A 230,686-nucleotide genomic window follows, 5' to 3' on the forward strand; every position below is an offset into this window, starting at 1 on the left:
TGCTGAGCGCGCTGGTCTTCGAGGGACTGTGCCTCGCCATCGCCGGGCGACCGGTGCCGCGGTTCCTGTTCGACGGCTCGGCGGCGCTAACTGGCTGGCTGTTGGCGATGACACTGCCGCCCTGGGCGCCGTGGTGGGTGGGCACGGTCGGCGCCTTCATCGCCATCGTCATCGGCAAGCACGTTTACGGCGGCCTTGGGCAGAACCTGTTCAATCCGGCGATGGTAGCGCGTGCCATGCTCCTGATCGCCTTGCCGGTGCCCATGACCATCTGGGTCCTGCCGGACCCGATGGGCGCGCCCGGTGCGCCGGGTCTGGCCGAGGCGATGGTGATCACCTTTGGCGGCGGCGGCAATATCGATGCGGTCAGCGGCGCAACCACCCTCGGCTTCGTGTCCGCCGGTTTGGACGGCGGGCGCACCCTGACGGACATCATGCCAGAGACCGCCGCGCTCAAAAGCCTGTTCTTCGGACACGTTGCCGGCAGCCTGGGAGAGACCAGCGCGTTGCTTCTGCTCGGGGGTGGCCTGCTGCTCATCGCGATGCGGGTCATCCGCTGGCAGACCCCCGTCGCCGTGCTCGGCTCGGTCGCCGCCCTGTCCGGCGGTCTGCACCTGATCGATCCGGCAACCTTCGCCTCGCCGCTCTGGCATCTGACGTCCGGCGGTCTGATGCTCTGCGCCTTCTTCATCGCAACCGACTACGTCACATCGCCGATTTCTGGGCTTGGCCAACTCGTCTATGGCGCGGGAACGGGGCTGCTGATCGTGCTCATCCGCACGTGGGGCGCTTTTCCCGAAGGGGCTGCATTCGCCGTGCTGCTGATGAACGCCTGCACCCCGCTGATCGACACCTGGACCCGGCCGCGCATCTTCGGGCGCGACCGCAAGGGCCGCCCCTTGGAGATCCCGCAGGGAGGGCGCCCATGAGCGACGAAACGATGACGGCGCCCGCCAGTGACGCGTGCCATTCCGCCCCGTCTGCACCGCGTGCCGCACGAAACAGGGTCTCCGAAACGCTTCGGGAATGGCCGGTGTCCCATGGACTTCTTCTCGGCGCATTCTCGCTCTGCACCGCGCTCGCTCTGTCTGTCGTCGACGACGTGACGCGCGGCTCGATCGCTCAGCGGTCGGCGGAGGACCTGCGGGCATCCCTGGCGCAGGTGGTGCCGGAGGAAATCCATAACGAAGCGCTGACGGCACATTTGCTGGACTTGCACGATCCGGAAGCTGGGCCGGTGACAGTCTACCGGGCGGTGAAGGACGGCGCCGTGACAGGCGTGGCCTATGAAATGACGGGCTACGGCTATGGCGGCCGCATCCAAGTGCTGATGGGGATCGATACCGAGGGCGAATTGCTCGGCGTCCGCGTGCTGTCCCATTCCGAGACGCCTGGGCTGGGCGACAAGATCGAGGTGGCGAAGTCCGACTGGATTTTGGGCTTCACCGGACTGTCCCTTACCGATCCGGCCCCAGCTGACTGGAACGTCCAGCGGGACGGCGGCGTCTTCGACCAGTTCTCCGGCGCCACCATCACACCCCGTGGCGTGGTGGGTGCCATTCGCGAGGGATTGGAGTTGTTCGAACGCAACCGCGCCGAGATGCTCGCACCACTGGACGACCCTTCGAGCGAGGAGACGGGCTGATGGCCTCCGACTACGCAAAGATCGCCCGAAACGGGCTGTGGGACAATAACATCGTCTTCGGACAGCTCTTGGCGCTTTGTCCGCTGCTTGCGGTCACCGGTACGGCGACCAACGGGTTGGGCATGGGGCTTGCAACTCTGGCAGTCATGGTGATTTCGGGGATCGCCGTATCGCTGTTGCGCAACCTCATCACGCCGGAAATCCGAATTCCGGCTTTCGTGCTTGTCATCGCCTGCATCGTGACGGTGGTGGATATGGCGCTCAACGCTTGGCTGCACGATCTGCACAAGGTCCTGGGCCTCTTCATCCCCCTGATCGTGACCAACTGTGCCATTCTGGGCCGGGCCGAATCCTTTGCCTGCCGCAACACGGCGCCGGCAGCGGCCTTCGACGGCCTGATGATGGGCCTTGGCTTCACCGCGGCGCTGGTGGTTCTGGGGGCGGCGCGGGAAATCCTCGGGTCCGGTACGCTCTTCGCCAATGCGTCCGTCCTGTTGGGCAAGCGGTTCGGCTTTCTCGAAATGACCGTGATTCCGAACTACGACGGCTTCCTGATGCTGATCCTGCCGCCGGGGGGGTTCGTCATGCTGGGAATGCTCCTCGCGCTGAAATCGCTTGTCGATTCTCGCAATCGATCACGTGATGAGCCTGCGCCATCCGGCGGTGGAGAGCGAATTTTCACGGCGGCGGGCGTGCTGCAGCCGGACGCAGGAGAAGGGACGGCAGGATGAATGTCGGTATCGCATTTGCCAAGCAATCGGCGCAGGTCTGGATCAAGATGGAGGTCCCGGATGGGGCCACAGTGCAGGAGGTGATCGAGCTCTCGGGGCTTTTGAAGCAATTTCCGGAGATCGACCTGGAGACCAACAAGGTCGGGATTTTCGGCACGGTCTCCAAGCTGTCGGCTACGGTCAACGACGGCGACAGGGTAGAGATCTATCGTCCGATCCACCCGGAGGCCGAGTTGCTGGACCGCAAGGACACGCGTGGCTGACACGCTGGGCGACCCCGCCTGCGGTCTGCATCGTCATTTCGAGCGGGCGTCCGGTTACGGCCGGCGCGGACTTGCCTGATGGGCAGGCGTCGCTAGCTTAGGGCGTGTGCACCAGAAATAACCTCACGAAAGGAATTCACGATGGCCCGCACCGCATCCGCCGAATGGTATGGCGACCTTAAGTCGGGGAAAGGGTCGATGAGTTCGACCTCCGGCGCGTTCACTGATCTGGCTTTCTCGTTCAAGACCCGGTTCGAGGACGAGCCCGGCACGAACCCCGAAGAACTCGTTGCAGCCGCCCACGCAGGGTGTTTCTCGATGGCGCTGTCGAACGAACTGGCGTCAGCTGGTTTGAATCCGGAATCGGTGAAGACCTCCGCAGCCGCATCGCTTGGCGAGAAGGGCGACGGGTTTGCAATTACCGCCATCAAGCTCACCACGGTGGCGAAGGTACCGGGCGCTGACGAGGCGAAGGTTCGTGAAATCGCCGCCAAGGCGAAAGAGGGCTGCCCCATCTCGCAATCCTTGACCGCCGATATCAGCCTGGACCTGACTGTCGAGACGTGATCGGAATTTTTCGGTTCGACATTCCTAAGCTGCAATAACCACGCTGGGACGGACCGAAATAGCCATGACCTGACGAATGGCGCGGGCACTTGATGGCCGCGCCATTTATTTTTGCAATTCACTTAAAAGATTACCGAAACAATAGAGCAAAACTCCACATCAAGGTTAAAAATAGACAACCGGGAAGCGCGAAAGCCGCAATTCGTTAATATTTCGTGTCGAACAGGTTTGGCGTGAAGGCAACTATTTAAGCCATTTTTCAGCAATGTCTCCGCGGTGAAAGACAGGAGGCATCGTATGACCGTGGAAGTTTGGGGAACGTCGCCCGCGCTGCCGGCAACAGGGGGCGGAAGCTGGACGGCGGTGGAACGCGGGCCGATCGCATGGGGGTTCGGACCACCCCAACCAGATGGAAATTATAAAATTATTTCTGATTCTTGCGTCGCATCCGCCACCAATCCCGCGGTGAGGCCGGTTCAATGACGTATTCACGAAGCGTCGTACACTGTTTCATGAGCTTCCCGCTCCGCGAACCGGACCGTTCGAAACTTTCTGCAATTCCGTTTCATCCTGCGACCCTATTCGCCAACGGTGAAGATGGGGCATTCTTCGATGCCGTTGTCGCGTCTTCAATCTACCCGGATGAATGCTTCAATTTTCCTTCCCAATACGGCGACACCGTTGGCGGGTTGATCGACCAGAGCCAATCGATGAAGCTTGGACCGGATGAGTTTCACGGGTTCGACGTGTTCGATACCGGCGCCTGGACGGACAACGGCGACGGCTCTTACACCAGCATCGCCAACAGCTACCAGAACCTGAAGATTTACGGCCAGAATTTTGCCGACAACCAACGTATTGGCGATCTCTTTCAGTGCCAGGTCAACGTGGATGAGTATGTTTCGGGAGCTGGGTATGAGTGGGTAGACTGCTTCTACACGATTTCGGACAATTTCGTCTCGGAGCTGGGGCTCAACACCAGACTCCGAATGATAAAGGATGCCGGTGGGTATCTTTGGTTCCGAGAGCGTATCACCGCAGGTACTGTCTCCGGATTCTCGCTCAAGAAGGTGTTGGGCAACCATAGCCATCAGACCGATGCAGCGTTGCGACCGACCTATCAGACGATGCTCGGCGACATCGACGCAGGCCCGCATGTCCAATTCGACGGGGTCGATGATGTGCTGCCGGTGACCCTGCGCGGGACATCCAGCGATGGCACGGCTTACACCACGGAGACGGCCTATACCGTCGCGCTACACCACCCCCTTGATGGATGGAGCTTCACTGAAGGGCTGACCTTGGCTCAGGCTCAGGTGATTTCGTCCGATTTCTCGCAAGCTCTCATCATCAACCGGCCGCTGACGGACGGTGAAAAGACCGCGCTGGAGGTGCGGTATCCTACCCCTTTTTCCTAAGCAGAGGCCGTTGGGATGACAACGGTTTCTGGTTCGATGAACAGAACTGGATCGAATGATGCAAACGATCGCCGCGATTGATGTACTTGGCGACGTTCGGAAGATCCTGAACGCCACCGGGCTTCACAAGACATATGGCAGTGTGGCCGAGATGCTCGCCTCTTCGGACACGGTTCGGGAGGGGGAGATTGTCGGTGTGCCCGCGCTTGGGCATTGGTATGTCGGCGCCAAACCGGGGGCCGGGAACCCGCACCTGACCATGGCCTCCGGCTCTGGCCTTCATGTCATGCCGCGCAGCAAAGGGGTTTGGCATGCAGGCGCCTGGGGGCTGGATCCCACGGGCCAAGTTCCCTGTCATTCGGAAGTCGATGCAGCGATACAGGTGGCTCTCCAAAGCAGTGACACTCCGGTCGTCCTGATGCCCAGCGGGACGTTCCTGTTCCGGAACAAGGCCGGCGCCGCTCTGACACGCGATCAGCGGTTCACGTTGAAAGGCACAGGGGCCACGACGATCTACATGGCGGCCGGCGGGTTCTCGATCCAAGGCGAGGAGTTCCTGACAACGACCCTTGCAGAGGCTGTAGGCGAGGAGGATCGATACGCGCTCCTTACGGATGTGACCGGGATCGAGGTCGGCGATACGTTTGTCGTTGCGGCGGATGTTTCGCTGGAAACCGGCTGGAACTACGACAAACTCGACATTCGGCGTGTCATCAAGATCGAGGGCAACAAGCTCTGGGTCCATAAGCCGTTCCGCTGGCCGCACGATCCGGCGGAGACTGGCCACCGTGTCAACGTGTTCTCCCCGGCGGAGGGCAACATCAGCGGGATCCATTTCCTTTCCGATGGCAATAGTTATGGCGCGCCTAAGGTCGTCCTCAGCCGCCTCACCGGGGGCACGCTCTCCGACGGGTCCTACACGGGCAAGACCGTCGGATGGACCGGCGGCATCTTCATGGACGGGCCGCATCTGGTGAATTGCGTCGGGGTCCATCTGTCCTGGGACATCACCAACGGGCGGTACTGCCCGCATGTGTCCGCTTCATACGGGTGCCGCTATCACGACGCGACCGTGAAGGGCATCCGGCACTTCGACACGAACTCATGGTCGGAAGACAACGTTTTCGAGAACATCATCGGTTTGCAGACACAGGGCGTGGTGCAGTCGCATCCGAACACCGGCAACATCTTTCGCAACATCACCGACAGCCTGATGGATGACATACTTGCGGGTTATGACCTCCGCGGGCTGGGAGAGACCATCGAGCACTGCCGCTCCGTAAGCGTTGCGCGGCAGGGAAAGTCCAACACATGTGCCCCGCTCATCAAGTCGGAATGGCTGCCCCAATGCACGAAATACATTCGTCGCGTCTCCGACTACTACGCGCCACGCCTGACGATGAGACATGGCAAGGACGGCTGGAACATCTATGAGAACGTCCGGTCGCATGACATCAAGGGCCAGTGGAACGAGGCGGCGCACACCCGGATCTTCATCGACCCGAGCTGCGTATCCCGCACGACGGATGCGGCTGCGGCTCCGGACAAGGACGCCAACGAGCAGCGTGGTCCAGTGATCGTTCCGTTCGTGAAGCATTATCGCTCCAACGCGGACCCAGTCGCGATCGACGCCATCTCGGAAGCATCGCCAGCCGTCGTAACGGCGGCCGGACATGGTCTGACTGACGGCGATGTGGTCTGGATCTATGACGGCAGCGGCGAACATTACCAGATGCAGACGCATGCACGGGTCGCCAACGCGAGCGCCGACACATTCGAGGTTATGTCGCTCGACGGCACGCCGTTTGATTATACCGCGCCCGTCGCGCCTTACAGCTCCGGCGGCAAGGTCACGCGGCAGGAAGAGGTCGATTGTATCAACGCCGGCGCACACCCGGCGACGGGCCATCTCGGCAAGATGCACTTCCTGACCAAACTGGCGGAGGGTCTTACGGGGAGTTCGTCCTACACCAGGGAATTCACCTACCGCGCCTACCATCAGGACAACATCGATCAACAGGGACGCAATGCGATCTTCACCTTCCGGGCCGGATCGGGCGCCAACCTGTCAGAGCGCCGATTTCATGTCGGCTACGACCAGGTGAACCCCTCGAGCGCGATACTCACGGAGATCGGCGACTTCGACAGCGACAATGGCGCGCTCGACATCACGGACGTGTCCGCCACCCGCCACCTCCAAAGCGAGGTGACCGCGGAGGGCACCTCCTTCTGGCCGGGAGACTTTGGCGCCCGCTACTTCATCGCGTTTTCCGTCACGGTGACTGCGGCCGAAGCCGTCGACTGGCTCGAGGTTGAGGTCGAGGACTGGAGGAATTCTCCCCTGCGCGATGACGTGATTGCTTTCCGATAGGACCAATACGATGCCCAAGATCATCAACCATGAACCCGCAAATTCCGTTCGCGCAAAACTCAACGCGACGGGACTGCGCAAGACCTATTCTTCCGTCGCGGAGCTCCTGAACGCCACCGACGCGATCGCCGAGGGCGAGCTCGTCGCCGTTCCCATGTCCGGACATTGGTACATCGGCGCGGCATCCGCCGCCTCGGATCCTCACCTGACCACCGCCGGCGGAGCGAAGCTTTACGTCTTGCCGGAGAATGACGCCTGCTTCAGTTTCGGCGCCTGGGGTCCGGACGACACGGGCGCGGACGATGTGACGGATCTTCTGAATGCGGCCCTCGATGTGGTCCTGCGGAGTGGCGTCGGAACCTTGCTAATCCCGGGCGGCGTGTACCGGCTGGAGGGCGAGGTCCAGCGGGACCTGACGCGGGGGCAAAAGCTCACGCTCCGGGGCACCGGGGCAACCAAGCTGCACCAGACCAACGGCGCATTCTCGATCCGCACGGCCTCCTTCCTGACGACATCTCTGGCAGAGCGCGTTGAGGCCGAGGAGGTCGAATGCGTTCTCAAGGATGTCACCGGGCTCGAAGTTGGAGATCTGCTCCTTTTCCGGTGCGACGAGAACCTTGAGACGGAATGGAACGACGACAAGATCGACCTACGACGGATCACCCGGATCGATGGGGCGACCGTATGGGTGAACAAGCCTTTCCGCTGGCCACATGACCCTACCGACACCAATCACCAGGTGCTGGCCCATTGGCCGGCCGAGTGCCACATGGATGGGATCGACGTCATCGGCGCAGCCGACGAGACCGGCGGAACGGCGTTCGGCTATTTCGCCCTGACGGATGGCAGCATGAGGAACGGCTCCTTTTCGGGCGGTGCCGTGGCGGGCACGGACAGCGCCTTCACTGAGGGTCCGACCGTGAGCCGCTGCTACGGGGTCGAGATCTCGCTCAATATCTCGAACGCCCGTTATGCACCGAGCTTGTCTTCGAGTTTCGGGTGCCGCTTCAGCGACGCCGCGGTCAAGGGCGTTGGGCATTGCGACATGAGTGCCTGGTCCGAAGATTGCGTCGTGGAAAACGTGATCGGGATCCAGACGCAGGGGCTTGTCCAATCTCGGTCCAACACGGGCGGAATCTTTCGGAATATTACCGATGGCGTTTCCGACGATGCGCTCTCCGGGTTCGACCTGAGGGGTCTGGGAGAGACCGTCGAGCACTGCCGTACAACGAGCGTCGCGCCGGCGGGCACGGTCAATACCTGTGCGCCGCTGCTTAAGGACCAATGGCTGCCCTATGCGCGAAAGTACACCCGCCGCGTGTCGGATTTCTATGCTCCACATGCGACGATCGCCTTCGGCAAGGACGGCCGGAACACCTTTGAGCGCATCCGGGTCTGGGAGACGCGGGGAAACCGGTTCGAGGCGGATCAAACGCGGGTCACTTTCGATCCGGCCTGCGTTTTTCTCAACCGGACGGTCGGCCGTAAGAACGACAAGTTGAAGGTCGAGCAGCGGCTTCCGGAGACAGTCCCGATGGTGTCTCATTACCGCTCCGACGCGCCCACACTCGACATCACCTCCATCACCCAGACGACCCCTGCGGTCATCACGGCTGGCGCGCATGGGTTGACGGATGGCGACGTGGTCTGGGTCTGGGGTGGCGACATGCCCGGGATCGGGGGCTATTTCACGGTGGCGAATGCCGCCGCGGACACCTTCGAGCTTGCCGTCGATGCGACCGGATTTCCGGCCTATACCTCGGGCGGCAAGGTGACGCGTCAAGCCGCAACGGAGTGCATCGAGCTCAACTTCTATCCTGCCGTCGGGCAGCTCACGAAGTCCCATGTCATCGCCAAGCTGGCCGAAGATCTCACCGACGCCTCGCCGTATACGCTGACCTTCCTCTACCGGCCCTTCACTCAAGACACGGTGGACGAGGGTGGAGCGAACATCCGCCTGACGATTCGCGCCGGGACGAACGTCGATTACTCGGAGGCGGTGTTCCACGTCTCGATGCACACGACGAACAACACCGCGGAGATCACCCCAATCAGCGATTTCGATAGCAAGGTCGCGGATCTCGACATCTCCGACGTGACGGTCACACCGCACTTCAAGACCAATGTCGAAGCCGAGGGCTGTAACAATTGGGCCGAAGATGCTGGCGGACGGAATTACCTCCAGATCGCCGTAACTCTGGCCTCCCCGGAGAGGATCAACTGGGTAACGGCAGACATCGAGGGATGGCGCGGCGCGATCATGCCAAATTCCTCGGCCGCATGAAGTTACGCAAACCGGGGGTTCCGGCCTGCTGTGCCCGTGCCAACCGGTTCCATTCGACGGCTCCTGCTCTTGGCGGGGGCCGTGTCTCGTATTTCCAGCCACGGTTCTTGAGAGCAGAGTCGGCTTGGTCTAGATGTCCCCTCGAACAGATAGCTGCCGGGCTATGGCCGGTCGCTGAATGGGCGGAAGATTGACGGCGCACTTTCGAGAGGTCGCTTTCCGGCAGTCTGATGGGGGCAAGGTGACCAGGTCCAAATCTCCAACACACACCCTTCCATCGGTGGACCCGGTGGCGGTCGCGAAGCGGGTTCTCGACACTGAAAGCAACGCCTTGCGGCGGTTGCAGAGCGAGCTCCCGGAGGACTTTGCGTCCGTTGTCGAGGTGATCCTGGGCAACAGCGGCCGCGTGATCGTTTCGGGGATGGGCAAATCGGGTCACGTCGCGCAGAAGATCGCCGCCACCCTCTCCTCAACCGGGACGCCCTCCCATTTCGTTCATCCGGCGGAGGCCAGCCACGGCGACCTCGGGATGATCACGGCGAAGGATATCTGTATACTGATCTCCAACTCTGGCGAGACCGCGGAACTGGGGGATCTGATCGCTCACGCGCGGCGGTTCTCCGTTCCCATTGTGGGGATCTCCCGTGCCCCCGACAGCACCCTGATGCGCGCGGCGGATTTTCGGCTGCTGTTGCCGGACGCGCCGGAAGCTTGCCTCATCGGCCTCGCGCCCACGACCTCCACAACGATGTCCCTCGCCCTCGGCGACGCGTTGGCGATGGCGTTGATGGAGTCGCGCGGATTCGCACCGGAAGACTTCGGGCGACTGCATCCCGGCGGTAAACTCGGGGCGCAACTCGCGCGTATCGGCACGTTGATGCACGGGCCGGAGGCCCTGCCCCTGGTGCCGGAAGACATGCCGATGCAGGAGGTGCTGATCGTCATGAGTTCCAAGGGGTTCGGCATCGCGGCCCTGGTGGGCGCGGACGGCCGGCTCGCCGGCGTGATTTCCGACGGCGACCTTCGGCGCAACATGGATGGCCTCCTGACCCGCACCTCGGGAGAAATCGCCACCCGCAGCCCGGTGACGGTCGGGGAGGAGATGCTGGCCGCAGAGGCCATGGCGCTGCTGAACGAGCGCAAGGTGACTGCATTGCTCGTCATTGACGGTCAGCGGCGGCCCATCGGGGTGGTTGGCATTCACGATCTGCTGCGGGCGGGCGTCGCGTAACGTCGGGCGAGATTGACCGACAGCCTCAGGCGGGGGACAACGGACACATGCGAGAAGAGCCATGAATACCAGAACAGTCACCGTTGGAGACATCGCCGTCGGCGGTCGGGAACCCTTCGCCCTGATCGCGGGGCCTTGCCAACTGGAAAGCCTGCCGCATGCGCGCATGTTGGCCGAGCGCCTTTTGGAGGCCTGTGCCCCGACCGGCACGAAACTGATTTTCAAGGCCAGCTACGACAAGGCCAACCGGACCTCGCTCTCCGGCAAGCGCGGCCTCGGGATGGAGACGGGACTGGAAATTCTCGGTCGCATTCGCGAGGAATTTGGCTGCCCGGTCCTGACAGACGTGCACGACGAAGGCCAATGCGCGCCGGCGGCCGAAGTGTGCGACGTGCTCCAGATCCCTGCGTTCCTGTGCCGGCAGACGGATCTATTGCTGGCGGCGGGGGAAACGGGACGGGCGATCAACATCAAGAAGGGGCAGTTCCTCGCGCCCTGGGACATGGCCAACGTGGCCGCAAAAGTGGCGTCGACTGGCAACGAGAGCATCCTGCTGTGTGAGCGCGGAACGTCCTTCGGCTACAACACGCTGGTCAGCGATTTTCGCGCGTTGCCGATCATGGCCGAGACAGGCTGGCCGGTCGTCTTCGATGCCACCCACTCGGTGCAGCAGCCGGGTGGTCAGGGGGGCGCCTCGGGCGGGCAGCGGGAGTTCGTGGCGCCGCTGGCGCGCGCGGCGTGTGCCGTCGGCGTGTCGGCCCTGTTCATCGAGACGCACGAAGACCCAGACAACGCGCCGAGCGACGGTCCGAACATGGTGCCGATCGACCGGATGTCCACGCTGATTGGCGAACTGCGGGCCTTGGACGACCTGACGAAGGCCTCCGCCGACAACCGGGGGTAGCGGCGGTTAGTGGCGGGGAACACCCGCTGGCCGCGACAGCCGCTTGAGCGCGGCGGTCCGGTAGGCCGCATTCGGCGCGCCATAGTCATTGTAGCCGCCCCGGCGCTCAACGATCTCGAAGAAGAAGCCGTCGCCATAGGGGCGCGAGTAGAGCTGGAAGTAGGCCCCTCCCGCTCCGTCCTCGTCGTAGAGAATGTTGGCAGCCTTCAGATCGGCAACGGTCTCGTCGTCAAGGCTGAACCGGGATTCCAGATCGGCATAGTAGTTCTTCGGGATCGGCAGGCTCTCGAAGCCGTTGTCGGCCAGCTGCCGGGCGGTCGCGAAAATATCGTCGGTCGCGAAGGCGATGTGCTGGACCGAGGAGCCGAAGCTGTCGGACACGAAACGACCGGCGAAGGTGCGATGTGTGTCCACTCCGTTCAGCGTCAGCCGGATCGCCCCGTCGGTGCTCTGCAGTGCCCGCGAATGCACGATGCCGTTCGGGTCCGGCACATCCACTGCCGGCGCCTTCTCGATTTCGAAGATCGAGGTGTAGAACAGCGCCCAGGTCAGCATCTCCTCGTGCTTCATCACCTGTGCGAGGTGGTCGATCCGGTTGAGGCCCGCCGGCGTCGCCGCGGCGTCGGGTTCGAGGGAGCGAAATTCCTTCTCCCAGACCTTTCCGAGCTCCGACTCCTGGTCAAGGAAATGCAGCACGGACCCGCCCACGCCCCGCACGGCGGGAATGTCCAGCTCGCCCGCGCCGAGGGGCTGGGAGAACAGGTTGGCGCCGAGCACGCGGGCGCGTTCCACCGTGGCGCCGGCGTCCTCCACCATCAGCCCCACGTCGCAGACGCTGGTGCCGTGCATGACGTAGGAGGAATGCGCGAAACCTTCCTGCTCGGTATTGATTACGATGTTGATGTCGCCCTGCCGCCAAAGGGTCACCGACTTCGCGATATGCTGCGCGACCGGCGAGAAGCCAAGCGTGTGGAGCATCCCGCCGAGCGTCTCTGCCTCGGCGTCGGAGGCCGAGAACTCCACGAACTCCACGCCATGAACACGACCCTTGGCCGGCATCTCCGGCACGTCGATCTTCGAGGCTGGCTCCGACCGATTGAGTTCATCGGCGAGGTAGAGCAGAGAGCGATAGCCATCCAACGCGGCGATCCGAGCACTGCTGCCGCGCACCTGATCGTTCAGAATCTCCAGGCTGAACACCCCGTCATAGCCCGTGCCCGCGACGGCGCGCAGGAAGTCCAGAACAGGCAGGTCCCCCTCCCCCGGCATGACGCGGAAATGGCGGGACATGTACTCCAGATCCATCGCGATCATCGGCGCGTCGGACAATTGCACGTGGAAGATCTTGTCGGCGGGGATCGACCGGATGCCTTCCGGGTCGACCTTCTTGGCAAGCGTGTGGAAGCTGTCGAGGATGAGCCCCACGGCCGGGTGGTTTGCGCGCCGCACCACCTCCCACGCGTCGCGATAGTCCGACACGAACCGCCCCCAGGACCGCGCCTCATAGCCGATGCGCATTCCCCGCGCGGCGGCCCTTTCGCCAAGCTCGGAAAAGTCGGCGGCGATACGGTCGACGCCGCCGAGGCTCTGGGCGTGGGTGCTGGAGCTGACGAGCAGCAAGTCGGTGCCAAGCTCCTCCATCAGGTCGAAGCGCCGCTCGATCCGGTCGAAGGCCTTCGCGCGCAGCGGCTCCGGCAGGCCCTCGACGTCCCGCACCGGCTGGAACAGGTCGATCCGAAGACCGTGATCGCGGACCATCTCGCCGATTTCTCCCGGCGACCCGCTGTAGGCGATGAAATCCTGTTCGAAAATCTCGATCCCGTCGAACCCCGCCTGGGAGATGGCTGCGAGCTTGTCGCGGAGATCGCCGGCGATCGAAACGGTGGCTATGGAGGTCTTCATCGCGTGGTCCCTTCTTCGGCGATGCGGCGGCGCGCCCAGGGCCGCGCCGCTGCGTGGCCGGTCAATCCGTCGATACGTGGCCCACGTTACCGTCGGGCGAGTAGATGTCGAGGATGTTCCAGTGTCCCGAGGTGGGAGTTGGGTTATTGACCATCGCCACGTCGATGACGGTAGGTTTGCCGCTGGCGATGGCCGCTTCCAGAGCCGGCTTGAAGCCGTCCGCGGACGTCACCCGCACCCCCTCGCAACCGTAGGCACGCGCGATTGCCGCATAGTCCGGCGTCTGCTCCGCCGGGCTCGCCGCTTTGGGGAACGTCGTCCCGTGGGTCAGGCCATAGTTCGCCTTTTGCAAACCGGCGATGGTGCCATAAGCATTGTTATTCATGATGATCCAGATCACCGGCGTGTTCTCCGCCACCGCCGTCGCCAGCATGGCCGGGTTCTGACCGAAGCCGCCGTCCCCAACAAGCGAGATCACAACCCGCCTGGGCGCCGCAATCTTGGCCCCGATGGCCGCCGGGGGACCGAAGCCCATGGTGGCGAAGCCGCCGGGGATCAGGATCGAGCCGGGTTCGTAGATGTCGAACTGCTGCGCCACGCCATTCTTGTTCCAGCCGACGTCGGAGGTGAGGATCGCATCGCGCGGCATTGCGGCGCGCAGGTCGGCCAGAATGCGTTCCGGCATCATCGGATAGGCGTCCGAGGTCTGCATCTCCGTGTTCTTCTCGGCAAAGGCCGTCCGCTCGGCGGCGATCTTCTCGTCCAACCCCGGCGCCTTGCGCCCCTCCGGCAGCATTTCGCGGGCCACCTTGTTCAGCACCTTCAGCGCCGCCTTCAGGTCCGCCACCACGCCGATCTCCGTCGGGTAGTTGCGCCCGATCTCCTGCGGCTCGATGTCGATGTGGATGAGCCTGGTGGCTCCCTCGCCGATGTTGAACGTGTACTCCGGATACCATGAGGAGCTGTCGGCTTCCTTGAACCGGGTGCCGAGGGCCAGGATCCAGTCCGCCTTCAGCGTCTGCTCGTTGGTGAATTTCATTCCCCAGAAGCCGGTCATGCCGAGCACCAGCGGGTGATCGTCGGGCAGAACGCCCTTGCCCATCAGCGAATGGCTGACGGGGATCTGCATGTGATCAACGAAGTCCCGCAGCTCGTCATAAGCGCGCGAGAGCGCCACCCCGCCACCGACGTAAAGCACGGGCGACACCGCATCGGCCAGATTGGCGATGATCTGCCGCGCCGTCTCCTCGTCAATCGCCGGTTTGACGAGTGCACGCGTGCTACCACGCAGCCGATCCCAGCACGCCACGTCCACCTCGGCAGAGAACAAGTCCATCGGCACATTCACCAGCACCGGGCCGGGCTGGCCGCTCTCAGCCAGCAGGAACGCCTTTTCCATGATCTCCGGCAGCAGCTCCGGCGTGTCGACCCGCCAAGCGCGCTTCACGAAGGGACGGTAGATCTCGTATTGGGCGGCGTCGCTGTGCAGGTTCACCTCCTGGTGGGGGTGCTTGCCGTAGTAGTAGGACGGCACGTCGCCCGCGATCACCACCATCGGGATGCAGTCGAGCGCGGCATTGGCCACGCCCGTCGCCGCATTGGTCAGTCCCGGCGAGAGGTGCGAGAGCAGGACCGAGGCCTTGCCCGTCACCCGGGCGTAACCGTCGGCGGCATGGGCTGCGATCTGTTCATGGCGCACGTTGATGAACCGCAGCTTGCTGTTGGCCATCGCGGAAAGCACCGCGATGTTGGTGTGCCCGCACAGGCCGAAGATGTGCTCCACCCCGCGCCGCTCCAGGTAGCGCACAAGCTGGTTGGCGTTCAGGTCCTTGCCGGGGGCGATGTTGTCCTTGGCCATCACATGACCTCCGTGTTGTAGAACTCGCCGAAAAGCTCCTCGTCGGACGGCCGGTCCATCGGGATCGGCCGCGCCACCCAGGTGATGTTCATGTAGTGCTTGAGCGAGACGTTCTCGTTGGTGATGTTGCCGCCCCAGATCCCGCAGCCGAGCGAGGACGTCATCGGCATGCCGTTCTCGAAGCTGCCGGCGTTGGCCTTGGATTGCGGCTGGCGCACCATGATGCGGGAAACCGGCGCGTTCTGGGCGTGACGGAGGATGCGCTCCTCGTCGAAGGAATAGATGCCGCAGGAGTGGCCCTTGCCGCCGACGTCGAATATTTCGCGAACCATGCGCAACGCGTCGTCAAAATCCTTCGCACGGTAGAGCGCCATGACCACGGACAGTTTCTCGGAGGAAAACTTGTGCTCCTTCCCGATGCCGTCCTGTTCGACCATAATGAACTTCCGGTCCTCCGGCAGATCGAACCCGGCGATCCCCGCGATCGTCTGCGCAGAGACGGCCACGGTGTTGATCGTCCGGCGCCCCTCGTCGTCCCACAGCGCCTTCTCCAACAGCGCCTTTTCCTCGGCGTTGCAAAGATAGCCACCCTCGGCGATCAGGGCGTCCTTCATCTGGTTGTAGACCTGATCGACGATGATGAGGTTGCCGTCGGCGGAGCAGCCGGAGCCGAAGTCCGACATCTTGGAGATGCGGGAGTTCATCGCCGCTTCGGCAATGTCGGCGGTCTCGTCGATCACCATGGTGGAGTTGCCCGCGCCCACGCCGTAGGCCGGTTTGCCCGACGAATAGGCCGCCTGCACCATCGGCTTGCCACCGGTGGCGAGCGTCAGGTCGCACTGGCTCATCAGGTAGTTCGTCATCGGAATCGAGGGCTTCTCGACGCACTGAAAGATATCCTCCGGCGCCCCAAGCTTCTTCAGCGTCTCGCGCATGACGCGAACCATCTCGAACGTCGTGGCCTTCGCCCGCGGGTGGGGCGAGAAGATGACCGCGTCCTTGCACTTGATGGCATAGATGCCGGTGACCGGGGGGGTCAGTTCCGGGTTCGTCGTGGGGATGAGGGAGGCAATCACGCCGGCGGGCTTGGCGATCTTGGTCAGGCCCTTCTCCGGGTCCTCCTCGATCACGCCAACGGATTTCTGGCGCAGGGCGTCGCGTAGGACACCGAGGATCTTGAACCGTTTGCCGGCCCGCCCCGCCCGGTCGCCAATGCCGCTCTCGTCCACACCCATCTGGGCGATGCGGACGAACGTCGTCTCGTTGCCGCAGTTCCAGCCGAGCGCCTGGGCCAGCCGGTCCACCTGCGCCTGGTCGTAGTCCTTGATCTGCTCCATCGCCTGCCGGGCGCGGGCAAGCATTGCGTCGACGGTGTCGATCTCTTCCTGTGTAATATCACGGGCCATGTGGTTTCCTCCTGATTCTATGAGCCCGGCATCAAGCCGGGTGCACCTTGCGCCGCTGGCCACCGTCAAAGACGGCGCGGGCTGCTTCGATGCAGTTTCGAGCGTGTTGTTCGGGGCCGAACTCCGCCATCCGGGCGGCGTGCGGCAGTTCGATGGAGAGCGGCAGGTTCGGGAACATGTAGTTGACCGACGAGAAATCGATCGCCCCCTCACCGGGATAAAGCCGGGCATCGCGTGCGATACGGATCATCTCGTCCTTAGTGAAGGCGAGGTCCTCCGCGTCGCAGATGTGCAGGAAGTTGATCCACTCCGCAGGCACCCGCTCCAGCGCCATTAGCGGAGCCTTGTTGAAGTGCATGTAAAGCGTGTCCACCAGCACGCCCTGGTTGCGCCGCCCGGTGCGTTCGAGGATGTCCAGCACTTCCTCCAACGTCGTAAGGCGCGAGAAGGCGGGGAATTCGAGGTTCACCGTCAGGCCGAATGGCTCCGCCAGATCACAGATCTCGGCGAATGTCTCGACGATGTAGTTGCGGTCATTCCGCACGTCCGTCCAGGCCGAGGAAATCACGTGCCGCGCGCCAAGTTCTGCTCCGGCCTCGAAAGCGGGCAGGAAATCGCGCGGCTGGATGCTCCGCAGGATGCGCATCAGTTCGATGTCGAAACACTTCACGCCAGTGTCGGCCAGCGCCTGCTTCGACTCGCGGATCACCTGCGGCGAGGTCGGATCGATGTCAGGCTCTCCGGCGACACCGAGATGGAACAGCCGGTAACTGACGTACTCGTAGCCGGCGCGGGCCGCGATGTAGGTCTGCTCCGGGGGCGTGACGCCCGGCACGGTCAGGTAGGCGAGGGAATATTTGTGACTCATACGGTTTCCTCCGTCTCGCGGCGGTCGTGCTCCCACGGCGGCGGTGGCACGTGGCTGATGCGCGCGGGAAGGGTCCGCCCGAGGAGACGTTCGGCCTCCGCAACGGGGGCGGTGAGCGCCTGCCAGTCGATTCCGGTCTCCAGCCCCATCTGCGCGCAGGCGAAGGCAGCGTCCTCGGTTGCGATATTGCCGGTTGCCTTCGGCACGAAGGGACAGCCGCCCAGCCCACCGAGCGCGGCGTCGAAAATGCGGACCCCGGCCTGCAACCCCGCGACCATGTTGGCGAGCCCCAGCCCGCGCGTGTCGTGCAGGTGCAGGGACAAGCGTACCCCCTCCCCGACCTCGGCCCTCAGCCGCGAGCAGAGGGCGTAGACCTGCCGCGGATTGGCGAGGCCAGCGGTGTCGGCGATGTTGATCTCGCCCACTCCAAGTTGAGCGAATTCGCGAGCAATTTCCGCCACGCGATCCGGGTCGATCCTGCCCTCAAAGCCGCAGCCAAGCGCGGACTGGATGCCGGCGCGCACGGCGATCCCTTCCCCGAGAGCCTTCTCAATCGCCGGAACGATGGCCGCGCGGGCCTCGTCAACACTGCGATTGGTGTTCTTGCGGGAATGCGTCTCCGACGCGGAGACGGAAATGGACAGGTGCCTCACCCCCACCGCCAAGGCCCGCTCCAGGCCAGCCTTGTTGAGCACGAGCGCCGAATAGACCACGCCCGCCTTGGGATCGATGCGGGAGAAAAGCTCGTCGGTGTCGGCCATCTGCGGCACCCACTTTGGATGCACGAAGGACCCCAACTGTATGCGACGCACGCCGGCCGATTCAAGGGCGGCCACGAACCCGAGCTTTTCGTCCAGGGAAAACAGGCGTTTCTCGTTCTGAAGTCCGTCCCGCAGGAACTCGTCCTCGATCAGTACGTCCCCTTCGAAGTCGTACATCGCCCTCCCCTTCTCGTGCTCCGGCCCAAATGGTCCGGTCCGAACAGTATACGCATTGAGAAGAATATCACGAATACCGGCTTTTGCAGTTCGGCAAACATGATGTTAACTTCCGTCAAGGAAAACCCCATGCTGACACTGAGACAAATCGAAGTGATCCGCGCGATCACGATGGCCGGAACGGTGAAGGGGGCCGCCGAGCTTCTCGGCGTCTCGGCGCCCGGAATCAGCCGGCTTATGAAACACACCGAAGCCCAGCTTGGCATTCGCCTGTTTTCGCGGACCCACGGCCGCTATGCCCCGACCGACGAGGCGCGGGACATCTTCGCGCAGGTCTCGGCGGTGTTTCAGTCGGTAGAAAACTTGCAGACGTCCATCGAGGCCCTGAAATCCGGCGGCGGGCGGGTGGCCGCCTTCGCAGCCGTTCCCTCCATCGCGCACCACGTCTTCCCGGCGGCCGTGACCCGCCTGCGGCGCCGCTTCCCCGATCTGCGGCTGAGCCTGAATACGATCAAGATCGAGGAGGCGATTGACTACCTTTTGCTGCGCAGGGGGGAAGTGGCTGCGCTCAGCTACAAGCTCGATCACCCGGGCCTGCTCATGCAACCGCTCTACAGCGGACGCCTGATGGCCATCTTTCCCGCAGGCCATCGGTTCGCGGAGAAGGAGATGGTGTCCCTGCAATCCCTTGTCTCGGAACGGCTCATCGGTGTCGGGCGCGACGACCCTTACGGGCGCATACTCCACGAGCCGTTCCGGCAGAATGGCCTCGACGTGGATTATGCGATCATGGCCCGCACCGGCGAGATGATCTCCGCACTCGTCGGGCAGGGAATGGGCGTGGCGGTCATGGACGAGCTGTCGCTTGCCGGTCCGGCCCGTCAGCCGGGGATAGAGGTGCGGCCGATTGCCGAGCCGACGGTCTTCCGCACCTATGCCGCGCTAAAGGCGGACGAGCCGCGCTCGATCTTCGCTGAAGCCATGATCGAAATGCTCCGGGCCGAGATGAACCTGGTCGCGGCGACGCGAAGCAGCGGATGACGTCTGGCGCGGCTCAAGGGGCGGAACCCGTCCCGATCAGACACCGTCCCTGGACACGTCGTCTAAATCAACGCTGCTACCCGTCGCGGCGGATAGCTTGACCGCCTCGATCACCTTCAACGCCGATAGTCCGTCCGCACCGCTGACGATGGGAGCCTCCTCCCCGCGGATCACCGCCCCGAAATGCGCGGCCTGAAGGACCAGCGGGTCCTCGAAGCTGAAGATCGGCTTGGTGAATCCTATGGGTCCCCACCACCCCCGGTCGTCCGTGTGGTGCCAGACGGCCAGGTTGGGCAAAGCCAGCGAGCCGCGCGTGCCGCCGATCCAGTAGCAGTTCTCGGCCGTGGCCGGATAATGGGCGTTCTCCCGTGCGGTCAACTCCCAACTCCAAGGGGCGGCGGCCGCATCCGAAACGTTGACCGTTCCCAACAGCCCGCTTGCGAAACGGAGCAGAACCACCGCCGTCTCTTCCACCTCGTTGCCGCGAACGGCGTTCGACTCCATTGCGTGAACGCGCGCAACGGGGCCGCAAAGCGCCTGCAAGAGGTCGATGTCGTGGATCAGATTGAGATAGACCGGCCCTGCCCCCTTCTTCCGCCGCCACTCGGCGTCGAAGTAGTCGTCGGGCTTCAGGAACCACGTCTGCGCCTGCACCGTGGAAAGCGCGCCCAGTTCGCCGCTCCTGACAATTTCCAGAGCTTTCCGGATGAGGGGATTGTGCCGCCGGTGGTGCCCGGTCAGCACCGCAACGCCTGCCTCGCCCGCTCTGGCGAGAAGACGCTCGCCCGCGGCCACGTCGTCCGTCAGTGGTTTTTCCACCAGCACGGGCAGGCCCGCGTCGATGCAGGTGCCGGCAACCTGTTCGTGGAGCTGGTTGGGAACGGCAACGATGACACCGTCCGCCCCTCCCTCCGAAAGCAGCTCGTCGAGCGAGGCATACCCTTTGGCCCCCAGAGCCTCCGCATGCGCCCGGACCTCTGGGTTGGGTTCCATGACTCCGGCCAACTCGACACCGTCGGCCTTTAGGATCGCCTCCACGTGGCGCAGCCCGATCAGACCGGTGCCTGCCACCGCCAAACGTGTGGGATGTGCCATGATCAGCCTCCCGCCGGCAAAAGCACGATTACCTCGATGCACACAAAACCCATGGTCTTCTCCCTCGTCTTTCGCAGTCACCAGTGACGCCCGTCACGTCGCCATCTGGCGACTCAAGCGGGCTCCGATCCTCTCGATGTGCCGCCGCAGGAGCGCCGGCGCCAGTTCCGCATCGCGCGCCACCGCCGCATTGGCGACGTCGGCAAGTTCCTCGTTTTCGGCAGGCGGCGGATGATCGTCCAGTATTCGGGCATAGCGCCGATGCAGGTCGCCAAGACGGGCGCAGGTTTCCTGCAGCATTGCCATCCCGCAACCGTCCACAAGTGCGGCTTGGAGCCGGTTGCGGGCCGTGGATGCGTCCGCAGGCTCAGCGCGCGTCAAACGGTGCAAGTCCGCCATCACGTTGCTTTCCCAGTTCAGATCCGCCCCGGCAATGGCATGGCTGAGGGCGAGTGCTGAAAGGTCCGCCCTGAGCCGCGTGACCTCCGCGAGATTCTCCTGCGAGATCGGCGCGATCCGGTAGCCGCGCTGATCCTCGAATACCACCAGCCAATCCGCCACCAGCCGCGAAATCGCCTCCCGCATGGGCGATAGCGAGACGCCGTACTCTTTACGCAGCGCGTCGAGATTGACCCGCGCACCCGGCTCGAGCGCCCCGTCGAGAATGGACTGCTTGAGCGCGAGGGAGACGTTGCTGGCGCGGGTCAGCTTGGGCCGCGATGGGGAAGGGTCTGCCGTCATGCGGAGCTTTCAGACATGGTCGATCGCAGGAAAGCTGGCATAGTAATCGATTTTCCTCAAGCGATCTGTCGCATTCCCTTGTGATACACGTTGCCTTGGGCCAACCTGCACCCGCAACTCAGTTTTGAAGCCCATGGAAGAAAAACGAATAAGGCGGCAGTCCCTCTACGATGTGATCCGAAGCGATATCGTCTTCGGCCGACTGAAGCCGGGAGAGAAACTTAAGGCCACGGACCTTCGTGCCCGGTACGACGCCTCCGTCTCCACGGTGCGGGAGGTGCTCAACCGATTGGCGTCCGAAGGTTTTGTTTTCGCGCGCGAGCAGTACGGATTTTCCGTCGCGCCAATGTCCGAAAGCGGCTTGCGGGAGTTGGCCGATCTGCGAATCCTGTTGGAAAATCATGCTCTCGAGCAGTCCATAATCACCGGCGGGACCGAATGGGAGGCCGGTGTCATCGCCGCTCATCATCGGTTGCAACGCATGGAACAACGCCGCGCCTCCGGCGACCAGAGCGTGGTGGAAATCTGGAAACGCTACGACTGGGAATTTCACCAGTCCCTCATCAGCGCCTGCGGCTCGGAAGAACTGATGGCCCTGCATGGCACCGTGTTCGACAAATACCTGCGGTACCAGATGCTCTATCTCAGCTACCGCGGGGAGGTGGCTGAGCGCGAGCACCGCGAACTATTGGAGGCCGCGTTGGTGAAAGATACGCAGAAGGCTCGGCAAATTCTAACACGTCATATCACCAGTGGCGTCGAGCACGCATTGTCGGCCATTCGCAAGTAAGACGTGCGGAGAACGACATCAAACCGATGATATGAAAAATAATCGATTAAAATTCGCCTAGTCGGCCATTGTAAAAAAGTGCACGCTCGGCGCAGTAATCTGTTGATATTTGGCGTCGCAATGGGAAGGATGTGTAACCACGTCCCCGAACGAGGGGGCGAAGCGTACAGGGAGGAGAGTCCATGACATTCAAATTTGCCCGCCGAGGATTCCTGGCAACCGTCGCGGCCGTCGCGGTCGTGGCCTCGACCGGAACCGGCGCTTTCGCCCAGGACAAGGTCAAGCTGCGCCTGTCGGCCGTTCAGTCGGAAAGCGACCAGAGATCCATTGCGATGCTGGAGAAGTTCGGCCCGATGGTGTCCGAATTCGCTGATTTCGAACCGCACTGGAACGGCACACTCTTTGGCCAGGGTGCCGAATTGGAAGCGATCGCATCGGGCGATCTGGAAATGTCCATCACTTCCGCTCAGGAGCTTGCGACGTTCTTCCCCGAGTTCTCGATCTTCACCGCAGGCTACGTCCACCAAGACGCCGCCCATCAGGTCGCGGTCTTCCATGATCCGTTGATGGATCCGTTCAAGAAGAAGGTCGAAGACGAACTTGGCGTGAAGCTGCTCTCGGTCATGTATCTGGGTCGCCGCCAGGTCAACCTGCGCCAGCCGAAGGCCGAGTTGACCGTCATGACCCCCGATGATCTGGCCGGCGTGAACCTGCGCATGCCCGGCACGGACGCGTGGCAGTTCCTCGGCAAGGCGCTTGGCGCCAACCCGACACCGATGGCCTTCACCGAGGTCTACACTGCGCTGTCCACCGGCTCCGTAGACGGACAGGACAACCCGTTGCCGACCGTGGTCGATGCGAAATTCTACGAAGTGACGAACCAAATCGTGCTGACGTCGCACCTCGTGGACCTGAACTACATCGCGCTTTCCTTGGAAGCCTGGAACAGCCTGACGCCGGAGCAACAGCAAACGGTCCAGGAAGCGGCCGATGCCGCAGCCGAGATGGCCCGCCAGAACCAGCTTCAGAAAGAAGAGGAACTCGTGAGCTTCCTCGAAGAGCAAGGTCTGGAGGTCTACGAACCCGACGTGGCCGCGTTCCGGGAACATGTGCAGAAAATGTACCTTGAGAGCGAATACGCCGAGACCTGGCCGGAAGGTGTTCTCGAGAAAATCAACGCGCTCGGCAACTGACGCCACGCGCCGCGGCACGGGAGGGACGGGTCATGGACTCCATCACCAAGTGGTTCTCCCGTGCGACCGAATTCGTGGCGGCCATGTTCATGGCCGCCATGTTCGCGACCTTCATCATTCAAATCGCCATCCGCTACACCGCCCGTCTGGACTGGGTGGCAGATGCAGTGCCCCTGCTCGATCCGAACCGCTACGGCTGGACGCTGGAGTTTTGCCTACTCATGTGGGTCTGGATCGTCTTCTGGGGCAATTCCTTCATCGTCCGGCAGCATGACCACGTGGTGTTCGACATCGTCTACACCGGCGTCTCGCCAAAGGTGCGGAAGTGGTTCGTCATCATTTCCGGCATCGCCGTCTGCGTGGGCCTCCTGGCGTCCGTCGAACCGACGTGGGGGAAATTCGCGATCCTCCGCCTGAAACGGACCGCGACGCTCGATCAGATCTTCGGCCCGGATCTCAGGATGCGGGGCGTCTATTCCATCTACATTGCCTTTCTTGTGATCGTAGCCGTCCGGTACGGCTGGCGTGCCTTCTGGGCATTCCGGCACGGCGGCGACCCGGAGAAGCACCTTCTTGAACAGGTGGCCGATGACGCCACCCACACCCAGGAGCCCGGCGCGCCGAAATGACGCTCGAATTCGCCTCCTGCCTGCTCACCCTGTTCTTCCTCGCCGGGATCGGGACGCCGGTCGCCTATTCCATTCTGCTGGCGTCCATCGTCTACCTCGCCGTGGCCGGTCAAAGCATCGGGGTCGCCGGCAAGATCCTGATGGACGGGCTGTACCAAAGCTTCATCCTGCTGGCGGTGCCGCTCTTCATCGTCGCGGCCAACATCATGAACGCCGGCACCATCAGCGACCGGCTCCTAAGGTTCTGCATAGGGCTGGTTGGCCGCTTCCGTGGCGGGATGGGACATGTCAATGTCGTGGCCTCACTGATCTTTTCCGGCATGTCCGGGTCTGCCGTCGCTGACGCGGCCGGCATCGGCAAGATCGTCATCGACATGATGGTCAAGTCCGGCCACTACACCCGGGGATACGCGGCGGCGATCACCGCGGCCTCGGCCACGATCGGCCCGATCATTCCGCCCTCGATCCCGATGGTGCTTTATGCACTGGTGTCAAACACTTCCATCGGCTTCCTGTTCCTCGGCGGCATCATCCCGGGGCTGTTCATGGGAGCTGTCCTGATGGCGATGAACTACTTCATCGCGACGCGGCGGAACTTCGGGATTGAAGACGCCGTTCCGCTGTCGGAACTGCCCCGGTTGACGTTCAACGCCTTCCCGGCGCTGTTGATGCCCGCCATCCTGCTTTACGGCATCTATGGCGGCGTCACCACGCCCACGGAAGCAGCGGCGGTGGCGGCGTTCTATGCCCTTCTCTTGGCCGCGCTCTTCTACCGCGCGCTGTCGCTGCGTGCTTTCTACCGCATACTGGTCGAAAGCGCCCGGTCTTCGGCGGCGGTCGGCCTCGTGATCGGCGGCGCGCTGATCCTGAATTACATCGTCGCCTCCGAGAACATTCCGAACATGATGGCGAATGCCCTGGTCGGGCTGGACGTCTCCCCCCTCGTCTTCCTCATCGGGGTCAACATCCTGATCCTGCTGCTGGGCTGCCTGCTAGACGCGACGACGATCATTCTTGTCATCATCCCGCTCTTTTTGCCGAGCTGTCAGACGCTCGGCATCGACCTCGTTCATTTCGGGGTCGTCGCCGTCGTCAATTGCATGATCGGGCTGATCACGCCCCCTTACGGCATCCTCCTGTTCGTCATCAACGCGGTCACACGCATTCCGTTGGGCGAAATCATCCGGGAGGTTCTGCCTTTCCTATTCGTTCTGATCCTCGCGCTGCTGGTGCTGATCCTTTTTCCGGACCTGGTGCTCTTTCTTCCGCGGCAGCTTGGCTATCAGGGCTGACCTACCGCGCAAGGAGCGACCATGACGAAGATCCGGCTGGGATTGATTGGGGACAACATCAAGGCCTCGCGGGCGCCGGCGCTGCACCGCTACTGCGGGGAGATGACCGGTCTCGACGTGAGCTACGACCTTTTTATCCCCAAAGACATGGGGCTCACCTTCAACGAGGTGTTCGAGCATGTTCGCGACGCCGGTCTGACCGGGGTGAACGTCACCCTGCCCTATAAGGAACGGGTCGTCGCTAAGGTCACGGTCGACGACCGGGACATCGCTCGCATTGGGTCTGTCAATACAGTCAAATTTCCCGCCGAGGGGCCGAAGGGCAACAACACCGATTTCACCGGGTTCATGAGCGCCTGGCGTCACACCTTCGGCACGGCGGAGCCCGGCTCGGTGGTGATGTTCGGCGCTGGCGGGGTCGGCAAAGCAATCGCATTCGCCCTGAAACGGCTCGGCGCGCGGGAGATCGTTTTCATTGAACCGGACACGACGAAGGCGCGGGCGTTGATCGACAATCTGAACACAGGCGCCGGCGAGAGCGTGGCGCGAGCCGGCACGCTTGCGGACCTTTCCGCCGCTGACGGGGTCGTCAATGCCACCCCCCTCGGCATGGTCGGCTACGGCGGAACACCGGTTCCAGAAGGGACCTTTCCGACGGCCCGCTGGGCATTCGACGCCGTCTACACGCCCGTCGACACCCCCTTCAAGGCGCAGGCTGAGGCCGCTGGGGCGGCGTTCCTCTCGGGGTACGAGCTCTATTATTTCCAGGGCGTGGATGCCTTCGAGATATTCACCGGCGTCCCCGTATCCGATCACGACGCCCTTCGACGCCGTCTTGCGGCCGATACCGCGCCCGCGTGATCCTGCAGGTGTAGTGTGCCCCCCACCGAATGCACGGCGAGAAAACGCTGAATAAAACAGGAAGCCTACGTGGCCCAGTTCAAGCTGTGGACGAAGGGGTGCACACCGACGCCCCTCCGGCCCCTTCGCAACGGATACGACGATCTCCTCGTCGTCAGGCGACGCTCACCGCCCTGGCAATGTAGTCCATACTCTCCTTCAGAGCAGCCTGCGGGTTCGGGAGTTCCTGCACCTCCCTGGCGAAGGGCTCGAAGGAGAAGGGTCCGGTGTATCCGCGATCAAGCAGCATCTTGATCTGCGGCACGTTTGCCAAGCGGTCCTGCACGTCCACGAGGACGCGGTGATCGTCCAGCATTTGGTCGACTGCGACATCAGGATCAGCGACGCCGGAGATGTGCACCAGTCCGGTCCAGTCCGGAAAGAGCTCCGTTTCGCCCGCAAGATGGTGGTGGAAGGTGTCATGCACCAGCTTGTAGACACCCTCACCGCCGGCGGCCTCGATCGCTTTTACCGCCTCCGCCTTTCTGCGCAGCGACGAGACAGGGAAGCCCAGCGGCTCCACAAGTCCGGTCAGTCCGCGCTCCTCCAAGATCGGCGCCATTTCCTTCAACGCCGTCACAAGGCTGTCCGTGCCAACCGGCGTGCCGTCGTTCAGCGGACACATGACCAACGCCTTCGCCCCGCAGGCCTTGGCATAGTCGGCCATCCCGACCGCCCGCTCCGGCAGATCGCCGGACCAGACGTTGAATGGATAGAGCGCGTTTATCGACAGGATCTCAACGCCGGCCACATCGGCGGCGGCCCTCAGGTCGTCCGGGGTGGCGGTGCTGATGACGTCGGGCATGTCGTTGCGGACCTCCACCTTATCGCAGCACAGCCGGCGAGCCAGCGCGAAGAAATCGTCGACGGAGAGTTCCGGCACCGCGATGTGGTTGATGGCGAATTTCATTGGGCCTCTCAAATATCGAGGGTCGGCCGGAGCCGCGGGGAACGATGGGGTCAGTCCCGCCCGCCATCCCGCTCCTCGCCTCCGGTCGGATCGAACGTGACGAACAGGCGGTAGGCGGCGTAGATCCCGGCGGACAGGAAGATAATCGCAAACCCAACGGAGCCGGAGGCGAGTTCGAACAGCCCCCAACCGATTGCGATGGCCGTCACGGCCAGGCGCACCCAAAGCGGGCGGAAGAAGGGGATATCGAAGTCGAACATCGCTTGGGATCCGATTTGTCGGCGTGGAATGCTCACGGTCGTCCGAATGCCGTGCGGAAGAACGCACCCACGAACAAGCGCATTCGGGAGGGGGCCGGCCAGGGTCGTTCTGGCCGCGCCCCGCAATCGTTTACTTATACTGGTCCATGTTCTCGGTCGTGACCGGCTCGAAAGGGATCCAGATGTTCGTCGGGACCTCTTCACCGTTCACCATGGAGAGCGCAGCCTTCATGGCTTCCCCACCCTGACCGGTGCCGTTCTGGAAGACGGTCACATCCAGATCGCCGGCTTCCATCGCGGCCAGCCCGTCCGGGGTGGCGTCAATGCCGGCAACCACCACGTCCTCCTTCGCGACGCCGGCAGAGTTCATGGCCTGGATCGCACCGATTGCCATCTCGTCGTTGTTCGAGATCACGGCGTCGAAGTCGAAGCCCATGGTCAGCCAGTTCGTCATGATATCCCGGCCCATTGTCCGCTCCCAACGGCCAGACTGCTTCTCGATGATCTCCATCCCCGTACAGGGCTCCTGAGAAATCACCTCTTCGACGGCTTCCGTGCGGAGGATCGTCGCCTCGTTTTCAAGCGGGCCCATGAGCAGGAGAACCTTGCCCTCGCCCCCGAGCGCTTCACAGACCGCCTCGGTCTCCAGCCGCGCGCCGTCTTTCTCGTCGGAGCCGACGAAGGTGGTACCGTCCGGAAGGTTCTCGTAGTCCAGCGGCGGATGGTTGACGTAGACGAGGGGAATCCCCGCCTCGACCGCAGCCTTCGTCATGGGAGGCGTCGCTGCGGCATCGACCGGGTTGACGATGATCGCATCGACACCGTTCGCGATGAAGTTCTCGACCTGGTTGAGCTGCCGCGAAACTTCGAGCTGGGCATCTTCGACGGCGAGGGTCACGTCAGGATGCGTGTCGGCCTCCTTGCGAATGCCGTTGAGCACGATGGTGAGCCACGGGTTGTCGAAGCTGGTCATCGTGACGCCAACCTTCACTTCGGCCGCGGCCATCCCTGCCGACAGGGCAAGTCCTCCGGCGAGGGATAGGGTAAGAATAGATTTTTTCACTTTTTCCTCCAATAGTTTAGTGGCGGGGCAACGTGCCCCGCCCTTCACGACATTCAGTTTTTCGGGGTGCGCCGTTTCTGGCGATACGTGTCGGCGACAACGGCGGCGACGATGATCGCGCCCTTCATCATCTCCTGGTAGTACGCGTCCAGCCGGAGGAACGTGAAACCGGAGATGATCACGCCGAAGATGACCATGCCGATGGCCGTCCCGAGGATTGAACCACGCCCACCCTGCAGCGACGTGCCGCCGATGACGGTCATCGCGATGGCGTCGAGTTCGTACATCAGCCCCATGCCAGCCTGGGCCGTCTGGCCACGGGCAGCGACGACGATGGCGGCCAGGGCCGAAAGCGTCCCGGCCACGACGTAGATCCGCACCAGTTGCTTCTCCACGTTAATGCCGGATACGCGGGCGGCCTGTTGGTTCGCACCGATCGCGTAGGTGAATTTGCCGTACCGGGTATATTTCATCGCCACGTAAAAGATCGCCGCGACGATGAGGAAAATGATGACCGGCATCATGCCCGAGCCGAAGAAGGCGAAGCTCTTCGTCGGGAAGGAGATCGGCTGCCCCTTCGTGTACCATTTGGCAAAGCCGCGGGCCGCCACCATCATGCCGAGCGTGGCGATGAATGGCGGGATCTTGGTGTAGGCGATCAGCCAGCCGTTGATGAAGCCAGCGATGGCCCCGACGACGAGGCCGATTGCAACCGGCACGATCACCGGCATGTCTGTCAGGGCCGGATAGACGGCGCGGGCGTAGTCGCTCGACTGCGCAAAACTCATCGACACCATGGCCACGGCGCCGACGATGGAGCCGGAACTCAGGTCGATGCCGCCAGAGATGATGACCTGCGTCACCCCCACAGCGATGATCCCGATCACCGACACCTGCAGGATCATGATCTTGAGCCGGGCCACGTTTCCGAGGAATGACTGCCCCTGGAAGATCCAGCCCAGTATTTCAAAAACCAGCGCAATGCCGAACAGCACCAGCAAGATGTTGACTTCCGTCGGCAACCGCAGGGAGCTTCCCCTCCTCGCTGGTGCGACGTTTACGTCCTTCGTTGCCATGACGGCGTTCCTCCCGTTCTATTTTGCGGCCAGCTTCATGACGCTCACCTGGTCGGCCTCGGACCGATCCAGGAAGCCGCTGACATTTCCCTCGTGCATCACCATGATCCGGTCGGACATGCCGAGGACTTCGGGCAGTTCCGAGCTGATCATGAGAATGGCAACGCCCTGGCCGGCGAGTTGCGTGATGAGTCTGTGAATTTCCGATTTGGCCCCCACGTCGATGCCGCGGGTGGGCTCGTCCAGGATCAAGATCTTTGGGTTTGTCAGCAGCCAGCGCGCAATCAGAAGTTTCTGCTGATTACCGCCTGACAGGTTCTCCACGATCTCGCCGAGGCTCGGTGTCTTGATCCGCAGTTTTTCGACGTAGTCGTTGACCAACTCCGTGATTTTGGCCTGCTGAACGAAACCCGTCTTGGTCACCATATCCCGGGTGACGAGCGCCATCTGGATGTTTTCGAGGCAGTCGAGGATCAGGAAGCAGCCGGATTCCTTGCGGTCTTCGGTCAGGAAAGCCATGCCATGTTCCATGGCGTCCGTCGGCGAACCGATGGTGACCGGCTTGCCATCGATCACGATATTGCCCGTGGTGGCCGGCTTAACCCCGAACAGCGCTTCCGCGACTTCGGACCGCCCGGCGCCGACAAGACCGGCAAGGCCCAGGATCTCGCCGGCGCGAAGTTCGAAGGTGACATTGCGAAATTCGTTGCCACGGCCGAGGTTCCGAACCTCGAGGACCGGCTCCCCGATCTCGCAGGCGATCTTCGGAAACATGTCGGTGATCTCGCGGCCGACCATCATCCGTATCACGTCGTCGCGCGTGACGTTGGACGCCGGTTCCGTGCCCACGTACTGCCCGTCACGGAATACCGTGAGTTCGTCCGCGATCTCAAAGAGTTCGTCCATCTTGTGGGTGATGTAGACGATGCCCACGCCCTTGGATTTCAGGTCTCGGATGATGGTGAACAGATGGTCCACCTCGCTTTCCGTGAGGGCGCTGGTGGGCTCGTCCATGATCAGGACGTCGGAGCTGTAGGAGACCGCCTTGGCGATCTCGATCATCTGTTTCTGCGCGACGGTCAGGTCCCCCACCGTCGCTCTGGGATCGAGCGGAATGTTGAGGTCGTCGAACAGGGTCTGGGTCATCCGCCGCATGGTGGCGTGGTCGATCAGACCTCCCCGGCCCTTCGGTTCGCGCCGGATCCAGACGTTCTCGGCAACCGTCATCGTGTTCATCAGGTTAAGCTCCTGATGGATCATGGCGATGCCGGAATTCAACGCATCGATCGGCGTCTTGATGTCGATCGGTTCACCGGCAAAACGCACTTCGCCGCGATCCGGCTTGTAAATGCCGGCGATGATCTTCATCAGCGTCGACTTTCCGGCGCCGTTCTCGCCCATTAGCGCGTGAACTGTTCCCGGCCGGATTCTCAGCTGGACATTGTCCAGCGCGACCACACCCGGAAACTCCTTGCGGACGTCATCGACCTCCAGGATGTACTCGCCGGTGTATGTCTTTCGAGCGGTACCTCCGCCTCCATCAAGCATCGTTCCTCTCCCTAGCCTGTCCCTGTAAGCCGACGATCTTATTCGAGAGGCGGGCCTCGCTTGCCGAGTGACCTCTCTTGGCACCTGTTTACGATTGCGAAACGGATCCCCGTTCGGGTCGCCGGACTGTTGAGCGTCGCCGGCACGCGCGCCCCGACCGGAATCGGGCGAGACACTGCGCCGGACGGGTCCGCATTCGATTTTCCGTGCACATCGTCTGATTCTCCCCCCCCCGCGCCGAAGCTTGTTTGAAATAAACATTCCATGCAATCATTCTGCAATACAAAATTCCCACTATCCGGGTATTCTGTTGGAGTCAGTGTGCGTTCCTCGCCCCACCGGAGGCGTTTGCGTGCATGAACAGGCCAAACTGGACGCGACGGGGACGTGTCACGACCGAACGCCGACAGGTCCGGGGGCCTCAGCCGAGCATCGGACGACGGATCGCAGACACCGAGGTGGGGCGATGTCCGTTCCGTGCCCAGGGGGCGGCGCAACCTGGGTTCGGGCTCGCCATTGCGACGGGCTTGGGCGCAGACGAAGATTTAAAGACGTTGTGAGCGGCTAGATGGAAAGCGCCCTCGCAGAGTGGTGAAGGTTGTTTTCTACCGCGGCGAAGGCGGCCGTATGGATGGACGCTATTCCGCATAGTTGGGCGCGAAGGACCACAGCGTTCCTGAACAGACCGGTCGGGAAGTACAATTTCCGCTCCGGCGCACGTTCCGCCGCGCTTCCCCCAAAATTCACGGCCAGATGACGGTCAACTTACTTCCAGCCGCCGTGTGGCTGCGTGTGGGTTTCCATAGTGCGTTGCACTCCGGACCTTTCCAATCCGCCGAAGGTAGCCGTTCCCTTGGGCTCGTCACTGGCGGCGACCAGTGTCCCGCTCACTGATATTCCAGGCATCTGGGCGGGTAGGTCAATTTAGAGATGCGTTCGAGGGCGTCGCGATCGATCACGTCATTTCCGAGTGGTCCGGAGTCCGTCGGGTCAAGAAAACATGGCCGCAGACATGGTATCGCTAGCAGCATCGAGTCCCTCTTGCAAATTGGAATGAATTTGCCATACTCCCCAAAAACGTACCAAAACGTTCGAAATGATACCCCCGCCTTTCCGGTCGGGGAACGCTGAAAGGCTCTGGGCTCGGGGCCTCCGGAAATGACTTGCGGTGTGCCGGACACCAACCTTTGGGAGGAACCAAGACGATGAAGAAGACCCTTATTGCCGCCACGGCAATGGCGACCTTGATGACATCCGCGGCTTCGGCAGAGACCATCGGAGTCACCATGGCACTGTTCGATGACAACTTCCTGACGGTTCTGCGCAACGGCATGATCGATATGGCCGACAATATGGAAGGCGTCGAACTGCAGGTCGAGGACGCCCAGAACGACGTCGCCAAACAGCTCAATCAGATCAACAACTTCATCGCGAGCGGCGTTGACGCCGTCATCGTGAACCCGGTGGACACCTCGGCCACTCAGGCGATGACCAGCGCCGCCGAAGCCGCTGGCATTCCTCTCGTCTACGTCAACCGCGAACCCATCAACGTGGACACCCTGCCCGACAACCAGGCATTCGTCGCCTCCGACGAGCGTGAATCCGGCACTCTCGAGACGTTAGAGGTCTGCAAAATCCTCGCCGAGAAAGGCAAGGACCCGGCCAACGTCTATGTCATGATGGGCGAACTGTCGAACCAGGCCGCCATGCAGCGCACCGCGGACATTCACGACGTCATCGAAGCGGGGGACTGCGCCGTCGAACTGAACATCCTGGACGAGCAGACAGCGCTCTGGATGCGGGACAGGGCTCAGGACCTGATGACGAACTGGCTGACGACGGGCGAGCCGTTCGACGCGGTCATCTCCAACAACGACGAAATGGCCATTGGCGCGATCCTGTCGATGAAGGCCAACGGAATTGACATGGACGACGTGGTGGTCGGCGGGATCGACGCGACCGTTGACGGCCTGGCGGCCATGGCCGCCGGCGACCTCGACGTGACGGTGTTCCAGGACGCCGCAGGACAAGGTGCAGGGGCGCTCAATGCAGCTCTGTCTCTGTCCCGTGGCGAGGACGTCGAGCAGAAGGTGTACGTTCCCTTCCAGCTGGTCACCCCGGAGAACATGGCCGAGTTCACGACGAAGAACTGAAGCCCTACCGTCCAAAATTTCGGAGAAGCGGCGCCTTTCACGTCGCTTCTTCCTTTTTGCGGTCCGCGGATCATACCCGCCGGGATCAGACCGCCCTCACCGCCTCCGCCACAGCGCGCAACGGGTGGCGAACGACGGGAAGAAACGCACGAACCTCTCCGCCGGGTCCGTAGCCCCACACCTCCGCCGCCTCCGCTTGTGACGACGTCATGACCGGATGATCGCGATACTCCCGGTTCCCATCCCGCAGGTCTTCGCCCGGCGGTGCCGCTGGCCGGTCGATGAAGGCCGCGATGCGCGAAAGCGTGCGGGCGGGGTCCGCCACGACATCTTCGTAGCGCACGACGAGAACCGAATGGAGGTAGGCGATGTCATGCGCCACGATCTGGTGGGCCTCAAGCCAATGGTCGATCAACGCGCCTGATGGCGTGTCGACCCATTTCGAAACGGCGGCTGCGACAAGCTCGGGGTGCCGCATGACCACGATGAACTGGGAGAGCGGAAACAGCTGCTGGTAGAGGCGCATGCGCGTCAGGTTGACCGGGGATTTCTCCACCCGCCACGGGGCCGGCGGAAACCAGGGCGCCCAATCGGCCTCCATCCGCTCGCGCGTCTCCAGACGGTCCAACCGGCAGCCCTCAATCAGGTGCTGAGCGGGATCGGTGGCGAAATGCATCGGGCGGCCGTCTTGCGCTGTGTGGGGTATGCCGCCTTGTAGGTAGACGCCCTCGTTTTCCGGAACCGGTGCGCCTTCAATTGAGGCCACGCCAGAAATCCGCCCACACAGGCGCGCCACCAGCGACGTGCCGGATCGGTGCAATCCTCCAATGAAAAGATAACGATGGTCGATCATTCGCGCCCCTTGCGCTCTCCCACGGCTCTCCAGCACCCAGCCCAGCGGGTGACCTAACGAGACTTTCTTCGGAACCTGAGGGCGGAGGGGGACGTTATCAACCAGATTTAGAGACATTGTCTCCATTCACATGACGAAAGGTGGGGTTGCATGCACGTCGTGCACATTGCTCTCGGCGGCTGTCTCCGGTCGCCGCCGGTCAACTATGGCCTGACAGAAGATACCGGCGGCCACATCGCCTACGTGCTCGGCGCGGCTATGGCGCAAGCGCGGCGCCCGGACATCCGGCACGTGGACATCGTGACCCGGGCTTTCGACGCACAGCATCTCGGCGCTTGCCACGCTTTGGTCGAAGAGCGCGTTGGCTCGAACTGCACGATCCGCCGGCTTCGAAGCGGGCGGTCGGAGTACCTTTGCAAAGACGCGTTGGAGGCCGAAATCCCTGCGCTGACCGAAGCGTTTCTAAGAATGATTGGCTCGATGCCCCGGCGACCGGACATCCTGCATGCCCATTTCGCCGATGCGGCGGTTCTGGCGGAGGCCGCATCGCGCGCTTTCGGAATACCGTGGGTCTATTCGAGTCATTCTCTGGCCCTCGACAAGGGCGGTCCTCGCGCCTTCGACGAGACACTTTCGCCGCGCATCGCGCGCGAATACCGAGCCGTCCGAGCCGCGGGAGCGATCATAGCATCATCGCGCGACGAAGCTGAGCGCCAAATCACGGCCTACGACGCTGACGCCGAGGGGCGGACGCACCGGATCAGCCCGGGTGTGTCGATCTACCCCCATGCCGACGAGTCAGCGGGGCGCGTTCTGCTTGCGCCCTACCTGCGGGATCCGTCCAAACCCATCATTCTGGCCATCGCGCGACCCATCGCGAAAAAGAACCTCGCCGCCCTGGTGAAGGCATTTGCCGACGCGCCTGACCTGCGGCAGCGCACCAATCTGGTGATCGTCGCGGGTCTGCGCGATGGGCTGCGGGGGGGAGACGCGGAGCGGGATAGTATCATAGCGGACCTGTTCGACGCGATCGACCGCAACGACCTGTGGGGATCTGTCGCCTTGCCCCGCCAACATGGGCCGGAGCATATCTCGTCGCTCTATGCCATCGCCGCACGGGACGGTGTCTTCGTGAATGCGGCGCACCACGAACCCTTCGGCCTGACCCTGATCGAAGCCGCCCAGGCCGGTGTGCCCGTGGTCGCGACGCGCAACGGAGGGCCGGTCGATATCGTCCGCAGCCTGGGGTACGGCGAACTCGTCGACCCGGCGGCCCCCGAGGACATCGCCCGCGGCATCCGCAGCGTGCTCAACGACTCCCTGCGCGATGCCCGGACTGCCACCGCGCGACGCCGGGCATGCGAGATATATGACTGGGATAACTGGGCCGATCGGGTTCAGAACGTGTATTCCGGGCTCAACGCACCATCGACATCTCGGCCTCCCGTGTTGGCGCGTGCACTTCTGGCCAGCGATATCGACGGCACTCTGACCGGCGACGAAGGCTCTGCCCGCCGGTTCACAGCCTGGCACCGCGGCCGTTCACCCGGCCAAGTGTTCGCTGTTGCGACGGGGCGGTCCATTGTCGAAGCGCAGCGCGTTCTGGAAAACTGGTCTCTGCCCCAGCCGGACGTCTTCATCACGTCCGTCGGCACTGAGATCTGGCGTCGCACACAGGGCGGATCACTGCAGCTGTGCAAGGACTACGCCCGACGGATTGGCGCGGACTGGAACCCGCATGAGCTGCGCAAGATCCTTGCCACGCTCCAGCTCGATCCCCAGCCCCGCTACGATCAGCGCCGGTGGAAGCTCAGCTTTTTCGGCTCCTCATCGGATGCGGAGCGGATCGAAGCGGCGCTCGCCGCATCGGCAGCTCCGGCAAAAGTGGTCTTTTCCCATGGCCGGTTGATCGACGTGCTTCCGTCGCGGTCAGGAAAGGCTGCCGCGATCCGCTTCGAGGCGCGGCGTCTGCGGTTGACCGACACCGACTGTGTTGTCGCTGGCGACAGCGGAAACGACTTGGACATGCTGCAGGCCTTCGCCTGCGCCATCATTCCGGCAAATGCTAGTGAGGAGGTCGCTTCCGCCACACGCGCCTATCGCAGTCCCTTGCCCTATGCCGACGGAGTGCTCGATGGACTGGTGCATTTCGGGCTGCGGTCCTCGCTTACCGTAGCCGCGGAGTAGCCGAATGAAGGACCTCCTCTTCCTGCCGGCCCCCCGCCCATTCGGCTACTTCGTGCACCATCAGGGCCGGGGCCATGCGGAGCGATGCGCGGCGATCGTCAATGCTTTGCCGGGGCATCGGCCCGTTCGCATCTTTTGCGCCCGCGACGACATTTTCCCGCGCCTCCGACCGGACGTGGAAATCTGCAAGATCCCGTCGCTCTTCGAGCCTCCGGAACCTGCCCCCGCCAAAATGGACTGGGTCCCCACACCACAGACCATGCATTGCGCACCGTTGGGCTGGTCCACCATCCGCGAGGCGATGGCGTGCATGGCGCAATGGTTCGCCGAAGCCGATCCCGCCCTCCTTATCAGCGACGTCAGCGCCGAGGTGGCCCAGCTTGCCCGCCTTTGTTCGGTTCCGCATGTGAAAGTCATCCAGCACGGCGACCGCAGCGACCCCGGGCACCGGGCCGCCTACGACGGAGCAGCGGGACTGCTTGCACCATTCCACGCCGATCTCGCCCAGCCCGGTTGGGACCAGACGCTAACGGAACGGATGTTCTTCGCACCCGGTCTGGGCATCGACACAACCATGCCGGACCGGGCGACGGCACGGCGGCGCCTCGGCATCGCCGACGGTACCAAGGTTGCGCTCGTCATCTCCGGCGCAGGCGGCAACGGCGTGTCCGAAGCCCCGCTCGGCGTCGCAGCGCGAACCTTCCCGGACACCCAATGGATCGGCATCGGTGCGGTTCAGCGCGACTGGCACGCCACGATGCCCGCGAACCTGCACTTGCGGGGATGGGTCGATACGGCGGCCGAACACATCGCCGCGGCGGACTTGGTGATCGCCTCGACCGGGAACACGACTTGCCACCAGATCCTCGCCGCAGGCCGCCCCTGGATCGCTGTGCCCGAGTGGCGCTACTTCGACGAACAAGTCGAAAAAGCCCGCGCGCTGGATCGTGCGGGGGCGGCGTTTCACCTGCCGGCGCTCCCTGCTTCGGCGCACCGCTGGCGGGAGGCTGTCGAACAGGCGCATGCGCGCCACGACCCGGCGCGCCAGCGCGCCCTCGTCGCCCCGCGGGCAGCGGAAGACACTGCGGCCTGGTTGGAAGGCCTGTCCGGCCGCCTGTGGGGCGAGTCCCCCACCCATTCCTCTCCCGAATTAGCAACGCTTTCTTAAGAGGTGACTGCCATGCAATCCGTTTCCGCACTGACAATTGCCGCTGGCCGCGCAGAGCATCTGCGCAACGTGATCCGCGGTTTCCGCACCCAGACACAAGCGCCCGTGGAACTCATCGTCGCCGTTATGCAGGGTGCGCCTTACGACGACCTACCGGAGACCGATTTTCCAGTCCGCCAGATCCTCGTGCCCCCTGTGGAGGGAGAATTACCGCTGTCAGCCGCCCGTAATCGGGCGGCGGAGGCCGCCATGGGTGACGTTCTCGCCTTCGTCGACGTGGACTGCATCCCAAATCCGTCGCTGATCGCGGACTACGCGACCGCCGCCGAACCCGGTCGCGGTCTCATCATGGGCGAAGTGCTTTACCTACGGGAGGGCGCGACCTCTGGCGGGCTGGACTTCGACCTGTTCGACAAGATCGGCGTGCGCCATTCCGACCGGGCCGGCCCGCCGCAGGAAGGGCTCAGGCGCTGCGAAGACTACCGCTGTTTCTGGTCGCTGAATTTTGCCATGAATCGGGCGGATTGGGACCGCTCAGGCGGCTTCGACGAGGGGTACGTCGGCTATGGTGGAGAGGACACCGATTTTGGCCGCGTCCTCGACGACAGAAACATTCCGATCTGGTGGATGAAAGGTGCGCGGGTCTACCACCAATACCACGCGCACTGCATGCCGCCGATCCACCAAGTCGCATCGGTCATCCGCAACGCGGAGTACTTCGCGAGCCGCTGGGGGCATCGCACGATGGAGCACTGGCTGCACGGTTTCCGCATGCTGGGCCTGATCGAGAACACCCGCACCGGCCTTCGGATCCTGCGCGAGCCAACGGAGGCCGACTTCGCCCTGTGCCGGCAGGAGCCCGATATGCCCTATGCCAACACCCGCCGGGTGCTGGACAAGCTGGAAGAAATCGACGCAGCCAGCCGCTCTGGCCGGGACCGCGAAGCGCAAGTCGCACTCGCCCAAGCCGATCTGATCGGGATCGCGGCGCAGTGAGCATGGCGCCCCGGCTGCGTATCGCGGTCGTCTCCCATGTCCGCCACCCCATCGCGCCGCCGTTCATGGGCGGTATGGAGGCGCATTCCTGGCATCTGGCCAAGGCGCTGAAGGCACGCGGCCACGACGTGGCCCTGTTCGCCTCGGGCGACAGCGATGCGGGCGTCCGGGTTCATCCATTGATGGAAGAACACTACGACCGCGCCTTCCCCTGGCACGATTATCACGGGACGGACACGTTGAACCGGGTCCTCGACGACGCCTTCGCCAGGGCGCTGGACGCACTTGCCGAGGGCGGGTTCGACATTGTGCACAACAACTCTCTCCATCGTTACCCGCCACGGCTCGCGCGACGCGACCGGGTGCCGATGGTTACGTCGCTGCATGTACCGCCGTTCGATGCCTTGCGGCGGGCGGTGCACGCCTCCGCCGCGCCCTGGTGCCGGTTCACCGTGTGCTCCGACCGGCAGCGTCAGGTCTGGTGGCCCGATGGGGCTCCGGACGAGGCGCATGTAGTACCCAATGGTATCGACCTGGCGGACTGGCCGTTCTCTCCCACGGGCGACGGCAGCGCTGTCTGGGCGGGGCGGATCACGCCGACCAAGGGCGCACATGTGGCGGTCAAAGCAGCGCGCATCGCGGGCGTTCCACTGACGCTGTTCGGAACCATCGAACACCGCGACTATTTCGAGGATGAGGTACGGCCGCATCTTGGCGCAGACGTCCGCTATGGCGGGCATCTGTCCAGCCGGGACCTCGCTGCGGAGTTCGGACGCGCCTCCGCCCTGCTTTTCACGCCGCACTGGGATGAACCCTTCGGCCTGTCCGCAATCGAGGGGATGGCCTGCGGATTGCCTGTGGCGGCGACGGACATGGGGGCGGTGCGCGAGGTGATCGGCGACTGCGGGCGGTACGCGCCACCAGACGACCCGAACCGCCTGGCGGATGCGCTGTTGGAGGCTCTCTCAATCCCACGCACGCAGCCGCGCCGCCGCGTGGAAAAGCAGTTCACCATCGACCGGATGGTCGGCGCCTACGAAGATTTATACGGTACCGCGATGGGCCTGCAGGCGGCCCCGGCCCTGCCGGTGGATTTTCCTGCAATCGAGTTGCCGCCAACACCGGAGCAGTCCATCGGAAATGGCGCTATCGGGCAAGAGCCGGAGATTCCGCCCTTGGATCCGCCGGTTGCCCGGCGCGTCACCCGGGTCCGTCCTATTGCCAACGTGTCTCAGGAGATCGGCCGTAGGGACGCCGTGGCCGACCTCCCGAAGGAAAGCGCCTGACAGTTCTGCCGTCTCAACGCTCGGTTAATTCGAAGACCAGATGCGGCTCCAGTCCTCCGCCATGTCGACGATCAGCCAGCCCCGGTCCGGCCCTTCGTCGAGCCCCCGGTTGAGAACGCCGATGTGCCCCTCGCGGTCATAGGCGAATTCGCGCTCCGCGTCGGTGTGATGCAAGAGCAGCCCGAATCTCGCGCCCTCGCCTGCTGTCGTCCATTCCAGCATCGCGAAGTCACCATCCGAGTTGCCGGCGGCGAAGATAGGCCGTTTGCCAATGTGGCGCATGATGCCGACCGGTTTGCCCTCCTTGTCGTCGATGAAGGTGATACCGCCCTCCTTGGTCAGCGCCGGCACGCCGTCCGTCACCGCGTAGGTGGTCGTGCCCTCACTGCCGACCACCTGCTGGGAGGGGATATTGTAAGCGTCGCCCGCGATCGCGCGGATAAAGTCCACGCCACCGCCCGAGACGATGTAGGTGGCGAACCCCTCGTCCCGAAGGTAGCTCAGCAGTTCCAGCATCGGCTGGTAGGTCATCCCGGCGTAGGTCAGGCCAGTCGTCGGATGGTCCTCGGTCGTCAACCATTCGTGGGCGCTGCTCTTGAACGCTTCAGGGGTAATATTGGCGTGGGAGACATTGATGACCTCCAGCAGCCCCTCATGGCCGCCGGCCATCACACCTTCAAGGTTGTTCTCGGCGGCGGCCTTGAGGACGTCGGACGTCAGGATGGACGGATCTTCCTCAGCCTTCTGCTGAAGGATATCAAGGGCATAGAGCATCTGGAAATAGATGGGTTGCTCGGCCCAGAGGGTGCCGTCGTTGTCGAAAACCGCGATCCGTTCCGCAACCGGCACGAAGACTTCGGAGGTCGGGTCCGTCACTGAGTCCACGAACTCGGTGATCCGCGCCTTGGCACCCGTATCGTTCCAGGATGGAAGCGGATCGGCGATGGCCGGAACAGCGGCACTCGCGGCGGCGAGAATAACGGCAAAAATCGGTTTCATGTAATCTGCTCCGTGAAATGCGCGTCCCGCCCATGTGGGGCGGGTGAAGGGTTGCCGCCCCGGCGCGATGGCGGGGGCGGCAAACGTCGCAAGGGTCCGGCGCGTCTTCGTCGCGCCTTACTGGGTGCCTGCGGGTGCGCTCAGCTTCTCCATGACCTTGTCCAGGCTGAAGGAAGCCGCTTCCTGGCGCGGCGGGTATTCCTGGAAGGTCTCCAGGAACTGCGCCACGTAGGCCTGCGCTGGCACCAACATATACGCGTGGTCGAGCAGCCAATCGTAGTAGGTGTTCGACGTGCGGTAGGCCCGCTCGTAGGGATCACGACGAAGGTTGGTCATGATCGGCACGCGCAGTGGCGTCAGCGGCTCCATCCAGGCGCGGAAGGTGGCCCAGGCTTTCTGCTCCAGGAAGGTGATCTTCCAGTTCCCGAACCGGAGCGCGGCAAGGTCGCCGTCATCGGTGAAGTAGAAGATCTCCTGTCGCGGGCTCTCCTCAGACTCTCCGGTGAGGTACGGCAGGATGTTGTAGCCGTCGAGGTGAACCCGGTACTCCCGGCCCGCCATTTCGTCAACGGTGACGCCTTCCAGCAGGTCCTCCTTGATCGTCTCGTTCCCCGCCGCGGCAAGGAACGTCGGCAACCAGTCCATATGGTGGACGATTTCGTTGGAGATCTCGCCCTCGGAAATGTGGCCGGGCCAGCGGACCATGGCCGGCACGCGCCAGCCGCCTTCCCACTGGGTGTTCTTCTCGCCCCAGAACGGCGTCATCGCGGCATCCGGCCACGTATTCATGTGCGGGCCGTTGTCCGTGGAGTAGAAGACGATGGTATTATCGGCGATGCCAAGCTCATCGAGTTTATCGAGGAAATCTCCGATGTGCATGTCGTGCTCGATCATGCCGGCGGTGTATTCATCCGCGCGTTCGCCGTTGTAGTTCTCGTCGGCGATCTCCCGCATCTCGTCTTTCACATGGGTGCGGAAGTGCATTCGCGTGCCGGACCACCAGACGAACCACGGCGTGCCGGCTTCGGTCTGCTCCTCGATGAAGGCGAGGGCCGCCTGCGATGTCTCGTCATCGACGACCTTCTGACGCTCGATATTGAGCGGGCCGGTGTCCTCGATGTCTTGCGTGATCTCGCCCTCGCCGTAGGTGGCGGTGGAGCGCAGCACGCCGCGCGGGCCGAACCGCTCGAGGAACGTCTCACCCGAGGGCAGCACCGCATCGCGCGGGTAGTCCTCGTTCTCCGGCTCCTCTTCGGCGTTCAGGTGATAGAGGTTTCCGAAAAAGACGTCGAAGCCGTGGTTTGTCGGCAGATGCTCATCCCGGTCGCCAAGGTGGTTCTTGCCGAACTGGCCGGTGGCGTACCCTTCGGCCTTCAGCAGCCCGGCGATGGTCGGATCCTCCACCTGCATGCCTTCCTCCGCGCCCGGAAGGCCGACCTTGGATAGACCAGTCCGGAAGACCGATTGTCCCATGATGAAGGACGACCGGCCGGCGGTGCAGGATTGCTCACCATAATAATCGGTGAAGATCATGCCTTCGTCGGCGATCCGGTCGATGTTCGGCGTCTGATATCCCATCAGACCCATCGTGTAGGCCGAGATGTTGGACTGGCCGATATCGTCGCCCCAGATTACCAGGATGTTCGGCTTGTCAGCATCCGCGCTTTCCGTCGCCTCCGGCGCGCCGGTGGCCTCGGTCGCCTCCGGCGCGTCCTGCGCAACGGCGATTCCCGTCACGCAACCAAGCGCGAGTGCGCTCAGCCCGAAGCGGGCAAAGTCCCAGTTATTCATCATATTAGACGCCTCCCCTCTCCCGGATCTGCGTCCGGGAGGATGTTTTAAGTATTTCGTCCTGCCGGACGAGCATCGCCGGAGCGACGCCCTGAAAAATATTCAGGCAGGCCAGCTATTCATCGGGTCTCGAAGCGCCAAACACGCGCTCACGACGGATGCTATCACCAGCGGACCGCCAGACGAAGTTTTTTTGCGGAATATGCCCCGGACCGGCAAACATACCTACACTCCGGTCCGCGACACGGGAGATTTACCGTCGCGGCCTTCGGTAATCAGCCTTTTAAAAACGAAGCGACGGCCAGTAAGGGCAACCCTGCTTAGCCGTCCAGATAGGGCGCCAGAAGAGCGAGATCCGCGGGCGAGAGCCGGTCGGGAACGGTGTTCCGCTGGTGCCAGTAGGGATAGGCCAGCGAGGGTCGGCTGACTTGCTCCAGCTTTGCCTCCGCTTCGGGCGCCAGCGTAATTTCGGCCGCCTTGAGGTTGGCCTCCAGTTGCGCCTCCGTCCGCGCCCCCACGATAAGGCTCGACACGCCCGGCCGACCCAGCAGCCAGGCCAGGGCAACCTGTGCTGGGGTCGCGTCCCCATGCTCCTCGGACACCTCGATCAGCGCCTCGATGATATCGTAAAGGGCATCCACGTCGTAGATCGGCGGCTCGTCCCACTCCTCCGCCCGGCGGGTGCCTTCCGGCTCGGGCTGATTGCGCCGGTACTTTCCGGTGAGCAGCCCGCCGGCAAGGGGCGACCAGATCACCGCGTCGACCTGCTGGTCCACGCCGATCGGAAGAAGTTCCCGCTCCGCATCGCGGGCTTGCAGGGTGTAGTGGATCTGTTGCGCGATGGGGCGAACCACGTTGTCCCGCTCCGCCGCCGCGAGGTACTTCATCAGGTGCCAGCCGGAGAAGTTCGAGACGCCGAAGTACCGGATCTTGCCGGCCCGCGTCAGATCGTCCAGCGCGCAGAGCGTTTCCTCGACCGGCGTCTGGCCGTCCCATTCGTGACACCAGTAGAGGTCTATGTGGTCAGTTTTGAGCCGCCGCAGGCTGTCCTCGCACGCGGCAATAAGGTGGTGGCGGGAGAGGCCCCTGTCGTTGGGGCCGGGCCCCGTGGGGAACCGTGCCTTGGTGGCGAGGAGCACGTCGTTCCGCCGGCCCATCAGCACCTCGCCAATGATCTCCTCTGAGGCACCGCCGGAATAGGCATTCGCGGTGTCCAGCATGTTGACCCCGGCGTCGACCGCCATGTCGATCATCCGCCGCGCGCCGGCAACGTCGGTGTTGCCGGTCCTCGCGAAGACCCCCTTGCCGCCGAACGTCATCGTGCCGAGTTGCAGCGCCGAGACCTTCAGGCCGGACGCTCCGAGACGATTGTACCTCATCCGTGTTCTCCTCTCTTGCAGTCAGTCACCGGATCGCAGCACTGACGCGCCGTCCTCCCCGAACCGGGCCGACGGGAGGACCATAGAACCAGCGCAGTGCAGGAGGGAAGAGGAAGACCGCACTGGCGCATAGGGTGCTTCGGGGCGGAGATGGGCCGCTATGGGGGGGTGACCTCGCCCGGATGGAAGATGCGGCCGATGGCATTGAGCAGGATCTGAGCCGCGAGGATCGAGGTCACGCCCGACGGGTCGTAATCCGGGGCAACCTCTACCAGGTCGATCCCGACGATCCGGCCCCGCGCCGCGAGGCCCGCGATCAGTTCCAGCACCTCGTAGTAGAGGAACCCGCCGTGGCTCGGCGTGCCGGTCCCGGGGGCGATGGAAGGGTCGAAGCCGTCGATGTCGATGGACAGGTAGTAGCGCTCACCCGCAGGTACCCGCTCCAGCACCGCCGCGACCCCGAGAGCCCGGATCTGGCGCACCGACAGAATGTCCGACCCCATGGCACGCGCGGCGTCGTAGCCTTCCTTGGCGGTGGAGGAGACATTGCGGATGCCGAACTGGCTCAGGCCGGTCACCCAAGGCTTCTCCGCCGCCCGCCGCATCGGGTTGCCGTGCCCGAAGCGGACGCCGTGGCGTTCGTCCACGAAGTCGAGATGCGCATCGAATTGGACCAGATGCACCGGCTCCTGCTCGGAAAAGGCATTTATGCAAGGGATATTGATCGAGTGATCGCCCCCGAGCACCACGGGTAGCGCGCCCGCCGCCAGGATCGCCCGCACCCCGGCCTCGATATTGGCGTGACTGCCGACGGTGTCGGTATGGATGATGTCGGCATCGCCGATGTCAACGATCCGCACGCCGTCCAGATAGGTCACGTCATCCTCGTGGTCGTAGGCCCCGTTATGGCCGAAGGAGAACAACGTGCTCGCCTCCCGAATGCCCCGTGGCCCGAACCGCGCCCCCGCCCGCCACTGCGTGCCCGCATCGAAGGGCGCGCCGAGGATCGCCACGTCTGCGTCGATCGCCGACCAGTCCGGCTGGTACGGGGATTTGGCGAAGGTAGAAATCCCGACAAACGGCAGGTTCAATCGGCCTGTTTCGTACCCGTGGGACATGGGGACTCCTTGCTGGTTGGGAGTGGGGCCTTTCGGCGGTGGGGTGGCCTGTCAGCCTGGGATACGATCCACTCGCAGGTCGACCGGCGACTGCAACGCATGCTCGGCGATCTCTTCCAGCGGTGCGAACCAGACGTCGCCCTGAGCGACATACTTCTCCAAATAGGCCGACATTTCCCGCCACCGCGCCAGCCGGCCGGTCAGGAAGGGGTGCAGCACCGGCATCCAGAACCCGCCCGCCTCGTGGGCCGCCTCGAACTCCTCCGCGAAGGCCCGCACCCCGTCACTCGGTGCGCGAACCGGCATGAGGTAGTCGATCTCGGCGAAATGCGCGAAGGGCGGCCAGTCGTCCGTGCCCCAGTGCGGCGGCATCTCGACGACGCGGCCAGCGGCGGTTTCAACCAGGTAGGGAATCTCGTCGGCCATGAGAGAACTGTCATAGAGAAAGTCGTGGGCGATCAGCCGGTCCATCATCTTCGGCGTCATGCTGTAGACCGGCGCGCGGTAGCCTCGGGGCTTGCGGCCGGTCATGGCGACATGCACCTCCAGCGCACGCTCGAACAGTTCCGCCTCCTTCTCGTCCGAATGGTGCATCGGGTCTTCGTGACACCAGGAATGGTGGCCGATCTCGTGCCCGTCCTTCAGGATCGCCTCGACGGCCGCCGGGTAGGTCTGCATCACCCAAGCGGGCATGAAAAAGGTCTGCGTGAGGCCGAGGCGCCGATAAGTGTCCAGTATCCGAGGCACGGCCACGGTGGGGCCGTAGCGCCCCATCGAGATCGGCTGGAGCCGCAGCTCTGCATCCTCCGGGCGCGCGCTGCGGATCAAGGAATCCGCGTCGATATCGAAGGTCACGCAGGCCGCGGATCGCTTTCCGTCCGGCCACGGGATCGGGGTCTGTATCATCTCGGCTCCTCGCGTCATGTCCGCCTGCCGCCGGCCGACAGCAGCGCCGTCAGGTCGTTGCGCAGGCGCGTTTCGATCTCGTCCTCCGTCCGGTCGTCGGACGAAATGAACTGGATGAACCGCGCGTTCTGAAGGTGAAACAATGCCTTGCCAAGGTGCTCCACATCCACGTCCACCGGCAGCCTGCCCGCCTTCTGCATCCCTTCGAGGCGCTGCACCAGCACGTAGGCAAGCTGGTGGTCCAACTGGAAGTAGGCCTTGCTCAGGCGACTGTTGGCCTCCACCGTCACCGCCGCAATCACCTGCCGCCAGATCTGCTTGTCCAGATGGGCGATGGCGTGATCCATGACCCCGCGCGCGAAGTGCAGCGTTAGCTCGACGATATCGTTTGCATCCCGGGGTAACGATTTTTCGAGTTTGTCGATCAGCAGGGCATCGTTCTCGATCACCAGCGCCAGCAGTACACCGGCCTTGGTGCCGTAGTAGTTGTGCACCGTGACACCGGACACCCCAGCCGCCTCCGCGATATTCTCGATCGTCGTCTTGTCGTAGCCGTCCCGTCTGAAAAGGGTCTTGGCCTCCGCCACGATCCGCTTGCGCCGATCGTTCTTCTGGCGTGCGCGCAATGTGGTCAAAGGCATCTCCTCAATCAGGCGGACCGGCCGATGGCTGTCCAAAAGAACTTTAGCGCAGCAAAATTTTTTATTGAATAAAATTTTTCGCTCTATACAGTTTTTAGGGTGAACAGCGCCAGAAAGCGAGGGAAGATCATGCGACATATCCTGAATGCCGCCGCCGTGGCGGCCATCGCGGGCGCCGCCGGAACTGGCGCGGCGTCGGCCGACACCGTCAATGTCGGCATCTGCGTCTCCTGGCCCGGCTATGCCATGCTGGAAGTGGCTCGCCAGAAGGAATTGATCGACCACGACCTGAACATCACCATCTTCGAGGACCCGCTGGGCGGCCATGCTGCCCTCGCCGCCGGTCAGCTCGACGTCTACGGCTGCACGGCGGACTACACCCCCCTCGTCGTGGATCGCGGCACCGACGTGGTGAACGTCGCCTTCCTCAACCCCTCCTACGGCGTGGACCATGTGATCCTCGCGCCCGACGTCGAGATTGCCGACCTGCCGGGCAAGAAGGTCTCCGCGCCCCAGGCCTATATCGGCCACCTGCTGATGGGGATCTGGCTGGATTCCGTCGGCATCGCACCGGATCAGGTGGAGTGGGTGAATCTCAACGCCGACGAGGCGGTGGGGCCGATGATGTCCGGCGACCTGTCGGCCGCGTACATGTACGAGCCCTGGATCTCCAAGGTGCTGGAGGCGAAGCCTGGCGCGAAAAGCATCGTCAATACCGGCGACCCGGAGGTGCTGAAGACCGGCATCTTCATGGACTCGCTCTACATGAACAAGAACTTCATCGAGGAGAAACGGGACGTTGCGCTCGACGTGCTGAAGGCGCGTTGGGATGGCCTGGGCTACTGGAACGAAAATACCGAGGAGACCAACCAGCTTCTCGCTGACTACCTCCAGTGGCCGGTGGAGGACATCGGTTATGTCATCGGCACCGACGGCAAAAGCTTCGAGGGCGGAATCTACATGTTCGACTTCGACGAATCCGCCCGCGTCTGCGGTGTACTTGATGGCGATGGACCATTCGGCATGGCCCACGGCTCCATGGTGGACTCCATCGCCTTGACCAATGAGTGGTGGGTGAAACTTGGCCTCATGGACAAGACGGTCGATGCCGCCGCCGGCATCGATTGCAGCCTGATGGCCGACCTCGTGGCCGACGGTTACAGCCAGTCCCTGAGCGCCCATTGACCGAGGTACAGGAGCGCTCCGGCGCTCCCCACACCCTCCCCGATCACGACAGGTCCGCAGTGACACCAACAATGCCCCGAAAACCGATCTTCGGCCTGCGCACCCCTGTGGGCCGGCCCCAGCGCGTGACTTCGGCCGTGGCCGTCTGGGCGTTGTTCTTCGGCGTGTGGATGCTTGCCTCGGCGTCCGGTCTGGTGAACGAGTTGCTCGTCCCCGCGCCGCAGCAGGTGTTCGCCACCACGTGGGACCTCTTCGCCCATCGCGGTTTCGGCAGCGACGTGCTGATCTCCATCGGCCGCGTCGTCGTTGCCTTCGCCATGGCCTGCGCGGTCGCGATCCCGCTCGGGGTGATGATGGGCTCCTTCCCGGCGGTGGAAGCATTCTTCAACCCGTTCGTCTCCGCCTGGCGCTACCTGCCGGCGCCATCCTTCATCCCGATCCTGCTGATGTGGTTCGGCACCGGCGAGGCGCCGAAGCTGGCACTCCTGTTCATCGGCGTCATCTTCTTTCTCATCACGCTCATCATGGATCACACAAAGAACGTCCGGGAGGAGCTGGTTGAAACTGCCCTTACGCTCGGCGCCAAACGCGCCACGGTCGTTCGCAAGGTCATCTTCCCGGCCGTCCTGCCGGACGTCGTCGTGGCGATGCGGCAGATGCTGGCAATGGCCTGGACCTATCTGGTCATCGCGGAGATCGTTGCCTCCACCACCGGCATCGGCGCGATGATGATGCGGGCCCGACGATTTCTGAAGACCGACGAGATCCTTGCCGGCATCATCGTCATCGGCGCCCTCGGCCTGCTGTTCGACTTGCTCTTCGCGCTGATCTACCGTTGGGCCTTCCCCTACCTGAGGACACAACGATGAGCGGCGGTCAGAGCGCACTCGGCGTCCGCCATGTCTCGAAGTCCTTCGACCTGGGCAAGGGGCGGACCGTCGAGGCCGTGCGCGACGTCACCTTCGACGTCGAGGGCAATTCCATCTGCGTCCTGCTCGGGCCGTCCGGTTGCGGCAAGTCCACCGTGCTGCGGATGATGGCCGGACTGGAAACCCCGACCTCAGGCGAGATTGCCATCGGCGGGCGGCACGTCGACGGGCCGGGGCGCGACCGCGGCATGGTCTTTCAGGCTTATACATCGTTCGACTGGCTCTCGGTACGCAGCAACGTCGAGTTCGGGATGAAGATCAACGGCGTGCCTGCGGCTGAGCGGCGGGAACGGGCCGAGCGGTTCATCCAGCTCGTCGGCCTCGGCAAGTTCGCGGATGCCTACCCCTCCCAGCTGTCCGGCGGGATGCGCCAGCGGGTTGCCATCGCGCGAACGCTCGCGAACGGGCCGGAAGTGCTGCTGATGGACGAGCCATTCGGTGCGCTCGACGCAGAGACGCGCTGGCTGATGCAGGAGCTCATGATTGACGTGGCGGAGAAGACCGACACGACGATGGTCATCGTCACCCATGATCTGGAGGAAGCGATCTTCCTGGCGGACAAGATCGTATTCCTGTCCAGCCACCCCGGGCGGGTCAAGAAGGAGATCGTGCCCACGTTCAAGTCCGGACGGGTCGCGGACAAGGAACAACTGGTGCGCCTGTCCGGGTACTCAGACCTCGAAGGGGAACTGATGCACATGATGCGCGAAGAGGGGCGCGGGCACGAATGAGCGGGCGGGCGACGTTCGACTTCTCCGGTGTTTCCGTCCTGATCACCGGCGCCAGCAGCGGTATCGGCTTCGGCGTGGCGGAAGGTTTCGCGCGAGCTGGCGCCAACCTGACGATTTTGGCGGAGACCGACGCGATTTTCGAGGCGGCCGAAAGCCTGCCCGGCGCAGTCCGTGCGCTGCACTGCGATATCACCGACGCGGCCGCCGTCACCCGGTCTCTCGGCGATATCGAGCGTGTGGATGTGCTCATCAACAATGCCGGGCTGGAGCGGCCGACCCCCCTGACCGGAACACACCCCGAGGGGAACGCCACCTTCGAGCGGATCGTGGCCACCAACGTCATCGGTACCCAGAACGTGACGGACACCCTCGCCGCTCGCATTCCCGACGGTGGGCGCATCATCCTGACGGCCTCCATCTGGTCCTACACCGCCGTCCCCGGTTTCTCGGCCTACGTGGCGAGCAAGCACGCGCTCCTGGGCCTGATGCGCACCTGGGCCCGCGAACTGGGGCCGAGGCGGATCTGCGTCAACGCCATCTGCCCCGGCTGGGTTCGAACCGGGCCGGCGAAGAATTCGCTGCGGGAACTGGCGGAGTCGAGTGGCCGGAGCGAGGCTGAGGTCGAGGCCGAGGTGATGGCGGCGCAGGCGATAGACGGGCTGCTGGAGCCTACGGACATGGCCCCGCCCTACATGTTTCTGGCCAGCGACGCGGCGGCGGACATCACCGGGCAGGCGCTCAACGTGGACCGCGGCGAGGTGATGGCATGAAGCTCGCAGGCAAGGTCGCCCTGGTCACGGGGGGCTCGCGCGGCATCGGTCGTGCCATCGCGTTGGCCTTCGCGGCTCAGGGCGCACGGGTGGTCATCTGCCATCCCGGCGACCCGGAGGCAGAAGCGACCCAAGCCGCCATCGGGCACTGGTCCGACGGTCTTGCCATTCAGGCAGACGTCTCGAATGAAGACGCCGTGGAGCGCACGTTCGAGATGGTGGAGCGCCACTTCGGCACGCCGGAGATCCTTGTAAATAACGCGGGCATCCTGCGGCAGGTCCCGCTCATTGAGACGGACGCAGAAGATTTCGACCGCGTGATCGCAGTGAATCTGCGGGGTCCGTTCCTGACCTGCCGGGCCTTCGCCCGGCGCGCGCAGGCGGGCCGCATCATCAACATCGCAAGCGATCTGGGCTTTCTGGGCCGGGAGCAGATGGCTGCCTACACCGCCTCCAAGGGCGGTGTGATCGCCATGACGCGCACGCTTGCGCGGGAACTGGCGCCGGGTATCCTTGTGAACGCCATCGCGCCCGGCTCGGTCGAGACCGACATGACCAGCCCCGCAAGCATGACGCCCGATCAGATCGCCCGCGACCTCGACACTCCGCTTGCCCGCTTCGGCCAGCCGGAGGAAATCGCGTCGATGGCGCTCTACCTCGCAAGCGACGACAGCAGTTTTGTCACCGGTCAATGCTTCGGCGTGAACGGCGGCAGTGCAATGTACTGAGAGAAGACCTAAACGATGAGTTCCCCCTCCTTCCGCCCGCCCTCCGGCTTCGACCTTCCGCGATACGCCGGCGTGCCGACCTTCATGCGTCTGCCCTACGTCCCGCTGGACGATCCGAGGCTGGCGGAGGTTCAGGTCGGCCTGATCGGCGTGCCATGGGACAGCGGCACCACGAACCGCCCCGGCCCGCGCCACGGGCCGCGCCAGTTGCGCGACATGTCCACCATGATCCGTGCCCAGAACGGCGCCACCGGCGTCCGCCCCTTCGAGCGCATCAACTGCGCGGACCTGGGCGACGTCAGCCCGAACCCGGCGGACATCCAGGACAGCATGGCCCGCATCACCACGTTCTATGATGCTGTTCGGGAAGCGGGCGTATTGCCCCTGACCGCAGGCGGGGACCACTTGACCTCCCTTCCCGTCCTGCGGGCGCTGTCCAAACCCGCGCCGCTCGGGATGATCCATTTCGACAGCCACACGGACCTGTTCAAGGACTACTTTGGCGGCACGCAATACACCCACGGCACGCCCTTTCGCCGCGCCGTCGAGGAGGGCTTGCTGGAGCCGAAACGCGTGGTCCAGATCGGCATTCGCGGGTCGACCTACGACGACGAGGACCGGGACTTCGCCGATGCCGTCGGCATCCGCGTGATTCCGATCGAGGAGTTCCACGCCCGCGGCCCCGAAGACGTGATGACCGAAGCGAAGGAGATCGTGGGGACCTCCCCCACGTACATCTCCTACGACATCGATTTCGTGGACCCCGCCTTCGCGCCCGGTACCGGAACGCCGGAGGTGGGTGGCCCCAACTCCCACCAGGCGCTGCTGGTGGCGCGCCTGCTGGAGGGCGTCAACATCGCCGGGGCCGATCTTGTCGAAGTCTCTCCGCCGTTCGATCCGTCCGGCGGCACCGCGTTTCTGGCGGTGTCAATCATGTTCGAGATCCTGTGCAACATGGCGCTCGGCTTCTCGCCTACATCGGACTAACCGACGACGTTGAACGCCGGCCCGTAGGGATACCTGGTGATGTTCTGGTTTCCTGTTTCTGTGAGGATCAGGATGTCGTGCTCCCGGTATCCCCCTGCCCCGGGCTGCCCCTGCGGGATCGTCAGCATCGGCTCCATCGAAATCACCATCCCCGGCTCCAGAACCGTGTCGACGTCCTCGCGCAGCTCCAGTCCGGCCTCCCGGCCATAGTAGTGGGAGAGTACGCCAAACGAATGGCCGTAGCCGAAGGTCCGGTATTGCAGCAGGTCCCGTTCGGCGAAGAAAGCGTTGAGATGCTCGGTCACCTCCGAGCAGCGCGCTCCCGGCTTGAGCAGCGACATGCCGTATTCGTGCGCAGCGACGTTGGCCTGCCAGATCTCCAGCGACGCCGCGTCGACATGCTCGACGAACATCGTCCGTTCCAGCGCGGTGTAGTAGCCTGAGATCATCGGGAAGGTGTTGAGGCTCAGGATATCCCCGCGCTGCAGAACGCGCCCCGTCACCGGGTTGTGCGCCCCGTCGGTGTTGATACCGGACTGGAACCAGACCCAAGTGTCGCGGTATTCCGCGCCCGGAAAGCGCTTTGCGATCTCAAGCTCCATCGCATCTCGTCCGGCCATTGCCACTTCGATCTCGCGCACCCCGGCTTTCACGGCGTCCCGCACCGCGTATCCGCCGACGTCGGCCACCGCGGCACCCTGCCGGATCAAAGCGATCTCTGCCGCGGACTTGGTCATGCGTTGCCGCATCGTCGCCGGCGCGACGTCCCGCGCCGCGGCGGGCTCAAAAAATGCGTCGAACTGCGCCTTGCGGTCCAGCGTCAGGTGATCGCCCTCATAGCCCACCACCTTGCCCGCCCCCGTCACCGACAGAACGGCGCGCCAGAAATTGTCCCGTTTCCAATCCGTATAGGTGATGTTGTCGCCATGGCAGCGCCGCCAAGGCTGGCCCGCGTCGATGCCCGCGCTGATGGTCACGCTGTCGGTGGCAGTTACCACCAGCCCGTAAGGCCGCCCGAAGGCGCAGTAGAGAAAGCCGGAGTAGTAGGCGATATTGTGCATCGACGTGAAAACGCAGGCATCGAGACCGTCGTCGGCCATAATGCGCCTGAGCCCCGCCAGCCGCGCGTCGTATTCCGCGCCGGTAAACGGCAGGACGCGGTCGCCCTGGTGGAAGCGATAGTATTCGGGGCGGTCCATGCGCAGTCTCCTTTACTTGGCGCAGACAGTCAGATGGCGGGCGTGCGCCCCGCGCTCGGGAACGTCCGCTCTGCAGCGTACGTGGCAAAGCTGGACAGACGTTGCGCGTTGCACTCCGCCTGCCAATACGACGTCGGTAGAACGGCGGTGACCACCTTGTACCGCTCGCGATAGCCCTCCGTCCGCTCGTTCTGTTCCATGGCGATGGTCGCGATCCCGGCGACGGTTCCGCCCTGACGCTCCACAAGCCGGATCGCCCCGTCCATCGTGCCGCCGGTTTCCACCCACTGGTCCACGAGCAGTACCCGCGTTCCTATCGCGAAAGCCGGCTGGCGCATCTCCATCTGCTGCGTCCGCCCGGAATAGTTGGAGAAGCTCACCGCATCGGTGTCCACGCACAGCTTGCCCGCCTTCCGGATCGGCAGGAAGCCCCGCTCCAGCCGCGCCGCCAGCGCGGCTCCCAGAACAAAGCCCATTGCATCGAGGCCTGCGACCACGTCGATGTCACCCGCCTCAAGTTCCGCGCAAAGGTCGTCCAACAAGTCTTTGAAGGCGATGGCGTTTATGTAGATCGACGTTGGATCGAGCCAGGCGAATTTCGGCCCTTTCGTGTTGGGTGACATCAGCGACAGATACCAACGGTCGTCCCTGGGGCCTTTCAAATCGGTCATGCACGTCCTCCATGGGTTCGGATCGCCACGAGCAGCGCGTCGAGGCGGGCGGGGTCGATGGTGTAGAAATCGCCGTCGCGGTTGATCCCGGTCGCCACAAGGAAACAGTCGACCAGTCCGCAATAGCGGTGAACGTTTTCCGGCGTAATGCCGGAAGCGAGTGCCAGAGGGGCCGACCCGAGCGCATCGCGGAAGGTCCGGACCTTTCCCACGTCCGCCTCATGTCCGGTCGCGATGCCCGAGGTCGTCACCACATCAATAAAGGGCGCCGCCTTCCGCGCGGATTCTGCGTAGCGTTCCGCCACCACCGGGCGCTGTTTCTTGAACGCGACCCCGCCGAAATAGAGCCCGGGCCAACCGCTCTCGGCCCGAATGCGCGCAATCTCTTCGGCTTCGTGCTGGACTGTCTCTCGCTCGTCGATCCGGGCATCGTCCGCCCAGTAGGCCTGGAATTCGCACCCCGCCTGCGCCAGCGCGCCGAGCACCGGGAAGGCGACGCTTCCGGGTTGGGCGAGGAAGTTGACTCCGAGCCAAAGGCTGGGCCTTGCCGCGCGAACTTCCTTCAGGATCGGAAGAAACGCCTCCATCGGGAAGTCGTGGTTGATCAGGAACGCGCCAGGACAGCCCGCTGCCGTCACGAGATCGAGGTTCGCCAGGGCCTGCGCCACGTTCAGCACGTGGATCACTGGCGTCACGATGGGCTCGGGCGATTTGAGCAACTGTTCAAAACTTGAGCAGGACACGCGTATTCTCCCGAAATTTGGTCGAAGGGTACAAATACCACTCACATTTCAGAAATTGATTGTTGGTATGGGATCATAACAATGGCTTATGAAGCGATGGCCAAGAACATACCCACCGACCTGCTGCGCAGCTTTGTAACCGTTGTCGACCTCGGCAACTTTACCCGCGCCGCGGAAGCTCTCGGGCGGACCCAACCGGCGATCAGTTTGCAGATCCGGCGCCTGGAAGAGTTGTTGCAGACCAAATTGATCCTGACGGCGGGGCGGCAGTTCGCACTGACCGATGCCGGCGTGGCGCTTGGTCCATATGCGCGGCAACTGCTGCGGCTGAATGACGACATCGTGGCCCATTTCGCCGATGCGTCGCTGTCGGGCTGGATCCGCGTGGGCGTTCCCACGGACTTTTCGCATAGCTTCCTGCTGGAGGCGATCGCCGGGTTCGCCGCGCAACATCCTGACGTGAAAATCGAAATCGAGAGTCTTCTCTCCCGGGACCTCCGAGGTGCCTTGGCGAACGACTTGCTCGATATGGCGGTCGCCATCGTTCCCGAGGGCGACGTGCCCTACCTCGTAGAGACGACCCTCGTGGAGCCGTTTTGGGCCATCAAGGAAACGTTCCACCTGCCGCCCAAAAAGCCTTTGCCGATCTTGCGTCACCCCGATCCTTGCGAATACGCGACCCGGATGCGCGCTGCCTTGCGGCTCGCCGGACGGAGTTGGCGAACCGTTCTGGTCTCTCGGGATATTGCGGGGTTGCAAACCGCCGTGCGGGCGGGACTCGGGGCGACGGCGCTGACACCGGCCACCCTGTTACCAGGAATGCGGATCGGTCGCGCGGACGAGGGTTTCCCGCCCCTGGCACCGCTGCGCATCGGTCTCTTTTACAAGCATGCAGTCCTCAGCGACGCGGGCCACGGCCTTGCGCAGCATGTTTTGGAGCATATTCAGCAGGGAGAACGGAAGATGTAGCCATAAGTTTTCATTATGGCATCATTCCAACAGGATATTTCTCAGCCCCACGCTTCTGCTTCTAATCTGTGCGTAATGACACGACGGGAGCGCTACCACGAAACGCGTATCGCCCTGCAGACACCGCCAACCGACATGGAGGTCCAATGTCCAATTCCTCGTTTACGCTCACGCGGCGGCGCCTGCTGGCCGGCGCGGCCGGAGCCGCCCTGACTGCACCGATGATCAACCGCGCCTGGGCGGCCGACCCGGTGACCATCAATATGCTCGCCTGGTACGGCCACGCGGAGCCAGACATGGTTTCGGAGTTCGAAGCCGAGAACAACGTCAAGTTTGTCCCCAAATACTACGCCGGCGGCGACAACATGCTGGCGCTGATCGCCCAGTCGCCCCCGGGCACCTACGATATCATCCTGTCCGACGCGGAGTTCGTGCAGCAACTCAACGCGGCGGGCTACATCGAACAAATGGACCCGTCGCTTTTCCCGTTCGACGACTTCTGGCCGGAGTACCAGAAGTTCCCCGGTCACTGGGCCGACGATGAGCTGTGGTCGGTGATGGTGCGTTTCGGGCTGCTCGGCGTCTCCTACAACACCGACACGCTGACCCGCGAAGAAGCGATGAGCTACAACGCCTTCTGGAACGACAAGGTGACCGGCAAGCTCGGCCATTTCGACTGGCACCTGCCGAACCTCGGCCAGATTTCCCTCCTGATGGGCAACAACGACCCGTCGCCCTTCGATATCGACGACGCGGCTTGGGACGCGGTGCAAGAAAAGACGCTGAGCCTGAAGCCGCAGGTCGGCGGCTATTTCGACTATGGCGGCACGTTCGCCTCGCTGAAGAATGGCGAGATGCTGGCCATGGCGGGGATCGGCGACTGGATCACCGGCGTTCTGCAAAAGGACGGCGCGCCGGTCGCGAGCGTCATCCCCGAGGAAGGCGGAATCCAGTGGACGGAGAGCTATTCCATAGGCAAGGGCACCGACAAGCAGGAGATCGTCAACAAGTTCATCCAGTACATGCTGAGCCCGCGTGGGCAGGTGCGTTCTATCCAGATGGCCGCCTACCCCGGCCTGTCGCCTACCAAGTCGGGCTGGAAAGCGATCCAGGAGGCCAACCCGGCAGAAGCGGAGCGCTCCGGCCTGATCGAGGGGCATGATCAAAGCCCGATCAAGCTGCTGAACGAAAAGCGGATCTTCTTCCGTGACATCCCGCAGCAGCAATCTCTGGAGGACTGGAACGACTTCTGGTCGGAATACAAGACCGCCTGAACCTGCCCGGCCGAAAGACCGGCGGGTACGTGCGCTTTCGCGTTCCCGCCACAACCGGAATCCTCCCCATGCCAAAACGCCTCCCGGTTTATCCCTACGTCTGGCGGCTCCCCCTGCTGATTTGGCAGGGGCTGTTTTTCGTGGGCCCGCTGATTCTGATGGTCGCCATGTCGTTCTGGCTGGTGCGCAATTACCGGATGGAACCCGCGTTCGTATTCGACAACTGGGAACGGATGCTGGGGCGGGACTACTTCTGGAACGCCTATTTCATCACCGTCTGGCGGGCGAGCGTGGCGGCGGTTCTGGCAAGCCTCATCGCCTTCCCCGCGTCTTTCACCCTCGCCTTTCGCGTCTCCGAATCCGCACGGCGGTGGGCGATCTTCTTCCTGATCGTGCCGTTCTTCACCTCCTACCTCGTCCGGATCTATGCCTGGCAGGTGCTGCTGGCGGAGAGCGGGCCGATCAACGCCGTCCTCGGCATGGTCGGGCTTGGCCCCTTCACGATGCTGAACTCCGGCTTCGGCGCCACGGTCGGCTACCTGACGCTTGTGCTGCCGCTGGTGGTGATCCTGCAGACCTTCAGCCTCGCCTCGGTGGACCGCAACCTGATCGAGGCCGCGTGGAACCTTGGCGCGAACCGGCGCGCAACGCTGTTTCGCGTCATCATTCCCGCGGCGAAGGTTGGTTTGATCCTCGGGCTGGTCTTCGCCTTCATCCTGTCTTTCGGCGACTTCGTGAGCCCGTTCTACCTCGGCGGGTCCAAACCGCCCACGCTGTCGATCCTGATCATCGACACCACGAAATCCGGCCAGCAGTGGCCCCGCGCGGCCGTCGTTGCGGTGATGATGATCGTCACGCTCTTTGTCGTGGCCTTCGCGGCCGTCGGCGCGGCCTACGGGCGGAGGAAATAGGATATGCGCCTGGGCGACTTCCTCTCGCGGCTCTATCTCGTCGCGCTCTTCGCCTTCGTCTTCGCGCCGATCGTCACCAGCATGGTGTTCTCGTTCAACTCGGACCGGTTCCCCACGGTGCCCTTGGGTCACTTCACGCTCAACTGGTACGAGACCGCCTTTGCGCGGCCGGAGGTCTGGACGGCCTTTGGCAATTCGGTGCTCGTTGCGCTCTGTGCCGCCGCACTCTCCACGGCGCTCGGCTTCGCCACCGCCTACACCGACTTTCGCTATGGCTTCCGCTTCAAGAATGCCTATCTCGCGCTGGCGCTGCTGCCGCCCACGATCCCTCTGGTAATCATGGGGCTCGCCATGCTGGCCTGGCTCGGGCGGATCGGCCTGTCGGGAACGCTGCCGGGGATCGTGATCGCTCACACAGTGATGGGCGCGCCCTTCGCCATGGCAATCTGCCGGCTGCGGCTGCAACAGATGGACGCCTCGCTGGAAGCCGCGGCGTGGAACCTCGGCGCCTCCCCGTGGCGGGCGATGCGCAGCGTCGTCCTGCCCTTCTGCCTGCCCGCGCTGATCTCGGCCTATTGCCTGACCGCCGCCGTCAGCTTCGACGAATTCATCGTCGCCTGGTTCGTCTCCGGCCTGAACAAGACGGTTCCGGTAATGATCCTCGAAATCCTGCAGGGCAACGTCGATCCTCAGATCAATGCCATCGGCACGGTGGTGTTTCTCACCTCGATGACACTCGTGATCGTGGCCCAGCTCCTCATCCTCCGAAAGACCGCCCGATGACCGATCCTTCCCCCCTCGTCCGGTTTTCCGGCGTCCGCAAAAGCTACGGCACGTTTGAAGCGGTAAAGGGCATCGACCTCGAAATCGGCCGCGGCGAGTTCGTGGCTATCATGGGTCCGTCCGGATGCGGCAAGACGACGACACTTCGGATGCTCGCTGGGCTGGAAGCGCCCACCGACGGCGTCATCACCATCGACGGCAAAGTCATGAACGATGTGCCGGCGCACGAGCGGGATACGCCGATGGTCTGGCAATCGTTGGCGCTTTTCCCGTTTCTCAACGTCGCCGAGAACGTCGAATTCGGCCTTAAGATGCGCGGAGTGGCCGGGGACGAGCGAAACACGCGCGTCTCGCTCTGGCTGGACCGACTGGGCCTGCGCGGGTTCGAGACGCGCCCCGTCGATCAACTCTCCGGCGGGCAGCGGCAGCGGGTGGCGCTCGCCCGGTCGCTTGTCACCGAGCCGCAGATGCTGCTGCTGGACGAACCGCTGTCTGCGCTCGACGCGCACCTGGTGATCCGGATGCAGGGTGTCCTGTCCCGGCTGCAAAAGGAACTGGGGATCACATTCGTCTACGTCACCCACTCGCAGTCCGAAGCCTTCGCGATGGCCGACCGGGTGGTAATCATGGGCCACGGCGAGATCGCTCAGATCGGCCGCCCGCAGGAGATCTTCCGGAACCCGAAGACCCGTTTCGTCGCCGAGTTCGTCGGGCGGAACAACATTCTGTCCGGCACCGTTTCAGGCGGTGAGATCGACATCGACGGGATGCGGTTCCCTATGCCGGACACGCCCGATGGCCCCGCCGAGATCGTGGTTGCGGCCGACCGGATGCAGGTGAGCGGAACGCCCCCCGAGGCGCCCGCCGTTCCCGCGGAGTTCGTATCGGAGGAATTCGCAGGCACCGGCATCATTTGCTATTTCGAGGGGCCGGCGGGCGAAGAACTGAAGGCGCAGGTTACCGAGGACGCCTTGGCGGCACTGGAGCCGGAACCGGGCCGCCGCTTCTGGTTGAACTGGGCGCCCGATGCGGCGCATGTGATGACGCAATGAGGGAGTGCGGGTGGTGAGCATCGATATCCTGATCAAGGGCGGCACCCTGCCGGACGGCACGCGGGCGGATGTCGCGATCTCAGGCGGCAGCATCACCGCCGTAGAGCCGGACATTTCGGCGGAGGCGGGAGAGGTTGTCGATGCGACGGGCAAGCTTGTCTCCCCCCCGTTCATCGATGCGCACTTCCACATGGATTCAACCCTCAGCTATGGCCGCCCGCGCGTGAATGGCTCCGGCACGCTGCTGGAGGGGATCGCGCTCTGGGGCGAGCTGAAGCAGATTCAGACCCGGGAGGACATCGTGGCCCGCGCGCTGGACTACTGCCGGCAGGCCGTGGCCAAGGGCGTTCTGGCGATCCGCAGCCATGTGGACGTGACGGACGCGAGCTTCGCCACGGTCGAGGCTCTGCTGGAAGTGCGCGACATCGTGCGGGACGTGCTGGACCTGCAACTCGTCGCCTTCCCGCAAGACGGCTGGTATCGCACGCCGGGGGCGGAGGCGCAGGTGATCCGGGCGCTGGACGCGGGTGTCGATGTGGTGGGCGGCATCCCGCATTTCGAGCGTACCATGGCCGATGGCGCCGCAGCCGTCCGCGCTGCCTGCGAACTGGCCGCCGAACGGGGCCTGCGCGTCGACCTGCACTGCGACGAGAGCGACGACCCCCTGAGTCGCCACATCGAGACGCTGGCCGCCGAGACGATCCGTTGCGGCTTGCAGGGGCGCGTCGCGGGGTCTCACCTGACGTCGATGCATTCGATGGACAACTACTACGTCGCCAAGTTGCTGCCGATGATTGCCGAGGCCGAGGTGGCCGCCATCCCCAATCCGCTCATCAACATCACCTTGCAGGGGCGGATGGATACCTACCCGAAACGACGCGGCCTGACACGGGTACCGGAGTTGCGCGCCGCCGGCGTGACGGTCGCCTTCGGGCAGGATTGCGTCCGCGACCCGTGGTATCCGCTGGGCTCCGGCGACATGCTGGATGTCGCGCACATGGGCCTGCATGTGGCGCTGATGACCGACCCGGACGGCATGTGCGCCGCTTTCGACATGGTCACGCAGACCCCGGCGGAGATCATGGGGCTGGACTTCGGGATCGCGCCCGGCAAGCGGGGCAGTCTGGTCGTTCTCGACGCGTCGGACAGGATCGAAGCGCTGCGACTCCGCCCCGCCCGTCTGTGCGTGATCTCCGATGGGCGGATCGTGTCACGAACGCAGCCCGCGCAATCCGCCCTGTCGCTGGGGTTCTGATCTGCCCGCCGGCCTCAAGCCGGCGCGAAATTCAGGATCAGATCCGCCTCCTCGAAACCGAGCGCCCGGATGTTCCGGTAGGAAATCTGCGCTTCGCCCTCCACCGCCTCGCCGGTGCAGGTCAGAATCGTGTGGCACCCCTTCGATTGCGCGACCTTGATCCGGTGCGCGAGCAGTGCCTTCTGAATCCCCCGGCCCCGGCTTTCCGGCCGAGTCGCCCCGAAGTCCGTCCACGCATAGCCGTCGCGGATATAGAGCGCTCCAGTCCCGGCAACATTGCCCCCCTCGACGGCCTGAAAGACGTGCCATCCCGGCGCCGACGGGATCGACTCCAGCCAGGGGCGCGCGCGATCCCCAAGGTCGAAGGCATCGGAGACAATTCGCGCGAATCCCTGGGCCGACCGCGGCTCCACAGGTCGGATATCCGCCTGCTTGGCGAGGTTTGGCAGTGGGAGGGTGGTGGAGCGGCGGAACATCCGCCACCCCCGCGCCGGCTTCAGGCCGGCTTTCTCCAGAACGGACGCTTCCGGCGCCTGGTCCGTGCTCAGGAAGAACCGCCGCACACCCGCCGCCCGATATATGTCCGCCGCCTTGGAAATCTTGGCCCCTGCCTGGTGTTCTACGTGATTGTCGTCATCGGATGGATGATTGAAGGCGTCCTGGCCGGCGTCTGGACGCGGCTCTGGCTCGTCATCTGGACGCTGCCAATTCCCCTGCTCTACCTACGGCGGGTTCTGCGGAGAGCGGCGTGAGACCCGACTTCGATACCCTCTTGGTGACCGGCATCGGCCTCAGCATGCTGGTTCTGTCCTATTGGCTGTGGCGCTTTGGCCCCCTGCGAACTGCCGTGTTCGTCGTGCTAGCCGGGGTGTTTCCCGCGAGCATGGACTTCTTCTCATCGTTTGCCGTCAGCAACTACGTCTACCCCGGGCAGAGCCGCCCCTGGGTTTTCGCGTACATCTTCTTCGGCTGGATGGCCGTTTGCGGGACGTGCCTGCTGATCGCCGAAGGCGTCCTTGCCGAACCGGGCGACGACGTGCTGTCGCTGCCGAGTCTGCGGTGGCGGGCGCCGCTCCTTGCCGCCGTGGTGGCGGTTCTATTGGACCTTTTCATCGACCCCATTGCGGTGGCCGCAGGCTACTGGGTGTGGACCAAGCCGGCCAACGTGTACTACGAAATCCCGCTACTTAACTTTGTGGGCTGGTTCGTTCTGATGTTCCTGGCACCCCTCGCCTGGATCGAAATCTCCCGGCGTCCGGCCTGGGGCGGACCCAGGATGCTCCTTGCCAGCCTCGTCGCGCTCCCGGTGCTCTTCCTGGCCAGCATTGCGATGTCGCTGGCACTGAACGGGGCGATTTACCTGGCCGGGCTCCAATGACACAGCCGCGGTTTCTGTCCGGCCCCGCGCGGGCCAGACAGAGGAACAATTATCAAGCGGTGCAATCAGCCCCGAAGCGTCATCCCACCGGCAGGCGCTGGCGCACGAGCGTTGTCCAATAGGAGCAGCCCCAGCCGATGACCTCGTCGTCGAAGTCGTAGGCCGGATGATGCAGGTCCGCCGATGGCCCGTTGCCGACGTTGATCATCGCTCCGGGTACCTCATTCAACATGAAGGAGAAATCCTCCCCGCCCAACGTTGGCGGCATGTCCGTGGTCACGTTGTCCGCTCCGGCGACGGCACGGGCGGCGTCGGCAGCCAGCTCCGTGTGCTCCGCATGGTTCACGGTCACCGGGTAGTGGCGAATGTACTCCGCAACCCCGGTGCAACCGAACCCCGCCGCGACCTGCTCCACCAGCCCGGCAAGGCGCTGTTCCAGATGGTCCCGGACGTCCTCGCGAAGGGTGCGCACGGTACCGGTGATCTGGATCTCCTGCGGAATGACGTTGAAGGCATTCCCGCCGGCGATGGTGCACAGGGAGACGACAGCGGCATCGAAGGGGTCGATTGTCCGTGCCGAGAGCGTCTGGACCGCCTGTATCACGGCGGCGGCGGCGGGCATCGGATCGTGCGTCTTGTGCGGCGTGGCCGCATGCCCGCCCTTGCCCGAAACCGTGATGCGGATCTCATCAACCGATCCCATGATAGGCCCCGGCGCGATGGTGAAACGGCCGACCTCCAGCCCGGGCCGGTTGTGCATTCCATAAACCTCATCACAGGGCCAACGGTCGAAGAGGCCGTCCTGGATCATCGCCCGCGCCCCGGCACCGCCCTCTTCGGCGGGCTGGAAAATCACGATCACGGTGCCGTCGAACGCCCGGGACCTGGCAAGCTGTCCCGCCGCGCCGAGCAGCATGGTCGTGTGCCCGTCATGCCCGCAGGCGTGCATCACGCCGGGTGTGGTCGAGGCCCAGTCGGCGCCGGTGTCCTCCAGAATCGGCAGGGCATCCATATCCGCCCGAAGGCCGATGGTCCGCCCGGAGGCGTTGGACTGCCCGTGGATCACCCCTACCACCCCCGTCTGGCCGATCCCTTCGTGCACCTCGTCAACGCCGGCCGCGCGCAGGGCCTCAGCCACACGGGCCGCTGTGCGCCGGGTCTCATAGAGCAGTTCCGGATGCGCGTGCAGATCCCGGCGGAAGGCCACGAGCCGCTCGAAATCGCTGGCCAGCCAGTTCTCGATCGCCATGCGTCAGTCCTTCTTCATCCGGTAACGAAAATCGCAGTGGCTTGCGCCCTTCATGATGGTCTGGGTGCGGGTCAGTTCGATCTCCGGGTTGTAGCCGATGCAGAAATCGCCGTCCCGGTTGCAGGACAGCAGATGTCCGATATCGCCCAGCCCCATCTCCCGGTACATCTCCGCGTACCGGCAGCGGGTGACATTGAAATCCATCTTTTCGGCGGAGGCCTGCAGCGGCTCGATCTCCAGCGCGTCCTCCTTCGTCCAATTGGGAAGGATCGCGGCGAAATCCTCCAGCGTCGGCGGATGGTCGAGGTGCTCCGCCATGGCCTGGCCTTGCTCGATGGCCGACCGGGAGCAGGTTTCACCGATCACGGCTTCGGCCTCTTCCCGGCCAGAGCGTTCGACGATCACGTCGAAGACATGCTTGAGGATCATCGCCTCGATGCGGCGGCGTTCCAGAATGGGAAGGTCCTTCATGGCTCTCCTGTTCGATCAGTTGGGACGACGGCGCGGAACGATCCCGCTGGTTGCGTCGCGCGCGTCAATACTTTGGTTCCGTACGATCCTTGCGTTGCAGCAGGAACAGATAGGCCGGCGCCACCTGCCGCAAAACGGCTTGCGCGGGGAAGGGATGCGGCTTCGTCACCGGCAGGGCAAGACCGCGCGGGTCCTCTCCTGCCACCGCCCGCGCCATCTCGCGCCCGAGCGCGGTGCCGAGCGCGAGGCCACGCCCGTTGCAGCCGATCCAGGTCCAGCCGTCCGGACCGAGCGAATGGACGCGGGGGAATCTGTCCCAATTCATGCTGAGGTACCCGGACCAGACGTGGGTCATTGTGGGCACCCCCAACTCCGGGAAGGCCTCCGCAAGGTTCCGCGCCGCCTTCTCCCGCACCCTGTCCTTCGCATTCCATGGGCCAAGCACCGCGCCGCCGGTAATGAGCCGATTCCGCGCGTCATAGCGGAAGAAGCGCAGGTCGCCGCGCGTGTCGGAGACCGCTTGCCGGCCGGGGAGGATCTTCGTCCGCAAGTTTTCGGGCACCGGCTCGGTGGACATCTGCCACGAGTGCACCGGGATGATCGAGCGCGCGATGCGGCTGGCAAGGCCCGGCACCTGCTCGCCGGTGTAGGCGTTCGTCGCGAGGATCAGCGCGCGCGCCGTAACCTTGCCGGTGGGCGTCGTGACGACCCAGGTGGCGCCGACCCGTTCGAAGTTTTCGGCAGGGGTCTGTTCGTGGATAACCGCGCTATGGTGTTCTGCCGCGGCCGCGAGCCCGCGGGTCAAAGCCAACGGATTGACGTGCCCCCCCGAGGGGGCCAGCATCCCACCGTGCCAGAAATCGGTTCCGAGCATCGCCGTCGTCTCGGCGCGGTCCTTCAGCTCGGTCTCCAGTCCGAACCGGCGCCACGCCTCCACCCGCTTCCGGCTCAGGGCGACGCGCCCCGGCGAGTGTGCGGGCTGGAACCAGCCGGTCTGCTCCGCTTCCGCCTCTATGCCCTCGCGGCGGATGATGTCGAACAGCAGGCCCGCGCTCTGGCCCACCATCTCAGCGAACCGCCGACCCGTGTCGCCGAAGCGCTCCACCCAGGCATCGGGTTCCGCCGCCGTGAGCGTGGGGATGACCTGTCCGTTATTGCGGCCCGAGGCCCCCCAGCCGACGGCCTTGCCTTCCAGAACGATCACATCCTTACCCTCGCGCGCCAGGTGCAGCGCGGCGGAAAGGCCGGTGATTCCGCCCCCGATGATGACCGTGTCCGTCTCCACGTCGCCCCGAAGCGGCGGCGCGGGCGGGCGGCCGGGGGGCGTTGCCGCCCAAAGGGAATCTGGATGAGTTACGCTATCTGCCATTGTTGCACCTATCGCCCCGCGAGAACGGGTTTCTCAGTACTTGCCACTGCGCAATACACCATGCTCATACTTGGCCAAAATCTGCGCAAAAAATTTCACCGGAGCCGTCCTCATGTCTCGCCACACCCCGTCCGCCGAACCCGCCGTGACCTTTGACGAGACGGACCGCAAGATCCTCGACGTCCTGCAGCGCGACAGCGATCTGCCGATCTCGGTCATCGCGGAGCAAGTTGGCCTGTCCACGACGCCCATCTGGCGGCGGATCAAGCGGATGGAGGCCGCTGGCCTGATCCGCGCCCGCGTCGTGGTCGTGGACCAGAAGCTGGCCAACGTGCCGATGACGGTCTTCATCGGGATCACGGCGCCGCGCCACGAAATGGAATGGCTGGAACGGTTCCGCGCCCTCATCGACGAAATCCCCGAGGTGGTCGAAGCCTACCGCCTCACCGGTTCCACCGACTACATCATGAAGGTCGTCGTGCCCGATATCGCGACGTACGACACCGTCTATCAACGGATGATCGCCTCGCTGGACTTCTCCCAGATCAACTCCTCGATCTCGATGGAGGAGTTGAAATTCACCACCGCCGTGCCGACCAAGTACCTCTGAGCCGGCGCGGCGGTTTGCTGCGGGATCAGTGCACATGGCCGCCCAGGTAGGCGTCGGTCACGCGCGGGTCCCGGGCCAGGTCGTCGGCCTCGCCCTCGATGACGATCCGACCACCTTCGATGACGGAGGCCCGGCCCGCAATGCGCAAGGCGGCCTTCACGTTCTGCTCCACGAGCAGGACGGAATACCCTTCGGACCGGATTCTTTCCACAAGATCGCAGATGAACCGAACCAGCTTCGGCGCCAGCCCGAGCGACGGTTCGTCCAGCAGCAGGACCTTGGGTTTGCGCATCAGCGCACGGCCGATGCACAGCATCTGCTGCTCGCCGCCGGACATTGAACCCGCCTGTTGCTTGAGCCGCTCTTCCAGCCGGGGGAACAGGCTCAACACGTGGTCCAGCTCCTGCTTGCCCAGCGGCCCGCCCCCGATGACGAGGTTTTCCAGCACCGTCATGTTGGAAAAGATCTGCCGACCCTCCGGCGCCTGCAGAACACCGCGCTCCGCGATCTCGTGGCTTTTGAGCTTCGTGATGTCCTCCCCGTCGACGAGGATGCTGCCGCCGGTCGCGTGATAAATGCCGGAGATGCAGCGCATCAGGCTCGTCTTGCCTACACCGTTCGCACCAAGCACCGCCACGATCCCGCCGCGCGGCACACTGACGGACACATCGTGCAGGATCTCCTGCACCCCAATCTTGAGCGACAGGTTGCGCACTTCGAGAAGATTGCTCATTCGTCATCGCCCCCCAGGTAGGCATCGAGGACCGCCTGGTTCTGGCGCACCTCGACCGGCGTGTCGTCGGCGATCTTGCGGCCGGAGGCAAGCACCACGACCCGCTCGCAAATCCCCATGACAAGCGACATGTCGTGCTCGACGAGCATGATGGTCAGCCCCTCGGAATTGAGTTCAGTGATGAATTGCGACAGCTCCGCCGTTTCGGAATGGTTCATGCCCGCGGCCGGTTCGTCCAGAATCAGGAGATCCGGCTCCATCGCCAGCGCCCGGGCAATTTCCAGATACTTGCGCTTGCCGTAGGACAGGTTCGCCGCAAGGTCGTTGGCCTGTTCGTTGAGCCCGACGCGCTCCAGCATCTCCCAGCTGCGTTCCGAGATCTCGTGCGACCGTTTCCGCCCGCCGATGACCGATTGGAACGCCCCCACCCCGAGGGCACCGAGGGCGCCGACGGAGATATTGTCGAAAACGGTCATGTTGGGGAAGACACGCAGGTTCTGGAACGTGCGGGACATGCCCCGATGCGCAACCTGATGCGGCGGCAGGCCGGTGATCTCCTCGCCCTTGAACCGCACCGCGCCCGAACTGGGCCGGGTGAAGCCCGAGATCAGGTTGAAGAGCGTCGTCTTGCCTGCGCCGTTCGGGCCAATCAGCCCGACAAGCTCCCCCTGCCCCACGTGGGTGGTGACTTCGTCCACCGCTGTCAGGCCGCCGAAATGGCGCGTCAGGCCGTCGAGTTCGAGAAGTGCCGTCATTCCCAGCCGACCTCCCTGTTGTCCGCACTGCCGCTCCATCCGGAGCCGAGGATACGGCGGGCGAACCGGAGTGCCGAAACTTCCCCAAACAGGCCCTTTGGAAGGAACAGGATCGCCCCGAACATGACCAGACCCACGAAAATGTTGCGGGTATCGCCCACGTCCCGCAGCACCTCCGGCAGCAGGATCAGGAGCAGTGCCCCGATGACCGCCCCCGGCAGGCTGCCGAGGCCCCCGACGACCACCATGGCCAGCACCAGGATGGACTGACTGAAGTTGAAATCGTTGGGAGAGATGTAGCCCGTCGTATAGGCCCACAGCGCGCCCGCAAGCCCGGCGAAGAAGGCGGAGATGACGAAGGCCTGCATCTTCAGCACGGTCACGTTGATGCCCATGGCGGCCGCGCATTGGTCGTCCTCGCGCAGGCTGCGCAGGGCATTGCCGTAGTAGGAATTGGTCAGCCTGTAGAGAACGACGACCGACAGCGCCATGATTGCGGTGACCACGTAGTAGATGCCGATCTCGCTCTCGATGTCGAACCCGAAGAAATCGATGCCCGAGAAGAGCAGCACCCCGTTCGGCCCCTTGGTCACACTCACCCAGTTCAGGAAGATCAGGTACAGCATTTGCCCGATGGCCAGCGTCGCAACGGCGAAATAGATCGAGATCAGGCGCATCGTCGGCAGGGCCACGAGAAATGCCACGAACGCCGCCGCCAGACCCGCCGCCGGCAGGCCGAGGGTGAAACCGATTTCCAACTCGGAGCCCAGGAGCGCCGCAACGTACGCGCCGATACCGTAGAACGCCGCGTGGCCCAGGTGCAGCAGCCCGGCGACGCCCGTGACGAGGTGGAGTGAGGCCGCCAGCAGTACGAAGACGGCTGCGATGGTTGCGATCTGGTAGAAATAGCCCCGGTCGAACGCCATTAGCACGGCCGGCACGACCACGAAGAGCAGGACGACCATACCGACCTTTGTCAGGAGTTGCTTAGACACGTTCCCTCCGTGCTCCGAAGAGTCCCTGCGGGAAGAAGACGAGGGTGATCAGAAGGAAGGCATAGGCCACCATGTCCGCCCAAACCGAGGAAACGACGCTGGTCGCCATGCTCTCGGTGATGCCGAGGATCATCGCGCTGATGACCGCGCCAGGGATCGACGACAAGCCGCCCATGACCATGGCAACGAAGGCCTTGATGCCGGGCGTGAAGCCCATGGAGGGATAGATCGCGCCGTAATAGAGCCCGACGAGAATGCCCGCCAGCGCCCCCATCACGGAGCCGATCACGAAGGTGAGGATGATGGTGCGGTCGGTGTTGATACCGCAGTACCGTGCGCCCAGAGGATTGTTCGAGACAGCCCGGATCGACAGGCCGATGGTGCTGTATTTCAGCAGCCATTGCAGGCCCAGGAACATCACCAGCGCGACCGCGAAGATGATCAGGTCGCCGTTGACGATCGTCACCGGCCCCAACTGGATCTGCTTGTTGATCAGGTAGCTCAGATCGACCGACTGAAACTGGGAGCCGAAGATCAGCTCCAGCGACTCCCGCGCGACGATGGACATCGCCAGCGACGACATCAGCGTCGCCTCGCGCATCGCGCGCGATTTCATGGAGGCCTCGTCCGAGAACCGGCGGAAGGGTTTGAAGGCCAACCGCTCCAGGCCGAAACCAGCGAGTGCGCCCACCGCCATTACCACCAGCAGGACGGCCAACAGCGGCGGCCCGAAAGTCGCGATCATCAGAAGGCCGGCAAAAGCGCCGATGGTGTAGATTTCGCCGTGGGCGAAGTTGACCACGTTGAGGACCCCGAAGATCAGCGTGAAGCCGATCGCCATAAGGGCGTAGATCATGCCCAGAGACAGGCCGATCGTCAGTTGCTGCAAGTAATACGGATCGAGCACCGTAATCCCCTCTGTTCGGACGGGCCCGCGCCCGTTCGGCATCGCTTCACGAAGCGTTGCGGACGGCAGCCCGGAGGCCGCCGCCCGGCGACAGCGCGATTTACTTCACTTCGACGAATTCGCCGTTCTCGACCGTGGCCTTGGTGAGTTCCTTGAGCGGCTCGCCGTTTTCGTCGAACGACGTATTGCCGGTGACGCCCGGGAAATCCGTCGTCGCGGCCACGGCTTCGCGCATCGACTCCCGGGTCACGTCGGGATAGGCGCGCACGACGGCTTCGAGCATGATGTTGACGGCGTCGTAAGCTTGGGCCGGGAACTGGCCGGGAGCCGCGCCGTCATGGAGCGACTTCCACTCCTCGACGAACTCCTGCACGCCGGCATCCTCGCGCGTCGGCAGGAACGTGGCGGTGAGGAACAAACCGTCGGCCGCCTCGCCCGACAGTTCGATCAGCTTGTCGTTGTAGGCCGCCGACGTCGAATAGACCGGGATGTCAACGCCGAGCTGTTCCATCTGCTTCAGGAACTGCGCACCGTCCTCGTAGAAGAAGCCGGTGTAGACGGCATCGGGATTGGTCTCGTCGATCTTGGTGATGATCGAGCGGAAGTCGGCGAGGCCCCGGTTGAAGAACTCCTCGAAGACGACTTCGCCGCCCATGTCCTTGAACGGGGTCGTGAAGCCCTTCACCACAGACTGTCCCCAGTCGGTCTGCTCCGCGATCACGGCGACCTTCTCGATGCCCTTCTCGTGCATCCATTCGGCGTTTACGGCGCCTTCCTGGTCCTGGGTGGTGATATTGCGGAACTGCCATTCGGAAATCTTGGCGAAGTCCGGGTGAGAGGCGGTCTGTGAAAGCTGCACCACGCCAGCCTTCTTGTAGACCTGCGCGGCGGCCATCGACACCGTCGAAGTGAAGTCGCCCAGAACCGCAACGATGTCGTCGTTGTCGACGAACTTCCGCGCGATGGTCACGCCTTCCTTGGCGTCGGAGCGAGAGTCTTCATAGATGATCTCCACAGGCACCGGGAGGGCGCCGGAGGCGTTGAACTTCTCAAGCGCGATCTCGGCGGCCGACTTGAAGTCCTGGCCGTATTGCGCCGTGTTCCCCGTGAGCGGCAACTGGTATCCGATAACAATAGGGGCATCCTGGGCCCATCCGGCCAACGGGGCGACCGTCGCAGCCAGGGCGAGGGAGACGGTTAGTCTGCGGCTCAGTATCATCTGCGTTTTCCTTTGATCGTCAGTGAGTTGGGGAGTTCGTCCGGTTGCGTTCCGGATCTCGCTGGTAAAGTTTTGAAATCAAGCGTCCTCGGCCGGGCCGGGTTCCACGACGAGCCGGCAGCACCCGGTCTTGCCCGGTGTCCAGGTCTCGCCCTTGAAGGTGAAGCCCGCGGCACCGAACATGCCGGCGTCGATGACGCCCGCGGCCCGGCAAAGCAGTTCGAGGTCCTCGTCGCTCCGGCCGTCGGCAACCCAGTTGTCCTTCAGCGGGCAGCGGTGGAACTGGATCTCCATGCCCTCGTCGTCGCACTTGCGAAGCTCGGGCGCAAAAAGCTGGTCGCGGCAGGGAATGCCGGACAGGAAGTGATCGGTCAGGCCCTTGATGTCATCCGGGCCGTGCGGCTTGAGCTTCTGGCCCATGTCGGCGCCGAGGCGGCGCGCGGCCTCCCCGATCAGTTCCACGGCGCGGTCGGCGTCGTAGGCCTCGCGCAGCACGTCGAACATGTACATATAGAATTTCGCCCGCATGGCGTAGGAACCGGCCAGCATCTCGTAGGTGATTTCGGGATCTTTCGTTTCGGACATCGTATTCTTTCCAAGATATTTCCGGCGGCGTGTGTCGCTCGGGTCGGGGCGGCCGTTTCCGGCTGGAGATAGCAGGTTTCGCCGGGGGTTACGACCGGTTTCCCGGACTGGGTGCGGCATCCTCCGGCATCCAGAACCAGCGCAAACTTTCGACATCCGCGGCGAATACTGGACGCTTTTTCAGCGAGGGCAAGGCGCGCGCCTCCGCCATCATTGCCGCCTCCTGCATGAACGTCGAAATGTCAGCCATTCTTCGCGAAGGCGTCTGCGATTTGTGCAACCGAAGGTTGAATTCCCGCGGGGACACCGGCTCGCTCCAGTCCTTGTGCCGCCAGACACCGGACGCCGGATCGGCCCGGTATTCGGTCAGGAACCGGGTGCCATGCTTCGCCACGAACAGAATGGCGTCCGTGATGTAATCGACCGTCTCCTGGTCGAAAAAGTAGTTGAAGCCCAAACGGACCCAGCCCGGCCGCATCAGGCTTGTGCCCTGATCGACCGAGGCTTCGAAGGCGGCGGCGTCCTCCGCCGAAATCTTCAGGAGCTGGTGCCCATAGGGACCGGCGCAGGAACACCCGCCGCGCGCCTGAATGCCGAAGAGGTCATTCAGCAGCGCCACGACGAAACCATAGTGCAGCGCCTGCTCGCCGGCCTGGATATTGAACGCCAGGATGCCGAGCCGCGGCACGTCTTTCGGGCCGAGCATGTCGATCGCCGGCTCCGTCCGGAGCCGGGTCAACGACCGGTCTAGGATCTCTGCGTCGCGCCGTTCGATCTCCCCCAAGCCCACGGACTGTTTCAGCGCAACTACCGCCCCGGCGCGAATGTCGCCCAGGATGTTCGGCGTGCCCCCTTCCTCGCGCCGCTCGATATCGCGGACGTAGCTGTGGCCCGATTCGGTGACGTAGCTGACTGTGCCGCCGCCGATCACGCCCGGCTTCGGGTTCTTGAACAACCGGCGCTCGGCCACGAGGACACCGGACGCACCGGGCCCGCCAATGAACTTGTGGGGAGAGAACACGGCGGCATCGATCCGCGCCTCGGGATCGTCGTCAGCCAGCGAAAGACTGATGTCGATGTAGGGCGCGGCCGCCGCGAAATCGCAGGCGAAGTCGGCGCCGTGACGGTGCAGAATACGCGCAAGGGCCGGCAGGTCGCTCAGAACGCCTGTGACGTTGGACGCGGCCGAAAAGGCACCAATCTTTCGGCAGTCTTCCGGGTGCGCGGCGAGCCGCTCCTCCAGGTGTGACAGGGAAATCCTGCCGTCGGCATCAAGGCAGATCCGTTCGATCTGAGCGCCACACTCCCGCCACGGCAGGTCATTGGAGTGATGCTCGTACGGCCCGACGAAGACGACCGGGGGCCGGCCTTCGGCAATATCCGCAGCGAAATCCATTCCGCGGAGAAGCTTGTCGACCGCCGCCGTCGCCCCGGCCCCCGCGAACACGACCGCATGGGCCTCCGTGGCGCCGACCGCTTTAGCAATCGCCCTGCGCGCGGCCTCCCTAAGGGCCGTGGTTTCCCGCCCGGAGAAGGACGTCTCCGTATGCGTGTTGCCATAGGCCGCGAGTACCTGATCCCGAATATAGGACTCGATCGACTCCAGACCGCGCCCGGACGCGACGTAGTCGGCGTATATCATTGGACGCAAGCCGAACGGCCCGGGGATCGCATTGCGTTCGCCGATCACGCCGTCGCGGATCATGTGCACGAGTTCTTCCGGCGACGACTCCCGTGCCTCAGACGGTTCCACCCGGACATTTACGCTTTTCATTTCCCTGACCCCGACAACGAGACGCCGCCGGGACTGACCCTGGCGCGCCGATTAACTTGGAATAGGAATATCAAGGAGAGATCTATATTTACAACTTCGACCTACGTCTGGATCAAAGTTAGCAAAATTTTTCTACCAAATGCCCGTATGGCGAGATGCATGGCATTCTCTACCCCAGATTGTTCGCGGATGGAGAAATGAGGTTTCCTGGGGAAAGCGTTGGCAAATGCCACCGACGGCGGAACAGCAGGTGCCCCATCGCGTCTCGCTCGCCTCTGACCCGGCGTCCGTCCCGGGGAGGTGCCGGGCGCGCGCCTTCGGTTCACCTACCGCCGGCACTCGATCAGCACCTCCGGCCCGCGCCGTTTCAGGTCTTCGATCGATGTCACCCCCATCAACTGAAGCGTGAGCGTCATTTCGGTGCGTAAGATGTCGAAGAGGCGCGCAACGCCCGCCTCTCCCCCCGCCGCAACCGCCCAGGCGAAGGGGCGACCAAGGAGGACGAAATCGGCCCCCAGGGCAAGCGCCTTCAGAATATCGCTCCCCGTGCGGAAGCCGCTGTCGACATAGAGCAACTTCTCGGCGCCCAGAGCCTCTCGGACGAGCGACACCTGCGAGATGGTGGACGTGCCGTGATCGAGCTGCCGCCCGCCGTGGTTCGACAGCACGATCCCGTCGGCGCCGGACTCGCGCGCCATGGCAGCGTCCTCGGGGTCCGAAATGCCTTTCACGATTAACTGACCGCTCCAGTCCTCGCGCAGCCGCTGCACCAAATCCCACGTGAGGGCCTTCTCCAGCCGGGCGGACAGGTGGCTCGCCTGCGCCAGGGCGCCCTTGCCGAACTCCGGCCGGTCCCTGACAAGTTCCACCTCCGGAAAACCACGGCGAAGAAGGTCGAGCGACCATGCCGGCCGCCGGGCAAACTGCCAGACGAGGCCCGGCGTCAGACGTTCGGTCGAACGGAACCCGTTACGCACATCCCGCTCCCGAACAGAGGTCACCGCCGTATCGACCGTCAGGAAGATGCGTTTCACCCCTGCGCGGCGCGCCTGATCAAGGTAGCCGGCGGTGACCTCCGGGTCCTTGTCGATATATAGCTGGAAGTCCGGCGCGGCGCCCGCTTCGCGCGTCACGGTTTCGAGCCCATCGATCGAAAAGGTGGAGAGCACCGAGGGAACGCCGGCCGCCTCCGACGCGCGGGCCACGTGCACCTCCCCACTCCGGCGATACAGCCCCATGAAGCCCACTGGCCCGGCGCCGAAGGGTAAGGCGACGCTCTGATTGCCCAAGCGTGTCGTCAGGTCGGGGTCTGCCAGCGGTGTCAAAACTCGTTGGCGCAGCGCGTACAGGTCGAAGTCGGCGCGGTTGCGGCGCAGCGTCGTTTCCGAGAACGCGCCGCCGTCGACGTAGTCCGAAAAGATCTTCGGCAACCTGCGGTGGGCCGCCTTTTGGAAATCATGAACGTTCACGAAACGCTGCTCGAAGCCCATTGCGCGTATCTCCTATCGGGGCGCGATCCCGGCAAAGAAGTCGGTAAAGACGTCATCGCCGGAAACGGGCCGTGACCCGGCGGCAAGTGCCACGGACAGACCAATCGCCGACGAGACGGGGTTGTGAAGCTCCGCCCCCTCCCCCGCGTTCAGGTTCATCACGAGGGTCGGGCACAGGAACAGACCGAGGCGGACGACGTCCTCCCAGTCCTCTGGCAGCAGGTCAACGTCTTTCAGCGTGGCAAGCCACGGAGCCCAGAAGTGCCGCCCCTTCGCCTGCAGAAGCTGCAACCGCAGGGCGTTCGGGCGCCAGTCCGTTTCGATCAGCAGCCTGCCGCCGTCCAGGCGCACGCTGGCCGCGTGTCGTTCGGCGGCGAGTTCCGGCGTATAGAGCCAGAACGGATGGGCGAAGACGTTGTGGAAGGTCGATTTCACTTCGGCCAGGAGCGACGGCACCGTGTCCCCGGCGAAAGCAGGGTCGAAGAACGCGAGATGGTCGCGCGCTTCCCCGCGTTCGTACCAGACATTCGCGTTATGAGCGTCGCCATGGGCGACGATACCGCCCGCGTCGGCCAGCCTTTCGGGGGCGTACCGCGTGTGCGCCAGATCGAACAGCTCATCGAGCGAGCGAGTGTATTCGATGCCGTTGATCACTGGGCGCGCAGGAGCAAGGTCGTCCCAGTGAATCGCGACGCCACCGGGGAAGTCGAACCGCTTGCCGACATAGAACCGTGCCAGCCGTCCGCCGGGGTAGACTTTGGTGCTCTGGTCGATCAGGCGTTCGTGGAACAGCCGGTGGATCGGCTCCGCCCGGGAGTGCTCGGGCGTGATCGGCCTGAGCGTGGCCTGCGCGCAGGCCAGAAGGCGGTCGTTCAGTTCCGCCTCGGCGGCCACGGCGCGGGCGGCGGCCTCCGGGTCGGGCGTGAGGTCGAGATCCAACAGAACGTCCGAGAAGCGCGGATCGGCGCGGCGGGCGTAGACCAGCAGTTGCTCGCCCGGCAGCGTGGACATGTGTACCGGCTGATCCACCGGCAGCCCGGCCCTGGCTAGAATGTCGGCGCGGTAGTATTCCCCGCGCATCTGCTCCTCGCCTTCCTCCTGGTGAAACTTGAAGAAGTAGTCCCGCCCCGCGGACGCAAAGAATCCGTTGAGCGAGTTCAAAGAATACCGGTCGACGTTGATCTTGAGACCCTCCACCGGAATCGAGAACAGCTCACCGATCAATTGCTGGAGCATCGCCTCGGCGCGGGTCAGATCGGTCCGGGCGACGGCGCGAATTTCGGCCGTTCGGGAACGCGGTGCAGTGCTCACCTCAGGCGCCTCCGCAACGGATGATGGTCTTCAGCCCGTCGACCTTTCCCGCAAGATGCCGTGCGTAAGCCTCCGGGACATCGGCAAGAGGGATCTGCTCGGCGATGAAGGGATCGAGCGCTCCGGTCAGGTCCGGCAGCATGACCGCGATGTCCCTCAGGTCGGAGTCTGTGAAGGCATGACAGCCGAAAAGGGTCGTTTCCCGTTCCACGAGCGACAGTGGGTCGATCACCTTTGCCGACCGTCCGATGCCCACGAGCGCAATGGCTCCGCAGCCGGCAATGTTCTGCACGAGCGAGCCGATGACGGCCTCGTGGCCTGTCGTCTCCACTGCGAAGCGCACCCGCCGACCGCCGAGGCTTTCCAACCCGACAACTTCCGCCCCGGTCGCCGTCGTGACCATTTCGGCGCGGGCGGCGTTTCGTTCCACAATGCTGACCGGGTTGCCCTGCCGACGTGCCAACAAAGCCACGAGCCCGCCGATGGGGCCACAGCCAGTGACGAGGATCTCAGCTCCGTCCGGGGCCGACAGTCTGCGCAGCGCGTGCAGCGCCACCGCCAAAGGCTCCGCCATGGCGAGATGCCGGTCGGGCACGAAGTCCGGGGCCGCGATCACGTTGCGCGCGGGCAGCGTGACGGCCTCGGCGAAGCCGCCGTCGATCGCCTCGCCGAGAAAACCGAGGTTGTCGCAAACCTGCCCCAGCCCGTGCCGGCAGGCGGGGCACGTGCCGCAGGTATATCTGCTGTCGACGATCACGCGCTGACCGGGGGCGACATGGGTCACCCCGTCCCCAGTGGCGGTGACGACGCCGGAAAACTCGTGCCCGGCCACGGACGGCGCCCGGGTGATCCAGGCGCCGGTCCTGAAATTGTGCAGGTCGGAGCCGCAGATCCCGGCGGCGGTGACGGCCAGCGTCACCTCCCCCGCCCGTGGCGGCTGCGGCGGGTCTATCGTCTCGACCCGCAGATCCTGTGTGGCGTGGAGCCTGACTGCCTGCATCGTTCAGCCCTTGAGGTAAGTCCGGCGCAGGTCGCTCACCGCGATCGCGTGGGAGGAGAAGCCTTCGTAATCCGCCAGCGTCTTTGCCGCCTTGGCCATTTCCGGATACCCCTTGGCAGTGACGTAGCCGATGGAGCTCCGGCGCAAGAAGTCGGTCACGGAGAGAGGTCCGTAAGTGGCGGCCCCCATGGACGTCGGCAGCACGGCATTGGGACCAAGAGCGAAGTTCGCGACCGAAACCGGGGTGTGGGTGCCGAGCAGGATCTCCGCCGCGTTTGTGATCTCGCCCAGGTATTCGAACGCCTTCTCCGACAGGATTTCGAGGTGCTCCGGCGCGTATTCGTTCACGAAAGCACAGGCGTCATCCATGGACTCCGCCAGCACGATGCCGCCGGATTGACCCGTCAGGACCGTGCGGGAGAAGCCCACCCTTTGTTCGGTCATCTCGCCCCAAAGCGTCGGCAGCGCCTCCAGCGCCTGCTCCACGACCCGCTCGCTGTCCGTCACCAGCCAGGCGGAACTGTCTGGGCCGTGCTCGGCCTCGATCAGAAGGTCCATCGCGGCCAGCCCGCCATGCACGGTATCGTCGGCAAGGATGATGCTTTCGGAGGGGCCGGCGGGCAGGCCCGGGTCGATCACCCCCGCCAACAACCGTTTCGCCGCCACCACCCAGGGACTGCCGGGCCCCACGATCTTCTGAGCCTTCTTCACCGTCTCGGTGCCGAGCGCGACGGCAGCCACGGCCTGAGCCCCGCCGACCTTGTAGACGGTCTCGACCCCGGCAATCCGGGCAGCGACGAGGGTCGCGGCGTCCACCTTCCCGTCCGGACCTGGGGGCGTCACGATGGCAAGGTGGGGAACGCCGGCCACGACGCCCGGCACGGAGGTCATCATGGTCACCGAGGGAAAGGAACCCTTGCCGCGCGGCACATAGAGCGCCACGGACTCGATGGGCGTGAAGCGGTCACCGGCGAAGGCCCCGGGGCGGATCTCCTTGAGCCACATGGGCTCCGGCGCCTGCTCCTCGTGGAAGGTGCGGATATTGCCGATACCGAAGCGGATCGCTTCGATCACCTCGTCGTCAACGCGGGAGAACGCTTCCTCGAAGTCTTCCTCCGTGACCTGCAGCGTCTCCTTCGTCAGCGGTTCGGCATTGTCGAGTTCGCGGCCAAACCGGACGAGCGCCGCATCGCCTTCTTCGCGAACGGCGTCGATGATCGGCTGCGCCTTTTCGAGGAAGAACGACAGGTCGGCTTCCGAGCGCTTCACCAGGGCGGCGCGTTCCTCGGGCGACAACTCCTTCAGGCGCTGAACGTTCACATCGGACATTTCGGTTCCTTTCTACTCGGCACCGCGCCCATCAGGGCTGCGGGCAAAGGGATCACTTCGACTTGAGGAAAATTTCCAGCCCCACCAGCCGGTCGAGAAGCCAGACCGCAAGAAGCGCGATCACGACGAAGACTGACGAGACGGCGGCCAGGTCCGGCGTGATGATGGAGCGGATGTTGTTGTAAATCTGAACGGGGAGCGTGACGGTGCGCGCGTCTGTCAGGAGCAGGCTCACCAGAAACTCCGTCATCGCCAGCACGAACATCAGCAGCCCGCCGGTGATGACACCGGGCATTACACCCGGCAGGGTCACGTGGAAAAAGGTCTCCACCCGGCCCGCGCCGCAGTTGGCGGCCGCAAGTTCAAGGTCGCCGTCGAGGGAGGCTGCCGAGGACGAGACCGACCAGATGATGAAGGGGATGTTGATGACCGCCAGAGCCACGCCCACGGGCCAGACGCTGCCGAGGATGCGCCAGCTTCCGAAGACGAGCATCATGCCGATGCCCGACCCGATGAGGGGGATCGTGAATGGCAGCAGGAGGTAGACCTGCAAGGCATTGGCGAAGCGCAGGCGATACCGCGTGAGCGCGAGGCCGGCCAGCGTGCCGACGGGCACGGACACCGCTAGGCATATCAGCGACACGATGATCGACCGCCCGAAGGCTTGGCGAAGGTCCCGCGCCAGGGCGATCTCGCCGTACCATTTGAGCGAGAACCCATCGGGAGGAAAAGAAATAATGTTGCCCGCGGTCACCGAGGCTCCGACCACGATCAGCGTGGGCACCGAGAGGATCACGATGCAGAACCAGACGATGCTCCAGAACAGGATGCGTTGCGTCGGGCTGATCATTTCTTGCCTCCCATGCCGAGTGTGCCGGCCCCGAAGACCGCGATGACAATACCGACGAGGATCGAGCCGAGCGCGACCAGCAGCAGCGCCAGTGCTGCGCCCAGCCCCTGGTCCGCCGTGCGGAAGAACTGGTCGTAGATCGCGTTCGCGATGAAATCCTGCGATCCGCCACCGAGCATGGCCGGCATCGCGAAATCCGTTAGCGAGAGCGTGCCGACGACCAGCCCCGCCCCCACCAGCCCCGGCTTCGCCATGGGGATGACCACGTGCCAGAAGGTCCTGACCCAGTTCGCGCCGAGCGAGCTTGCGGCCGTCTCCGTTTCCCGCGGGATGGCGGTGAGCGCGGGCGCCAGCATCAGAACTGCGAAGGGTAGCATGTACTGCACCAGTCCGAACACGACCGCCGGGAAGTTGAACAGCAGCCGCACCGGTTCAACACCGAACAGCCCCAGCACGTCGTTGACCGCCCCGGAGGTGCCCAGCACGATGAGGATGCCATAGGCGCGAACAACCTGCCCGATGAAGAACGGCAGGAAGAGCGCGACGAGCAGCGCCTTTCGAACCGCCGCGCTCGGCGTACGGACCATGATGTAGGAATACGGCAGCGCAAGCAGCAGCGTGAAGAAAACTGTCAGGCCCGCGCCGAGGAGCGACCGCCACAGCACGCGCCAGTAGGTCGCGCTGTCCGCGACCATCTCGTAATTGGCGAGGGTGTATTCTTCCGCCGGCATGAAGGTGGATCGGTCGAGCACATGCAGCGAGCTTTCGGCGATCTGGAACAGCCCGAGGACGAGGATACCGACCAAAAGCAGCGCCGGCATGATCAGCGCCCAGCCTGAATACGGGCTGAGACGCCGGGGCCAGAGCACATCCAGCGCGGCCTCCAAGGCATCCATGATCCGCCACCGCAGCGGGTAGCGGAACGTCTTCGTATCGTTTTCCTGAGACATCGCGCAGGCTTTCCCGTGACGAAGAACAGCGTCGCCCCTGAACCCGTCTCCACGTGTCCAGGCGTGCTCAATGACGCTGTCTTGAAAGATGTTGGGCGCGCCACCTTTAGGCGGCGCGCCGAGGGGCGGCAATTACCCCTGCATGATTTCCTTGAACTTTGCGAACCAGTCGCTCTCGTTCTGGACCTGAACAGCCGAGGAGATCCGGATCAGCCGCTCGAAATCCTCGGGCTCGGTCGGGTACGACGGATCGCCCGCGAGCCCTTCCGGCGGCGTCAGGCCGGGCACGACACCCGGCAGGCCGAGGCCGTCCAGCCAGACCTGCTGGCCTTCCTGCGTGAGCGCCAGGTTGATGTACTGCTTGGCCCAGTACAGCTCGTTTTCCGGCAGGTTCTTCGGAATCCACAGGCAGTCCGTGTCGAACTTGCAGCCCTCCTCCGGCACTGTCCAGGCAAGGTCCACACCGTTGCGCTTCGCCCCGAGGGCGTTGGTCGAGATGGTGCAGGCCGCGTCGATCTCGCCATTCTGGAACCAGGTGGTGAAGTCCGGGTCCTCGCCGAGGAGCGGGTTTTGCTCCTTGATCTGGCGCACGAAGTCCCAGCAGGCGTCCATGTTTTCCGGGATGTCGTCCAGCGATCCCCCGCCGGCGACCTGCGCCGGGAAGTGGAAGCCGATGCCGTCGTTATAGAGCGCGATGCGGCCCTTGAACTTCGGATCGAGCAGGTCTTTCCAGGAGTTCGGCGGGCCGTCCGGGAAGGCGTCCGGGCGATAGGCCAGCACGTAAACGTAGCCGTAGGTGTTGACGAGCGGGTAGCCGTCAAGCCCGACCGGCTTGGCAAGCTCGGTGGTATTGGCAAGGTTGGACAGGTCCGAGAGGTCTTCGGTCACCCCGCGCAGCGCCGATTTCGTGGCGTTTGTGGTTGTGTCCCAGTTGATGTGGATCGGCGGCACACGGCCCTGCGCAACGGCGGCCCAGACCTTCGGCTGGATCTCGTTGTCTTCCGTCAGGTCGTGGCGGACGGCAATCCCCGTCATTTCCGTGAAGGGATCGGACACGCCCTTCTTCAGCGCTTCGACCCATTCGCCACCCCAGGCGCGGACGATGATCTCGGTGGGTTTTTCAGGCTCCTGCGCGAGGAGGCGTGTTGCTGGCAGGCCGGAAAGCAGGGCGGCCCCGCTTGTTGCCATGCCAGCGCGGAGTACGCCGCGGCGGGTAAGCTTGCTCGTCATCGGTAGTCTCTCCTCTGCTGGTGTATCCGCCTGTTCTCAAGCGACGGATTTGAAAATCTTCATGTCGCGCGCGTTCCAACCGATCATGACCGGAGCACCGATGTCGTAGAGGTCGAACGCGTCCGGATCGTGATGGTAGATGCGGAATTCCACCCCCGGAAGCCCGTCCAGCGCCGCGACGTAGAGCAGCCGTTCGCCTTCGAAGATCACATCGTGTATCTTTCCCGGCACGGCCGTATCGCAGCCAGCGAGCGCCTGCGGGTCGGCATCGATGCGGATCTGTTCGGCCCGGATCGCACCGCGCGCGGGCGCGCCCTCGGAAATGTCCGTTGCATGGGTGCCGCGCAGAGTCAGCCCACCGGCACGCAGCCCATCCGAGGTTGCCTCGCCATCGACGAATGTCGATACCCCGAGGAAGCCAGCCACAAAGGGGTTGTCCGGCCGGCGGTAGAGGTCCACCGGCTGGGCATGTTGCTGGATCTTGCCGCCGTCCATCACGATGATGTCGTCGGAAACCACCAGCGCTTCCCGCTGGTCGTGGGTCACGTTGATCGTGGTCACGCCGAGCTCGTGCTGGATACGCCGGAATTCCAACTGCATCTCTTCGCGCAACTTCCGGTCGAGTGCGGCGAGCGGCTCGTCCAGCAGCAAAAGCTCCGGTTCGAACACCAGGGCGCGGGCAATTGCCACGCGCTGCTGCTGGCCGCCGGACAGTTCGTTAATGCGGCGATCTCCGTAGTCCCCAAGCTTCACCAGGTCGAGGAACTCCCGCACCCGGCCGGGGATCGTCTTCGGATTGAAGCGCCGCATCTTCAGCGGGAAGGCCACGTTCTCGGCCGCGGTCATGTGGGGAAACAGCGCGAGCCGCTGGAACACCATACCCACGGAGCGCCGGTGCGGCGGCGTGGCATCGACCGCGCGGCCGTTGATGGTGATCGCTCCCGAGGTCGGTTTCTGGAACCCTGCGATCATCCGCAGCAGCGTCGTCTTGCCGGAGCCGGACGGACCAAGGATCGTCAAAAACCGCCCCGTCTCCAGATCGAAACTCGCGCGGTCCACAGCCAGCGCGCCGCCTCCGAAATCCATCGTCACGTCGCGGACACGCACGGCAACCTTCGGTGGCTCTCCGCGCATCGCCTGCATGGTGCCGGCTGACGGACTTTGGTTCATGGCTTCGTCTTCCTCCGACGTCGGTCTGGCGGGCCCATGCCTAGGAGTCACCCCGCTTTTTGTATATACTTATTCCAGACGAAGCCCCGCATCGGCCCCCGCGCTCGCAGTATGCCTAGATTTGCGCCAAAAATCCGCCATCAATGACTATGCATTGGCCAGTTACATAGTCCGCGGCCGAGGATGCAAGGAACATCGCTGCTCCCTCGAGGTCATCGAGTCGACCCAATCGGCCCAGCGGAACCTTCGCCGTCATCGCTTCTACCCATGCGGGGTCCTCATAGAAGACGCCGGTCAAATCCGTCTTGAAATAGCCCGGCGCAATCGCGTTCACCCGGATTCCCTTGGGCGCCCATTCCGCCGCCAGCGCCCGGGTAATCCCGAGAATCCCGGTCTTGGATGCGCCGTAGGGAACGGCAGTGGGAACGCCAACGTAGGATGTCAGCGACGCCAGGTTCACTATCGCCCCGCCACCGTTTTCCACCATTTTCGCGGCGACAGCCTGCGCGACGAAGAAAGCGCCCTTGAGGTTGGTTCCGACAATCTTGTCCCAAAGCGGCTCGTCGACGTCGAGTGACGCCCGGACTTCCTCCACGCCGGCGTTGTTGATGAGCACGTCCACGCGCGGCAGCCCGGCCAGACGTTCCTGGATCTGGCCGACGTCTCGCTGATCGACGGACAAGCAGTCCACGTCGCACCCCAGCTTCGCGAGTTGGGTGGCAGTATCGTCCAGCGACTCCGCGTTTCGAGCGGTCAGGACCAGATCGGCACCGCTCCGCCCGAATGCCATCGCAAGCGCACGGCCAATGCCGCGACTGGCGCCCGTCACCAACACCCGTCTCCCGGTAAAGTTGTATGTGACGTCCGAGCGACCTTCGGTCTGTTCCATCATGTGCGTCTTCCGATCATTGACCTTGACATGTATAGACATAACCGTGCCTTCTCGCCCCGCATGCGTCAACGGAGATCGACATGGCCTCACCCGAGTTTGCCCTGCGGCCGGAACTGGCAGCACTTCTGCCCTACAATTCCGGGCTTACACTCGCGGACGTTGCCAGTCGATGCGGTGGAAAGACAATCGCCAAGCTCGCGTCCAACGAGAACCCCTACCCGCTCCCGGAAGAAGCGTTGCGCGCGATGCAGGCGGCCATCCGGTCCACGCAGGTCTACCCGGACCCGAGCGCCCGCGACCTTGCCGTGGCGCTCTCCCGACTGACGGGCGTCCCCGCGGCGCGCGTCATCTTCGGGGACGGCTCCGAGGATCTGCTCAACGTGCTGGCCCGCGCCGTGCTGCGACCGGGGGACGAGATTGTCACCCTCTACCCCTCCTTCCCGCTACACGAGGACTATGCGCGGATGATGGGCGCACGGGTTGTTACGATCGACCTGACGGCGGATCGGCGCATCGATATCGACGCCCTGCTGGCTGCCGTGGCCCGTCCCGTCCGGCTGACGATCCTGGCCAACCCGATGAGCCCCGCGGGCCTCTGGCTGACGCCGCAAGAGCTTGACCGGGTGCTTGACGCTCAGCATCCCGAAAGCGTGCTGTGCCTTGACGAGGCCTACGTGGAATATGCGCTTGGGGAAGACTACCTCGCGGGCACTGAGCGACTTGCCGGGCACGACAAACCGCTTCTCGTCCTGCGCACGTTTTCCAAAGCCTACGGACTTGCCGGCTTGCGGATCGGCTATGGTCTGTCGAATTGCGACGACCTGATCCGGGGCATGAACCTCGTCCGCACACCGTTCAACGTCAACGCTGTCGCCCAGGCGGCAGCGCTGGCGGTGCTACGGCATCCGGAGGCGATGCGGGACGCGGTCGCGCGGACACTTGCGGAACGCAGCCGCGTATCCGACGCCCTCCGCGCCCAAGGCCTGGAAGTGCTACCCTCCAAGGGCAATTTCCTGTTCGTGAATGTCGGGGCGCCGGCCGTCGAGATCGCTGATCGCCTGATTGACCACGGGGTGATCGTCAAGCCGTGGAAACAGCCGGGGTATGAGAGCTTCATCCGGGTCTCCATCGGTCTGCCCGCGGAGAACGATCAGTTCCTGAGCGCGCTCGAAACTGTTCTCGGAGACTGACCCCGGAGGCACCGGGCTCGGCGCTCGCCCGGTTGCCCGCTCGCGATCATAAAGTCCGGACCAAGAGGCTCAGCCGCGCCCCTGCCCCGGTGGTGCGTGCGGCGCGAGTTCCGCCACAAGCTGATGCGACTCCCCTGGATAGAGGAGCCGGGCCAATGTCACCCACCCCGCCTCGACCTGCGTCTTGCGCAGGATCTCGAGGCAGGCCGCACCGTCCGGCACCCTGAGAAGCCGCGCGTCCGACCCCTCGGCATTCACCGCGCGCACCTGATGACGCGCCGTCGTCCAGGGCATCGAGGCAAGCAGCCAGTTTCCCGGTACCTCTCGACTGAAGTCCATCCCCGTCGCCTGCGGGACGACCACGGGGTTGATGGCACGCGTTTCCAGGCAAAAAGGTTCGTCGCCAGCATAATGAATGCCCTGCAGGCACAGCGCGTCCGCTTCCTCAGTCGTCGTCCTGGCTCCGAAAAGCCGCAGGTCACTCAACGTCAGGCGACGCAGTTCGTTGCTCAGCAGTTTCCACGAATAAGGGCGCCCAAGGGCGGCGACCTCCTCGGCGATATTGTTGACCTCCAGCACCGCCGACTGCACCCGCGCCTTGGCGACGAACGTCCCGCTGCGTTTGCGGCGGACCAGATACCCCTCCTGCGCAAGCTGCGTCAGGACCTTGTTCATGGTCATCCGGGCGACGCCATAGTCGGCCGCGAGTTCGGTCTCCTTGGCGAGTTGCCGCCCCGGTTCCCATTCCCCGTCGACAATCTTCGTCCGGAAATCGTCGAGGATCCTTCTGTGGAGCGTTTCCGTCGATCCCGAGGGCGGCATGATGGTGGGGCACTCCACTGGCAAGGTACGGCGGCGGTCTCGAGGTCAGCTTTCCATGCTGACCGAGACAAGTACATACATATTTATCCCGCCGCGATCTGACCCAGCCCAAGTCACTCACGCGGCCGAGGCCGGCGGCGCGAACGCCTCCGCCATCCAGGTTTGCTCGCATTTCATCGTTTCGTTCAGGTCCCGATGAAGCTCTTGTAACTCGCGAAGCGTCCAGTCGAACGAAGCGATACGGTCGGTGATCCGGAAGAGGCCGCGCGACAGCGCATCGCGTCGCGCTTGATAGCCCGCAAGCGCGGCATCCGTGCCAGCGATCACGGCGTTCGCGAGGATCTCGGCGTCCCGGAGGGCATCGGTGATCCCATGCGCGGTGTTAGGATCCTTGAAGTACGCGGCATCGCCAACGAGCGCCCAGCCCAGGCCGAAGCTCTCCCGAATATGCCCGTTCGCCCCGCCGAATATGACCGGAGGTTCCATTTGTGTCACGTCCGCCAGACTTTGCCCGAACGCCGCATTCGCCCGGCCGGCGAGGGTCGTCAAAAGCCCCTCCCGGTCGTGTCCACGACGGAGGTGGACGAATTCGTCGCCCCTGACCGAAGCGAAAACGCAGTGGGCAGCCTGATTGGTCGGGATCGCCCCGGCCGTCGTACCGGGGCCGTAATACCAGTGGTAGCCATCCTCCGGCAGGCCGGTGACATAGGCGTAGATGCAGCCGGACCGATGAACGGTCTGTTCCCGGGTCCCTGCCCCGGCCATCCGCGCCACGGAGGACCGGCGGCCGTCGGCGCCGATGACGATCCCACAGGAGACATTGTAGGTTTGCCCGTTGGGGCCGGACAGGACCGCGCCCGTCACCCGTCCTGTCTGCGGGTCACGCAACAACTCGCGCAGCGCCGTGCGATGGCGGACCTCGGCCCCTGCCACGCGGGCGGCATCCACGAGGTGCGCATCCAGAAGGGTCCGTCGCGGAGCGATCAGGAAATCGACGCCAAAGGACGGTCCGATCTCCAAGGGATACGCGGAGGAACCATAGTGAAAGGTGGTCTTGCGCACCCGAGGCGTGCCAGCCGCAACCAGACCGTTTCAAACGCCCCAGCGATCCAGTTGCATGACCGCGCCCCGCATCAGCGCATGGGTCGACTTGGTATCGGTGCCGGCTGCGTCCCGGTCGATAGCCAGAACCTTGAGCCCGGCGCGAGAGAGGAGCATGGCCGTCGCGGCGCCAGCCCACCGGGCGCCGACGACCAATGCATCGAATTGGCCGGGGTCTGGTAGAATGGTCATGGGGTCTCTCCTGTGTCAGGCGGCGTCGCGATGCGAGCGTTCCAGGTGGTGTGCGATGTCCGCGCTTATCTCGCGCGCGTCCTGACCGACGCCGTCGATGAAGGTCGAGTTGCGCCGGCGCATGAAGGGCAAGCCGAGGGTGTAGAGCCCGGGACACGCGGTCAGCCCCCCGGACTGGGCGATCTCGCCGGACCGGTCCAACACCGGAACCTCAAGCCATGGGTAGGTGCGGCGAAAGCCTGTCGCCCAGACGATGGTGCGTATGCCGGCAGTGCGGAGGTCGAGCGCCCGCGTGGCTGCGCCGTCGGGAACAGACAAAGTCGGAGAAGGCGCGGCTGCGGGCGCATCAGCCCCTGTGCGCAGAATGAAATCGTCAATGCGTGCGAGCGTACGCTCCCTGCGCCCCTCCGCCGCCGCCATGTCGGTGGCCAGTGTGTCCGCGATCCGTACGGCGGTACCTTCTACCCCGGTCACGCGCCCTGTGATGGTCGCGCCGAGCCTAGCGAGGGTCATCAAGTCGATGTCCCGTGGCGGCACGGAACCGACCAGTTGCAACGACGGCTGGACCAAAGCCCGGTGCGGGGGCACGGACGGTCGCGCGCCTCCGCCAGAACGCCGCAGCGGTCCAGCCATTCGAGAATATCGCGGCCGCGATACTGCCGCGGAAGGCGCACATGCGCCCCTGCTGCCAACGTGACCGGGCGGCCGGACCGGTGGATCTCTTCAGCCAGTTGCACGCCTGTCGCCGATGCGCCGACCACGAGCACACCGCCCGGTGCCAACTGGTCCGCATGGACGTAATCCGCGGTGGTCACTTGGGAGATCCCGGGCGCGACGGTTTGGGAGAAATGCGGAACGGCGGGGCGGTCGCACGCGCCGGTCGCGATCACGACTGCGCGCGCCGCCCAGCATCCCGTCTGCGTCTCGACGAGGAATCCGCGACCGGATCGACGCACGCTTTCGACGGCGGCAAATTCCTCGACCGGGGCGGCGAAGGACCGCGCATACCGGTTCAGCATACCGACGACATGGTCCTTGTGCATGAAGCCCTCGGGGTCCGCGCCCTCGTAGTGCCAGCCGGGAAGCCGGGTCATCCAGTTGGGCGTGAGCAGGTGCAGCGAGGCCCAGCGTTCGGCCCGCCAGCGCTGCCCCACCGCGCCCCGCTCCAGCAAGACGTGGTCGATTCCGCGATCGGCGAGGCAGCGGCTCATCGCCAGACCGGCCTGGCCGGCGCCGATGATCAGAACATCTGTCTTGCGGATCATGGGGAGGCTCCATGAAGGGCTGGCTGGGCGGTGTTGCGGGCGTTGCGACGGCTTTATCCGTCGGCTCGGGCGATCCAGCCGTCGCGGCGGTCGGGCAGGATCGTGGGAAAGCGGAAGACGCGGCAGACGGCGCGAGTCAAAAGGCTGCCGACGGGCCGCATGGGACCGGTTGAATGGGTCATCGCTGTATCCTCGGGGCGTGGGGATCGTCGACACCGTGTCAGGCACCGCCCCGATTGAACGAGCGACGGGCCGAAGCCCGCCGCGAAACCGGGTCAGGTGGCGACGGCCACGTCGACCTTCGTGCCGTTGGTCAGCATGTCGAAGAAGGCAGACCGCGCAACCGATTGGCGAACGACCTTCTCGAGATCTTCGGCGGCGGCATCGCCCTTGATCCTCACAGTGGCGCGAATGCCCTCGTAGCCGTTGCGCACCTCTTCGTTGAGGCCAAGGATGCCCTGAAGGTCGATGTCGCCCTCGACTGTGGTCTCCACCGATTCCAGATCGATCTGCCGAACGGAGGCGATATTGCCGATGCCGGCGGTGATGCAGGCTGCGAGGGCCGACAGAAGGTACTCGACCGGCGTCGGAGCCTTGTCGGCGCCGCAGAGAACGGCAGGGTGATCGCCTTCCACGACGAAGTCGGCCTCGCGGCCATGCTCCTCGCCCGCCCCAAAATAGCCGTTGATCGCGGCACGGCTATGCGTCCCGCTCACCCACTGGCCCTTGGCGCGAAACTGGAACTTTGCGGCGGCCGGCATTTCTTTGACCACACCGAGGGTGGCCAGAAGGGTGGGAACGTCGACGCCGTTCTTGGCGACCTTGGCGGGCTTTTCCATGACTGTAGCGTTCATCTGTAGGGTGTCCTGTCTGTTGAAATGTTCGTTCGAAGGGGCCGTTTGCTTTCGGCCATGACAGGAGGTGTACGGACCCGGCGTTTCAGAATGCGGTCAGGAACACGGGCATCGTGTATCATGTGTTTCTTTCCCACGGGCTGTGTAACTGGCTGCCAAGGGATTGCCGGAACAGCCTGTGCATTCACATCGCCCCTTCGAGCGCTTTGCACAGGTCGAATTTCCTCCGGCTGGCGTCGAACGTCACACCGGTGCCCGGCTCCCGCGGGCGACCTCTCGCGCCCATGGCCGAAAAAACTGAACCAGTTTGTTCAAGATCAAATCAATAAATTTGAATGTATGCTTATAAGGCCGCAGACGCAGGACTCACCTCCCCTCCGCGACAGAATGGGCACGCGTCCCCGATCGCCGACCGGAGGAAAATCGTGAGGTCTGTCTCAACGACTCCGCGGAGGACTCCATGAGCGACACGTTCGCACCCGCAAAACTCTTCGCCACGATGTTCGTTTTCTGGCTGCTGCTGAACGGCGCGCTGCAGCTGGACGTGATCGTTGTGGGTCTGCTCGTGGCCGGCGGGATCACATACTTTTTCGCAGGAAGCCTGTCCTTCCTGTCCGGCTATCGCGTCTCGGTCGCCTCGGCGAAAGCGACGGCCGGCTATCTGGCCTTCTTCTTCACCGAGCTGGTCCGCGCGAACCTCGCCATGGCCTGGTTGGTGTTGGACCCCGCTCTGCCGATGACGCCCGCCATTGTGAAAGTGCGAACCCGGTTACAGCACCCGGTCGCCCGCCTGCTACTCGCGAACTCGATCACCCTGACCCCCGGCACGCTCTCGGTCGAGCTACGGGGCGAGTGGATCTACGTGCACTGGGTCGTGGCGCAAACGACCGACCCGGAAGCCGCGACGGAGGCCATCGTGGCCGGCTTCGAGAAATACCTGGAGGTGATGTATGACTGACACGCTTCTGCTCCCCGGCGTCATAACGGCGCTCGCGTTCGCCATGGCATTCTGGCGTTTCACCGCCGGTCCGTCCGCAGTGGACCGGGTGGTCGCGTTCGACACGCTCACCGTCATCGCCGTCACGGGTCTGGTCATCACTGCACTCGTCTCCGGCCGCGGCATCTACCTGGACGTGGCGCTGGTCTATGCGCTGCTGTCCTTCCTCGGGGTGATCGTGGCATCCCGCTACCTGGAAGGAGGCGACCGATGATCGCCCTCACCTGGCTCGGCGTCGCGGTGATGACCGCGGGCGTCGTGTTCCTTGCGCTTGGCGGGCTGGGCCTCGTCCGGATGCCAGACACCTACACCCGCATTCAGGCCGGAACCAAGGCTACGACGCTCGGCACCATCCTGTCGCTCTTCGGTGCGGCGCTGATCATGCCTGGCTGGTCCATCAAGCTGCTGCTGATCGCGCTGTTCCTGATGTTCACGAACCCGCTGTCGTCGCAGGTCCTGGCGCGGGCGGCGCACCGGGCCGGTGTGCCCGCGACGGACAAGACAAAGGCCGACGCTTTGGCCGACGATCAGGAGGGTCTCGCATGAGTACGGTGTTGCTGGGTCTGGGACTGGTCGTCGGGCTGGCAATGGTCGGCGCGGCGGCGTTGGCGCTCGTCACCCGCTCGACGGTCACGGCCGTTCTGGCGGCGGGGCTTGTCAGCCTGCTGGCATCCGTCCTCTTCGTGGTGCTGGCCGCGCCCGACGTTGCGATGACAGAGGCGGCCATCGGCTCCGGCCTCACGACCTTCCTTTTCTTCTTCGTCATGGGCCGCATTCGACGGGAGGGCGCGAAATGATCCGCAATGTCCTGATCGCCGGGTTAGTCGCCCTGCTGGGGGTCGCGTTCTGGACGCTGGCCGCCGGCTATGTACCCGATGCAGAGCTGAACCGGACCGCCGCGTACTATGCCGCCAATGCGCAGACCGATGTCGGCGCCCCCAACATCGTCACCGGCATCATCGTCACCTGGCGCGGCCTGGACACGCTGGGCGAGGTGACGGTCCTGTTCCTGACCTCCGCCATCATCGCGCTGGTGCTGGCACAGTCCAAGACACCTCCCGGTGCGTCCGGGGCCGGTTTCCTTCCCTCGGGCGAATTGCTGACGACCGGCTCCCGGATGCTGTTGCCGCTCATCACTCTGCTTGGCGCGTACGTCATCATGAACGGGCACCTGACGCCGGGCGGCGGGTTCCAGGGGGGCGCCATACTAGCCTCCGGTGTGCTTCTGATGCTGCTCGCAGACCCGTCACACCGCTTCGCCCATTCGGTGATCGCCCGCGTGGAAAGCATATCGGGGCTGGCCTACGTGCTCGTCGGCCTCGCCGGCATGGCCCTCGCCGGGGGCTTCCTCGACAACGGCATCCTTCCGCTGGGGCGGTTCGGCGCCATGCTCTCGGCCGGCGCGATCCCCCTTATTTCGGTCCTGATCGGGCTCAAGGTCGGAGCGGAGTTCTCTTCGATCCTGGAAAGCCTCGAAGAAACGGAGGATGCGTGATGGCCCAGATCGCCCTCGCAACCGGCTTCGTGCTGATCCTCGCAGGAATATACGGCGCCCTGACCAACCGTGACATCCTGCGGATGATCGTGGCCTTCACCATTGCCGATACCGGCGTGAACGTCGTGCTCGTCGCGGTGGGGTTCCTGCCCGGCCGCACGGCACCGATCCTCGATGCCGCCGTGCCCGTCGCGCAAGCGGCCGAGCGGATCATCGACCCCGTGCCACAGGCGTTGGTGCTCACCGCCATCGTGATCGGCCTGGGCATCACCGCGCTCATGCTCGCCTACGCCTACCGGCTGTTCCGGCTGCGCGGCAGCCTCGACATCTCGAACTTCACGGAGCTGAAATGGTAAGCCCGGTCCTCATCCTCGCCATCGGCCTCGGCACCGCGTTTTCCCTCGGGCTGATGAAACCGGCCCGCACGAGGGTCCTCTTTGGTATCACGCTGACGGCACTCGGCGTCATGTCGGCAATCGCCCTCGGCTGGACGCTGGCGCTCGCAACCGGCGCGGCACAGACGGCCGAGATCCACACCGCCGGCGTCGCCCCGCCGTTTGCGATCAATTTGCGCGTTGGCCTTCCGGAGGCGGCGCTCTTATCCCTCATCACCCTCACCGGCCTCCTCGCCGCGCTCTCCATGCGCGCGGCGCTGCTGAGGCTCGGACGGGGCAGCCAGGCAGTTCTTCTGGTGCTCGTCATGGCCGTCTCGGGTCTGGTGATGACGCGGGACCTTTTCAACCTGTTTGTCTTCATCGAACTGATTGCCATTGCCACCGCTGGCCTCGTGCTGCTGTCGCAGGATGAGCGCGCCATCGGGGCGGGGTTCAAGTACCTCGTGGTCAGCCAGATCATCTCGATTCTGCTGCTGGTCGGTATTATCTTCACCTACCACGCGACAGGCTCGCTCAATATTGACGACATCACAGTCGCCCCCGTCGCCTTCCGGGGCGCATCGCTGGCGATGTTCCTGCTGCTGATCGCGCTGATCGTGGAATTGAAGCCGTTCCCCGCCAACGGTTGGGCGCTCGACATCTACACCTCCGCCCATCCCGGTTTCTCCGCCCTTTTCTCGGCTGCGACCGGCAGCGCGGCGCTCTTTGTCGTCGACAAGGTCGTGGCCCCGGCCGGAACCGAATGGCTGCCGCTGTTGACCGGCATCGGCCTTTTGAGCTTCGTCGCCTCCAACATCGTCGCGCTCCGGCAGGAGAACGACCGGCGGCTGCTGGGTTACTCCTCGGTCGGGCAACTGGGGCTCATCCTCGCCGTGATCGGCCAGCGGGACGTGCTGGGCGATGCCTACCTCTATGTCGCGGGCGGCCTGATCCTGTCGCACGCGGTTGCCAAGGCCGGGCTGTTCTGGATGTCCTCCATGGTGCGTGGCCGCAAGCTGGAGGACTGGGCCGCGCTGCGGACACGGGCGCCGATGGTGCTGGCCTTTGCGACCTTCGTCGCGATGCTGGTGGGCTTGCCGCCCTTCCCCGGCTTCTATGCCAAATGGGACCTCGCCCAGGCCCTCGTCGCCGCCGGCCGCCTGCCGGTGCTGACGCTGATCCTACTCGGGGTGCTGATCGAATCCGCCTACCTCTTCCGCTGGTTCGGTTACGCCATCAAGCGTGAGGCGGCCGAGAACGGCCTTGCGTCCAATCCAGTCGATTGCGGCATCACCTTCGCCACGGTCGCGGGCGGCTGGGCACTCGGGTACCTTTGGGGCAACGGCCCGGAACAATTCAACCTTCTGGCAACGCTTCCAGCGATTACCGCCGTTGTCTTCATCCTACTGGAACCGCTCGACGCGCGGATCAAGAACGGCCTCGCCATCGCGGCCCTGTTGGGTTGGTTCGCGATGGTGGCCGGCGACTACGACCCCATGCGACTGATCTTCGCCGCCGTGATGATCCCGGGCGGAGCCGTGATCCTCCTCGCCTCTTTCACCGAAAAGGGTCGCAGGCTCGGCTTCTATCCCTCCGCCATGGCCATGTACGCAGGCCTCGCCCTGCTGCTCGAAGCGACGACCTTCTTCGAGTTCTTCGCGGCGTGGGAGGTCATGACGCTCGGCTCCTACTTCCTGATCCTGCGGGGCCGGATGTCCGAACCGCACGCGCTGAGCTACATACTCTTCTCGCTCGGAGGCGCCTTCGCGATCCTGACGGGCTTCGCGCTCGCCTCCGGCGGCGTGCAGCCCCACCCCATCGACGGTCTGCAGGACGTGGCGGCGGCAGACCTGGCGCCGTGGGTGTTCGTCCTGCTCGCCGCGGGGTTCCTGACCAAGACCGCCGCCATGGGCCTGCACATCTGGCTGCCCGGCGCCCATGCCGAGGCGGAGACGGATGTCTCGCCCATGGTCTCGGGCATCCTGCTCAAGGCGGGGCTCTTCGGGCTCTTCCTGATGCTGATGCAGCTCGGACGGCAGAGCCTCTACGGCGTCGATCTGACAGTCGTGCTCGCCTACATCGGCGCGATCTCGGCCTTCCTCGGCGCGGTGCTGGCCGTCTTCCAGGAGGACGCCAAGCGTCTGCTCGCCTACAGCTCGATCAGCCAGATGGGCTATGCGCTCTTCGGAGTCGCGCTGATGAACCACCTAGGCTGGCTGCTGGCCATGATGTTCGTCATCAACCACTACGTCTACAAGTCGATGCTCTTCCTCGCCGTGGGGGGCGTCTACAAGCGCACCCACACCAAACTGATGTACCAGATGGGCGGGTTGATCACCCTGATGCCGTTCAGCTTCGTTTCGGTACTGGTGGGGATCATCGCAATGTCGGGCGTGCCGCCGCTGTCGGGCTTTGGCGGTCGGTGGATCTTCTACAACGCGATCATGGATGCCGACCTGCGCCTGCCGCTGATCCTGATCTTCATGGCCGGGCCGGTGGGCTTCCTTTACCTCTTCCGGCTGATCCACACGATCTTCCTCGGCCAACTCAAGGACCCGCACCGAAAGCTGAAGGAAGCTCCGGTCTGGATCCTGGTCCCGCAAATGATCTTCGTGGCCTTCCTGATCGCCTTTGCCGTTCTGCCCGGGATGGCATTGCAAAAGGTCGACGGATACATCGGCTCGATCTTCGGGGACCAACCGCTGGTCTGGCACGGCCGCGCCATCACGTCGGAGTTCGGGTACTGGAACCCAGTCGCGATCATGGCGGTGATCGTGATGGTCTTCGTGGCGGTCTTCGCAATCCTGATCGCCAAGAACCACGACGCCCAGATGGTGAAGCAGTTCAACATCGTCTTCTCGGCCGAACGTCCCTATCGCCCGGAGACGACGCACTTCGCGTGGAACTTCTTCGCCCCCTATCGCAAGGCGATGGGGTTCCTTGAAACGCCAGTGGTCACGTCCTTCTGGGGCGGTGTGACGGGTGGCATCAACGGCGCGGGCGAATTCACCCGGCGCTTCTACAGCGGAAACGGCCAGACCTACGCGGCGCATGTGCTGCTGTTCGTGGTCGCCGTCTACCTGATCGCGATGGGAGGCATCGCATGACCTTCGAGTGGATACAGATCCCCTACGCGCTGCTGACGCTTTTCATCATCCTGAACTACGGGCTGCTGATGACGGCGGTGGTGCGCAAGCTTGCAGCACGGGTCGGCGGGCGGCCGGGCATACCGGTCTACCAGAACTACATCGACCTGGTGAAGAACTTTGCGCTCCGCTCGAAAATCTCGCACGGGGTCATGTACTACCTTGGGCCTGTCTTCCGGCTGACTGGCGGCATCGGTCTCATCCTTTTCGTGCCGACGATCTATGGATCGAGTTGGGCGCAGAACTTCGCCTTCGCGGGTGACCTGGTGCTGGCGCTCTACTTCGTCTTCTTCGGCACGCTTGGCATGGCGCTCGGTGCGGGTGAAAGTGGGCATCCGCATTCCGCTATCGGTGTCTCACGCGGCCTCAGCCAGGTGACGATGGCCGAGCTTCCGCTGGCGCTCGCGGTCTATGCCATCGCGGTGCAGTACCAGACGCTCTCGATCACCGAGATCGTCGCAGCCCAGCAAGGCGGCCTCTTCAACTGGACGCTGTTCACCAACCCGCTTGCCGTCGTCGCAGCAATGTTCGCCTTCGTCGGCACGATGATGCGCTCGCCCTTCGACGTGGTGCTGGCACCACAAGAGATCCCGATCGGCCCGCCGACGGAATACCATTCGGCCTACCTCGCGCTGATGCAGACCAACCGCGCGATCTTCCCTATCGCGAAGACGATCATCTACATGAACCTCTTCTTCGGCGGGGCGACCAGCTGGGCGGAATTCGCGATCAAGGCGTTCCTGCTGTACATGATCCCGGCCGTGATCGGCGTGGTGCACCCGCGCTTCCGGGTCGAGCAATCTATCCGCTTCTTCCTCAAATGGGGCCTGCCCGTGGGCGTGCTGGCCATCCTGACGGTGTGAGACCATGAAAGACGTTGACGACAAGTTCCTGAAGAACATCGAAACCGAGTTCCCCCTTCGCGAAGAGCTTCGCCCCCGCAGGGTGACCACGCCGGACGGCCAGGAGATCGAGATCGAGCCGTTGAAGGACTACTTCTGCGAAGCGGCGCCGAAGGTTCACCCCAAGGCCTACATCCCGATCGTCGAGGATTTCTACAACTGGGCCCGGGCCAACTCGCTCTGGATCCTCGGCTTCGGCACCGGCTGCGGCGCGATCGAGATGCGGCCACTGATGACGCCGCGCTTCGACGCCTATCGCTACGGCATCCAATGGCGCCCGACGCCCCGGCAGGCGAACCTGCTGATGATCTCCGGCTACCTCTCGGTCAAGACGCTCAAGCGCGCCATCCGCGCCTACGAGCAGATGCAGGGGCCGAAATACGTGGTGGGCCTCGGCTCCTGCACGATCAACGGCGGGATGTACTGGGACAGCTACAACACCATCAAGCGGCTCGATCAGTACCTGCCCGTCGACCTCTACATCGCCGGCTGCATGCCACGCCCGGAAGCGCTGCTCGCAGGTTTCATGGAACTGAAGAAGCTGATCAAGGCAGGCAAAGGCGAAGGGGCGAACAAGTACGCCGAGAACTTCGCGACCTACAAGGCGAACCAGAAGTCCGTGATCAAGGACTGGGACATGCCGGATTACAACTGGTGATGGAAATGAGACACCTTCACGCCCTTCTGAAGCAACGTCACAGCCTGGGCCAACTGGAGCCAAAGGGAGGCAAGCTCGCCTTCGTCACCGTCCCGCGAGAGAACCTGCGCGGGCTCCTGACCGAGCTGCGGGACGTCCATGGCTTCACCCATCTGGTCCTGCTGACGGCGGTGGACTGGATGGAGGACGGCCTTTTCCAGCTCACCTACATGCTCAACAACCGCGGCCGAGACATGACGCTGGGCATTCGCGTCATGCTCGACCGGCAGGAGGCGCAGGGCGACAGCATCCACGACCTCTGGCCCACGGCGGCCACTTACCAGCGCGAACTCAAGGAGATGTTCGGCATCGACTTCCCGGGCTCGCCGCGGATCGACGAGGAATTCATCCTCGAAGGCTGGACCGACCTTCCGCCCTACCGGCGCGACTTCGACAGTCTCGCCTATTCGCAGCAGACCTACGCCGAGCGCCCGGGCCGCGTGACCCACGACCCGCGCGAATACATGAAATCGAAGCTCTATCCGGACGGGGTGTGAGATGTTCAACTTCAAACCGGACCGCACCCAGTATCCCGCGGCGGACGCGGACGGGAAACTGGAGATCGACCTGGAGACGGGCAAGTACCTGAAGCTGTGGCAAGGCCCGAACCACCCCGGCATCACCGGCAACATGTCGGTCGAACTGACCGTCTGTGGCGACGAGGTGGTCGAGGGCAAGACCCACGTGGGATACCTTCACCGCGGCTTCGAGAAGCTGATGGAGCGCCGGACCTTCATCCAGGTGTTTCCCATCGTCTGCCGAGTCTGCGTTCCGGAGCCTGACTTCAACGAGTACTGCTATGCCGCTGCCGTGGAGGACCTCGCCGGCATCGAGGTGCCGGAATACGCCACCTGGATGCGCACACTGATCCTCGAAATGGGCCGTTTCAACAGCTACATGATGTTTCTGGGCGGGATCGGCGGCGCGCTTGGCCTCGGGATCACCGGCCAATGGATGACCTACGTCCGCGACCTGATGCTCGACCGCTTCGAGGAGCTCACGGGCGCCCGGATCTACCACATGTTCATCCTGCCAGGCGGCGTGCGCGGGCACCTGCCCGAGGGGTTCGAGGCGCGGATGGAGGAGGTGTTGAGCACCGCCGAGCGCTACCTCGACGATATCGACAAGGTCATGTTCTCCAACTCGGTCTTCAAGACCCGCACCAAGGGCGTGGGCGTGATCGATCCGAAGCTCTTCGAGCCCTACGGCGTAACCGGCCCGAACGCCCGCGCCGGCGGCGTAGCAAAGGATCTGCGGAAGGACAGCCCCTACCTCGTCTACGACCAACTCGACTTCGAGGTGGCGACCGCGACGGACAGCGACATCTTCGCCCGCGCCACGGTGCGCCGGGGAGACGTGCAGACCTCCATCGACCTGATCCGCCAGATCCTGCGCAAGATGCCCAAGGACGGCCCGGCGATGGCGAGAATCCCCAACGTCCTGCACTGGAAGATCCCGCGCGGCGAGACCTACATCAAGGGCGAATGCTCGCGGGGCGAATACGGCTATTACCTCGTCACCGATGGCACCGGCTATCCCCGCCGGATCAACGTGCGGGGGCCGAGTTATACCCACGCAATGGCGCTGCTGGAACACCTGATCCCGGGAACGAACATCTCGGACGTGGCCGCGCTTATGGTGTCCCTGCACACCTATCCCCCCGAGATCGAGAGGTAAGCCATGGGCCTGCGCGAAGTCCTCACCCCGTTCACCGTCTGGAAGCACGTCTTCGACGAGCCGGTGACCATCAAGAACCCAATCGGCCGGCCGGCCGCCGACCGCTACCGCGGATTCCACCAGAACGACATGGCGAGCTGCATCGGTTGCGGCACCTGTGAGGCGATCTGTCAGAACGCGGCCATCGACATGGTCCCGGTCGACGGTATCGAAACCCGAACGGGCGACTCCGGCCTGCGCCCGCAGATCGACTACGGCCGATGCTGCTGGTGCGCGCTCTGCGTCGACGTCTGCATGACCGGCTCGCTCACCATGTCGAACGAATACACCTGGGTCGACACCGACCCGGACGCCTTCCGCTTCGTGCCCGGTCTCGAAGAGCCGTGGAAGGACGATGAGGAAGGCTATGAGCGCGAGGGCAAGCGGGTGCTCTCCGGCATCGAGCGCATCCATATGGAGGAGATGCCGCCGGAGACACGAATCTCGAATTTCGAGGAGATCGTGGACGGCTACAGCCGCGCCGAGGCAATTCTGGAGGCGGATCGTTGCGTGGAATGCGGCCTCTGTGTCGCCACCTGCCCCGCGCACATGTCGATCCCCGACTACATCGCCGCCGTGCGCGATCAGGACTACGATCGGGGGCTGGAGATCCTCTACGAGACGAACCCGTTCTCGGAGGTCTGCGGTCGCGTCTGCACCCACAAGTGCGAAACATCCTGCGCCGCGCTGCACGAAGGCGACCCGATCGCCATCCGCTGGCTCAAGCGGCACATCGTGGACGAGGTGCCCTTCGACCGCAGGCTGGAGCTGATCGGCAAGCCGGCGGCGCCCACGGGCCGAAAGGTGGCGATCATTGGTGCCGGCCCCGCCGGCCTGACTGCAGCCTTCGACCTCGCCCGCGCCGGTCATGGCGTGGTGGTGTTCGAGGCGCTGTCCCACGCGGGCGGCATGATGCGCTACGGCATCCCCGAATACCGCCTGCCCTATGAGGCGCTCGACCGCGACATCGGCGTCATCGAAGCGATGGGCGTGGAGATACGCACCAACTGCCGTGTCGGCCGCGACGTCACGATGGACGCGCTGCGCCGCGACTACGACTCGGTGATCCTCGCCATCGGTCTCAACATGGGCCGCTCGACCCGCGTGCCGGGAACCGAGGGTCCGGGCGTGGAGAAGGCAGTGGACCTACTGCGCCGGATCACCGACGGCGAGGAGGTGCCGGTGCCCGAACGCCTCGTGGTGATCGGCGGCGGTAACGTGGCGATGGACATCGCCCGCTCGATGGCGCGTCTTCAGATGCAGAAATACGGGCGTGTCGGCGTCACCCTGACCGCGTTGGAGGACATCGACCATTTCCTGGCGGACCGCGAGGAGATCGTCGAAAGCCGCGAGGAAGGCGTGCAGATTTTCGACGCCCGCGGCCCGCAGGAGGTGGTCCGCGACGAGAGCGGGGCTGTCACCGGTCTACGGACGTGGCGGGTGAAGTCCATCTTCGACGCCGACGGGCGGTTCGCCCCCGCTTATGACGAGGGCGACGAACAGATTCACGAAGGTACGATGGTGATCGAAGCCATCGGCCAGATGGCCGACACGTCGCTCCTGGAGGAAGCGCTGACCGAAGCGCTGGAATGGAACCGGGGACGCATCCGCATTGATGGCGCCTTCCGAACGTCCGAACCTTGGCTGTTTGCCGCGGGCGACGCCGTGAAAGGACCCGACGTGATCAACGCCGTTGCGGACGGACACCGGGTTGCGCGGACGGTCATGGATGAACTCGCAGCACGGGAGGTGATGCAATGAGCGAGATGAACAAGGCGAAACTGTCGGGAAAGACGACGATCCGGGAGATCTTCGAGACCGCGACCGAATTCGAGAAAGTTGCCCACCGGTTCTACACCGCCCTCATTCCCAACGTTTCCAAGGACATCCGCTGGCTCGTTGAGGAACTGGCCGAAGAAGAGCTTGAGCACGTGGACCTGTTCACCAAACTTGCCAAGGACCCGGCCGTCGAGGCCGTCATGGTAGCGGAAATCGCCCGCCCCGTGGCCGATGGCAAGTTCTCGGACTGCGTTCAAACGCCGGATCTTGGTCCGAACCCCGACGACCAGGCGGTTCTGCAGTATGCTCTGATGCGGGAGAGCGCGGCGATGGACCAGTATACCGAACTGGCCGAGAGCACGCCGGTCGGCCCGCTGAAGGATGCGTTCGTCTTCCTCGCGAACGAAGAAACCAAGCACAAGGCGGAGCTCGAAAAAATCTACTACGAGGTCGTTCACTCTGGCGGCGTCTGACGCCGGCCCGAAGCAACCTGAGCTTTCCAAAATAAGCAACTGAAGGGTCGACAGATCCGCCGGGCGATACGCAAGTCGTGGACTGCGCGGCGGGGGTCCCGGCCGGGGATGAGACCTTTGCCCTACCCGTTGGCAGAAGCTGGCAAGGCCCCCGGCCGGAACCGCACCCGTTTGGCAGCCATCGCCTCGCGGATGCCGGCAAATCCAATGCAACTTTTAAAAAAATTCGTGCGCTGGTTGATCCATCTCATGTCGTGGCCGCCGCAAAGGTGGGACACACAGCTTCGTGAATGCACTAAATCGAATGTTTGAAGGAGTGAGGGAACTGCACATCGGCCAATCCTGAAGACAACACACGAAATCGCATCGGGGTCCTCCAACCTCATGTCTTGTTGGTCCTGGTGCACCAGAGGTGACAGACCATGTACAAGAGACCACGCCACGGCAATGCCGCCCGAACCACTGCGGTACTCTGCCTGGCCGGCCTGGGCGCAACGCCGGCCCTGGCGACGAACGGGTACTTCGCGAACGGATTCGACACGATATCCAAGGGGATGGCCGGAGCCGGCGTCGCGATGGATGGCGGCGTGATGGGCATTGCGACCAACCCCGCGCTCGGCACCCAGGTCGGGAACGAAGCCGCATTCTGCCTGACCTACTTCAGTCCCGACCGCAGTTTCGACATCGGAGAGGACCCCACAGGGTTTCTTGTGCCGGGCAAGGAGACCAGCAGCAACAAAAGCTTCGTGATCCCCTGCGGCGGCGCGAACTTCATGCTGAACGATCGGAGTTCGCTCGGCTTCGTGGTCGTCGGCAACGGCGGCATGAACACCGAATACGACGGCAATCCCTTTGCCGGCATTGGCCAATTCTACGGGACCGGTGCCAAGACGCCCTATGGCGTGAACCTCGAGCAACTGTTCATCGGGCTGAACTACGCCTACGAGGTGAACCCGCAGCTTTCGGTCGGTATCGCGCCGATCTATGCCGTGCAGCGGTTCAGCGCCACGGGGCTCCAGCCCTTCACGCTGTTCTCGACCGATCCCGGCAACGTGACCGACAACGATGACTCCTGGTCACGCGGCTGGGGCTACAACCTCGGCGTGCACATCACGCCGAATGCACAATGGTCCATCGGCGCGGCCTATCGGTCCCGAATCTATATGAGCGAGTTCGACCGCTACTCCGGGCTGTTCGCCGAACAGGGTGATTTCGACATACCCGCCACCGCGGTCATCGGTGCAGCGTTCACGCCTGCCAGCGCCCCCCGTTGGACGATCACGGGCGAATACCAACGGATCTTTTATGGCGACATCAACGCTATCGCCAACAGCGGGTCCGAGATCACACCCACCCTCGGGGACGATGACGGACCGGGATTCGGCTGGAAGGACATGGATATCGTCCGCCTCGCGGCCAATTACGAGGCGACGGATCAGTGGACGATCCGAGGCGGCGTGAGTCATGCCACCGAATTCATCGACGATGACCAGGTGCTGTTCAACACTCTCGCCCCGGCGACCCCGCAATGGCATGCGTCGATCGGGGCGACCTACGATATCAACAGCAACTGGTCGGTCAGCGGCTCCTACACCCACGCGTTCGATAATGACGTGTCGGGCAGGAACAAGACGCCGTCGCTGACCAACCCGGTCACGCTCGATATGTACCAGAACGAGCTGTCGCTCGCGATGAGCTACAAGTGGTGAACCGGCTCCGGTATCGTCGGCGCGTATAGGCAGATGACCCGGGCGGCCAGGCCGTCCGGGTTTTCCGTCGTTTCGGTCAGAACCCGCCCACGCAATGGCTCGGCATCTTGTCGCCCCAATCCCGCCAAGTTGCCGACGCGGTTCTGAAGAAGAGGTTACCCCGGGGGCACGACAACATTCCTGGACGAGAGCATGTCGGACCCACTTGCGAGCCTCCTACGCGGGATCATCCTCGATCCTGGCCTTCAGAAAAGCATTTCAGACGCCAAAATCGCCAAGGGCGTGCGCGCCGCCGAGACCCTGAACGCCGTCCTGCTGGATGCGATCGAGGAATCCGGAGTCAACAAGGACGGTCTGCTGACCGCCCGCGATATGGCCACGATCTCCACGACGGTCTACGGCGACCCCGCCCAGTACGTGAAATTCCTCGAAGCGCACGGCAACGACAACGGCGACGTGGTGTCCGGCTTTCACCACGTTCAGGGCGACGGCGGCACGCTTGTTTTCAAGGGTCGCAACTTCATCGATACCGTGGCCGACGCGATCTACCACTACGGCTTCAAGGTCAAGGACGGGCGCTACGTGAACGAAGACGGCGCAGCCAACGAAACGACCAAGGATGTCGCAGGCTGGCTGAACTATTTTCTGAACGGCGAGAACGTCGTCTTCGGCGGCGGCCGTGCCGACCAACTCGGGACGGGCGAGTACTCCAAGCCGTTCCGCGACGCCAATAACGAGACCTACTATGCCGGCGGCGGCGACGACAAGATTTGGGCCGGCCAGGGCCGGGACAAGATCTATGGCCAGGCGGGCGACGACACATCTGGCGGAGGTGACGGCAACGACCGGATGTGGGGCGGCGCAGGCGCCGACCACTTCGGTGGAGATGCCGGAAGGGACCGGATCTGGGGCGGGGAAGGCAAGGACACTCTCTCCGGCGGGGACGGCGCGGACATGTTGGACGGTGGCGAGGGTGCCGACTATCTGAACGGCGGGGCCGGCGATGACACGTTGTACGGAGGCGCCAACGCGGACGCCATGTACGGCAGCGACGGGGCCGACCGGATGGACGGTGGAGCTGGCGCCGATCGGATGGACGGCGGAGCCGGCGGCGATCGCATCTCAGGCGGCAAGGGAGATGACGAACTGAGCGGCAGCGATGGCTTCGACCGCCTTTTCGGCAACGCCGGGGACGATACGCTCACCGCAGGTGCCGGAAGGGACCGGCTGATCGGCGGCACCGGCAGGGACGTTTTCAAGCTTTGGGAAAGCAAACAGGCGACCGATACTCTCGTGTTCAACCCGGGCGACTCCACGCATCGCAGTGATGGCATCGATCTTGTCGAAGGCTTTAATGTCGACAACGACAAGATCGACCTGAGCGGCTTCGGCGACATTGTATTCAAGAAGATCGATTTTGCCGGTCATGGCCAAGCATCGGCCTATTACGATGGCACCTATCTTCGGATCGACGAAAACGGCGACCGGGCGGTCGACATGATGATCGAGTTCACCAACGTCAACGACTTGAGCGGGGACAACTTCATTCTGTGACGGGAGGCCGAAACGGCCCCCTGCCCGCGCATCGCGCCTTCGCTTGGCGTGGGGCCGTTCAACCGCCCCGCTCGACGCCGTAGAATTTCAGGAACATCGCCACCGCCGAGCTGACAACCGGCGCGATCTCCGCGTCACTGGGTTCTTCCGGCATGTCGTCCAAAAGCCGCCGGCGGAAAAGGTTGGCAAGGCAGAGTTCGCTGAACTGGGAGGCCGCGAGGTCGATATCCTCGATCTCCATCGTTCCCCTCGCGACCTGGTCCTTCAGAAACGCGCCCAGGACGCGAAGCGCCTGCTGCCGGCCCCCTTGAAAGAACCGGCGGCCAAGCTGCGGTTTGCGCTCTGTCACCCCGATGACGATCCGGTGCGCGCGGATCACGCGTTCGGAACACAGTAGCTTCGCAACGAACATGCCGTAGCGGGTCAGGATCTCTCTGGGGGAGCCGGGCAGTTCGAGCAGTTGTGTCGCCTTGCCGAAGATGCGATCGCGTTGCAGCGATACCAACGCCTCGAACAACTCCTCCTTGTTCGCGAAATAGACGTAGATCGTGCTCTTCGACACGCCGGCCTCGCGCGTGATGTCGTTCATCGACGCCGCATCGAAGCCCAGCCTCGAGAACACAACCTCGGCCCCCGCGAGAATCTGCTCGCGCTTTGCCGGGTCCTCCCCCGCCGCACGGCGCGGCTTGCTGTCCGCAGGCTGAGTCGCAGACATGGATTCAATCCTCCATTTAAATCGAACCGGACGGTTCGATTGCCTATTGAAATGCCCTCCCATCCGCCGTAAGTCAACATCGAACCGATCGGTTCGATCAAAGCGGGAACGACACCGATGGCATTCGACGCATCGCAAGACGAGACTCAGAGTTCAAAAACCGAAGCGCCCGCGAAGGGCGCACGCCGCCCCTGGAAGAAGTACTTCATCATTCTGGTGCTTCTCGGCGCGGGACTTTTCTACGGCGGCCAGCGGCTGCACGGCTACTGGACGACCGGCCGCTTCATGGTGACCACCGACGATGCCTATCTGACGGCAGACATCACCAAGATCTCGCCCGAAGTCACCGGGCACGTCGTGGCGGTGGCCTTTCGAGAGAACCAAGCGGTCGCGTCGGGCGATATCCTGTTCAGGATAGACGACGGCGACTACAAGAACGCGCTGGAACGGGCCCAAAACCAGATTGCGGCGCACGACGAGACGCTCAAGCGTATCTCGGCACAGATCGAGGCCGCCCGTACCGCCGTGACGCAGGCCGAAGCGAACCGTCAGGCGGCCGAGGCCACGCTGAAGAACGCCCGGTCGACGGCCGAACGGATCCGAAGCCTCAACTCGTCCAGCTTCGCCAGCACAGCGCAGTTGGACGATGCGGAGGCCGCTCTGGACGAGGCCGAGGCCCAACTTGCAAGCGCTCGCGCCACTGTGGCCGCGGCCAACGCCAATGTCGCTGTCCTTAAGGCTCAATATGCCGAAGCGGAGGCCGCGAACCGGGGGCTGGAACTGGCCGTCGAGCAGGCGGAGCGCGATCTGGACCGGACCATCCTTCGCGCCCCCTACGACGGCGTTGTCACCAACCTCGCTGTGGAACAGGGCGATCTCGTCAGCCCCGGAAAAATCCTTGCCGCAGTCGTTCCGACCGACACGCTCTACGTTGAGGCGAACTTCAAGGAGACGCAACTTGCCGAAGTCACGCCGGGTGCAATAGCGCACCTGACGTTCGACGTTCTCCCCGACCTAGAGGTCGAGGGGCGCGTCGAATCTCTGGCGCCGGCCACGGGCGCGGTGTTCTCCCTGCTGCCACCCGAGAATGCCACCGGTAACTTCACCAAGGTGGTGCAGCGCGTGCCCGTCCGCATCGAACTCCCCGCGGCAGCACTGGCAGACGGCCGGCTCCGCGCCGGGTTGAGCACCACGGTTTCGGTCGATACCCGCACGGCGGATAGCCCGCGTGCCGTGGCCGGTTCGAGCGCACCCGGCAGCGCCACCGGCTCCTGAAAGCGACGGCGATGACAACCGAACCTACCGAAGACGCGATTCCGCTGCGCCGCATCCTCGCCTTCATGGCGATGGTGTTCGGTATGTTCATGGCGATCCTTGATATCCAGATCGTCGCCGCATCGCTCTCCGAGATCCAGGCAGGCCTTAATGCCAGCGCCGACGAGATTTCCTGGGTGCAGACGTCGTATCTGATCGCCGAGGTCATCATGATCCCGCTGTCGGGGTTCCTCGGCCGGGTGCTTTCCACGCGCATCCTCTTTTCCCTCTCGGCCGTCGGCTTCGCTGCCACCAGTTTCCTCTGCGCCACGGCGACGAACATCGACCAGATGATCGTCTATCGGGCGGCCCAGGGCTTCATCGGCGGTGGCATGATCCCGGCGGTATTTGCCGCGGCCTACACCGTGTTTCCGCCGTCCAAGCGGGCGATCACGTCGCCCCTGATCGGCCTCGTCGCGACCCTCGCCCCGACCATCGGCCCGACAGTCGGCGGCTATCTCTCCAACACCTTTTCCTGGCACTGGCTGTTCCTGGTCAACGTGATCCCGGGCTTCCTCGTTGGGGGCGCGGTCTTCGCGCTGGTCGACTTCGACAAGCCGGACCTCGCCCTGTTCCGCCGTTTCGACTGGACCGGACTGCTTGCGATGGCCGCTTTCCTCGGGGCGATGCAGTTCACGCTGGAGGAAGGCCCCGGTCACGACTGGCTTGCCGACGAGGCCGTGCTGGGCGCGACGATCCTTATGGGCCTGGCCGGCGTTGTCTTCTTTTTCCGAGCCCTGACACGTCAGGACGCGGTGGTCGACCTCGGTGCCTTCCGCAACCGGAACTTCGCCATGGGCTCCCTGTTCTCGTTCCTCATGGGAACCGGTCTCTACGGGATGACCTACCTCTACCCGCTCTACCTTGCGCAGATCCGTGGCTACGACAGCCTGATGATCGGCCAGGCCGTGTTTGTCTCCGGCCTTGCAATGTTCCTGATGGCCCCGGTGGCCGGGGTCCTGTCCACCAAAATGGACCCGAGGGTCCTGATGCTACTGGGCTTCGGCGGGTTTGCGGCGAGTTCGTGGATGCTGACAGGTCTGACGGCAGTGTGGGACTTCGACGAACTGTTCCTGCCCCAGATCCTGCGTGGCGTGTCGCTCATGCTGTGCATGGTTCCGATCAGCAACCTGGCGCTCGGAACGCTGCCGCCGGCCGAGATGAAGAACGCGTCTGGCCTGTTCAACCTCACACGAAACCTTGGCGGCGCGGTTGGGCTCGCGGTCATCAATACCCTGCTGACCCATCGCGGAGACTTCCACTATGCCCGGATCGCGGAAAGCGTGACCTGGTCGAATCCCGCGGCGCAGGCGCAGCTCGACGCAATGGCGGCCAATGCGACCGCCCACGGGCTGGACGGACCCACCGCAGCCCTGTCTCAAATGGTGGGTCGCGTTCTGCAACAGGCGACGGTCATGTCATTCATCGACGTTTTCCACCTGTTCTTCCTGTTGTTCCTCGCCTTGGCAGCACTGACGATGACAATGCAGAAACCTGCGGCTTCGGCTGGCGCCTGACAGGCCCGCGCCGGCTCCATCGACAGGATGAAGGCGCCCGGCCAAGGGCCGCGCACCTTCTCGATGTCTCCGCCGTCTCAGAACGAGAAGTCGTCGGCGTCCAGTTGCCCCGGCAGGACGTTCTTCACCAGAATATCGACGTTGGCGAATTCGACCAAGGTATCGCCGCCGACCCGGGTCAACGTCACCTGGCTGAAGTTGCTGGCGCCCGCGCCGATCACGATATCATCCAGATTCACCTGGAAGTCCGTGATCTTGTCCACGCCGTCGCCCTTGCGGAACTTGAAATCGTCCGCGCCGCCGCCACCGGTCAAAACGTCGTTGCCCTTCTGACCGTTGAGGAAGTCGCTTCCTCCATTGCCACGCAGCTTGTCGTTGCCGCCGCCGCCCAGAAGCTTGTCGGCACCGACCTGACCAATCAGCAGGTCTTCTCCGCCATTCCCCTTCAGGACGTCGCTACCGCCACCCCCGCGCAACGTGTCGTCGTCCGCGCCGCCGACGAGGACGTCTTCGCCACCTCGGCCGTTGATGACGTCGTTTCCGCCACTGCCCTTGATACGGTTGGCACCGCTCGTACCCGTAAGCGTGTCATTGCCGTTGCCGGTCACGAGATTCTCGAAACCCTGGAACGTCTCGAAGCTGGCGCTCGTGGCACCGGTATCGAGGTTGACGACGTAGTTGCCGTTGTAGGTCTTGGTGTTGAGCCAGTCTGTACCGGTCCCGCCGTAGAGTTGCTCCGTGCTTCCGGACGGCAGACCCAGGTTACCGGCATAGACATAATCGTCGCCCGCGTCGCCGTAGTAGCGGCCCTCGCCGTTCGAGTAGAGGTAGTCGGTGTCGTTCCCGCCGTAGGCGGTGTCATTGCCGCCCCCACCGTAGATGCGATCCTCGCCGTCGCTTCCAGACAAATAGTCGTTACCGAAACCGCCTTCCAATCGGTCGTTACCGGCGCTGCCGTAGAGGTTGTCGTTGTCGTTGCCACCGTAAAGGCGGTCGTCATCGACACCGCCATAAAGGATGTCGTTTCCGTTCCCGCCGTAGACCGTGTCGTTTCCCGCGTTCCCCCAGATCCTGTTTGCGTCGGTCGTGCCCGTCAGCGTGTCGTTGCCGGAGCCTGTATAGAGCTCCTCGAACCCCAGGAACGTTTCGTAGCTGTAGTTGGTCGCACCGGTGGTCAGGTTGATGGTGTAGTTGCCGTTGAAGGCGGTCGTGTAGAGCCGGTCTGTGCCCGCCCCGCCGTAGAGTTCTTCGGTGCGGCCGGTCCCCAAACCGGAATTCCCGGCATAGAGATAGTCGTTGCCCGCATCGCCGTAGTACCTGCCTTCGCCGCCGGAGTAGATGTAGTCGGTGTCATTTCCGCCATAGGCAATGTTCTTTCCGCCCTCGCCATAGATGCGGTCCACCCCGTCGGAACCGGAGATGTAGTCGTCACCCGCATTCCCATAGAGGTAATCGCTGCCGGAACCTCCGTAGATGTTGTCGTTTCCCACCCCGCCGTAGAGGCTGTCATTGCCTGCGCCTCCATAGAGGCGGTCGTTACCGTCACCGCCATAGACCTTGTCATTGCCGATACCCGAGCTGATCGAGTTGTCGGCGGTGGTTCCTGTCAGCGTGTCGTTTCCGTCGCCGGTGGTCAGGTTCTCGAAATAGAGAAAGGTCTCGTAGCTGTAATTCGTCTTTCCGGTCGCCAGGTTAATCGTGTAGGCGCCGTCGAAGCTGGTGGTGTCGAGCCGGTCGATTCCGGAACCGCCGTAGAGCTGCTCGGTCCGCCCCGAGCTTAGACCGAGGCTGCCCGCGTAGACATAGTCGTTGCCCGAGCCCCCATAGTACCGACCTTCTCCGTTGGAATAGAGGAAGTCGCTACCATCGCCGCCATAGACAGTATCACTGCCGCCGCCGCCATAAAGCCGGTCCGAGCCGCCACTGCCGGACAGATAGTCGTTGCCGGTCCCGCCGTAGATGTAGTCGCTGTCGTTGCCGCCATAGAGGCCGTCGTTTCCGGCCCCGCCATACATCCTGTTGTTGCCGGAACCGCCATAGATGCGATCGTTATCGTCGCCGCCGTACAGGTAGTCCGTTCCGGACCCACCATAGATCGTATCTCTGCCGTTATTGCCGCGCAGCGTGTCGTTACCACCATACCCATACATCGTGTCGTGGTGTGAGAAAGGAAAAACATTTAGGTTCGACATAGACTTGGAGTCGTTGCCGGATGTACCGGTGTAAGTACCCATGGGAAATTTCCTTGTTTTGAGAAATGGCGTTCGCGCACCATAAGGACTAAAAAATAGCACATTTTGAACGAAAATTAAATCTTGCGGCGGATGTGATCACACTTCGCACGGAGGGCGGATAATGCCGCGCCCCTGCCAAAAAAGTGTCCCGAACCGCAACAGTGGGAATAGCCGCGACGGTGCCGCCGTCAGCTCTGCCTAGGCTTCAGAAGAACCTTCGGACGCGCGGCTTCCGCCGCCTTGAACAGGCTGAACGTCTGGTTGACGTAGCTCACCGCGCCCGAGATGTGGTTCATGTAGGAGTCGAGCTCCGGCGTCTTCTCGGCCTCGACAAGTTGGATTGGCCTATCCGGCCCCTCGCCCTCGAACTGGCAATAGAACAGCGGCTCTCCACGGCGCAGGACGATGTCCTTTTCGGGTTCATGCCACTCGAAAGCCCACATCAACGGTCGCGGCCAGACGTCGATTGGAAACCGGCCGCCGAAAATGGTGCCGGGAAGCTGGTCCTTGCGGTAATGCGCAAACGGCGACAGCTGCGTGATGTAGACCGGCTCGTCCGCGATGAAGACGTAGGGCAGATGCATCTGGATCGTCGGACGGTCCGGGTAACGCCACTCGTCTTCGGCAACCAGCGTCAACACCTGGCTCAACTTCCCGCCACGTACCGCACCAGACTTTCCGGCCCTGTTCTTGATGTGGGGGCCCTTGTCGTCCCGCCCGAAGCCGATGTGCAGGTCGAACGGGCACCGGATCAGGAAATAGCGGCTCTCGAGTTGGATTACCGCGGGGCAGCGGGACGCCGATTTGGCGTGGCCCTTGTTCGTCTGCCGAAAACTCACCCGTTCCGGAGGGCCATAGAGGACGCCCCCCTTCTCCTCGATCCTCAGCCATCCGACCCTGATGGGCCCGGATCCCGGCTCGCCGGGCGGTCGCTCGTAATTGATCGACAGATACATGGCCTACCCTCCCGGCTACTGTCATAGAGTTTCGGGAGTAATCGGCGGTCCTGTCAACGAAATGCGGGCGGGATCGGGCCAGGTTCCCGTCTGACCCGCGCGGTCGGCGGCCGCGATGGCGAGGCCGGATCGCGCTCAGCCCAGACGTTCGAGTTCCCGGCCGTCGATGACGATCGCAAGATCCCAGAACTTTCGCAACTCCGCTTCCGCCGCCGCAGCGTCGTCTTCGTCCGCCGGGAGGCGTTCCACCCGGAAGCCGAAGCGCTCGAAGCCGCTGGCGTCAACGCGGCTTAGGATGACCGGCTCGACGGATCTCTCGATCGCCATCGCGGCCAGGCGGACGGCGGCCTTGTAGGGCGCCGCCAGGGGCTCCGTAATCCGTATTCCGACATAAGACGGGCCATCGAGCGGCCGCTGCCAGAGGTCCGCCGACGGCGGGGCGCCGGTCGTCGGAGCCAGTACCGTCCCTCGCGGGCCTATCGCCCCCGCCCCCGGGATCAGGTCATCGAGGTTTGCAAGACCATGGGGGACGACCCGGCCCAGCATATTATTCCAGTCTGCGGACATCAGGCGTCCCTCCAGTCTTCGGCGATCAGCCGTGCCGCGGCCTCGATCCCGGGTTCCGGCAACTCGAACTCCGACAATGCACCACGAAACCTCTCCACCGTCGTACCGTCGAGGCAATCCCGCATCGCCCGTTCCAGCAGAAGGAACTCCGTCTCCTCGATGGTGACGCACAGGCCACGTTCCTCCACGGCCCGCGCACGGCGGGTCTGATCGTCGAGGTAGGGCGCCGACTGTGGAATGAGGATCGCCGGAATCCGGTGATAGAGGATCTCGTTTACGGAATTGTAACCCGCCGCCGACACCACCAGGTCCGCAGCGAGACACAGGGCCGTGGCCTCCAGCGTCTGAACGACATGGGTATTGGGCCAGCCGTGAAGGGCGGGCGCCACGATGCTGTTCGGCCAGACGACGACGAGATGAAGGCAATTCGGCCGCTCCGCCAGAAGCGCCGAGATCATCTGCAACTGCGCCGCCCGATCCGATGCCACGCCGCCGCCGAGCATACTCACCACCAACGTCTCGAAGCGGTGCCCGAACCTGTCGCGGAGCGCGTCGCGCAGGGCGGACCGTTCCTCCGGCGACTGTTCCGTCCGTCTCACGATGGGACCGACCATGTGAACGCGCGGGCCGAAGCTGTAGTGGTCGTTGAGTTCCGCGAACGGCTCCGACGGAACGACGATCCGGTCGAACACATGCTCCCGGTCGAGCGCGATCCGCGCAGATGGACCGCTTGGCCAGAGGCCGCGCCTGATCCAGACAGAGGACAAGCCTTTTTCGAGGATAGTGCGGAAGATGGAGTCGAAGACATAGCCGCCATCGAACACGAGCCGGTCCGCCGGCCCGAGCGCCTGCGTCAATCGACGATAGGTCAGGATATCGTTGGCGTTGGCCTGCAAATGGCGGTCGCTCCGCGGCACGAGCGGGAGGCAATCGAAGCCGCGCCGAAGGATCATCGGCACGCAACTGGGGAACGCGGCAAAGGTGGTCGGTGTGGCTTGCGGCAGGGCTGCGGCGATCAGCGTGCAGCGCTGCGCATGGCCAAGCCCGACCCCATTCGTCGGGACGAACATCGTCTTTGGCGGCACTGCCGCAGGATCGCGTTCCGGCGGCGTCAGACCGGCTGCGGCCTCCAGCCGGGCAATATCGACGGACTGCAACCAGGGCGACCGCGCGACCTGATCTTCGATCTGCACCAACCGTTTGATGACGGTATCGGAGAGGTAGCCGTCCAGCGCGGAGAGCGCCTCGGGCCCGCGCAGCGCAGGCGCCCCCGTCTCGACGATGGCCCGGTCGTCCGTGCAATCTATGACGATTCCTCCGGATGCCATCAGGTTCACCGCGACCGACGCCATGCGCTCGCCCGCCATCCCTTGCCCGTAAACCGCGAAAACGTCGGTCATGCGGGCGATGGTGACTGGGGAAAGATCGGTCAGCAACAACACGGGAAGGTCCCGATGCGCGGACGCCTTGATCTGGGCTTTCTGCTTCCCGCTTGCCACGACCCGGAGCTGGAAATCGCGACTATGGTTCATCATCGACAGGCATGGCAGGACGTCCGGATCGTCCGGGTCCAACGACCCAAGCAGTACCGTCACGATTGGCGGAGTTCCGGCAGGCCGTGCGCGCGATGAGATGGCGGCCAGCAGCGGGTTGGCGGCCTTGGCGATCATGGGCTGGCGCTGCATTTCGCCAAGGTCGATGACCGCCGCCTCGCGCCCCAGTGCGAATGCCAGTTTCGCCTTTGCCCCGAGATACCCCTGGTGATCGTCGAACCGGCCCGTCGCGACAACGGGCACATCAGGCCCCAGACCGTACCCCCAAAGCATCTCCAGCAGAGGGTCTCCCAACTCGTCCGCACCGAGGACGATCACGCCCTTCGGGGCGATGTCCTCCCGGTCCATCAGGAACGGCGCGGCCTCGTAGGTGCGGGACCGGCCAATGTCGTCGGGAAGAGACGCCGCGTCGATGCAAACCTCATGGCCGCGCCCTGCCAACTGGGCTGCGACGACCATTTGCGCATCGAAGGACCTGACACTCCGGGTTCCGGCCGCAACAACAATCATACGCAGACCCCGGCTTCCAATTCGAGCAGTTGCACCAGCCTCCGGTGGAACGCGGAGGCGCTCAATGCCTCCAGGACCGGCTTCGCGCGCTGGACCTGAGCGGTGTAGCTGTCCGGAGCGGCCACGAAGCCCTGGACCAATCGGTCAACCTCCTCCGGGCGGCAGGCCACCACCGCATCTCCGAACGTCGCGCCGGTATCTGGATCGGTCAGGACGACCTTACCGGCCGCCAACGCCTCGGCAATCACCCTGCCGAAGCTTTCCCGCCAGGTGGGGGCTGTGAAATAGACGAGGAAGTCCACCATCTCGAAAAACCTCGCCACGTCCAGCGAGCCGAAGGCCAGCATGGTCCAGTGCGGGCGCGCGACCTCCGCCGCCATGAGGAAATCCGCGCCGAGGATGACGTTCGCTTCGGAATGGGGTGGGAAACACAGGTCGAGGTCCGCCAGCGGCGGGAATTTCTCCCGCGTCGGCCGCGAATGGCGCCCGCGACGATCCCGCGGCGGGTCGCGGGGTTCCGATACGTCCGGCACGCAGATGTTGAACCAGTCGCTCCCGAGCACCTTCCAGTCCAATCGCCCCCGATGTGCTGAGAGCCACTCCGTCATCGTCGCGCGGTTGTGCACAGAGATGGGCGCGAGGCATTTGCTCAGGGCAAGCGTCGCCCGGTCGATCTGGTCCAGGCAGGTTGCCACGTCGAAGGCCTCGACCCCACCAGGGCGGAGGAAATTTTCATGCGTGACGACAATGAGCTGCCGGGCAAAAATACGACCACCAAAAGTGGTCTGGAACTTCAAAAATGAAGGATTGTGAAAGATGACCACGTCGGCCTTGATCTCGGGCGCGTCCCAGATCAGAGGCAGCGAAAGCTCGTCGATTGCCTGCCGAAGGACTGGCGCGACGTGGCGGTCCCCGCCGAACATCGTCGACCGGCGCGCGTGAACGACGACTGGACCGAGTTGGGCAGTGACGCGCAGCTCGGCCGCGACGGCGGCGGAGGTGCCGCCCGAAAAACGCGGCTCGACGACGTAAGCGAAACTCGTACCGATGGGCCTTCCCGACATTCAGTTGCCTGTCATCGCGCTCAATAGGGCACGGCGCCGGCAACGTCGGCAGCCCGTGACGCAGCGACGCCGCCTGCCTGCGCCGCCGCGGCGTCTGCACCCGCCGCTTCCGCGGGCGACGATCCGGGGACGTAGTGGCACGACAGCCGGCCAAGCGTCACGTCGTTGCAGAACTTGCGCAGCTCCAACGACAATTCGTCCTCGCCTGACAGGAGTTCGGGATACTGCTGCATGTAGGCCCAGAGCGCGCGGGTATCGTTAGCCGAAAGAAGGCGGTCGATGGTTTCCAGTTGCTCCAGCGTCGCCTCCGCGTCGGCGCCGGGCGCAAGAGCGGACATCATCAAGGCAGTCACCACGGCAACCAGTCGTTTGTCAGGCATGTCCCTCTCTCAATCTCATCGTTCTCGAAGTGCCATTGGCCGTTCGTGCACCCGGCCCCCGCCGCGCTTCGCTACTGGTTCGTCGCACTTCTCAATTTCTGTATGACACGGTTGCGCAGATTTTCCGAACGCCGTGTCGCGGATCTGGTGGGCTGTCGCACGGTCGGCTGCCGCACGGTGGGCTGACGCGCGACCGCTTGCGACGCCGCCGGCTTCGGTTTCGCCGGGGCCGCTCCGCCGCTTTCGCCGGCCAGCCACAACTCCACCGTGCCGGGCGGAACACTGGCGCCCTTGCTCGTAAAATCGCGCAATAACGCTCCGGTATCCTCGGCAAGGGCGGCCGCGAGAGCGGCGTCCTGGGTGTGGTAGTATCGAACGTTCGACTGGCTGATGGAGAAGCCGACCCGGGCCGAGCTTCTGAGTTCGTAGCCGACCGCGTTGAGTTCCGCCGTCAAGGCTCCGACCGTAGCTTCAGCGACCCCTCCCGGTGCGAAGAGCCTGATCTGCCTCTCCACGATGACCTTGCCCGAAACCGGAACCGCATGGTTCAAGGCCTCCAGCACGGTTCCTTCGGCCGGGTTCTCCACAACGCTGAGCGGTTCCGCGCCCCCCGCCCCATCCTCGGCGACTTCGGCGATCACGGCATCGGGCGCATGTTCCGGCGCGACCTGTGGCGGAGCCGGCGGCGTTGCTTCGCGGGCGGGGGTCGCCGTCTGTTCGGGGGTGACGTAAGCGTCCGGCGCGTCAGCACCCACCGCCTGCGCCGAGGTCGGCTCCGACACAGGCTCAACCTTGGGAAGCGACGACGTTTCCAGTTGCCCTGTCACGACAGCCTCCGCGGCAAGCGCCGCCACGACGTCCGGGTCCGGCGCGCCGGTTGAGGGGCTGGCAGCCGGTTGCAACTTGGCAATCCCTTCCGGAGGCTGGTCCATCGTGGCTGCAACCACGGGGGCAAGGGGCGCCGCGGGTTCCAGGTTTGCGACAGCCTCGGAGCGGGTTGACGTCATCGTCTCCGGCCCGTTCGGCGGCGCAGTGTCGTTCGGTATCACACCTGCAACCTCGGACGCGTCTCGACCGCCTGCTGCTTCGACCGGCTGTCGGTCCGGAATTGCCATCATGTCCGGCGCGCTCGCGATGGAGGTCGCGTCTACCTCCTGCCCGACGATCACCTCGACGGGCGAACGGTCCAAGGCGAATGCCGTCTGTTGCCGGCCGGCAATCACGGTCGCGCCGGCACCGGAAAGGCCTGCCTCACGTGGAGGCCGTGCCGCAAGTCGGGTCGTCGTTTCGGGGGCCTTGTCCCGCGATCCGATATCGGTACGCGGCACAGCGTTGGTTGCCACGGTTGCGATCCGCTCTCCCGGAACGTTCCGTTCTCCACCGATTGCGGCCGGGCTCTCGGTGGTCTCGGCTTGGAGTGCATCGGGGCGTTCTGGAGCACGCGTCGCCGGGGTGGGTGCTGGAGTCGCCGCCGTGGAGGCAGTTTCGGCCTGAGACTCCACGCTCCCGGACGGGGGGGAAACCGATTGCACCGCGTCATCGCTTCGGCCAGCGCCCGGCGCCGCGGCGTCGGTGGTCTGGGTGGCCGGCACGTCGACTTCAACCGTTTCAATCGGGGCGGGCTCCGAGGTGAACCGAAGTCCATGCCATTTGGTCAAGGACATGCCCGCAAAGGCCCCGAGCCCCACGATCAGCGCCACGATTGCAACGCCGGGGTGGCGCACGAGGTAGGGCCGCGTGTCGCGGATCGGCTTGCGTTCCACAGAGAATGGCAGCGACGGGGCTTCCACCCGAAGCGCCTCCGGGGTCAGGGGGGGCGCGGGGGCCTTCTCCTCGCGATGGTTCGTCTCGATCCGCAAGGTATCCAGACCGGGAACGCCGGGCGCCTCGCCGTCATCGCCTCGGAACGTACGCGGCTGTTCCGGCGCACTCCGCGCAGGTGGTATCTGCGGCTGCTGTGGAATGGACGTCTCCATGGTACGCTTGCCGGAGGCCAGAGCAGTTTGGGCCGCCGCACGTTCCACGGCCGCTTCGTGTCGCTGCGTTTCGAGCTTTTTGAGACGCTCTTCCCACCAATCGTCGAGAGGAGGCGCAGAGTCATCGGCGCGGCCGCGGTGGTTGCGGCCAGCGGCCGCTTTCGGCGCTCTGCCTTCAATCCCTCTGGTCATTCGCCGCCCCCGGCAATCTATAACTCGACAATCGAAAATTCGCGCGTCACTCGCAGGTGACGCACGCCACCAGCCGATCGCGCTACACCTTTCTACCCAATGCCGGAGTGTGAAACAATGCAGGAGGGCGTTACGGGTAGTTTCTCAGGGGAAAACATCGCCCCTTAGGCGGCGTAATCCCAGGCTGATCTCGCCCGACAGTCTGCGGCGGGGGCAGGATTTGTGCGCAAGCGCCCGCCCGCTCCCAGATTTGGTCCCTTTGCCCCCCAAACGCGCAGCGCGCTTGGTCAGGATGCACACGCATACAGTCCGCGGAATCCCGCCTCATACTCGGGGCCGGCTCCGATGATGAGGTCATGAAGGTCGTCGTCATCGGTTGGCTCGATCGCCGCGCGCATGGGCGATGCCTCGAATGTGCCGCCATCAGGGCCCGCGTCAGAAGCGGCGAGGCGCACCAGATCTCCGCTGATCTTGATAAGCGCAGCAGGTCCGTCCGCGTCCTCGCCGGTGACCAGGACTGCCGGGCTGCGGCCGGTATAGGCGAACCTGCACGTCGCGCCATCCGGAAACACCGTGGCAATGTCGTCCGACGTCAGGAACTCCGGATCCACTGTCCCGACCACTTCGGAGGACAGAGCTTCCTCCGCACTCTTGAGCACCGCAGGTGCCGCCTCGGTACCGGAGGACGCTTCTCCGTTCGCATCGATGTCAGCGATAAGGTAGCGCATTTCCGCGATCTCCTTGTCCTGCGCAAAGACAATCCCATCGGCCAGTTCGCGAACGCGGGGGTCGGTCAGTTCGGCGCGCGTGGATGTCATGATCGCGATAGAATGGTGCGGAATCATCGCTCGCATGAAGCTCCGGTCCTGAACGGTCACTTGGCTCCGGACGAGCCAGAGGGCGCCGGCGAAGAGAACGATGGAGCCTGCGAAGATTGCGATGTTCAGAGATCGGTTGGTGTACATCGACAGCATGAAGGCGAGCATGATGACTGCCATCGTCGCGCCCATCACAAGTGCCATGTAGGCGCGCGTCTCCGACCAGAAGACATGGCTGACGAGGTAGGTGTTCAGGTACATTAAACCGAACATCACCACCGTCGAGGTTGCGATCATCGCGAAGAAACGACCGTAGTGCATTGGGGGCCTCCAACTCATTTGATATCGTTGGAGAAACGCCCTTCCAGCGCTGGATGGTTCCATGTGGATATTGCGCGGGAAGGCCGGGAATGGATGGTTCCGGCCACGGGGGGCGAGGCCGGGCGATCACCCGGCGTCGTCGGCAATGTCCTTCATGGCTTGCAGGAACCGCGCCACCTCCAACTCCGTGTTATAGTGGCACATGGAGACCCTGACGCAATGGGCCATACCGAGCGGCTCCAGAATGTTGCTGGAGTAGTGGTCGGCCTTCCGCGTGTGCACCCGCACCCCTCGCTCGCGCAAGGCGGAGACCACGTCGGGCGCTGGCAGTCCGTCCAGCGCAAACGACACCAGACCCTCGCGCAGCGGATTGTCCACGCCGCCGATGATCGTCACACCGTCGAATTCCGCCAGCCCCTTGAGATTGCCAGTGCCATGCAACATCGCCTCGGCCAGCTTCGCTTCCTGGGCATGGATCGCCTCGCCCGCAGCCTGGATGCGGGTACGACGATCCTCGCTGTCGGAAAACTGCGCGCCGAGCCAGTCGAAATAGGCCACGACGTCGGAGAACGTCGCGTAGGCGCCGGTGTCCCGCGTGCCGAGCTCCCATGGCGCATTGGGAGCGCCCATCAGGTGATCGTGCGGCATGGAGGCCAGCCGGTCGGACACCCACGCGATGCCGTAGCCGTGGCGCGAGAATACCTTGTACGGAGAAATCACGTAGCCATCGACGTCGTAGCTGGCGATGTCCAGCCGCCCATGCGCCGCGTGCTGGATGCCGTCGACAATGATGACGCAATCCGGCGCGATCGCGCGGATTTGCGCGGCAACCGCGCGCACGTCGACGCCCATGCCAGTGACCGGAGACGTGTGCAGGATGGTCGCCACGACGGTGTGAGGCGTGACGTGTTCCGCATAGTTGGCGGGCCCAACCGACCCTGTGGCAGTGTCGTGCGGGAGCACGACATAGGGCTTCCCGGCGACCTTGGCCCATCGGTCGCAAGCGCTGCGGGTGGCCGGATGCTCCAGCGAGCTCCCCACGACGCGCCCCTGAGGCGTGCCCAGACAGGCGGCGCGGATGAGGCGGAACAGAAGTTCGGTTCCGCTTTCGCCGACGAAGAAGTTGGCGTTCGGCGCCCCGAAGAACACCCGCATGTCCTCCCGTGCGGAGTCGATCATGCCCTGCAGCGCCTTGGAAGCCGCATTGTCCCGACCCTGGTTGTCGGGGATCGCCGCCATCTTGGCCGAGGTCTCCACCACGGCGTTCAGCGTCAGCGCTCCGCCCGCGTTCTCGAAGAACACCCGCTCGCCCTCAAACGGGCAGGCCTCCACATGGGCGAAGCGCGCGCGGATCTGGTCGATCAGGTCGGGTGTGATGTCGTACGCCATTTTCAGTGTCACCAAATTGTTAGTCCGGGGAGTGCGTCGGGTCCGCGTGGCTCGGGCGCGAATGGCTCCGTAACCCATTCACGCCACGCTCCCATTGCGGTTGTCCTTCGGCAAAGGCAGCAGCCTTGTCAACGCGATACGGGTTTCCGATCTGCGGCCTCCCCACGACCACCTGATCCGCAGCCATCAGGTCTCGTCCCCGCCGTCGGTCGTGCTGAAACTCCACGATCCTGTGCCGAGGGATGGCGCGGCGCGGGTGAGCGAGAGCGCGCTGCGCGAGAACCGGATCGGCGTGCGCAGCCCTGCGATGCCTTCGGGGGCGATCTGCAGGCCACGCGCGGCGACTTGCGGCTCAGTCAGCGCCTCGGCCACGGAATTGATCGGACCGGCCGGCACCCCGGATCGGTCGCATGCGGCGATGAGATCGGATCTCGGCCTCGCCCGGGTCCGTTCAGAGATCATGGCGACAAGGGCGGCCCGATTCTCCACGCGTGCCGGGTTGGACGCGTACGCCGGAGTGTCGGCGAGGGTGTCCAGCCCGAGAACCCCGCACAGCGCCCGGAACTGCCGGTCGTTGCCACAGGCAATAATCAAGTGGCCGTCCGAGGCCTCGAAAACCTGGTAGGGCACGATGTTGGGGTGCGCGTTGCCGAGCCGGGTAGGAACGAAGTTCCCCAACATGAAATTCGTGGCCTGGTTTGCCAGAACGCCGACGCCGCAATCGAGCAACGACAGATCGACGTGCTGCCCCCTGCCCGAACGGTCCCGCTCCGCGAGTGCCGCCTGCACGGCGATGACGCCATAAAGCCCCGTAAAGACGTCGATCCACGCCACGCCGACCTTCTGTGGCGCGCCGTCCGGTTCGCCGGTCAGGTCCATGATTCCACACATGCCCTGAATTAGGAAATCATAGCCCGGCTGCATGGCGCGCGGGCCGTCCTGCCCGAACCCGGTGATCGAGGCATAGATCAACCGTGGATTGATCCGCGCGACCGCATCGTAGTCCAGCGCGAATTTCTTCAGTCCACCGACCCTGAAATTCTCCACCAGCACATCCGCTTCGGCGATCAGATCCTTCAGCCGGGCCAGATCCTCCGGATCGGAGAAATCGCAGGTGACGGAGGTCTTGCCGCGATTGGTGGCGTGGAAATAGGCCGCGACCGTCTCCGTGCCACCGCCGGGAAGCGGCCGCTCGATGAACGGCGGACCCCAGCGGCGGGTATCGTCGCCCTCAGGTCCTTCGACCTTGATCACCTCGGCACCAAGGTCGGCCAGCGTCTGGCCGATCCAGGGGCCAGCCAGAATCCGGGCCAGTTCCACAACCTTCAATCCCCTGAGCGGGGCGTCGCCGTTCATCGGGCGGCCCGTTACGCGAACGCCGGGATGCCGGTGATCGCGCGGCCGAGGATCAACGCATGCACGTCGTGCGTTCCCTCGTAGGTGTTGACCGTCTCCAGGTTCTGCGCGTGCCGCATGACGTGATATTCGATCTGGATTCCGTTGCCGCCGTGCATGTCGCGCGCGTTGCGGGCAATCTCCAGCGCCTTGCCACAGTTGTTGCGCTTGATGAGCGAGATCATCTCCGGCGCGAAGCGTCCCTCGTCGAAGAGCCGGCCGACCCGCAGGCAAGCCTGCAGGCCCAACGCGATTTCCGTCTGCATGTCGGCCAGCTTCTTCTGGTAGAGCTGGGTCGCGGCGAGCGGGCGGTTGAACTGCTTTCGGTCGAGCCCGTACTGGCGCGTGCGCTGGAAGCAATCCTCCGCCGCGCCCATCACCCCCCAGGCAATCCCGTAGCGCGCACGGTTCAGGCAGCCGAAGGGGCCGCCCATGCCCTCCACTCCGGGCAAGAGCGCGTCCTCGCCCACCTCCACGTCATCCATGACGATCTCGCCGGTGATGGAGGCGCGAAGCGAAAGCTTGCCGCCGATCTTTGGCACGGTGAGGCCCTTCATGCCCTTTTCCAGGAGAAAGCCGCGCACCTTGCCACCGTGGGCCTCCGACTTGGCCCAGACGACGAAGACGTCCGCAATCGGGCTGTTGGAGATCCACATCTTCGTCCCGGTCAGCCGGTAGCCGCTATCGGTGCGGACGGCTCGGGTCTTCATGCCCGCCGGATCGGAGCCGGCGTCGGGTTCCGTCAGGCCGAAGCAGCCTATCAGGTCGCCGCACGCCAGCCCGGGCAGGTATTTCCGCTTCTGCTCCTCGGAGCCATAGGCATGGATCGGGAACATCACGAGCGAGGACTGGACCGACATCATGGAGCGGTAGCCGCTGTCCACCCGCTCCACCTCGCGGGCGACCAGCCCATAGGCCACGTAGGAGGCACCGATGCCGCCGAACTCCTCGGGGATCGTGACCCCGAGCAGCCCCGCCTCCCCCATCTCGCGGAAGATTTCCGGGTCCGTCGTTTCGTCGAGGTAGGCCGTCTGGATCCGAGGAAGCAGGCGATCGGAGGCGAAGGCGGCCGCGGAAGCGCTGATCATCCGCTCGTCTTCGCTCAGTTGATCGGCGAGCAGAAACGGGTCCTCCGGATTGAACGAAACGCCCTTGTGCGTCGTGGTCGGCATGGAGTCCTCCGCTACTTCTCCAATTTTTTTTCGGCTCACATTGCGCCCGCCCGGGACACGATGGAGACCGGCGAACGCGACGGTACGTGGCTGCCGGCGGATTGCAAGACGAGGAGGCAAAGACGGCTCGGTCCGAAATGACGCAGAACCAGCCGGACCGGGCTGGCGCTACGGCGTCAGTTGCGCCGCTGGAATGCGATCACCAGCAACGCGAGGCAGGAGGAGCCAAGCATCAGCAGGAGCGAGACCGCATTCAAAAGTGGCGTCGACCCCTCCTTCAGCCGGTCGAACATGGCGATCGTCAGGGGGGCATCCGAGCCGACCAGCATCAGGGTCGTGTTGAAGTTCTCGAAACTCATCAAGAAGGCGACCACGAAGGCCCCGATCATCGCCGGCATCAGATACGGCAGCGTCACCGTACGAACGGCAGTCAGGCGGTTCGCACCGAGGTTCAGCGCGGCATCCTCCAGCGTGCGGTCGAACTTCTGCAGCCGTGCCGAAATCACCAGCGTGGCGATGGTCGCGATGAAGGAGAACTGCCCGAGGATGACGAGCACGAGCCCAGGGCGGAGCGCCTCGAAGTCCCACTGAGCTATCTCCCATAGCCCGTTCGCGACCCGGCTGGAAAAGACCAGGATCGAGATCCCGAGAACGATCCCGGGAACGACAAGCGGGAGCAACATCAGGATGTAGAGAATGCCCTGTCCCGGGAACCGATAGCGGTTGAACAGGAACGCATTCGACAGCCCGATGGCGACCGACAGGACCGACACGCAGACCGCAACGAACGCGGACGTTCCGATGGCACGCAGGATGGAGCGCTCGTGGAAGACGCCGATCATCGGGCTTTCGGAGCCGAAGAACCAGTTCCAGGTGAACCCCTCCCAGGGCAACGACGGGAACTGGCTGTCATTGAAGGCGAAGACCGCGACCACTGCCAGCGGCAGCGCGAGGAACAGGAAGAAGGCGGCCACGTAGGCCGTATAGGCGACGGTCAGAAGGCGCGGTTGGGGGATGGTTGGGATCATGTCGCGGCCCTCACCCCACCGTCCGTTCGAGCGACTGCCCGGTCAGCTTGAGCATGCCCCAGACGATGGCCGATGACAGAAGCAGCAGCATGAACCCGAAGGCGGCGCCAAGCTCCCAGTTGAAGCGGACGATGAACTGGGAATAGATCAATTCGGTGAACCACAGGCTGTCCTTCCCGCCCAGCATGATCGGCGTGAGGTAGTTGCCGAGGCTCAGCATGAAGACGACGATGCAGCCGGACACGATGCCGGGCGTGGCGTGCGGGATGATGATCTCGCGCAGCACGGAGAAACTGTTGCCGCCAAGGTCGTAGCCCGCCTCCACGACCTCATCCGGCAAGGTCTGGAGCGTGGTGACCAGCGGCACCACCATGAACAGCATGGAGGTATAGACCAGTCCTACCATGATCGCGGCGTCGTTGTAGAGCATCTCCACCGGCCCCTCCACGAGGCCCAGGAACTGCAGCAGGTTCGATATGATCCCGGTCTCTCGCAGCAGGATCATCCAGCCGAATGTGCGCACCAGTTCGGACACCCAGAACGGCACGAGGCACAGCAGGAACAGCGCCGACTGCACCCTGCCCCGCGCGATCTTGGCGATGTAGTAGGACACCGGAAAGCCGATGAGCAGCGTGATGACCGTTGCCAGCGTCGACATCACCGCTGTGCGCATAAAGGTGCGAAGGTAGAGCGGTTCGCTGAGAAACGCCCAGTAGTTTGCGAGGCTCGTCCGGTAGACGCCGGCGCTGACGCGCTCGCGCAGGGAGACAAGCAGCATGTCGACGTGCGGGATGAAGATCAGCAGCGTCAACCACAGCAGGAGCGGCGTGAGCAGAAGGACCAGTCCGAGTTTCGCTTGCGCCCGCATCAGGCCTCCGGGGATGCAAAGCAGTTGCCCTGCGCACCGGACCAGCCGATGTGAACGGGCGCACCGCGGGCGAGTCCGGCGAACTCCCCCGATTGCGGCAGGTTGACCGCGACCTCGTCCGAGCCTGCCGCGTCTACCAGGATGCGGCTGTCCGCGCCGTTGAACAGCAGCGAGGTGACACGCCCCGAGATGCGGTTGTCGAAGTGCTCCAGCTCTTCCGCCGAATGGGCGATGCGGATCGCCTCCGGCCGGACGAAGATCTCCGCCCGGTCGCCGGTGGACAGTGCCCGACCGTGGCGTTCGCCGCGAAGGGTCATGCCGCTCTCGGTGCGCATCTCGAGCATGTCACCCTCGACGCGCTCGATGCGGCCGAACCAGCGGTTCGTGTCGCCGACGAAGCCCGCCACGAAGGCGGTGGACGGACGATAGTAGAGATCCTGCCCGGTCCCGACTTGCTCGAAGCGGCCTTCGTTCATCACAGCGATGCGGTCGGACATCACCAGCGCCTCGGATTGGTCATGGGTGATGTAGACGAACGTGGTGTCGAAGGCGGCCTGCAACGATTTCAGCTCCACCTTCATGCGTTCCCTGAGTTTCAGGTCCAGCGCGCCGAGGGGTTCGTCCAGCAGGAGCACATCCGGTTCCAGCACCATGCAGCGGGCGATGGCTACGCGCTGTTTCTGTCCGCCGGAGAGTTCGTCCACCTTTCGGTGACCGATCCCCGGAAGGCCGATCCGGTCCAGCGCCTCCTCGACCTTGCGGGCGATATCGGCCTTGCCCATCCCGGCGCGGCGCAACCCGTAACCGATATTGTCGGCAATGTTCATCATCGGGAAGAGCGCCAGGTGCTGGAACACCATGTTCACCGGCCGTTTGTTGGGCGGGGTATCCAGCACCGACTTTCCCCGTATCAGGATGTCGCCGGAGGTGGGTTCGAGAAACCCGGCAATCATTCGCATGATCGTGGTCTTGCCACAGCCCGAAGGACCGAGGATGGAAAAGAACGAGCCGCGCGCAACGTCGAACGACACCTCGTCCACGGCAAGGGTCTCGCCAAACCGCTTGGTCAGGCTCTGGCATTCAAGATCGGGCGTCATGGGAATTCCGGTCGAGAGGATGCGGCGCCCACGGAGGTGCGGGCGCCGCGGATTCAGATCAGTTGGCGGCCTTCACACGGTCCAGAACGCCGCCTTCGATGACTTCCAGTCCGGTGGGCACCGTCGGATACCATTTGATGTTGTCGATGGCTTCCGGCGGGAAACTGGCCTGGAACCGCGCCTTCTGCTCTTCGTTCACCAATTCGTCCGCTCCTTTCGAGGCGGTGAAGTAGCTCGACGATTCGGTGATCTTCGCCGCTATTTCAGGCTTCATCACGAAATTGATCCAGGCATAGGCGGCCTCGTCGGCCTTGCCCTTCGCGGGCAGCGCGAACGTGTCGATCCAGCCGAGCGCCCCGGAGGTCGGCGCAATGAAGTTAATGTCCGGATTGTCGGCGTTCAGTTTCCATCCACCGGCGTCCCAGGCCATCGCCGCAACCGCCTCGCCCGAGCGCATCAACCCGATCAACTGGTCGGAGCCGTCCCAGTAAGTTTTGACGTTGGCCTTGCACTCGATCAGCTTGGCCTCGACTTTCTCCATCATCTCCGTGTACGCGGCCTCGTCGCTGTAGGCGGCGAACGGGTCCATTCCCATGGCGAAGGCGAAGCCGATGAGCGTGGGACGCTTGAGGCGGTAGGACACCTTGCCCGCCACGTCATCGTTGCAAAGGTCGGTGTAGTCCTTGACCGACGGCGCATTGGCGGTATCGACCACCAGGCCGCTGGTCCCCCAGATGTGCGGCACGCCGTACACGTCTCCGCCGACAGTCGTATTGCCCTTTGTGGCCTCAAGCATGGAGGGGATGAACAGCGCGGTGTCGATCTGTGACATGTCGATCGGCTTGTAGATGCCGAACTCCTCCTGCGGCCCGGCGATCCGGTCCTGGCTCGGCTGCGCAAGGTCGAACCCGCCGCCGCCCGTGGCGCGCAGTTTGGCGATCATCTCCTCGTTGTTGGACGTCGTCACCTCCACCGTGTGGCCGGTCTCTTCTTCGAACTGCGCAATGACGTCGTCCGGCGCGTAGCCACCCCAGGTCAACAGCCGGAGCGTGTCGGCAGTCGCGGGTGCAACTGCGACGCAAAACGACAGAGCGACAGCAGAACATGCTGCGGTTGTTTGCAATTTCATGATTGGGTCCCCGTTGGTTCGTCTTCTCTGAACGTGCAGCCAGCTTGGCGGTCTCGTCCTCGCGCGTCAAATTTTATCGGCGTGACCGCAGGGCACTCTCGGCAACTTCCGCCGCGACTGTCCTTCGGGCTGGCAACATGTCCGTCATCCTACGAACAGACCGTGACATGTTTGTAACGTCTTCATCGTCTTGGGAATTTTGCGTGCGGACGACCGGTGGCAGGCGGCGATGGGGTCAGGCGCACGGCCCCTGCTGCACCCGCACCCCTGACATGGCTACCGGATCCGCAATTCCGTGTCGGCGTCGAAGAGATACGCCTTCTCGAGCGGAATGGTCAGCCCCACCCGCGCGCCGGCCTCCGTCCGAACGTCTCCGCGCTCCTCGACGATCAACGTCTCTCCCGTCGGCGTTACAAGGTGTGCGTAGGACACGCCCCCGAGCGCTTCGGTCAGCTCGACTGTGAGCGTGTCGCCAGCGGGATCGATCTCCAGGTGCTCCGGCCGCAGCCCGACGCTCACCTTGCGCCCGTCTTCCTGCAGATTGAGCGGCAAGGCCAGGTCCTGCTTCAGGCCGGGGACGGATACATGGCCGCCCGCCGTGGTCCCATTAAGAAAATTCATCGCGGGCGAGCCGATGAACCCGCCGACGAACTTGTTGTCGGGGTCGGAATAGAGCTCCATCGGCTTACCGACCTGCTCAATCCGCCCGGAGCGCAGGACCACGATCTTGTTGGCGAGCGTCATTGCCTCGGTCTGGTCGTGGGTGACGTAGATCATCGTCGCGCCGATCTCACGGTGCAGCCGCGCGATCTCCACCCGCATCTCGACGCGCAACTCCGCGTCCAGATTGCTGAGCGGTTCGTCGAACAGGAAAACTTCCGGTCCCCGGACGATGGCCCGCCCGATGGCAACCCGCTGGCGTTGCCCGCCGGAAAGGGCCTTCGGCCGTCGGTCGAGATACGGGTCCAGCTTGAGGATGCGGGAAGCCTCGGCCACCTTGCTATTGATCGTATCCTTCGGATGGCCGGTCATCTTCAGGCCGAAGCCCATGTTCTCTGCCACGGTCATGTGGGGATAGAGCGCATAGGTCTGGAAGACCATCGCCACCCCGCGCTCGGACGGGTCCATCCGGGTCACGTCCCGCTCCCCGATGAGGATCGTCCCTTCGGTCGTCTCCTCCAGCCCGGCCACCATACGCAGCAAGGTGGACTTGCCGCAGCCGGACGGGCCGACGAAGACGCAGAATTCGCCGTCATCGATCTCAAGGTCGACACCGTGGATCACCTGCACTTCGCCAAAACGTTTGACGACATTGTTCAGAACAACTCCCGTCATTCTGTCCTCCCTCTCATCTGGCCGCCGATCGCTCGACGGGAAATGCCCATTGCGTCGCCTCCTCGGCGATCTCCTCCACACACTCCGCCAAGCGAGGCACCCACCCCTCCAGCGTTCCCATGTCGATCCGATCCGCCGATCCGGAAAGGCTGACCGCGCCGAGCGGGCGCCCCTCCCCCGACAGGATCGCAGAGGCGACGCACAGGACGCCGCTCTGGTATTCTTCCCGGTCCACGGCATAGCCCCGGGCGCGGATCTTGCTCAGGGACTGGCGCAGCACGGCTTCACTGCCCAGCGTGGTCGGCGTGAAACGCTGGAAGCTCTGCATGCCGAGCACGTGATCCAACTCGGCCGGCGGCAAATGCGCCAGCATCGCCTTCCCGACGCCGGTGCAATAGGCCGGCGCGATCTTGCCTGCGTCGCTGAAACCGGCATCCGCCTCCGATCCATCCCGACGGTCCAGGTACAAGACATGGCCGTAATCCATCTGGGCCAGATGCACGGTCAGCCCGGTGCTCCGCGCCAGCGCGTCGATGTGCGGCCGCGCGATTGGCGCCAAGGAAGCTTGCCGCCACGCGGCATGTGCAAGGCGCACCAGGCGAACGCCGAGAGAGTATGCACCGCTATCCGGATTCTGAACGACCATGCCGCTGTTTACTAAAGTCTGTACTAATCTGTAAAGCGTCGCCTTCGGCAAGGGCGACAGGCGCTGTAGCTCGCCAAACCGCACCGGACGTTCCTGCGCCGCGATCAGGTCGAGCACGTCGAGGGCCTTATCTACAGTGCCAGAAGATGGGGTCGCCATCGCCTCCGCCTTTCCCTAACCCCAAGCCGCCCTGCCCGCGCGCATGCCGTATGGGATGTTGACAACCATAGGCGATTCGAGATTAGAGTTTCAATATGCAAAACATGGTTTCATTAAATGAAACTTGTTCTGTAACGCAAACGGGAGGAAACCATGCGCTTGAAAGCCACCGTGTCGATCTCGGCCCTCGCCGCGATCGCCGCTTCCACGGCCTATGCCGGTACGGTCAAATACTATGGGGACTTCGACCCGGCGCCTCTGGCCGCCATGCAGGCCGTGATCGCCGACTTCGAGGCGGCGAACCCTGACATCAAGATCGAGTTCCAGAACTTCGACCACGAGGGGTACAAGACCTCGATCCGGAACTTCCTGTCGGCGGACGCCCCGGACCTCGCAAACTGGTACGCCGGCAACCGGATGGCGCCCTTCGTCAACGCGGGCCAGTTCCAGGATATCTCGGATGTCTGGGAAGAGAACGGACTGAAAGAGGCACTGGCCTCGGCCCTGCCCTCCATGACCATGGACGACAAACAGTGGGGTATCCCTTACACGTACTACCAGTGGGGAATTTACTACAATAAGGACGTCTATGAGCAGGTCGGCGTGGAGGTGCCGGAGACCTGGGACCAGTTCATCGAGAACTGCGCCGCCTTCAAGGAGGCCGGCATCGACTGCGCGACCACCGGGACCAAGGCGCTGTGGCCGGGAGCCGGGATCTTCGACTACCTGAATCTGCGGACGAACGGCTACGAATTCCACATGGATCTTGCCAACGGCGAGGTGCCCTGGACCGACGACAGGGTCAGGGCGACCTTTGCCGAATGGGGCAAGCTGGTCGAGCCGGGCTACATCACCCAGAACCACGCCGCGCTGGATTGGCAGGACGCCGCCGCCCTGCTGGTTCAGGGCCAGGCCGCGAACTACGTCATGGGCAACTTCGCCGTCGCCGTTTTCAAGCAGGGCGGAATGACGGACGATACGCTGGGCTTCATGCCGTTCCCGACCATCAACCCCGATGTGCCCCGCGCCGAGGAGGCGCCGACGGATACGGTGCACCTGACGAGCGCCGCGCAGAATCCAGAGGACGCCAAGGCCTTCCTCGCCTACCTGGCATCGCCCGACGCACAGACCAAGATCAACGCCGCAATGGGTCAGCTTCCGATCAACAAGGACGCGACCGTCGCCGAGGACGATCCCTTCATCCAGGCTGGCTTCGAGCTCCTGTCGAGCACCGAAGGCGGAATCGCGCAGTTCTTCGACCGTGATGCGCCGCCCGAGATGGCTAAGATCGGCATGGAGGGCTTCCAGCAGTTCATGGTGCAGCCCGATCAGCTCGACAACATTCTCGAGCGCCTCGAGAAGGCCCGCGGACGGATCTACAAATAACCTCCCGCCACTCCGCGCGGCCGGTTCGCCGGCCGCGCGCCCTCGGCCCGGGACGTCCGGGCCACCTTTTTCATGCCATGCGGAAGGGGATTGGCCATGAGCATCGCGATTTCGGACACCCATTCCCGAAGAACCTGGTGGCGCGAGAACCAGCAGAAGCTGACGCCCTATATCTTCCTGATCCCGGGCGTTCTGTTTTTTCTGGTCTACGTCATCATCCCGATCTTCGAGAGCTTCTGGCTGTCCGGCTACGACTGGGACGGTCTGGGCGCCAAGACCTGGATCGGCCTCGATAACTACCGCGAACTGTTCGACGACGAGGCGTTTTATACCTCGCTGAAGAACAACGTCCTGTGGCTCGTCCTCTATATGCTGGCCGTGCCTGCGGGACTTGGCATCGCGATTTTCCTGAACCAGAAGGTTCGCGGAATTCGTGCCTACAAGTCGCTGTTCTTCTTCCCCTTCGTGATCTCACAGGTCGTGGTCGGCCTGATTTTCGCGTGGTTCTACGCGCCGAACTTCGGCCTCTTCTACAACCTGATCGAATGGGCGACGGGTTCCGGCATCGCCATCCTCGCGGACCCCAACCTCGTGACCTACGGCATCATCGCCGCCGGTCTCTGGCCGCAGATCGCCTACTGCATGATCCTCTACCTCACAGGCCTGAATGCCGTTGACCCCGAGCAGATCGAGGCCGCGCGGCTCGACGGCGCCAAGGGCTTCCGAATGCTCTGGTACGTCATCCTGCCGCAGCTCCGCCCCGCCACGTTCATGGCCGTGGTCGTGACCGTCATCGGCGCGCTCAGGTCCTTCGACCTGGTCTCGATCATGACGGATGGCGGCCCGTTCGGCTCATCCCGCGTGCTCAGCTTCTACATGTTCGAGCAGGCGCTGTCCGAATACGGCTACCGCATGGGCTATGGCGCGGCCATCGCCGTGATCCTGTTCCTCATCATGATGGTCTTCATCTCCGGTTTCATCTGGAAGATGGTCGACGACGAAAGAAAGGGGCTCTGAGATGTTTCCCCGTCCCATCGAACAACAATCCCAGGCAATTCGTATCGGCTATCAGGTGGCGCTGCCCATCGCGCTCTTTCTCTGGCTCCTGCCGCTTATCGGCGTCGCCATCACGAGCGTGAAGCCGGCGTCGGACCTGGCGGCCGGTAATTACTTCGGCATGCCCTCCGCGATCGCCGTGAACAACTACGCGGAGATCTTCACCCAGTCGCCAATCGGGCAGTACATCTGGAACTCGTTCAAGGTGACGATCCCGACCGTCATCGGAACGTTGGTCCTGAGCTGCCTGACTGGGTTCGCGCTTGGCATCTACAGGTTCCGGGGCAACATCTGGATCTTCTTCATGTTCGTCGCGGGCAACTTCGTGCCGTTCCAGATCCTCATGGTGCCGGTGCGGGACATGACGGTGAACCTCGGGCTCTACAACACCACCACGGGGCTCGTTCTGTTTCACGTCGCCTTCCAGACCGGGTTCTGCACCCTCTTCATGCGCAACTTCATCCGCGCCCTGCCCCGCGAACTGATCGAGGCAGCGCGGGTCGAGGGCGTCAGCGAGTTCCGGATCTTTTGGTACGTCGTGCTGCCGCTCATGCGCCCGGCCATCGCAGCGCTCTCGGTGCTGATCTTCACCTTCATCTGGAACGACTACTTCTGGGCGACCGTCCTGACGACGTCCAAAGAGACGCAGCCCGTCACCGCCGGCCTCTATTCCCTCAACGGGCAATGGATCGCGCAGTGGCAGCTCGTTTCGGCCGGCGCCATCGTCGCAGCCCTTCCGCCAGTTGCGATGTTCTTCCTGATGCAGCGCCACTTCATTGCCGGTCTGACGCTCGGAGCCGTGAAATGATCCAGACATGGCGCGTCGATGGCCCCGGCCAGACGCTCGTTCTGGGCTCCCGGGACGGCCGCCTCGCAGAGGTGGTCTACTGGGGGCCACGCCTGCCCGAGCGGGAGGATCTGGAGACGGTCTTCAAGGCGCACCGAAGCGACGTGACCGGCGGCATGCTTGACGAAAACCCGGAGCTATCGATCTGCCCGGAGGCCTCCCGGTCATTCCCCGGCCAGCCCGGCCTCGTCGTCTCGGACGGCAACGGCGCGCCGCTGACACCTTCCTTCCAATACGAAGCCGAGGTTGCAGGTCCCGGCCGTCTTACACTCACCTATGCCGATGCCGACACCAGCCTCGTCTACCATGCGCACTTCGCGATGGATGAAGAAACGAACGTGCTCACCGCCTGGTCCGTGCTCGAGGCCGACCGGCCCGTACGTCTCCACTGGCTCGCCGCGCCCGTGTTGCCGGCACCGCAAGCGTCCAACGAGACGATCGAGATCTCTGGCCGCTGGTGCGGGGAGTTCCAGCTCTCCCGCCACCCGTGGTCCACGGGGGCCCGACTGCGCGACAACCGCACCGGTCGGACCGATCACGCGCACTTTCCCGGCGTAATCCTGCCCTGCCGCAGCGCAACGAACACCGCTGGTGAGGCATATGCTTTACACTATGGATGGTCGGGCGGGCACCGCATGGTGACGGAGGAACTGCCCGACGGCCGCCGCCAGGTTCAGTTCGGCCATGCCGGCGGCTCCGAAACGATGTCGGGAACCCGTTTCGAGTCGGCCAGGCTCTATGCCTGCTATTCCGACAGCGGCCTGAACGGATGCGCCGTCGACTTCCAGCGTCACCTTCGCGACCGGATCGTGACGTGGCCCGATGCGGCCCGCCCGCGCCCGGTGCATTACAACTGCTGGGAGGCGGTCTATTTCGAGCACGACCTCACCACGCTGAAGGACATCGCGAGCCGCGCCGCCGCCATCGGGGCGGAACGCTTCGTTCTGGACGACGGCTGGTTCGGGCGGAGGGGCGACGACACGTCCTCGCTCGGCGACTGGACACTGGACGAGCGCAAGTTCCCCGACGGACTGGGGCCGCTGATCGACCATGTAAAGGCCTGCGGGATGACCTTCGGTCTCTGGTTCGAGCCGGAGATGGTCAACGAGGATAGCGACCTCTGCCGCGCCCACCCGGACTGGGTGCTGGGCCCGCCCGACCAGATCCGGGGGCGGCAGCAGCTTTGCCTCGACATGGCAAATCCCGAGGTGCGGGCGTACCTTTACGACCACATCGCGGACCTGCTTGCCGGCAACGACATTGACTACATCAAATGGGACCACAACCGCGTCCTGCCCACACCGGACGCCGCCCAGACGCGCGGCACCTATGACCTGCTCGACCGCCTTCGCGCCGATTTCCCGGCGGTGGAGATCGAAAGCTGCTCGTCCGGCGGCGGCCGGATCGACTTCGGCATTCTTGAGCGAACGCAGCGGGTCTGGCTGTCAGACAGCAACGACGCGCTGGAGCGGCTGCGGATCCAGCACAACGCCGCGCTCTTCCTGCCGCTTGCCGTGACGGGGTCCCACGTTGGTCCACGGGAGTGCCACACGTCGGGCCGAGTCTTCGACATCCGGTTTCGGGCCTGGGTAGCGGCCCAGCGGCACCTCGGCTTCGAGATGGACCCCCGGGAGCTGACCGACGCGGAGACGGAGGTTCTGAAACAGGTCACCGCTTGGTGGAAAGCGAACCGGGACTGGATGACCGCGGCGGACATCCTGCGCCTGGACAGCGCGGACCCGGCGGTAATTGCCGAACAGCAACTTGCGCGGGACGGCGCGCGCTTCGTGGTGTTTGCCGGCCAGGCGGATACGTCCGCCCAGATTGCGCCGCGCCCCCTGCGACTGACCCGGTTGGACCCGGAGGCGCGGTACCGCATTCACCTCGTCAACCGCAAGGATGCCGTGCGGCTTAGCCGCGGTGCACCGGCGCTCAAGTCTGGCCCCCTGGAGATCAGCGGGCAATACCTCATGCGGCATGGCATCACCTTGCCCTGGTCCTTCCCCGGCAGGATTTGGGTCGTCGAGGGAACGCGCCTATGACCATCAACGCGCCCCCCAATGCCCTCGCCCCCGGCAGAGGCTCGAACGACAGAAAGGCACGACGATGAAACGCGCTCTCGGTGTCTGTTACTACCCAGAGCACTGGCCGGAGGAGATCTGGACCGAGGATGCCGCCCGTATGGCGGAGGCCGGCCTGAGTTGGGTCCGGATCGGCGAGTTCGCATGGTCGCGAATGGAGCCGGTGCCCGGCGAGTACCACTTCGACTGGCTCGACCGGGCGATCGACACGCTAGGCGCGGCCGGATTGAAGGTGGTGCTCGGCACCCCCACCGCCACCCCGCCGCGATGGATGGCAGACAGGCACCCGGACATGTTCGCTCGGGCCCCAGAAGGGCGCGTGCGCGGTTTCGGCTCGCGCAGGCACTACTGCTTCAGCCACCGGGGCTACCGGCGGGAGTGCGCGCGGATCGTGACGGAGATGGCGAAGCGCTACGGCACCAACCCGCACGTTCAGGCCTGGCAGATCGACAACGAATACGGCTGCCACGACACGGTTCTGAGCTATTCCGACGCCGCGCTGACGGCCTTCCGCGAGTGGCTGGCGCAGAAGTACCAGTCGCCGCAGGCGCTGAACCGGGCATGGGGCAACGTCTTCTGGTCGATGGAGGTTGCGAGCTTTGACGAGGTCGGTCTGCCGAACCTGACGGTGACTGAGCCCAACCCCTCCCACGTTATGGACTTCCGTCGCTTCGCCTCCGACGAGGTCGTGGCGTTCAACCGCGTTCAGACGGAGATCCTGCGCCGGCACACGAACGCGCCGCTGCTCCACAATTACATGGGCCGCGAGACCGCCTTCGATCACTACGACGTCGGCGCCGACCTCGATGTTGCAAGCTGGGACAGCTACCCGCTCGGGTTCCTCTCCGACCGGCTCAAGGTGTCCGACCAACATCGCGCACAGTTCATGAGGCAGGGTGATCCGGACCTGCAGGCCTTTCACCACGATCTCTACCGCGCTGTCGGCCGGGGCCGCTGGTGGGTCATGGAGCAGCAGCCCGGCCCGGTGAACTGGGCGCCATGGAACCCTGCGCCGCTGCCGGGAATGGCGCGGCTCTGGGCGTGGGAAGCCTTTGCCCACGGGGCGGAGGCGGTGTGCTATTTCCGCTGGCGTCAGGCGCCGTTCGCGCAGGAGCAGATGCATGCGGGGCTGCTCCGCCCCGACAGCGCGCCAGCGCCAGCGCTGGCCGAAGCGGCGCAGGTCGCCGGGGAGCTTGCCGACCACGGCGAAGCGGGCTGCGCGCCCGCCGCGGTGGCGCTCGTCTTCGACTACGAAAGTGCGTGGGCGTGGCAGACCCAACCGCAGGGGCGGGATTTCGATTACTTCCGGCTGGCCTTCGAGGTCTACAAGGGTCTGCGAAAGCTGGGGCTGGACATCGACATCCTGCCGCCGGACGCGGCGGACCTGTCGCAGTACCGTTTGGTCATGGTCCCAGGGTTGGCGACGCTGCGGGACCCGCTCCGTCAAGCGCTGAGCCGTTTCGAAGGGGTGGCAATCGTCGGTCCGCGGGCCAACGCCAAGACGCCGGACTTTGCCACGCCGGTGCCCCTGCCCCCGAACCTGCCAGGGTTCGATTGCATCGTCGCCAGGGTCGAGAGCCTGCCGCCCGATTGCGCCATGCCGCTCGAAACCGGCGGCGCCTTTCGGCACTGGCGCGAGTTCCTCGAGGGCGACGGACAGGTGGTCCTGCGGAGCGAGGACGGACAGCCCGCGATGATGGCCGCCGGATCGCTCCGCTACCTCGGCGGCTGGCCCGACCCTGAAGCGTTGGACGCCATTCTGCGGGACGCGGCCGGAATCGTCGACCTGGAGACCCAAACCCTGCCCGAGGGCCTTCGCTGCCGATGCACCGCCACACACCGGATCTGGCTGAACTACACCGCCGACCCGATCCGCCACGGCGGAATGGACGTGCCGGGTTGCGGCGTGGCCTTCGAAAGGCTGGAGGCATCGCCAGAGGCAGCAGGCACATGAAGCAAAGAAAAAACCCATGACACGAAGCATTCTCGTTTGCGGCGGAGCCGGCTACATCGGCTCCCACATGGTCCGGCTCCTGCAAGAGGCCGGCCACGATGTGGTTGTGTTCGACAACCTCTCTCAGGGCCACGCGGAGGCGGTGACCGGCACGACGCTGGTGCGCGGCGATTTGCTGAATCCGGAGGACCTCTCCGCGCTTTTCGACCGGCACAACTTCGACGCGGTGATCCATTTCGCGGCCCTGATCGCGGTGGGCGAGTCCGTCGCTGCGCCGGATCTTTATTATCGCAACAACGTCTGCGGAACGCTGAACCTGTTGGCGGCAATGAAGACGGCCGGCGTGGACCGTCTCGTCTTCTCCTCGACCGCGGCAGTCTTCGGGAACCCGCTGACGGAACTGATCGACGAGAGCCACCCGCTCGCGCCGATCAACCCCTACGGCTGGTCGAAGCGGATGATGGAGCAGATGTTGGCGGACATGGCGGCGGCTTACGGCCTGCGGTCAGTCTCGCTGCGCTATTTCAATGCCGCCGGCGCCCATCCAGGCGGCGAAATCGGCGAGGCACACGACCCGGAGACGCACCTGATCCCGCTCGTGCTGCTGGCCGCGCTCGGCCTGCGGGACCGCCTCGCGATCTTCGGCGAGGATTACGACACTCGGGATGGCACCTGCATTCGCGACTACATCCACGTGCTCGATCTGGCCTCGGCGCACCTGAAGGCGCTGGACTACATGGAGGCCCACCCAGGCGCCCACACGTTCAACCTCGGAAACGGGAGGGGCTTCACGACGCTGGAGGTCATCGAAGCTGCCCGCCGTGTCACCGGCCGCGAAATCCCGGTCGAGATGGCGACGCGGCGTGCAGGCGACGCAGGGATTCTGGTGGCCGACAGCGCGCGGGCCAAGGCGGTCCTCGGCTGGGAGCCGCGCTACGCCGACCTCGAAACGATCATCGAAACCGCCTGGCGCTGGCACCGCGCGCCGAAATACGGGCCCTTTGCCGAGGGCCGCTAAGGAAGACAAACATGCTGGATGACACCGTCTCCACCACCGCGCCGCACCGCCGGTTCAACCCGCTGAAGGGCGAATGGGTGCTCGTTTCGCCCCACCGAAACAAGCGCCCCTGGCAGGGGCAGCAAGAACCTGCGCCGCTGGAGGACAAGCCGAGCCACGATCCGGGCTGCTATCTCTGTCCCGGCAACGCCCGCAATTCCGGCGCGGTGAACCCGAACTATTCCGGGACGTTCGTTTTCGAGAATGACTTCCCCGCGCTGCTGGAAGATACGCCGGAGGGCGGGACGACCGGCGATCCGTTGTTTCGGGCGGCGAACGTGCGGGGCACCGCGCGGGTGATCTGCTTCTCAGAGCGGCATGACCTCACCTTGCCGGAACTGCCCGTAGAGGCCATCCGGCGGGTGGTGGACACCTGGGCAGAGCAAATCGAGGATCTGGGCGCACGCTATGACTGGGTGGCTGTTTTCGAAAACAAGGGGGCGGTGATGGGTTGTTCGCAGCCCCATCCCCACGGCCAGATCTGGGCCTCCGACTTCCTTCCGAACGAGGTGACGCGGGAGGACGCCTGCCAGGCGCGCCACCTGAGCGAAACCGGCAGGGTGATGCTGGTGGACTACGCCGGGGCCGAGGCCGCGCGCGGCGAGCGCGTCGTAGTTGAGAACGAGCACTGGCTGGCCGTTGTCCCCTGGTGGGCGGTCTGGCCGTTCGAGACGCTCGTGCTGCCGCGCCGCCACGTCCAGCGCTTGCCGGATTTGGAAGGCATGGAAAGAGATGCGCTGGCAGATGTGCTGAAACGGCTTTGCACCCGGTACGACAATCTCTTCGAGACCGAGTTTCCCTACACGATGGGGTGGCACGGTGCGCCAACCCGCGCGGGGCGGTACGATCACTGGCAACTCCACGCCCATTTCTTTCCGCCCCTCCTGCGCTCGGCAACGGTCCGGAAGTTCATGGTGGGCTACGAGATGCTCGCGGAGGCGCAGCGCGACCTTACCCCGGAAAGCGCGGCGGAGCGGCTGCGGAGCCTGCCCGACGTCCACTTCAAGACCGCCATTCAGCAAGAGGGTCGGCAATGAACGCTGGCACGACACCGACAGCGGCGGAAGCCTTCGCGGCGTGCTTCGCCCAACCGCCCAGGGTGGTCGCCTCCGCGCCAGGCCGGGTGAACCTTCTCGGCGAGCACACCGACTATAACGGTGGGCTCGTGCTGCCGATGGCGTTGCGGGACCTCTGCGTCAATGTCGCCATCGGCGCCGGAGACACTCCGGGCGTGATCGACGTCTACTCCGACATCTTCCGCGACACCGCCCGGCGCGCCATCACCGAGGCCCCGTCCTCGCACTGGTCGGACTATGTGCTGGGCGCAGTGAAGGCGGCAGCGACCGAGCAGGTTTCCCGCGAAGGCATCAGGATCGCGTTGACGGCGAACGTCCCGCTAGGAGCGGGGCTCTCCAGCTCCGCCGCGCTGGAAGTTGCGACGCTCCGCGCGCTCGCCACGTTCTACGGGGTCGAGGCCGACCCGGTAGACGTGGCCCTCAGGGCGCGGTCCGTCGAGAACGATTTCGTCGGAATGCCCTGCGGGATCATGGACCAGTTCGCCTCTTCCGTCGGCCAGCCCGGTGCAGCGCTGATGCTGGACACGCGCACGCTCGACCACACGCCTGCGCCCACCCTGACCGGTCACCGCTTCGTCATTCTGCATTCCGGTGTCAGCCACAAGCTGACCGAAGATGGCTACGCGACGCGCGTCGCCGAGTGCCGCGCCGCCTGCACCGCTTTGGGCGTGGAGATGCTGAGCGACCTTGGCCCCGCGGATCTCGGGCGGATCGCTGAGATCGCCTCGCCATTGGATCGGCGCGCGCGCCACATCGTCACCGAGAACCGGCGCGTCGAAGCCGGATTCCGGGCGTTGACGGAAGGCGACAGCGCCACCTTCGGCCGGTTGATGGTGGAAAGCCATGCCTCGCAGCGCGACGACTACGAGATCACCGTCCCGGAGACGGACCTGCTGGTTGAAACCGCCCTGACCGAAGGCGCCCTCGGCGCGCGGCAGACGGGCGGCGGGTTCGGTGGCGCACTCGTGGTTCTGCTCGCCACGGAACGCGTGGAAGACTGGAGCGATAAGATGACCCGCGCCTTCCCGGCGACACATGTGGTCGCCGTGACCTGAGGAGCCGCGTTTCGGCGGTTCCTCCTACCGGGATTGTTGCTCGCGCCGCTTCCGCGCGGTACGACCCGCGGGGGGAGGACGACGGAACGCAAGCCACACGGGAGCGGTCATGAACAAGGAAGAACGTAAGCCCGGGATCGGAAAGGTCAGTGGCCGAAAGCGCGTGACCATGCAGGATGTCGCCCGGGTGGCCGGGTGTTCGCAGTCCACCGTCTCCTTCGTTCTGAGTGGAAACACCTCGGCGAACATCTCGGAACCGACCCGCTTGCGCGTGCTCGACGCGGTCCGCGACCTTGGCTACCGGCCGATGCAGGCCGCCGGGGCACGCCGCACCCAGGACGCCACGTCCGGGACCATCGCGCTCGTCATCGACAAGATCACAACCAGCCCCGAGGGCATCGTGATGCTGGATGGCGTGCGGGAGATCGCCCGGTCCGCCGACGCCATCGTCTTGGTGACGGAGACGGACAACGACCCCTCGCTGGAGCCGCGCACCGTCGAGTTGTTCGTCGAGATGGGCGTGCGGGCGATCGTCTATGCCTGCATCTTCACCCGCGAGGTGGAAATTCCCAACGCCTTGCGCGAAACCAGCGTTCCCGTCGTTCTACTGAACTGTTACGCGCGCGGCGAGGATCTTCCGGCGATCATCCCCGGTGAGGTGGCGGGCGGACATCGGGCTACCAACGCGCTGCTGCAGGCCGGACACCGCCGGATCGGCACAATCACCGGCGAGATTTTCATGGAAGCCGCCCGGGACCGGCTGCAAGGCTATCGCAACGCACTGGCCACGGCAGATCTGCCCTTCGACCCCGCACTCGTCGTCGAGGGCGACTGGTCACCGAGCGCGGGTTACCGCGGCACCCGCGCCCTCCTGTCGCTCGATGCCCCGCCGACCGCGATCTTCTGCCAGAACGACCGCATGGCCATTGGCTGTTATGAGGCATTGAAAGAGATGGGAAAGAGGATCCCCGACGATATTTCCGTCATCGGCTACGACGACGCGGAGATCGCGCTGCACATGTCCCCGCCGCTCACTTCGCTGATCCTGCCGAGCCGCGCGATGGGCCGTTGGGCGGCGGAACACGCCCTTGCCGCCTCGTCACGGGACGAAGCCGACATGCGCCTCGTCAAGCTGGAGTGCGAACTGGTCGAACGGGAGTCGATCGGTCCACCGCCCGCAACCACGGGATAACCGAGAAGGGCGCGCACGCGGGCTGTCGAAACAGAAGTCTGCGACGCCGGATTGTCGGACATTCCCGGCTCGATCGCCTGCCCTCTGGTCGCCGCCGAGCATCATCCCGATGGATCGACAGCCCGCAATGCATTAAGAATCAGGACAGATCAGGCGGCGGGGCAGGTTGATCCCCTGCCCTGCTCCGCCTGATGTGACCCGACTCCGCCTTAGCGCGGTGTGGGTCGGGCGTTGAGGGGGAACGCCTGAGGTGTGGGCGCCGCGCAGAATTGTGGGAGGAATGCATGGATGAACACGCCTCACGGCCACAGACGGACCATCGGAGGTTCATCGGCGCCATCGTGCCGGACTTGGAGACTCCGTTTTTCGGTGCATTGGTCACCCGCCTGGAAAATGCCGCGGAGGCAGCCGGCTACCGCGTTATTACCGCATCCAGCCACGAGAACGAGGAGCGCGAGGCCGATCTGGTCGCCAGCATGAACGACCTGGGCGTCGCTGGGACGGCGCTGGTACCGGCCCGCTCGGAACGCGGCGCCGGGCCGCAAAAGCTGCGGGAGCTCGACATGCAGGCGGTCCTGGTCGACCGGGTCTCCGCCGACGATAGATACGACACGGTGACTGCGGACAACTACGCGGCCTCGTCCGCCGCGGCGGACTACCTCTTGGGATTGGGGCACAGGCATATTCTGCTGCACGGAGCGACGCGGATTTCAATGGCCGTGCGTTTGCGTCTCGCGGGGTTCGTGGAGCGCGCCACCACCATCGATCCGGACGTTCAACTGGACGAGTTGCTGTCGGACGGCGACCCGGACACCCAACGGAAGGCGATCAACGACTATCTCGATACCCGACGGATCGCGGCCGCCACACCGAGCGCTGTATTTTCGCTATCGCAGCATTCCACGCTTTTGGTGTTTTCGGAACTCCGCCGCCGCAACCTGCAGGTTCCGCAGGAAATCTCGCTCGTGGGATTTGACGATGCGGACTGGATGCAGGCCACCTGGCCGCCGATCACCGCCGTTGAACAACCCATCAAGACCATGGCGCAAAAGGCCGTGGAGGTGTTGGTGTCGCGTATCGAGGGGCGCACCACCGGGGCGCCGGTGCAGCATCTGGAGGCGTGCACCATGCTGATGCGGGAGTCCGTCGGGCCGGAAAAGGCAGCCTCCCTCGTCGGCGGTCACCACAACTGAGAGCAGTGCGGCACGCTCGATCGCTGAGGCGGCCCGTTAGAGCAATCTGAACGCGGCTTTCCAACCACGTCACGTCGTTCGCCGCCGGTCATCCCGGCGGCGCGCGCGTCAGACGGTGCCGCCGAGGGAGCCTTCCAGCTCTACCAGTTCCTGCCCCCCGGCCATCATGTCCTGCAACTCCTCTGGCGTGATCTGTCCCCGTTGCGCGGTGCCCAACGTCTTGCCACGATTGAGCACCGTGAACCGGTCTCCCACCGCAAGGGCATGGCGCACGTTGTGCGTGATGAAGACGACCGCGATGTCCTGCTTTCTGACCTTGTCGATCGTCGCCAACACATTGGCCGTCTGACGCACGCCCAGCGCCGACGTCGGCTCATCGAGGATCAGGACTTTGGCGCCGAAATAGACGGCGCGTGCGATGGCGACGGTCTGCCGCTCGCCGCCCGACAGCGTCCCGACCGCCTGATCGGGACCGCGCAGGTTGATGCCCATCTTTTGCATCTCTTCCATGGTGACGCGGTTTGCGAATTCATGGTCGAAGAACTTCATCGGGCCGACCTTCTTCAGCGGCTCGTTCCCCATGAAGAAATTTCGGCTGACAGACATCAGCGGGATCATCGCGAGGTGCTGGTGCACGGTCGCGATCCCCGCGGCGATGGCGTCGCGCGGATCCTCGAAATGCATGGGCTTGTCTTCGAAGTAGATTTCCCCGGCCGTGGGCTTGTACACGCCCGACATCGTCTTGATGAACGTCGACTTCCCGGCACCATTATCCCCAAGAAGGCAGTGGCACTCGCCGGGATAAACGTCGACCGACACACCTGCCAAGGCGATGACCGAGCCGAAGTGTTTCTCGATTTTGACCATGCGAATGATCGGTTCGTGCGTCGTGCGGCTGTTCATGTCAGCGTTCCCCCGTGATGAGGCGACGGATGTACGTGTTCAGGATCACGGCTCCGAGCAGGATGATCCCGAGGAAGACGCGGAAGAGCGAGCTTTCGACCCCGGCGAAGAAGAGGCCCTGCTGCACCACGCCGAAGATCAACGCGCCGAGCGCGGCGCCGATGACCGACCCATACCCGCCGGTCAGAAGCGCGCCGCCGATGACCACCGCGATGATTGCCTCGAACTCCTTCAGAAGCCCACGGTCGGCACCGGCCGATCCGAACTCCATCACCTGGCAGGTCGCAAAGACGCAGGCACAGAAGGCCGTGAACATGAACATCAGGATCTTGACCTGGCTGACCGGAACACCGGAATTCCGGGCCGCTTCCGCGTCACCGCCGGCAGCGAAGATCCAGTTTCCGAACCGCGTCTTGGTCAACAGGACATGTCCGAAAACCATCAGGGCAAGCGCCCAGATAATCAGCATCGGGATGCCGTCCACCACGGGCTCGCCCTGCCGGGTGCCCCGCTCGAACACCTCGATGATTCCGGCATTGCCCATCCAGGTGAACAATCCGCCGAGGATCTTGCCGCCGAACAGCGCGGCCAGCCAGTCGCCCTCCGCGACGTCCCGCACGCCACCGATAATCGTCTTCCGTTCGATGGTCTGCGGCAGGTAGATCGTAAAACCGCGCAGAATGAACAGGAACGCGAGCGTCACGATGAAGCTCGGCAGGCCGGTGCGAACCACGATCAGGCCATTGAGCGCGCCGATGGCGACGCATCCGGCAAAGGTGACGATGATGGCGATCCAGACCGGCCATCCGAGTGTCACCGACAGGATGGCAATCATCATGCCCGAGAAGCCGATCATGGAGCCGACCGACAAGTCGAACTCCCCGGCAATCATCAGAAGACACGCACCGACCGCTATGATCATGAACTGCGCGGAAACGGTCGACCAGTTCAGGATACCTTGGCTGTTGAACATGCCGCTGTCATGGGCGAACAGCAGGAAGAAGGTGAACACGGCAATCGTTCCGACGATACCCCCCAGTTCCGGCCGGATCAGGGCGCGGCGGACGGCCGACATCTCCTTGACCCGTTCATCGGCAACAGGCTGTTGTGGCGCTGTCTGTGACATCGCTCGGGCTCCGTTTTGATTTCTTCGATAGCGCAAGACATGGAAGGCGCCGGTATGCGGCGCCTTCCTGGTCTGGCTCAGCGATATTCGCCGGCGAACTTTTCGACCATCTCGAGCGCGTCCTTGGTCACGAAGCCCGGGCCGGAGTTGACGTTGTTGCCCGGCAGGACGCCGTAGCGGTGGTAGTTCGTCAACACGACGATCGGCAGGTAGCCCTGTAGGAAGGGTTGCTGGTCGATGCCCCACTGGATCACGTCGGACTGGATGGCCTTCACGATCTCGGCGCCCAGATCGAACGTGCCGAAGTAGATGTCACCGGCCATGCCGTTCTCCTCAAGCGCGAGGATCGTCGGATCGGCGGAAACGGGGCCGAGCGTCAGGATCGCGTCGGTGTCCGGGTTGGCGGAGAGATAGGCCAGAACCTTGTTCTTGATTTCCGCCGGGTCGGCACCGCTGTCGAGCATGGAATTGCCGAGTTCGACGCCGAGGCCATCCGCAAAGCCCTGACAACGGTCGACGAGGGTCGGCTGTTGAATCGAGTGGTTCACGCAGAGGAACGACGTCACACCGTCGTCCTTGGCGCGCTGACCGGCGGCGTAGCCGGCATCGTATTCCGGTTGACCGACATACATCAGCGCACCAACCTCGCGCGCCTGATCCCCGGTGCCGGTGTTCATGATGATAACGTCCACGCCAGACGCGACGGCATCCATGATCGGCCCCTTGAGGACGTCGAAATCGGCCAGCGTGGTCACGATACCATTCGGCCCGGAGGCGGCCGCTTGCTCGATGATCCGCGCCATGTCAGCGATGTCGCCAGTCGGCGGGTTGCGGTACTCCACCTCGACGTCCATCTGCTCGCCGGCGAGCGCGATGGCGTTCTTGATGGTGTTCCACCAGCTATCGGAGTCCGGTGCGTGGCTGACGAGCACATATTTCTCGCCCTCTGCCGAAGCGGCGGTCGCGCCGACCATCGGCAGCACCGAAACCGCGGTGCCGACAATCAGCGAGAGTAGATTGCGTTTCATGGTGTCCTCCCAAATGTCCTTAGTCTTTCTCGGAGCGGTCCTGTTCAGCGCTCTCGGACAGCAAACCACAAACCGGTTAAATTTGCAACCGGTTGCAAAAAAGTCCCGAGGATTTCACACTGTACGCGCAGGCCGGCTGGTGTAGAAGCGCCCCGGTCAAGACGACGGGAACAGACGGAGGGCCGCATCATGCCGGTCACGTTGAAGGATGTTGCGGAAAAGGCGGGTGTTTCCCGGTCTGCCGTGTCGCGCACTTTTACCGCCGGCGCGTCTGTCTCCGCGAAGACCCGGCGCAAGGTCGAAAAGGCGGCCGCGGAACTCGGCTACAGCCCGAACGCGCTGGCCAGCAGCCTGACCACTGGCCGGACCAAACTCATCGGACTGGTCTCCGACAACTTCCACAACCCGACGTTTCTGGAAGTCTTCGACCTGTTTACCCGCGGGCTCCAGGAACGCGGCCTGCGCCCGCTTCTGGTAAACCTGTCCGAAGTCACGGAGCCGGAGAATTCTGTGCGGATGCTGCGGCAGTATTCGGTGGACGGCGTGATCGTCGCCTCCTCCACCCTGGCGCCGGACTTCGCCCGTGCCTTCCGCGATGCCGGGATTCCGGTGGTCCACAGCTTCGGTCGGTATTCCGATTCCCCCCAGGTCCATGTCGCCGGAATCGACAATGTGGAATGCGGGCGCATGGCAGCGCGCACGCTGGTCGCCCGCGGCTACAAACGGGTGGCCTTCCTCGGCGGCCCCGCAAGCGCGACTTCGACGCAGGACCGGTTTGCCGGTTTCCGCGAGGAACTGGCGCATTTCCCGGCTGTCGAGATGAGTCACAGCTTCGCAACGGCCTATTCGTTCAGAGCAGGGCGGACCGAGATGCAACGGCTGTTGGCGGAGGGTCCGTCCGAGGCGTATTTCTGCGGCGACGACATTCTCTCCATCGGAGCGCTCAGCGCCGTGCGGGACGCCGGGATGCGCGTGCCGGACGACATCGGCCTTCTAGGGCTGAACGACATGGAAATGGCAGGCTGGGAACTCGTCAATCTCACGACGATCCGTCAGCCGATCCAACAGATCATCCGCTCCTCGATCGAACTCGTCGTGGCGATGCTGGAAGAACCGGACCGCTACCCGGAGGCCCGGATCTTTCCTTGCGCGCTGGTGGAGCGGGGCACTCTGCGCCCGCTCCCCTGAGACCCTTCCCTAACGGAACATCGGCGGGCGAGCGTCCACCCACGCGCCATGCTGACGGGCGGAGTCCACCGCGGCGTGAACGGCGGCCATCGAGCGCACGCCGTCGGCGGCACCCGGTAGCCCGTCCCGCGTCTCCCCCCGGATCGCATCGGCAAGATCGCAGTAAATGTTCGCCACCGCGAGCGGGAAGCCCTCGGGATGGGCAATCGCCACACGCGACAGGCGCCGGGCCTCCTCGTGGAGCCCCGCCTCGCCCTTCTCGATGATCTGGGTCCGCCCGCCAACGGGCGTGGAGATCAACTGGTTGGGCTGCTCCGACGCCCAGCGAAGCCCGCCGGTCTCGCCAAACACCTGAATGTCGAACCCATGCTGCCGGCCAATCGCCACGGACGATGTCCAGAGCCGTCCGACCGTTCCTCCGGTCATGCGGAAGTTGACCATCGCATCGTCCTCGAGTTCCCGGCTCGGAATGGTCGAGGCGAAATCGGCGGACAACCTGTCCACCGCGTCATCGCAGATGAAGCTGGCCATATGCAGCGCGTGGATGCCGCAATCCGCGAACTGGCCCGACACTCCGGCCATTGCCGGGTCGTACCGCCACCGCACCCGCGGGTTATCGGCGTCGGTGGCATCCCCATGATGTCCATGGCTGAAGTTCGTCACCACAAGGCGCACCTTGCCGATCTCGCCATTGCGCACCATCGCTCGCGCCTGACGCACCATTGGGTAGGCCGAGTAGCAGTAATTCACCGCGCAAATTTTGCCCGACGCTTCGGCCACCCGCACGATCTCTTCGCCCTCCTCCACCGTCAGAGTCATCGGCTTCTCACAGAGAACGTTAAAACCCGCCTCAAGGAAGGCCTTCGTGATCTCGAAATGCGTCGAATTCGGCGTGGCGACGGTGACCAGGTCGATGCGGTCGGCTCGGTCACGCTCCCCCTCGAGCATCTCCCGCCAGTCTCCGTAGGCGCGATCCTCCGCGATACCGAGACGTTGGGCATAGGCCCGACCCTCTACGGGGCGGTGATCCAGCGCGCCGGCGGCAAATTCGAACAGCCCGTCCGCCTGTGCTCCGAGACGGTGCGCCGGGCCGATCTGGCTGCCGTCACCCCCGCCGATCATGCCCCATTTCAGTTTCGTCATCTTTCGAGTCCTCTTATTTGAAGCCGATGGATTCGAGGTATTCGCGGTTGTAGCGGGCATCCGCCATCGGGGTGACATCGAGCGTCGGGTCGCAATCCTGCTCCACCGTGCACCATCCGTCGAATCCCGCATCCAAAAGCACTTGCCGCACCGCCGGGAAGTCGACGTCTCCCAGTCCCAGCTTGCAAAAGATCCCCTGCCCGCAGGCATCGTAAAAGCCTGTTCGGTTGGCGATCGCGTCGGCTTTCACAGTGGGGTCTATATCCTTGAAGTGCATGTAGGAAATGCGGTCGATGTGACGCTTGATGAAGGCCACAGGGTCGAAGCCCGCATAGGAATGGTGGCCGGTGTCGAAGCAGATCTTGAGGATCTTCTCGTCCACCTCGTTAAGCAACCTCTCAAGTTCCGGCTCGAAGTCCATGAAGCCGCCGGCATGGGCGTGTATCCCCACGATCAGGCCGTAGTCCTCGGTTCCTATCCGCGCCGCTTCGGCAAGCCGGTCGCTAAAAGCGCTCCATTCGGCCGCGTCCATCTGCTCGGACTCGTTTGCGCGACCGGCGGTCGGGGCACGGCGCTCGGAGATCGAGTCGATCAGCACCAGATGTTTCGCCCCGTGCGCGTTGAGCGCCTTGCAGGTGCGGTGGGTGCCGTCCAACACGTCGTCCCATTGCGCCGGATCGTGGAAGGCACGAAAGACGACACCGCCGATCAGCTCCAGATCGTGCTCCGCCAGCGCCTCCACCAGCACGGCGGGATCCTCCGGCATGAAGCCCACGGGCCCCAATTCGATGCCCTTGTAGCCAGCCTCGGCGCAATCTTGCAGCACCTTCCGCCAGGGCGGGTTTCGCGGATCGTCGGCGAACTCGACACCCCAGGAGCAAGGCGCATTGCCAATGCGAATAGTCATTTTCCCAGCCTTTCAATTACTCGGATCAGTGGGAACGTCCTGCCAGCATTTGCCACGACTGGAGGTCATTGCAGCATGGACGACGCGGTTTACGGCCAGACCATCGCGGAAGGTCGGCCAGACGGACTCGCCCGTTTCGATGGCACGGAGGAAGTCGCGCGCCTCGATGATGATCTGGTCCTGGTAGCCGGTGCCATGCCCCGGCCCCTGGCAGAACGGCAGGTAGTCCGGGTGCTCCGGGCCGGTCAGGATCTTGCGGAACCCCCGCTCCGCCTCCGGCCCGTCAGCGCGATAGAGCCAGAGGGCGTTCTGGTCCTCCTGGTCGAAACGGATGGCGCCGCGGGTGCCGTGAACCTCGTAGGCGTAGCCCATCTTTCGCCCCGTCGCGATCCGGCTGAAATGCATCTGGCCCATGGCGCCGTTCGCGAATCGGCACATGATCTGCGCCTGGTCGTCATTGTCCACCTTGCCACCCGGCCGCTCGGAATGGACGGTCTCGACCTCCGCAATCAGCGACGTCACAGGCCCGATCAGCGCCAGCGCTGCGTTGATCATGTGCGGCGCGAGGTCTCCCATGGTGCCGTTGGCCTCGCCGGATGTTCGCCAGGAGGCCGGGGCTGACGGATCGGCATAGAAATCTTCAGTATGCTCGCCGCGAAACCACGTCACCGTGCCGATCTCGCCGTCGGCGATGAGGTCGCGGGCAAACTGACTCGCCGGTGTGCGGATGTAGTTGTAGGCGACCATATTGGCCGCGCCGCTGGCCTCGGCGGCTGCGACCATCGCCTCGGAGTCGGCCAATGAGGCCCCCATCGGTTTTTCGCACATCACCGGTTTACCGCGCGCGAAAGCGGCCTCCGTAATATCGCGGTGCAGCGCCTGCGGAGTGGCGATCACGATGGCCTGGACGTCCGGGTCGTCCACGAGCTGTCGCCAGTCGCCCGTGCCCCGCCGAAAGCCGAAGGATCGCCGGTAACGCTCTGCAGAGTCTTCGGAACTGGCGGCGATCATTTCCAGCCTCGGGCGCAGGCCGGTGTCGAAAACAGCGCCGACCGCCGCCATGGCAACGGAATGCGCCTTGCCCATGTAGCCCCCCCCGACGATGCCGATACCGATCTCGGACATGGCGATGCCCTCCCCCAAAATACGATTTGCAACCGGTTGCAAAACTAGTATCCTCGGAATAGGGATTACGCAAGCGGTGATCGCTTCGAGTGCGCCGCGAGGGACGAGAGGAAGGACCGACCGTGATGAGCGAGGGCACACTCCGCCTGACCACCGCGCAGGCCATCGTTCGCTGGCTGGCGAACCAATTCATCGAGATCGACGGCACGGAATACCGTCTGTGCGGCGGCGGTTTCGGCATCTTTGGCCATGGCAACGTGACGTGCCTGGGAGAGGCGCTTTACAATCACCGTGACGTGCTCCCGCTCTATCGCGGGCAAAACGAGCAGAGCATGGGCTTCGCCGCCGCCGGATATGCAAAGACCTGGCTGCGCCGCCGGTTCATGTTCTGTACCGCGTCGGCCGGCCCGGGCACATCGAACCTCGCAACCTCATCGGCCCTGGCGCACGCCAACCGGCTGCCACTGCTGATGTTGTGCGGCGACAACTACGTCACGCGCCTGCCGGACCCGGTGTTGCAGCAGATGGAGAACTTCAACGACCCCACCTTCGGCGTCACTGATGCCTTCCGGCCGATCACGCGTTACTGGGATCGCATCACCCACCCCGCCCAGGTGATCCAGTCCCTGCCGGCCGCTCTGGCCACAATGCTCGATCCGGGCGATTGCGGGCCCGCCTTCATTGGCCTGCCGCAGGATGTGCAGGGGTGGGCCTACGATTATCCGGCGGCGTTCTTCGAGAAGAAATTGCACCGCATCCGTCGGGTCACGCCAGACGCCGCCGAGATCGCCGATGCCGCAGCCCTGCTCCAATCCGCTGAGCGGCCGATGATCATTGCCGGCGGAGGGGTGCAATATTCCGGCGCCGTGGCCGAACTGACCGCGTTCGCCGAGGCGCGCCACATCCCGTTGGTGGAAACCATCGCCGGACGGGCGAACATGGTAGCGACCCATCCGCTCAATATCGGCCCCATCGGCGCAACCGGGTCCGACAGCGCCAATGCCATCGCCGAGCAGGCGGACGTGATACTGGCCGTCGGCACGCGGTTGCAGGATTTCACCACGGGATCGTGGACGGCCTTTTCCAAAGCCGCGAAGCTGATCTCGGTCAACGCGGCGCGTCACGACGCGGGCAAACACTTGTCGCTGCCGGTGGTGGGCGACGCAAAGCGCGCACTGGAAGCGCTTCTCCTGGCGACCGGCGACTACAAGGCGCCCGAGGCATGGGTGGGCAAGGCGCAGGAGGAACGCCGGAATTGGGATGACTATGTTGCCGAAAACGTCGCCCATGGAAACAAGCCCAACTCCTACGCCCAAGCCATCGGCGTGGTGAACGATCTGTGCGATCCGCGCGACAGGATCGTGACCGCCTCTGGCGGGCTGCCCGCCGAGATCACGGCAAACTGGCGGACGCTGGACATCGGGACAGTGGATGTCGAGTTCGGCTTCTCCTGCATGGGGTATGAAATCGCCGGCGGCTGGGGCGCCCGCATCGCTCAGGAGGAGCGGGAGCCGGATCAGGACACGATCGTCTTCGTCGGCGACGGCGCCTACATGCTGATGAACTCCGACATCTATTCCTCGGTCCTGACCCGGAAGAAGATGATCGTCCTCGTGCTCGACAACGGCGGATGGGCGGTCATCAACAAACTGCAGAACAACGTCGGCAGCGAAAGCTACAACTGTCTCTACGAGGACGCGCCGACCATTCCCGAGCCATTCGACGTCGATTTCGAAGCCCACGCGGCGGCCATGGGCGCATCGGCCGAGACGGTCGCCAACCCCGAGGAACTGGCCGAGGCATTCAAGCGGGCGAAGGCGTCCGACAAGACCTGCGTGATCTGCATGAAGGTCGCCGCCTACGACGCCTGGACCGACCGCGGTCACACCTGGTGGGAATGCGGCACCCCCGAGGTGAGCGAGAGCGAAAAAGTGCGCGCGGCTCATGACGACTGGGAATCGGCCCGCGTGCGGCAGAGGCAGGGCGTCTGATGAGCGCGCTGATCGACGGGATTCGCAAGAACCGCTTTGTGGTTTTCGGACGCGCCGGCATGGACATGTTTGCCGACCCGCCGGGCACGAAGGCCGAAGCGGCGGAGAGTTTCCGCTCGGACCTTGGCGGCTCCTCGGCCAATATCTGCGCCGGGCTTTGCAAGCTCGGCGCACAATCGGCGCTGGTCACGGCGGTCTCGAACGACTGCGTGGGTCGGTTCTGCACCAACCGGCTGAAGCACTACGGCGTCGACACCCAATATCTCCGGGTTCTGGACGGGGAATACCGTATTTCCCTCGCCGTGTACGAAAGCACGATGGACGACTTCCAGCTCTGCATCTATCGCAACAACGCTGTGGATTTTCAGGTGACGGCGGATCACGTCGACGCGGTGGACTACGGTGCCTACGGCGCGCTGATCACCGCCGGCACGGTTTTCGCCGCCGAACCCTCGCGCGGGTCGACATTTCGCGCTTTCGAGAATGCGCGCGCGGCGGGCATTCCGCGGATCTTCGACATCGACTACCGCCCCTATTCCTGGCCCTCGCCGGACGTCGCCGAAGAGGTGCTGTCCCGCGCCGGGGAGCAGAGCGACCTCATCGTCGGGAATGACGAGGAATTCGGATTCATGGCCGGCGGCAGGGACAAAGGGCTGAACAAGGCCCGCGATCTCGCCTCCAAACCGGGCCGTATCGTGATCTACAAGATGGGTCAGGAGGGGGCCGTGACGCTGGCGGACGGACAGGAGATCCGCACCGGCATCTACCCCGTCACGGCGGTCAAGCCCAATGGCGCGGGCGACAGCTTCATGGCCGGCTTGCTGGCTGGGATCGCCGAAGGGCGCGACCTGCGCGACGCCGTACTGCGCGGGTCCGCCTGCGCGTCCATCGTCGTCTCGCAGCCGGGCTGCGCGCCCGCCATGCCCACCACAGCACAACTCGATGACTTCCTTGCCAATCACCCCGGCCCGACGGAGGTCTGACCGGCCCGAACGGAGCAGCCCACATGCACATCCCCCCCTTTGACAACGCCAACGCGCCCATCGTCGATGCCGACGATCCGCGGGTGCCGCTCAACTACTTCAATATCGTGAAGCTCAAGGCGGGCGAGGCCTTCGAGTACCAGGTCCCCGGCTACGAGACGTGCATCGTTCCGGCAACGGGCACCGTGGACGTCGATATCGAGGGCGCGCGCTTCGCGGCTCTCGGCAACCGGAGCCGCGATGTCTGGGACGGCGAGCCGGAGGGCGTCTATGTTCCCTCCGGCGCGAGGGCGCTGATCGTTTGTGTTTCGGATGCTGCGGAAGTCTTCGTCGCCGGTGCCAGGTTCGACGAGACCTTGGACCCCTTCGACGTGCGGGCAGACGCCCTTGACGTTGTGCAATACGGCTCCGACGACACCAAGACCCATCGCAAGATCAAACACATCCTCGGCCAGAAACAACATGGCAAGGTCGGCCGGCTGCTGGTCTCCGAACTCTTTACCGTCGGCCAGGGGGGCTGGTCGGGTTTCCCGTCGCACAAGCACGACACGGACCGCCTGCCGGAGGAAACCCGACACGACGAGACGTACAACTTCCGCTTCCGGCCCAATCACGGCTCTGGGGTGCAAATGATGCAACGTGTCGATAACGAGCCCGGAGACGCCTATCACATCGTCGACGGGTCCACGATCCTGATCGACAAGGGGTACCACCCTTGCTGCGTTCTCCCGGGCTACGAGATGTACTATTTCACGATCCTGGGCGGATTGAGCCAGCGCCCGCTGGTGCAGTATTTTCAACCCACGCATGCCTACCAGATCGAAACGATCCCCGGCATCAAGGACATGGTGGCGAAGTTCAAATGACGTTGGCCACCCTCGCAGAGGTCCTGCAACCCGCATTGAAGCAGGGGTACGCCGTCGGCGGACTGGTGACCCTGGGCTGGGAAGATATGCGCGCCTACGTGGCCGCAGCCGAGGCAGAGGGGGTGCCCGTTATCCTGCAAGCCGGGCCGGGCTGCCGCGCATACACACCGCTGCCGATCCTCGGCAAGATGTTCCGTCACCTGGCGGAGGGCGCCTCGGTGCCCGTGGTTGCGCATCTCGACCACGGCTATTCCATGGAGGACTGCAGGATCGCGCTGGACAGCGGCTTCACCTCGCTGATGTTCGATGGCTCCCGCCTGCCGCTCGAACAGAACATCGCGGATACGGCAGCCGTGGTCGAACTTGCGCATGGCGCGGGTGTCTCCTGCGAGGGCGAAATCGGGTTTGTTGGATATTCGGGCGGAGAGGCGTCCGCCGGCACGGACCCGGAGGAAGCCGCGCGCTTTGCACGGGAGACGGGCGTCGATGCCATGGCGATTTCCGTCGGTAACGTGCACCTCCAGCAGGACCGGGGCGGTATGCTGGACGAAGGGCGAATTCGGGAGATCGAGGCCGTTACGGACGTTCCGCTCGTCATCCACGGTGGCTCCGGCGTGCCGGAAGCGCAGCGCAGGACGCTGGCGCAGAATTCCGCCATCTGCAAGTTCAACATCGGCACAGAATTGCGCATGGCCTTCGGCGCGGCCCTGCGGGAGGCCGTCAACAAGGACCCCAAACGCTTCGACCGGGTGGAGATCCTCTCGGAGACCCATGGGCCGCTCGTCGAAGCGACACGCAACGTTCTGCGCACCCTCCGAGCACCCGAAAACCCTTGAGGGCGAATGGATTAGCATCGCCGCCGTCCCTGCCCTCGTGTTTCGTTGGGATTGCTTCAACGAGCCGCAGCCAGAACGCCCGTGCCATTCGGCTGGTTCGGGGCGCGCGCTGGCTTGCGCCGACGAAATTGCAAACCGAAAACGCCAGCCTAGATACTTCAGCGTGACTAGTGAACATTGGATCATTTCGGCTAGCCCTAGAGGAAATGCCGGATGGAGGAGGTTTATTCATGCGCTCCAAGTTTCTTGCGACACTGATAATGGTGCTGGCCGCCAATGGCGCGGCCGCGCAGGAGGGCACGTCGCTCCTCCGCCCAGTTCAAAGGCCAGATAACGCCCAGGACTCCGCCGCGCGCATCAAGGCCATTCTGGAGGGCAGCAACTCGCCCTATGCCGATCAACTGCAACAGGTGGCGGGTTCGACCGCCGTGCTGCCGATGACGGCCAGCGAACTGGATCGCATCGTGGCGCCCGTCGCTCTCTATCCCGATCCCCTGTTGGCGCAGATCCTCGTCGCGTCGACCTTTCCGTCGGACGTGGTGGAGGCCGACCGGCTTCTGACCCAGACCGAGTACATGTCCGACGCCGAACTCAGCACGGCACTTCAGGAACAGACCTGGGACCCGAGCGTGGTCGTTCTGCTCTCCGGCTTCCCGACCGTCCTGAAACGGATGGCAGAGGATCTCGACTGGACCAAGACGCTCGGCGACGCGATCCTGTATCAGGAAGACGATGTGCTGACGGCCGTGCAGCGGATGCGCGCCGAGGCGAAGACAATCGGCAACCTGGAGACCAACGAGGCGCAGGTCGTCGAAGAGGAAGACGAACAGATCTACATCCGGCCCGCAAATCCGGAAGTGGTCTACGTGCCGAGCTATGACCCGGTTACGACCTACAGCACCAAGAACGTTCCGTATTCCACTGGGTCCACGTATGGCACCGGCTACAATAGCGGAACGACCTATGGCACCGGATACAATACTGGATACACCACCGGGACCGGAACGGGTATTGGTGGCCTGCTCGGCAATCCTATTGTCGCCGGCGCGCTTGGCTTTGGTTCCGCCCTTCTGGTCGACGAACTCTTCAATAACGATGATGACGACGACGACGATGATGACGACGGCTGGGACGATTACTGGAAACAGCGCCAGACGATCGACTGGAACGATCGCCGCTTCTATCCCCGGCCGCGCTACACGAACGACGGGCAACGCCTGTCCTGGGATCAGGAACGCGACCGGTATTACGACCGCGAGGCCCGTCGCTGGCGGCGCGATGCAGACGTGGAGCGTGCCCGTCTGGACGAGCGGCGTCAGGCCCTGAAATGGCTCGATCATCAATCTGACGTCCGGGAAGACCGGCTGAAGGCCCTTCGCAAGCGCGAGCGCGAAGCAGAGCAGGCCGTGGCACGCCAGAGGGAGGCCATTCAGGCTGCGCGCGAAGAAGCCCGCGAGGCCGAGAGCGAAGCCGACCGCCTGCGGGAGAAACGGCGCAATCAGGCGGAGCGTCTGGATGAGCGCGAGGCGGAACGCGAACGCGAGGCCCGGCGGGAGGAGCGCCAGCTCGAGAGACAGCGTGAGGCCGAACGCGAGGCGCGCCGGCAAGCGCGGGCTGAAGAGCAGGCGGCCGAGGAAAGGCGGGAAAGACGGGAACGTCGCCAACAGGAGGCGGACCGTCAGAACAAGCAGCAAATGCAGGTCTCGACCGAAGCTGACAAGCAGCGCAAGACCGCAGACGACGACCGCAAGAAACAGCAGGCCGCGTCCGATACGAAAAAGCGCCAACAGACTGAACAGACCGCCAAGAAAGACGACGGCGGAAACAAGAAAAGCGCAAACAAGGCCGACGACAGCCAGAAGAAGAAGGCCAACGACGCCCAGAAGCAGGGTGGCAAGAAGGCTGACAACAACAAACAGAATTCGAAAAAACAGCAGGATAAGAACCAGCAGAAGCAAGCCTCGAAGAAGGACGACAAGAAGTCCGGCAAAGGCAAGCGCGCAAACTGTGATGATGGGAAAAAAGGCGACTGCAAGAAAGGGAACTGACCTACGGTCCGTGCTTTTCACGATCCGGCACGCACTTCGCCGAAGACGTGGCGGGACGGGTGCCGGGCGCTAGCCAAGGGCCAAGCATCTCGCCTTCGGATTGGGCGCCGCATCGCGGCGCCCTTTTTTCATTCACCCCGCCGGGGAAATGAAATCCCGAACGGGGACTCTTCCGGATCGGCGGGAGCTGCACTGACGGACTGGTCATCTCCCTCGACTGACACGGGGACTGATGCACCTGCGTGGGCGCGACGCCGACTGTCAGGCTCCGATCTTGCCATCCAGTTCGTCGTCGATGTGAATCCGGATGATCTCCTCGAAGTCGTCCTCGGCGGTGAACCCCAACTCCAGCGCCCGCTTCGGATCGAAGTCGCGCGCCCAGCTGCCGACGATGCCTTCGATCACCGGGTCAGGTTCGCGGCGGATCAGCGAGACGGCCTTCGATCCGGCGACCGTTTCCAGCGCCGCGATCTGTTCGGCGACGGTGGCGGACAGGCCCGGCATGATCAGGTTGCAGCGCGGGCCGACCTTGGAGAGGTCCAACGTGGCAGCATGGGTGAAGAAACCAACTGCGGAACGCGGGCTGACGAACCAGTGGCGCACGCTGTCATCGACCGGAAGAACGGCCTCCTTGCCCGACAGCGGCTCCCGGATGATGTTGGAAAAGAAGCCCGACGCGGCCGCGTTCGGCTTTCCGGGGCGCACGCAGATGGTGGGCAGGCGGATGCCGATACCGTCGAGAAACCCGCGCCGCGCGTAGTCTGCGAGCAGGAGTTCCATGATGGCCTTTTGCGTCCCGTAGCTGGTGAGCGGCGTCGCGAAGAACTCGTCGCCGATCTTCTCCGGGAAGGGCGCCCCCAGAACTGCAACCGACGAGGCGAAGACGAGCCGTGGACGATAGGGGGCGCTTTGCCCCTCCTGGCGGATCGCCTCAAGCAGAGCGCGGCCGCCGTCGAGATTCACACGGTACCCCTTCTCGAAATCCGCTTCCGCTTCGCCGGACACCACCGCGGCAAGGTGGAAGATGAGGTCAGGGCGGCCCGCTATGAGGGACGCTGCAGCGCCGTCAGTCGACAGGTCGATGGCCTTGCAGGAGGCGACACTGGCCAAGGCTTCGGGCGCCGTCGGTTCGATAACGTCCACGAGCGTGAGCGCGTCGATATCGCCTCCGAGAACGTCGGGGGATGCCGCGACCTGCTCCAGAAGTTTGCGCCCGACCATACCGGCCGCGCCGATTACGAGTACTTTCATGTGACTATTCTCTTCCTATACGACCTGTCAGCGGGCACGCGGACTTGCGCGCGCCTCCGACGGATTGGCACGGCGTCTCTGCGACACGACGCGGGAGGCGTCGCCGATCTGCTCTCGCAGGATGTATCTCTCCTGACATCCATCGCAGAACGTGTCCGCTGCGCGGCGGCGACCGCGGTCGCCCCAGTTCTGATCCCCCGCACACCGTCCGCGATCTTGAAGACCGGCAACGCAATTTGCAGCGACAGACTCTCTTCCATGCCCGATGTATGATCCGGTGACCGAGCCTCCACAACACCGAATGCACGCCACGGGGCTGCGGGGGGACGATGCCAACGGCGAAGCGCGCGCCTAAGGTCAACCCAGGCGCGCAGACACAGGGTCGGCCACATCGTGCGGGCCCACTGGGCCCTGAAAGCTCACCCCGTCCGAGCCGTCATTCGGCGGGGTCGGACAGACTCCCCTCCGCCGGCGACTTTCCCGCGCCGCGTCGCTTCACACGCTCCCGCATGGACTGAAACACCACGTAAAGGGGCGGGATTGCGAAGATGCCCAGGGCCGAGGCAAAGATCATCCCACCGAACACCGGCGTGCCCACCGCCCGCCTTGCGAGTTCGGCCGCGCCCTCGGCTGTCACCAGAGGAACGAGCCCCAGGATGAAGGCAAGCGAGGTCATGATGACCGGGCGGAACCTCAGCCGAGCACCGTCTATCGCTGCCTCGCGCAATGGTACGCCGGCGTCGCGGCGCTCCTTGGCGAACTCCACGATCAGGATGGCGTTCTTCACGGCAAGGCCGATCAGAACCACCATGCCGATCTGGGCGTAGAGGTCGAGCGGTAGGCCCGTCAGGAGCAAGGCACCGAACGAGCCCGCGACCCCGATGGAGACCGACAGCAAGACCGGGATCGGAATGGTCCAGCTTTCGTAAAGGGCCACGAGACAGAGGAAAGCGAAGAGCACCGCAAGCCCGAGAACGACCGGCAATGTCCCTTCGGTCTTCTTCTCCTGGTAGGCGGTGTCGGTCCAACTGCCGGAGAAGCCGGGGGGCAGCGTCTTGGCCGAGACCGCTTCCATTGCCCGGAGTGCGGTGCCCGACGCCACGCCCGGGGCCGGACCACCGAGCACCGAGACGGCCTCGCTGTTGTTGTAGCGGATGATGGCGGGCGGCCCGGTGACCAGCCGGGCGGTGACCAGAGAACGCATCGGCACCATGTCGCCCTTCGCGCTGCGGACGTGGATGCGGTAGATATCGCTGATCTGATCGCGGTCGGCGGCTTCCGCCTCCAACTGGACCTGCCATGTCCGGCCGTAGAGGTTCAGATCGTTCACATAGTAGCCGCCGAGGACGGCCTGGAGCGATTGGAAGATATCGCTGACGTTCACCCCGAGGAGCTGCGCCTTGTCCCGGTCGATATCGAGGTAGATTGAGGGGTTGTTGGGGGAGTAGGTGGAAAAAACCCGCTGGAGATAGGGCACCTGGTTGGCCGCAATCACAAGTCCGCGAACCGCTTGGGCGAAGGTCTGCGGATCCGCGGCGCGGTCGTTCTGCACCATGTAGGTGAAACCGCCGCCGGTGCCGAGTCCGATGATCGGCGGCGGCGCCATGGGCACCGCGATCCCGCCGCGCAGGCCGGCAAGTTCCTTGCTTAGCCGCTCGATGACATCCGCAGCACCCTGCCCTTCGCCAAGGCGCTCGTCGAACGGCTTGAGCGTGACTACCGAAAAGGCCGCGTTGGCCTGGCTGTAACTGTCGATGAAGTTCAGCCCAACGACCGAGGTGACGTCCGCCACAGTCTCATCCTGCAGGATGATCTGTTCCGCCTGCGCCACCACGTCCGCCGTGCGGGAAACAGAGGCGTCGGCCGGCAGTTTCATCACCACGAAAAACGCGCCCTGGTCGTCGTTCGGCAAGAACCCCGTCGGCGTCGCCCGGAGCATGCCCCAGATCGCCGCGCCGGCCACCGCCACCAGGACCAGGCCGATGACAGAGATCCGAACCAGCCGCGCCACAGTCGATCCGTAAGCGTTGCGAATGCCGTCTATCCCGCGCGAGATCTTGGCCATCACACCGCGCCGGGGCCCGTGATGGGGCTTCAGCAGCAGGGCGCAGAGAGCGGGCGAAAGCGTCAGAGCGTTGATTGCCGAGATCGCCATGGCGAAGGCGATGGTGACTGCGAACTGCCGGAAGAGCTCACCGGTGATGCCGGGAATAAACCCGATGGGCACGAAGACAGAGAGCAGGACAAGCGTGATTGCAACGATGGGCGCCGTGATCTCCTGCATCGCAAGCTTGGTGGCGTCGGCCGGGGAAAGCTCGGGGCGTTCCTCCATGACCCGCTCCACGTTTTCCACCACCACGATGGCGTCATCCACCACGATGCCGATGGCCAGCACGAGCGCCAGCAGTGAGACCGTATTGGCCGAATAGCCGAGCGCGTTCAGCGCGACGAAGGCGCCGATGAGGCTGACCGGAACGGCGATGGTCGGGATCAGGGTGGCGCGCAGGTTGCCGAGGAACAGGAACACCACCAGGACGACCAGCACGAAGGCCTCGATCAGGGTACGTTGCACCTCCTCAATGGTGGCGGTCACGAACTTGGTCGGGTCGTAGGTCACCTTCCATTCCATATCTCCGGGGAAGGTTTTGGCTATCTCGCTGACCTTCTCCCGCACCCCGTCGAGGGTGGTCAGCGCGTTGGCGCCCGGGCTTTGGTAGATGGCGATGGCCGCGGCGGGTTTGCCATTCAGCGTCGTGTCCCGGTCGAGATTGCGGGCGCCCAGTTCCACCCGCGCCACGTAGCCCAGCCGCAGGATAGACCCGTCGTCGCCGGTACGGATGACGATGTCGTTGAACTCCTCCACCGAGGCCAGCCGCCCCTTGGTCTGGATATTCAGTTGCACCCGCTGGTCGTTGTTGACCGGCCTTGCGCCGATCCGGCCGACCGCCGCCTGCACGTTCTGGCTTCGGATGGCGGCGATTAGGTCGTTGGTCGTCAGTCCGAGAGTCGTCAGCCGGTCCGTGTCCACCCAAACCCGCATGGAATAGTCCTGCGCCGCCCAGAGCGTCGCGTCGCCCACGCCGGGGATGGAGCGGATCTGGTCCAGCAGGTTGATGGTGGCGAAATTGGAGATGAAGAGCGGGTCGTGGGTGCCTTCCGGCGAGGAGACCGCAATCACGCCAAGCAGGGCGGACGACTTCTTCTTTACCACTAGGCCTGCCCGCTGAACCTCGTCGGGCAATTGCGAGAGAGCCTGTTGCACCCGGTTGTTCACGTTGACGGTATTGATGTCCGGGTCCGTCCCGAGCTCGAAGGAGACGGTGAGTGTGTAGCTGCCGTCGTCGCCGCTCACGCTCTTCATGTAGATCGCCTTGTCGACACCGACGACCTTGGCCTCGATGGGCTGGGCCACAGTCTCAGCCACCACCTTTCCCGAAGCGCCCGGATAGGCCGTGGAGACCTGGACCTGCGGCGGTACGATGTCGGGATACTGGGCCACCGGAAGCGTCATCAGCGCCAGAAGCCCGGCGATGGTGGTGAGAATGGCGATGACGAGGGCGAAGCGGGGGCGGTCGACGAAGATGGCGGAGAGCATGGATTACCCCTTGTCGTCGGCAGCGGCGGGAGCCGCATCGGCCTCCGTCTCCGCGGCGGGGATTTGTCCGGACGACGCGGCATCGGGCGCCGGCTGCGCCAAAACCGGCGCGCCGGGGCGCACCCGCTCCAGCCCGTCGATGATCACCATGTCCCCCTCTGCGAGCCCGTCACGCACCACCACATCCGTGTCGACGGTATTGCCGATCTTGATCGTCCGGCGGGCTGCCTTTCCATCCTCCACGACGAAGACGTAAAGCCCGCCCTGATCGGCGATGATCGCCCCTTGGGCAACCAGCGCCCGCTCTTCCGGCGTGCCGCTCTCCAGCTTGACCCGCACCAGTTGTCCGTCCCTGAGAACACCGTCCGCGTTCGGGAACTGTGCCCGGCCGAGGATCGTGTCGGTGCTTTGGTTCACCGTCGCGTCGATAAAGTCGATGCTGCCGGTCTGGTCGTATTCGGTGCCGTCCGAAAACCCGACGGTAACTTTCACGTTGTCCGGATCGGCAGAAGCGCGATCCCGCAAATTGCGGAAGTCCGTCTCGCTGATCTGGAACAGGGCGTGGATCGGGTCCTGACTGACGATGGTGGTCAGGGGGCCGCTTGCGGGGCCGACCACATTGCCCTTGGTGATTGCCGCCCGACCGACCACGCCCGCCACTGGCGCGGTGATCGTGGTGTAGCCGAGATTAATCTGCGCCGACCGCAGGGCGCCCTCGCTCACTTTCACCTCGGCGACGGCGGAATCGTAGGCAGCCTTTGCCTGATCCCGAGTCATCTGGCTGTCCACCTTCTTGTCGAGGAGCTGCTGCGCCCGGTCGAGTTGCACTTGCGCCAGAGATTGCTGGGCGACGGCGGCGTCGAGCTGCCCCTGTGCCTGCGTGACCGCCGCCTCGAACTCGTCCGGCTCGATGCGGAACAGCACGTCGCCTTCGGCCACGGTGCCGCCTTCCTCGAAGGAGACGTCCTGCAGAAAGCCTTCGACGCGCGCCTGAATGTCGACCCGGTCAATGGCGGAGATCTTGCCGACCACGTCGAGCGCCCCGGCCACGGGCCGCATCTCTACCGGGGCCACGACGACGGGAACCGCTTGCGGCGTGCCCTCCTGCCCGGCCTGCTGGGCGATGGCAAAAGTGGGAAGGCTGCCAGCCATGGCGAGAAGCCCGAGGGCGGCGAGCAAGCCTCGCCCGCTGTTCAAAGTCATGCCGGTCTCCAGATGTCGTCAGGTTCAATCGCGCGACGGCCGCAGGTTGTCCTTCCCAACCGCGGCCGTCCCTTCACTTTACCGCTCAAAACCGCCACGTCATCCCAACTTGGGCAGAATGGGCCGTAAAATCGCTGGAGAACGTTCCATCGTAGCCCACGTCGACGGAGAAGGACTCGCCGTCCATGATCCGTGCACCCAACGACAGCCTGCCCGCAGTCTGTGCGAGGGCGATGCCGGTATCGAGCGATCCCCAGTTCGGGTCGACCGCGGCAAAGCGGGTCGTGGCGTCAAAGCTGTCCTCGCTCGCGAAGCTCACCTCAGCCCGGGCGAAGGCGTTGAGCGTCCGGTCCCCGCCAAGGGCGTAGGTGCCGCCCACTTCCACCGCCGGGGCGAGGCGCCAGATCGTTTCCTCGCTGTCGTCCACCTTGAGGTTGAGCTTGCCTGCCCCGCTCTCGGTATACCCGTCCGCCGTGACGTGGATCACGTCGAGGTCCAGCATCGGCCGCAGGTAGGTCGCGCCGCGGTCCATCGTATAGGCTGCCCGGATACGGCCCGCGATGCTGCCGGTGTCGTAGTCCCCCTTCGCGGTGCCGCCTTCTCCGGCCACATTGACTGGCCGTCGCACGTCAAAGCTGCTGCGGCTCGCCGCGACGCCGAAGGACAGATCCAGTGGGCCGAAGTCTCGGGTCAGCGCGACGCCACCGAAGACCCCGTCGCCGTCCGAGGTCACGCCATTGCCCTCCCCGTTAAAATCCGAGGTCTCGACACCGAAGGCCGCACTGAAGCTCCAGTCGCCGGAGCTCGCGAACCGGCCCGCGACGCCGCCGGTCGAGACACCGCCCGAGTAGCCGAAGAGGCTGTCCGTTCCATCCTGGTCGAAATACTGCCGCGAGGCCAGAAGCTCGATGCAGGGGCGTGTGGTGTCCACCTGAGCGCCAGCCGCATAGTCGCATCCGAACAGCGCATCGAACCGCCCGCGCGACAGCTCCACGTTGGCCGCTGCGCCGACGAGCGACGCACCGGGTGACAGGTCCAGCAGCGTATCGCCGAACGATCCGGCGGTTGCAGCAAGCCCTTCGCTCTCGAACCCCGCGAAGAATGTCCCGAAGGACGGATCGGCCGCCTCGAAAACGTCGTCCAGATACCGCGCCACGTCCCGCTCCCGGTCGTCGAGCCCGCGGGCGGCTTCGGCGAAACGCGATCCAGTAGCCCGCAATGTCAGGTCCGTGTCGGTGAGGCTCTGCTCGATCTGGAACAACTCCGGCGTCAGGCGGCCAAAGAGGCCATCAATGCCCTGGTCTGCCGTGAGCACGGTCACCTCGCCCCCCTTGACGATCGATTTGAGGCGCAGGCCCATGGTTCCCGCGAGCGCCGCCGTGCCGTCGACCTGGATCACGTCGCCAGTCCCTTCCGCGAAGTGCACGGCAGCGATCGTCCGGCCACGGCCGCCCTGGGCGAAATCTCCCGCGACCTTCAGCCGGTCGATGCCGCGCTCTTCGCCGACGATTAGCGTGCCCTGGTTGATGACATCGGCCATGTACCGCCGCGCGCCGGTCAGGACGCCATCGCGGTTATTCTTCAGGCGAAGCGCAGCGATGCGCTTGGGCCAGGCAAGGGCGCGCTTTGCGGCCGTGCCGCCATCCCCCTCAAGGATGGCATCGCCGTTCGCGTAGTATCCCACGACGTCGCCGTCGATCACGCCACTGTTGCTCACGGCCATGCCGCTGGAGGTGGAGGACGTGCTGCCTTCGTACCGGATTGCGTGACCGGAGGCGGCACTCACCGACCCGCCCGAAGCGACGGCGATGAAGTTGTTCTCGATGTTCGTGCCCGAGATCCCGCCGGAGACGAAGATGCCGTTGGCCGTTTCGCCGCCCGTGCCGCCAGAAATGTCGCCCGAGACCGATATTTGCACCGCGCCGCGGTCGGACTGGCCCAGGCTCTGTGCGAACAGGCCCACGGAATTTTCGCCCGTCGCGGCTATCGTCCCGAACGAGTCGATCATGATGGAGCCGCCAGTGTTGAGGACCGGGCCGGCGTTGTCCTCCAAGGCATTGGAGCCGAAGAACACGCCGTCCTTGTCACCGCCGATGCCGCCGCCGCCGGCGATCGACTGCGCCACGACGCCGTGCGCCCCGTCGCCGGAGGTCCGGATCGACCCGTCGAGTTCCATGACGATATTGCCTGCGGTTGTGTAGGCACTCAGGTCGTCCCCGTAGACCCTGGCAGTCGTCCCGGACGCTGCGGTCGTATCGCCAAGTATACCGCCCCCGCCCGCAATGCTTTGGGCAATCACACCATGGGCGCCGTCGCCGGTGGTGCCGATGTCGGTGCTCTGCATCATGATGCTGAGATCTCCGGACTCCGCGTACTTGCCGTCGATACCGCTGAAGCCCTTGAACTCGATGCCGCGGATGCCGGACTTGTCACCGGTTGCGATGCCACCCCCCCCTTCGATGGACTGCGCCACCAGCCCGAAGGACCGTGCGCCGGCGGTGGCGATGGACGAATAATCCAGCGCGACGGCGACGCTGTCTGCACCCACCGCGCTCAGTGACGCGCCACTCGCCTTCGCGCCACCGATCACATAGTCGAGGCTGTAGCTCCCCGGCTCGCCCTGATCCGTCACCAGGCTCGACCCAACGCCCGCCAGCCCGCCGCCGCCACCAATGGACTGCGCAACCAGCCCAAAGGCATCGTCGCCCCGCGTCGCGATAGACACACCACCACCGTCGACGGTAAGCGCGCCACCGCCGGCACCCTGGGCGTCGTTGCCGCTGACCGAGCCGGAGTAATCGCCGCCGAGCCAGATGCCCTGGCCTTTTTCCCCGTTCACCATGGTCGCGCCACGCAGAGCATTGGCGTTGCGGGCGCCGCTTTGCGCGATGCCGCCGCCGCCGCCGATGGACTGGATCACCACCCCGCTGGCGCCGTACCCTTGTGTCGAAACTACGATGCCCTCGTCTACGCCGGTGTTGAGAGCAACATCGACCCCCTTGGCGCCGCCGCTCGCGCTGCCACTGGCTCCCACGTGCATGGACAGATCAGCCGTTGCATCGCTGGTGGGATCGTACGACAAGCCCGCCAGTCCCCCACCGCCGCCGATGGATTGAACGATCAATCCCTCCGCAAAGTCGCCGTATGTGGCGACCGAGCCATGAAACAGGGGCTGAGCGCCGCCTGTCGCGAATTCCCCCCCGCGGCCGCTGCCGGTCTTTGCGCCAAGCTCTATTGTCAAAGCATAGTCGGTGTCGTCGCCGGTCACTGTGACCGGCCCGGCGGCCGAGACCGTTCCCGACGCATCTGCCGTGGCGGTGGCTCCACCCGCCGACCCGGCAATGCCGCCGCCGCCGCCGATGGCCTGAGCAACAATTCCATCAGCATCCGCGCCGAGGGTGACGACGTCGCCCGCGATGGAGAGCTTGCTTTGCCCGAAGGTGTCGCCGCTCGCCCCGGATTGCACGTCGATGGTCAGTTCGACCGGATCGGTCTCTCCCAGGCTGGCGCGCTGCGCTTCCTCGAAGCCGGCGATCACACCGCCGCCGCCGCCGATGGACTGCGAAACGAGGCCGCGTGCGCCCGCGCCTCGGGTCACCAGCTGCGAGCCGGCGCTTTGGCTGAGGTTGGCCGGGGTGCCGTTGAATGTGGAGCCGTCGCCGAACGTATTTTCCGCGCCGAGCGTCACCACGCCCTGATCGAGCACCGCCCCCTTGGTGCGGTCATACTCCGGCTGGGTAACGGAAACCGTACCGCCGCCACCGAGAACGACCTGGCTCACAGCGCCATAGGCATAGTCGCCCGAGGTGTCGATCACGCCATCGGCGACAAGCGTGGACGATGGTGGCGTGTCGCCGGAGGTCTGCGCGTCGTAGTCTGAGTCAGAGACTGTGGCGTAGTCCCCGCCCAGCTTGAAGGCATAGCTCAGGGCAGTTGCCACGTCCTCAGGGTCGTCGCGATCCACGCTGCGCAGCGCCGAACCATAGGCGATGGTGGCCGCCGTGGTGCCGCCGCCGCCGCTCACGCTCTGCGCGATAACGCCATGGGCGCCGATACCGCCGGTCGCGATGGTGCTGGCCTTATCGAGCGTCACGTCGACACCGGAGCCATAGCCGACGGTGCCGACGGCCCCGTGATACATCTGGCCCACGCCTTCCAGCCCGCCGACGCCGCCGCCGCCGCCAACCGACTGCGCAATCATGCCGAAGCTGCGCGCTCCGGCCGTGACAATGTCGTAGGTGCCGGAGACGTCCACGGACTTGCCCGCACCGCCGCGCCCTCCATCGCCGCCGTTGATGAAGTCCAGGTGCGCCCCCCGGAAATCATAGTTGAACAGATCGACGATGGCCTCCACGACGTCGTCGTCCTCGAAGGTTTCGGCGGCCAGTTCCGCACCGGTCAGGGGCGCCGTGCCGATCCCGGCCGCGCCACCGCCACCACCGACCGACTGCGCCAGAACGCCGAAGGCGTGATTTCCAGCGGTGGAAATGCGGCTGCCGCCAGCGGAGGTGAGCGTGACCGCGCCGCCAGACGTTCCCGCGCCGCCGTCTCCGCTTGCGCCGATGCCGAGCCGGATGATCGCCGGGTCGGTGTATTCTCCATTCTCATGGGGATCGTACGGTTCGACGTCTTCGCCCGCTTCCTCGTCGGACGCGTCGGCATTCAGCCCGAGACTGGCGACCGACCGGGACGCGGTGCCGCCCATCCCGCCGCCGCCGCCGATGGACTGCATGACGAGCCCGTGTGCTCCGTAGCCGGCGGTGCTGACGTCGGCATCGCTGGCCAGGCCGAAATTGACCTGCCCGCCGGTTCCGCCGTCCCCGCCCGCGCCGCCGGTGCGGAAGGACAGATCGAGGATTCCGATGGAGTCGTTCGGAACCGCCACGCCGCCGGTCCCGCCGCCGCCGCCGATGGATTGCAGCACGACGCCGTCGGCATAGTCGCCGTACGTCGCCACGGAACCGTGCAGGGTGTTCGCGCCTGGCGAGATGTTGCCGCCATTGCCGCCGGAGCCGCCCGCACCGCCCGCCAGGAAGCTTGCTGCCCACGGCCGTTCGACCTGTTCCTTGATCTCTACGATCTCGAGGCCGAAATCGATGGTCTTCTTGACGATGCCGCCGTCCTCGTCCTCCTCGCTGCCGCCACCGCCGAACGATCCACCGGCACCGCCGCCGCCGCCAATGCTCTGGATGAGCACCCCATCCGCGTCCGCGCCGAGCGTGAGCACGCTCCCGTCCAAGGACAGATCGCCGTAGGTGCCGCCGTTGCCGCCCTGCCCGCCGGTCATGCCGACGCCCACGGTGAAGCGGGGTGCCTTCAGCACGCCCTTGCTGACGGTGCTGAAGAACTTGTCCGTGAGGGGCGAGGAAAAACTGACCGAGTTTGTTTGCGACGTGCCGCCGCCGCCACCGACGCTCTGTATGGCGATCGCGCGCGCGGTGTCGCCGTGGGTGGTGATGACCGTATCGGAGGCCGTCGTCAGGTTGACCGACCCGCCGTTGCCGCCGGAATTGCCCCTGCCGCCCACGTCGATGCTCATCTTGAGGCCCATGCCCTCGCCGTACTTGCTGGTACTGGCGGACCCCACCCCTCCGTCACCGCCGCCACCGCCGAGCGACTGGGCATTGATGGCGTTGGCCGATGGGCCGAAGGTCTCCAGCAGAGTGCCGCCCGAAAGGGTCAGATCGACGGTTCCGCCATCGCTTCCGGCCCCGCTGGATCCACCGACAGCCGCGGAGATGCTGGTGTTGATGGTGGGCTTCTTGGCCGACGGCTTTCCGTCTGGCTTTTTGCCGATGTCCTTGATCTTTTCCTTGATCTTTTCCTTTAGCGAGACCGCGACCGCATGGGCGGTCGCATCGCCCCCGGCACCGCCACCGCCACCGATGGATTCCGCCAGGATGGCGTGACCGGTGTCGCCATGGGTGGTGACCTGGGTATCGGAGAGCGTCAACGTCACCGGCCCCCCGTCCCCGCCATTGGCGCCGCTGCCGCCCACGCCCACCGAGGCCGCAATTGCGATGGTGACGTCAGATTTGGGGATCTTGAGCTGCCGAGCAAGCGCCCCTGCGGTGGCGGAGCCGCCCGTGCCGCCACCGCCGCCAACGGAGTGGGCGACGATCCCGGTTCCGAACGTAGCGATGTCCGGGTCGCCCTCAATGCCGGTGGTGATGCGTAGCTTCGAGAGATCGATGTTGACCGGGCCGCCGTTCCCGCCCTCGCCGCCCTGCCCGCCGATGGAAACGGCCGTCGAGATGCCTTTGCCCACGTTCAGAGCACTGGCCGCGCCGCCGGTTCCGCCCCCGTTGCCGATCGATTGAGCGATCAACCCGCGAGCCGTATCGCCGGTGGTCGTCAGGCTCAGCCGCTTGAGGTCCACGTCTACCTCGCCACCGTTGCCGGCTGAATTTCCGCCGCCGGCCATGGCGATGGCGGCCAGGGAGCCGATCTCGAGGCTGTCGCTACGCGCATCGCCCCCCGCGCCGCCGCCGCCGCCGATCGATTGCAGGACCATGGCGTGCGCCTTGCTGCCCGCTGTGGTGATGGACGTGGAAATCGACGTGCTGTCGTCCTCATAGGTCGTGACGTTCACCTTGCCGCCGTTACCGCCGACGCCGCCATCGCCGCCCACTGCCACGTTCGGCACCCGAGCGGTGATGTTGAAGACAGCGCCACCATTGCCGCCCCCGCCGCCGATGGATTGCAGCAGCGTGCCGAACGCATAATCGCCCGACGTGGTGATGGAGCTGTTGGGCACCGTCTCCAGCCCCACCTGCCCACCATCACCCCCTTCGCCGCCCTGGCCGCCGATAGTGACGACGCCGGCCGTGCCCGACCCGTCGCCATAAACGTCGCCGCCGCCACCGCCGATGGACTGGACGACAACCCCTATCGAGGCCTCGCCCTGCGTCACGATATTGCCCCAGGGGTAGACCGAGGCTGAACCGCCAGCCATTCCGTCGCCCCCTGAGCCCGCAACAGCGATCAGCCCCTCGCTCGTGGCGAGGGTTCCGCCATCGCCTGCGATGGACTGGGCAAGGATGCCGTGGGAATTGTCGCCCTCGGTGGTGATATCGACTTCGCCGTTCATGAAGATCCCACCCGGCGCGCCACCGTTGCCGGCATTCGGCGGTTCGGTGTCGAACACAACGTAGTTGTTCTCCGTGCCGCCGCCGGTGCCGCCGAAGCTCTGCATCACCACACCGATGGACCTGTCGCCCTTGGTGGTGATCACGGCACTCGGCCCGTTCAAGCCTTGCGGCCCTTTCATCCGGATGTGGCTCCCCGTCCCGCCCTCACCCGCGCGGTCGGAGCTGAAGTCGAAGATGCCGCTCGCAGCCAACAGCGGCCCGCCAGGGCCACCCTCGGAATGAATGACGAGCCCGTGGCCGTTCAGCCCATCGGTGGTGATCCGCGAATTTTGGTCCATGTTGACGTTGAAGTCGCCGACGCTGCCGCCGTCACCGCCGTCATGGTCGCTCCCTCGACCGGCGCCGCCGTCGCCGCCCTGGCCGTAGAGGCCGACGCCGATCAGGTTGTCACCACTCACCTCAACTGTGGAATTCTCGCTGAGTTGGACGGTGGAGGCCGCCAGGGTCTTGCCGTCCAACGTGCTGGCATTCCCGCCGTGCCCCCCGCAGGGATCGGTGCTCTCGTCCCTGCCGCAGGAACTGCTTCCGTCGTCGGAAGCCGCCGCCGCCGCACCGACGGTGACGCCGACAATCCCGCCGGACTGCCACACGAAACCGGGAATGTAGTCGTTCGGGATCTTGCTTTCGCCCCCGTTGGACCGGTCGACAAATTCATCCTCCGCCTCCAGAACGCCGCTGGCAGTGAGCGTAACCGCCCCGTTGTTGGTGAGCGTGATGGCCTTGCCACCGCCACCGTCGCCGCCCGGAATGCCACTCTCCGTTGCGGCATTGTCGGCGTAGCCTCCATGGCTGAGACCGTACATGCCCCAGGCCGAACTGCCCTCGCTGGAACCATTCGTGACACGGATCGTGCCGCCGGTGTCGTTGGTCAGGTTGATCAGCGCGCCATTGCCGCCCTTGGCGCCCGTCTCGCCGCCCTGGCCCGACAGACCCTCGGCATAGATCCCGGCAGCCAGTTGAACCGGATTGGCCGAGGCGTCCACCGTGACCGCGCCCGTGTTCCGAATGGTCACTGTCTTTGCGTCGCCGCTGGCGCCGCCCTTGTGGCTGTCCGTCGATTTGTCCAGATCGCCGCCCGCTCCACCAGTCGAACTGCCGAACATCGCAATCGCCCCGACACGGGACGCATCGGACGCGACCGAGCCGGTCGTTGTCAGTGCGATACTGCCCGTGTTGGTGAGCGTTACGATTGCGCCATCACCGGCCCGCCCGCCATCGCTGCCACCCACCTCTTCATACACGGCGTCGACGCCGTTCTGACCGACGGCCGCGCCGAAAAGGCCATAGACGATCCCCTGATCGTCCCAGATCCCCGACTGCGCCCCATTCCCAGCGGAGGTGTTGAACTCCAGCCGATCGAGCGTCAGCGCGCCCGAGTTTGAGATCGTGATATCGCCGCCGTCGCCGCTCGCCGTCGCATCCGTGTTGTTTGCGCTGTAGCCAAAGCCGCCGCGCAGCATGACCTCCAGCGCCGAGTACTGGCCGGAAGAGTGGGACGAGATGTCCGCGTTGTTGGTGAGCGAATAGGGTCCGGCGTCGTCGCCTCTCTCATCGCCGTCTGCGTTCGGGGCGTTGTATCTCACCCGCGCACCGCTCGTCGTGGTCCCCGCCGGAATGGTGCAGGATGCGCCACCGTCGGACGTTGTGCCGTTGGGGCAGTTGTAGACCTGTGCCGCAGCCACAACCGGCCAGCCCAGAACGGGAAGCAACGCGAGGGTCGAAACACTCGCCTTGAAGAGGCTGGACATGGGAGCGGCAGACGGACGGCGGATCATGCGAATTGACCTCACGGACAGAACAGTTTCGTTAAAAAGGGGTTTGCGGCAGCTTATTGGCCACGCCCGTGGGCGGCGAAACGCTATTCGATGAACCTGTCGGAAAACTCGATGAACGGCCGGAGCACGCCCCGGAGGCCCCGCTCAGAGGCCGGCAACCGCCTTGCGGAGCCGCTGTGTCGCTGCCCGGCCCAAGGCAACCGGCCGGCGGTTGCCGTTCATATGCAGCAGCGATCCGCCGCTGCCACGTGCCTCGATGCGGTCCACGTGGCTAAGGTTGGCAATCAGCGAGCGGCCGAGGCGGACGAAAGGCGGCGATGGCAGGTCGTCCTCGAACTGGCCGAGCCGCCGGCAGACCAGGTGATCGCGGCCGTTGAGAAGCAGGATGCGCGTGAAATCAGCATCGGCACTCAAAAGGCCGATCTCGTCGCAGGACACAATGATGGTGTTCCCCCCCTCAGAGATCACCATGCGACCCGATTGCATCGTGCCCCCTTCGGCGATGGCGCGCCCACCCTCGCCGGACAGCGCATTGCGTACCCGGTCCATCGTCAGCGCCAGACGTTCGGGCGCAACGGGCTTCAGAAGAAAATCGAGCGCCCCAACCTCGAACGCTCGAATGGCATGCGCCGCGCTCGCCGTCACCAAAACGATGAGAGGCATAGGGCTAAGACGGTCCAGCAGGTCGAAGCCCTCCCCGTCTACCAGGGTCACGTCGAGCAGGATCAGATCGGGCCGCTGCACGTCGCAAACCTCCGCGGCCTCTGCCACGCTTTCGGCCGTTCCCACGATCTCCACATCCCCATGGGCGTCAAGCAGACGCCGAAGCCCGCGGCGTGCGGGGGGTTCATCGTCGACAACGATCACACGAAGCACGGCGCGCCCTCCAGGCGAAGGCGCACCAAAACCTCGGGGCCCTGCTGCCGTATCTCGAGATCGTGACGACCCGCATAGGCTATCTCGAGCCGCCGGCGGGTGTTTTCGATCCCAACGCCGGTTCCAAGCTTATCGAGAGGATAGAGGCTCCCGCGGTTCGTCACCTCTATCGCCAGAACGTCCCCCTCGCGGTCGGCCTGCACCTGAACCACGAGCAATCCATTTTCGTCGCGCGAACCGTGCTTGATCGCATTCTCGACAAAGCCTTGGAGGATGAAGCAGGGAACGAGCGTTTCACACGCACTTTCGGTCACATCAATCTGGCAAGAAAGGTGATCCTCGAACCGCAACTCCTGGATTCGAAGGAAGTCCTTTACGTGTTCCAACTCCGTCCTCAGCCGGCACACCTCATTCCCGTCGCACTCCAGTCCGATGCGGAGATAGGACGCGACGGCATGGGTCATCTCCAATGCGGTGTCAGGACGATCCGGTATCTCGGCCGCAATGGTGTTGAGCGCATTGAACAGGAAGTGCGGGTCGAGTTGGCTTTGGAGAAACCGCAACTCGCTTCGCAAGGCGGTCGTTTCGGCCTGGCTCCGGCGCAAGCTCTCCGACCGCGCCGCAGAGCGCGCGCCGATCCAGAAGTAGGCGATCGACCAGGCCAGGAAGACCGGAACGTAGAAGAACGCCGCCATGAAGGGCGTGCCATACCCATCGCGAATGGGGCCATCGGTAATGTCCCGGACCGTATCCGCGAGGAAAGATTGACCAAACCCGCCCAGCAGGCTCAACACGCAGGCGAGAACGCCGACGAGCACAACCCGGTGCGGCAGGCCGACGAACCGCCGATAGATGAGGTGCAGCAGCCACGTGTAGGTGAAGCCCGCTGGCTCCAGTACGAGCATCAGGAAAAAGGAGGTCTCCAGCTTGTCGTAGAACACCACCCGGAGGAGCGTCGTTACCACGGCGATGGCCGCCCACGTGGCAGCGTTCACCCGCAAGAATGTGTCGGGTGACTCACGATCCAGGCGCCGCTCCTCGGGTCCCGTTGATTGGGCCCGGCCGAGGCGGTCTTCGCCGGCTATGTCACTTTCGAGGGACCGGGCACGGGCCGGCGCTACCTGGGACATCACAGTGTCGGTTTGCTGACGGGGTGCCAACGTTCATGTCGGACGGCACCTGAGCAGGCAAGCATTTTCTCATGCCGTCAGACGGAATCGATGCCGTGCCTATCCCGCGCCGTACCGGTGTCCGACGTTCCGGGTGCAGCAGATCACAGCGTCGCCGTCTCGCGGCGCCAGCGTTCCGCTTGAAACAGGCCCAGCCTGTGAGCGGTCAGATAAGCCGGGACCACAGTCGTTCGGGCACGGTTCAGCGGCCCCTTTCCCTGCTGTGAAATGCGCAGTTTCGACCTCGTCGCTTTCTGTGCAAGAGCGGAGATTTTCGTTCAAACAGAGAACAATATGTTGCGAAGCTGACATGGAACACAGCCACTTTCCGCCCAGCCCCTCGCCCCTGTTGGGCCGTTATCTGCGCACCGGCAGTGATGCCCCCCGGTGCCGACCTGAGGGGCCGGAACGAAATGGAGGGATCGGCATTCTTCCTCACACATCCGGCGATGTCGGAAGCAACCGAATATCGAAAAACGAAGATGTTTGTACCTGGAAAGGAAATGTCACATGAAGCGTTTTATCATCGGAACCACCGCTCTTTCTCTCCTCACCGCCGGCGCGGCCGCCGCGCAGGTTGCGGCGACGGCGACCACCGATCTCAATTTCCGCGCTGACCCGAATGGTCAGGCGGAGATCATTGACGTTATCGCGTCGGGCGATTCCGTGGACGTGCTCCGCTGTGCGGAAGAAGCCAGTTGGTGCGAAGTGTCCCATGGGGGCCAAACCGGCTGGGTCTATTCCGAGTACCTCAGCTCCGAGCATGAGGGTGCACCGGTCATCGTGGCCGAAAACCCGAGCGTTCTGTCCGTCGAGACGGTCGTCATCGAAAAGGACAAGCTCGAACCGGTGCTCGGTCTCGGTACGATGGGCGCCATTGCGGGCGGCATCGTCGGCGGCCCCATCGGGGCCGTTGCGGGCGGCGTGATCGGCAGCGGCGCGGGTTCCACGGTGGACGTCAAGCCTGAAGTGGTGACTTATGTCCGGGAGAATCCGGTCGAGCCGATCTATCTCAACGGCGAGGTCGTTGTCGGCGCCACCGTCCCGCAGGAGGTCGTCCTCACGCCGGTGCCGGATGCCGAGTACGAATATCTCTATGTGAATGGCGTGCCGGCAGTGGTCGATCCGTCCAGCCGGACCATCGTTACCATCGTACGCTGATACCAAACCAAATCCGGTCCGCGCCACTCGGCGCGGACCATCCTTATTTCAAAAACCCGTGGATTGCCTCCTGGGCGCGGTATCCTCCCCGCGTCGTACCCAGTTCGATCTATTGAGCAGGTGCGCGGCCGTTGGGTGAGCGCCGGGCTTCCTTTTCCCGCAAAAGCCACGGCGCGAGGCGAAAGACGAGGAGCGCAAAAGCTGCCGTCCAAAAGACGCCCGCAAGCAAGATACCGTCGACACCTGGCCAAAATTCCATCGTTCCCGCGATACGCGTGATCGTAGCTGCAAGGACGAAGGCGAATGCCGTCGTCAGCACGGGCCCGGCGGAGAGCGCGCGCCCCGTGTGACCCATTGTGGCCCGCATCATCACGGCTACGGTCATGCCTCCGACCGCACCAATCCCGAAGACGTGGACCGGAACACTGGCGCCGACCCAGCCCATCGCTGCAACAGCGGCCGCGAGAAGACCGAACGGTATCGTCAGATAGGCCACGTGAAGCATCCACAGCAACGGTGACCGCCAGGTTGCAACGCCGCGCCAGCGGAGAAGACGCGCCAGATGGAGCGCGGCAGCGACACTGGCGATGATGGCCGTCGCCACCGCCTCGGGCGCCAGGCTCCAGATCAGGAGCGCGACGACCCCGACGGCGATACAGAGCGCATCGAAGCGGTTCGGCGGCACCGGCATCCGCTGGATGCCCGCCTTGGCCAGCCAGTTTCGGGTGAAACTCGGAACAATGCGGCCACCTATGAGCATGATCAGGAAGACCAGGATGGCGATCCCAAGCCGGCGCACGGCCTCCGTCGATCCGTCTGACATCACCTGAAAATGAAACGCAACGTTCGTCACCCACAGCAGCGCGACAGGAATGACGACCCTGAGATTGCGCCAGTTCCTGCCGGCGACGATCTCTCGCACGATCATCGCGACTACGGCGAGCAGGAAAGCTTGATCGACGAAGAAGACGCCAATGCCCGGAATGCCGAGCGCGCCCCAAACAGCCATCCGCCCGGCGAGCCACAACAGGAGCAACAGGGCAAGCGGCCAGCCGCGGGCAGGCATTCGGCCGGTCCAGTTCGGCACCGCCGTGAACAGGAAGCCGGCCAACACCGCGGCGCCATAGCCAAAGATCATTTCGTGGACATGCCAGTCGATGGCGGGAAAGGGCCCGGCAAGGGCGATGTCGCCCCGCCAGACGAAGAGCCAGACCGGCACCACACAGAGCCCGAACAGGGTCGCGGCCAGAAAGAATGGTCGGAAGCCACCGGAAAACAGGGCCGGCCCGCTGTAGTCACGTCGCTCGGTCAACGGTGCCTCCGCTCGTTCAAACGCATCGCCGGGGTTATGAAATTCGCGCGCATGAAACCGATCGTGCCAGCCTACTCGACTTGCGCGATCAGATCCGCCATGCGGCCCTTCGCTTTTCCCCGTTGCTTCACGGCCGCCGCCCCGTCGAGATTCACCGGCTCGCCGACTTTGATCAACGCGACCATGCCCATGCCGTAATGCGGCGTGCATTTCACGCCATATACGCCTTCTTCGCTTACCGTCAGATCGAAATCCTCGTTGGGCTTGGATTTGAAGGCCTCAACTCCCTCGGGAAGCATTCCCTCGATGCTCTCGGCGTTGTGTCCCTTGTCGACCGACACGAAATGAATCACGTCGCCGGGTTCGGCGCTTACGAAGGCCGGCTCGAAGACCATCAATCCCGCCTCGCCCTTGTTGAGCATGTGCACCTCATGGGTCGCCGCATTCGCAGCCCCTGCGGCAAATGCAAAAACAGCGGCGATCGTCAACGGTGTCTTCATGATAGGTTCCTTTGGGTTGTGTCCCGTCTTTCGGTTCGCCCCCGTTCTGCGGTAGAAGCACCGCGCGAACGTTGCTCTTACTCAAACTTGCGGACAGGTCTTGCAGAAACTCGACGAAAGCCTCCTGACCGGCCTGCCGCCCTTCTCACGGCTGGACCGTGGGCAGATTCGTGAGATTCTCGATAAGTCGACGTCGCGGCGCTACGAAGAGGGCGCGGAAATCTTCCACGAAGGGCACGACGCCGAGCGCTTCTTCCTGCTGCTCGACGGCTATCTGAGGGTGATCCGCTCTACGCCCGGCGGCGACCAGGTCATCGTTCTGCACATCTCGCCCGGCCAGCTATTCGGAATAGCCCCCGCGCTGCAACGCACTACTTATCCGGCGACGGCTGTGGCGGCGGCGGAGTCCATCGCACTTTCCTGGCCCGTCCACCTCTGGCAACCGTTCGTGACGGCTTATGATGGCTTCGCCACCGAAGGTTACAAGACACTCGGCCAGCGCCTCGGCGAGATCCAGACGACACTGACCGAGATGGCGACGCAGGCGGTGGAGCAGCGGGTGGCCGCCGTTCTGCTTCGAATGGTAAACCAAAGTGGCCAGAAGACGGAGGACGGGATCGCGATCGGGTTTCCTGTCACCCGGAACAACATCTCCGAGATGACAGGCACAACGCTGCATACGGTCAGCCGGCTGCTCTCGGCCTGGGAGAAGGATGGGATCGTGCGCTCGACCCGGAAGCGGATCGTGGTGACCGACGCGCACCGCCTCGTTCTGATCAGCGAGCCTCGCGGCTGACGTCGCTCCGTCGCATTAGGCGGACCGGATCGCTTGCATCAGCGCGGCGCGGAATTCGGTCTCGTTCAGTCCATACTCCGTGCAGACATCGGCGACGGTGTGAAACGGGGCGATGGGGCAGCCGGGGCAGAGCATGCGTCGCTCCCAGAACACCGTGGCCAAGCCGGGCCATTCCGCCAGCAACGTGGCGAGTGGCAGATCCGGGTTTTCGGGATCGGGGTGTCGCATCGGCCCTCCCATTGGCACGTCGGCTGCCGCGCGGCCCGCTCAACCCCTCGGCCCTATAGCTCGAGGTCGACATCGAGCCGTTTCAGGAGGGCGAGTTGCCGGTCGGTCATCACGACCGCTGCGGTGGAGGCGGCGTCGGCAATGGCGGCGCTCTCGTGGAATGCCGTCACGGGTGCGGTCCGCAACGTGACGTCCTTCCCCGACGGATCGAAGATGTGACTGACCTGCCGGACCGGGTCGAGACGCGTTCCGAAGAGCGCCGACGTGGCGACGGCACAGTTCTCCAGTCTGCAAACGCGTCCACCGGGAAGGCGGACCGGCCAGCCCTTCGCGTCACCGCCGTTCCCCATTCCGCGGATCTCGCCCGCGTTCACCATCACGTCCCTGAGCCCTGAATCCTTCAGGAGAGTCGCGAGCCGATCCGTGGCGAAGCCCTGCGCAATCCCGTTCAGCGTCATTGCCATGCCGGGGCGATCGAAACGCACCGAGGTCGCATCGAACGACACCTGGTCGAAGCCGACGCGGCGGCGTGCCTCAAGGAGCGCGTCCGCGTCCACGGCGCGACCAGCGGCAGCGGCTTCGGCATGGAGGGCGAAGATCGGTTGCACCGTGGGATCGAAGGCACCTTCGGTCACGTGGTAGACCGACCGCGTCAACGTCAGAAGGGCCAGCATGTCCGGCGGTGCATCCGGCAGACTGCCCTCGCGGTTCAACCGCATGATCGCACTGTCCGTCCGGTAGAGCGAAAAGAGCGTGTCGATGCGGGCGAGTTCGGCCTCCACAGCGCGAAAGACCGGTGCAGCCTCCTCCCGGTCGAGGCCCACAAGCTGCACATCTGCGCGGGTGCCAAGCGCCTGACCGCGCCAGATGGCGGTGGGCGTGGCGGCGGTGACCTGTGTCGCCGCGCAGGCTGCAGCAGACATCAGCAGGAATCGCCGTCTGGACAGGGGCAGCCGCATCAGTGCATTCCCCCGTTCATGGCATCCGCGTTCATCGTGTCCATCTGAGGATGCGCATAGGACTGCGGAACCTCGGTAAAACCGACGATCCGGCCGCCGTGTTCCTGCACGAAAGCATCGGCGTCTGCAGGGTCGGAAAACGGGATCGCCTCCGGCAGCCCCATACCGCCCGCTTGCTCGCTTTCGATGACCAACCGCACTGTGTCTGCTGCGGCCCAGTTGTCGGCGCCGGGTACCGCCCAGCTCTCCGCATGGCCCATGTCGGAAACGTAAATCGCGGCAATCTCGCCGTCCCGCTCGGGGTCGTGGACATAGGACACCGCATCGGTCACCTGGCTGAACCAGAGCGGTGCCTCATACCCCTTTAAGTGAATCTGCGCCTTCGGGCCGGGATGGTCAGCAACGAACATCTGACAGAAATGGCCGAGCGCCTCGTCCGTCATCCGGGTGGGAGTTGGCACGGCAGCGGTCTCCTCCCTGCACCCGGCAAGTGCCAGCGCAACGACCAGTGGCATGACGATGCGGTTCATGGGACGATCCTTTTCGTGCGGGCGATGCCGATGCCGATAGTCGCCGCCAGCCAAAGCAGGAGCGCGCCGAGTGCGGCGGCGGGTGGGAATGGCAGGGTACGGGCGAGCCCGTCGATGCCGGCCACCGGCGCGGCGTGGAGGGAAGCGAGGTTGAAGAGACGGAAGGCGTCGGCCGGGTTCGCCATCACCAACCAGGGGAACACGTGAGAGGCGAAAGTGCCCTCGCCGGAGGCCATGATCGCCCCGAGAAGCGCGAGATCGTAGAGGACGACAAGGAGGAGCCAAGTGCCGATAGCAAAGGCGGCGGCACGGGCCGTTCGACTGGAGAGCGCCGAGAGCGTGAGGCCCACGGCCACAAACACGGCCCCGAGAGCGACCGAGGACGCCATAAGGCGCAGCCAGGCGGCAATGCCTTCCGCTTCGGCGCCGTGGAACGGCAGGACGGCGAGGCCGGTCACCGCGTAGGCCGACACGATAGAGACGCTGACCGCCGCGGTTTGCGCCAGGAACTTGGCGACGAATACCTCCCACCGACGCACCGGCGTTGCGAAGGTGAGCGCCAGCGCACCGCGTTCGATCTCGCCCGCGAAGGAGTCGTAGGACATGAGCAATGCGATGAGCGGGATCAGGTAGACGGACAACGTGGCGAGGCTGGCGGAGGTGAGGGTCAGTACGTCGGCGTCGAGCGCGCCACCCTGACCGGCGACGAAAAATGCGAGCGCGAGGGCAAAAAGGGCGAGCACGATGGTGGCCAGCAAAACCCAGAGGTTGCGGCGGGCCATGCAGAACTCCTGAGCGAATATCGTGGCGATGCGGGCGGTCATTCGCTTTCCTCCATGTCGCTACGTCGGGAGTGGTGGCGGTATATGTCGTCGAGACCGGGGGCGGCCACGTCGATGTCCTGCAACACGTCGCGATGGGTGCCGAGGCGGGCCAACAGGGCAAGCTTGGCCTCGGGCGTGCAGTCGATTTCCAGCCGGCAACCGTTGAGCCGGCGGCCGCCGAGTTCGGAGTGGAGGCGGTCGGCTTCGCCTTGCAGCGCGGTGACACGGATCGTTGTCGGCAGGGCCGCCTCCCGCGCGAGGTCCTCCATGGTGCCGACAGCGCGGAGGGACCCACCCGAGAGGATCGCCACGCGGTCCGTGCGGCTCTGGATCTCTTCCAGCCCGTGCGAGGAGAGCAGCACCGCGGCGCCGCGGGCGGCGGCCTCGGCAATCACTTCGTAAAAGTCGTGACGGGAGACCGGATCAAGCCCGCTGGTTGGTTCGTCCAGCAACAGGAGCCGCGGCGCGCCGATCAGCGCCTGCGCGAGGCCGAGCCGTTGCCGCATGCCCTTGGAATACGTGCCGACCGCCCGATCGGCAGCCTCGGTCAGTCCGACGCGGTCGAGCAGATCCGATATCTGCGCCTTCGGTGCGTTCCTCAGACCGGAGAAATAGGCCAGAACTTCGCGCCCGCTGAGACTCCGGGGGAAAGCGACGACTTCGGGCAGGTAGGTTATGGCGATCCGCGCCGCGTCTGTGCCAGGGATGTGTCCGGCAACCGATATGGCGCCCGCCTTGGGAGAGAGGAACCCCAGCACCGCCTTGAAGAGCGTCGATTTCCCCGCGCCGTTGTGGCCGATAAGCGCCAGCCTTTCACCGGCAGCGACCATGAAGGACACATCGTCGAGCGCGCGTAGCCTGCCGAACGAGACCGAGAGATTGCGGATATCGAGAATTGGGTCGGTCATGACCGTTCCTCCTCTGTCGGGACCCCGGCGCCTTCGGGCGACACCAGCGGACGGCTGTCGATCACGCCGCCGGGCAGCAGGCCGGGAAACCGCGACTGCGACCAGCGGATGAGTTGCATGGCGGGGGTGCCCATCAGGAGCTTTGCCATGGGTTGCGACCAGACGAGCCGATCGATGCTGTCGTTCGGGCGGTAGGGGCTGTCGGCCGTTCCGTCGCCATTGACGTCGAACGCGACATGGTCGGACCAGTAATTTCCGCGGCCTCCGTCCGACCATTCGAGCCAGCGCGTGCCAACGTATTTCACCTGCGTCCGGTTGCCGACAAAAGCGTTTCCACTCAGCGTGTTGCCCTGGCTTCCTGCAGTAAAATGCACACCGATGGCGCACCCCTGGAAGCGGTTGGCGTCGAAGTCATTGTTGTTCGAATTGTAAATGAAGAGACACTTCTCGCCGCCATTCCGAACCTCGTTTTGGACCAGGTCCGCCCGGTTGGCGAAGTTCATGAAGAACCCGTGGTTGGTGTCGCCATCGGAAAGGTTGCGCTCGACCTTGAGGCGGGTCGAGTACATGAAAGCGAACCCCATGTCGTTGTTCCGGCTGACGTTGTCAGTGACCTCGATCCGGTTGGCGTACATGGAGTGGAAGGCAAAGCGGAGGTCGGTGAACGTATTGCGGCGATAGACGGCCTTGTCGGACGTGGTGATGAAGACGCCGTCGCGGCCTTTCGAAATCCGGTTGTCCTCCACAGTCAGGCCAGGGGAATTCCAGACGTAGATGCCGGGTCCGCGTTCGGGCACGCGCAGATCATTGCGACCGATTATGTGGTTGCCCCGGAGGCTGACATTCTTCGCCCCGTGGACGTCGATGCCGATCAGGTTGCCGTCGAGACTGACGCCCTCCACCTGCGCGTTATCGGCGCCCTTCATCAGGCGAATGCCGCTATCGAGCGTATCGAGCCGTGCGCCGGCGCCAGCGATCGTGACGCCGGTGATGGTCACATCCGGCGCGGTGACGGTGATGACAGAGCCCTCGCCCGGACCTTCGATCCTGGCGAGAGCGCCCGTGAGTGTGAGGGGCTTTTCGATGACCACCGGCCCGGCGAAAAGACCTTCCTGAAGGGCCAATTCATCGCCGGGCCGGGCTGCGGATATGGCCTGCACCAGCGCCCCCGGCCCCGGCCGCACCTCGATCGTCGCCGCGAGACATGCGGACGGGACCATCGTCAGGAGCAGGGCAAGGACCGGAAGGCGCATTGTGGACCCCCTCCCCTACGCGACTGGCTTGACCAGCATCCGGCCGCGCATCTCCATGTGGAGCGCGTGGCAGAACCACTGGCAGTAGTACCAATGCACGCCCGGCCGGTCGGCGGTGAAGGTGACCGACGCAGTGGCCTGCGGTCCGATCTCCATGGCGACTCCATGGTTGCCGAGGGTGAAGCCATGGGTCAGGTCGTCGACTTCATCCATGTTCGTGATGTAGATCGTCACCTCGTCGCCCTGATTGACCTCGAAGCTCTCGAGGCTGAAGGCTGGCGCGACAGAGGACATGTAGACCCGCACCTTGTTGCCGTCGCGGATCACGTCCTCGCCCCAGTCCAGGTCCACCCCATCGGCCTCGGCCTGTTTGCGGGCCTCTTCCCACATCGGGTCGTTGCGGTCGTAGATCGAAACCGGGTTCACCACATCCGCGCGCACAAGGATGCAGTCGTGCGGTTCGGCAAAGGTCGGTCCGTCGTGAACCAGCGCCATCCCGTCGCCCGAGATGTCGATGAGCTGATCGTTCTCCGGCTTCAGGGGGCCAACGTTCAGGAAGCGGTCCTTGGAGAACTTGTTGAGCGATATGAGCCACTTGCCATCGGCCTCCAGGGTCTCGCCCATGGTGGTGTGGTTGTGGCCGGGCTGATAGTGAACGTCGATCTTCTCGATGATCGGATCGGCATCCTCGCCGGCGAAGGCGCGCACTGCGTCTTCGAGGTTCCACTTCACCATCTGGCTGTCCAGGAACAGCGTGGTGAATGCGTTGCCCTTTCCGTCAAAAGCGGTGTGAAGCGGACCGAGACCCAGTTCCGGTTCGGCCGCGACAGCCGACCGCGGCTCAGCGCCGTCGAAGACGTCCGGAAGCTTGGTCACATCCACCACGGTAACGGTGGGCGAGAGCTTGCCGTTGATGCACAGGTGCCGCTTGTCGGGCGCCATGTTGCAGCCATGCGGCGAGTTGGAGATGGGAATGTACGCGGTGTATTTGGAGCCGCGCCGGCCATCCAGCACCTTGACGCCCTTGTACTCCTTGAAGTCGCCGGCCTTCACGCCGGCCTCGATCGCCTCGATGTTGAAAACGACGACCCAGTCCTGCTCGTTCGCTGTCATGTCAGCGAGCGTCACGCCTTCCTCGGAGTTATAGCAGGTCGAGAAGGCCCATTTGCCTTCATAGTCGGCGTCGCAGTTGTCTAGGTTGCCGTCGACGATCACTTGCCAGGCGACTTCCATCGTGTCGCCGTCTATGGCGGTGAAGATGGAGTGGTACTGGGTCGGATCGTCCAGCACGGAGCCGTCGTTAGGCAGCGGAATACGGTGCTCGCCATTGGCGAAGACATAGCCGGTGCGCGGATATTTCTGCGGACGAAGGCCATGGATATCCGACGTGTTGGGGATCTCGATGATCTTGTCGGTCTTCATGATGTCGCAGCGGATACGGGCGACGCGGGTGTTGGCCTTGTCGTTGGCGAACAGGTAGCGCCCGTCATAGGTCCCTTCGGTGAAGGACATGTGCGGGTGGTGCAGGTCGCCGTTGTCGTAGGTAACGCGGCCGCGCTTGGCGAGAAACTCCTTGGTTTCAGGCAGCAGGCCCTCGGTCAGGACTTTCAGGCTTTCGTTGGTGGAGCCCCACCCGGTCGCGGAACAGCGGTTGAACACCGGGATTCGCATGAGCTCCCGCATCGACGGCACGCCCACGATCCGGATCTCGCCCGACTGCCCGGACGACCAGAAGCCGTAGTAGTCGTCGAGCTGTCCCGGTGCGACCTCGATTGCGGCGCCGGCCGCGGCTGCCTTGCGCGGCGCGGCCATCAGTCCGAGTCCACCGCTCGTGCCTGCCACAGCGGCCAGTGCTGCGGCACCTGCCGAGCCTTTGAACAGACCACGGCGCGTCATGCCGTTGGGGGTGTCAGTCATTGGATTCCCTCCGTTTGTTTTCTCTTGCGATCTGGTTGGGATGGCCCACGTTCGGGCGTTCGGAATGCGCAGCCAGCGAGGCGGCGGACGCCGCGGCCTGCGCACGCCGCTTGTCGACCTTGATGACGACCGGGCAGCGGGCATGGTCCTGATAGAGCACTTGGCAATTCAGGCAGGAGATGCACTCGTTCGGGTTGATCTCGCCGGTTGGGTGAATGGCATCGACCGGGCAGTCCGTGGCGCAGAGTTGGCAGGGATTGCCGCACTCCTTGTACCGCTTGAGCCACTGGAACATGTGCAATCGCGCCGGGATCGCGAGCCCCCCGCCGAGCGGGCAGACGTAGCGGCAGTAGAAGCGCTCGATGAAGAGACCGGGCAGCAGGCAGGCAAGTGCGATCAGCACGTATGGCAGCGGACGGGCAAACTTAAGGATGATCGCCGTCTTGAAGGGTTCGATCTCGGCCAGGTGTTCGGCGAGTTCGAACGAATAGAGCGACACGCCGAAGAGCCCGAGAAAGAGCATGTACTTCACCGCCCAGAGCCGCTCGTGCAGCCCCCAGGGAAGTGTGATCTGCGGCACCCGGAAGGCGCGGGCGATCTTGTTGGTGAGTTCCTGCAGCGCCCCGAACGGGCAGAGCCAGCCGCAATAGGCGCCGCGCGCCCAGAACAGCAGCGCAGCGGCGACCGCGAACCAAAGGATGAAAATCAGCGGGTCCATCAGGAAGGTTTCCCAGTGGAAATCGCTGAACACCGCATTGGCCACCGCGAGAACGTTCACGACCGAAAGCTGCGCGTTGGCGATCCAGCCGATGAAGACCAGGGTAAAAACGAGATAGGCGGTGCGCAGGATGTCGAAGGTGCGGGCGTTCTTCGTCGCGAACGACTGGAAGAAGAAGATGATGGTGAGCAGCCCGAGGGCGGCGGCGAGCACGACGACCTCGATACGTTTGGTCTGCCAGATCCGCTTCCAGAGGGCGTCCCGGGCCTGAGAATCCGTAGCTGCGGCGATGGTTTCCGGCGCGGCTGCCGGCGCGACCGTGCGGGTGTACACATCGGGCAGCTCATAGCCCAGGTCGTAGGTCAGGAAGGTCTTTTCGATCGGCCCGACGGCACGGCTCACCAGGAATTGGAGCCTAAAAGGTTTTGCCGGATCGAAGCCGGCCTCGGCTGGGACGATGAAAAGGTCCATCTCCGAAAAGGCCGGCGCGCCGTCGGCGGCGACGCGAACGATGCGGGTGTGGTTGCGGTCGCGGAAGCGGAACGAGGCCTCTTCCTGGATCAGGTGGAACCTGTCGAAGATCCCGCCCCTCACATACCCCGACCCCTTGAACGACCAGCGACCGGCGCCGAAGACGGCGATGGCTTCGTCTCCCGGGTCCAGGCGCTTCTCCAGGTTGGCATAGGCGGCGTCGCCAAGGAGCGAGCGGCCAATCGCAGGCTGGCTGACAAGGGCGGTCCAGACGGCGACGACCGGGTCTGTATCCGGACCCGGCTCCGCGTTCTTCTCGGTGCGCGGATCGCCGAGGGCGGCGAAGTCAGCGTTGATCTCCGCGACGTCGAGAGAGATCTGCCGGAGCGCTCCGTTGCCGGCAAGCGTTTGCCAGTCGGTCACGGCACCCGCCTCCCGGTCGATCTCGCGCTCCGGCCCGCCCGCCTGCTCAGCCGCAAAGCCCGGCAGGCCGAGGGTGCGCGCGACCGCGACCCCGGCACGCAAGATCGAGTCGTCGATCACCATGATGGTGACGGTTGCTCCCGAAACGATCTCCAGGTCACCTGCCGCTCGCGGACCTGACACATCGTGCAGATCGAATCCGGTGTAGTGCTGGATCACCTTGACGATTTCACTTTCGGGGATGCCCACTAGCACGATCGGCTCGGAGTGCTTGACGAGCTTGGCCCCTGTCAGAACCGCGTCCGGCGAAATTCCCGCAACGATATGGATCGGTTTGCCGGAGTAGCCCGTGGTCGGCACGAAATCCGACGTGAGGAAGGCCCAGCCCAAAACGTCGTCACCCGCCGTCGCCGGCACCAGGCCATCCTCGGTCATCTCGCCGAATGAGGTCGCGTCCGGGACGATTTCCGAGGGTGTGACGGCGTCGAGGAGGTCACCGATCAGGGGTTCCGCATCTGCCGGAGCCGCGAGGCACAGCAGCAACAGACACGCGATGGTGCGCAGACAGGTTCCGATCATCGTTCATTCCGCTGAGGGTGCCCAAGTGGACCAGCTAACCAAGGTGATTAGCCGCTGCCGTCCGACGGAAGTTTGCGGTTGAACAATGAATGCGGGGATTTCCGGAGCGGGGCAGACGCGCCGTCAGCGCAAGACCGACGGCCGTCGTTTACCCCGCATGGACGCATGGCGCTCGGCGCCCGCAGTCGAATGCACGGCGCCGAGGCAGAGACTGCGTGCGGTCCGCGCCCCCAAGAGCGGACCGAGTGGTTTTGGGCCGAGCTAAAGGGACGCGATCATGCCGCCATCGACGCGCAACATAGATCCGGTGACGAAGCTTGCGCCGGAGGAACAGAGGAACGCGACCGCGGCGGCAAACTCTTCGGGGCGGCCATAGCGGCCGGCCGGGATGGCAGCGCGGGACGCTTTCTCGATGTCAGCTACGTCAACACCCTGCTTCTTTGCCTTGATCGCATCCAACTCCGCCACCCTGTCGGTCGCGATCCGGCCGGGGAGCACCATGTTCACAGTGATCCCTAGGGACGCAACCTCGCGGGCAAGGGTCTTCGACCAGCCGGCAATGGCGCCGCGCACCCCATTGGAGAGCGCAAGGTTCGGGATCGGCGCCTGGACGCCTGACGAACCGATGGTCACGATGCGGCCCCAGCCTTGCGCTTCCATTCCGGGCAGAACGGCCTCGGTTATCGAAAAAATGGACAGGGCCATGGCGTCGAACGCCTTGGCCCAGGCCTCTGGTTTCAGTCCCCGCGCCGGGCCGGCTGCTGGTCCGCCACAATTGTTGACCAGGATCGAAACGCCCGCCTCGGAGAGCTCCGCGCAGAAGGCGTCCACCTCTTTCGTATCGGAGAGATCGAGGGCACGTCCTGACAACCGGGGGGCTGCTTCCGGAGATGCCCCTTGCGGCACGGTGCCCAACCGCGAAACCGCCAACACATCGGCGCCCTCGCCTGCCAGCGCCAGCGCCGACGCTGCCCCCAATCCGCGGCTGCCACCGAGAACGACAGCCTTCTTTCCGGTCAACCCGTAGTCCATCACACCAACTCCTTCAGTCGTTTGTCCTTGCGGGCGAGGAGGCGGTCCACCTCGTGCGCCGCCGCCCTGTCCAGCCCGGCACCGGGGGCCCGCAATGCGGGAGAGGCGATGGCCCCACGCGATGCGAGCACATATTTGCGCACGGCGAGCCCGAGGCCGGGCTGTTGTTCGTAGCGCATCAATGGCAAATAGGCGTCAAAGACATCCTGCGCCCGGTCCATCTGCCCCTGCCCTGCGCAGGAAACGACGTCGGCCAGCATCTCGGGGAAGGCGAAGCCCGTCATGGCCCCGTCGGCGCCACGTGCCATCTCCTCGGGCAGGAAGACCCCACCGTTACCGCAGAGGATGGACACACGACGCGCGCCCTGACCCTCGGCTTCGCGCAGGGCGGAGACCTTGGCCAGCCCCGGCCAGTCCTCGTGCTTCAGCATCACGACATCGGTCTGGGCCGCGAAGATACGCAGCAGCACCGCAGCGTCGATTTGTACGCCGGTAGAGAGCGGAAAATCCTGGAGCACGACCGGCGTCCCCTTCCCCGCTGCTGTGCAGGCATGACCGTAGTAGGCCTCGATTTGGCTGTCGGTGCGCAGGTTGCCGGGTGGCGCGATCATCACACCCGCTGCACCGAGGTCCATGACCGCTGCGGAAAGGTCCTTGATCGCGGCGAGCCCGGGAGCGGAGACGCCGACGACCACCGGCACGTCGCCTGCCCGTGCGATGACGCGCTCGGCAATGGTACGGGCCTCGGCCTGGGTCAGCTTCTGCGCCTCGCCCATCATGCCGAGAATGGTCAGCCCGGTTGCGCCGCGCTCGAGGTAGAAGTCGGTGACCCTGTCGAGGCTTTCAAAATCGATGGTGCCATCAGGCAGGAACGGCGTGACGGAGATGACGAAGACGCCGCTGGCGTCGGATGTGAGCAGGCTCAAGTTCGCCTCCTTTGATATGTCGGAAAATCCGGGCGGCGGTACGCGATCGCACGCCCGAAATGTCATTGAGGCGCGTTCACCGCCGCATTCGCCGCCAGTCGCCGGATCACCTCTCCGGCCAACATCGCCAGGCAGACGAGGGCCATGAGGAAGACACTGACCACCGCGATGGCAGGCGTCAGCTCGTACGTCACGGAGTCGTAGATCCGCACCGGCAGAGTCTCGATCCCCGGCCGGGTCAGGAACACCGCGATCAGCAGCTCGTCGAAGGCGATCAGAAAGCTGAGCGCGGCCGCGGAGACGATGCCGTGAATGGCCATGGGCAGGGTGACAAACGCGAACACCTGCCGCCGGTCGCCCCCGAGGCTGACTGCAGCGCGGATCACCGTGCCATCAATCCCGCGCAGGCTGGCCGCGATGATGAGCGTCGCGACAGGCAGGCCAAGAAGCCCCTGCCCGACCGAGATCATCAGCCAGGTGGCATTCGCGGGCATCCAGGTGGCGAGAACATAAGTTGAAAAGGCGACGATGACCGTGGGCACCATCATCGGCATCAGCATCAGCACTTCCAGCATCCCCTTCAGGCGGGATTGCGAGTGCACGATGGCATAGGCTCCGAGATAGCCGATGGAGGTGGAAATCAGCGTGGCCACGGAGGCCGTCGCCAGGCTCCACCAGAAGGCGCTACGCCACTCGGCCCCGCCCAGCACCTCGCGATACCAGCGCAGCGAGAGCTTGTCGGGCAGCACGCTGACCGTGGGACTGTCGCCGAGCGAAATGGGGATCAACGCGATCAGCGGCAGCACCAGAAGGGCCAGAACGAGCCAGGCGTATCCGGCCAGCACGCGGTCGCCACGGGCGGCAGGTGTCATGCGGTCGCTCATCCCTGGGGCCTCATCAGTCGAGAAAGTCCGAGCCAGCGGGCCGCCGCAGCGTATGTGGTCAGAACGATGACCAACATGACGACCGAGATCGTCGCCGCGCCGGGCAGATCATACATCACCAGGATCCGCTGCTCGACCATCTGTGCAATCATCCGTTCCCCCGGGCCGCCCATCATTGCCGGCGTCACGAAGTAGCCGAAGCCGAGGATCGTGGTGATGATTGCCCCCGCCGCCACACCGGGCAGGCTGAGGGGGACGTAGACAGTCCAGAACACCCGCGCGCGGCTTGCGCCGAGGCTGCGGGCGGCATCGAGCAGCGTGTGGTCGATCTTGCGCATGGTGCCGATCAGCGACAGCAGCATGTAGGGCAGCAACACGTACGTCATGCCGATCACGACGCCAATCTGGTTGAAAAGCAGTTTGAACGGTGCCCCGGGAACCCCGAGCCATTCGAGCGCGGAGTTGAATACGCCGTTACGCCCCAGGAGCACGATGAAGACAAAGGTGCGCACCAGCGAGCTGGTGAGGAATGGAAAGAGAATGGCAACGCTGGTGAGGCTCGCTCTCCAGCCGTTCAGGCGCGACAGGTAGATCGCCGCCGGATAGCCGATAACCAGGCAGGCAAGCGTGACCTCCAGCGAGGTCACGGCGGTTTGCAACAGCACCGGCCGCAGGCTGCTGGTGGCGAGAAGTCCACGGAAATTCTCAAGTGTCGCGCCGCCGTCGTCACCTGTGACACTGAGCAGAAGGACCTTGGCAAGCGGCGCGATGAAGGTGACGCCCAGGAACACCAGGATCACCGCGACGCCGAGCCACTGCAGTTCCGCCAGCGAAGAGAGGAACCGTCGCGGGGCCACGGTCGGGGAAAGGCTTGCGTCAGACATCACTGCCACCGGTGGGGATCAGGTGAATGTCGGCGGGGTCCCAACTGATGCGGGCTGACGTGCCCGGCGCAAGTTGTGCGTGGGCGGCGCGCGCGACCTGCTGCACCAGCAGGGGGGCTTCCGAAAGCCCAGTTTTGACCTCGTAGCGGATCGACTGACCGACGAACGCCATGTCGGTAACGACGCCGTCAACATGGCGGCCATCGGGGTGCGCGACCGCGTCCGCCGGCGTGGCGGTAAGCGCCTCGGGACGCAGCAGAGCGGCATAGGTTTGGCCGGTTTGCAGCCCGTCTTCTGCACCGGGGGCCAGCGCGAGCAACCGGCCTGACACCCGGAGCGTCCCATCTTGAAGTTGCCCGGTGAGCAGGTTTGAATCACCAAGGAACTGTGCGGCGAACAGCGTCTTTGGACGTCGGTAGAGGTCCTGCGCCGGCCCGTACTGCTCGATCAGACCGTCCCGCATGAGCGCCACACGGTCCGAGAGCAACATGGCTTCGTTCTGGTCGTGGGTGACATAGATCACCGTTGCGCCGAGTTCGCGCTGAAGGCGGCGGATCTCCCACTGCAGCTCCTCCTTGAGCCGCACGTCGAGGGCCCCCATCGGCTCGTCCATCAGCAGCACGGACGGCTCGAACACCAGCGCCCGCGCCAGCGCGACCCGCTGTTGCTGACCACCGGAGAGGTGGGAGGGCTTGCGATGTGCCAGCGCATCGAGCTGCACAAGTTTAAGCACTTCCCCCACCCGCTTGTTGATCTCGGCCCGGGGGAGGCGGCGCACCTTCAACGGGTAGGCAACGTTCTGCGCCACCGTCATGTGCGGGAAGAGAGCGTAGTTCTGGAACACGATCCCCATGTCACGCTCCCGCCCCGGTGGCAGCGCCGTCACATCGCGCCCGCCAACCGTGATACGGCCGGCGTCGGGCGTCACGAAGCCTGCGATGGCCATGAGTGTCGAGGTCTTGCCCGAGCCCGACGGCCCCAGCAGGGTCACGAACTCGCCGGCCTTAACGTCGAGGTCGACACCCGCAAGAATGCGGGTGCCGCCAATCGACTTGGAAATCGCCTCGAGGTGGACCGAGGCGGATTTGGTCACCCGCACCGCCTCGGTATCTGCCACTGACATGTCCATCTTTGGGCTCACTGCGCCGCCCAGGTATTCCAGGCCTGGGTCACGGCCTCGGCGTTCTCACCCCACCATGCGACGTTCTGGGTGAAGCCCTTGTCGTTCCACTCCGGGTTGGTGGGCAGCTTGGCCGCCATTTCAGGAGCAATCAGTTCGAAGGCCTTCTGGTTGGTCGGGCCATAGGGGATCTCCTCGACGAAACGCGCTTGGGTTTCGGGCGAAAGCGCGAAGTCGATGAATTTGTGCGCGTTCTCGAGGTTCACCGGGTTCTTCAGGATCGCGTAGGCACTCGGCATTTTCATGTGTTCATTCCACTCGATCGCATAGTCACCGCCCTCGTCGATCATCGGCTGGATGCGGCCGTTGGCGATGGCCTCGATGTCCACCTCGCCGGTCGACAGCAAGTTGGCCGAAATCGCATCGGTGTCGTAGAAGCTTACGATATCGTCGCGGATACGGCTGAAGGCGGCAAGCGCTCGGTCAATGTCGAGCGGGTAGAGTTCGTCCATCGGCACGCCGTCGGCCAGCAGGGCAAATTCCAGATCGGGCATGTTAAGGTCAAGCCCAGAGATCGCACGCGCGCCGGGGAACTGTTCGACATCCCAGAATTCGGCCCAGCTCGTGGGGGCACCGTCGGCGAAAGCCTTGGTGCTGTAGCCAAGCACCCGGGCATATACCATGCGGCGCACCATCAGTTCCTGAGCGGAATCGGCGCCGATGTCGTCGACACTGAACATGGTGAAGCGGTTGTAGTCGACCGGCTCCAGCACGTCGTTGGCAGCGAGGGTCTGCAACAGGCCCTCGCTGGTGTCGACCACGTCGACCAGCGGCTGCTCGTTCTTGACGGACTGGATCAGTGGCGCCATGTCGCTTGGCGTCTTGACGACCTGAATGCCGGTCGCCTCGGTGAAGGGGCCATAGACCGCGCGCTCCATGGCATCGCCGTAGGAGCCGCCGGAACTGGTGCGGATAATCACCTGGTTCGATTGCGCGCGCGCCATGTGACCGCGCGAGATCATCGCGGCGGCGGGGAGTGTGGCTGCGCTGGCTTTAAGGAAGCCGCGACGTGTAAAGCCAGATCTATTCTGTGTCATCGATGTGTTTCCTTTTTTCGAATAGCGTTTGGTTGGTCGATTGGTCTGCGCCCGCGTCAGACCCGGTACAGCCCGCCTCTGGTAAGGGCCTCGGGCCCCTCCGGGCCGAGTGCGGCGGTGGAGCCGATTGCGACGGCCTTGCCGTCGGGCAAGTGACCGACGCACACCACATGGAATGTCATCCCGATCTCCAGCGGCATCTCGACCACCGAATTGAGTCCGAGCTGCCATTGCGCGCCCCAGGAGGGCGGAAAGCCGAGACCGAGGGAGTAACCTGAGCGGCGCGCGAGCGTGAGGCCATGGTTCATTCCATCGAGAACGGCCATGGCAGCATCATTGATGACCCGCATCGGAGCACCCGGCTCCATCGCCGCCACGGCCGCCGCCTGCGCCTTCACCAAGGCCTCCGCGCCGCGTTCTATGGCCGGTTCGGGCTTGCCGACGAGCGTGACCCGCATGGATGGCGCGTGATACCGCCCGCGCACCCCTGTTACCTCCGTGACGACATGGTCGTCGGCCTCGATGACGGTGCCTTCCCAGGTCGCATGGATCAGCCCGGTGCGTATGCCGGATGTGATATTTGGCCAGCTCCCAGGATATTCCGACCCGTAGGCGATCATGGCGCTCAGGACCATCGCAGACAGGTCATTCTCGCTACGGCCTGCGGCGATCACCTGTCCCACGCTGTTGGAGACCTTATCGCCGATCCGGCCGGCTTCCCGCATTACGTCGAGTTCCGCGGGGCGCTTGACCAGCCGCATCCTGTCGATCAGCGAGGAGACATCGATCCAATCGACGCCCGTGTGGCTTGCGGTGATGTCCGCCGCCCTCTGGGCCGACATCGTCCAGCTTGCGAGTTCAAGACCAACTTTCTGCCCCGCACCGAGGCGGCGCGCGAGGAAGCCGCTAGAGACCTCGATCGGATCTTCGTCATCCTGGAACACGACAAAGTCATCGAGGCCCCCTGCCCTCACGGCATCACGGGCGTTCACATATTCCATCTGGCGGGTGAAGAGTTCGAGCGGGCCGCTTCGGAGAAAGAGGAGGAACTGGAAAGTGAAGACCGCCTTGGTCTGGTAGCCCGTGAGGTAAAGGATATTTTCCGGCGCGCTGACGACGATCGCGTCAAGCCGCTCGGCCTCCATTCGGGACCGGAGAGCCTCTTGTCGCGCCGCATATTCTTCGCGGCTGAATCCGGTGAACCTGTCCATCGTCTTTGCTCCAGTCCGAGCTCCGCCCTCAAGACGGCTCCGTTAAGCAAGGTTTTCTCTCGCTACGTAAATCAGTGTGCCAGTTGTATACCACCTGTCAACCCGCAACATTCGATTGGAATATTGCGCACCGCGCTTCGCCCAGGGATTGATCGTGTCGCCAAGTCTTGAGGCGGCTAGCAAATTCGCCGGCGTCAGATGCCCCAAACGTCACGCCGAAGCCGGAATGTGTGGTCAGGGGCTTTCCTGGAGATCGCGAATTCCGATGCCGAATCGCCCGCGCAGGCGGATAGGCGCGAGACAGCCGCGAGGAGATCCAACGTCGCCGCATCCGCTTCTGGCCCGGGGGTGTGCGTTTCGGCCAGGGACGCGAGCCAGTCGGTGTCCGACGTGCTGGCGGTGCCTTCGGATGTGGAGGCTTCACAGTGCATGAACCTCACAATGGATCCGGGCGATATCTGCGCAAAGCGGCCGAGATCCGGGTCAATGATCGTTCCAATCTTCGGATAGCCACCCATAGTGGCCGCATCGCACATTTGCACCACCGGCTGCCCGCCGTTTGGCAACTGGACGATACCCGGAACAATCCCATGCGAGCGCAGTTCGGGCACCCCTTTCATGGTCAGGACCGGACCTTCGAGCCGATGGCCCGCGCGGTTGCATTGCGCCGTCACCCGCCATGGCCCGTTCCAGAAATCCGCTCGGCTTTCTGGATCGAGGTAGGCATATTCCGCGGCCGGGATCACACGGAAGGGCGCCAAGCCGACCCGAGGCGGCGGTTGGATCGGGCAACAGAACGGAAACCGCAGCGGCGCGGCGCCGACCGGGAGCCGGTCTCCGATCTTCAGCGGCCGACCCATGTGGCCCCCAAAACTGCCCCGCAACTGGGTGCTCCGAGAGCCTAAAACGAGCGGGACATCTATCCCGCCAGCCACCGTAAGATACGAATAGGTCCCCCCGGGACGCGGCTCGATCTCCAACACCTGGCCGGCGAACACGCTGAGCGTGGTCCAACTGTCGACGCAACGGTCCCCAAGGCCCGCAATCATGCTGGCGCCGGTCAGGGCGATGGAGGTATGTCGATGAAACCTCAAGGATATTACTGCCCTCGGCAGCTCGATCCCCGCGAGCCCCTCGGGATTGCCGAGCACGATGTTACCTGCCGCCAACGCCGCCAAATCGGCTGCGCCCGCACGGGGAACCCCTTCCGACAGATGCCCCAGTCGACCGTGGTCCTGTACTGTCACATGGGGCGTGGTAGCCAGCACCTCGATCATGGCCGCGCCACCGGAACAAACCGCACCCTGTCCCCCGCTGCAAGCAGCGCGGGCGGGTCACGGTCGGCCACGAACATGCGCAACGAGGTCCGCCCCAGAACATGCCAGCCCGTCGGGCCATCCGACGCCGAGACGCCTGTCTGCGCGCCGGCGATGGAAACTGTGCCGGCCGGCATGCTGATGCGAGGCTCCGCCCGTCTGGGAACCTCAAGAACCGGGTCGAGCGGGCCGAGGTACCCAAACCCTGGATGGCTGCCGATGGCGAAGGCGCTGTACGTCGGGGCAGCGTGCCGAGCGATCACCTCGGCGGGGCTGAGACCAGAAAGCCGAGAAACGAGTTCGAGGTCGACACCATCGTAGACGACCGGGATTTCCAGCAGGCGGCCGGGCGCAACCTGCTTTTTGGGGAGCCGTCGAACCTCCTCCCAGGTCTCGAGGAGGCGTTCCTCCAGGTCCGCTGACGGACCCCACGTGACCACCGTCAAGTTGGTTACACCGGGACACGTCTCACGGACCTCGTCCCATCCATCGACCTTGCGCGCCAGCGCCCAGATCCGTTCCTGAACCGTTAGCGAAAACGCGCCGCCCGCGTCGAACAGTAGCGCCCGCGCACCAAGTGAACTTATGATAGGAGCGGTCATGCGGCTCTCTGGGCTCCCGAAGCGTGGCCGGTTGGAGAAAAACGCTCTGGCTTTTGCCTGCCAAATGGAATACCACCTGTCAACCAATGGTTGATGATTTTCTGGGAGGTCAATAATTGGTGGACAAGGCAGAGAACGGGGGCGACCAGCGCCGGTCGATGGTGGCCTATGAGGTGCTGCTGGAAAAGATCCTCTCCGGTGAGCTCTTGCCCGGCTCGATCATTCAGGAACGGCGCTTGACCGAAGAGATTGGCGTGTCGCGTACGCCGGTCCGGGACGCCCTGCTGATGCTCGAAAACGAGGGCCTTCTGGTCCGCCGCGAACCGCGTATGCTTCAAGTCAAGCACATGGATACGCGGGAATACTTCGACAATCTTCATATCCGCCAAATTCTCGAGCCGGAGGCTGCGAGCCTTGCCGCCCAGCGCGTCGCCACCGCCGAAGTGGAGGCCTTGGAAGCCCGGATCGAAGCACTTGCCGCATCCGACGAGCCCGAACGGGCCGAAATTCGCGCCACCGACGAACGCCTGCATGAGATGATCGGCCTGAATTCGGGAAATCCGCAGTTGTGGCGCATTGTGCAGGGGTTGCGCCTTCAGACCCTCGTCTTCGACGTCAAGAGCTTGCCCGAAAGGCGCCAGGCCACCTTTGCCGAGCACCTCACAATCCTGGGGGCGCTCAAGGCACGTAACTCTGATGCTGCCCGAGACGCCATGTTCAGCCACCTCGAGAATGTGCGCAAAAGCATCATCGACCATCTGACCGGCGGCGGAGCCAGCGGCCGTTAGCCGTTGAGGTATTGGGCGCAAACCCGAAAGCCCGCCTCTTCCAGCGCCGCCCTCAGAGCTTTAGCGATGGTCAGGGCACCCGGGGTGTCGCCATGCACACAAATCGAGTCGATCGCCGTCGGCAATCGTCTGCCGCTTTCGGCGATGAGTGCACCTTCGGAGAGCATCGCCTTGACCGCCGACATGATCTCTGCCGTGTCGTGGCGCACTGCTCCGGGCTGTCGCCTATCCGACAAATTGAAATTATCCGCATAAGTCCGGTCGGCATAAATTTCGCTGATCGGGGTCAGCCCAAGCTTCTCAGCCGCGCGTTCCGTCGCCTGCCCGGGCATCACCATGTAACGCAGCGCAGGGTCGACCGCTTTGATCCCCCGCCCGACGGCCATGGCCAGAGCGTCATCCTCCGCGCAAATATTGCCCAATGCCCCATGCGTTTTCACATGGGTCATGGGCACCCCTTCCAGCGCGGCAATTCCGGCGAGAGCGCCGACCTGGTAGGCAATCAGGTTTTCCATTTCGGCTGCAGTGAGCGTCATTCTTCGCCGCCCGAACCCGGCCAAATCCGCAAATCCCGGGTGCGCACCAATGGCAACGCCATTCCGAGCGGCCTCGGCAACCGTCTGACGCATGATATTGGGGTCTCCCGCATGCGCACCGCAGGCGATGTTTGCCGTTGTGACGACCCGCAGCAACCCTGCGTCATCCCCCATCTTCCAAGGTCCGAAACCCTCGCCGAGGTCGGCGTTCAGATCTACAAAAGTGCTTGCCATAGTTTTCCGTATGCTATTGGCTTACGAGTGGAATACCACTAACCGGCAGAGCATTCCAGCCCTGATCGGCCGACCAGCTCAGGAGATTGCGCGTGCCGCAAACAGCCCGCACCGACAAGCCAGCTCGCCCGGCCCTGCACATAGCGGAGCGTTTCCTGAAGGAACTGGCGCAGATTCGCGACCCGAAAGGCGGCGTGCGACGTGACTCTTATGGAGACGGTGAAGCGGCGGCACACGAGATTTTCCGGCGGTTTGCGGAGGATATAGGGCTTCGCTGGCATGTCGATGCGGCTTGCAACGCATATGCCCGCTACGACGGCGCAGATCCGACGCGGGAGTTCATCATTGGCTCTCACCTCGATTCGGTGCCTGCGGGCGGCAATTACGACGGAGCCGCGGGCGTTGCCATGGGGCTGGCCGTGCTTGGCGGCATGATCGAAGCCGGGATAACTCCGGCAACCACCCTGACCGTCATGGCCACCCGTGCCGAAGAAAGTACATGGTTCAACGCGTCCTACATCGGTAGCCGCGCGATGCTCGGAACCTTGGCTCCCTCGGAACTGGACGAGGTCATACGCGCCGATACGGGCTTGAGCCTAGGCGCCCACATTCGTGCCGCCGGCGGCGATCCTTCCGCAATTCGCTTTGGCGCGCCGCTGATAGATACGCAGACCCTCACCGGGTTTCTGGAGCCGCATATCGAGCAAGGACCGGTGCTGGTTGCCGACGCACTTCCGATGGCGGTGGTGACCGGGATCCGAGGCAGCTTTCGCTATCGCGAGGCGAGCTGCGCGGGCATCTATGCCCATTCCGGTGCAACGCCACGGTCGGCCCGCAAGGACGCGGTCGTTGGCACGGCCCTGCTCGTGAGTGCCATGGAAGACTATTGGCAGAAACTCGAAGCCACCGGAGAAGACCTGACAATCACCTTCGGCAAGGTCTTCACAGACCCGGCGCAGCATGCGTTCAGCAAGGTTCCGGGTCGGGTGGATTTTTGCCTCGATGTGCGCAGCGCTTCCCGCGAGACGCTCGATCGCGTTCATGATGAGTTGATGCGCCAGGCGGCCGCTATCAGTCAACGCTGTGGCGTGCGGTTCGATTTCGGCCAGCGCACCGGCAGTGAACCGGCCGTTTTGTCAGGCGACATCGCTTCCGCGCTGGAAGCCTCCTGCGACGCCCGTTCCGTGCCGGTGCGGCGTATGGCCAGTGGCGCGGGTCACGATGCCGCGGCCTTCGCAGCGGCCGGTGTGCCTTCGGCGATGGTCTTCATCCGGAACGAGAACGGCAGTCACAACCCCGACGAAAGCATGAACTTCGACGACTTTGCAGATGCGACGGAAGCGGTGTTCGACTTCTGCCTGAACCGGCTCCCATGAGCCGCTGCATTATCCTTCAGCCGATAGCCCAAGCGGGCGTTTCCATCCTTCGCCAAGCGGGGCTGGAGCCGCGTGTCGCCGGCCCGGAGCACAGCCTGGAGGCGCGCCTTCCCGCCCTGCTTTCCGAGGCGGAGGTTGTCGTGACCCGCAATCTCGGTTTCCGATCCACCTGGATGGATATGGCTCCGCGTCTCCGGGTCATCGCGGTGCATGGCACAGGCACGAACGCAATCGACATGGATCACGCCACATCTCTGGGCATTCAGGTGGTGAATACTGCCGGCGCAAATGCGCCCTACGTGGCGGAACAGGTGTTTGCCTTGCTTCTGGGGCTGCTGAAGAAGGTACCCCAAGGCGATGCCGCCCTGCGCCGCGGCGACTACGACTTTCGCTATACCGCATCGCCAGCAGACCTCCGAGGCCACCGCCTGGGCCTCTGGGGAACAGGACATGTGGCGCGGCATGTGGCGCGGATCGCCATCGCGTTCGGCATGGAGGTTCACGCTTGGTCGCGCCACCCGTTGCCCGAGGAGATGCGAGCGCTTGGCGTGCAGGAAGCCGCCGATCTCGATACGCTCTGCGCCAAGGCAGACATTCTCTCCTTGCACAGCTCTCCTCGCGCCGATGGACTGGTGATCGACGCGCGCCGCCTTGCGCTGCTGGGCGCGAACGGGGTGCTGGTGAATACGGCGCGCGGGGCGCTTGTTGATGAAGTGGCCCTGGCATCGGCACTTGAAAACGGCGCCATAGCCGGCGCGGCCATCGACACTTTTCAGCACGAGCCCCCTTCCAGGGAGGCCCCACTCGTCACAGCCCCCAACACCATTCTGGCACCCCATCTGGGCGGCGCGTCCCTGGGCGCTCTGGAGGCCACCGGAAGGACCGTCGCACGTGTGGCGCTCGATGCCCTGGCCTTCGAAGCGGGTGCAGCACTTTGCAATCCGGAGGTGCTGGCCCATGCCCGCGGCCGCACGCCGACGTCCTGAGAGAACGCCGCCGATCGCGTGAACATGCTGAAGAGCCGAACTACCTGTCCCGGTGGAAAGCCGACCGTAATCTCGGCCCCCGCAGGCGAAGTCTCTTGCTCCTCCCGCCACCGCTGTTCCGCACGGCTAGCGATCCGGCGTCAAACACGCTCGATAGAGAAGCGGATGCTCTCGAAACCCTCGATGCTGGCGATTGTGGTTTCGCCTGGCCGGATAACGTGGCTGCCGCCAAATGCGCCGGTTGTCACGATGTCGCCAGCCTTGATCCAATGGTCCGTGCGCGACAGTGCGTTGACCAGCCAGACAAGCGGATGTGCTGGATCGCCGGACGGATGGCCGCCACGCTGGTCGACCGCGGTTGCGTCACCTATGTCGAGACGCACCGCCACGTCAGGCTTTACGGCCGATCTCCACTTCGGCACCTCTTTGCCGATTACGAGGCCGGAATTCCCCATGGAATCCGCTCGAACCAGCAACGGATCGATGGAGCTGGCAATAAGTCGGCTCTGCAGGAGTTCGAAGGCTGCGAAAGCGCTGCCAACGGCCGCCCAGACGTCCTCCTTCGAGTAGGCCGAGCCGTCGTCGCGAGGGGGTAGATCTTGCTGAAAGCGAAATGCGATCTCTGCCTCGACTTTCTGTTCCGAAGCGACTGCGTCGGTCACCGCGGGCGAGGAGAGGATGCGCGTAGCGGGAATGGCTCCCCATTTGCCTTCGCCCTCGCCGACCTGAAATACCTTGTATCCGGCTATCGGTCCGAGGCTTCGGACGACCTCAAGCTGCACCCTGTCGGCAGCGTCTTCGTCGGGCGGAAGGGACAGGTCGGCAACCGCCGGAACGGAGCAGCCACTTCTGCGGGCGTTGATCAGCACGTCGGTGAGGGAATCGGTGGTCATGAGACTATTCGCCTGCGTAATTGAAGCGTCTACAGCGATGCGCCGCCGCAGACCACGATCTCCTGGCCCGTGATGCTCGCCGCCGGTTCGGACAGCAGATAGGCAGCAAGACCAGCGATCTCCCCGGGCTTGACCAACCGACCGATTGGCGGAACTTTCGGTTTCACGCTGACGCGGGCGGGATCCCTCAGCATCGGCGTATCGGTTGCACCGGGCGACACCACGTTGACGGTAATCCCGCGCGGCGCCAGTTCGATTGCGAAGGATCGCGCCAGTCCGACCATGGCGGCCTTGCTCGCCGCGTATTGGCTTCGCGCTGCGGAGCCACGAGCGGTACGGCTGCCGACGAGGACGATCCGGCTACCGTCGGCCATTCGCGGGGCAATCGTGTTAATCAGTTGAATGCTGGTTTCGACGTGGAGGCGCCACATGTCGCGACCATCGGCAAGGTCTATGTTGCCGATCTCGCCGACGCGAAGCTTGCCTGCCGCGTGCACAATGGCGTCCACGCGCCCGATTTCCGCAAGCGCCGCATCGAGGTCCACCTCGCTCGAGAGGTCGACCGAGACATGCTCGAAGCGTGCGTTCACGACGTCCGGCTTCGAACGGCTGAAACCGAGCACATTCCATCCGTCGGCCAACAGTTTCTCGACGATTGCGGCCCCGATCCCGGAACTGGCTCCGGTTACAAGCGCACGCTTTTCCTGGGTCACGCGATTACCAATGTCGTCCGAAGTCATCTGAGGTCGATCCTGATTATTGTGCTGGGGGGAACCGGCTCGGGGACTACGAAGGTTGACCACCGGCTCTCCGCCGCGTGTTGGCGGGATCGCACGAGGCGATCAGGCGATGCGGAAGGGCCATCCCGGGGCAGCATTCGGCACAGCCCCGGGACAGCGTTGAGGCTCTCAGGCCCCTTGGCGCTTGGCGCTTGGCTGAGGCTTCAACATGAAGCACCAGGCGAAGAGAACCGCACTGCCCGCGATGCCGGCGACCCAGGTGAGCGAGAGTGTCGGCGCGACAACCAAAGACAGGCTGACGACCAGGAACGCAAGGCGCTCGACGATGTTGAGCCGGTGCTTGAGCCACGCCTCCAGGAAGACCGCCCAGTTAAAGGTGGCCAGGACCAGGCCCACCGCGGCGATCCCAATTTGCCACGCGGCGCCTTGCCAAAGAAGGTGAGGGTCATTCACGAAGGCGAACGGTACAAGGAAGATCACGAGCGCGTACTTGAACGCCAGGATCCCCGTCTTGTTCACGTTGGACCCGGCAATACCCGCCGCTGCGAAGGTACAGAGCGCAACTGGCGGCGTCACCATCGAGAGCACGCAGTAGTAGAGCACGAAGAGGTTTGCCGCGAGCAGATCCACCCCCATTCCCGTCAGAGCGGGCACGAAGACCAGCGAGCCGATGATGTAGGCGGCGACGGTGGGCAGCCCCATGCCCATGATGATGCAGCCGAAGATCACCAGCACCAGCGAGAGGTAGAGGTTGGAGCCGCCGATGTCGGTCAGCATGCTCACGAACTTCAGCGCCAGGTTCGACTGGGTCGCGATGACCATGACAATGCCGACAGCGGCGAGCGGAGCGGAGATATACCCCATCTGTTTCGCCGTATCGATGACCATGTAGTAGATCTCGCGCAGCGGATACCAAGTCGACTTGCGCAGGAAGGGCACCACCAGCGAAAGGATCGTACCGGTCAGGGCGGCGAAGGGTGCGGAGTAACCCATGACCAAGGTCGCGATCATTGCGATCGGAGCGAGCAGCAGGTGCAGGCGCGGCAGGATCGGCGGGATATCCAGCGCCTCGGCGCTGATGTTGCCGACACCGGACTTGCGGGCGCGCAGGTCGACGATGACAATCAGCGCGAAGTAGAAGGCCAGCGCAGGGATAAGTCCGGCAGCCGCGATCGTGAGATAGGGAATACCCAGCAGGTCTGCCATGACGAACGCGGCAATACCCATCACTGGCGGCATCAGTTGGCCACCCGTGGAGGCGATGGCTTCGGTAGCCGCTGCCTGCTCCTTGGAATAACCCGACCGGTGCATGATCGGAATGGTGAGAACGCCCGTCGACGTGGTGTTGGCAATGGCTGAGCCGCTCACCACCCCGAACAGAGCAGAACCGACCAGAGACATCTTGGCCGCACCGCCCGCGAGCCGGGAGGTGGCCCGCATGGCGAGGTCGATGAACAGCGGTCCACCGCCGGTGGCGGAGAAGACGGCCCCAAACAGCACGAAGAAGAACACGAAGTTGACGGCCGCGCTGGCGGTTACGCCGAAGATGCCGGACGTCTGCATCGTGATCATTTCGGCTTGCGTGGACAGCGTGAAGCCCGGGAAGGACATCCAGCCGGGAGCCAGGAAGCCGAAGTAGCCATAAGCGATGAAAACGCCCACAACCACGACCAGCGACATCCCGACTGAACGGCGCACGGCTTCAAGGATGAGGATAACACCCGCGACGTGCATGAAGATATCGATCGGGAAGACCGGGTCGATCATTTCCAGCCGCCTCTCGAGGCGCGGAATTTCGTATTGGTACAGGACCGCGATCGCCAGCGAGATCAGAACACACGCGAGCGTAACCGTTCGGGAAATCCAGACGAACTTCGCGTCCTCTTTTTCCCGCGTGAAGGCAAAGACCAGGGCAACGGCCATGTACACCTGGAACGCCGCGATGTTGATGGGCGGCATCGGGTTGAAGAACTGCGTCAAGAGGGTGCCCACGTACACAAAGGACAGTGCAACCTGTATGACGCGCATGAGCAGCGCGAAGTTCATCGGGGTTTCCCTTCCTGGGTAAGGTTCAGGACCGCCGCTCGCAGACGATCTGGGCGGCGATCCTGAGTGTTGGGTGTCGGCTCAGTCGATCCAGCCCTGTTCGCGGTAGTACCGTGCCGCGCCAGGATGCAGTTCGAGGACCGCCTGGTTGGGTTGGGCGCCAGCTTGCGGATCCCAGCCGGAAAGCGGAGCGTAGGTTTCCGCGATCTCGTCGCGGCTTTCCACCAGAGACTTGGTGACCTGGTAGATCGCGTCTTCGTCCACGTTGCGGTTGGCAATCAGAAGCGTCGGCGACGTCGGGTTAACGTAGTCGGTCTCAAGCCCCTTGTAGGAACCGGCCGGCATCGTGCCCGTGGGCATGCCAAGCGTTTCCATATGCGACAGAACGGTTTCGCCGACCGGGAGGAAGACCATGTCGGAAGTGAGAGTCGTCTCCGTCATCGTCGCCTGCCCGATTGGAGCGTTCTCGACGTAGACGTCGGCGGTTCCGTCGCGGAGCATTTGTGCGATCTGGGCAGTTTCGACCTGAACGATTGCGCCCTTGCCACGCAGTTCCTCAAGGCTCGTTCCAAGCGCTTCGAACATGTAGTTGGCAACGATCGGAACCTGCGAGCCGGTCGGCTTCATGGCGATACGCGGCAGCTCTTCGGCGGAGAGAACTTTCTCCAACGTGTCGTTGCCCGTTTCGTCGACATAAGCCTTACGCGCGACGACGGTCGTGTAGGACGTCTGCAGGCCACCCACGACGGTGGTGATGTCCTTGCTCTCGCGGCCCTTGAATTCCTCGCCAATCCCGTCGCGCGCCCAGACAGCGGCATTCGAGGTGACGAACCCGAGGTCGGCGACGCCCTGGTTCACCGCAACGGGGTTGGCCATTCCGCCGCCCCGGGGCATGACTTCGACATTGAGGTCGAGCTCACCGGCCGACCGGCTGATGATTTCACCGAACGTCGATCCGTACGAGTACCACGACCCTCCGGGCGGCATCGAAATAAGCTTGACCGTTTCCTGGGCCTGAACGGCCACCGGCATTGCGGCGATTGCCGCCGCTGCCAACCCTTTGAGTAACTTGTTCATGCTGTCCTCCTCTGGTGACGCATTTGATGTCTTGATCCGACATGCGCTCGGGTTCGGGTGCGGTAGTGCGTCTGCATGTCTGCTGATGCCCCCGTGAACCACCCACCTCTTGGACCAGTGGCCCACCTCCCGAGCGGCAAGCTCAAAATGGCAGCATCGCATATATTTGTCAATTTGTTTGTTAAAGTGATGGAAATTGGGCTTCTTAAGGCTCGCAGTGAAATCCGACGCCACCATCAAATCTATACTAACTCATTGTATTTTAAATATTATTTATGATTAATTGCAACATCCCTCTCCATCGGGCCGATGAGTCGCTAAGAACGATAACATGACAACTCGCAATCATTCGGACCGAACATGTCAATGAACTGAAGAAGAACGAGTCCCGCCCCCGTCGGCGTAAAATTGTCGCAAGGGCGAGCCGTGCCTATGCGAAAAAGCGCATGAAACCCAGAAATCGCTTTGCCAGCGCAATTCTCTCGGGCGAGCGGATGCAGGCACATCGGCCCAATTCCACGTATGGTTGTGTCTCAATCTGAACCTGCAAGCAAGTCGCGGCCCGGAGAAAGCGCCACGCCGCGTAAGCGCTGTTGAAAGAAGAATTGAAACACGGCCCAAGCTAATTTACAACATGACAAACAATTCCGGGCGCTGCATGCACGCTGCCGGCCCTTGCCGGGCACCCGTCTGCGGCCGAAATGTTGGAAATACGCATTATGCCTAAAGTCCTCATACTCGCCGATGATGTGACCGGAGCACTGGACAGTTCTGTCGCTTTCGCCGCCCGCGGACTGCGTGCGATTTGCGCGCTCGCACCCGAGACGCTCGAGCGTGCGCTCGACCAGAATGCGGACGTCGTTGCGGTGGCGACGAACTCCCGCGAAGGCAGTGAACAAGCGGCACGAGATGCCATCGCGAGCGTGCGTGACATAGCAGCTAAGCGTTTTGAGGTACTGTTTAAGAAGGTCGACAGCCGGATGAAGGGGCATATCGCGGCGGAGATCGATGCGCTGTCCCTGCCATTGGATCGCGGCGTCGTGGTCTGCCCGGCGATCCCGCGCCTCAAACGCCACGTGGTCGGCGGTTCGGTCTGCGGTGCCGGAATTTCGACGCCGATACCCGTTGCGCCCGCAATCGGAAGACCTGCCCAGGTTGTCGACGCAACGTCTCAGGCAGAGATCTTGACCGCATTGCCGAGCACCCTCTCCGCCCCGCTTTACGTTGGCGCGGCTGGCCTTGCCGAAGCGCTCGCAGAGCGGCTCGCCGCGAATTCGGCGCCGCGCCCCGCACCTTCGCCTCAGTCACCGGCCGTGTTTGCGATCGGATCGCGCGATCCGGTCACCGTCGCACAAGTGGAAGCCTTATCCGGCGTTCCAAAAGTCTCGGCACCAAACGGGCGCGTGCCCTCAGCAACCATTGCTGGCACGACGATCATCCAGATGACACCTGGCGACGAGCAACGCTCTGGCAAAGCCGCTGGAGAGGATTTTGCGTCCGGGGTCGCGGCACTTTTGCAAGCCTCCGCGATCCCCACCCTGCTCGGCTGCGGTGGCGAGACGGCGGCCGCAATTCTCAAAAAGCTAGGCGCGGGGTTTTTGGAAGTGAAAGGCGAGCTCCTGCCGGGCGTGCCCCTTTCGCACACCCTCGATGGTGAGCGGCGCCTGGATGTCATCACCAAATCAGGTGGATTTGGACCGCCCGATACACTTCTCGCACTCGTTCAGATGCTGTCCGCCAACGCTCAACGCGATCATCAGAAGGCGTAACCAGATCGCCCATTAAAGAGAAAACGGCGCCCACATGAGGACGCCGTCTCTGGTTGCATGGGAGGGAAACGGCAGCCTCGTCAGCCGCGGCTCGCAGCGAGCTTTCTGCCGTAGTCGAGCGCGGCCAGCATGTTGACATGTTTGGCCCTGCCTGTTCCGGCAAGGTCGAACGCGGTTCCATGATCGACCGAACAGCGATCGATTGGCAGCCCGAGCGAGCAGTTGATGGCGGTGTCGAAAGCGATGAGCTTGACCGGGATATGACCCTGATCGTGGTACTGCGCCACCATCAGGTCGAAATCGCCGCTATGGGCACGGTAATAGGCGGTATCTGCAGGGATCGGGCCAACCACGTTGATCCCCTCCGCCTGTGCGCGCTCCACGCCCGGCGTGACCTGAAGGTCATCTTCGTTTCCGAACAGGCCACCCTCGCCGCAGTGCGGGTTGATCCCGGCAACGGCGATGCGTGGGCTCTCGATCCCCATGCGCTGCATGTGCCGGTGCCCCGTCACGATGGTCTGATAGATCCTATCCGGCGTCGCCCGTTCGGTAATCGCATCCTTGAGCGAGACATGGGTCGAGACGTGAATGACGTTGAGCGTCGGCGAGGCGAGCAGCATCCAGGAGGACTTGCTTCCGCTCAAATGCGCCAACAGCCCCGTGTGGCCATCGTAATGGTGGCCAGCCGCATTCAGCGCCGCCTTGTTGATTGGCGCGGTAACGATGCCGGCGGCGGCGCCGTCCATCGTCATTTCCACAGCCTTCTTGATGTACTGGTAGCAGGCTTCCCCACACGCCTCGGAAAGGACGCCGAACTTGCCCGGAAGCCCGTCGACCGGGACATGCAGGACGGAGAGGCCGCCCTCCTCCCGCCCCTCTGGATCGGTGATCGGCAGGGTTACATCGCAGGCGGTACGGGCGCGCTCAAGCGTGTCCCGGTCGCCGATCACGGTGTAACGGGCCCGGGCGTCTGGCGAGAGCTCGGCGAAGGCCTTTACGATCACCTCAGCGCCAACGCCCGAGGGATCGCCCATGGTTATAACTATTGGAGTGTCGTTCATGAGTTCAGATCTCCTTGTGGCTTGCCATCGGCGTTGACGACCCGGCGGCGCGGGTGGGCGACCATCAGATCAGGTCGTGCTTCTTCAGGATCGCCTCGATTTCCTTGTCCTGCTCGGGGTTGGGCAGGAGAGCGGGCTGGCGCGACGCTCCGACCGACGGGTCCATGACCCAGAGCGCGCGTTTCACCATCGCTGGCGGGAAGCCCAACTTGTACAGATCTACGCGAAGGGCGGTGTAGGCTTCCTGCGCGGCCGCCGCGCCGGCATCGTCGCCCGAATTGAAGCAGGTGACGATCTTCGCCAGCACTTTCGGCATCACATTGCCAAGGCCGGAAATACATCCCGTCGCGCCATTCTGCAGCGCCCAGTGGACGAGGTGGTCTGGGCCCGAATAGACCTCGAAACCTTCCATATCTCGGCCAACGGCCATGTAAGCTTCCAGCGTATCCATCGCCCCGCCGGAATCCTTGATCCCCGCGATATTGGAATGCTCAGCGAGTTTTCGGGCCGTCTCGGGCTCAATGTGGTTCTGCGTCCGAGCTGGGATGTCGTAGAGGAAGAGCGGCGTATCCACCGCATCAGCGACGGTGGTGTAGTGCCGGATCAGGCCATCCTGAGTGCATGCGATGAAGAAAGGCGTTATGACCGCGATCCCATCGACGCCAATCCGATCAAACTCACGCGCCAGTTTCAGTGTCTCGAAGGTTGCGGGCATACCGGCATTGACGATGACCTTCACCTTGCCGTCGATTTCGTCCACAACCTCCTCGCAGAGCCTGACCTTCTCGTCGAAAGTCAGCGCCGAAAAATCTCCATTGGTGCCGGCACACATGATGTTGTTGCCCGCTTCGACCTGCCGGCGCACCTGGGCGCGGGTTGCCTCGAAATTGATAGTCTCATCGTCGTTAAAGCAGGTGACAAGCGCAACATAGGCGGATTTGGTCATTGGCTCGAGATCCTTTGGCATCTTGCGTTTCGATGGAGCGATCAAGCGCGGCGCAATCGGAAACCGTGTGGTGTCCTGGGGTGGCAGGCACAAATACCCCGACGACCCGAGGCCCAAGGTGCGATCGCTAGCCCCATTGCGGCGGCCGCTCCGGACAGGCCGGAGAAAGATGTCAGCGCGTGCCGGGACAGCGAAGACCATTGCAAGACGCGCGCGGGCGCGCAGGCCATGTCGCCGCAGCTCCCATCCGTGTTGGCCATGTTCTCCCCCCGAAATGCGCTGAGCGTCCGAATGTGCGGACCCTCGCCCTCCATCCCGGACCTTTGCTGGGAGGGAGCATCGATAATGCAGCACCGAGAGTCAAGTAATTTTGTTAGTTTGTAATTTCAATTCCTGGCGCCATCCCCATGCAGATCATGGAGAGGCCAGCCACCCACCACCCACTGAAAGTAACGATTATTATTTTTTTACAGTAGTTTATAGTTATTCACCCACCCATCTCCCGAGACATTCTTGACCCTAAGAGGCGGCCAGCCACAAGCAAATTACGAGTTGACAAATATTTCTTTCACTTTAGACAATAGGCCAACTGGGAGGAAATTTCTGGCAGGCAGCTCTTTGGAGCCGCGTCAGGACTTGCTCTCATCCGCCATTTAAACAAACCGGACGGCCCTCCACCTGCGCGGCCGTGGCTCAAGGAGAGGAACGAAGATGGAACTCATTCAACCGATCGAGCTTCAGTTTCCCCCACTCGTTCAATTCGGTCAGGATGCGCTGGCGAAGCTGGCCACTTGGGTGGCGGAGAAGGGTTACCAACGTCCATTCGTTGTCGCGGACCCGGTGAATGCGGAGCGTCTCGAGTTGCTCGGCCTTGGGGATGTTCCCTGTTTTGGCCAAGTCGTCCCAGAGCCCGACGCGAATAACCTCACCGCCGCTGTAGACGCTGCGAAGTCCTGCGACCTCGTCATCGGCTTCGGTGGCGGTTCGGCGATGGACCTTGCCAAACTGGTCGCTGTGATGATCGGCAACGACGTCGGCCTGGCGGATATCAGCGGCCCCCACCGCGCGCCGGCTCGCAACGTCGGGCTTGTGCAAATCCCGACGACCGCAGGAACCGGCTCCGAAGTCGGGACGCGAGCCCTTGTGACCGACCCCGAAACGAACAGCAAAGTGGCCACCGAGAGCCGCAATATGCTGGCGGATATGGCGATCATCGATCCGATGCTGACCATGTCAGTACCGCCCTTCGTGACCGCGGCCACTGGCATCGACGCGATGGCGCATTGTGTCGAAGCGTTCACCTCGAAACGTTCGCACCCCTTGATCGACACCTATGCGATGAAAGGCATCGAACTGGTGGGCGCCTACTTGAAACGCGCGGTTGAGGACGGCGCCGACACCGAAGCACGCGGTGGCCTGGCGCTCGCGGCATTCTACGGAGGCATTTGCCTCGGCCCGGTCAACACCACTGCGGGCCATGCGGTGTCGTATCCACTGGGAACGCGCCACAAGTTGCCGCACGGCATCGCCAATGCGCTGATCTTTCCCCACACGCTCGCCGCAAATGCGCGTGCAGTGCCGGAGAAGACCCAGGCGATACTCGCAGCACTTGGGTACCCTGACGGTGGAGACAACGCCGTGTTGGAAAACGCACGCGCCTTCTGCGAGGGACTGGGACTTAAGATGCACCTCAGCGCCCACGGTGTCCCGAAGGAAGACCTGCCGGAGATGGCGCGCGAAGCCCACGCAATCCGTCGCCTCCTCGACTGGAATCCGGTCGATCTGTCGGTGGCTGACATCGAGGCGATTTACGAAGCCGCCTATTGAGACAGTGCCCGTCGCAAGACAGTCCGCATCGGACAGAAACGACGACGAGCTTTGTCCAGAGGGACCACGCGCCAGATTTTAAACAGCGCGGAATTTGATCTTACACCAACACCGTTCAGACGCCCAATGTGTGACCGTCCGTCCGGTGACCGAAGACTGGGAGGAGCTTGCGAATGAAAGTCCTGCAAGAGAAAAAGATCCCGACGCCAGCGCCAAGCAACCACGCGTCGAACTTGCTCGAACTTGGGAATGGCGATCTGCTGTGTACATGGTTTGGCGGCTCAATGGAGGGCACGCCGGACATCAGCATCTATATGGCCCGGTTCGACCGCAGTCGCGACACCTGGCTCGAAGCCGTCAAGATGTCAGATGACCCGACACGTTCTGAACAGAACCCGGCGCTGTTCAGGCATCCGTCCGGGGAGCTTTGGCTCCTCTACACCGCGCAGCTTTGGGCAGACCAAGGCACGGCCGTGGTGCGGATCCGGCGATCGGCAGACGACGGGATGACCTGGAGCCCTGCCGTGGAGTTGTTCGACGAGCCGGGAACATTCATCCGTCATGCGCCGGTCGTGAACCCGTCAGGCGCCCTGCTGCTTCCGATCTGGAACAGCAATATCCGCAATGCATTCGGAGACGACTATAGCCTCGTGAAGGTGTCAGAAGACGGTGGCGAGACGTGGGAACAGGTGCCGGTTCCCGACAGCCGGGGGAGTGTCCACATGGACATCCTTGAAACGTGTCAGGTGGCCTTCTTCCGGAGGCGGCAGGCCGATCACGTCTTCCGCAGCGTGTCGGACGACGGCGGGCTTAGCTGGAGCGAGCCCGAGGCCACGACTTTGCCCAATAACAACTCGTCCATCCAGGCCCGCGAACTGAAGGACGGCCGAATTGCCATTATCTACAACGAGATTGCCGCCGCAGGCAGGGCCGGAGAAAGCTCCGTACCGCCTTGGATCAAGGATCGCGACGCATTTCTCGCCCAATGCGAGATCACGGAGAGCAGCGCGATCTGGGGCGTGCCCCGCAATCCGCTGGTCATTGCCACCTCAACGGATCTCGGCCGGAGTTGGACCAAGGAAATCGTGGTGGAGTCAGACGCTCAACTCCGGTCGGACCATGATCAGACGGGCGCATTCGTCGGCGACTACTCCTACCCGTCGATCATCCAGACAAAGGATGGCAAACTGCACATCAGCTACTCGTATCTCCGCGACTACATCAAGCACGCAACCCTCGAAATCTAGTTGCCAAAGCGTCCGGACCCGGAGGACAGATCCACCCGGTCCGGAACGTTTCGTGGCGTTCGTTAGTCGACGCCCGCGAGCGGGAAAATGACGTCGAGCCTGAAATCGCCTCCCACAGGCCTATTTCATTCGGCGCTGACTATTGCTTCCAGCGCTGCGATAACCGATCGAAAATTGACGGGTTTGGATATAATCGGGCAATCGCCAAGGTCTGCTGGAATCGAGTTTGCGGAATACCCGGTGAGGAATATGACACCGACGCCCTGCTCCCGCAGTCGGGTTGCCAGGTCAAAGGACTTTACCCCGTTCACATTTATATCCAGCACCGCTGCGTCCGGTTTTTCAGCGGTAGAGATGCTTTCGGCCTTCTCTACGGTGCCGGCCGGCCCGATGACGGTCCAACCCGCGTCCGACAATTCCGCAGCTATGTCCATGGCCACGATGACTTCGTCTTCCAATATAAGGACTTTACGATTCACCTAGGTCACTCCCGGCGCGCGTTGGACATTCGATGACGGCCACCAGGCCGTCGGGCGCATAGTCGATCACGGTCGAGCCACCAACGCTGTGAGACAGCGATTGCTCGATCAAGATGGACCCAAACCCCGTTTGCGACGGAGGATTGACCTTGGGCCCGCCCGTTTCGCGCCAGACTAGGCGCACGCCGGGACGATCGTCCAGCCAAATCCTCGACCAGCTGATCTCGACTCTCCCACGTTCGTTCGAAAGGGCGCCGTACTTTGTGGCATTGGTTGCCAACTCATGTAGAACAAGCCCCAGATTGTGGGCAACCGTTGCACCAAGAACGGAATGCGGACCCTCGAGATCCACCCGGAGTCCGTCATCATTGCCCGTGTAGGGTCCGACCTGCGCGGCGACCAAGTCTCTCACGTTCGCGTCGCTCTTCTCGGCATTCACGAGCAGATCGTGCGCGACGGAAATTGCCCGCAGCCGGCCGAGGAAACTCTCCCTGAAGGACTGCATGTCCTTTGACTGCCGGAAGGTGTGAGATGCAATCGACTGAATCGTCGCGAGAGAGTTCTTGACCCGGTGATTCAGTTCATTTGTGAGGAGCTGTCGGCGCTCTTCCTTCTCGACTTCCTCTGTCGCATCGTAATTGATGCCGATCATCGCTTCGGGCCTGCCCGCGCCGTCATAGATGACGCGGCCCTTGGCGACCAGCACGCGTTCCTCACCATCCCCCCGCAGAATACGGAATTGGGTGTCCAGCATCTCGCCCTTTCGCAAGGCAGCACTGACTTCCTCGATGACGCGCGGGCGATCTTCATCAAGGATGAACGAGGCGAATGTCGCAAATGACGGCTCCCTGTCTCGTGGGCACCTCAGAAGGTGGAACAGGTTCGGCGTCCAGGTGGATACGTCGTTCTCGACATTCCACTCCCAGGCACCGATGCCCGTAACCTCGTACGTCATTTCGAGGCGGGCCGCGTATTCCTGCATGCGGATCTCGGCTTCGTGGCGGTCCGTCACGTCCTTGACCGTGCCGACAAGGCGCGCAGGCTTGCCGTCTTCAAATGTCACCTTGCCATCGGCGCGAACCCATCTGGCCGACCCGTCCGGTTGCATCACACGGTACTCGGCGAGGTAGCCTCCGGCGCCCCCCGGGTCCAGCGCCGCATCCACTTTCGCCTGAGTTGCGGCGCGATCGTCCGGGTGCAGTCGGCTCATGAACAGGTCGTAGTCGACGTCCTGATGTGCGGGCACGTTCCAAAGCTCTCGCATTCGGTCGTCCCAAACCAGCTTCCCAGTATCGGGATAGAAGATGTGCACCCCGAACTCGCCCGCCTTCAGGGCGGAGGAAAGCTGCTCCCGGTTTTCATGGAGCTTTCGCTCCGCCTCCTTGCGGCGGGTGATGTTGATGAACGTTGCGATGCATCCGTCGAGCTTGTCATCGATACTCCGATACGGCCGCACCCGCACTTCGTAACTTTCGCCCGAAACCGGGTTTCGGACTTCGCGCTCGACCATTTGCAATGTTTCTTCGACCTTTAGCGCATCCTCATCAAGCTCGGGATACTCCACAAGCCAGTTCAGGTCGGTCACCCGGCGGCCAATATCCCTGTCGTCGATATGAAGGATGTTCTTGGCCGACCGGGTGAACCGGCGCACGATCAGTCCCGGCGCGAGGATCAGCTTCGCGATATCGGTACTGTCCAGAACGTTCTTGAGATCGGAATTCGCCTCGTTGAGCCGCCGATTGTTCTCGGCGAGCTCGGAGTTGATTGTCTCCAGTTCCTCGTTGATGGACTGAAGTTCCTCGCGCGACGTTTCCAATTCCTCGTTGGAGCTTTGAAGCTCCTCATTCATCGAAAGAAGCTCTTCGTTGGCGCTCCGCAACTCCTGCTCGGCGACCGCGTGCCCCGCCTCGGCCGTGGACATGCGCCGGCGCACCAGCGACAATTCCTGCTCGACCGCCTCCAGCGAGCGACGATCGGGAATGGCGTCCGCCAGGTGCCCGATTTCCGCAACCTCGACAGGTTGCAGAACAACGAGGATATCCCCCTCCGAGAAGGGCAGCGAGTCCGCCACGACACGCACCAGCGCCTGCGTTCCGTCTTGTGCAAATGGCACGGTTTCCGTCGCCGAAGCCCTGGTTTCGCGCACGGCGTGGATCAGCGGCCGGACAACCGCCCGGATCTCCGGCGACAACATGTCCTCGATACGAGCGGAGGGAACGCCTTTCGATGGCCTTACGTACGGACCAACCGTGCCGGAAACGTAGGCCACTTCATCGTTCGGAGTGACGACGAGGAACGGGGGCGAATGCCTGGTCAGGAAAAATTGATCGACCTGGGATTCATAATCCTGGGACCGGGCCAATGTTTCGCCAACGATGTTCTCGGTGTCCGCCCGGTCGATATGGCGCGGTGGCATCAAGTCCCGCGGGGCGCGACGTCCGGCAAGAGCGGAGAAGCCGGCAGCCACGGAGTCGTTGCGACGATAGAGCCTGTGTTCGCGCGACACCGGCGTGAAATAGCTCGCCTTGCCCTCGACGGATTCCGATGGACCTAAAAACAGAAAACCGGATCGGCGCAGAGCGTAGTGAAACCGGGGAACCAAACCGTCTTGACCATTAGAATTCAGGTAGATCAGCAGATTGCGGCAGGATATCAGATCTATGCGCGAAAATGGCGGATCGCGCAGCAAGTTGTGGGGCGCGAAGGCGATGCGCTCGCGCAGGCGGGAGCTGACTTTGCTTTGGCCCTGAACGGTGGTGAAATACCGGTCGATCAATTCGTCGGGCATCCTCTCCAGGGCAGTATCGGAATAAGTCGCGGCCCTCGCGTGACGCAAGCTGTTCAGGTCTATGTCTGTCCCGAATATCCGAAGTTCGCGTCGGTCATCGGCCTTTCGCATCGCTTCGGCGAAAAGGATCCCGATCGAATAGGCCTCCTCTCCGGTAGAGCATCCCGGCACCCAGATCCGGAACTTGTCCTGGTCCCGCTCGAGCAGCGGCTTGATCGCGAACTCGGCAAGGGCATTGAACGCCGTCGGGTCCCGAAAGAAACGCGTCACACCGATCAGGAAATCCTGCAGAAGACGCGTCCGCTCATCGCCGTCCTGCCGAAGCAGGCCGAGGTAACTTCCTACGTCGCCCTGCATCCGCAGCATCATGCGGCGCTCGATCCGGCGCACCAGAATGCCCGGTTTGTAGTTTGAAAAATCTTGCCCATCCGCCTTCGAAAGAAGATCCAGCACCTCATCCAACCGACGTTCGATGGAAGCAAAGACTTCATCCTTGTTGCCGCCCTGCCGTATTTCCTCCCGGTGGGAGAGGAGCGAGACCAGATTGGCCGGAATATCCTCCGGATTGAGCCGCGCGTCGACTAACCCGGTGGCAGCCGCGCTATCCGGCATACCCGGAAAACGTGCTGAGGTCGCTTCCTGTACGATCGCGATCCCGCCGGCGCTCTTGATCGCCTTCAGCCCCATTGTGCCGTCGGTGCCAGTGCCGGACAGGATAACGCAGCAGGCACTCTCGCCGAAATCCTCGGCGAGCGAATTGAGGAAGACATCGATTGGCGTGCGAACGCCCTTCTGGTCGTTCCTCGGCAGCAAGTGAAAGCGGCCAGACCGAATTTCCAGCGCCGGCCCCGAGGGAATGACGAAAACGGCGTCAGCTTCCACCTCCATACCGTGCTCGATCTTGCGAACCGGCAAGGCTGTGTGGGACGACAACAACTCGTCCATGATCGAGGGATGGTCCGGCGAGAGATGCTGGACAACGACGAAGGCAAGCCCGCTTCCTTGCGGAATCGCCGCAACAAGCTCCGTCAGTGCTTCCAATCCGCCGGCCGAGGCACCTACGCCAACGACCGCCTTAACTCTTTGTGGCATCGTGCGTCCTTCCCGTTCCGGACACTATCGAGAACTTTCGGGTCTCGAAAGATTAGAATAGCGGCATCTCTGAACTGGAGCAGGTCTCGCCCACCTCCTACTTAGTCGCACGAACACGGACCCGGCGCCCTGGTTCCTGCGACGTTAGCCTTGCGTTTTTTTTGGCGAGACCCACCCTCAAATGGGACCCCACTTTTTTGAGGAATGCAGGAGCGGAAACGGAAGTCGGATTGGTCGCTCAGAGTACCCTGGGCATTTAATGAACGGCCCACGCGCCCTCGACCTTCTTGATGCTACCCAGTCTGAGAGGTGGCCGAGCGGTTCGATGCTGGCCAGGTAGCACTTCACTCATGCAAAAAGATCTTCGCGAAGGCGACCCGGAGCCTGAGCAGCTCCTTCCCCAGCCTCGCGGCGGTCATCGACCGGAGTTCAGGCCATACGGTCGGCTGGTCTATGGCGACCTGCCAGACCGCGAGGTGGTCAGGCAGTCCCTGCTGATGATCCGATAGCGGTGGCGGCCGGACAGGCCGCGTTCGATCAGATCGAGATGTCCTGCGACGCGACGTTTCACCGGAGGCGCAGCTGAGCCGCCTGAAAGTAATACGGGTCAGCTCTCGCGGCGGCGCAGAATTGTTCCTCGGTCGCCCGCTGCCAGGATCTGATGTGGCATGGCACTGACGGACCGCAATCCGCCGTCGAAGCCCGTCCGTTCACTCTGCCAGCGTCGGCCGTCGAATGACATGGCAGCGCCAGCAGTGCCCACCGCCACCGTGCGGGCGCCGCTGCCCGAGATAGCCAGCAGATCGTTGCGCGCACGTGCCGGCGTCAGCCGCCAACTCCGTCCGTCGAAGTGACAAATCGTGCCCGACAGGCCGACGACGAAGATGTCATCCAGCGCCGATCCCCAGACGTCGAACAGGAAGTTCTCGGTGCCGGAGCTGAATTCCTGCCAGGCCGTTCCGTTCCAGCGAAGAACGAGGCCGAAGTCGCCTACGGCCAGCAGGTGTTCGCGGTCGCGCCCCCAGAGGCCATAGAGGGCGGATCGTGTGCCGCTGGTCATTCGGGCCCAGTCGCTTCCGTTCCAACGCAGGATCAGGCCTTCGTCGCCCACGGCGATAACCGTGGCGTCCCCATCGCTCCAGAGCGACATGATCGTCACGTCAAGCTTCAGGTCGAAATGCAGCCGCCATCTTTCGCCGTCGAAGTGGTGGACTTCGCCTAGTTGCCCAGCCGCAAGCAGGCCGCCGTCGTCGCTGGCCGCAAGCGCGTGGAGGCCGAGCACGCCCGCCGGAGGAAGCTTGGTCCAGCGATCGCCATCCAGTGCCAGCACGGTGCCTTCCTCGCCGCAGGCATAGGCGATCCCGGTCTGAGGGTGCTGCCAGATGCCCCAGAGCTGCCGGTCCGTGCCGGTCTCCATCCGTTCCCAATTGGGCGCCGGTTCGGGACGGAGTGCGGGTGCCGGGGTAACTTTGGCGTTCCCGACGAGAAGTGTAGCGAAATCGCCGACCGCGATCACCTCCCCCGCCTCCGTAACGTCCAACCCAAGCAGATCGTGTTGTGTTTCGGATGGTAGAGCCGACACGCGCTTGCCCCGGATGTGGATGCTCTGCCCGCGATCGCCGACAGCCAAAGCGCCATTGCCCAAGGCTCGCAGCGCGCGGAAGCGTGTGGCGCCGGAGCCGGGATCGAGCTTGTGTATGTGCGCACCGTCCCATCGCAGGAGATCGCCGAGGAAGCGGCCGGCCTGGACGAAATAGCGGCCGCCGGCCAGCAGTACGTCATCTGGCGCGATGGCGAGGACGGATGTGATCGTGGTGGCAACGGGGCATGTCGCGGCCGCCCAGATTCCATCGGGGTCTCGGATCAGCACCGTCCCATTGGCCCCGGCAGCCATGACGCGGCCGTCGCCCAGCATCGTCACGGCCCGCAGGTGGAAGGGAGTGCCCGAAGGTTCCGCCGCCCAGTCGGTTCCGTCAAAATGCAGGATCAGGCCATTGTCGCCCACCGCCCAAAAGCGACCCTGGCCGTCGGCAGTTGCAGCGAAAAGCGGAGTGTTGGCGTCGTCGGCGGCATATTTTCCGTCCGCACGGAGCTTGCAGCCGCGCTCAAGCGTCCAATCGCCATCGCCATGGCGCCAGATCGAGCCCATCCATCCGACGGCGATCAGTCCGGTCTCGAAATCGCCGGTGAAGGCGTGGACCGGAGTGCGGGTGGAGAGTTGCCGGCGGTCCCAGACAGTGCCGTCGAAACTCAGGATCGTGCCTTCGTCGCCGCCAATGAAGAGCGTGTCGCCGAGCGCGTGCACCGCCCAGAAGACGTCGCCCTGCATCGTCGGCGCACCATCCAGCGCTTGCCAGCCGGCGATAACAGGGGCTGCGGCACGCCCGCCCCCCAGAAACCCGCGCCTGCTAAGCGTTGTAGTCCCGCTCACTGTGATTCCTCCGACCCGCCTGACGCGCCATGCAGGCGTCGACTTTCCTCGTGCAGGATCTGCGCGAGGGTGCGGCGGACGGAATCGCGGACCGGGCCATGCATGCCAGCCAGGGCTGCCTCCAGGTCCGCGTCCTCGAGGTTCTTCTCGAATACTTCATCGAGCGTGCGCGCGACCGCCCCGCCGAAATCGGCCCGGCCGAGCGACGCGCAGGCATCGACGACCTGGGCGAAAGCGGTGGCCACTGCGGGCTCAATCGCCGGGTTCAGCACAAGGGGTTTTCCGTCGTCCGACCCAGCCGCCAGCGCCGGGTCGAGCGGCAGTTTTGCAATACTCGGAATGCCCAGCCGGTCCAATTGCTCGCCCAGCCCCGCATCCGGGTAGATGTGGAACGAGCCCTTGCAGTGCGGGCAGGTAACGCCGGCCATGTTCTCCACGCAGCCGACCACGGGCATCCCGCGCTCGAGACAGAAGCGCGCGGCCTTGAGGCTGTCCATCTGCGCCACGGCCTGCGGGGTCGTCACCAGCAGCGCGCTCACGTTGCAACCTTCCAGAAGGTCCGCGAGCGTGATGAGTTCGTTGCCGGTGCCGGGCGGCATGTCGACGATCAAAAAGTCGAGCGGTCCCCAGTCGAAGGAGCCCATCAAGTGATGCACGAAGTCGTGCTTGTAGGCGTCGCGCCAGACAACCGGCGTCTCGTCGTCCTGCAGCATGAAGGCCAGCGAGCCCACCCGAAGGTCGTGCGCCATCGCCGGATCGGCATAATCCTTCGTTCCAAGCCCGCGTTCGCTGACACGGATACGCGCGCCAGTGAAGCCAAAGAACCGGCTTTGGTTCGGGCCGTGGATGTCGGCATCGGCCATGCCCACGCGGAACCCGCGCGCGCCGAGCCCGGCGGCGAGGTTGGCTGCAACAGTACTCTTGCCCACGCCGCCCTTGTTGGCGAGCACCAGGACGATCTGGTCGATGGATTCGAGCCGTGCCTCGATCAGGGTCTTGTTGTGCGCCTGCTTATCGAGCCTGCATTCCTGTTCCAGCGGGCAAAATCCGCAGGCATGTCCCCGGCCGCACTCCTCGGTGCTCTGTTCGGGTATGGGGAGGGTGAAATGCGCCATCTCTTCAGTTCCCCGCCGCCGGACCGGTATCGGGCGTCAGTTCGGCGATGATCCAGTCCTGAGAGACCAGCTTCAGCCCATCGCGCTGATCGTCGGCGCCCTGCCAGACGGCGAAGGCGACCGGGATCGTCTCGCGATCGAAGCTGATCTGGTGTTCGCCTTCCGCGACCAGCGGGCGCGACATGACGACAATCCATTCGCTGTCGTCGGCGTTGGCGCCGGTCAAATACTCGCTGCCGCCGGTGACGGGCTGCTCCTCCAGCCGCGTGATGCTGCCTGGACCACCGGCCGCCAGCGATTCCACGCGGTCGCCTTCGGGATGCCAGTACCAGATGTTCACCGTCTCCTCGGCGCCGGAGCCCATCATGTAGGAAACGTAGTCGTCGCCCGAGGAAAATTCGATCGCCGCCCCGTCGCGGAAAGCGTCGCGTTTCGTCGCCACGTTCTCGGTTTCGTCCATCCAGCGCAGTCGAACATAGAAGCGATCCGAGGTTCGGGCGAGTTGAAAGACGAGGTTCTCCGTCGGGTAGTCATCGGTGTACCGGATCTCGACGGATGGATGGACCGGCGGGGCGAGCCCCATCTCAACGCGAAACTCGGGAATCCGCGCCCAGATAATGTCGTCGGGATCGTTGACCGTCCTGAGGAAGATCCCATCGGGGATCTTGGACACCGGCACGGACTCTCCCGGTTCGATCAACTTGATGTTTGACTCGGCCAGTGTGTCGGCCGCCGCAGCCGGCAACGCCGTGGTCGCCATCAAAAGCGCAGCCGTGCCGCAGGAAATCCGAAGTCCGGGCATCGTGTCCTCCTAACCCCAGAGATTTTGATTGATCGCCTCGTCCCGAGCCGGCGTCTGCCGCGGGCCGTCGGGCCGGCGATAGGGCCCGACGCGCGCCTCGAGCTCGGCGATCTGGAGCTCGGCCAGGCCGTGCAGGTCGCGGATGAGCCGGGCTATCGTCGGGTCGAGAACCGGATCTAATGGCCGCTGTATCGACGTGCCGATCAGCGCGAGAAGCGGCGCGACATAGCGGCTGAGGAAATCGCGTTGCGCCCGGCGAAGCGGATCGGGGCTTTTGCCGACTGCGATCGCCTGCGCCTCGAGGTGGGCGAGCACGGCCATGAACTCCAGCAGGCAAGCCACGTGGTCTGGCTCGTCCACGCGGCCCTCGTCCTCGGTGGCCTGTTTCAGGCCGAAATGCCGATAGAAGGCGGCGACATTCAGCATGTAGGCGGGGCGCGCGAGGCCGCCCAGCATCTCTTCGTGCTCGCCCGCCAGAAGCGAGGCCAGCCGCTTGCCGCCCGGGCCGTGCTCGAAGGCGGCGATATAGCCGGACTCGAGCGCGGCAAAGCTCTCCGAGGGCATTTCGCGCGGCCAGCGCCGGCCGGTCAGCGCCGACCATGCCTCGTCGAAAGCGGCGTGGAAAGCGCCGGTTTGCAACGCCTCCTGAAAGGACGGAATGGGGTGGCCGAATGCCAATGCGCCAAGCCGCCAGACGGTTTCCTTTGCATGGGCGCGCTCGGCGCTCTCGCCATGAGGAACGGGGGGAGGTGCGAGAACCGACATCGCTCAGCTCAACTTGAACATCTCGGCGTGGCGGTAGCCGATGAGCGTATCCATCAGCTCGCTCTCCGCGCCAGACTGCTTTTTCGCCCGCTCCTCTCTCAGCGTATCAAGAGAGGAGACCACTCCATCGCCGAATAGGCTTTTGAGATAGTCGAGCGGAACGCGCGTTTCCTCCGTCGGTTCGCCGTTGCCGTCGATGCGCGGGGGCGCCATGGGCGGCACGTAGAACACGTTCGGCTCGGTGCCCCATTCCGGGTGGAGCGGGAGCGCGACCTTGTATTTCTCGACCAGCAAGTGGATCGGGCCCGCCTCGTCGTCGCGGTAGCCGATCCAGCGGATGCGCCCGACGCATTGCTTCGCGCAGGCGGTGGGCAGGCCCTTTTCGATCCGCGGATAGCAGAAGATGCACTTCTCCGATTTCGAAATTTCTTCGTTGAAATAGACCTTCTTGTAGGGGCAGGCCGTGACGCAGTAGCGGTAGCCGCGGCACCGTTCCTGATCGACCAGCACGATGCCGTCCTCCTGCCGCTTGTAGATGGCGTTCCGTGAGCAGGCCGCCAGACAGGCCGGGTTGGCGCAGTGGTTACACAAGCGTGGAAGGTAGAAATAGTAGCTGTTGGGGTAGTCTCCCCTGCCCTCGTCCTCGTCCCAGTTCGCGCCCCAGGTGGGTTTGACGTTGGGGCGCAGCCACGGGTCGGTCCCGGTCATTAACGCTTCTTCGTAGTTGTATTCCCAGGGGATGCCGTAATCCTCAGCGATCGGCGTGATGCCGATTTTAAGGGCGCCGTCCTCGTCGAATCCGCCACCCGAATTTTGGTAGTTCCGGGGGTAGCCTGCGCCGGGGTGTGTTTCGACGTTGTTCCAGTACATGTATTCGCGGCCGTTACGGTTGGTCCATTGCAGCTTGCAGGCCGAGGTGCAGGTCTGGCATCCGATGCACTTATTGAGGTCGAGGACCATGCTGAGTTGACGTTTGACCATGGCGGTTCACCCGTTTTTCTGATGTTGCGACCGGCTCAGACGGCTTCGATATCGACGCTGTTCTCGTGGGCGAGCTGGTTAGCGTTCCAGTGCCAGAGCGAGAAGTTCAGATGCCCCCAGCCGCCGACCAGTTCGAGTGGCTGCAAGAGCGTTGCCATGCAGGCGTTCATCGGCCGAAAGTTCGGAAACTGGTGCGGCTCCCAGCCGTGTTCCATCATGATCGTGTCGGTCGGAAGGCTGGGGTAGAATTTGGCCTGCGCGTAGAAATCGCTGAGCCCGTTGAAGACCCGGACATGCCCTCCGTCCACGATCCCCTTGGCGGCGGCGAGTTGCGGGTTGATGTAGATGTTGGGCTCCCCCCGCTGCAGGCGCATCATGAACTTGTTGCTGCGCCAGTTGGAGTGAATGCCCCAGCGGGTGTGCGGCGAGTAGAACTGCAGCGGATAGTTCGAGGCATCGCGGCCCGCGTGGTGCCGCGCGGTGGGAACGGTGGACCCCAGCTTCACGAATCGGGGATGATCCACGAAGAAGGTAATCCGACCCGTCATCGTCTTGTAGGGTGCCTTGCCCTCGGTCTGGGCGGTGAAGGCGTTATAGGGCTCGTCGGCTTTCAGTGGCTGGTTCGGCCCCCCGTCCTCGCCCATGACGAAGAAACCGCGCTCGACCCCCTCCTCCAACGTCGCCCCGGCGAATTCGGGGCCGTTCTCGACCAGCCACTTGGTGGCATCGAGATCGGTCAGGAGTGTGCCGCCCATGGTGTAGTCGTCGTGGATGGTGTGGAAGTCGCGGGTGACGTCGCCATCCTGATAGCTGGTCACGCCGCGGGCGATCGCGCGCTCCTGGATCTTCCGCGTCAGAAGCTCCATGATTTCCCAGTCCGACTTCGCCTCGCCCACCGGCTCGACCGGCTTGGAGAAGACGTTGACGAAGCGGTGGAAGGCGACGGAGCGCAGGTCCCACGCCTCGTAATGGCTGGCCGCGGGCAGCAGGTAGTCTGCCCATTGCGCAGTGGAGTCCATGCGCACGTTTATGTCGACGAAAAGCTCCTCGACTTCCTCCAGGATGCGCTCCCGATAGGCCTCGGCGTTCTTGTTGCGGCGGAACTTGTTGTCGGCAATCGAGATCAGCCCCTTCATGTCGCCGAAGTACGGCATCCAGCCGGAGTCGATGGACTCGTCGATCATCTCCTGAAGCTCGTCGAGGTCGAACCCCGTGCGTTCCTTCAGCTTGTCGTTGTCGTAGTGCTGGCGGGAATGCTCCATCATTCCGCCGCGGACAAATTCGCCAAGGCCGCCGGCCTCCAGCCGCGGGAACTTCTTGAACTCGAACAGCGCGAGAGACAGCCACATCGGCTGGTTCCACTCGATCCAGGAGGTGTCGAGCCCGCCGGTCTTTCCGCCGTGCCCCGTCAGCGCCAGCATCAGCGACAGGGCCCAACTGGTGTAGATGCCGTTGGAATAGCGCCCGACGTTGAAGCCGGTCATCAGCAGCGCCTTCCTGGCCTTGGCGAAGGTCTCCGCCTCCGCGCGGACCACGCCGGCCCCGATGCCGGTGATCGCCGCCGTCTCTTCGGGCGGGTATTTCGCCGCCTCCGCCTTCACCTTTTCGAAGACGGTGGTGACGGGAATGCCCTCCACCTCGAAAGTCCCTTCGAGCGCCGGGTCGACCTCGCCCAGTTCGAGCGTCTTGTCCTCCGATCCCATCGAGCCCTTTACCTTAACGGCCGCGCCGGTCTTGGTGTCCCAGTGGTAGAAGACCTGGTCGGAGCCGCCGTCATCGAGGTCGGCCTCGCGCAGGAGCATGCCGGTATCGGTCCGAACAAGGATCGGCAGGTCGGATTGCTCCTTCATGAAGGCCTCGTTGTAGAGCTTGCCTTCGATAATGACGTTGACCATGGACATCGCGAGGAACGGGTCGGCGCCCTGCTTCACCGGCATCCAGAGATCGGCGTGAATTGACGAGGGGTTATAGTCCGGCGCAACCGAGACAACCCGCGCGCCGTTCCATTTGGCTTCCCAGATGTAATGTGCGTCCGGAATGCGGGTCACATTCGGGTTGAAGAGCAACATCATGATGTAGTCGGCATCGAACCAGGCGTCCGACGTGAAGCTCTCCAGCGCGTTGCCGTAGGCCAGGTGCGCGCCGGTGTTAAGGTCCCCCACGTCGGTGAAGATGTCCAGCTGGACCCCGCCCACCAGGGAGGCGAAGCGGTAGGGCGCGGCCAGCCGGACCATCGACAGGTTGCCCGACCCGGTGTGAGTCATCAGCTTTCCGGGACCATGCTCTTCGTAGATGTCGATGATCTTGTCGGCGATCTCCTCGGTCGCCTGGTCCCAACTGATGCGCTGCCACTTGCCTTCGCCGCGCGCGCCGGCCCGTTTCATCGGGTACCGCAGGCGGTCCGCCTCATACATCGAAGTGGAATGGACCGACCCCTTCTGGCAGCCACGTGGGTTGGCGTCGGGCACATTTGGGTTGATCTGCGGATACTTCGCGAGCTGTTCCTCGCGGATCACAATGCCATCCTTCACGTAGACGTCGAAGGCGCAGTTGCCGAGGCAGTTGATGCAGTGGGCGGCCTTGCCGATGGAGTCCCAGGAAAACTCGTTGCGGTAGAGATCCTCCCAGTCCCGGTAGGGATAGTCTTCCTCCAGTGTGTCGCCAATCGGCTCGAGCCGATTGAGCGCCCAGCCGCGGCTCCCCATGAAAAGGCCCGCGCCCACAAGCGACGAGCGCTGCATCAGTTCCCGGCGTGTCCAACGAAGCATGGTTCCTCCTCCCACCGCGCTCCGCGTTCGCCGGGCCCGCATTCGAGGGGCAATGGCTGGCGCGGTGCTGGCCTTCTTCGCTTTGAAGGTCAGCGTAGACCTGGGAGTGAGGCTTCGTGTTTGAGGTGATGTAAGAGTTTGTAATCGAATTGTAACAGAAATAGCCTGCTCGCTTGCCGTAGCGTCGACCCTCCGCCTATGCTTGCCCGAGGAGGAGGACGGGGGCGCCAGCGGCACAAGCCGCGTTCACTCCGCGTGTCCCCCCGCAAGGCTCATGGCGCGAACCGAGGACTTATCCGAAGCCATCAGGCAGCAGAGCGACGCATTGGTCGATGCGGCCATCGTCCGCGCGAAGAGCCATGGCTATGCGCGTTACACCACAACGATACGTGCAGCTTGGGAGGAGGCGGTGGCGTGTGTCACCGAAGAGCTTACCGGCTATCTTTTCGATGCCGAAACAGCATCGAGCGGGCCCTTTGCCAACACGAACTATGCCGGCGATCCTCGCTTCGCGCGTATGCGCGAGGTGGCAATCCGCCACCGCGCCAATGGGGTGACACTGCAACTCTATCTCGGGTTCCTGAAGCATTTTCGCGAGGTCTATCTCGAGCTGATCGGACCGGCCGGGGGCGATCCGGAGATCGCGCGCAGCCGCGACGAGGTGCGCGGATTCTTCGATCTGGCAGAGCTTTCCATCGCGTCGGACTGGGCGGACGCTACCGACGACGTGAAGCTGCGCGACCTGCAGATGCGCAATCGAGCAGTCACCCTGGAAAAGGACCGCTACTTCTCCGTCTTCGAAAGCCTGCGCGACCCGGCCTTCCTGCTTGACCGCGAAAAGAAGCTGATTACCGGCAACCAGGCGGCGGCAGAGATCTTCGTCGGCGAGGCGGGCGCAGGCGAGATCGCCTATCTGAGCGCGATGCGCGCGCGCCGTGCGCCGTTGGAGGAGGCGTTGAAGGGCCTCGACCTTTGGAACGTGGATCAGCCCGAGGGCAAGAACGCCCTCTGGATCGACACCCGGCATGGGCGCCTCTGCTTCGACGCCCGCGTCCGGCAAATCCACGACGCGGTTGAGAACCTGCGCCTAGGCTACGTCGTCATCCTTCACGACGTTACCGAACATCGTCGCGCGACCGACGAGGCTCAACGGGCGCAACGGGCGATGTCGCAGTTTCTGGCCACGATGAGCCACGAGATCCGCACACCATTGCACGGCGTCCTGGGCGCTGCCGGTCTCTTGCGCGCGGCCGAGCCAGATCGGGTCGAGGTTTACCGGGACGCGATAGAAGGGGCCGGGCGGCATCTGCTTCAAACGCTCAACAAGGTGCTGGACTACTCCCGCCTCGAAGCGCGTCCGCCAGCGCCGACGCCCCGCGTGGTCGAATTGCGCTCGGTGCTCGCAGACTACGCAGGCTTCGCAGCGACCCTGGCGCGAAATGCCGGGGTCGAGTGCCGGCTCGAGACCTCGAACCGCCTGCCCGCTTGGGTGGAAATCGACTGGGAGATGACTCAGCAGGTACTGACAAACCTGATCTCCAATGCTGCCCGCCACTCCCGCGGCGACATCGCGCTATCTGTCCGACGTCGGGACCGGAAAGGCCGCCCGCCGGTCCTCAGGTTCGAGGTGGCCGACAGCGGCCCCGGCGTCCCCCCGGAAGTCGCGGAGGCGCTCTTCGAACCCTTCGGCGCAGTGACGCCGGGCCGGGGTGAAACGTCGGGCTCCGGCCTGGGGCTCGCCATCTCCCGCCGCCTGGTGACATCGATGGGGGGCGAGATCGGGTTCCGCAACCATCGATTGGGCGCAACGTTCTGGTTCGACGTGCCACTGGTGCCCGCCGCCCCTGCGGAAACTGTCACGCTGGCCTCTCACTCTGGGGCCCCGGCTCTTTCCCTCGCCGGCCTCCATTGTCTCGTGGTCGACGACGACGCCGTTAGCCAGTTCGTGGTCCTGGAGAACCTCCGCCGTCTGAATGTCGCCGCCGTTGAGGCCGGCTCTATCGCGACAGCATTGAAATTGGCCGAAACACAGGCTTTCGATATCTTCATCCTCGACTATCACCTGCCGGACGGAGACGGCATCGACCTTCTGGTGGAGCTTCGTCGACGCGGGAAAGTGCGCGAGGGGGCGCGATGCATTTCGCTCACCGCCAATGCCGAATTGATCTCCGGCGGCGCGGGTGGCGATCCAGCGCCATTCGACGCGGTGGTGCCCAAACCCGCGGACGCGGACTCGCTGCTGAAAGCGTTGACCGGCGAGCAACGGCAGCCGGGCGCCACGGCTCCGCATATCGATATGGACGGAATCTCGCCCTCCGTGGTTCATGCGATGGTGGAAGCGTTCGAGAGCCAATGGCACGGCGACTACGCTGCCTTTCTGAGGGCCCTCGATGACCGCGATCCCGCCGCGGCGGCCAAGATCGCACACCGGTTGGCCAGCAGCTGCGCGACACTCGGCCTGATCGATATCGCCGATGTACTGAAGGCCTTCGAATCGGGATGCCGCGGCCGCGCGCCCATCAACGACTTCGCCCCCTGGAGGCACCGATTGCTGCCGCTCCTGAGCACGGCCCCTGCCCGCGCCGCCGCGATGTCGCACGCGCAGGTGTCGTGATGGGCCATGACAAGAGCCGCATCCTGATCGTAGACGACGATGCCGTCACCCGGGCGATGCTGCGCGGCATTCTTGGCGAGGCAGGGCATCAGGTCGGCGAAGCGAAAACCTCGGTCGAGGCCAAGGCAGCCTTGAACAACACCGCCTGGGACCTGGTCTTGCTCGACCGGCGGTTGCCGGATGGCGACGGGCTCTTGCTCATCCGGCGGATCCAGGAATCCCGCGGTTGCCCGATCATCGTGCTGTCGGTCTTGGGGGACGAACAGGATCGAATGTTGGGGCTTGGGCTCGGCGCGATCGACTACATAACCAAGCCATTTAACGCCAACGAGATCCGGGTCCGCATCCGAAACCTTCTCGCCGCAGATAGACGGCCGCTCCAAGTGGCAACCGGCGACCAGATCGCCCATGGACCATTCTGCCTGCGGCAGGCGACGCGGCAATTGCTGGTCGACGGCAGGACCGTGCGCCTCAGCCCCTCTGAAGCGCGGCTCCTGGCAATCTTCCTCACCCATGCTGGGGAGGTTCTGGATCGTTCGCGCCTGACGCCCCCGATTTGTGGCCGGGATTGGTCCTACGAGGACCGAGCCATCGACGTGCTCGTGGCCCGTCTGCGAAAGCGGATCGAGGCCGATCCGAAGAACCCGCAATGGATTATCACCGTGCACGGCGACGGCTATTGTTTTCTCGATGCGACGGCAGAGGACGCATCAGAGCACCTCAAACGACTGGAGGCATCTGAAGGGGCCCTGTCACGTTAGACCGGAGGCTTAGAAACGCTGTACAAGTTTGATACGGGACCGGTTTGGCCTCGGGCATCCTCTGCCTCTGGCCACCTCGTTCCATAAGATCAAAGCGCAACCCTGACCGCTTCGCGCAATTCCGGGTGCAGGACCCAGTTTCCCGGATCCTCTTCGTCTCGCGGCTCGGCGCGGAACCCGAGGAGGTATGTCCCTTCCGTTTCAGTCCCAGGCGAAACCGTTTCCACGGATAGGTAGCTGGCGATCAGCAGGTTCGCGCTGGCAAAGGACCGGTTGGCGGACGCTTGGGACTTGTACCCGGCAGCGTAGGCCATGCGCGCGTCGGTCAATCCCTCTTCGCCGGCCAGCGACAATGCCATCAGCATCGCACGCTGCGGGCGCGACAAGGCGATCTGACCGATCGCTTCGCGGTATTCCTCGGTGCTTGGCACGGAAGAGCCGGTTCGTGAGTCCGTCCGGCGTTCCTCGGTTCTGCGGCTTTCCCGCGCATCGATGACGTCGTGCAGGGCCGCAATAGCGGCCTCTTCGGTGGCGCCGCGCGCCTCGGCGATCAGCCCGCGCGATTGCGTCGGCGGTTTGGGGAATGCGCGCGCAATGAATTCCCCGGCAAGCTGGCCGGACTTTATCTGGTATCTGCCATGCTCACCGACGAGGATCGCAGCGGCTTTCTTTTCCTGCTTGCGCTCCTTTGTCTTCGTCTTCGACTTTGCCATTCCCTTGAAAAGGTCATGCCCCATATCTGATTGGCTTGCTGTAACGGAACGTGTCATCGTCGATCCTCTCCGGGATGGTGAAATTTCATGTCTTTTGCGACCGGCTACGCCGGCAGCTGCCGCGCCTCGGCGAAGGAAACGAGCCGTCGGCCCCTTTCGTCCCAGAGCGCGAGGGTTGCGCAATGCAGGCTTTCTCGCAGCGTGAGGCGCCCAGCATTGGCGAGCACCTCATGATCCCTTAGGACTTCGGACAAACGGTAGAACGGGATCCTGCTCGCCAGATGGTGGACGTGATGGACTCCGATATTGGCCGTGATCCAGTTCAGGACCGGCGGCAACACATAGTGAGACGAACCGTGGAAGGCGGCGTCCTGCACCGACCAATCCTCATTGCCCGCCCAGGATGTCTCCTCGAACTGGTGTTGGACGTAGAACAGCCACATGCCGGCCGAGGCTGCGAGCATCATCATCGGCAGGTACACGCAGAGCAGAACCTGCGCGCCGCCAAGCAGATACAGCCCACCTAGCATGGCCAGGATTGCTGCATCCGTGCCAAGCGCACTGGCCCAGGCGCGCCACCCGGATCGCATGAGACCCAGAGGAATACGGTTCTGCAGGAAAAAACTGTAGAAAGGGATCACCCCGAACAGGATCGCAGGATGCCGTACCAGTCGATAGAGGACGCGCCCGGCGAGCGGTTTCGCGCGGTATTCCGCAACTGTGAGCGTCGGGATGTCTCCAACACCGCGGCGGTCTAGATTTCCGGTCGTGGCATGGTGAATGGCGTGGTTTCTTCGCCAAACGGCATAAGGGGTCAGGGTCAGCACGCCGATCGTACGGCCAACCCAATCATTCCATCGGCGGCCGCCAAAGAAAGCGCCATGACCACAATCGTGCTGGATCATGAAAAGACGGACCACGAAGGCCGCGTTCGTCAGCGACAGCGCGACAGCGATCCAAGGGCTGACCGCGAGAGCCGTCCACGCGGCGGCAAAGATTGCCAAGAAAGGCAGCGCGGTCACACCCAATTCCAAGCGGCTTCGCGCCGGGTTCGGGGTGCGATATGCTGCGAGACTTCGCGTCCATTCGGCCGCTCCACCAGGGGTGGCGGCCGGATCAGGTTCGCGTGCGTGAGGGGTGCGCCGCCGCGTTTGACCGGTTTCCGGGCGCCCCTCAGGACGCCCGGTCAAAGTCGGGTCAGGCGAGCGCGAGATTGGTCGCGCTTTCGCGGCCGTCTCGGCCGGACTCTACGTCAAACGTCACCTTTTGAGCATCGGCAAGACCGGTAAGGCCCGCGCGCTCGACAGCCGAAATGTGGACGAAGATATCTCGGCCGCCAGATTCGGGCTCGATGAAGCCGAAGCCTTTGGAAGAATTAAACCATTTCACGGTGCCATTGGCCATATCCGTGGTCTCCTGTTCTGAATGCTGCCCACACAGTGCGGCAGCCCGGCATAGTCAACTCGAGTCGATCAACTGATGCCAGGTGAACGGAGGCAGAGGTTCGCAGAGAATAACGTTAGCATACTAGAGGTGGGGCTCCGACGAGAGAGAAACAAGGGGACCCTGAGAATGAAGTGCCATTTCTCCCAAAGAATCGTTTTCGCTCTTCCGCGTGAGCTGGCGATCTGCTGGTTGCCCCCGGCCGTGACGAACAGTTTTCCCACATCATAAAGCGGACCCCGCACTCAGCAGTTTTCGGATCAATTTCGTGTGGTGCGCAATCGCCCCGGACACACCCCATCCGGCCACGCTCGGACGCGCGTGGGGGCGAGACGGGTTCGCGATCTGGACAAGGACACCACGCGGCCTAGAACCGGCGGTTGAAGTGCGAGCTTGCCAGGGTGACCGTGGAGCGCGATGTCTCAAAGAAGGCAACGGTGTGCTTCGCGCGAGGGTCCCAATGAAGTTCGCCTTCATCCGGGCGCATCGCGTGGAATTCGGCATCCGTGGCATGTGCCGGGTGCTGCGGGGCCATTTCTTCGGCTTCTATGCATGGCTCAAGGACCCGTTAAGCCACCGTGCGCAGGAGGATGCAGGTCAGACCGAACTGATCCGGTAGGCCTAGGCCGAGAGCGGCAAGGAGTCTTGCTATCGCAAACAGACAGACGATCCGCGCGACCAGGATGAATGCATCTCGGAGAATCGTGCTGCCCGCTTGGCATCGCTGGCCGGGAACGCTGCTCAGGTGGGCCAAAAGCGCCGTCCCGGCCAATATTGCGGAACGCCTGACGTCGTTGCCGAGCACCCGCTGGAGCAGCGGTTCGAGCCGTCAGCCAGATCAGGTCTGGGTGACCGACATCACCTACCTGAGAACGCACGAAAGATGGCTGTACCTGTGCGTCGTCATCGACCTGTGCTCCCGTCGTGTCGTCGGCTGCCTGCCTCCCTTGCCCGTCGGCGGCGGCACCCAGGCCACGTCCGGATCGAACCAGATCGTCAGGGAGCCGCGCTGCTTCAGCGCTTCGCTGTAGGCCGGCCAGTTCTTGGTCTTGTAGCTCGGCGGGATGGGTCTGCTCAAGCCGGCCAGCTACCACGCTGGATTCACGAGATGAATCCCTAGCTCCACGTTTGCGCAACAAAGCCCCGCGCAGAAGTAAACCGTCAGCGCGAATGAACAGTGTGGCATAAGCGCCTTGAGAGAACCGACCCGTTACCAAAGATCTGACCCTAAAGCCCCCGGTACAACGGCTTTCGTTTTTCGATGAATGCATCGACCCCTTCCTTGCGGTCTTCGGTAGAGAACAGGATGTTGTGGGCGTTCCGCTCCAAGACCAGAGCGGCGGGCAGCGCGCAGTCCGCACCCTGAAGTACCACCTCCTTGATTTGCCGCACTGCAAGCGGAGGCATGCGCGCGATCTTCTGCGCCAACGCAAGGGCTGCTGCTTCGGCCTGCCCCGATGGCGTCAGTTCCGAAACCAGCCCCATCTCCGCCGCCAAAGAGGCCGGGATGCGGTCTCCTGTCAGGAGATAACGCATGGCCCGGAACTTTCCCACGGCGCGCGGAAGCCGCTGCGTCCCGCCGGCGCCCGGAAGGATGCCTAGACGCACCTCGGGAAAGGCGAATTGCGCGTCTTCAGCGGCCAGTATGATGTCGCAGTGCATGGCAAGCTCGGCCCCTCCCCCCAGCGCCAGCCCCTCGACGGCGGCAATGATCGGGCGCGGACAGGCAGCGATGGGCGCCCAGATCCGCTGCAATTCGAGCGCCATGATCTGTGGTGCATCGTGATCGGCGAATTCCTTGATGTCGCCTCCGGCGGCAAAAATCTTCGATCCACCAGAGACGACGATAGCACGCACGTCCGGGTCATCGGCGGCGGCGGAAATGGCAGCCGCAAGAGCCCGGCGCAGGGGGATGTTGAGCGCGTTCAGCGCCTCGGGCCGGTTCAACCGCAGCAGCAACACGGCATCGTGACGTTCCTGGATCAGCTCCTCGGCCATCGCTCAGCGCCCCGTGAACTGCGGCGCGCGTTTCTCGATGAAGCTGCGGACACCCTCTGCGGCGTCCTCGGACTGGCGAAGAACGCTGCGGATTTCGTCGAACTGTGCCACAGCAGCTGCCGAGCCCTGCTCCATTGCGGTGCGGGCATTCCGGCGCGTTGCGGCCACGGCCAGCGGCGCAGAGCCTTCGGCAATTTGCAGCGCCAAGACGCGGGCACGCTCGTCGACCTCGGATGCCGGCGTGATTTCCTGCACGAACCCGAAGCGCAGCGCGGTCTGTGCGTCCCATTCGTCCCCGGTCAGAAGGTAGCGCATGGCGTTGCCCCAACCGGCGCGCTCGACCATGCGGACAGTGGCTCCGCCCGCCGCCATGATGCCGCGCTTCACTTCCATCTGGCCAAACCGGCAGTCGTCTGCGGCGATCACGATATCGGCGCTCAGCGAAAGTTCCACGCCGACAGTGAAGCAAATGCCCTTCGCCGCCATTACCAGAGGCGTCGTCCGGTAAGGCGGGCACAGGTCCCAGACGTCGATCATGCCCTCGGGATAGATCGATTCCCCGCGCCTCCATGCCTCGGAGATCTTCGGCAGGTCGAGCCCTGCAGTGAAGTTGTTTCCGTTGGCGCGGAGCAGGATCACGCGGATCGTCGCATCCTTTTCCGCAGCGTCGATGGCCGCAGTTAAGCTGCGCATCATCTCGGGCGTGAAACCGTTCAGCTTCTTCGGTCTGTCCAGCACGATTTCCGCCAGAGGTCCTTGGCGCAGCGTCAGGATGCGACCTTCGGCCGGGGCCTCGTCTGTCATGTCCGTTCTCCGATCCGGAACAAAATCTTGCCGATGGCCTCTCGCCCTGCGATGCGGGCGGCGCCTTCGGCGAAGGATGAAAGGGGCAGCGTGCGGTCTATTTCGGCTTTCAGTCGTCCATCGGCGAGAGCGGCAAAGGCCTGGTCGAGCGCATCGAGAAGCGCGGCATCGCGGGTTCGGAACAGCCGGTCGAGCGAGGAGCCGTAGACAACAAGGTCCTTCAAGAGGACGTAATTGGCCGGGATTTGCTGGATCGCGCCACCGGCAAAGCCGACAATGGCGAAGCGCCCGCCGGGCTTCAGACTGCGCAGGGCGCCTTCGGCCACCACACCGCCAACCATGTCGATGACCGCATCGACCTGGCCGATTCCGGCCGCGTCCAGACCGGCGCGCAGGCCGCGGACCGGATCGCCGATCCTGTCGGAACGGACGACCGCC

General features: G+C 64.0%; 198 protein-coding genes and 3 pseudogenes (2 of these 201 running past the window's edge). 82 read left to right on the forward strand and 119 right to left on the reverse strand.

Annotated features, from left to right (window positions below):
* From BM075_RS07480 to kdsA, 10 genes are all read left to right on the forward strand, one after another.
* Window positions 1–929, forward strand: the 3' portion of a protein-coding gene (locus BM075_RS07480) for an RnfABCDGE type electron transport complex subunit D (RefSeq protein WP_093360052.1). It extends 154 nt beyond the left edge of the window; only the last 929 of its 1,083 coding nucleotides appear in the window; its start codon lies off the left edge, out of view; it ends in the stop codon at window positions 927–929.
* Window positions 926–1,645 carry an electron transport complex subunit RsxG gene (rsxG, locus tag BM075_RS07485; RefSeq protein WP_245758773.1) on the forward strand — a complete coding sequence of 240 codons (720 nt, stop codon included), beginning with the start codon at window positions 926–928 and terminating at the stop codon, window positions 1,643–1,645. Before BM075_RS07480 ends, rsxG begins: the two co-directional genes overlap by 4 nt.
* The gene (locus tag BM075_RS07490; RefSeq protein WP_093360053.1) at window positions 1,645–2,376 is read left to right on the forward strand and encodes an electron transport complex subunit E; all 732 of its coding nucleotides are present in this window, start codon (window positions 1,645–1,647) and stop codon (window positions 2,374–2,376) included. Before rsxG ends, BM075_RS07490 begins: the two co-directional genes overlap by 1 nt.
* Window positions 2,373–2,639 (forward strand): RnfH family protein, encoded by a 267-nt coding sequence (locus BM075_RS07495; protein ID WP_093360054.1) that lies wholly within the window; start codon window positions 2,373–2,375, stop codon window positions 2,637–2,639. The genes BM075_RS07490 and BM075_RS07495 overlap by 4 nt, the downstream gene beginning before the upstream one ends.
* Before the next feature lie 141 nt (window positions 2,640–2,780).
* On the forward strand, window positions 2,781–3,206 hold the full coding sequence (locus BM075_RS07500) for an OsmC family protein (RefSeq protein ID WP_093360055.1): 426 nt from the start codon (window positions 2,781–2,783) through the stop codon (window positions 3,204–3,206).
* Window positions 3,207–3,718: 512 nt separating this feature from the next.
* Window positions 3,719–4,624 carry a hypothetical protein gene (locus BM075_RS07505; RefSeq protein ID WP_093360056.1) on the forward strand — a complete coding sequence of 302 codons (906 nt, stop codon included), beginning with the start codon at window positions 3,719–3,721 and terminating at the stop codon, window positions 4,622–4,624.
* Window positions 4,625–4,679: 55 nt separating this feature from the next.
* A complete protein-coding gene (locus BM075_RS07510) occupies window positions 4,680–6,995 on the forward strand; it encodes a hypothetical protein (protein ID WP_093360057.1) in 2,316 nt (771 codons plus the stop codon).
* A 10-nt stretch (window positions 6,996–7,005) separates the two neighbouring features.
* Window positions 7,006–9,279 carry a hypothetical protein gene (locus tag BM075_RS07515; protein ID WP_093360058.1) on the forward strand — a complete coding sequence of 758 codons (2,274 nt, stop codon included), beginning with the start codon at window positions 7,006–7,008 and terminating at the stop codon, window positions 9,277–9,279.
* Between the two features lie 289 nt (window positions 9,280–9,568).
* On the forward strand, window positions 9,569–10,510 hold the full coding sequence (locus BM075_RS07520) for a KpsF/GutQ family sugar-phosphate isomerase (RefSeq protein ID WP_245758774.1): 942 nt from the start codon (window positions 9,569–9,571) through the stop codon (window positions 10,508–10,510).
* Between the two features lie 61 nt (window positions 10,511–10,571).
* The gene (kdsA, locus tag BM075_RS07525; protein ID WP_093360060.1) at window positions 10,572–11,414 is read left to right on the forward strand and encodes a 3-deoxy-8-phosphooctulonate synthase; all 843 of its coding nucleotides are present in this window, start codon (window positions 10,572–10,574) and stop codon (window positions 11,412–11,414) included.
* Between the two features lie 6 nt (window positions 11,415–11,420).
* Here kdsA and BM075_RS07530 read toward each other — a convergent pair whose 3' ends face one another.
* The 5 genes from BM075_RS07530 to BM075_RS07550 all read right to left on the reverse strand — a co-directional run bounded on the left by BM075_RS07530 (window position 11,421) and on the right by BM075_RS07550 (window position 18,386).
* A complete protein-coding gene (locus tag BM075_RS07530; RefSeq protein ID WP_093360061.1) occupies window positions 11,421–13,316 on the reverse strand; it encodes a bifunctional sugar phosphate isomerase/epimerase/4-hydroxyphenylpyruvate dioxygenase family protein in 1,896 nt (631 codons plus the stop codon).
* A gap of 61 nt (window positions 13,317–13,377) precedes the next feature.
* Window positions 13,378–15,174, reverse strand: coding sequence for a thiamine pyrophosphate-binding protein (locus BM075_RS07535; protein WP_093360062.1), 1,797 nt, complete (start codon window positions 15,172–15,174; stop codon window positions 13,378–13,380).
* The gene (locus BM075_RS07540) at window positions 15,174–16,580 is read right to left on the reverse strand and encodes an aldehyde dehydrogenase family protein (RefSeq protein ID WP_093360063.1); all 1,407 of its coding nucleotides are present in this window, start codon (window positions 16,578–16,580) and stop codon (window positions 15,174–15,176) included. Before BM075_RS07540 ends, BM075_RS07535 begins: the two co-directional genes overlap by 1 nt.
* A gap of 31 nt (window positions 16,581–16,611) precedes the next feature.
* Window positions 16,612–17,448, reverse strand: coding sequence for a sugar phosphate isomerase/epimerase family protein (locus tag BM075_RS07545; protein WP_093360064.1), 837 nt, complete (start codon window positions 17,446–17,448; stop codon window positions 16,612–16,614).
* On the reverse strand, window positions 17,445–18,386 hold the full coding sequence (locus tag BM075_RS07550) for a hydroxymethylglutaryl-CoA lyase (RefSeq protein WP_093360065.1): 942 nt from the start codon (window positions 18,384–18,386) through the stop codon (window positions 17,445–17,447). Before BM075_RS07550 ends, BM075_RS07545 begins: the two co-directional genes overlap by 4 nt.
* A 129-nt stretch (window positions 18,387–18,515) precedes the next feature.
* Here BM075_RS07550 and BM075_RS07555 point away from each other — a divergent pair, with 129 nt between their 5' ends.
* A complete protein-coding gene (locus BM075_RS07555) occupies window positions 18,516–19,427 on the forward strand; it encodes a LysR family transcriptional regulator (RefSeq protein WP_177208275.1) in 912 nt (303 codons plus the stop codon).
* A 36-nt stretch (window positions 19,428–19,463) separates the two neighbouring features.
* On the opposite strand, the gene BM075_RS07560 is transcribed toward BM075_RS07555, so the two are convergent.
* Both BM075_RS07560 and BM075_RS07565 read right to left on the reverse strand, forming a co-directional pair.
* The gene (locus BM075_RS07560; RefSeq protein ID WP_093360067.1) at window positions 19,464–20,522 is read right to left on the reverse strand and encodes a Gfo/Idh/MocA family protein; all 1,059 of its coding nucleotides are present in this window, start codon (window positions 20,520–20,522) and stop codon (window positions 19,464–19,466) included.
* Window positions 20,523–20,615: 93 nt separating this feature from the next.
* The gene (locus BM075_RS07565) at window positions 20,616–21,263 is read right to left on the reverse strand and encodes a GntR family transcriptional regulator (protein WP_093360068.1); all 648 of its coding nucleotides are present in this window, start codon (window positions 21,261–21,263) and stop codon (window positions 20,616–20,618) included.
* 133 nt (window positions 21,264–21,396) lie between these two features.
* On the opposite strand from BM075_RS07565, the gene BM075_RS07570 reads away from it, so the two are divergent.
* The 5 genes from BM075_RS07570 (at window position 21,397) to BM075_RS07590 (ending at window position 26,028) form a co-directional block, all read left to right on the forward strand.
* On the forward strand, window positions 21,397–22,053 hold the full coding sequence (locus BM075_RS07570; protein ID WP_093360069.1) for a GntR family transcriptional regulator: 657 nt from the start codon (window positions 21,397–21,399) through the stop codon (window positions 22,051–22,053).
* A gap of 182 nt (window positions 22,054–22,235) precedes the next feature.
* Window positions 22,236–23,246: a TRAP transporter substrate-binding protein DctP gene (gene dctP, locus BM075_RS07575; RefSeq protein WP_093360070.1), complete on the forward strand. Its 1,011-nt coding sequence runs from the start codon at window positions 22,236–22,238 to the stop codon at window positions 23,244–23,246.
* Between the two features lie 32 nt (window positions 23,247–23,278).
* Window positions 23,279–23,875 carry a TRAP transporter small permease gene (locus BM075_RS07580; protein ID WP_093360071.1) on the forward strand — a complete coding sequence of 199 codons (597 nt, stop codon included), beginning with the start codon at window positions 23,279–23,281 and terminating at the stop codon, window positions 23,873–23,875.
* A complete protein-coding gene (locus BM075_RS07585; RefSeq protein WP_093360072.1) occupies window positions 23,872–25,167 on the forward strand; it encodes a TRAP transporter large permease in 1,296 nt (431 codons plus the stop codon). The genes BM075_RS07580 and BM075_RS07585 overlap by 4 nt, the downstream gene beginning before the upstream one ends.
* A gap of 21 nt (window positions 25,168–25,188) precedes the next feature.
* Entirely contained in the window at window positions 25,189–26,028 is an 840-nt protein-coding gene (locus BM075_RS07590) for a shikimate dehydrogenase family protein (protein WP_093360073.1), read from the forward strand.
* 154 nt (window positions 26,029–26,182) lie between these two features.
* On the opposite strand, the gene BM075_RS07595 is transcribed toward BM075_RS07590, so the two are convergent.
* The 5 genes from BM075_RS07595 to BM075_RS07615 form a co-directional block, all read right to left on the reverse strand.
* Window positions 26,183–26,977, reverse strand: coding sequence for a TIM barrel protein (locus tag BM075_RS07595; protein WP_093360074.1), 795 nt, complete (start codon window positions 26,975–26,977; stop codon window positions 26,183–26,185).
* A gap of 50 nt (window positions 26,978–27,027) precedes the next feature.
* Entirely contained in the window at window positions 27,028–27,237 is a 210-nt protein-coding gene (locus BM075_RS07600; RefSeq protein ID WP_093360075.1) for a hypothetical protein, read from the reverse strand.
* A 130-nt stretch (window positions 27,238–27,367) separates the two neighbouring features.
* Window positions 27,368–28,300, reverse strand: coding sequence for a sugar ABC transporter substrate-binding protein (locus BM075_RS07605; RefSeq protein ID WP_245758775.1), 933 nt, complete (start codon window positions 28,298–28,300; stop codon window positions 27,368–27,370).
* Between the two features lie 53 nt (window positions 28,301–28,353).
* Window positions 28,354–29,376, reverse strand: a complete 1,023-nt coding sequence (locus BM075_RS07610) for an ABC transporter permease (RefSeq protein WP_093360077.1) — start codon at window positions 29,374–29,376, stop codon at window positions 28,354–28,356.
* An 18-nt stretch (window positions 29,377–29,394) separates the two neighbouring features.
* Entirely contained in the window at window positions 29,395–30,924 is a 1,530-nt protein-coding gene (locus BM075_RS07615; protein ID WP_093360078.1) for a sugar ABC transporter ATP-binding protein, read from the reverse strand.
* Between the two features lie 1,205 nt (window positions 30,925–32,129).
* Here BM075_RS07615 and BM075_RS07620 point away from each other — a divergent pair.
* The gene (locus tag BM075_RS07620; RefSeq protein ID WP_093360079.1) at window positions 32,130–33,077 is read left to right on the forward strand and encodes a sugar ABC transporter substrate-binding protein; all 948 of its coding nucleotides are present in this window, start codon (window positions 32,130–32,132) and stop codon (window positions 33,075–33,077) included.
* Window positions 33,078–33,162: 85 nt separating this feature from the next.
* Here the strand turns inward: BM075_RS07620 and BM075_RS07625 are convergent, their stop codons facing one another.
* Window positions 33,163–33,930 (reverse strand): sulfotransferase family protein, encoded by a 768-nt coding sequence (locus BM075_RS07625; protein ID WP_093360080.1) that lies wholly within the window; start codon window positions 33,928–33,930, stop codon window positions 33,163–33,165.
* A 150-nt stretch (window positions 33,931–34,080) separates the two neighbouring features.
* Between BM075_RS07625 and BM075_RS07630 the strand changes: the two genes are divergently transcribed.
* The 4 genes from BM075_RS07630 to BM075_RS07645 are packed head-to-tail and all read left to right on the forward strand — an operon-like array spanning window position 34,081 to window position 39,567.
* Window positions 34,081–36,117, forward strand: a complete 2,037-nt coding sequence (locus BM075_RS07630) for an HAD-IIB family hydrolase (protein WP_245758776.1) — start codon at window positions 34,081–34,083, stop codon at window positions 36,115–36,117.
* Between the two features lie 4 nt (window positions 36,118–36,121).
* Window positions 36,122–37,285 carry a glycosyltransferase gene (locus BM075_RS07635; RefSeq protein ID WP_093360081.1) on the forward strand — a complete coding sequence of 388 codons (1,164 nt, stop codon included), beginning with the start codon at window positions 36,122–36,124 and terminating at the stop codon, window positions 37,283–37,285.
* A gap of 12 nt (window positions 37,286–37,297) precedes the next feature.
* Window positions 37,298–38,281: a glycosyltransferase family 2 protein gene (locus BM075_RS07640; protein WP_093360082.1), complete on the forward strand. Its 984-nt coding sequence runs from the start codon at window positions 37,298–37,300 to the stop codon at window positions 38,279–38,281.
* A gap of 2 nt (window positions 38,282–38,283) precedes the next feature.
* Window positions 38,284–39,567 (forward strand): glycosyltransferase family 4 protein, encoded by a 1,284-nt coding sequence (locus tag BM075_RS07645; RefSeq protein WP_245758795.1) that lies wholly within the window; start codon window positions 38,284–38,286, stop codon window positions 39,565–39,567.
* Between the two features lie 24 nt (window positions 39,568–39,591).
* Here BM075_RS07645 and BM075_RS07650 read toward each other — a convergent pair whose 3' ends face one another.
* From BM075_RS07650 to BM075_RS07675, 6 genes are all read right to left on the reverse strand, one after another.
* A complete protein-coding gene (locus BM075_RS07650) occupies window positions 39,592–40,566 on the reverse strand; it encodes an HAD family hydrolase (protein WP_177208276.1) in 975 nt (324 codons plus the stop codon).
* A gap of 117 nt (window positions 40,567–40,683) precedes the next feature.
* Window positions 40,684–42,360, reverse strand: coding sequence for an arylsulfatase (locus BM075_RS07655; RefSeq protein ID WP_245758777.1), 1,677 nt, complete (start codon window positions 42,358–42,360; stop codon window positions 40,684–40,686).
* 317 nt (window positions 42,361–42,677) lie between these two features.
* The gene (locus BM075_RS07660) at window positions 42,678–43,736 is read right to left on the reverse strand and encodes an aldo/keto reductase (protein WP_093360083.1); all 1,059 of its coding nucleotides are present in this window, start codon (window positions 43,734–43,736) and stop codon (window positions 42,678–42,680) included.
* A gap of 158 nt (window positions 43,737–43,894) precedes the next feature.
* Window positions 43,895–44,854, reverse strand: a complete 960-nt coding sequence (speB, locus tag BM075_RS07665) for an agmatinase (protein ID WP_093360084.1) — start codon at window positions 44,852–44,854, stop codon at window positions 43,895–43,897.
* A 51-nt stretch (window positions 44,855–44,905) separates the two neighbouring features.
* Window positions 44,906–45,760: a polysaccharide deacetylase family protein gene (locus BM075_RS07670; RefSeq protein ID WP_093360085.1), complete on the reverse strand. Its 855-nt coding sequence runs from the start codon at window positions 45,758–45,760 to the stop codon at window positions 44,906–44,908.
* A 14-nt stretch (window positions 45,761–45,774) separates the two neighbouring features.
* The gene (locus BM075_RS07675; protein WP_177208277.1) at window positions 45,775–46,395 is read right to left on the reverse strand and encodes a TetR/AcrR family transcriptional regulator; all 621 of its coding nucleotides are present in this window, start codon (window positions 46,393–46,395) and stop codon (window positions 45,775–45,777) included.
* Window positions 46,396–46,530: 135 nt separating this feature from the next.
* On the opposite strand from BM075_RS07675, the gene BM075_RS07680 reads away from it, so the two are divergent.
* From BM075_RS07680 to speB (BM075_RS07705), 6 genes are all read left to right on the forward strand, one after another.
* The gene (locus BM075_RS07680) at window positions 46,531–47,586 is read left to right on the forward strand and encodes an ABC transporter substrate-binding protein (protein ID WP_093360086.1); all 1,056 of its coding nucleotides are present in this window, start codon (window positions 46,531–46,533) and stop codon (window positions 47,584–47,586) included.
* Window positions 47,587–47,657: 71 nt separating this feature from the next.
* On the forward strand, window positions 47,658–48,455 hold the full coding sequence (locus BM075_RS07685) for an ABC transporter permease (RefSeq protein WP_093360087.1): 798 nt from the start codon (window positions 47,658–47,660) through the stop codon (window positions 48,453–48,455).
* Complete coding sequence (locus tag BM075_RS07690; RefSeq protein WP_093360088.1) at window positions 48,452–49,246, forward strand: ABC transporter ATP-binding protein; 795 nt, start codon at window positions 48,452–48,454, stop codon at window positions 49,244–49,246. Before BM075_RS07685 ends, BM075_RS07690 begins: the two co-directional genes overlap by 4 nt.
* Window positions 49,243–50,016 (forward strand): SDR family NAD(P)-dependent oxidoreductase, encoded by a 774-nt coding sequence (locus tag BM075_RS07695; RefSeq protein ID WP_093360089.1) that lies wholly within the window; start codon window positions 49,243–49,245, stop codon window positions 50,014–50,016. Before BM075_RS07690 ends, BM075_RS07695 begins: the two co-directional genes overlap by 4 nt.
* Complete coding sequence (locus BM075_RS07700) at window positions 50,013–50,744, forward strand: SDR family NAD(P)-dependent oxidoreductase (protein ID WP_093360090.1); 732 nt, start codon at window positions 50,013–50,015, stop codon at window positions 50,742–50,744. Before BM075_RS07695 ends, BM075_RS07700 begins: the two co-directional genes overlap by 4 nt.
* Before the next feature lie 15 nt (window positions 50,745–50,759).
* Complete coding sequence (gene speB / locus BM075_RS07705) at window positions 50,760–51,731, forward strand: agmatinase (protein ID WP_093360091.1); 972 nt, start codon at window positions 50,760–50,762, stop codon at window positions 51,729–51,731.
* Here speB (BM075_RS07705) and BM075_RS07710 read toward each other — a convergent pair.
* From BM075_RS07710 to BM075_RS07720, 3 genes are read right to left on the reverse strand one after another with little or no spacing between them, the layout of a single operon-like run.
* A complete protein-coding gene (locus BM075_RS07710) occupies window positions 51,728–52,930 on the reverse strand; it encodes an aminopeptidase P family protein (RefSeq protein WP_093360092.1) in 1,203 nt (400 codons plus the stop codon). The genes speB (BM075_RS07705) and BM075_RS07710 overlap by 4 nt on opposite strands.
* Before the next feature lie 29 nt (window positions 52,931–52,959).
* Complete coding sequence (locus BM075_RS07715; protein ID WP_093360093.1) at window positions 52,960–53,601, reverse strand: phosphoribosyltransferase family protein; 642 nt, start codon at window positions 53,599–53,601, stop codon at window positions 52,960–52,962.
* Complete coding sequence (locus BM075_RS07720; RefSeq protein WP_093360094.1) at window positions 53,598–54,344, reverse strand: BtpA/SgcQ family protein; 747 nt, start codon at window positions 54,342–54,344, stop codon at window positions 53,598–53,600. Before BM075_RS07720 ends, BM075_RS07715 begins: the two co-directional genes overlap by 4 nt.
* 81 nt (window positions 54,345–54,425) lie before the next feature.
* Here BM075_RS07720 and BM075_RS07725 point away from each other — a divergent pair, with 81 nt between their 5' ends.
* The 6 genes from BM075_RS07725 (at window position 54,426) to BM075_RS07750 (ending at window position 60,588) form a co-directional block, all read left to right on the forward strand.
* On the forward strand, window positions 54,426–55,313 hold the full coding sequence (locus tag BM075_RS07725) for a LysR family transcriptional regulator (protein ID WP_093360095.1): 888 nt from the start codon (window positions 54,426–54,428) through the stop codon (window positions 55,311–55,313).
* Between the two features lie 146 nt (window positions 55,314–55,459).
* Entirely contained in the window at window positions 55,460–56,587 is a 1,128-nt protein-coding gene (locus BM075_RS07730) for a polyamine ABC transporter substrate-binding protein (RefSeq protein WP_093360096.1), read from the forward strand.
* A gap of 68 nt (window positions 56,588–56,655) precedes the next feature.
* Window positions 56,656–57,498 carry an ABC transporter permease gene (locus BM075_RS07735; RefSeq protein ID WP_177208278.1) on the forward strand — a complete coding sequence of 281 codons (843 nt, stop codon included), beginning with the start codon at window positions 56,656–56,658 and terminating at the stop codon, window positions 57,496–57,498.
* Window positions 57,499–57,501: 3 nt separating this feature from the next.
* The gene (locus BM075_RS07740) at window positions 57,502–58,281 is read left to right on the forward strand and encodes an ABC transporter permease (RefSeq protein ID WP_093360097.1); all 780 of its coding nucleotides are present in this window, start codon (window positions 57,502–57,504) and stop codon (window positions 58,279–58,281) included.
* A complete protein-coding gene (locus BM075_RS07745) occupies window positions 58,278–59,333 on the forward strand; it encodes an ABC transporter ATP-binding protein (RefSeq protein ID WP_093360098.1) in 1,056 nt (351 codons plus the stop codon). Before BM075_RS07740 ends, BM075_RS07745 begins: the two co-directional genes overlap by 4 nt.
* Window positions 59,334–59,343: 10 nt before the next feature.
* Entirely contained in the window at window positions 59,344–60,588 is a 1,245-nt protein-coding gene (locus tag BM075_RS07750; protein WP_177208279.1) for a cytosine deaminase, read from the forward strand.
* A gap of 14 nt (window positions 60,589–60,602) precedes the next feature.
* On the opposite strand, the gene BM075_RS07755 is transcribed toward BM075_RS07750, so the two are convergent.
* On the reverse strand, window positions 60,603–61,151 hold the full coding sequence (locus BM075_RS07755; protein WP_093360099.1) for a GNAT family N-acetyltransferase: 549 nt from the start codon (window positions 61,149–61,151) through the stop codon (window positions 60,603–60,605).
* A 60-nt stretch (window positions 61,152–61,211) separates the two neighbouring features.
* On the opposite strand from BM075_RS07755, the gene BM075_RS24980 reads away from it, so the two are divergent.
* Window positions 61,212–61,340, forward strand: coding sequence for a hypothetical protein (locus BM075_RS24980; protein WP_281244924.1), 129 nt, complete (start codon window positions 61,212–61,214; stop codon window positions 61,338–61,340).
* Complete coding sequence (locus tag BM075_RS07760) at window positions 61,337–61,966, forward strand: carotenoid biosynthesis protein (RefSeq protein ID WP_093360100.1); 630 nt, start codon at window positions 61,337–61,339, stop codon at window positions 61,964–61,966. The genes BM075_RS24980 and BM075_RS07760 overlap by 4 nt, the downstream gene beginning before the upstream one ends.
* Before the next feature lie 79 nt (window positions 61,967–62,045).
* Here the strand turns inward: BM075_RS07760 and BM075_RS07765 are convergent, their stop codons facing one another.
* The 3 genes from BM075_RS07765 to BM075_RS07775 all read right to left on the reverse strand — a co-directional run bounded on the left by BM075_RS07765 (window position 62,046) and on the right by BM075_RS07775 (window position 65,055).
* The gene (locus BM075_RS07765) at window positions 62,046–63,215 is read right to left on the reverse strand and encodes a M20 aminoacylase family protein (protein WP_093360101.1); all 1,170 of its coding nucleotides are present in this window, start codon (window positions 63,213–63,215) and stop codon (window positions 62,046–62,048) included.
* A 3-nt stretch (window positions 63,216–63,218) separates the two neighbouring features.
* Window positions 63,219–63,686 (reverse strand): L-2-amino-thiazoline-4-carboxylic acid hydrolase, encoded by a 468-nt coding sequence (locus BM075_RS07770; protein WP_093360102.1) that lies wholly within the window; start codon window positions 63,684–63,686, stop codon window positions 63,219–63,221.
* Window positions 63,687–63,750: 64 nt separating this feature from the next.
* Entirely contained in the window at window positions 63,751–65,055 is a 1,305-nt protein-coding gene (locus tag BM075_RS07775) for an NAD(P)/FAD-dependent oxidoreductase (RefSeq protein ID WP_093360103.1), read from the reverse strand.
* 112 nt (window positions 65,056–65,167) lie between these two features.
* On the opposite strand from BM075_RS07775, the gene BM075_RS07780 reads away from it, so the two are divergent.
* Window positions 65,168–65,665, forward strand: a complete 498-nt coding sequence (locus tag BM075_RS07780) for an Lrp/AsnC family transcriptional regulator (protein ID WP_093360104.1) — start codon at window positions 65,168–65,170, stop codon at window positions 65,663–65,665.
* A gap of 25 nt (window positions 65,666–65,690) precedes the next feature.
* Here BM075_RS07780 and BM075_RS07785 read toward each other — a convergent pair whose 3' ends face one another.
* From BM075_RS07785 to BM075_RS07860, 16 genes are all read right to left on the reverse strand, one after another.
* Window positions 65,691–66,398, reverse strand: coding sequence for an ABC transporter ATP-binding protein (locus tag BM075_RS07785; RefSeq protein ID WP_093360105.1), 708 nt, complete (start codon window positions 66,396–66,398; stop codon window positions 65,691–65,693).
* Entirely contained in the window at window positions 66,395–67,153 is a 759-nt protein-coding gene (locus BM075_RS07790) for an ABC transporter ATP-binding protein (protein ID WP_093360106.1), read from the reverse strand. The genes BM075_RS07785 and BM075_RS07790 overlap by 4 nt, the downstream gene beginning before the upstream one ends.
* Complete coding sequence (locus BM075_RS07795) at window positions 67,150–68,148, reverse strand: branched-chain amino acid ABC transporter permease (RefSeq protein ID WP_218152829.1); 999 nt, start codon at window positions 68,146–68,148, stop codon at window positions 67,150–67,152. The genes BM075_RS07790 and BM075_RS07795 overlap by 4 nt, the downstream gene beginning before the upstream one ends.
* Entirely contained in the window at window positions 68,141–69,055 is a 915-nt protein-coding gene (locus tag BM075_RS07800; RefSeq protein ID WP_093360327.1) for a branched-chain amino acid ABC transporter permease, read from the reverse strand. The genes BM075_RS07795 and BM075_RS07800 overlap by 8 nt, the downstream gene beginning before the upstream one ends.
* 100 nt (window positions 69,056–69,155) lie before the next feature.
* Window positions 69,156–70,274, reverse strand: a complete 1,119-nt coding sequence (locus tag BM075_RS07805) for an ABC transporter substrate-binding protein (protein WP_093360108.1) — start codon at window positions 70,272–70,274, stop codon at window positions 69,156–69,158.
* Between the two features lie 78 nt (window positions 70,275–70,352).
* The gene (locus BM075_RS07810) at window positions 70,353–70,859 is read right to left on the reverse strand and encodes an L-2-amino-thiazoline-4-carboxylic acid hydrolase (protein WP_093360109.1); all 507 of its coding nucleotides are present in this window, start codon (window positions 70,857–70,859) and stop codon (window positions 70,353–70,355) included.
* An 88-nt stretch (window positions 70,860–70,947) separates the two neighbouring features.
* The gene (locus BM075_RS07815; protein ID WP_093360110.1) at window positions 70,948–72,633 is read right to left on the reverse strand and encodes an aminotransferase class V-fold PLP-dependent enzyme; all 1,686 of its coding nucleotides are present in this window, start codon (window positions 72,631–72,633) and stop codon (window positions 70,948–70,950) included.
* A 326-nt stretch (window positions 72,634–72,959) separates the two neighbouring features.
* Window positions 72,960–74,123, reverse strand: coding sequence for an alpha-hydroxy acid oxidase (locus BM075_RS07820; protein WP_093360111.1), 1,164 nt, complete (start codon window positions 74,121–74,123; stop codon window positions 72,960–72,962).
* A gap of 12 nt (window positions 74,124–74,135) precedes the next feature.
* Complete coding sequence (locus BM075_RS07825; protein WP_093360112.1) at window positions 74,136–75,434, reverse strand: hypothetical protein; 1,299 nt, start codon at window positions 75,432–75,434, stop codon at window positions 74,136–74,138.
* A gap of 1 nt (window position 75,435) precedes the next feature.
* Window positions 75,436–76,434 (reverse strand): zinc-dependent alcohol dehydrogenase, encoded by a 999-nt coding sequence (locus BM075_RS07830; protein ID WP_093360113.1) that lies wholly within the window; start codon window positions 76,432–76,434, stop codon window positions 75,436–75,438.
* A gap of 3 nt (window positions 76,435–76,437) precedes the next feature.
* The gene (hisD, locus tag BM075_RS07835) at window positions 76,438–77,763 is read right to left on the reverse strand and encodes a histidinol dehydrogenase (protein ID WP_093360114.1); all 1,326 of its coding nucleotides are present in this window, start codon (window positions 77,761–77,763) and stop codon (window positions 76,438–76,440) included.
* A gap of 52 nt (window positions 77,764–77,815) precedes the next feature.
* Window positions 77,816–78,613, reverse strand: a complete 798-nt coding sequence (locus BM075_RS07840) for an ABC transporter permease (RefSeq protein ID WP_093360115.1) — start codon at window positions 78,611–78,613, stop codon at window positions 77,816–77,818.
* Window positions 78,610–79,563, reverse strand: a complete 954-nt coding sequence (locus tag BM075_RS07845) for an ABC transporter permease (RefSeq protein ID WP_093360116.1) — start codon at window positions 79,561–79,563, stop codon at window positions 78,610–78,612. Before BM075_RS07845 ends, BM075_RS07840 begins: the two co-directional genes overlap by 4 nt.
* Before the next feature lie 132 nt (window positions 79,564–79,695).
* On the reverse strand, window positions 79,696–80,793 hold the full coding sequence (locus BM075_RS07850) for an ABC transporter substrate-binding protein (RefSeq protein ID WP_093360117.1): 1,098 nt from the start codon (window positions 80,791–80,793) through the stop codon (window positions 79,696–79,698).
* A gap of 36 nt (window positions 80,794–80,829) precedes the next feature.
* A complete protein-coding gene (locus BM075_RS07855) occupies window positions 80,830–81,963 on the reverse strand; it encodes an ABC transporter ATP-binding protein (protein ID WP_245758778.1) in 1,134 nt (377 codons plus the stop codon).
* A gap of 115 nt (window positions 81,964–82,078) precedes the next feature.
* On the reverse strand, window positions 82,079–82,894 hold the full coding sequence (locus tag BM075_RS07860) for an SDR family NAD(P)-dependent oxidoreductase (RefSeq protein ID WP_245758779.1): 816 nt from the start codon (window positions 82,892–82,894) through the stop codon (window positions 82,079–82,081).
* Between the two features lie 41 nt (window positions 82,895–82,935).
* On the opposite strand from BM075_RS07860, the gene hisC reads away from it, so the two are divergent.
* Window positions 82,936–84,045: a histidinol-phosphate transaminase gene (gene hisC, locus BM075_RS07865; RefSeq protein ID WP_093360118.1), complete on the forward strand. Its 1,110-nt coding sequence runs from the start codon at window positions 82,936–82,938 to the stop codon at window positions 84,043–84,045.
* 69 nt (window positions 84,046–84,114) lie between these two features.
* Here hisC and BM075_RS07870 read toward each other — a convergent pair whose 3' ends face one another.
* The 6 genes and pseudogenes from BM075_RS07870 to BM075_RS07885 form a co-directional block, all read right to left on the reverse strand.
* Window positions 84,115–84,867, reverse strand: a complete 753-nt coding sequence (locus BM075_RS07870) for a histidine utilization transcriptional repressor HutC (RefSeq protein WP_093360119.1) — start codon at window positions 84,865–84,867, stop codon at window positions 84,115–84,117.
* Window positions 84,868–84,984: 117 nt separating this feature from the next.
* Window positions 84,985–86,160: pseudogene (locus BM075_RS07875) on the reverse strand (NAD(P)/FAD-dependent oxidoreductase).
* Between the two features lie 15 nt (window positions 86,161–86,175).
* Window positions 86,176–86,673, reverse strand: coding sequence for a hypothetical protein (locus tag BM075_RS24625; RefSeq protein WP_218152832.1), 498 nt, complete (start codon window positions 86,671–86,673; stop codon window positions 86,176–86,178).
* Window positions 86,673–87,425: a flavin-containing monooxygenase gene (locus BM075_RS24630; RefSeq protein ID WP_218152833.1), complete on the reverse strand. Its 753-nt coding sequence runs from the start codon at window positions 87,423–87,425 to the stop codon at window positions 86,673–86,675. The genes BM075_RS24625 and BM075_RS24630 overlap by 1 nt, the downstream gene beginning before the upstream one ends.
* A gap of 53 nt (window positions 87,426–87,478) precedes the next feature.
* Window positions 87,479–87,607, reverse strand: coding sequence for a hypothetical protein (locus BM075_RS24985; protein WP_281244925.1), 129 nt, complete (start codon window positions 87,605–87,607; stop codon window positions 87,479–87,481).
* Between the two features lie 93 nt (window positions 87,608–87,700).
* Window positions 87,701–88,279: an OsmC family protein gene (locus tag BM075_RS07885; RefSeq protein ID WP_093360120.1), complete on the reverse strand. Its 579-nt coding sequence runs from the start codon at window positions 88,277–88,279 to the stop codon at window positions 87,701–87,703.
* 460 nt (window positions 88,280–88,739) lie between these two features.
* Here BM075_RS07885 and BM075_RS07890 point away from each other — a divergent pair, with 460 nt between their 5' ends.
* The 15 genes from BM075_RS07890 to BM075_RS07960 all read left to right on the forward strand — a co-directional run bounded on the left by BM075_RS07890 (window position 88,740) and on the right by BM075_RS07960 (window position 103,121).
* Window positions 88,740–89,237, forward strand: a complete 498-nt coding sequence (locus BM075_RS07890; protein WP_093360121.1) for a Na+/H+ antiporter subunit E — start codon at window positions 88,740–88,742, stop codon at window positions 89,235–89,237.
* A complete protein-coding gene (locus BM075_RS07895) occupies window positions 89,230–89,490 on the forward strand; it encodes a monovalent cation/H+ antiporter complex subunit F (RefSeq protein ID WP_093360122.1) in 261 nt (86 codons plus the stop codon). Before BM075_RS07890 ends, BM075_RS07895 begins: the two co-directional genes overlap by 8 nt.
* Window positions 89,487–89,822: a monovalent cation/H(+) antiporter subunit G gene (mnhG, locus tag BM075_RS07900; RefSeq protein WP_093360123.1), complete on the forward strand. Its 336-nt coding sequence runs from the start codon at window positions 89,487–89,489 to the stop codon at window positions 89,820–89,822. Before BM075_RS07895 ends, mnhG begins: the two co-directional genes overlap by 4 nt.
* Window positions 89,819–90,073, forward strand: a complete 255-nt coding sequence (locus BM075_RS07905) for a hydrogenase subunit MbhD domain-containing protein (protein WP_093360124.1) — start codon at window positions 89,819–89,821, stop codon at window positions 90,071–90,073. Before mnhG ends, BM075_RS07905 begins: the two co-directional genes overlap by 4 nt.
* Complete coding sequence (gene mbhE, locus BM075_RS07910; protein ID WP_093360125.1) at window positions 90,070–90,771, forward strand: hydrogen gas-evolving membrane-bound hydrogenase subunit E; 702 nt, start codon at window positions 90,070–90,072, stop codon at window positions 90,769–90,771. The genes BM075_RS07905 and mbhE overlap by 4 nt, the downstream gene beginning before the upstream one ends.
* Window positions 90,771–91,127 (forward strand): sodium:proton antiporter, encoded by a 357-nt coding sequence (locus tag BM075_RS07915; RefSeq protein ID WP_093360126.1) that lies wholly within the window; start codon window positions 90,771–90,773, stop codon window positions 91,125–91,127. Before mbhE ends, BM075_RS07915 begins: the two co-directional genes overlap by 1 nt.
* Window positions 91,121–94,252 (forward strand): proton-conducting transporter transmembrane domain-containing protein, encoded by a 3,132-nt coding sequence (locus tag BM075_RS07920; RefSeq protein ID WP_093360127.1) that lies wholly within the window; start codon window positions 91,121–91,123, stop codon window positions 94,250–94,252. The genes BM075_RS07915 and BM075_RS07920 overlap by 7 nt, the downstream gene beginning before the upstream one ends.
* Window positions 94,249–95,154, forward strand: coding sequence for a respiratory chain complex I subunit 1 family protein (locus BM075_RS07925; RefSeq protein WP_093360128.1), 906 nt, complete (start codon window positions 94,249–94,251; stop codon window positions 95,152–95,154). Before BM075_RS07920 ends, BM075_RS07925 begins: the two co-directional genes overlap by 4 nt.
* 4 nt (window positions 95,155–95,158) lie before the next feature.
* Window positions 95,159–95,851: an NADH-quinone oxidoreductase subunit B gene (locus BM075_RS07930; RefSeq protein WP_093360129.1), complete on the forward strand. Its 693-nt coding sequence runs from the start codon at window positions 95,159–95,161 to the stop codon at window positions 95,849–95,851.
* 5 nt (window positions 95,852–95,856) lie between these two features.
* Window positions 95,857–96,387, forward strand: a complete 531-nt coding sequence (locus tag BM075_RS07935) for an NADH-quinone oxidoreductase subunit C (RefSeq protein WP_218152834.1) — start codon at window positions 95,857–95,859, stop codon at window positions 96,385–96,387.
* A 1-nt stretch (window position 96,388) separates the two neighbouring features.
* Window positions 96,389–97,567, forward strand: coding sequence for an NADH-quinone oxidoreductase subunit D (locus BM075_RS07940; protein WP_093360131.1), 1,179 nt, complete (start codon window positions 96,389–96,391; stop codon window positions 97,565–97,567).
* A 3-nt stretch (window positions 97,568–97,570) separates the two neighbouring features.
* Window positions 97,571–99,367, forward strand: a complete 1,797-nt coding sequence (locus BM075_RS07945) for an FAD-dependent oxidoreductase (protein ID WP_093360132.1) — start codon at window positions 97,571–97,573, stop codon at window positions 99,365–99,367.
* The gene (locus tag BM075_RS07950) at window positions 99,364–99,858 is read left to right on the forward strand and encodes a ferritin family protein (protein ID WP_093360133.1); all 495 of its coding nucleotides are present in this window, start codon (window positions 99,364–99,366) and stop codon (window positions 99,856–99,858) included. The genes BM075_RS07945 and BM075_RS07950 overlap by 4 nt, the downstream gene beginning before the upstream one ends.
* A gap of 422 nt (window positions 99,859–100,280) precedes the next feature.
* Window positions 100,281–101,567, forward strand: coding sequence for an OmpP1/FadL family transporter (locus tag BM075_RS07955; protein WP_093360134.1), 1,287 nt, complete (start codon window positions 100,281–100,283; stop codon window positions 101,565–101,567).
* Between the two features lie 192 nt (window positions 101,568–101,759).
* Entirely contained in the window at window positions 101,760–103,121 is a 1,362-nt protein-coding gene (locus BM075_RS07960) for a calcium-binding protein (RefSeq protein WP_093360135.1), read from the forward strand.
* A gap of 58 nt (window positions 103,122–103,179) precedes the next feature.
* On the opposite strand, the gene BM075_RS07965 is transcribed toward BM075_RS07960, so the two are convergent.
* Window positions 103,180–103,836, reverse strand: coding sequence for a TetR/AcrR family transcriptional regulator (locus tag BM075_RS07965; protein WP_093360136.1), 657 nt, complete (start codon window positions 103,834–103,836; stop codon window positions 103,180–103,182).
* A gap of 117 nt (window positions 103,837–103,953) precedes the next feature.
* On the opposite strand from BM075_RS07965, the gene BM075_RS07970 reads away from it, so the two are divergent.
* Complete coding sequence (locus BM075_RS07970; RefSeq protein ID WP_093360137.1) at window positions 103,954–105,111, forward strand: HlyD family secretion protein; 1,158 nt, start codon at window positions 103,954–103,956, stop codon at window positions 105,109–105,111.
* An 11-nt stretch (window positions 105,112–105,122) separates the two neighbouring features.
* Entirely contained in the window at window positions 105,123–106,667 is a 1,545-nt protein-coding gene (locus BM075_RS07975) for a DHA2 family efflux MFS transporter permease subunit (RefSeq protein WP_093360138.1), read from the forward strand.
* Between the two features lie 77 nt (window positions 106,668–106,744).
* Here the strand turns inward: BM075_RS07975 and BM075_RS07980 are convergent, their stop codons facing one another.
* The 17 genes from BM075_RS07980 to BM075_RS08060 all read right to left on the reverse strand — a co-directional run bounded on the left by BM075_RS07980 (window position 106,745) and on the right by BM075_RS08060 (window position 127,456).
* Entirely contained in the window at window positions 106,745–108,901 is a 2,157-nt protein-coding gene (locus BM075_RS07980) for a calcium-binding protein (protein ID WP_093360139.1), read from the reverse strand.
* A gap of 188 nt (window positions 108,902–109,089) precedes the next feature.
* The gene (locus tag BM075_RS07985; protein WP_093360140.1) at window positions 109,090–109,857 is read right to left on the reverse strand and encodes a hypothetical protein; all 768 of its coding nucleotides are present in this window, start codon (window positions 109,855–109,857) and stop codon (window positions 109,090–109,092) included.
* Between the two features lie 135 nt (window positions 109,858–109,992).
* Window positions 109,993–110,424: a hypothetical protein gene (locus BM075_RS07990; protein ID WP_093360141.1), complete on the reverse strand. Its 432-nt coding sequence runs from the start codon at window positions 110,422–110,424 to the stop codon at window positions 109,993–109,995.
* On the reverse strand, window positions 110,424–112,436 hold the full coding sequence (locus BM075_RS07995) for a glycosyltransferase (RefSeq protein ID WP_177208281.1): 2,013 nt from the start codon (window positions 112,434–112,436) through the stop codon (window positions 110,424–110,426). Before BM075_RS07995 ends, BM075_RS07990 begins: the two co-directional genes overlap by 1 nt.
* 47 nt (window positions 112,437–112,483) lie before the next feature.
* Window positions 112,484–113,551 carry a hypothetical protein gene (locus BM075_RS08000; protein ID WP_093360143.1) on the reverse strand — a complete coding sequence of 356 codons (1,068 nt, stop codon included), beginning with the start codon at window positions 113,549–113,551 and terminating at the stop codon, window positions 112,484–112,486.
* Between the two features lie 20 nt (window positions 113,552–113,571).
* On the reverse strand, window positions 113,572–113,931 hold the full coding sequence (locus tag BM075_RS08005; RefSeq protein WP_093360144.1) for a hypothetical protein: 360 nt from the start codon (window positions 113,929–113,931) through the stop codon (window positions 113,572–113,574).
* Between the two features lie 71 nt (window positions 113,932–114,002).
* Window positions 114,003–116,099 carry a hypothetical protein gene (locus tag BM075_RS08010; RefSeq protein ID WP_093360145.1) on the reverse strand — a complete coding sequence of 699 codons (2,097 nt, stop codon included), beginning with the start codon at window positions 116,097–116,099 and terminating at the stop codon, window positions 114,003–114,005.
* Between the two features lie 287 nt (window positions 116,100–116,386).
* Entirely contained in the window at window positions 116,387–117,238 is an 852-nt protein-coding gene (locus BM075_RS08015) for a DUF305 domain-containing protein (protein WP_093360146.1), read from the reverse strand.
* A 126-nt stretch (window positions 117,239–117,364) separates the two neighbouring features.
* A complete protein-coding gene (locus BM075_RS08020) occupies window positions 117,365–118,627 on the reverse strand; it encodes an aminotransferase class V-fold PLP-dependent enzyme (RefSeq protein WP_093360147.1) in 1,263 nt (420 codons plus the stop codon).
* Window positions 118,628–118,813: 186 nt separating this feature from the next.
* On the reverse strand, window positions 118,814–119,983 hold the full coding sequence (locus tag BM075_RS08025; protein ID WP_093360148.1) for a CaiB/BaiF CoA transferase family protein: 1,170 nt from the start codon (window positions 119,981–119,983) through the stop codon (window positions 118,814–118,816).
* 11 nt (window positions 119,984–119,994) lie between these two features.
* Window positions 119,995–121,194 (reverse strand): acyl-CoA dehydrogenase, encoded by a 1,200-nt coding sequence (locus BM075_RS08030; protein WP_093360149.1) that lies wholly within the window; start codon window positions 121,192–121,194, stop codon window positions 119,995–119,997.
* A 176-nt stretch (window positions 121,195–121,370) separates the two neighbouring features.
* Window positions 121,371–122,222 (reverse strand): ABC transporter permease, encoded by an 852-nt coding sequence (locus tag BM075_RS08035; protein WP_093360150.1) that lies wholly within the window; start codon window positions 122,220–122,222, stop codon window positions 121,371–121,373.
* 10 nt (window positions 122,223–122,232) lie between these two features.
* Window positions 122,233–123,090, reverse strand: a complete 858-nt coding sequence (locus BM075_RS08040) for an ABC transporter permease (protein WP_093360151.1) — start codon at window positions 123,088–123,090, stop codon at window positions 122,233–122,235.
* Window positions 123,090–124,187 (reverse strand): ABC transporter ATP-binding protein, encoded by a 1,098-nt coding sequence (locus tag BM075_RS08045; protein WP_093360152.1) that lies wholly within the window; start codon window positions 124,185–124,187, stop codon window positions 123,090–123,092. Before BM075_RS08045 ends, BM075_RS08040 begins: the two co-directional genes overlap by 1 nt.
* Window positions 124,188–124,245: 58 nt before the next feature.
* Window positions 124,246–125,316 carry an extracellular solute-binding protein gene (locus BM075_RS08050; RefSeq protein WP_093360153.1) on the reverse strand — a complete coding sequence of 357 codons (1,071 nt, stop codon included), beginning with the start codon at window positions 125,314–125,316 and terminating at the stop codon, window positions 124,246–124,248.
* Between the two features lie 276 nt (window positions 125,317–125,592).
* On the reverse strand, window positions 125,593–126,651 hold the full coding sequence (locus tag BM075_RS08055) for an ABC transporter ATP-binding protein (protein ID WP_093360154.1): 1,059 nt from the start codon (window positions 126,649–126,651) through the stop codon (window positions 125,593–125,595).
* Between the two features lie 13 nt (window positions 126,652–126,664).
* Window positions 126,665–127,456, reverse strand: coding sequence for an IclR family transcriptional regulator (locus BM075_RS08060; RefSeq protein ID WP_093360155.1), 792 nt, complete (start codon window positions 127,454–127,456; stop codon window positions 126,665–126,667).
* A gap of 153 nt (window positions 127,457–127,609) precedes the next feature.
* Between BM075_RS08060 and BM075_RS08065 the strand changes: the two genes are divergently transcribed.
* The 10 genes from BM075_RS08065 to BM075_RS08110 all read left to right on the forward strand — a co-directional run bounded on the left by BM075_RS08065 (window position 127,610) and on the right by BM075_RS08110 (window position 140,353).
* Window positions 127,610–128,842, forward strand: coding sequence for an ABC transporter substrate-binding protein (locus BM075_RS08065; RefSeq protein ID WP_093360156.1), 1,233 nt, complete (start codon window positions 127,610–127,612; stop codon window positions 128,840–128,842).
* 96 nt (window positions 128,843–128,938) lie between these two features.
* On the forward strand, window positions 128,939–129,859 hold the full coding sequence (locus BM075_RS08070) for a carbohydrate ABC transporter permease (RefSeq protein WP_093360157.1): 921 nt from the start codon (window positions 128,939–128,941) through the stop codon (window positions 129,857–129,859).
* 1 nt (window position 129,860) lies between these two features.
* Complete coding sequence (locus BM075_RS08075) at window positions 129,861–130,706, forward strand: carbohydrate ABC transporter permease (protein ID WP_093360158.1); 846 nt, start codon at window positions 129,861–129,863, stop codon at window positions 130,704–130,706.
* Window positions 130,703–132,787 (forward strand): alpha-galactosidase, encoded by a 2,085-nt coding sequence (locus tag BM075_RS08080; protein WP_093360159.1) that lies wholly within the window; start codon window positions 130,703–130,705, stop codon window positions 132,785–132,787. The genes BM075_RS08075 and BM075_RS08080 overlap by 4 nt, the downstream gene beginning before the upstream one ends.
* A gap of 64 nt (window positions 132,788–132,851) precedes the next feature.
* On the forward strand, window positions 132,852–134,780 hold the full coding sequence (locus BM075_RS08085; RefSeq protein WP_093360160.1) for a beta-galactosidase: 1,929 nt from the start codon (window positions 132,852–132,854) through the stop codon (window positions 134,778–134,780).
* A gap of 16 nt (window positions 134,781–134,796) precedes the next feature.
* On the forward strand, window positions 134,797–135,798 hold the full coding sequence (gene galE / locus BM075_RS08090) for a UDP-glucose 4-epimerase GalE (protein ID WP_093360161.1): 1,002 nt from the start codon (window positions 134,797–134,799) through the stop codon (window positions 135,796–135,798).
* Window positions 135,799–135,809: 11 nt separating this feature from the next.
* A complete protein-coding gene (locus tag BM075_RS08095) occupies window positions 135,810–136,874 on the forward strand; it encodes a UDP-glucose--hexose-1-phosphate uridylyltransferase (RefSeq protein ID WP_093360162.1) in 1,065 nt (354 codons plus the stop codon).
* Window positions 136,871–137,968, forward strand: a complete 1,098-nt coding sequence (gene galK, locus BM075_RS08100) for a galactokinase (protein WP_093360163.1) — start codon at window positions 136,871–136,873, stop codon at window positions 137,966–137,968. Before BM075_RS08095 ends, galK begins: the two co-directional genes overlap by 4 nt.
* A gap of 109 nt (window positions 137,969–138,077) precedes the next feature.
* Window positions 138,078–139,160: a LacI family DNA-binding transcriptional regulator gene (locus BM075_RS08105; protein WP_245758780.1), complete on the forward strand. Its 1,083-nt coding sequence runs from the start codon at window positions 138,078–138,080 to the stop codon at window positions 139,158–139,160.
* A gap of 284 nt (window positions 139,161–139,444) precedes the next feature.
* Entirely contained in the window at window positions 139,445–140,353 is a 909-nt protein-coding gene (locus tag BM075_RS08110; protein ID WP_093360164.1) for a LacI family DNA-binding transcriptional regulator, read from the forward strand.
* A gap of 108 nt (window positions 140,354–140,461) precedes the next feature.
* Here BM075_RS08110 and BM075_RS08115 read toward each other — a convergent pair whose 3' ends face one another.
* The 3 genes from BM075_RS08115 to BM075_RS08125 all read right to left on the reverse strand — a co-directional run bounded on the left by BM075_RS08115 (window position 140,462) and on the right by BM075_RS08125 (window position 143,356).
* Complete coding sequence (locus BM075_RS08115; protein ID WP_093360165.1) at window positions 140,462–141,256, reverse strand: ATP-binding cassette domain-containing protein; 795 nt, start codon at window positions 141,254–141,256, stop codon at window positions 140,462–140,464.
* A 1-nt stretch (window position 141,257) separates the two neighbouring features.
* On the reverse strand, window positions 141,258–142,382 hold the full coding sequence (locus BM075_RS08120) for an ABC transporter permease (protein WP_093360166.1): 1,125 nt from the start codon (window positions 142,380–142,382) through the stop codon (window positions 141,258–141,260).
* 77 nt (window positions 142,383–142,459) lie between these two features.
* Entirely contained in the window at window positions 142,460–143,356 is an 897-nt protein-coding gene (locus BM075_RS08125) for a sugar ABC transporter substrate-binding protein (protein ID WP_425445189.1), read from the reverse strand.
* Between the two features lie 243 nt (window positions 143,357–143,599).
* Here BM075_RS08125 and BM075_RS08130 point away from each other — a divergent pair, with 243 nt between their 5' ends.
* The gene (locus BM075_RS08130; protein ID WP_093360168.1) at window positions 143,600–144,598 is read left to right on the forward strand and encodes a LacI family DNA-binding transcriptional regulator; all 999 of its coding nucleotides are present in this window, start codon (window positions 143,600–143,602) and stop codon (window positions 144,596–144,598) included.
* A 9-nt stretch (window positions 144,599–144,607) separates the two neighbouring features.
* Here the strand turns inward: BM075_RS08130 and BM075_RS08135 are convergent, their stop codons facing one another.
* Genes BM075_RS08135 through BM075_RS08145 form a run of 3 tightly spaced genes read right to left on the reverse strand, consistent with a single transcriptional unit; the run spans window position 144,608 to window position 147,773 of the window.
* Window positions 144,608–145,741: a Gfo/Idh/MocA family protein gene (locus tag BM075_RS08135; RefSeq protein WP_093360169.1), complete on the reverse strand. Its 1,134-nt coding sequence runs from the start codon at window positions 145,739–145,741 to the stop codon at window positions 144,608–144,610.
* A 13-nt stretch (window positions 145,742–145,754) separates the two neighbouring features.
* On the reverse strand, window positions 145,755–146,648 hold the full coding sequence (locus tag BM075_RS08140; protein ID WP_093360170.1) for a TIM barrel protein: 894 nt from the start codon (window positions 146,646–146,648) through the stop codon (window positions 145,755–145,757).
* A gap of 12 nt (window positions 146,649–146,660) precedes the next feature.
* Window positions 146,661–147,773 carry a Gfo/Idh/MocA family protein gene (locus tag BM075_RS08145; protein ID WP_093360171.1) on the reverse strand — a complete coding sequence of 371 codons (1,113 nt, stop codon included), beginning with the start codon at window positions 147,771–147,773 and terminating at the stop codon, window positions 146,661–146,663.
* 125 nt (window positions 147,774–147,898) lie between these two features.
* Between BM075_RS08145 and iolD the strand changes: the two genes are divergently transcribed.
* The 5 genes from iolD to BM075_RS08170 all read left to right on the forward strand — a co-directional run bounded on the left by iolD (window position 147,899) and on the right by BM075_RS08170 (window position 154,497).
* Window positions 147,899–149,764, forward strand: coding sequence for a 3D-(3,5/4)-trihydroxycyclohexane-1,2-dione acylhydrolase (decyclizing) (gene iolD / locus BM075_RS08150; RefSeq protein ID WP_093360172.1), 1,866 nt, complete (start codon window positions 147,899–147,901; stop codon window positions 149,762–149,764).
* Window positions 149,764–150,747: a 5-dehydro-2-deoxygluconokinase gene (gene iolC / locus BM075_RS08155; RefSeq protein ID WP_093360173.1), complete on the forward strand. Its 984-nt coding sequence runs from the start codon at window positions 149,764–149,766 to the stop codon at window positions 150,745–150,747. The genes iolD and iolC overlap by 1 nt, the downstream gene beginning before the upstream one ends.
* A 23-nt stretch (window positions 150,748–150,770) precedes the next feature.
* Window positions 150,771–151,613 (forward strand): 5-deoxy-glucuronate isomerase, encoded by an 843-nt coding sequence (locus BM075_RS08160; RefSeq protein WP_093360174.1) that lies wholly within the window; start codon window positions 150,771–150,773, stop codon window positions 151,611–151,613.
* On the forward strand, window positions 151,610–152,449 hold the full coding sequence (locus BM075_RS08165; protein ID WP_093360175.1) for a class II fructose-bisphosphate aldolase: 840 nt from the start codon (window positions 151,610–151,612) through the stop codon (window positions 152,447–152,449). Before BM075_RS08160 ends, BM075_RS08165 begins: the two co-directional genes overlap by 4 nt.
* Before the next feature lie 230 nt (window positions 152,450–152,679).
* A complete protein-coding gene (locus BM075_RS08170; protein ID WP_177208282.1) occupies window positions 152,680–154,497 on the forward strand; it encodes a DUF3300 domain-containing protein in 1,818 nt (605 codons plus the stop codon).
* 261 nt (window positions 154,498–154,758) lie between these two features.
* On the opposite strand, the gene denD is transcribed toward BM075_RS08170, so the two are convergent.
* The 6 genes from denD to BM075_RS08200 all read right to left on the reverse strand — a co-directional run bounded on the left by denD (window position 154,759) and on the right by BM075_RS08200 (window position 171,343).
* Window positions 154,759–155,748: a D-erythronate dehydrogenase gene (denD, locus tag BM075_RS08175; protein WP_093360177.1), complete on the reverse strand. Its 990-nt coding sequence runs from the start codon at window positions 155,746–155,748 to the stop codon at window positions 154,759–154,761.
* A 436-nt stretch (window positions 155,749–156,184) separates the two neighbouring features.
* Window positions 156,185–159,343 (reverse strand): efflux RND transporter permease subunit, encoded by a 3,159-nt coding sequence (locus BM075_RS08180; protein ID WP_093360178.1) that lies wholly within the window; start codon window positions 159,341–159,343, stop codon window positions 156,185–156,187.
* Between the two features lie 3 nt (window positions 159,344–159,346).
* Window positions 159,347–160,546: an efflux RND transporter periplasmic adaptor subunit gene (locus BM075_RS08185; RefSeq protein WP_218152835.1), complete on the reverse strand. Its 1,200-nt coding sequence runs from the start codon at window positions 160,544–160,546 to the stop codon at window positions 159,347–159,349.
* A gap of 85 nt (window positions 160,547–160,631) precedes the next feature.
* Window positions 160,632–169,472 carry an autotransporter outer membrane beta-barrel domain-containing protein gene (locus tag BM075_RS08190; protein ID WP_093360179.1) on the reverse strand — a complete coding sequence of 2,947 codons (8,841 nt, stop codon included), beginning with the start codon at window positions 169,470–169,472 and terminating at the stop codon, window positions 160,632–160,634.
* 144 nt (window positions 169,473–169,616) lie between these two features.
* Window positions 169,617–170,348: a LytR/AlgR family response regulator transcription factor gene (locus tag BM075_RS08195; protein ID WP_093360180.1), complete on the reverse strand. Its 732-nt coding sequence runs from the start codon at window positions 170,346–170,348 to the stop codon at window positions 169,617–169,619.
* Window positions 170,336–171,343, reverse strand: a complete 1,008-nt coding sequence (locus BM075_RS08200) for a sensor histidine kinase (protein ID WP_177208283.1) — start codon at window positions 171,341–171,343, stop codon at window positions 170,336–170,338. The genes BM075_RS08195 and BM075_RS08200 overlap by 13 nt, the downstream gene beginning before the upstream one ends.
* Before the next feature lie 684 nt (window positions 171,344–172,027).
* On the opposite strand from BM075_RS08200, the gene BM075_RS08205 reads away from it, so the two are divergent.
* Window positions 172,028–172,678, forward strand: a complete 651-nt coding sequence (locus BM075_RS08205) for a DUF1236 domain-containing protein (protein ID WP_093360182.1) — start codon at window positions 172,028–172,030, stop codon at window positions 172,676–172,678.
* A 109-nt stretch (window positions 172,679–172,787) separates the two neighbouring features.
* Here the strand turns inward: BM075_RS08205 and BM075_RS08210 are convergent, their stop codons facing one another.
* A complete protein-coding gene (locus BM075_RS08210) occupies window positions 172,788–173,990 on the reverse strand; it encodes an NnrS family protein (protein WP_093360183.1) in 1,203 nt (400 codons plus the stop codon).
* 71 nt (window positions 173,991–174,061) lie between these two features.
* Window positions 174,062–174,490, reverse strand: a complete 429-nt coding sequence (locus BM075_RS08215) for a pseudoazurin (RefSeq protein ID WP_093360184.1) — start codon at window positions 174,488–174,490, stop codon at window positions 174,062–174,064.
* Window positions 174,491–174,590: 100 nt separating this feature from the next.
* Between BM075_RS08215 and BM075_RS08220 the strand changes: the two genes are divergently transcribed.
* Window positions 174,591–175,286 carry a Crp/Fnr family transcriptional regulator gene (locus BM075_RS08220; protein WP_093360185.1) on the forward strand — a complete coding sequence of 232 codons (696 nt, stop codon included), beginning with the start codon at window positions 174,591–174,593 and terminating at the stop codon, window positions 175,284–175,286.
* 15 nt (window positions 175,287–175,301) lie between these two features.
* Here BM075_RS08220 and BM075_RS08225 read toward each other — a convergent pair whose 3' ends face one another.
* From BM075_RS08225 to pxpB, 17 genes are all read right to left on the reverse strand, one after another.
* On the reverse strand, window positions 175,302–175,514 hold the full coding sequence (locus BM075_RS08225; protein WP_093360186.1) for a DUF1858 domain-containing protein: 213 nt from the start codon (window positions 175,512–175,514) through the stop codon (window positions 175,302–175,304).
* 53 nt (window positions 175,515–175,567) lie between these two features.
* A complete protein-coding gene (locus tag BM075_RS08230) occupies window positions 175,568–176,437 on the reverse strand; it encodes an FAD:protein FMN transferase (protein WP_245758781.1) in 870 nt (289 codons plus the stop codon).
* 35 nt (window positions 176,438–176,472) lie between these two features.
* Window positions 176,473–177,003 (reverse strand): nitrous oxide reductase accessory protein NosL, encoded by a 531-nt coding sequence (locus BM075_RS08235; RefSeq protein WP_093360188.1) that lies wholly within the window; start codon window positions 177,001–177,003, stop codon window positions 176,473–176,475.
* Window positions 177,000–177,827 carry an ABC transporter permease gene (locus tag BM075_RS08240; protein ID WP_093360189.1) on the reverse strand — a complete coding sequence of 276 codons (828 nt, stop codon included), beginning with the start codon at window positions 177,825–177,827 and terminating at the stop codon, window positions 177,000–177,002. Before BM075_RS08240 ends, BM075_RS08235 begins: the two co-directional genes overlap by 4 nt.
* A complete protein-coding gene (locus BM075_RS08245) occupies window positions 177,824–178,735 on the reverse strand; it encodes an ABC transporter ATP-binding protein (protein ID WP_093360190.1) in 912 nt (303 codons plus the stop codon). The genes BM075_RS08240 and BM075_RS08245 overlap by 4 nt, the downstream gene beginning before the upstream one ends.
* Entirely contained in the window at window positions 178,732–179,988 is a 1,257-nt protein-coding gene (locus tag BM075_RS08250) for a nitrous oxide reductase family maturation protein NosD (RefSeq protein ID WP_093360191.1), read from the reverse strand. Before BM075_RS08250 ends, BM075_RS08245 begins: the two co-directional genes overlap by 4 nt.
* 15 nt (window positions 179,989–180,003) lie before the next feature.
* Window positions 180,004–181,905 carry a TAT-dependent nitrous-oxide reductase gene (gene nosZ, locus BM075_RS08255; protein ID WP_093360192.1) on the reverse strand — a complete coding sequence of 634 codons (1,902 nt, stop codon included), beginning with the start codon at window positions 181,903–181,905 and terminating at the stop codon, window positions 180,004–180,006.
* On the reverse strand, window positions 181,898–184,096 hold the full coding sequence (locus BM075_RS08260) for a NosR/NirI family protein (protein WP_093360193.1): 2,199 nt from the start codon (window positions 184,094–184,096) through the stop codon (window positions 181,898–181,900). Before BM075_RS08260 ends, nosZ begins: the two co-directional genes overlap by 8 nt.
* Window positions 184,097–184,357: 261 nt before the next feature.
* Window positions 184,358–185,128: an SDR family oxidoreductase gene (locus tag BM075_RS08265; protein ID WP_093360194.1), complete on the reverse strand. Its 771-nt coding sequence runs from the start codon at window positions 185,126–185,128 to the stop codon at window positions 184,358–184,360.
* Window positions 185,128–186,054: a dihydrodipicolinate synthase family protein gene (locus tag BM075_RS08270; RefSeq protein ID WP_093360195.1), complete on the reverse strand. Its 927-nt coding sequence runs from the start codon at window positions 186,052–186,054 to the stop codon at window positions 185,128–185,130. The genes BM075_RS08265 and BM075_RS08270 overlap by 1 nt, the downstream gene beginning before the upstream one ends.
* Window positions 186,055–186,116: 62 nt before the next feature.
* Complete coding sequence (locus BM075_RS08275) at window positions 186,117–186,938, reverse strand: ABC transporter permease (RefSeq protein ID WP_093360196.1); 822 nt, start codon at window positions 186,936–186,938, stop codon at window positions 186,117–186,119.
* Entirely contained in the window at window positions 186,935–187,822 is an 888-nt protein-coding gene (locus BM075_RS08280; protein ID WP_093360197.1) for an ABC transporter permease, read from the reverse strand. The genes BM075_RS08275 and BM075_RS08280 overlap by 4 nt, the downstream gene beginning before the upstream one ends.
* Window positions 187,815–188,945, reverse strand: coding sequence for an ABC transporter ATP-binding protein (locus BM075_RS08285; RefSeq protein WP_093360332.1), 1,131 nt, complete (start codon window positions 188,943–188,945; stop codon window positions 187,815–187,817). The genes BM075_RS08280 and BM075_RS08285 overlap by 8 nt, the downstream gene beginning before the upstream one ends.
* A gap of 14 nt (window positions 188,946–188,959) precedes the next feature.
* Entirely contained in the window at window positions 188,960–190,039 is a 1,080-nt protein-coding gene (locus tag BM075_RS08290; RefSeq protein WP_177208284.1) for an ABC transporter substrate-binding protein, read from the reverse strand.
* 56 nt (window positions 190,040–190,095) lie between these two features.
* Window positions 190,096–191,250: a M24 family metallopeptidase gene (locus BM075_RS08295; RefSeq protein WP_093360199.1), complete on the reverse strand. Its 1,155-nt coding sequence runs from the start codon at window positions 191,248–191,250 to the stop codon at window positions 190,096–190,098.
* Window positions 191,251–191,444: 194 nt separating this feature from the next.
* Window positions 191,445–192,527, reverse strand: a complete 1,083-nt coding sequence (locus tag BM075_RS08300) for a 5-oxoprolinase subunit C family protein (protein WP_093360200.1) — start codon at window positions 192,525–192,527, stop codon at window positions 191,445–191,447.
* The gene (gene pxpB / locus BM075_RS08305; protein WP_093360201.1) at window positions 192,524–193,168 is read right to left on the reverse strand and encodes a 5-oxoprolinase subunit PxpB; all 645 of its coding nucleotides are present in this window, start codon (window positions 193,166–193,168) and stop codon (window positions 192,524–192,526) included. Before pxpB ends, BM075_RS08300 begins: the two co-directional genes overlap by 4 nt.
* 158 nt (window positions 193,169–193,326) lie before the next feature.
* Between pxpB and BM075_RS08310 the strand changes: the two genes are divergently transcribed.
* Window positions 193,327–193,956, forward strand: coding sequence for a GntR family transcriptional regulator (locus BM075_RS08310; protein ID WP_143089834.1), 630 nt, complete (start codon window positions 193,327–193,329; stop codon window positions 193,954–193,956).
* Here the strand turns inward: BM075_RS08310 and BM075_RS08315 are convergent.
* Window positions 193,953–194,726, reverse strand: a complete 774-nt coding sequence (locus tag BM075_RS08315) for a LamB/YcsF family protein (RefSeq protein ID WP_093360203.1) — start codon at window positions 194,724–194,726, stop codon at window positions 193,953–193,955. The genes BM075_RS08310 and BM075_RS08315 overlap by 4 nt on opposite strands.
* A 92-nt stretch (window positions 194,727–194,818) precedes the next feature.
* Here BM075_RS08315 and BM075_RS08320 point away from each other — a divergent pair, with 92 nt between their 5' ends.
* Window positions 194,819–196,102 carry a hydantoinase/carbamoylase family amidase gene (locus tag BM075_RS08320; RefSeq protein ID WP_177208285.1) on the forward strand — a complete coding sequence of 428 codons (1,284 nt, stop codon included), beginning with the start codon at window positions 194,819–194,821 and terminating at the stop codon, window positions 196,100–196,102.
* A complete protein-coding gene (locus tag BM075_RS08325; protein ID WP_093360205.1) occupies window positions 196,099–197,088 on the forward strand; it encodes a 2-hydroxyacid dehydrogenase in 990 nt (329 codons plus the stop codon). The genes BM075_RS08320 and BM075_RS08325 overlap by 4 nt, the downstream gene beginning before the upstream one ends.
* A 140-nt stretch (window positions 197,089–197,228) precedes the next feature.
* Here BM075_RS08325 and BM075_RS08330 read toward each other — a convergent pair whose 3' ends face one another.
* From BM075_RS08330 to BM075_RS08345, 4 genes are all read right to left on the reverse strand, one after another.
* Window positions 197,229–197,981: a 2-keto-4-pentenoate hydratase gene (locus BM075_RS08330; RefSeq protein ID WP_093360206.1), complete on the reverse strand. Its 753-nt coding sequence runs from the start codon at window positions 197,979–197,981 to the stop codon at window positions 197,229–197,231.
* Window positions 197,982–198,010: 29 nt separating this feature from the next.
* Window positions 198,011–198,721 (reverse strand): SDR family NAD(P)-dependent oxidoreductase, encoded by a 711-nt coding sequence (locus BM075_RS08335; RefSeq protein WP_093360207.1) that lies wholly within the window; start codon window positions 198,719–198,721, stop codon window positions 198,011–198,013.
* 168 nt (window positions 198,722–198,889) lie between these two features.
* Entirely contained in the window at window positions 198,890–200,767 is a 1,878-nt protein-coding gene (locus BM075_RS08340) for a TRAP transporter permease (protein ID WP_093360208.1), read from the reverse strand.
* A gap of 81 nt (window positions 200,768–200,848) precedes the next feature.
* Window positions 200,849–201,844 (reverse strand): TAXI family TRAP transporter solute-binding subunit, encoded by a 996-nt coding sequence (locus BM075_RS08345; protein WP_093360209.1) that lies wholly within the window; start codon window positions 201,842–201,844, stop codon window positions 200,849–200,851.
* A gap of 719 nt (window positions 201,845–202,563) precedes the next feature.
* Between BM075_RS08345 and BM075_RS08350 the strand changes: the two genes are divergently transcribed.
* Complete coding sequence (locus BM075_RS08350) at window positions 202,564–203,613, forward strand: four-carbon acid sugar kinase family protein (protein ID WP_245758782.1); 1,050 nt, start codon at window positions 202,564–202,566, stop codon at window positions 203,611–203,613.
* An 80-nt stretch (window positions 203,614–203,693) separates the two neighbouring features.
* Here BM075_RS08350 and pdxA read toward each other — a convergent pair whose 3' ends face one another.
* Window positions 203,694–204,674 carry a 4-hydroxythreonine-4-phosphate dehydrogenase PdxA gene (gene pdxA, locus BM075_RS08355; RefSeq protein WP_093360210.1) on the reverse strand — a complete coding sequence of 327 codons (981 nt, stop codon included), beginning with the start codon at window positions 204,672–204,674 and terminating at the stop codon, window positions 203,694–203,696.
* Window positions 204,675–204,738: 64 nt separating this feature from the next.
* A complete protein-coding gene (locus BM075_RS08360) occupies window positions 204,739–205,620 on the reverse strand; it encodes a dihydrodipicolinate synthase family protein (RefSeq protein WP_093360334.1) in 882 nt (293 codons plus the stop codon).
* Between the two features lie 711 nt (window positions 205,621–206,331).
* On the opposite strand from BM075_RS08360, the gene BM075_RS08365 reads away from it, so the two are divergent.
* Both BM075_RS08365 and BM075_RS08370 read left to right on the forward strand, forming a co-directional pair.
* Window positions 206,332–207,447 (forward strand): iron-containing alcohol dehydrogenase family protein, encoded by a 1,116-nt coding sequence (locus tag BM075_RS08365; protein ID WP_093360211.1) that lies wholly within the window; start codon window positions 206,332–206,334, stop codon window positions 207,445–207,447.
* Between the two features lie 173 nt (window positions 207,448–207,620).
* Window positions 207,621–208,694: a sialidase family protein gene (locus BM075_RS08370; protein ID WP_093360212.1), complete on the forward strand. Its 1,074-nt coding sequence runs from the start codon at window positions 207,621–207,623 to the stop codon at window positions 208,692–208,694.
* A gap of 125 nt (window positions 208,695–208,819) precedes the next feature.
* Here the strand turns inward: BM075_RS08370 and BM075_RS08375 are convergent, their stop codons facing one another.
* The 8 genes from BM075_RS08375 to BM075_RS08410 all read right to left on the reverse strand — a co-directional run bounded on the left by BM075_RS08375 (window position 208,820) and on the right by BM075_RS08410 (window position 221,915).
* Window positions 208,820–209,173 (reverse strand): response regulator, encoded by a 354-nt coding sequence (locus BM075_RS08375; RefSeq protein WP_143089835.1) that lies wholly within the window; start codon window positions 209,171–209,173, stop codon window positions 208,820–208,822.
* The gene (locus BM075_RS08380; protein WP_093360214.1) at window positions 209,163–213,053 is read right to left on the reverse strand and encodes a chemotaxis protein CheB; all 3,891 of its coding nucleotides are present in this window, start codon (window positions 213,051–213,053) and stop codon (window positions 209,163–209,165) included. Before BM075_RS08380 ends, BM075_RS08375 begins: the two co-directional genes overlap by 11 nt.
* A gap of 607 nt (window positions 213,054–213,660) precedes the next feature.
* Entirely contained in the window at window positions 213,661–215,484 is a 1,824-nt protein-coding gene (locus BM075_RS08385; RefSeq protein ID WP_245758783.1) for a WD40/YVTN/BNR-like repeat-containing protein, read from the reverse strand.
* Window positions 215,481–216,599 carry a P-loop NTPase gene (locus BM075_RS08390; RefSeq protein ID WP_093360216.1) on the reverse strand — a complete coding sequence of 373 codons (1,119 nt, stop codon included), beginning with the start codon at window positions 216,597–216,599 and terminating at the stop codon, window positions 215,481–215,483. The genes BM075_RS08385 and BM075_RS08390 overlap by 4 nt, the downstream gene beginning before the upstream one ends.
* Window positions 216,600–216,603: 4 nt before the next feature.
* A complete protein-coding gene (locus BM075_RS08395) occupies window positions 216,604–217,401 on the reverse strand; it encodes a DOMON domain-containing protein (RefSeq protein ID WP_245758784.1) in 798 nt (265 codons plus the stop codon).
* 9 nt (window positions 217,402–217,410) lie between these two features.
* Entirely contained in the window at window positions 217,411–218,166 is a 756-nt protein-coding gene (locus BM075_RS08400) for a molecular chaperone TorD family protein (RefSeq protein WP_093360217.1), read from the reverse strand.
* A gap of 3 nt (window positions 218,167–218,169) precedes the next feature.
* Window positions 218,170–219,147 carry a chlorate reductase subunit beta gene (clrB, locus tag BM075_RS08405; protein WP_093360218.1) on the reverse strand — a complete coding sequence of 326 codons (978 nt, stop codon included), beginning with the start codon at window positions 219,145–219,147 and terminating at the stop codon, window positions 218,170–218,172.
* 35 nt (window positions 219,148–219,182) lie between these two features.
* On the reverse strand, window positions 219,183–221,915 hold the full coding sequence (locus BM075_RS08410) for a molybdopterin-dependent oxidoreductase (RefSeq protein ID WP_093360219.1): 2,733 nt from the start codon (window positions 221,913–221,915) through the stop codon (window positions 219,183–219,185).
* A gap of 274 nt (window positions 221,916–222,189) precedes the next feature.
* On the opposite strand from BM075_RS08410, the gene BM075_RS08415 reads away from it, so the two are divergent.
* Entirely contained in the window at window positions 222,190–224,529 is a 2,340-nt protein-coding gene (locus tag BM075_RS08415) for a hybrid sensor histidine kinase/response regulator (RefSeq protein ID WP_093360220.1), read from the forward strand.
* On the forward strand, window positions 224,529–225,290 hold the full coding sequence (locus BM075_RS08420; protein WP_177208286.1) for a response regulator transcription factor: 762 nt from the start codon (window positions 224,529–224,531) through the stop codon (window positions 225,288–225,290). Before BM075_RS08415 ends, BM075_RS08420 begins: the two co-directional genes overlap by 1 nt.
* Window positions 225,291–225,379: 89 nt before the next feature.
* Here the strand turns inward: BM075_RS08420 and BM075_RS08425 are convergent, their stop codons facing one another.
* The 3 genes from BM075_RS08425 to BM075_RS08435 form a co-directional block, all read right to left on the reverse strand.
* On the reverse strand, window positions 225,380–226,060 hold the full coding sequence (locus BM075_RS08425) for a hypothetical protein (RefSeq protein WP_143089836.1): 681 nt from the start codon (window positions 226,058–226,060) through the stop codon (window positions 225,380–225,382).
* A gap of 47 nt (window positions 226,061–226,107) precedes the next feature.
* Entirely contained in the window at window positions 226,108–227,037 is a 930-nt protein-coding gene (locus BM075_RS08430; RefSeq protein WP_245758786.1) for a fatty acid desaturase, read from the reverse strand.
* A gap of 163 nt (window positions 227,038–227,200) precedes the next feature.
* Window positions 227,201–227,407 (reverse strand): cold-shock protein, encoded by a 207-nt coding sequence (locus BM075_RS08435; RefSeq protein WP_093360224.1) that lies wholly within the window; start codon window positions 227,405–227,407, stop codon window positions 227,201–227,203.
* 499 nt (window positions 227,408–227,906) lie between these two features.
* Here BM075_RS08435 and BM075_RS24395 point away from each other — a divergent pair, with 499 nt between their 5' ends.
* Complete coding sequence (locus BM075_RS24395; protein ID WP_177208287.1) at window positions 227,907–228,065, forward strand: hypothetical protein; 159 nt, start codon at window positions 227,907–227,909, stop codon at window positions 228,063–228,065.
* Between the two features lie 220 nt (window positions 228,066–228,285).
* Window positions 228,286–228,381 (forward strand): annotated as a pseudogene (locus BM075_RS24780) (DDE-type integrase/transposase/recombinase); the annotation flags it as partial.
* Here the strand turns inward: BM075_RS24780 and BM075_RS24125 are convergent.
* The 4 genes and pseudogenes from BM075_RS24125 to BM075_RS08455 all read right to left on the reverse strand — a co-directional run.
* A pseudogene (locus tag BM075_RS24125) lies at window positions 228,378–228,524 on the reverse strand (IS5/IS1182 family transposase); the annotation flags it as partial. The pseudogenes BM075_RS24780 and BM075_RS24125 overlap by 4 nt on opposite strands.
* Before the next feature lie 149 nt (window positions 228,525–228,673).
* Complete coding sequence (locus tag BM075_RS08445; protein ID WP_093360226.1) at window positions 228,674–229,444, reverse strand: enoyl-CoA hydratase-related protein; 771 nt, start codon at window positions 229,442–229,444, stop codon at window positions 228,674–228,676.
* A 3-nt stretch (window positions 229,445–229,447) separates the two neighbouring features.
* Window positions 229,448–230,248 carry a crotonase/enoyl-CoA hydratase family protein gene (locus BM075_RS08450; protein WP_093360227.1) on the reverse strand — a complete coding sequence of 267 codons (801 nt, stop codon included), beginning with the start codon at window positions 230,246–230,248 and terminating at the stop codon, window positions 229,448–229,450.
* Window positions 230,245–230,686: the final stretch of an NADPH:quinone oxidoreductase family protein gene (locus tag BM075_RS08455; RefSeq protein WP_093360228.1), read on the reverse strand. The gene runs 575 nt beyond the window's last position; 442 of the gene's 1,017 nt are visible here — the last part of the coding sequence; its start codon lies off the right edge, out of view; it ends in the stop codon at window positions 230,245–230,247. The genes BM075_RS08450 and BM075_RS08455 overlap by 4 nt, the downstream gene beginning before the upstream one ends.

This window comes from Tropicimonas isoalkanivorans (assembly GCF_900112335.1).
Lineage (GTDB): Bacteria > Pseudomonadota > Alphaproteobacteria > Rhodobacterales > Rhodobacteraceae > Tropicimonas > Tropicimonas isoalkanivorans.

Bases quoted from the DNA above. Each gene is read 5' to 3' on its own strand.
- BM075_RS08335 (WP_093360207.1), bottom strand. From the start codon at position 198,721: ATGACTTCGGACGACATTGGTAATCGCGTGACCCAGGAAAAGCGTGCG.
- kdsA (WP_093360060.1), top strand. From the start codon at position 10,572: ATGAATACCAGAACAGTCACCGTTGGAGACATCGCCGTCGGCGGTCGG.
- BM075_RS08125 (WP_425445189.1), bottom strand. From the start codon at position 143,356: ATGGTCGGCGCGACCGCCGCTTCGGCAGAGGGCGAGAAATATGTGCTC.
- BM075_RS08115 (WP_093360165.1), bottom strand. From the start codon at position 141,256: ATGAACAGCCGCACGACGCACGAACCGATCATTCGCATGGTCAAAATC.
- pxpB (WP_093360201.1), bottom strand. From the start codon at position 193,168: ATGACCGCTCCTATCATAAGTTCACTTGGTGCGCGGGCGCTACTGTTC.
- BM075_RS07960 (WP_093360135.1), top strand. From the start codon at position 101,760: ATGTCGGACCCACTTGCGAGCCTCCTACGCGGGATCATCCTCGATCCT.
- BM075_RS07685 (WP_093360087.1), top strand. From the start codon at position 47,658: ATGCCCCGAAAACCGATCTTCGGCCTGCGCACCCCTGTGGGCCGGCCC.
- BM075_RS07725 (WP_093360095.1), top strand. From the start codon at position 54,426: ATGGCTTATGAAGCGATGGCCAAGAACATACCCACCGACCTGCTGCGC.
- BM075_RS08005 (WP_093360144.1), bottom strand. From the start codon at position 113,931: ATGCCTGACAAACGACTGGTTGCCGTGGTGACTGCCTTGATGATGTCC.
- BM075_RS08055 (WP_093360154.1), bottom strand. From the start codon at position 126,651: ATGACGGGAGTTGTTCTGAACAATGTCGTCAAACGTTTTGGCGAAGTG.
- galK (WP_093360163.1), top strand. From the start codon at position 136,871: ATGAACGCTGGCACGACACCGACAGCGGCGGAAGCCTTCGCGGCGTGC.
- BM075_RS08425 (WP_143089836.1), bottom strand. From the start codon at position 226,060: ATGACACGTTCCGTTACAGCAAGCCAATCAGATATGGGGCATGACCTT.
- BM075_RS07625 (WP_093360080.1), bottom strand. From the start codon at position 33,930: ATGATCGACCATCGTTATCTTTTCATTGGAGGATTGCACCGATCCGGC.
- BM075_RS07495 (WP_093360054.1), top strand. From the start codon at position 2,373: ATGAATGTCGGTATCGCATTTGCCAAGCAATCGGCGCAGGTCTGGATC.
- BM075_RS08130 (WP_093360168.1), top strand. From the start codon at position 143,600: ATGCCGGTCACGTTGAAGGATGTTGCGGAAAAGGCGGGTGTTTCCCGG.
- BM075_RS08315 (WP_093360203.1), bottom strand. From the start codon at position 194,726: ATGGCAAGCACTTTTGTAGATCTGAACGCCGACCTCGGCGAGGGTTTC.
- BM075_RS08020 (WP_093360147.1), bottom strand. From the start codon at position 118,627: ATGGCGTACGACATCACACCCGACCTGATCGACCAGATCCGCGCGCGC.
- clrB (WP_093360218.1), bottom strand. From the start codon at position 219,147: ATGGTCAAACGTCAACTCAGCATGGTCCTCGACCTCAATAAGTGCATC.
- BM075_RS24630 (WP_218152833.1), bottom strand. From the start codon at position 87,425: ATGATCCGCAAGACAGATGTTCTGATCATCGGCGCCGGCCAGGCCGGT.
- BM075_RS07535 (WP_093360062.1), bottom strand. From the start codon at position 15,174: ATGGCCAAGGACAACATCGCCCCCGGCAAGGACCTGAACGCCAACCAG.
- BM075_RS07700 (WP_093360090.1), top strand. From the start codon at position 50,013: ATGAAGCTCGCAGGCAAGGTCGCCCTGGTCACGGGGGGCTCGCGCGGC.
- BM075_RS08410 (WP_093360219.1), bottom strand. From the start codon at position 221,915: ATGCTTCGTTGGACACGCCGGGAACTGATGCAGCGCTCGTCGCTTGTG.
- BM075_RS08170 (WP_177208282.1), top strand. From the start codon at position 152,680: ATGCGCTCCAAGTTTCTTGCGACACTGATAATGGTGCTGGCCGCCAAT.
- BM075_RS07555 (WP_177208275.1), top strand. From the start codon at position 18,516: ATGCTGACACTGAGACAAATCGAAGTGATCCGCGCGATCACGATGGCC.
- BM075_RS08330 (WP_093360206.1), bottom strand. From the start codon at position 197,981: ATGACCACCGATTCCCTCACCGACGTGCTGATCAACGCCCGCAGAAGT.
- BM075_RS08080 (WP_093360159.1), top strand. From the start codon at position 130,703: ATGATCCAGACATGGCGCGTCGATGGCCCCGGCCAGACGCTCGTTCTG.
- BM075_RS07530 (WP_093360061.1), bottom strand. From the start codon at position 13,316: ATGAAGACCTCCATAGCCACCGTTTCGATCGCCGGCGATCTCCGCGAC.
- BM075_RS08190 (WP_093360179.1), bottom strand. From the start codon at position 169,472: ATGATCCGCCGTCCGTCTGCCGCTCCCATGTCCAGCCTCTTCAAGGCG.
- BM075_RS08060 (WP_093360155.1), bottom strand. From the start codon at position 127,456: ATGGCGACCCCATCTTCTGGCACTGTAGATAAGGCCCTCGACGTGCTC.
- BM075_RS08135 (WP_093360169.1), bottom strand. From the start codon at position 145,741: ATGACGAAACTGAAATGGGGCATGATCGGCGGGGGTGACGGCAGCCAG.
- BM075_RS07805 (WP_093360108.1), bottom strand. From the start codon at position 70,274: ATGATACTGAGCCGCAGACTAACCGTCTCCCTCGCCCTGGCTGCGACG.
- hisC (WP_093360118.1), top strand. From the start codon at position 82,936: ATGGCCTCACCCGAGTTTGCCCTGCGGCCGGAACTGGCAGCACTTCTG.
- BM075_RS08025 (WP_093360148.1), bottom strand. From the start codon at position 119,983: ATGAACGGCGACGCCCCGCTCAGGGGATTGAAGGTTGTGGAACTGGCC.
- mnhG (WP_093360123.1), top strand. From the start codon at position 89,487: ATGATCGCCCTCACCTGGCTCGGCGTCGCGGTGATGACCGCGGGCGTC.
- BM075_RS08050 (WP_093360153.1), bottom strand. From the start codon at position 125,316: ATGAAATTGCAAACAACCGCAGCATGTTCTGCTGTCGCTCTGTCGTTT.
- BM075_RS08285 (WP_093360332.1), bottom strand. From the start codon at position 188,945: ATGTCAGTGGCAGATACCGAGGCGGTGCGGGTGACCAAATCCGCCTCG.
- BM075_RS07950 (WP_093360133.1), top strand. From the start codon at position 99,364: ATGAGCGAGATGAACAAGGCGAAACTGTCGGGAAAGACGACGATCCGG.
- BM075_RS07940 (WP_093360131.1), top strand. From the start codon at position 96,389: ATGTTCAACTTCAAACCGGACCGCACCCAGTATCCCGCGGCGGACGCG.
- BM075_RS07630 (WP_245758776.1), top strand. From the start codon at position 34,081: ATGCACGTCGTGCACATTGCTCTCGGCGGCTGTCTCCGGTCGCCGCCG.
- BM075_RS07610 (WP_093360077.1), bottom strand. From the start codon at position 29,376: ATGGCAACGAAGGACGTAAACGTCGCACCAGCGAGGAGGGGAAGCTCC.
- BM075_RS08065 (WP_093360156.1), top strand. From the start codon at position 127,610: ATGCGCTTGAAAGCCACCGTGTCGATCTCGGCCCTCGCCGCGATCGCC.
- BM075_RS08045 (WP_093360152.1), bottom strand. From the start codon at position 124,187: ATGACGCCCGATCTTGAATGCCAGAGCCTGACCAAGCGGTTTGGCGAG.
- BM075_RS08240 (WP_093360189.1), bottom strand. From the start codon at position 177,827: ATGACCGCCCGCATCGCCACGATATTCGCTCAGGAGTTCTGCATGGCC.
- iolC (WP_093360173.1), top strand. From the start codon at position 149,764: ATGAGCGCGCTGATCGACGGGATTCGCAAGAACCGCTTTGTGGTTTTC.
- BM075_RS07925 (WP_093360128.1), top strand. From the start codon at position 94,249: ATGACCTTCGAGTGGATACAGATCCCCTACGCGCTGCTGACGCTTTTC.
- BM075_RS08095 (WP_093360162.1), top strand. From the start codon at position 135,810: ATGCTGGATGACACCGTCTCCACCACCGCGCCGCACCGCCGGTTCAAC.
- speB (WP_093360091.1), top strand. From the start codon at position 50,760: ATGAGTTCCCCCTCCTTCCGCCCGCCCTCCGGCTTCGACCTTCCGCGA.
- BM075_RS07680 (WP_093360086.1), top strand. From the start codon at position 46,531: ATGCGACATATCCTGAATGCCGCCGCCGTGGCGGCCATCGCGGGCGCC.
- rsxG (WP_245758773.1), top strand. From the start codon at position 926: ATGAGCGACGAAACGATGACGGCGCCCGCCAGTGACGCGTGCCATTCC.
- BM075_RS07570 (WP_093360069.1), top strand. From the start codon at position 21,397: ATGGAAGAAAAACGAATAAGGCGGCAGTCCCTCTACGATGTGATCCGA.
- BM075_RS07860 (WP_245758779.1), bottom strand. From the start codon at position 82,894: ATGTCTATACATGTCAAGGTCAATGATCGGAAGACGCACATGATGGAA.
- BM075_RS07505 (WP_093360056.1), top strand. From the start codon at position 3,719: ATGAGCTTCCCGCTCCGCGAACCGGACCGTTCGAAACTTTCTGCAATT.
- BM075_RS07560 (WP_093360067.1), bottom strand. From the start codon at position 20,522: ATGGCACATCCCACACGTTTGGCGGTGGCAGGCACCGGTCTGATCGGG.
- BM075_RS07655 (WP_245758777.1), bottom strand. From the start codon at position 42,360: ATGATGAATAACTGGGACTTTGCCCGCTTCGGGCTGAGCGCACTCGCG.
- BM075_RS07920 (WP_093360127.1), top strand. From the start codon at position 91,121: ATGGTAAGCCCGGTCCTCATCCTCGCCATCGGCCTCGGCACCGCGTTT.
- BM075_RS07855 (WP_245758778.1), bottom strand. From the start codon at position 81,963: ATGAACCAAAGTCCGTCAGCCGGCACCATGCAGGCGATGCGCGGAGAG.
- BM075_RS07510 (WP_093360057.1), top strand. From the start codon at position 4,680: ATGATGCAAACGATCGCCGCGATTGATGTACTTGGCGACGTTCGGAAG.
- BM075_RS07780 (WP_093360104.1), top strand. From the start codon at position 65,168: ATGTCTCGCCACACCCCGTCCGCCGAACCCGCCGTGACCTTTGACGAG.
- BM075_RS07945 (WP_093360132.1), top strand. From the start codon at position 97,571: ATGGGCCTGCGCGAAGTCCTCACCCCGTTCACCGTCTGGAAGCACGTC.
- BM075_RS07745 (WP_093360098.1), top strand. From the start codon at position 58,278: ATGACCGATCCTTCCCCCCTCGTCCGGTTTTCCGGCGTCCGCAAAAGC.
- BM075_RS08260 (WP_093360193.1), bottom strand. From the start codon at position 184,096: ATGATCGGAACCTGTCTGCGCACCATCGCGTGTCTGTTGCTGCTGTGC.
- speB (WP_093360084.1), bottom strand. From the start codon at position 44,854: ATGTCCCACGGGTACGAAACAGGCCGATTGAACCTGCCGTTTGTCGGG.
- BM075_RS07600 (WP_093360075.1), bottom strand. From the start codon at position 27,237: ATGTTCGACTTCGATATCCCCTTCTTCCGCCCGCTTTGGGTGCGCCTG.
- BM075_RS07595 (WP_093360074.1), bottom strand. From the start codon at position 26,977: ATGAAATTCGCCATCAACCACATCGCGGTGCCGGAACTCTCCGTCGAC.
- BM075_RS07490 (WP_093360053.1), top strand. From the start codon at position 1,645: ATGGCCTCCGACTACGCAAAGATCGCCCGAAACGGGCTGTGGGACAAT.
- BM075_RS08030 (WP_093360149.1), bottom strand. From the start codon at position 121,194: ATGCCGACCACGACGCACAAGGGCGTTTCGTTCAATCCGGAGGACCCG.
- BM075_RS07645 (WP_245758795.1), top strand. From the start codon at position 38,284: ATGGCGCCCCGGCTGCGTATCGCGGTCGTCTCCCATGTCCGCCACCCC.
- BM075_RS07965 (WP_093360136.1), bottom strand. From the start codon at position 103,836: ATGTCTGCGACTCAGCCTGCGGACAGCAAGCCGCGCCGTGCGGCGGGG.
- BM075_RS08360 (WP_093360334.1), bottom strand. From the start codon at position 205,620: ATGACCAAATCCGCCTATGTTGCGCTTGTCACCTGCTTTAACGACGAT.
- BM075_RS08120 (WP_093360166.1), bottom strand. From the start codon at position 142,382: ATGTCACAGACAGCGCCACAACAGCCTGTTGCCGATGAACGGGTCAAG.
- BM075_RS07820 (WP_093360111.1), bottom strand. From the start codon at position 74,123: ATGGGCTTCGAGCAGCGTTTCGTGAACGTTCATGATTTCCAAAAGGCG.
- BM075_RS08350 (WP_245758782.1), top strand. From the start codon at position 202,564: ATGCCTAAAGTCCTCATACTCGCCGATGATGTGACCGGAGCACTGGAC.
- BM075_RS07890 (WP_093360121.1), top strand. From the start codon at position 88,740: ATGAGCGACACGTTCGCACCCGCAAAACTCTTCGCCACGATGTTCGTT.
- BM075_RS07735 (WP_177208278.1), top strand. From the start codon at position 56,656: ATGCCAAAACGCCTCCCGGTTTATCCCTACGTCTGGCGGCTCCCCCTG.
- BM075_RS07765 (WP_093360101.1), bottom strand. From the start codon at position 63,215: ATGGCGATCGAGAACTGGCTGGCCAGCGATTTCGAGCGGCTCGTGGCC.
- BM075_RS07715 (WP_093360093.1), bottom strand. From the start codon at position 53,601: ATGACCGATTTGAAAGGCCCCAGGGACGACCGTTGGTATCTGTCGCTG.
- BM075_RS08380 (WP_093360214.1), bottom strand. From the start codon at position 213,053: ATGCCACAAAGAGTTAAGGCGGTCGTTGGCGTAGGTGCCTCGGCCGGC.
- BM075_RS08340 (WP_093360208.1), bottom strand. From the start codon at position 200,767: ATGAACTTCGCGCTGCTCATGCGCGTCATACAGGTTGCACTGTCCTTT.
- BM075_RS08215 (WP_093360184.1), bottom strand. From the start codon at position 174,490: ATGAAGACACCGTTGACGATCGCCGCTGTTTTTGCATTTGCCGCAGGG.
- BM075_RS07895 (WP_093360122.1), top strand. From the start codon at position 89,230: ATGACTGACACGCTTCTGCTCCCCGGCGTCATAACGGCGCTCGCGTTC.
- BM075_RS07620 (WP_093360079.1), top strand. From the start codon at position 32,130: ATGAAGAAGACCCTTATTGCCGCCACGGCAATGGCGACCTTGATGACA.
- BM075_RS08290 (WP_177208284.1), bottom strand. From the start codon at position 190,039: ATGACACAGAATAGATCTGGCTTTACACGTCGCGGCTTCCTTAAAGCC.
- BM075_RS07915 (WP_093360126.1), top strand. From the start codon at position 90,771: ATGGCCCAGATCGCCCTCGCAACCGGCTTCGTGCTGATCCTCGCAGGA.
- BM075_RS08075 (WP_093360158.1), top strand. From the start codon at position 129,861: ATGTTTCCCCGTCCCATCGAACAACAATCCCAGGCAATTCGTATCGGC.
- denD (WP_093360177.1), bottom strand. From the start codon at position 155,748: ATGAAAGTACTCGTAATCGGCGCGGCCGGTATGGTCGGGCGCAAACTT.
- BM075_RS07840 (WP_093360115.1), bottom strand. From the start codon at position 78,613: ATGATCAGCCCGACGCAACGCATCCTGTTCTGGAGCATCGTCTGGTTC.
- BM075_RS07635 (WP_093360081.1), top strand. From the start codon at position 36,122: ATGAAGGACCTCCTCTTCCTGCCGGCCCCCCGCCCATTCGGCTACTTC.
- BM075_RS08145 (WP_093360171.1), bottom strand. From the start codon at position 147,773: ATGTCCGAGATCGGTATCGGCATCGTCGGGGGGGGCTACATGGGCAAG.
- BM075_RS08185 (WP_218152835.1), bottom strand. From the start codon at position 160,546: ATGACTTTGAACAGCGGGCGAGGCTTGCTCGCCGCCCTCGGGCTTCTC.
- BM075_RS08420 (WP_177208286.1), top strand. From the start codon at position 224,529: ATGGGCCATGACAAGAGCCGCATCCTGATCGTAGACGACGATGCCGTC.
- BM075_RS07545 (WP_093360064.1), bottom strand. From the start codon at position 17,448: ATGAGTCACAAATATTCCCTCGCCTACCTGACCGTGCCGGGCGTCACG.
- BM075_RS07550 (WP_093360065.1), bottom strand. From the start codon at position 18,386: ATGTACGACTTCGAAGGGGACGTACTGATCGAGGACGAGTTCCTGCGG.
- BM075_RS08450 (WP_093360227.1), bottom strand. From the start codon at position 230,248: ATGACAGACGAGGCCCCGGCCGAAGGTCGCATCCTGACGCTGCGCCAA.
- BM075_RS08105 (WP_245758780.1), top strand. From the start codon at position 138,078: ATGAACAAGGAAGAACGTAAGCCCGGGATCGGAAAGGTCAGTGGCCGA.
- BM075_RS07905 (WP_093360124.1), top strand. From the start codon at position 89,819: ATGAGTACGGTGTTGCTGGGTCTGGGACTGGTCGTCGGGCTGGCAATG.
- BM075_RS08300 (WP_093360200.1), bottom strand. From the start codon at position 192,527: ATGATCGAGGTGCTGGCTACCACGCCCCATGTGACAGTACAGGACCAC.
- BM075_RS07515 (WP_093360058.1), top strand. From the start codon at position 7,006: ATGCCCAAGATCATCAACCATGAACCCGCAAATTCCGTTCGCGCAAAA.
- BM075_RS08225 (WP_093360186.1), bottom strand. From the start codon at position 175,514: ATGCGACACCCCGATCCCGAAAACCCGGATCTGCCACTCGCCACGTTG.
- BM075_RS08010 (WP_093360145.1), bottom strand. From the start codon at position 116,099: ATGACCAGAGGGATTGAAGGCAGAGCGCCGAAAGCGGCCGCTGGCCGC.
- BM075_RS24985 (WP_281244925.1), bottom strand. From the start codon at position 87,607: ATGACCCATTCAACCGGTCCCATGCGGCCCGTCGGCAGCCTTTTGACT.
- BM075_RS08245 (WP_093360190.1), bottom strand. From the start codon at position 178,735: ATGACCGACCCAATTCTCGATATCCGCAATCTCTCGGTCTCGTTCGGC.
- BM075_RS08265 (WP_093360194.1), bottom strand. From the start codon at position 185,128: ATGGACTACGGGTTGACCGGAAAGAAGGCTGTCGTTCTCGGTGGCAGC.
- BM075_RS07565 (WP_093360068.1), bottom strand. From the start codon at position 21,263: ATGACGGCAGACCCTTCCCCATCGCGGCCCAAGCTGACCCGCGCCAGC.
- BM075_RS08275 (WP_093360196.1), bottom strand. From the start codon at position 186,938: ATGAGCGACCGCATGACACCTGCCGCCCGTGGCGACCGCGTGCTGGCC.
- BM075_RS08205 (WP_093360182.1), top strand. From the start codon at position 172,028: ATGAAGCGTTTTATCATCGGAACCACCGCTCTTTCTCTCCTCACCGCC.
- BM075_RS08140 (WP_093360170.1), bottom strand. From the start codon at position 146,648: ATGACTATTCGCATTGGCAATGCGCCTTGCTCCTGGGGTGTCGAGTTC.
- BM075_RS07590 (WP_093360073.1), top strand. From the start codon at position 25,189: ATGACGAAGATCCGGCTGGGATTGATTGGGGACAACATCAAGGCCTCG.
- BM075_RS08160 (WP_093360174.1), top strand. From the start codon at position 150,771: ATGCACATCCCCCCCTTTGACAACGCCAACGCGCCCATCGTCGATGCC.
- BM075_RS07810 (WP_093360109.1), bottom strand. From the start codon at position 70,859: ATGTCCGAAACGAAAGATCCCGAAATCACCTACGAGATGCTGGCCGGT.
- BM075_RS08230 (WP_245758781.1), bottom strand. From the start codon at position 176,437: ATGTCTGCTGCAGCCTGCGCGGCGACACAGGTCACCGCCGCCACGCCC.
- BM075_RS08435 (WP_093360224.1), bottom strand. From the start codon at position 227,407: ATGGCCAATGGCACCGTGAAATGGTTTAATTCTTCCAAAGGCTTCGGC.
- BM075_RS24625 (WP_218152832.1), bottom strand. From the start codon at position 86,673: ATGACCCTCGCTAGGCTCGGCGCGACCATCACAGGGCGCGTGACCGGG.
- BM075_RS08370 (WP_093360212.1), top strand. From the start codon at position 207,621: ATGAAAGTCCTGCAAGAGAAAAAGATCCCGACGCCAGCGCCAAGCAAC.
- BM075_RS08295 (WP_093360199.1), bottom strand. From the start codon at position 191,250: ATGGACAGGTTCACCGGATTCAGCCGCGAAGAATATGCGGCGCGACAA.
- BM075_RS07985 (WP_093360140.1), bottom strand. From the start codon at position 109,857: ATGTATCTGTCGATCAATTACGAGCGACCGCCCGGCGAGCCGGGATCC.
- BM075_RS08445 (WP_093360226.1), bottom strand. From the start codon at position 229,444: ATGGCCGAGGAGCTGATCCAGGAACGTCACGATGCCGTGTTGCTGCTG.
- BM075_RS07540 (WP_093360063.1), bottom strand. From the start codon at position 16,580: ATGGCCCGTGATATTACACAGGAAGAGATCGACACCGTCGACGCAATG.
- BM075_RS07710 (WP_093360092.1), bottom strand. From the start codon at position 52,930: ATGGACCGCCCCGAATACTATCGCTTCCACCAGGGCGACCGCGTCCTG.
- BM075_RS07670 (WP_093360085.1), bottom strand. From the start codon at position 45,760: ATGATACAGACCCCGATCCCGTGGCCGGACGGAAAGCGATCCGCGGCC.
- BM075_RS07850 (WP_093360117.1), bottom strand. From the start codon at position 80,793: ATGACGAGCAAGCTTACCCGCCGCGGCGTACTCCGCGCTGGCATGGCA.
- BM075_RS07845 (WP_093360116.1), bottom strand. From the start codon at position 79,563: ATGTCTCAGGAAAACGATACGAAGACGTTCCGCTACCCGCTGCGGTGG.
- BM075_RS07790 (WP_093360106.1), bottom strand. From the start codon at position 67,153: ATGACGGCACTTCTCGAACTCGACGGCCTGACGCGCCATTTCGGCGGC.
- BM075_RS08325 (WP_093360205.1), top strand. From the start codon at position 196,099: ATGAGCCGCTGCATTATCCTTCAGCCGATAGCCCAAGCGGGCGTTTCC.
- BM075_RS07885 (WP_093360120.1), bottom strand. From the start codon at position 88,279: ATGAACGCTACAGTCATGGAAAAGCCCGCCAAGGTCGCCAAGAACGGC.
- nosZ (WP_093360192.1), bottom strand. From the start codon at position 181,905: ATGACTGACACCCCCAACGGCATGACGCGCCGTGGTCTGTTCAAAGGC.
- BM075_RS07730 (WP_093360096.1), top strand. From the start codon at position 55,460: ATGTCCAATTCCTCGTTTACGCTCACGCGGCGGCGCCTGCTGGCCGGC.
- BM075_RS08180 (WP_093360178.1), bottom strand. From the start codon at position 159,343: ATGCTCTCCGCCATCTTCGTCGACCGCCCCCGCTTCGCCCTCGTCATC.
- BM075_RS07640 (WP_093360082.1), top strand. From the start codon at position 37,298: ATGCAATCCGTTTCCGCACTGACAATTGCCGCTGGCCGCGCAGAGCAT.
- BM075_RS08345 (WP_093360209.1), bottom strand. From the start codon at position 201,844: ATGAACAAGTTACTCAAAGGGTTGGCAGCGGCGGCAATCGCCGCAATG.
- BM075_RS07695 (WP_093360089.1), top strand. From the start codon at position 49,243: ATGAGCGGGCGGGCGACGTTCGACTTCTCCGGTGTTTCCGTCCTGATC.
- BM075_RS07500 (WP_093360055.1), top strand. From the start codon at position 2,781: ATGGCCCGCACCGCATCCGCCGAATGGTATGGCGACCTTAAGTCGGGG.
- BM075_RS07980 (WP_093360139.1), bottom strand. From the start codon at position 108,901: ATGGGTACTTACACCGGTACATCCGGCAACGACTCCAAGTCTATGTCG.
- mbhE (WP_093360125.1), top strand. From the start codon at position 90,070: ATGATCCGCAATGTCCTGATCGCCGGGTTAGTCGCCCTGCTGGGGGTC.
- BM075_RS07770 (WP_093360102.1), bottom strand. From the start codon at position 63,686: ATGAAGGACCTTCCCATTCTGGAACGCCGCCGCATCGAGGCGATGATC.
- BM075_RS07660 (WP_093360083.1), bottom strand. From the start codon at position 43,736: ATGAGGTACAATCGTCTCGGAGCGTCCGGCCTGAAGGTCTCGGCGCTG.
- BM075_RS07690 (WP_093360088.1), top strand. From the start codon at position 48,452: ATGAGCGGCGGTCAGAGCGCACTCGGCGTCCGCCATGTCTCGAAGTCC.
- galE (WP_093360161.1), top strand. From the start codon at position 134,797: ATGACACGAAGCATTCTCGTTTGCGGCGGAGCCGGCTACATCGGCTCC.
- BM075_RS08110 (WP_093360164.1), top strand. From the start codon at position 139,445: ATGGATGAACACGCCTCACGGCCACAGACGGACCATCGGAGGTTCATC.
- BM075_RS07975 (WP_093360138.1), top strand. From the start codon at position 105,123: ATGACAACCGAACCTACCGAAGACGCGATTCCGCTGCGCCGCATCCTC.
- BM075_RS07585 (WP_093360072.1), top strand. From the start codon at position 23,872: ATGACGCTCGAATTCGCCTCCTGCCTGCTCACCCTGTTCTTCCTCGCC.
- BM075_RS08395 (WP_245758784.1), bottom strand. From the start codon at position 217,401: ATGCCCGGACTTCGGATTTCCTGCGGCACGGCTGCGCTTTTGATGGCG.
- BM075_RS07785 (WP_093360105.1), bottom strand. From the start codon at position 66,398: ATGAGCAATCTTCTCGAAGTGCGCAACCTGTCGCTCAAGATTGGGGTG.
- BM075_RS08365 (WP_093360211.1), top strand. From the start codon at position 206,332: ATGGAACTCATTCAACCGATCGAGCTTCAGTTTCCCCCACTCGTTCAA.
- BM075_RS08280 (WP_093360197.1), bottom strand. From the start codon at position 187,822: ATGTCTGACGCAAGCCTTTCCCCGACCGTGGCCCCGCGACGGTTCCTC.
- BM075_RS08165 (WP_093360175.1), top strand. From the start codon at position 151,610: ATGACGTTGGCCACCCTCGCAGAGGTCCTGCAACCCGCATTGAAGCAG.
- BM075_RS07740 (WP_093360097.1), top strand. From the start codon at position 57,502: ATGCGCCTGGGCGACTTCCTCTCGCGGCTCTATCTCGTCGCGCTCTTC.
- BM075_RS08000 (WP_093360143.1), bottom strand. From the start codon at position 113,551: ATGTCGGGAAGGCCCATCGGTACGAGTTTCGCTTACGTCGTCGAGCCG.
- BM075_RS08085 (WP_093360160.1), top strand. From the start codon at position 132,852: ATGAAACGCGCTCTCGGTGTCTGTTACTACCCAGAGCACTGGCCGGAG.
- BM075_RS07935 (WP_218152834.1), top strand. From the start codon at position 95,857: ATGAGACACCTTCACGCCCTTCTGAAGCAACGTCACAGCCTGGGCCAA.
- BM075_RS07830 (WP_093360113.1), bottom strand. From the start codon at position 76,434: ATGCAGGCAGTCAGGCTCCACGCCACACAGGATCTGCGGGTCGAGACG.
- BM075_RS08250 (WP_093360191.1), bottom strand. From the start codon at position 179,988: ATGCGCCTTCCGGTCCTTGCCCTGCTCCTGACGATGGTCCCGTCCGCA.
- BM075_RS07650 (WP_177208276.1), bottom strand. From the start codon at position 40,566: ATGAAACCGATTTTTGCCGTTATTCTCGCCGCCGCGAGTGCCGCTGTT.
- BM075_RS07955 (WP_093360134.1), top strand. From the start codon at position 100,281: ATGTACAAGAGACCACGCCACGGCAATGCCGCCCGAACCACTGCGGTA.
- BM075_RS08035 (WP_093360150.1), bottom strand. From the start codon at position 122,222: ATGATCCCAACCATCCCCCAACCGCGCCTTCTGACCGTCGCCTATACG.
- BM075_RS08235 (WP_093360188.1), bottom strand. From the start codon at position 177,003: ATGAACCGCATCGTCATGCCACTGGTCGTTGCGCTGGCACTTGCCGGG.
- BM075_RS07615 (WP_093360078.1), bottom strand. From the start codon at position 30,924: ATGCTTGATGGAGGCGGAGGTACCGCTCGAAAGACATACACCGGCGAG.
- BM075_RS07580 (WP_093360071.1), top strand. From the start codon at position 23,279: ATGGACTCCATCACCAAGTGGTTCTCCCGTGCGACCGAATTCGTGGCG.
- BM075_RS08415 (WP_093360220.1), top strand. From the start codon at position 222,190: ATGGCGCGAACCGAGGACTTATCCGAAGCCATCAGGCAGCAGAGCGAC.
- BM075_RS08400 (WP_093360217.1), bottom strand. From the start codon at position 218,166: ATGTCGGTTCTCGCACCTCCCCCCGTTCCTCATGGCGAGAGCGCCGAG.
- pdxA (WP_093360210.1), bottom strand. From the start codon at position 204,674: ATGAACGACACTCCAATAGTTATAACCATGGGCGATCCCTCGGGCGTT.
- BM075_RS07995 (WP_177208281.1), bottom strand. From the start codon at position 112,436: ATGGTCGTCGCAGCCCAGTTGGCAGGGCGCGGCCATGAGGTTTGCATC.
- BM075_RS08040 (WP_093360151.1), bottom strand. From the start codon at position 123,090: ATGCGGGCGCAAGCGAAACTCGGACTGGTCCTTCTGCTCACGCCGCTC.
- BM075_RS07870 (WP_093360119.1), bottom strand. From the start codon at position 84,867: ATGCCGCCCTCGGGATCGACGGAAACGCTCCACAGAAGGATCCTCGAC.
- BM075_RS07815 (WP_093360110.1), bottom strand. From the start codon at position 72,633: ATGAAAAGCGTAAATGTCCGGGTGGAACCGTCTGAGGCACGGGAGTCG.
- BM075_RS24395 (WP_177208287.1), top strand. From the start codon at position 227,907: ATGAAGTTCGCCTTCATCCGGGCGCATCGCGTGGAATTCGGCATCCGT.
- BM075_RS07775 (WP_093360103.1), bottom strand. From the start codon at position 65,055: ATGGCAGATAGCGTAACTCATCCAGATTCCCTTTGGGCGGCAACGCCC.
- BM075_RS08015 (WP_093360146.1), bottom strand. From the start codon at position 117,238: ATGCACTACGGTCGTTTCTTCGCGATGATCGCAACCTCGACGGTGGTG.
- BM075_RS08310 (WP_143089834.1), top strand. From the start codon at position 193,327: ATGGTGGCCTATGAGGTGCTGCTGGAAAAGATCCTCTCCGGTGAGCTC.
- iolD (WP_093360172.1), top strand. From the start codon at position 147,899: ATGAGCGAGGGCACACTCCGCCTGACCACCGCGCAGGCCATCGTTCGC.
- BM075_RS08070 (WP_093360157.1), top strand. From the start codon at position 128,939: ATGAGCATCGCGATTTCGGACACCCATTCCCGAAGAACCTGGTGGCGC.
- BM075_RS07970 (WP_093360137.1), top strand. From the start codon at position 103,954: ATGGCATTCGACGCATCGCAAGACGAGACTCAGAGTTCAAAAACCGAA.
- BM075_RS07930 (WP_093360129.1), top strand. From the start codon at position 95,159: ATGAAAGACGTTGACGACAAGTTCCTGAAGAACATCGAAACCGAGTTC.
- BM075_RS07990 (WP_093360141.1), bottom strand. From the start codon at position 110,424: ATGTCCGCAGACTGGAATAATATGCTGGGCCGGGTCGTCCCCCATGGT.
- dctP (WP_093360070.1), top strand. From the start codon at position 22,236: ATGACATTCAAATTTGCCCGCCGAGGATTCCTGGCAACCGTCGCGGCC.
- hisD (WP_093360114.1), bottom strand. From the start codon at position 77,763: ATGTCCGATGTGAACGTTCAGCGCCTGAAGGAGTTGTCGCCCGAGGAA.
- BM075_RS08390 (WP_093360216.1), bottom strand. From the start codon at position 216,599: ATGGCGCATTTCACCCTCCCCATACCCGAACAGAGCACCGAGGAGTGC.